This window comes from Paraferrimonas sp. SM1919 (assembly GCF_010993985.1).
Classification (GTDB): Bacteria; Pseudomonadota; Gammaproteobacteria; order Enterobacterales; family Shewanellaceae; genus SM1919.
In genome coordinates this window covers 1-230686 of the sequence record NZ_WINH01000001.1, presented here as the reverse complement: position 1 = coordinate 230686, position 230686 = coordinate 1, and the positions used below count along the sequence as shown (strand labels likewise).

184 protein-coding genes, 3 tRNA genes and 1 pseudogene (1 of these 188 cut by a window edge) are annotated in these 230686 nt (G+C 42.2%); 136 read left to right on the top strand and 52 right to left on the bottom strand.

What is annotated here, in order from left to right:
• Positions 1–1041: the 3' portion of an FAD-binding oxidoreductase gene (locus GFB48_RS00970; RefSeq protein ID WP_163930253.1), read on the top strand. It extends 291 nt beyond the left edge of the window; only the last 1041 of its 1332 coding nucleotides appear in the window; its start codon lies off the left edge, out of view; the stop codon is at positions 1039–1041.
• Here GFB48_RS00970 and sstT read toward each other — a convergent pair.
• On the bottom strand, positions 1038–2252 hold the full coding sequence (gene sstT / locus GFB48_RS00965) for a serine/threonine transporter SstT (RefSeq protein ID WP_163930251.1): 1215 nt from the start codon (positions 2250–2252) through the stop codon (positions 1038–1040). The genes GFB48_RS00970 and sstT overlap by 4 nt on opposite strands.
• A gap of 218 nt (positions 2253–2470) precedes the next feature.
• Between sstT and GFB48_RS00960 the strand changes: the two genes are divergently transcribed.
• The 4 genes from GFB48_RS00960 to GFB48_RS00945 all read left to right on the top strand — a co-directional run bounded on the left by GFB48_RS00960 (position 2471) and on the right by GFB48_RS00945 (position 3911).
• Positions 2471–2547, top strand: a tRNA-Trp gene (locus tag GFB48_RS00960).
• A gap of 48 nt (positions 2548–2595) precedes the next feature.
• Positions 2596–2672 (top strand) — tRNA-Trp (locus GFB48_RS00955).
• Positions 2673–2720: 48 nt separating this feature from the next.
• A tRNA-Trp gene (locus GFB48_RS00950) sits at positions 2721–2797 on the top strand.
• Positions 2798–3209: 412 nt separating this feature from the next.
• On the top strand, positions 3210–3911 hold the full coding sequence (locus GFB48_RS00945) for a TorF family putative porin (protein ID WP_163930249.1): 702 nt from the start codon (positions 3210–3212) through the stop codon (positions 3909–3911).
• Positions 3912–4315: 404 nt separating this feature from the next.
• Here GFB48_RS00945 and metK read toward each other — a convergent pair whose 3' ends face one another.
• On the bottom strand, positions 4316–5467 hold the full coding sequence (metK, locus tag GFB48_RS00940) for a methionine adenosyltransferase (RefSeq protein ID WP_163930247.1): 1152 nt from the start codon (positions 5465–5467) through the stop codon (positions 4316–4318).
• 421 nt (positions 5468–5888) lie between these two features.
• Between metK and tkt the strand changes: the two genes are divergently transcribed.
• The 4 genes from tkt to fba all read left to right on the top strand — a co-directional run bounded on the left by tkt (position 5889) and on the right by fba (position 11328).
• Entirely contained in the window at positions 5889–7880 is a 1992-nt protein-coding gene (tkt, locus tag GFB48_RS00935) for a transketolase (protein WP_163930245.1), read from the top strand.
• A gap of 58 nt (positions 7881–7938) precedes the next feature.
• Positions 7939–8967, top strand: coding sequence for an erythrose-4-phosphate dehydrogenase (gene epd / locus GFB48_RS00930; protein WP_163930244.1), 1029 nt, complete (start codon positions 7939–7941; stop codon positions 8965–8967).
• Positions 8968–8976: 9 nt separating this feature from the next.
• Positions 8977–10158 carry a phosphoglycerate kinase gene (locus GFB48_RS00925; protein WP_163930242.1) on the top strand — a complete coding sequence of 394 codons (1182 nt, stop codon included), beginning with the start codon at positions 8977–8979 and terminating at the stop codon, positions 10156–10158.
• A 105-nt stretch (positions 10159–10263) separates the two neighbouring features.
• Entirely contained in the window at positions 10264–11328 is a 1065-nt protein-coding gene (gene fba / locus GFB48_RS00920) for a class II fructose-bisphosphate aldolase (RefSeq protein WP_163930240.1), read from the top strand.
• A 116-nt stretch (positions 11329–11444) separates the two neighbouring features.
• Here the strand turns inward: fba and GFB48_RS00915 are convergent, their stop codons facing one another.
• From GFB48_RS00915 to GFB48_RS00900, 4 genes are all read right to left on the bottom strand, one after another.
• Complete coding sequence (locus tag GFB48_RS00915) at positions 11445–13568, bottom strand: hypothetical protein (protein ID WP_163930238.1); 2124 nt, start codon at positions 13566–13568, stop codon at positions 11445–11447.
• Between the two features lie 35 nt (positions 13569–13603).
• The gene (locus tag GFB48_RS00910) at positions 13604–14104 is read right to left on the bottom strand and encodes a hypothetical protein (protein ID WP_163930237.1); all 501 of its coding nucleotides are present in this window, start codon (positions 14102–14104) and stop codon (positions 13604–13606) included.
• A 123-nt stretch (positions 14105–14227) separates the two neighbouring features.
• Positions 14228–17350, bottom strand: coding sequence for an efflux RND transporter permease subunit (locus tag GFB48_RS00905; RefSeq protein WP_163930234.1), 3123 nt, complete (start codon positions 17348–17350; stop codon positions 14228–14230).
• A 4-nt stretch (positions 17351–17354) separates the two neighbouring features.
• Positions 17355–18491, bottom strand: a complete 1137-nt coding sequence (locus GFB48_RS00900) for an efflux RND transporter periplasmic adaptor subunit (RefSeq protein ID WP_163930232.1) — start codon at positions 18489–18491, stop codon at positions 17355–17357.
• Positions 18492–18741: 250 nt separating this feature from the next.
• On the opposite strand from GFB48_RS00900, the gene yegD reads away from it, so the two are divergent.
• Positions 18742–20103 carry a molecular chaperone gene (gene yegD / locus GFB48_RS00895; protein WP_163930230.1) on the top strand — a complete coding sequence of 454 codons (1362 nt, stop codon included), beginning with the start codon at positions 18742–18744 and terminating at the stop codon, positions 20101–20103.
• A gap of 77 nt (positions 20104–20180) precedes the next feature.
• On the opposite strand, the gene GFB48_RS00890 is transcribed toward yegD, so the two are convergent.
• A complete protein-coding gene (locus GFB48_RS00890) occupies positions 20181–22310 on the bottom strand; it encodes a S9 family peptidase (protein ID WP_163930229.1) in 2130 nt (709 codons plus the stop codon).
• Positions 22311–22437: 127 nt separating this feature from the next.
• Here GFB48_RS00890 and GFB48_RS00885 point away from each other — a divergent pair, with 127 nt between their 5' ends.
• The 4 genes from GFB48_RS00885 (at position 22438) to GFB48_RS00870 (ending at position 27409) form a co-directional block, all read left to right on the top strand.
• Positions 22438–23922 (top strand): S10 family peptidase, encoded by a 1485-nt coding sequence (locus GFB48_RS00885; RefSeq protein WP_240464807.1) that lies wholly within the window; start codon positions 22438–22440, stop codon positions 23920–23922.
• Between the two features lie 155 nt (positions 23923–24077).
• Positions 24078–25763 carry a methyl-accepting chemotaxis protein gene (locus GFB48_RS00880; RefSeq protein ID WP_163930225.1) on the top strand — a complete coding sequence of 562 codons (1686 nt, stop codon included), beginning with the start codon at positions 24078–24080 and terminating at the stop codon, positions 25761–25763.
• Positions 25764–25935: 172 nt separating this feature from the next.
• Entirely contained in the window at positions 25936–26859 is a 924-nt protein-coding gene (locus GFB48_RS00875; protein ID WP_163930223.1) for a LysR substrate-binding domain-containing protein, read from the top strand.
• Positions 26860–26923: 64 nt separating this feature from the next.
• A complete protein-coding gene (locus tag GFB48_RS00870; protein WP_163930221.1) occupies positions 26924–27409 on the top strand; it encodes a hypothetical protein in 486 nt (161 codons plus the stop codon).
• Positions 27410–27530: 121 nt separating this feature from the next.
• On the opposite strand, the gene GFB48_RS00865 is transcribed toward GFB48_RS00870, so the two are convergent.
• From GFB48_RS00865 to GFB48_RS00855, 3 genes are read right to left on the bottom strand one after another with little or no spacing between them, the layout of a single operon-like run.
• Positions 27531–28457: a polysaccharide deacetylase family protein gene (locus GFB48_RS00865; RefSeq protein WP_163930219.1), complete on the bottom strand. Its 927-nt coding sequence runs from the start codon at positions 28455–28457 to the stop codon at positions 27531–27533.
• Complete coding sequence (locus GFB48_RS00860) at positions 28457–29395, bottom strand: polysaccharide deacetylase family protein (RefSeq protein WP_163930217.1); 939 nt, start codon at positions 29393–29395, stop codon at positions 28457–28459. Before GFB48_RS00860 ends, GFB48_RS00865 begins: the two co-directional genes overlap by 1 nt.
• 9 nt (positions 29396–29404) lie before the next feature.
• On the bottom strand, positions 29405–30079 hold the full coding sequence (locus GFB48_RS00855; RefSeq protein WP_163930215.1) for an isochorismatase family protein: 675 nt from the start codon (positions 30077–30079) through the stop codon (positions 29405–29407).
• Between the two features lie 153 nt (positions 30080–30232).
• On the opposite strand from GFB48_RS00855, the gene GFB48_RS00850 reads away from it, so the two are divergent.
• The 5 genes from GFB48_RS00850 to GFB48_RS00830 all read left to right on the top strand — a co-directional run bounded on the left by GFB48_RS00850 (position 30233) and on the right by GFB48_RS00830 (position 34321).
• Positions 30233–31417: an acyl-CoA dehydrogenase gene (locus GFB48_RS00850; RefSeq protein WP_163930213.1), complete on the top strand. Its 1185-nt coding sequence runs from the start codon at positions 30233–30235 to the stop codon at positions 31415–31417.
• 61 nt (positions 31418–31478) lie between these two features.
• Positions 31479–32213 (top strand): DUF3108 domain-containing protein, encoded by a 735-nt coding sequence (locus GFB48_RS00845; protein WP_163930211.1) that lies wholly within the window; start codon positions 31479–31481, stop codon positions 32211–32213.
• Entirely contained in the window at positions 32206–33381 is a 1176-nt protein-coding gene (locus GFB48_RS00840; protein ID WP_240464806.1) for a class I SAM-dependent methyltransferase, read from the top strand. The genes GFB48_RS00845 and GFB48_RS00840 overlap by 8 nt, the downstream gene beginning before the upstream one ends.
• Positions 33381–33731 (top strand): hypothetical protein, encoded by a 351-nt coding sequence (locus tag GFB48_RS00835; RefSeq protein ID WP_240464805.1) that lies wholly within the window; start codon positions 33381–33383, stop codon positions 33729–33731. Before GFB48_RS00840 ends, GFB48_RS00835 begins: the two co-directional genes overlap by 1 nt.
• 74 nt (positions 33732–33805) lie before the next feature.
• Complete coding sequence (locus tag GFB48_RS00830; protein WP_163930207.1) at positions 33806–34321, top strand: hypothetical protein; 516 nt, start codon at positions 33806–33808, stop codon at positions 34319–34321.
• A gap of 34 nt (positions 34322–34355) precedes the next feature.
• Here GFB48_RS00830 and GFB48_RS00825 read toward each other — a convergent pair whose 3' ends face one another.
• From GFB48_RS00825 to GFB48_RS00815, 3 genes are read right to left on the bottom strand one after another with little or no spacing between them, the layout of a single operon-like run.
• The gene (locus GFB48_RS00825; protein WP_163930205.1) at positions 34356–35339 is read right to left on the bottom strand and encodes a CsiV family protein; all 984 of its coding nucleotides are present in this window, start codon (positions 35337–35339) and stop codon (positions 34356–34358) included.
• Positions 35339–38794 carry a transcription-repair coupling factor gene (gene mfd / locus GFB48_RS00820; RefSeq protein WP_163930203.1) on the bottom strand — a complete coding sequence of 1152 codons (3456 nt, stop codon included), beginning with the start codon at positions 38792–38794 and terminating at the stop codon, positions 35339–35341. The genes GFB48_RS00825 and mfd overlap by 1 nt, the downstream gene beginning before the upstream one ends.
• 2 nt (positions 38795–38796) lie before the next feature.
• The gene (locus GFB48_RS00815) at positions 38797–39336 is read right to left on the bottom strand and encodes a hypothetical protein (RefSeq protein WP_163930201.1); all 540 of its coding nucleotides are present in this window, start codon (positions 39334–39336) and stop codon (positions 38797–38799) included.
• 187 nt (positions 39337–39523) lie between these two features.
• On the opposite strand from GFB48_RS00815, the gene GFB48_RS00810 reads away from it, so the two are divergent.
• From GFB48_RS00810 to GFB48_RS00800, 3 genes are read left to right on the top strand one after another with little or no spacing between them, the layout of a single operon-like run.
• On the top strand, positions 39524–40747 hold the full coding sequence (locus GFB48_RS00810) for a lipoprotein-releasing ABC transporter permease subunit (RefSeq protein WP_163930199.1): 1224 nt from the start codon (positions 39524–39526) through the stop codon (positions 40745–40747).
• A complete protein-coding gene (gene lolD / locus GFB48_RS00805) occupies positions 40740–41429 on the top strand; it encodes a lipoprotein-releasing ABC transporter ATP-binding protein LolD (protein WP_163930197.1) in 690 nt (229 codons plus the stop codon). Before GFB48_RS00810 ends, lolD begins: the two co-directional genes overlap by 8 nt.
• A complete protein-coding gene (locus GFB48_RS00800; protein ID WP_163930195.1) occupies positions 41422–42660 on the top strand; it encodes a lipoprotein-releasing ABC transporter permease subunit in 1239 nt (412 codons plus the stop codon). Before lolD ends, GFB48_RS00800 begins: the two co-directional genes overlap by 8 nt.
• Before the next feature lie 146 nt (positions 42661–42806).
• Here GFB48_RS00800 and GFB48_RS00795 read toward each other — a convergent pair whose 3' ends face one another.
• Both GFB48_RS00795 and ettA read right to left on the bottom strand, forming a co-directional pair.
• A complete protein-coding gene (locus GFB48_RS00795; RefSeq protein WP_163930193.1) occupies positions 42807–43973 on the bottom strand; it encodes a BamA/TamA family outer membrane protein in 1167 nt (388 codons plus the stop codon).
• Between the two features lie 100 nt (positions 43974–44073).
• A complete protein-coding gene (gene ettA / locus GFB48_RS00790) occupies positions 44074–45741 on the bottom strand; it encodes an energy-dependent translational throttle protein EttA (protein WP_163930191.1) in 1668 nt (555 codons plus the stop codon).
• Positions 45742–45995: 254 nt separating this feature from the next.
• Here ettA and glyA point away from each other — a divergent pair, with 254 nt between their 5' ends.
• The 9 genes from glyA to GFB48_RS00745 all read left to right on the top strand — a co-directional run bounded on the left by glyA (position 45996) and on the right by GFB48_RS00745 (position 53176).
• Positions 45996–47252 carry a serine hydroxymethyltransferase gene (gene glyA / locus GFB48_RS00785; protein ID WP_163930189.1) on the top strand — a complete coding sequence of 419 codons (1257 nt, stop codon included), beginning with the start codon at positions 45996–45998 and terminating at the stop codon, positions 47250–47252.
• An 82-nt stretch (positions 47253–47334) separates the two neighbouring features.
• Positions 47335–47793: a transcriptional regulator NrdR gene (nrdR, locus tag GFB48_RS00780; RefSeq protein ID WP_163930187.1), complete on the top strand. Its 459-nt coding sequence runs from the start codon at positions 47335–47337 to the stop codon at positions 47791–47793.
• Positions 47786–48904 (top strand): bifunctional diaminohydroxyphosphoribosylaminopyrimidine deaminase/5-amino-6-(5-phosphoribosylamino)uracil reductase RibD, encoded by a 1119-nt coding sequence (gene ribD, locus GFB48_RS00775; RefSeq protein WP_163930185.1) that lies wholly within the window; start codon positions 47786–47788, stop codon positions 48902–48904. The genes nrdR and ribD overlap by 8 nt, the downstream gene beginning before the upstream one ends.
• A gap of 16 nt (positions 48905–48920) precedes the next feature.
• Positions 48921–49580, top strand: a complete 660-nt coding sequence (locus GFB48_RS00770; protein ID WP_163930183.1) for a riboflavin synthase — start codon at positions 48921–48923, stop codon at positions 49578–49580.
• A 6-nt stretch (positions 49581–49586) separates the two neighbouring features.
• The gene (gene ribBA, locus GFB48_RS00765) at positions 49587–50696 is read left to right on the top strand and encodes a bifunctional 3,4-dihydroxy-2-butanone-4-phosphate synthase/GTP cyclohydrolase II (RefSeq protein WP_163930181.1); all 1110 of its coding nucleotides are present in this window, start codon (positions 49587–49589) and stop codon (positions 50694–50696) included.
• Between the two features lie 100 nt (positions 50697–50796).
• Positions 50797–51273 (top strand): 6,7-dimethyl-8-ribityllumazine synthase, encoded by a 477-nt coding sequence (gene ribE, locus GFB48_RS00760; RefSeq protein ID WP_163930179.1) that lies wholly within the window; start codon positions 50797–50799, stop codon positions 51271–51273.
• Positions 51274–51285: 12 nt separating this feature from the next.
• Positions 51286–51687: a transcription antitermination factor NusB gene (nusB, locus tag GFB48_RS00755; protein ID WP_163930177.1), complete on the top strand. Its 402-nt coding sequence runs from the start codon at positions 51286–51288 to the stop codon at positions 51685–51687.
• 66 nt (positions 51688–51753) lie between these two features.
• Positions 51754–52704 (top strand): thiamine-phosphate kinase, encoded by a 951-nt coding sequence (thiL, locus tag GFB48_RS00750; protein ID WP_205597652.1) that lies wholly within the window; start codon positions 51754–51756, stop codon positions 52702–52704.
• Positions 52691–53176, top strand: a complete 486-nt coding sequence (locus tag GFB48_RS00745) for a phosphatidylglycerophosphatase A (protein ID WP_163930175.1) — start codon at positions 52691–52693, stop codon at positions 53174–53176. Before thiL ends, GFB48_RS00745 begins: the two co-directional genes overlap by 14 nt.
• 90 nt (positions 53177–53266) lie before the next feature.
• Here the strand turns inward: GFB48_RS00745 and mutS are convergent, their stop codons facing one another.
• Entirely contained in the window at positions 53267–55807 is a 2541-nt protein-coding gene (gene mutS, locus GFB48_RS00740; protein ID WP_163930331.1) for a DNA mismatch repair protein MutS, read from the bottom strand.
• A 322-nt stretch (positions 55808–56129) separates the two neighbouring features.
• Here mutS and recA point away from each other — a divergent pair, with 322 nt between their 5' ends.
• Complete coding sequence (recA, locus tag GFB48_RS00735) at positions 56130–57170, top strand: recombinase RecA (RefSeq protein WP_163930172.1); 1041 nt, start codon at positions 56130–56132, stop codon at positions 57168–57170.
• A 218-nt stretch (positions 57171–57388) separates the two neighbouring features.
• Here the strand turns inward: recA and GFB48_RS00730 are convergent, their stop codons facing one another.
• The 6 genes from GFB48_RS00730 to GFB48_RS00705 form a co-directional block, all read right to left on the bottom strand.
• The gene (locus GFB48_RS00730) at positions 57389–57844 is read right to left on the bottom strand and encodes a DUF3106 domain-containing protein (RefSeq protein WP_163930170.1); all 456 of its coding nucleotides are present in this window, start codon (positions 57842–57844) and stop codon (positions 57389–57391) included.
• Positions 57837–58055: a hypothetical protein gene (locus GFB48_RS00725; protein WP_163930168.1), complete on the bottom strand. Its 219-nt coding sequence runs from the start codon at positions 58053–58055 to the stop codon at positions 57837–57839. Before GFB48_RS00725 ends, GFB48_RS00730 begins: the two co-directional genes overlap by 8 nt.
• Positions 58028–58351 carry a DUF3619 family protein gene (locus GFB48_RS00720; protein WP_163930166.1) on the bottom strand — a complete coding sequence of 108 codons (324 nt, stop codon included), beginning with the start codon at positions 58349–58351 and terminating at the stop codon, positions 58028–58030. Before GFB48_RS00720 ends, GFB48_RS00725 begins: the two co-directional genes overlap by 28 nt.
• Entirely contained in the window at positions 58344–58877 is a 534-nt protein-coding gene (locus tag GFB48_RS00715; RefSeq protein ID WP_163930165.1) for an RNA polymerase sigma factor, read from the bottom strand. Before GFB48_RS00715 ends, GFB48_RS00720 begins: the two co-directional genes overlap by 8 nt.
• 34 nt (positions 58878–58911) lie before the next feature.
• Complete coding sequence (locus GFB48_RS00710; RefSeq protein WP_163930162.1) at positions 58912–60690, bottom strand: DUF4382 domain-containing protein; 1779 nt, start codon at positions 60688–60690, stop codon at positions 58912–58914.
• Between the two features lie 113 nt (positions 60691–60803).
• The gene (locus tag GFB48_RS00705) at positions 60804–63140 is read right to left on the bottom strand and encodes a PilZ domain-containing protein (protein ID WP_163930161.1); all 2337 of its coding nucleotides are present in this window, start codon (positions 63138–63140) and stop codon (positions 60804–60806) included.
• An 88-nt stretch (positions 63141–63228) separates the two neighbouring features.
• Here GFB48_RS00705 and radA point away from each other — a divergent pair, with 88 nt between their 5' ends.
• Both radA and cysQ read left to right on the top strand, forming a co-directional pair.
• On the top strand, positions 63229–64605 hold the full coding sequence (gene radA, locus GFB48_RS00700; RefSeq protein WP_163930159.1) for a DNA repair protein RadA: 1377 nt from the start codon (positions 63229–63231) through the stop codon (positions 64603–64605).
• Between the two features lie 7 nt (positions 64606–64612).
• Positions 64613–65368, top strand: coding sequence for a 3'(2'),5'-bisphosphate nucleotidase CysQ (cysQ, locus tag GFB48_RS00695; RefSeq protein WP_163930157.1), 756 nt, complete (start codon positions 64613–64615; stop codon positions 65366–65368).
• 51 nt (positions 65369–65419) lie between these two features.
• Here cysQ and GFB48_RS00690 read toward each other — a convergent pair whose 3' ends face one another.
• The gene (locus tag GFB48_RS00690) at positions 65420–67057 is read right to left on the bottom strand and encodes a phospholipid carrier-dependent glycosyltransferase (protein ID WP_163930155.1); all 1638 of its coding nucleotides are present in this window, start codon (positions 67055–67057) and stop codon (positions 65420–65422) included.
• Positions 67058–67483: 426 nt separating this feature from the next.
• On the opposite strand from GFB48_RS00690, the gene GFB48_RS00685 reads away from it, so the two are divergent.
• A complete protein-coding gene (locus GFB48_RS00685) occupies positions 67484–70006 on the top strand; it encodes a TonB-dependent receptor (RefSeq protein WP_163930151.1) in 2523 nt (840 codons plus the stop codon).
• Between the two features lie 462 nt (positions 70007–70468).
• On the top strand, positions 70469–73297 hold the full coding sequence (locus GFB48_RS00680; RefSeq protein WP_163930150.1) for a TonB-dependent receptor: 2829 nt from the start codon (positions 70469–70471) through the stop codon (positions 73295–73297).
• Between the two features lie 46 nt (positions 73298–73343).
• Here the strand turns inward: GFB48_RS00680 and GFB48_RS00675 are convergent, their stop codons facing one another.
• The 3 genes from GFB48_RS00675 to GFB48_RS00665 form a co-directional block, all read right to left on the bottom strand.
• The gene (locus tag GFB48_RS00675) at positions 73344–73874 is read right to left on the bottom strand and encodes a dihydrofolate reductase family protein (protein WP_163930149.1); all 531 of its coding nucleotides are present in this window, start codon (positions 73872–73874) and stop codon (positions 73344–73346) included.
• Positions 73875–73988: 114 nt separating this feature from the next.
• A complete protein-coding gene (locus tag GFB48_RS00670) occupies positions 73989–75332 on the bottom strand; it encodes an MFS transporter (protein WP_163930148.1) in 1344 nt (447 codons plus the stop codon).
• Positions 75333–75335: 3 nt separating this feature from the next.
• A complete protein-coding gene (locus GFB48_RS00665; RefSeq protein ID WP_163930146.1) occupies positions 75336–76031 on the bottom strand; it encodes a hypothetical protein in 696 nt (231 codons plus the stop codon).
• Between the two features lie 217 nt (positions 76032–76248).
• On the opposite strand from GFB48_RS00665, the gene GFB48_RS00660 reads away from it, so the two are divergent.
• The 9 genes from GFB48_RS00660 to GFB48_RS00620 are packed head-to-tail and all read left to right on the top strand — an operon-like array spanning position 76249 to position 86200.
• The gene (locus GFB48_RS00660; RefSeq protein WP_163930144.1) at positions 76249–77940 is read left to right on the top strand and encodes a carbon-nitrogen hydrolase family protein; all 1692 of its coding nucleotides are present in this window, start codon (positions 76249–76251) and stop codon (positions 77938–77940) included.
• Positions 77941–77942: 2 nt separating this feature from the next.
• Positions 77943–78671 carry a hypothetical protein gene (locus tag GFB48_RS00655; RefSeq protein ID WP_205597651.1) on the top strand — a complete coding sequence of 243 codons (729 nt, stop codon included), beginning with the start codon at positions 77943–77945 and terminating at the stop codon, positions 78669–78671.
• Positions 78672–78683: 12 nt separating this feature from the next.
• On the top strand, positions 78684–79952 hold the full coding sequence (locus GFB48_RS00650; RefSeq protein ID WP_163930142.1) for an acyl-CoA dehydrogenase family protein: 1269 nt from the start codon (positions 78684–78686) through the stop codon (positions 79950–79952).
• Positions 79953–79962: 10 nt separating this feature from the next.
• Positions 79963–81393 carry an aldehyde dehydrogenase gene (locus tag GFB48_RS00645; RefSeq protein WP_163930140.1) on the top strand — a complete coding sequence of 477 codons (1431 nt, stop codon included), beginning with the start codon at positions 79963–79965 and terminating at the stop codon, positions 81391–81393.
• Positions 81390–82826, top strand: coding sequence for an aldehyde dehydrogenase (locus GFB48_RS00640; RefSeq protein ID WP_163930138.1), 1437 nt, complete (start codon positions 81390–81392; stop codon positions 82824–82826). The genes GFB48_RS00645 and GFB48_RS00640 overlap by 4 nt, the downstream gene beginning before the upstream one ends.
• Complete coding sequence (locus tag GFB48_RS00635; protein WP_163930136.1) at positions 82819–83604, top strand: alpha/beta fold hydrolase; 786 nt, start codon at positions 82819–82821, stop codon at positions 83602–83604. Before GFB48_RS00640 ends, GFB48_RS00635 begins: the two co-directional genes overlap by 8 nt.
• A 7-nt stretch (positions 83605–83611) precedes the next feature.
• Positions 83612–84196, top strand: coding sequence for an isochorismatase family protein (locus GFB48_RS00630; protein WP_163930134.1), 585 nt, complete (start codon positions 83612–83614; stop codon positions 84194–84196).
• Positions 84197–84213: 17 nt separating this feature from the next.
• Positions 84214–85413 (top strand): NAD(P)/FAD-dependent oxidoreductase, encoded by a 1200-nt coding sequence (locus GFB48_RS00625; RefSeq protein WP_163930132.1) that lies wholly within the window; start codon positions 84214–84216, stop codon positions 85411–85413.
• A 10-nt stretch (positions 85414–85423) separates the two neighbouring features.
• Entirely contained in the window at positions 85424–86200 is a 777-nt protein-coding gene (locus tag GFB48_RS00620; RefSeq protein WP_163930130.1) for an Asp/Glu racemase, read from the top strand.
• A gap of 64 nt (positions 86201–86264) precedes the next feature.
• Here the strand turns inward: GFB48_RS00620 and GFB48_RS00615 are convergent, their stop codons facing one another.
• A complete protein-coding gene (locus tag GFB48_RS00615; RefSeq protein WP_163930128.1) occupies positions 86265–87518 on the bottom strand; it encodes a hypothetical protein in 1254 nt (417 codons plus the stop codon).
• A gap of 199 nt (positions 87519–87717) precedes the next feature.
• Between GFB48_RS00615 and GFB48_RS00610 the strand changes: the two genes are divergently transcribed.
• Positions 87718–88104, top strand: a complete 387-nt coding sequence (locus GFB48_RS00610) for a VOC family protein (protein WP_163930126.1) — start codon at positions 87718–87720, stop codon at positions 88102–88104.
• A gap of 247 nt (positions 88105–88351) precedes the next feature.
• Entirely contained in the window at positions 88352–88984 is a 633-nt protein-coding gene (gene tmpT, locus GFB48_RS00605) for a thiopurine S-methyltransferase (RefSeq protein ID WP_163930124.1), read from the top strand.
• Positions 88985–89051: 67 nt separating this feature from the next.
• Here tmpT and GFB48_RS00600 read toward each other — a convergent pair whose 3' ends face one another.
• Both GFB48_RS00600 and GFB48_RS00595 read right to left on the bottom strand, forming a co-directional pair.
• Positions 89052–91940, bottom strand: coding sequence for a TonB-dependent receptor (locus tag GFB48_RS00600; protein WP_163930122.1), 2889 nt, complete (start codon positions 91938–91940; stop codon positions 89052–89054).
• A 250-nt stretch (positions 91941–92190) separates the two neighbouring features.
• Positions 92191–93540, bottom strand: a complete 1350-nt coding sequence (locus GFB48_RS00595) for a M17 family metallopeptidase (protein WP_163930120.1) — start codon at positions 93538–93540, stop codon at positions 92191–92193.
• Between the two features lie 258 nt (positions 93541–93798).
• Here GFB48_RS00595 and GFB48_RS00590 point away from each other — a divergent pair, with 258 nt between their 5' ends.
• Entirely contained in the window at positions 93799–95859 is a 2061-nt protein-coding gene (locus tag GFB48_RS00590) for a M13 family metallopeptidase (protein ID WP_163930118.1), read from the top strand.
• Between the two features lie 73 nt (positions 95860–95932).
• Here GFB48_RS00590 and GFB48_RS00585 read toward each other — a convergent pair whose 3' ends face one another.
• Positions 95933–101074, bottom strand: a complete 5142-nt coding sequence (locus GFB48_RS00585; protein ID WP_163930116.1) for a polysaccharide lyase family 8 super-sandwich domain-containing protein — start codon at positions 101072–101074, stop codon at positions 95933–95935.
• A 392-nt stretch (positions 101075–101466) separates the two neighbouring features.
• On the bottom strand, positions 101467–101922 hold the full coding sequence (locus tag GFB48_RS00580) for a hypothetical protein (RefSeq protein ID WP_163930114.1): 456 nt from the start codon (positions 101920–101922) through the stop codon (positions 101467–101469).
• Between the two features lie 142 nt (positions 101923–102064).
• On the opposite strand from GFB48_RS00580, the gene GFB48_RS00575 reads away from it, so the two are divergent.
• Positions 102065–102448, top strand: a complete 384-nt coding sequence (locus GFB48_RS00575) for a hypothetical protein (RefSeq protein ID WP_163930112.1) — start codon at positions 102065–102067, stop codon at positions 102446–102448.
• A gap of 89 nt (positions 102449–102537) precedes the next feature.
• Here the strand turns inward: GFB48_RS00575 and GFB48_RS00570 are convergent, their stop codons facing one another.
• The 5 genes from GFB48_RS00570 to GFB48_RS00550 all read right to left on the bottom strand — a co-directional run bounded on the left by GFB48_RS00570 (position 102538) and on the right by GFB48_RS00550 (position 108905).
• The gene (locus tag GFB48_RS00570; protein ID WP_163930110.1) at positions 102538–102822 is read right to left on the bottom strand and encodes a hypothetical protein; all 285 of its coding nucleotides are present in this window, start codon (positions 102820–102822) and stop codon (positions 102538–102540) included.
• A 120-nt stretch (positions 102823–102942) separates the two neighbouring features.
• Complete coding sequence (locus GFB48_RS00565) at positions 102943–103659, bottom strand: DUF6445 family protein (protein ID WP_163930109.1); 717 nt, start codon at positions 103657–103659, stop codon at positions 102943–102945.
• A 2-nt stretch (positions 103660–103661) separates the two neighbouring features.
• Entirely contained in the window at positions 103662–104381 is a 720-nt protein-coding gene (locus tag GFB48_RS00560; RefSeq protein WP_163930106.1) for a SapC family protein, read from the bottom strand.
• 21 nt (positions 104382–104402) lie between these two features.
• Positions 104403–105983: a tryptophan halogenase family protein gene (locus GFB48_RS00555; RefSeq protein ID WP_240464804.1), complete on the bottom strand. Its 1581-nt coding sequence runs from the start codon at positions 105981–105983 to the stop codon at positions 104403–104405.
• An 87-nt stretch (positions 105984–106070) separates the two neighbouring features.
• Positions 106071–108905 carry a TonB-dependent receptor gene (locus GFB48_RS00550; protein WP_240464808.1) on the bottom strand — a complete coding sequence of 945 codons (2835 nt, stop codon included), beginning with the start codon at positions 108903–108905 and terminating at the stop codon, positions 106071–106073.
• 811 nt (positions 108906–109716) lie between these two features.
• Between GFB48_RS00550 and GFB48_RS00545 the strand changes: the two genes are divergently transcribed.
• The 3 genes from GFB48_RS00545 (at position 109717) to GFB48_RS00535 (ending at position 111879) form a co-directional block, all read left to right on the top strand.
• Positions 109717–110292: an RNA polymerase sigma factor gene (locus GFB48_RS00545; protein ID WP_163930100.1), complete on the top strand. Its 576-nt coding sequence runs from the start codon at positions 109717–109719 to the stop codon at positions 110290–110292.
• The gene (locus GFB48_RS00540) at positions 110285–111352 is read left to right on the top strand and encodes a FecR family protein (RefSeq protein ID WP_163930098.1); all 1068 of its coding nucleotides are present in this window, start codon (positions 110285–110287) and stop codon (positions 111350–111352) included. Before GFB48_RS00545 ends, GFB48_RS00540 begins: the two co-directional genes overlap by 8 nt.
• Before the next feature lie 173 nt (positions 111353–111525).
• Positions 111526–111879, top strand: a complete 354-nt coding sequence (locus GFB48_RS00535) for a rhodanese-like domain-containing protein (RefSeq protein WP_163930096.1) — start codon at positions 111526–111528, stop codon at positions 111877–111879.
• 34 nt (positions 111880–111913) lie between these two features.
• Here GFB48_RS00535 and GFB48_RS00530 read toward each other — a convergent pair whose 3' ends face one another.
• Complete coding sequence (locus GFB48_RS00530) at positions 111914–113017, bottom strand: site-2 protease family protein (RefSeq protein ID WP_163930094.1); 1104 nt, start codon at positions 113015–113017, stop codon at positions 111914–111916.
• Between the two features lie 148 nt (positions 113018–113165).
• On the opposite strand from GFB48_RS00530, the gene GFB48_RS00525 reads away from it, so the two are divergent.
• The 8 genes from GFB48_RS00525 (at position 113166) to GFB48_RS00490 (ending at position 122074) form a co-directional block, all read left to right on the top strand.
• A complete protein-coding gene (locus GFB48_RS00525; RefSeq protein WP_163930091.1) occupies positions 113166–114134 on the top strand; it encodes an MBL fold metallo-hydrolase in 969 nt (322 codons plus the stop codon).
• 19 nt (positions 114135–114153) lie between these two features.
• The gene (locus GFB48_RS00520) at positions 114154–114912 is read left to right on the top strand and encodes a hypothetical protein (protein WP_163930089.1); all 759 of its coding nucleotides are present in this window, start codon (positions 114154–114156) and stop codon (positions 114910–114912) included.
• A 24-nt stretch (positions 114913–114936) separates the two neighbouring features.
• A complete protein-coding gene (locus tag GFB48_RS00515) occupies positions 114937–115815 on the top strand; it encodes a LysR family transcriptional regulator (protein ID WP_163930087.1) in 879 nt (292 codons plus the stop codon).
• Between the two features lie 38 nt (positions 115816–115853).
• Positions 115854–117389, top strand: a complete 1536-nt coding sequence (locus GFB48_RS00510; protein ID WP_163930085.1) for a glutamate synthase-related protein — start codon at positions 115854–115856, stop codon at positions 117387–117389.
• Positions 117390–117507: 118 nt separating this feature from the next.
• A complete protein-coding gene (locus GFB48_RS00505) occupies positions 117508–120024 on the top strand; it encodes a TonB-dependent receptor (RefSeq protein WP_163930083.1) in 2517 nt (838 codons plus the stop codon).
• 155 nt (positions 120025–120179) lie between these two features.
• Positions 120180–121097: a LysR family transcriptional regulator gene (locus tag GFB48_RS00500; protein WP_163930081.1), complete on the top strand. Its 918-nt coding sequence runs from the start codon at positions 120180–120182 to the stop codon at positions 121095–121097.
• Between the two features lie 92 nt (positions 121098–121189).
• Positions 121190–121630, top strand: a complete 441-nt coding sequence (locus tag GFB48_RS00495) for a nuclear transport factor 2 family protein (RefSeq protein ID WP_163930079.1) — start codon at positions 121190–121192, stop codon at positions 121628–121630.
• Positions 121631–121645: 15 nt separating this feature from the next.
• The gene (locus GFB48_RS00490; RefSeq protein ID WP_163930077.1) at positions 121646–122074 is read left to right on the top strand and encodes a nuclear transport factor 2 family protein; all 429 of its coding nucleotides are present in this window, start codon (positions 121646–121648) and stop codon (positions 122072–122074) included.
• Here GFB48_RS00490 and GFB48_RS00485 read toward each other — a convergent pair whose 3' ends face one another.
• Positions 122075–122506: a MarR family winged helix-turn-helix transcriptional regulator gene (locus GFB48_RS00485; RefSeq protein WP_163930075.1), complete on the bottom strand. Its 432-nt coding sequence runs from the start codon at positions 122504–122506 to the stop codon at positions 122075–122077.
• Positions 122507–122646: 140 nt separating this feature from the next.
• On the opposite strand from GFB48_RS00485, the pseudogene GFB48_RS00480 reads away from it, so the two are divergent.
• From GFB48_RS00480 to glgX, 10 genes and pseudogenes are all read left to right on the top strand, one after another.
• Positions 122647–122937: pseudogene (locus tag GFB48_RS00480) on the top strand (siderophore-interacting protein); the annotation flags it as partial.
• Positions 122938–122958: 21 nt separating this feature from the next.
• The gene (locus tag GFB48_RS00470) at positions 122959–123369 is read left to right on the top strand and encodes an SIP domain-containing protein (RefSeq protein WP_163930071.1); all 411 of its coding nucleotides are present in this window, start codon (positions 122959–122961) and stop codon (positions 123367–123369) included.
• A 12-nt stretch (positions 123370–123381) separates the two neighbouring features.
• Positions 123382–123936, top strand: coding sequence for a cytochrome b (locus GFB48_RS00465; RefSeq protein WP_163930069.1), 555 nt, complete (start codon positions 123382–123384; stop codon positions 123934–123936).
• A 14-nt stretch (positions 123937–123950) separates the two neighbouring features.
• Positions 123951–124148, top strand: a complete 198-nt coding sequence (locus GFB48_RS00460) for a hypothetical protein (protein ID WP_163930068.1) — start codon at positions 123951–123953, stop codon at positions 124146–124148.
• Between the two features lie 178 nt (positions 124149–124326).
• The gene (locus GFB48_RS00455; RefSeq protein ID WP_163930066.1) at positions 124327–124809 is read left to right on the top strand and encodes a hypothetical protein; all 483 of its coding nucleotides are present in this window, start codon (positions 124327–124329) and stop codon (positions 124807–124809) included.
• Between the two features lie 50 nt (positions 124810–124859).
• Positions 124860–125102, top strand: a complete 243-nt coding sequence (locus GFB48_RS00450) for a YdcH family protein (protein WP_163930064.1) — start codon at positions 124860–124862, stop codon at positions 125100–125102.
• Between the two features lie 235 nt (positions 125103–125337).
• Positions 125338–127002 carry an alpha-amylase family glycosyl hydrolase gene (locus GFB48_RS00445; protein ID WP_163930062.1) on the top strand — a complete coding sequence of 555 codons (1665 nt, stop codon included), beginning with the start codon at positions 125338–125340 and terminating at the stop codon, positions 127000–127002.
• Positions 126999–130037: a glycoside hydrolase family 15 protein gene (locus GFB48_RS00440; RefSeq protein ID WP_163930060.1), complete on the top strand. Its 3039-nt coding sequence runs from the start codon at positions 126999–127001 to the stop codon at positions 130035–130037. Before GFB48_RS00445 ends, GFB48_RS00440 begins: the two co-directional genes overlap by 4 nt.
• A gap of 16 nt (positions 130038–130053) precedes the next feature.
• Positions 130054–132225, top strand: a complete 2172-nt coding sequence (glgB, locus tag GFB48_RS00435) for a 1,4-alpha-glucan branching protein GlgB (RefSeq protein WP_163930058.1) — start codon at positions 130054–130056, stop codon at positions 132223–132225.
• On the top strand, positions 132215–134197 hold the full coding sequence (gene glgX, locus GFB48_RS00430; protein WP_163930056.1) for a glycogen debranching protein GlgX: 1983 nt from the start codon (positions 132215–132217) through the stop codon (positions 134195–134197). The genes glgB and glgX overlap by 11 nt, the downstream gene beginning before the upstream one ends.
• A 51-nt stretch (positions 134198–134248) precedes the next feature.
• Here glgX and glgC read toward each other — a convergent pair whose 3' ends face one another.
• Positions 134249–135565: a glucose-1-phosphate adenylyltransferase gene (gene glgC, locus GFB48_RS00425; protein ID WP_163930054.1), complete on the bottom strand. Its 1317-nt coding sequence runs from the start codon at positions 135563–135565 to the stop codon at positions 134249–134251.
• Between the two features lie 434 nt (positions 135566–135999).
• Here glgC and glgA point away from each other — a divergent pair, with 434 nt between their 5' ends.
• The 4 genes from glgA to GFB48_RS00405 all read left to right on the top strand — a co-directional run bounded on the left by glgA (position 136000) and on the right by GFB48_RS00405 (position 141152).
• A complete protein-coding gene (gene glgA, locus GFB48_RS00420; protein WP_163930052.1) occupies positions 136000–137427 on the top strand; it encodes a glycogen synthase GlgA in 1428 nt (475 codons plus the stop codon).
• Between the two features lie 396 nt (positions 137428–137823).
• Positions 137824–140331: a TonB-dependent siderophore receptor gene (locus GFB48_RS00415; RefSeq protein WP_163930050.1), complete on the top strand. Its 2508-nt coding sequence runs from the start codon at positions 137824–137826 to the stop codon at positions 140329–140331.
• 120 nt (positions 140332–140451) lie between these two features.
• A complete protein-coding gene (locus GFB48_RS00410; RefSeq protein WP_205597654.1) occupies positions 140452–140976 on the top strand; it encodes a hypothetical protein in 525 nt (174 codons plus the stop codon).
• 29 nt (positions 140977–141005) lie between these two features.
• Complete coding sequence (locus GFB48_RS00405; protein ID WP_163930046.1) at positions 141006–141152, top strand: DUF2256 domain-containing protein; 147 nt, start codon at positions 141006–141008, stop codon at positions 141150–141152.
• Here GFB48_RS00405 and GFB48_RS00400 read toward each other — a convergent pair.
• Entirely contained in the window at positions 141139–142695 is a 1557-nt protein-coding gene (locus GFB48_RS00400) for a cryptochrome/photolyase family protein (RefSeq protein WP_163930044.1), read from the bottom strand. The genes GFB48_RS00405 and GFB48_RS00400 overlap by 14 nt on opposite strands.
• Before the next feature lie 16 nt (positions 142696–142711).
• Complete coding sequence (locus GFB48_RS00395) at positions 142712–144028, bottom strand: DASH family cryptochrome (protein ID WP_163930042.1); 1317 nt, start codon at positions 144026–144028, stop codon at positions 142712–142714.
• A 113-nt stretch (positions 144029–144141) separates the two neighbouring features.
• On the opposite strand from GFB48_RS00395, the gene GFB48_RS00390 reads away from it, so the two are divergent.
• On the top strand, positions 144142–144408 hold the full coding sequence (locus GFB48_RS00390) for a DUF6482 family protein (protein WP_163930040.1): 267 nt from the start codon (positions 144142–144144) through the stop codon (positions 144406–144408).
• A 2-nt stretch (positions 144409–144410) separates the two neighbouring features.
• Here the strand turns inward: GFB48_RS00390 and GFB48_RS00385 are convergent, their stop codons facing one another.
• Positions 144411–144806, bottom strand: coding sequence for a thiol-disulfide oxidoreductase DCC family protein (locus GFB48_RS00385; RefSeq protein ID WP_163930038.1), 396 nt, complete (start codon positions 144804–144806; stop codon positions 144411–144413).
• A 140-nt stretch (positions 144807–144946) separates the two neighbouring features.
• On the opposite strand from GFB48_RS00385, the gene GFB48_RS00380 reads away from it, so the two are divergent.
• Positions 144947–145402 (top strand): hypothetical protein, encoded by a 456-nt coding sequence (locus GFB48_RS00380; protein WP_163930035.1) that lies wholly within the window; start codon positions 144947–144949, stop codon positions 145400–145402.
• Between the two features lie 200 nt (positions 145403–145602).
• Complete coding sequence (locus GFB48_RS00375) at positions 145603–146190, top strand: hypothetical protein (RefSeq protein ID WP_163930033.1); 588 nt, start codon at positions 145603–145605, stop codon at positions 146188–146190.
• A gap of 56 nt (positions 146191–146246) precedes the next feature.
• Here GFB48_RS00375 and GFB48_RS00370 read toward each other — a convergent pair whose 3' ends face one another.
• Together GFB48_RS00370 and GFB48_RS00365 are read right to left on the bottom strand one after the other, a co-directional pair.
• Positions 146247–146747, bottom strand: coding sequence for a hypothetical protein (locus tag GFB48_RS00370; protein ID WP_163930031.1), 501 nt, complete (start codon positions 146745–146747; stop codon positions 146247–146249).
• Between the two features lie 80 nt (positions 146748–146827).
• Positions 146828–147961 carry a heparin lyase I family protein gene (locus GFB48_RS00365; protein ID WP_163930029.1) on the bottom strand — a complete coding sequence of 378 codons (1134 nt, stop codon included), beginning with the start codon at positions 147959–147961 and terminating at the stop codon, positions 146828–146830.
• A 211-nt stretch (positions 147962–148172) separates the two neighbouring features.
• Between GFB48_RS00365 and GFB48_RS00360 the strand changes: the two genes are divergently transcribed.
• From GFB48_RS00360 to GFB48_RS00330, 7 genes are all read left to right on the top strand, one after another.
• Entirely contained in the window at positions 148173–148439 is a 267-nt protein-coding gene (locus tag GFB48_RS00360; RefSeq protein WP_163930027.1) for a DUF3081 domain-containing protein, read from the top strand.
• Between the two features lie 72 nt (positions 148440–148511).
• Entirely contained in the window at positions 148512–149051 is a 540-nt protein-coding gene (locus GFB48_RS00355; protein WP_163930024.1) for a hypothetical protein, read from the top strand.
• Positions 149052–149091: 40 nt separating this feature from the next.
• Complete coding sequence (locus GFB48_RS00350; protein WP_163930023.1) at positions 149092–150255, top strand: ABC transporter substrate-binding protein; 1164 nt, start codon at positions 149092–149094, stop codon at positions 150253–150255.
• The gene (locus GFB48_RS00345) at positions 150252–154154 is read left to right on the top strand and encodes an ATP-binding protein (RefSeq protein WP_163930021.1); all 3903 of its coding nucleotides are present in this window, start codon (positions 150252–150254) and stop codon (positions 154152–154154) included. Before GFB48_RS00350 ends, GFB48_RS00345 begins: the two co-directional genes overlap by 4 nt.
• Before the next feature lie 30 nt (positions 154155–154184).
• The gene (locus tag GFB48_RS00340) at positions 154185–155051 is read left to right on the top strand and encodes a diguanylate cyclase (protein ID WP_163930019.1); all 867 of its coding nucleotides are present in this window, start codon (positions 154185–154187) and stop codon (positions 155049–155051) included.
• Between the two features lie 43 nt (positions 155052–155094).
• Complete coding sequence (locus GFB48_RS17805) at positions 155095–155268, top strand: DUF1289 domain-containing protein (protein WP_163930017.1); 174 nt, start codon at positions 155095–155097, stop codon at positions 155266–155268.
• 21 nt (positions 155269–155289) lie between these two features.
• Positions 155290–157341, top strand: coding sequence for a S9 family peptidase (locus tag GFB48_RS00330; protein ID WP_163930015.1), 2052 nt, complete (start codon positions 155290–155292; stop codon positions 157339–157341).
• A 42-nt stretch (positions 157342–157383) separates the two neighbouring features.
• Here GFB48_RS00330 and GFB48_RS00325 read toward each other — a convergent pair whose 3' ends face one another.
• Positions 157384–158883, bottom strand: a complete 1500-nt coding sequence (locus GFB48_RS00325; protein ID WP_163930013.1) for a sulfatase — start codon at positions 158881–158883, stop codon at positions 157384–157386.
• 259 nt (positions 158884–159142) lie between these two features.
• Between GFB48_RS00325 and GFB48_RS00320 the strand changes: the two genes are divergently transcribed.
• The 4 genes from GFB48_RS00320 to GFB48_RS00305 are packed head-to-tail and all read left to right on the top strand — an operon-like array spanning position 159143 to position 162294.
• Positions 159143–159541 (top strand): hypothetical protein, encoded by a 399-nt coding sequence (locus GFB48_RS00320; RefSeq protein ID WP_163930012.1) that lies wholly within the window; start codon positions 159143–159145, stop codon positions 159539–159541.
• A 52-nt stretch (positions 159542–159593) separates the two neighbouring features.
• The gene (locus GFB48_RS00315; protein ID WP_163930010.1) at positions 159594–160928 is read left to right on the top strand and encodes an ATP-binding protein; all 1335 of its coding nucleotides are present in this window, start codon (positions 159594–159596) and stop codon (positions 160926–160928) included.
• Complete coding sequence (locus tag GFB48_RS00310; RefSeq protein WP_163930008.1) at positions 160918–161592, top strand: response regulator; 675 nt, start codon at positions 160918–160920, stop codon at positions 161590–161592. Before GFB48_RS00315 ends, GFB48_RS00310 begins: the two co-directional genes overlap by 11 nt.
• Positions 161593–161619: 27 nt before the next feature.
• Complete coding sequence (locus GFB48_RS00305; RefSeq protein WP_163930006.1) at positions 161620–162294, top strand: LamG domain-containing protein; 675 nt, start codon at positions 161620–161622, stop codon at positions 162292–162294.
• Here GFB48_RS00305 and GFB48_RS00300 read toward each other — a convergent pair.
• Positions 162252–164276 (bottom strand): heparinase II/III family protein, encoded by a 2025-nt coding sequence (locus tag GFB48_RS00300; protein ID WP_163930004.1) that lies wholly within the window; start codon positions 164274–164276, stop codon positions 162252–162254. The two genes, GFB48_RS00305 and GFB48_RS00300, sit on opposite strands and share 43 nt — an antisense overlap.
• A 173-nt stretch (positions 164277–164449) precedes the next feature.
• Here GFB48_RS00300 and GFB48_RS00295 point away from each other — a divergent pair, with 173 nt between their 5' ends.
• Positions 164450–165763, top strand: coding sequence for a MipA/OmpV family protein (locus GFB48_RS00295; protein WP_163930003.1), 1314 nt, complete (start codon positions 164450–164452; stop codon positions 165761–165763).
• Between the two features lie 113 nt (positions 165764–165876).
• The gene (locus GFB48_RS00290) at positions 165877–167295 is read left to right on the top strand and encodes a TonB-dependent receptor (RefSeq protein WP_163930001.1); all 1419 of its coding nucleotides are present in this window, start codon (positions 165877–165879) and stop codon (positions 167293–167295) included.
• 54 nt (positions 167296–167349) lie between these two features.
• Here the strand turns inward: GFB48_RS00290 and GFB48_RS00285 are convergent, their stop codons facing one another.
• A complete protein-coding gene (locus GFB48_RS00285; protein WP_163929999.1) occupies positions 167350–168171 on the bottom strand; it encodes an MBL fold metallo-hydrolase in 822 nt (273 codons plus the stop codon).
• A gap of 180 nt (positions 168172–168351) precedes the next feature.
• Here GFB48_RS00285 and GFB48_RS00280 point away from each other — a divergent pair, with 180 nt between their 5' ends.
• The 23 genes from GFB48_RS00280 (at position 168352) to galU (ending at position 193590) form a co-directional block, all read left to right on the top strand.
• The gene (locus tag GFB48_RS00280; protein WP_163929997.1) at positions 168352–169227 is read left to right on the top strand and encodes a porin family protein; all 876 of its coding nucleotides are present in this window, start codon (positions 168352–168354) and stop codon (positions 169225–169227) included.
• Positions 169228–169268: 41 nt separating this feature from the next.
• Positions 169269–170666 (top strand): MBL fold metallo-hydrolase RNA specificity domain-containing protein, encoded by a 1398-nt coding sequence (locus tag GFB48_RS00275; protein ID WP_163929994.1) that lies wholly within the window; start codon positions 169269–169271, stop codon positions 170664–170666.
• Between the two features lie 242 nt (positions 170667–170908).
• The gene (locus GFB48_RS00270) at positions 170909–171406 is read left to right on the top strand and encodes an outer membrane beta-barrel protein (RefSeq protein WP_163929992.1); all 498 of its coding nucleotides are present in this window, start codon (positions 170909–170911) and stop codon (positions 171404–171406) included.
• A 15-nt stretch (positions 171407–171421) separates the two neighbouring features.
• On the top strand, positions 171422–174109 hold the full coding sequence (locus GFB48_RS00265; RefSeq protein WP_163929991.1) for an SLBB domain-containing protein: 2688 nt from the start codon (positions 171422–171424) through the stop codon (positions 174107–174109).
• 180 nt (positions 174110–174289) lie between these two features.
• Positions 174290–175222 carry a Wzz/FepE/Etk N-terminal domain-containing protein gene (locus tag GFB48_RS00260; RefSeq protein WP_163929989.1) on the top strand — a complete coding sequence of 311 codons (933 nt, stop codon included), beginning with the start codon at positions 174290–174292 and terminating at the stop codon, positions 175220–175222.
• Between the two features lie 612 nt (positions 175223–175834).
• On the top strand, positions 175835–176950 hold the full coding sequence (gene wecA / locus GFB48_RS00255) for a UDP-N-acetylglucosamine--undecaprenyl-phosphate N-acetylglucosaminephosphotransferase (RefSeq protein ID WP_163929987.1): 1116 nt from the start codon (positions 175835–175837) through the stop codon (positions 176948–176950).
• A gap of 68 nt (positions 176951–177018) precedes the next feature.
• On the top strand, positions 177019–178122 hold the full coding sequence (gene rfbB, locus GFB48_RS00250) for a dTDP-glucose 4,6-dehydratase (RefSeq protein WP_163929985.1): 1104 nt from the start codon (positions 177019–177021) through the stop codon (positions 178120–178122).
• Entirely contained in the window at positions 178122–179003 is an 882-nt protein-coding gene (rfbA, locus tag GFB48_RS00245) for a glucose-1-phosphate thymidylyltransferase RfbA (protein WP_163929983.1), read from the top strand. Before rfbB ends, rfbA begins: the two co-directional genes overlap by 1 nt.
• An 8-nt stretch (positions 179004–179011) precedes the next feature.
• The gene (gene rfbD, locus GFB48_RS00240; protein ID WP_163929981.1) at positions 179012–179896 is read left to right on the top strand and encodes a dTDP-4-dehydrorhamnose reductase; all 885 of its coding nucleotides are present in this window, start codon (positions 179012–179014) and stop codon (positions 179894–179896) included.
• A gap of 19 nt (positions 179897–179915) precedes the next feature.
• A complete protein-coding gene (gene rfbC / locus GFB48_RS00235; RefSeq protein WP_163929979.1) occupies positions 179916–180461 on the top strand; it encodes a dTDP-4-dehydrorhamnose 3,5-epimerase in 546 nt (181 codons plus the stop codon).
• Complete coding sequence (locus tag GFB48_RS00230; protein ID WP_163929977.1) at positions 180461–180865, top strand: FdtA/QdtA family cupin domain-containing protein; 405 nt, start codon at positions 180461–180463, stop codon at positions 180863–180865. Before rfbC ends, GFB48_RS00230 begins: the two co-directional genes overlap by 1 nt.
• Positions 180855–181313 (top strand): acyltransferase, encoded by a 459-nt coding sequence (locus tag GFB48_RS00225; RefSeq protein ID WP_163929975.1) that lies wholly within the window; start codon positions 180855–180857, stop codon positions 181311–181313. The genes GFB48_RS00230 and GFB48_RS00225 overlap by 11 nt, the downstream gene beginning before the upstream one ends.
• 12 nt (positions 181314–181325) lie before the next feature.
• Positions 181326–182432, top strand: a complete 1107-nt coding sequence (locus tag GFB48_RS00220; RefSeq protein ID WP_163929973.1) for a DegT/DnrJ/EryC1/StrS aminotransferase family protein — start codon at positions 181326–181328, stop codon at positions 182430–182432.
• A gap of 5 nt (positions 182433–182437) precedes the next feature.
• Positions 182438–183946 carry an O-antigen translocase gene (locus GFB48_RS00215; RefSeq protein WP_163929971.1) on the top strand — a complete coding sequence of 503 codons (1509 nt, stop codon included), beginning with the start codon at positions 182438–182440 and terminating at the stop codon, positions 183944–183946.
• A gap of 46 nt (positions 183947–183992) precedes the next feature.
• Positions 183993–184847 carry a glycosyltransferase gene (locus GFB48_RS00210; RefSeq protein WP_163929969.1) on the top strand — a complete coding sequence of 285 codons (855 nt, stop codon included), beginning with the start codon at positions 183993–183995 and terminating at the stop codon, positions 184845–184847.
• Positions 184837–185691 (top strand): hypothetical protein, encoded by an 855-nt coding sequence (locus GFB48_RS00205; protein ID WP_163929967.1) that lies wholly within the window; start codon positions 184837–184839, stop codon positions 185689–185691. Before GFB48_RS00210 ends, GFB48_RS00205 begins: the two co-directional genes overlap by 11 nt.
• On the top strand, positions 185684–186544 hold the full coding sequence (locus GFB48_RS00200) for a glycosyltransferase family A protein (RefSeq protein ID WP_163929966.1): 861 nt from the start codon (positions 185684–185686) through the stop codon (positions 186542–186544). The genes GFB48_RS00205 and GFB48_RS00200 overlap by 8 nt, the downstream gene beginning before the upstream one ends.
• Positions 186541–187845, top strand: a complete 1305-nt coding sequence (locus tag GFB48_RS00195) for a hypothetical protein (protein WP_163929964.1) — start codon at positions 186541–186543, stop codon at positions 187843–187845. Before GFB48_RS00200 ends, GFB48_RS00195 begins: the two co-directional genes overlap by 4 nt.
• A gap of 12 nt (positions 187846–187857) precedes the next feature.
• Positions 187858–189741 carry an acyltransferase family protein gene (locus GFB48_RS00190; RefSeq protein WP_163929962.1) on the top strand — a complete coding sequence of 628 codons (1884 nt, stop codon included), beginning with the start codon at positions 187858–187860 and terminating at the stop codon, positions 189739–189741.
• Positions 189738–190481, top strand: a complete 744-nt coding sequence (locus GFB48_RS00185) for a glycosyltransferase family 2 protein (protein WP_163929960.1) — start codon at positions 189738–189740, stop codon at positions 190479–190481. Before GFB48_RS00190 ends, GFB48_RS00185 begins: the two co-directional genes overlap by 4 nt.
• Positions 190478–191434: an NAD(P)-dependent oxidoreductase gene (locus GFB48_RS00180; RefSeq protein ID WP_205597649.1), complete on the top strand. Its 957-nt coding sequence runs from the start codon at positions 190478–190480 to the stop codon at positions 191432–191434. Before GFB48_RS00185 ends, GFB48_RS00180 begins: the two co-directional genes overlap by 4 nt.
• Positions 191435–191438: 4 nt before the next feature.
• Positions 191439–192608: a nucleotide sugar dehydrogenase gene (locus GFB48_RS00175; RefSeq protein WP_163929958.1), complete on the top strand. Its 1170-nt coding sequence runs from the start codon at positions 191439–191441 to the stop codon at positions 192606–192608.
• Between the two features lie 85 nt (positions 192609–192693).
• Complete coding sequence (galU, locus tag GFB48_RS00170; protein ID WP_163929956.1) at positions 192694–193590, top strand: UTP--glucose-1-phosphate uridylyltransferase GalU; 897 nt, start codon at positions 192694–192696, stop codon at positions 193588–193590.
• Positions 193591–193671: 81 nt separating this feature from the next.
• On the opposite strand, the gene GFB48_RS00165 is transcribed toward galU, so the two are convergent.
• Positions 193672–195123 (bottom strand): SEL1-like repeat protein, encoded by a 1452-nt coding sequence (locus GFB48_RS00165; RefSeq protein ID WP_163929954.1) that lies wholly within the window; start codon positions 195121–195123, stop codon positions 193672–193674.
• A gap of 283 nt (positions 195124–195406) precedes the next feature.
• Here GFB48_RS00165 and glmM point away from each other — a divergent pair, with 283 nt between their 5' ends.
• Positions 195407–196801, top strand: coding sequence for a phosphoglucosamine mutase (gene glmM / locus GFB48_RS00160; protein ID WP_163929952.1), 1395 nt, complete (start codon positions 195407–195409; stop codon positions 196799–196801).
• Between the two features lie 198 nt (positions 196802–196999).
• Entirely contained in the window at positions 197000–198019 is a 1020-nt protein-coding gene (galE, locus tag GFB48_RS00155; RefSeq protein ID WP_163929950.1) for a UDP-glucose 4-epimerase GalE, read from the top strand.
• 120 nt (positions 198020–198139) lie between these two features.
• On the opposite strand, the gene GFB48_RS00150 is transcribed toward galE, so the two are convergent.
• The 4 genes from GFB48_RS00150 to glf all read right to left on the bottom strand — a co-directional run bounded on the left by GFB48_RS00150 (position 198140) and on the right by glf (position 202155).
• Positions 198140–198751, bottom strand: a complete 612-nt coding sequence (locus GFB48_RS00150) for a hypothetical protein (protein WP_163929948.1) — start codon at positions 198749–198751, stop codon at positions 198140–198142.
• Entirely contained in the window at positions 198732–200129 is a 1398-nt protein-coding gene (locus GFB48_RS00145) for a capsule assembly Wzi family protein (protein WP_163929946.1), read from the bottom strand. Before GFB48_RS00145 ends, GFB48_RS00150 begins: the two co-directional genes overlap by 20 nt.
• Positions 200130–200221: 92 nt before the next feature.
• The gene (locus GFB48_RS00140) at positions 200222–201034 is read right to left on the bottom strand and encodes a DUF707 domain-containing protein (RefSeq protein WP_240464803.1); all 813 of its coding nucleotides are present in this window, start codon (positions 201032–201034) and stop codon (positions 200222–200224) included.
• Positions 201034–202155 carry a UDP-galactopyranose mutase gene (gene glf / locus GFB48_RS00135; protein ID WP_163929944.1) on the bottom strand — a complete coding sequence of 374 codons (1122 nt, stop codon included), beginning with the start codon at positions 202153–202155 and terminating at the stop codon, positions 201034–201036. The genes GFB48_RS00140 and glf overlap by 1 nt, the downstream gene beginning before the upstream one ends.
• Before the next feature lie 638 nt (positions 202156–202793).
• Between glf and GFB48_RS00130 the strand changes: the two genes are divergently transcribed.
• The 21 genes from GFB48_RS00130 to GFB48_RS17650 form a co-directional block, all read left to right on the top strand.
• Positions 202794–204770, top strand: a complete 1977-nt coding sequence (locus GFB48_RS00130) for a nucleoside-diphosphate sugar epimerase/dehydratase (protein WP_205597648.1) — start codon at positions 202794–202796, stop codon at positions 204768–204770.
• A 15-nt stretch (positions 204771–204785) separates the two neighbouring features.
• Positions 204786–205907, top strand: a complete 1122-nt coding sequence (gene wecB, locus GFB48_RS00125; RefSeq protein WP_305848750.1) for a non-hydrolyzing UDP-N-acetylglucosamine 2-epimerase — start codon at positions 204786–204788, stop codon at positions 205905–205907.
• Positions 205908–206036: 129 nt separating this feature from the next.
• Positions 206037–207575 carry an oligosaccharide flippase family protein gene (locus tag GFB48_RS00120; RefSeq protein WP_163929940.1) on the top strand — a complete coding sequence of 513 codons (1539 nt, stop codon included), beginning with the start codon at positions 206037–206039 and terminating at the stop codon, positions 207573–207575.
• Positions 207576–208001: 426 nt separating this feature from the next.
• Positions 208002–209129, top strand: a complete 1128-nt coding sequence (locus GFB48_RS00115; RefSeq protein ID WP_163929938.1) for a glycosyltransferase — start codon at positions 208002–208004, stop codon at positions 209127–209129.
• Between the two features lie 3 nt (positions 209130–209132).
• On the top strand, positions 209133–209789 hold the full coding sequence (locus tag GFB48_RS00110; protein WP_163929936.1) for an acyltransferase: 657 nt from the start codon (positions 209133–209135) through the stop codon (positions 209787–209789).
• Positions 209790–209817: 28 nt separating this feature from the next.
• The gene (locus GFB48_RS00105; protein ID WP_163929934.1) at positions 209818–211017 is read left to right on the top strand and encodes a hypothetical protein; all 1200 of its coding nucleotides are present in this window, start codon (positions 209818–209820) and stop codon (positions 211015–211017) included.
• 27 nt (positions 211018–211044) lie between these two features.
• On the top strand, positions 211045–211914 hold the full coding sequence (locus tag GFB48_RS00100) for a glycosyltransferase (protein WP_256377978.1): 870 nt from the start codon (positions 211045–211047) through the stop codon (positions 211912–211914).
• 9 nt (positions 211915–211923) lie between these two features.
• Positions 211924–212559 carry a hypothetical protein gene (locus GFB48_RS00095; protein ID WP_163929930.1) on the top strand — a complete coding sequence of 212 codons (636 nt, stop codon included), beginning with the start codon at positions 211924–211926 and terminating at the stop codon, positions 212557–212559.
• A complete protein-coding gene (locus GFB48_RS00090) occupies positions 212556–213665 on the top strand; it encodes a glycosyltransferase family 4 protein (RefSeq protein ID WP_163929928.1) in 1110 nt (369 codons plus the stop codon). The genes GFB48_RS00095 and GFB48_RS00090 overlap by 4 nt, the downstream gene beginning before the upstream one ends.
• A complete protein-coding gene (locus GFB48_RS00085; RefSeq protein WP_163929926.1) occupies positions 213662–214759 on the top strand; it encodes a phosphotransferase in 1098 nt (365 codons plus the stop codon). Before GFB48_RS00090 ends, GFB48_RS00085 begins: the two co-directional genes overlap by 4 nt.
• A gap of 8 nt (positions 214760–214767) precedes the next feature.
• The gene (locus tag GFB48_RS00080) at positions 214768–215469 is read left to right on the top strand and encodes a hypothetical protein (protein ID WP_163929924.1); all 702 of its coding nucleotides are present in this window, start codon (positions 214768–214770) and stop codon (positions 215467–215469) included.
• Positions 215466–216587: a glycosyltransferase family 4 protein gene (locus GFB48_RS00075; RefSeq protein WP_163929922.1), complete on the top strand. Its 1122-nt coding sequence runs from the start codon at positions 215466–215468 to the stop codon at positions 216585–216587. Before GFB48_RS00080 ends, GFB48_RS00075 begins: the two co-directional genes overlap by 4 nt.
• Positions 216571–217170 carry a sugar transferase gene (locus GFB48_RS00070; protein ID WP_163929920.1) on the top strand — a complete coding sequence of 200 codons (600 nt, stop codon included), beginning with the start codon at positions 216571–216573 and terminating at the stop codon, positions 217168–217170. The genes GFB48_RS00075 and GFB48_RS00070 overlap by 17 nt, the downstream gene beginning before the upstream one ends.
• On the top strand, positions 217160–218131 hold the full coding sequence (locus tag GFB48_RS00065) for an ATP-grasp domain-containing protein (RefSeq protein WP_163929918.1): 972 nt from the start codon (positions 217160–217162) through the stop codon (positions 218129–218131). The genes GFB48_RS00070 and GFB48_RS00065 overlap by 11 nt, the downstream gene beginning before the upstream one ends.
• Complete coding sequence (locus GFB48_RS00060) at positions 218121–218780, top strand: HAD family hydrolase (RefSeq protein ID WP_163929917.1); 660 nt, start codon at positions 218121–218123, stop codon at positions 218778–218780. Before GFB48_RS00065 ends, GFB48_RS00060 begins: the two co-directional genes overlap by 11 nt.
• A 17-nt stretch (positions 218781–218797) precedes the next feature.
• Positions 218798–219991, top strand: coding sequence for a DegT/DnrJ/EryC1/StrS aminotransferase family protein (locus GFB48_RS00055; RefSeq protein ID WP_163929915.1), 1194 nt, complete (start codon positions 218798–218800; stop codon positions 219989–219991).
• A gap of 64 nt (positions 219992–220055) precedes the next feature.
• A complete protein-coding gene (locus GFB48_RS00050) occupies positions 220056–221201 on the top strand; it encodes a polysaccharide export protein (protein ID WP_163929913.1) in 1146 nt (381 codons plus the stop codon).
• A 187-nt stretch (positions 221202–221388) separates the two neighbouring features.
• Positions 221389–221733, top strand: coding sequence for a four helix bundle protein (locus tag GFB48_RS00045; RefSeq protein ID WP_163929911.1), 345 nt, complete (start codon positions 221389–221391; stop codon positions 221731–221733).
• Between the two features lie 385 nt (positions 221734–222118).
• A complete protein-coding gene (locus GFB48_RS00040) occupies positions 222119–222550 on the top strand; it encodes a low molecular weight protein-tyrosine-phosphatase (RefSeq protein ID WP_163929909.1) in 432 nt (143 codons plus the stop codon).
• Positions 222551–222580: 30 nt separating this feature from the next.
• A complete protein-coding gene (locus GFB48_RS00035; protein ID WP_163929907.1) occupies positions 222581–224755 on the top strand; it encodes a polysaccharide biosynthesis tyrosine autokinase in 2175 nt (724 codons plus the stop codon).
• A 745-nt stretch (positions 224756–225500) separates the two neighbouring features.
• The coding region (locus tag GFB48_RS17650) for a thrombospondin type 3 repeat-containing protein (RefSeq protein ID WP_240464802.1) at positions 225501–230686 on the top strand (5186 nt) is incomplete at its 3' end.

The window sequence follows — 230686 nt, the reverse complement described above, 5'->3', positions numbered from 1 at the left end:
ATGGCCAAACGCTGGGATGTGGCGACTGCTGAAGGCATTTACCGTGAATTTAGTGATGCGGTAATGCGGGTAGAATCATTGATCGAACAGCACAGTATTGACTGTGAGCCTCAAACCAAAGGCTATTATAAAGTTGCTCACCACCAAAAGGCTGCTCAAGCATTACAGCGCAGCTGTGATTTTATCAATAAACATATCGATGCTGAGGCTTATTATGTCAATGGGTCTGAATTACAGCAGCAATTAATGAACAATGCCAAAGCATATGGTGCGCTCAAGTTTAGTGATGGCTTTGGGGTGCAGCCACTAAAGTTATTATTAGGGTACAAGCAAATGTGCACCAATGCAGGGGTGGATATTTTTGAAAATACCTTAGTGGAGTCATATCAATTAACTACAAGTGGTTATGAGATGAGTTGTGCCGGTGGCAACATTCAAGCAAAGCAGATGGTGCTTGCTAGCAATGCCTATGGGCCAAAATCTTTAGACACGGATTTAGTCAGTCGTTACTTACCGATTTTGTCATCGGTGATGGTGACCAAACCATTATCAGCGCAACAGTTAGCCCAAGTGGGATTATCCTCAAAACAATTAGTGATGGATACTCGCCGTCTAAAATATTATTACCGCTTACTACCAGATAACCGATTGCTGTTTGGTGGCAGGGGCGCGATCCGTGGTAGGGATGCTAATAAGGCTGTCTACTATCAAAGACTGCAGCAGGCCATGGCCGTTTGCTTTCCGGTATTAGCTCAACAGCCAATAGAATATAAGTGGCACGGCTGGATAGCGGCGGCGCTTGATGATATGCCCCATGTGTATGCCCAAAATGGTCAGGGTTATAGCATTGGTTATTGTGGCTCAGGTGTCTCTTTTAGTGCCCAGGCTGGATATCGATTGGCACAAATGCTCAGTGGCGAAAAGGTCCCGCAACTGCCACTATACAGTAATCCAGCACCAAAATTCCCACTGGCGCCTTTAAGACGGGTTGGCCAGTGGGGTTATTACCAATATGGGCGAATTGCCGATAAGTGGTTTTAATTAATTTTCGAGCCCTTATCTGCAATGGCGGTGTAGAGTACATCTGTTGAGCTGTTAAGGGCGGTTTCGGTCGAATCTTGAATCACACCAATGATAAAACCAACGGCCACTACCTGCATGGCAATATCATTGCTAATACCAAATAAGCTACAGGCTAATGGGATCAGCAGTAACGAGCCTCCTGCGACTCCAGAGGCACCGCAAGCAGAAATCGATGCCACTAGGCTAAGTAATACTGCAGAGGCAAAATCCACCTCGATTCCTAAGGTATTGGCGGTCGCTAGGGTCAGCACTGTAATGGTGATAGCAGCACCGGCCATGTTAATGCTGGCACCTAAAGGTATGGCAACAGAATAGGTATCTTCATGCAATTGCAGTTTTTTACACAGATCTAGGTTAACAGGGATATTTGCTGCAGATGAACGGGTAAAAAATGCTGTCACCCCGCTTTGTCTTAGGGTTGTAAAAACCAGAGGGTAAGGGTTTTTACGAATAAAGATATAAGTAATCATTGGGTTGATCACCAGTGCCATCAGTAACATGGTACTGATCAGTACCGCAGTCAGTTCAGCATATTGCCACAACGCGCTAAAACCTGTGGTTGCGATAGTATTTGCAACCAGTCCTAAAATACCGATAGGTGCAAAACGAATAATCCACTTTACCATGGTGTTAATGGCTTCTGAAACATCAGTAATCATTACTTTGGTATTGTCATTGGCACGCTTAAAGAGCACACCTAAAGCGATTGACCAAGTTAAAATGCCAATAAAGTTGGCATTGGCTAGGGCATTTATAGGGTTATCAATTACTTTAAAAAGCAGAGTTTTAAGGATCTCAATAACATCTTGAGGAGGACTTAATTCGGTGCTTTGGGTCGCCAAGCTAAGAGACACTGGAAAAGCAAAGCTCATGCTGACCGCAATCAGGGCGGCGGCAAAAGTACCAAATAGATATAAACCAATAATCGGTTTAAGCTTAGCGGTGTGGTTATGCTGCTGGGTAGCAATAGCAGCAATAACTAGCACAAACACCAGTAATGGGGCTACAGCCTTTAGACTGCCAACAAATAACTCCCCTAATAAACCAAAAGCTTTAGCGGTGGTGGGATCAAGCAAAGCAATAATGATCCCAAAAATCAAGCCAACAACAATTTGTAGCACCAAACTAGAATTCGATAGCCGCGCTATCATCCCTGCCAAAAGCTTCATAAAATGTTCCTAAAAAGTAATGATTATAGTGAGTGTGCATAATACCTGTGTCATTGTACTACTACTAAGCAGAGCTAAAAAAGTGTGATCTAGCTCAGTTTCTGAAGTGTTAACTGATCGACATTGAGCAATATCGTTCGAAATAAAAGCAAACAGAGGCATTATTCTAAAAAAGCGCTTTACCTTTGGGGAGGCTTTTGTATAATTCCTCTCGCTTTAGGGGTGTAGTTCCAATTGGTAGAACAGCGGTCTCCAAAACCGATGGTTACGGGTTCGAGTCCTGTCACCCCTGCCACACAATTTGAAGTGGCTAATTCTTTAGCGGCTTTAATACAAAACTTGTAGGGGTGTAGTTCCAATTGGTAGAACAGCGGTCTCCAAAACCGATGGTTACGGGTTCGAGTCCTGTCACCCCTGCCACACAATTTGAAGTGGCTAATTCTTTAGCGGCTTTAATACAAAACTTGTAGGGGTGTAGTTCCAATTGGTAGAACAGCGGTCTCCAAAACCGATGGTTACGGGTTCGAGTCCTGTCACCCCTGCCACACAAGCAAAAATGCCGAGCCGATGCTCGGCATTTTTGTATCTTCTATTTCAGATTCAAAGCTTAAAAAATTGCACACTGATTCAGAGCAAGCCTAGCTTAATGCTTAAAGTCATGTTTTGCTGCCGGAAAATTTTTTAGTTTCTATTGATTATGAATTAACTGTAATTCTTTCATTTTGCCGTTAATGTTAACCCTTTGGGTTGAGTGGCGCGCCAATGCCATGGTTATTGTTGTTGGATTAACCTTGTTGTAACAATTGGCCTTTATTTGTCACCTCCTTTTAACATAAGAAGGCTTTTAAAGAGCTGTTTTTTATTAAAATTAGCTTTAGTTGCTGTTTTTAAGGCTTGTGATAATTTGCGATTAAGTTTTTAAAGAAGCATTGCTTCTGTTTTAAGGTGGTAAAAAAAATGAAAACAAAACTACTGGCAACAGCTGGCCTTTTGGTGGCCGCACAAGCTACAGCAATTGCGGCGGAAGTCTCTGGTAATGTCGCACTCACTTCTGATTACCGTTGGCGTGGTCAGTCATTGTCTGCCGGCAATCCAGCGATTCAAGCAGGCGTTGACGTTAACTTTGATAGCGGCTGGTTTGTGGGGGCGTGGGCATCGAACCTAGATTATGGTCAAGACACCAGCGGTGATATGGAACTGGATCTATACGCTGGCTACTGGGGTGAAATCGATGATAACAACAGTTATTCTGCAACTCTAATTAGCTATCAATATCCTGGCTCTTCTGACATTGACAGCTATGAAGAACTTATTCTTGGCTTCTCTAGTTACGGTGTAGATCTAGAGTACTATGTGACAAACAATGCGGGTAACACCGGCATGACCAGCCATTACGTTAGTGCTAACTACAGCCATGAATTGATGGATAATCTAAATCTTGATTTACACGCGGGTCATAACTTTGGTGAATACTGGGATTCTGGCTACGATTACCTATCCTATGTTGATACTTCGATTGGTCTAAGTACTTCACACTTTGGCTTAGATTTCTCAGCCGCTTATCTTGTTAACTTTATGGATAACCAAGAAGAAGTGGTAGACAGTGGTGCATTTAAAAACAGCAATGGCTTGTTATTCACAGTGTCTAAGTCGTTCTAAGTTGATTGCCAAGAAATACTTGGACTGAACTGAGCCCTAATAGTTGGACAGCAATTATTGGGGTTTTTTTTATGTCATTAATTTACTGGAAGGGTTAATTTCTTTATCGCACCAAAAGGTATTATGGCAACAACGACATCGCATTTTGGCATGGTTGAAGTGTAAAATTTTCTCAATAAACTTACGTTTGACCCTCAGGAACGAAGACTCTTGTTTGCAATTTGGACATTGGCAGATAAGTGCTTTCGTTAGCGTTCCTAAAATATAGTGTAGTGCTTTAGACTGATTTTTTTTACCATTTAATAAATGTAGCAAATATCTGAAATTATGCTGATTTTCTATCTTCTGATGTGCGAATAAAAAAATACCCGCACAAGGCGGGTATCGATAATTAGTATGGCTGGTTATAAACCAGCGTCAGCACGAATGGCTTCAGCTTTGTCTGTGCGTTCCCATGGGAACTCTTCGCGACCAAAGTGACCGTATGCTGCTGTAGGTAGATAAATTGGACGATTTAGATCCAACATTTCTATCAGACCATAAGGGCGTAGGTCGAAGTGACGACGAACTAACTCATTGATCTTTTCTTCGGAAATTTTGGCTGTACCAAAGGTCTCTACGGAAATAGACGTTGGTTCAGCAACACCAATAGCGTATGAAATTTGAATTTCACACTTGTCTGCCACTCCTGCTGCGACTAAGTTTTTAGCAACATAACGACCGGCATAAGCGGCACTTCGGTCAACCTTAGATGGATCTTTACCAGAGAAAGCACCACCGCCATGACGGGCCATGCCACCATATGTGTCAACGATGATCTTACGACCAGTTAGACCACAATCCCCCATTGGACCACCAATAACAAAACGGCCAGTTGGGTTGATAAAGAATTTGGTGTCTTTGTTGATCCACTTTTCTGGTAGTTCTGGTTTAATAATTTCTTCACGTACCGCTTCTACAAGGTCAGCTTGAGAAATAGAATCGCAGTGTTGAGTAGAAAGCACTACCGCATCAATACCAGTAATAATGCCATTTTCATAGGCAAAGGTTACCTGTGACTTAGCATCTGGACGCAACCATGGCAAAGTACCGTTTTTACGAACTTCTGCTTGACGCTTCACTAAGCGGTGAGCGTAAGTAATCGGCGCTGGCATTAAGACGTCGGTTTCGTTTGACGCATAACCAAACATCAGACCTTGGTCGCCTGCACCTTGTTCCCGTGGGTCAGCACGGTCAACACCTTGGTTAATGTCAGGTGACTGTTTACCAACCACGTTGAGTACAGCACAGGAATCAGCATCAAAACCCATGTCTGAATGGGTGTAACCAATTTCGCGCACGGTTTTACGAGTCAATTCTTCAATATCGACCCATGCAGAAGTGGTGATCTCACCACCAACCATTACCATGCCGGTTTTTACATAAGTTTCACAAGCGACGCGTGCTTTTGGATCTTGTTCTAAAATGGCGTCAAGTACAGCATCAGAAATCTGATCGGCGATTTTATCTGGATGACCTTCAGATACAGATTCTGAAGTGAATAAATGTTTAGCCATAATTTAACGGTCTCACTTATCTTTAGCGGTTAATACGTGTGGATGTTTTTACATCTAGACGTCTATTCTAAATAAAAAAAACAGATTTGGCACTACCGAAATCAAAAAAGTGATCATAAGTGCCTATGTTTTGACTGTTTTGTGAACACAGTCAAACAGTCTATATAACTGTTTTTCAGTTTATTAAGATCATTTTGGTGGTTGCAAAATACGGCATCAAGTATAGTTCAAAATAAAAGCTAACCTTTTAGGAGCATAGCTTTTGTGTTGTTTATGTAGCTAAATGTGGCTTAAGTTTTTACTATTTACACGGTAAAGATAATTTTAGCTCAGGTTCAGCTTATTTTATTTGCGCTACACTCTGTGTTTGTAGAGAATAGCGTACTGAAAATTGCTACATAAATCATAAAAGGATAAGACCATGTCTTCGCGTAAAGAACTCGCCAACGCTATCCGTGCGTTGAGTATGGATGCCGTTCAGCAGGCAAATTCAGGCCACCCAGGTGCTCCAATGGGGATGGCTGATATTGCTGAAGTACTATGGCGTGATTTTTTAAACCACAACCCTAGTAATCCTGATTGGTACAACCGCGACCGTTTTGTATTATCTAATGGCCATGGCTCGATGCTTCTGTATTCTTTATTACACCTATCTGGTTACGATTTAGGTATTGAAGACTTAAAGCAATTCCGTCAATTACATTCTCGCACTCCAGGTCATCCAGAGTATGGCTATGCTCCAGGTGTAGAAACCACCACAGGTCCTTTAGGTCAAGGTATCTGTAATGCCGTAGGTATGGCCATTGCCGAGAAAAACCTAGCCGCTCAGTTTAACCAACCAGGTCATGATATTGTTGATCACTTTACCTATGCCTTTATGGGCGATGGTTGTTTAATGGAAGGTATCTCTCACGAAGCCTGTTCATTAGCCGGTACCTTAGGCTTAGGTAAGCTAGTGGCATTTTGGGATGACAACGGTATTTCTATTGATGGTGAAGTAGAAGGTTGGTTCACCGACGATACGGTTAAGCGTTTTGAATCATACGGCTGGCATGTGATTGCTGGCGTAGATGGTCACGACAGCGACGCCATTGCAGCTGCGATTAACGAAGCTAAAGCAGAAACTGCACGTCCTACTCTAATTTGTTGTAAGACCATTATTGGTTGGGGGTCTCCTAACAAATCTGGTTCACACGATTGCCACGGTGCACCACTAGGTGATGCAGAAATTGCCGCAGCACGTGAATTTATGAATTGGCCACACGCCCCATTTGAAGTGCCAGCTGATGTATACAGCCAGTGGAACCAAAATGCTAAAGGCGGTGCATCTGAGTCTGCTTGGAATGAAAAACTAGCGGCCTACGCGGCAGCCCACCCAGAATTAGCGGCTGAATTCGAGCGCCGCATGAAAGGCGACCTACCAAGTGACTTCTCTGCCCAAGCGGATGCCTTTATTAATGAGTTACAAAACAACCCAGCAGACATTGCATCTCGTAAAGCATCGCAAAACTCACTAGAAGCCTTTGGTAAATTACTGCCAGAGCTAAACGGTGGTTCTGCTGATCTTGCACCATCTAACCTAACCATGTGGTCAGGTTCTAAAGCGATTAGTGCTGATGACGCTTCAGGTAACTACCTACACTACGGTGTACGTGAGTTTGGTATGTCTGCCATTATGAATGGTATTGCCCTGCACGGTGGTCTAATCCCTTACGGTGCTACTTTCCTAATGTTTATGGAATACGCTCGTAATGCGGTACGTATGGCAGCACTGATGAAACAGCGCGCTATTTTCGTATACACCCATGATTCAATTGGCCTGGGTGAAGATGGTCCAACTCACCAACCTGTAGAGCAAATTGCCAGCCTTCGTCAAACACCGAACATGAGCACTTGGCGTCCATGTGATCAGGTTGAGTCTGCGATTGCTTGGAAACACGCTCTTGAGCGTAACGATGGTCCATCAAGCTTAATCTTCTCTCGCCAGAACCTAGCTCAGCAATCTCGTGATGCCGAGCAACTAGCGAACGTGGCAAAGGGTGGTTACATCCTAAAAGATAGCCAAGGTGAACCTGAAATTATTCTAATCGCAACCGGCTCTGAAGTTGGCATTACTATGGAAGCGGCAGCGACCCTAGAGCAACAGGGTAAAGCGGTTCGTGTAGTGTCTATGCCAAACACCAATGTGTTCGATGCTCAAGAAGACAGCTATAAAGCCAAAGTGTTACCTCAAAATGTGAGCAAACGCATTGCCGTTGAAGCTGGTATTGCAGATTTTTGGTTTAAGTATGTTGGTTTAAACGGTAAAATCATTGCTATGAACAGCTTTGGTGAATCTGCACCTGCAGGTGAACTGTTTAAAATGTTTGGCTTTACTAGTGAAAACATCGTAAACGCTGCCAATAGCTTATAATTAAAATCAACGCCCTGATAAGTCAGGGCGTTTTTTCTGATGAACAAAGGCAAAGTATATGATTAGAGTGGCGATTAATGGTTATGGACGTATTGGTCGTTCCATCTTGCGCGCTCTTTATGAATCTGGTCACAGACAAAGAATTCAAATTGTCGCCATTAATGAACTTGCTTCTGCTGAAGCTATGGTCCATCTGACTAAATTTGATACCACCCATGGTCGTTTTGAGCTTAATGTATCACTTGATGATGAGTGTATTAGAGTTGGCCATGACAGAATCAAAGTATTTAATGAAACGGATATCAGCAAACTTCCTTGGGAAGGCATTGATATTGTTTTTGAAGCGACAGGTACTCTTAAAACACGAGCACAATTACAGCAACATATTGATGCAGGTGCCAAGCAAGTTCTGGTGAGTAACCCAGCCTCAGCTGATGTCGATGCTACCATAGTAACTGGCGTGAATGATGCTATTTTAAATGGTACTGAAACCATCGTTTCAAATGCATCATGCACCACGAATTGCAGTGTACCAGTGATACAATTATTAGATGACGCTTTTAAAATCACCAGTGGTGCTATCACCACCATTCATTCAGCGATGAATGATCAGCAAGTTATCGATGCTTATCATCAAGATTTACGTTTAACTCGAGCCGCGAGTCAGTCTATTATTCCAGTAGATACTAAATTGGCTAAAGGTATTGAGCGTATTTTACCGCATTTACAAGATAAGTTTGAGGCTATCTCTGTCCGCGTACCTACCGTTAATGTCACTGCTATGGACGTGACGCTTATGCTGAAAAAGAAAGTTAACATTGATTCAGTAAATGACATCTTAGAGCAGGCCTCTAAGAATCAGTTTTACGGTCTCGTTGATTTTGTTCATGATCCTTTGGTATCAAGTGACTTTAATCATGATAGCCATTCGTGTATTGTTGACGGCACTCAAACTCGGGTCAGTGATGGCCACCTCGTTAAGCTATTATTATGGTGTGATAACGAATGGGGCTTTGCCAATAGAATGCTAGATAACGCATTGACTATGGCGTTAACCAGAAGAAAAGTTCAAAATTTAAATTCTTAAAGGATTATTATGTCTGTTGTAAACATGACCGATTTAGATTTGGCAAATAAGAAAGTTCTTATACGTCAAGATCTTAATGTGCCTGTTAGTGATGGCAAAGTCACTTCAGATGCACGTCTACGTGCGGCGTTACCGACCATTAAGCTGGCCTTGGAAAAAGGGGCTCAGGTAATGTTAATGAGCCATTTAGGCCGTCCTACTGAAGGCGAATTCAACTCTGAATTTTCTTTAGCTCCAGTGGTGGACTACTTAAATGAAGCCCTAAGCCAAGAAGTCGTTTTAGTAAAAGACTATTTAGACGGCGTGACCTTAGCTGACAACCAAGTGGCTGTATTTGAAAACGTACGCTTTAATGTCGGCGAAAAAGCCAATGATGATGTCCTAGCTAAGAAGATGGCAGCCCTATGTGACGTATATGTGATGGATGCCTTTGGTACCGCGCACCGTGCCCAAGCGTCTACCCATGGTGTGGCTAAGTTTGCCCCGGTTGCCTGTGCCGGCCCATTATTACAGGGTGAATTAGAAGCACTTGGTAAAGCGCTAGATAATCCTAAACGTCCACTAGTGGCGATTGTGGGCGGCTCTAAAGTATCGACCAAGCTTACCGTCTTAGACAGTCTGTCAAACATCGTTGATCAACTGGTTGTTGGTGGTGGTATTGCCAATACCTTTATTGCTGCAGCGGGTCACCAAGTGGGTAAGTCTCTTTATGAAGCCGACCTTATTGAAGAAGCTCAGCGTCTAGTCGCGAACGCCCAAGCCAATGGCGGTGATATTCCTGTACCAAGCGACATTGTGGTGGCTGCTGAGTTTAGCCCAAATGCTTCTGCTACGCTTAAGTCAGTTGATGAGTGTGGTAATGAGGATATGATTTTTGATATCGGTCCAGATAGCGCAGCAGCCTTGGCTGATATTCTTAAAAATGCGGGCACTATCGTCTGGAATGGTCCTGTAGGTGTATTCGAATTTGATCAATTTGGTGAAGGCACTAAAGCCATTGCCGAAGCGATTGCCCAAAGCGATGCTTTCTCAATTGCAGGCGGTGGGGATACCTTAGCGGCGGTAGATAAATATGGCATTGCGGATAAAGTGTCTTATATCTCAACCGGTGGGGGGGCCTTCTTGGAGTTCCTGGAAGGTAAAAAACTTCCAGCGGTAGAAATCTTAGAGAGCCGCGCTCAGCAAAGTTAACAAAAAGGCAGCAATAAGCTGCCTTTTTTAATGCCTAATAGAAATATAGCAACAAAATTAGGTAATAAATTTACAGTTTCAAATTCTTTTAAAAGGAGACCTAAAATGGCATTAATTTCAATGCGTCAACTACTCGATCATGCCGCGGAAAATGGTTATGGTGTACCAGCGTTTAACGTAAATAACCTTGAACAAATGCGTGCCATCATGCATGCCGCTGAAGTGACCAATTCCCCTGTGATTGTGCAAGCATCAGCTGGCGCTCGTAAGTATGCTCGTCCACAATTTTTACGCTACTTAATGAATGCTGCCCTTGAGCAATATCCTGATATTCCTGTCTGTATTCATCAAGACCATGGCACCGATCCTGATGTTTGTCAGCGTTCGATACAATTAGGTTTTTCATCGGTAATGATGGATGGTTCACTAAAAGCTGATGGCAAAACTCCTGCTGATTATGCTTATAACGTTGATGTGACCCGTCGTACCGTTGCCTTTGCCCATGCCTGTGGCGTGTCTGTAGAAGGCGAGATTGGTTGTTTGGGTTCGCTTGAGACAGGTAAAGCGGGTGAGGAAGACGGTATTGGTGCTGAGGGTACCCTTAGCATGGATCAAATGCTAACAAGCCCTGAAGAAGCTGCACAGTTTGTTAAAGATACCCATGTTGATGCCTTAGCGATTGCCATAGGGACTAGCCACGGTGCATACAAGTTCAAGAAAAAACCTACGGGTGACGTGCTTCGTATCGACCGCATTAAAGAAATCCATGCCCGTATTCCGAATACTCACTTAGTGATGCATGGTTCATCTTCAGTGCCACAAAACTGGTTGGAAATTATTAACCAATATGGCGGTGAAATGCCAGAAACCTATGGTGTGCCGGTAGAAGAGATTATTGAAGGTATTAAGCATGGTGTGCGTAAGGTCAATATTGACACCGATTTACGTCTTGCTTCTACTGGCGCCATCCGTCAGTACATGGCCTTAAATCCAAGTGAATTTGATCCTCGCAAATTCTTAAAAGCTTCTCAGGATGCGATGACCGATATTTGTATTGAGCGCTACCAGCAATTTGGCTGTGAGGGCATGGCCGATAAGATCAAACCAAAGAGCTTACAGGCGATGTATAAAGCCTACCAATCGGGGGCGTTAGATCCTAAAGTACTTTAATTTTAAAGTACAACCTCTAGAGTCGAACGTGGTGACACGTTCGACTTTTTATTTTGTAAAGGCTTAAGGTAAAGGTGAATAATGTATCGAGCGTTTACCGTTCGAGCTATTACTTGCTAGGTATTACTTATTACTCTGGTATAAGCTTGTCCAATTAGCATCCCCGGAGTTTGGGTTGAGCGTTTAAGGGCGACTTCGGCATGTTGAAGCAATTGTTCAAGAGGCTGCAATTTTTGATTGCCTGCAATACCAATATTGAGATTAATATTACTAAAGTTTTCTGTAATAAAATAATGGATATCCTGAGCCAGAGTGTAAGCATTTTGGTCGTCACCTATACTGAAAATCACAAGTTTATTTTCCTGATAGTGCAAGCAATGACAGCTTTTAGGCAATATTTCCGATAACTTCTGTTCCAAAAGTGATTGTGAAACTTGTAATGCATCCCACCTCAATAGAATGAGCTTACAATTTATTCGTTGAGCTTCTGTTAAGGCTAAATAGCTCAATTTGATTTGATCAAGTTGATGTTTGCCAGTATCAATCATTGGCAAGAGCTTTTTTTGAGGAGACAGCAAGATGTTCAAATAGGATAAATGACCATGTTCATCAAAGTGTCCATTTGCTTGAATAGCCAGCCCTGATGCGTCTTCTCCTTGCCCACTAACCCAGCCTTGCCAGTTGCCATTATCGATACATGACTGGATGATTTGAGGCCATATACCTAATTTAAATTGTAATAACAAATCTTTTAAGGATGAATTTTGATCCATAGAATAACTATTAAGCCATAGCTGTGCCTGATGATTGCAGTAACAAATACGGCCAGAGGGGGCAACTAACAAGCAAATTTGAGCAAAATCATTTGCCATTTGCAGCTGTTCAATAGTGTTATTTAACTTTACTTGCTCACTGTGGTCCGTTAACTCAAAAATATATAGATTACTTGATGCTGAGTTTGGGTTTATTTGGCGAAAACGAGCGTTTAGATGCTTTTGGGCCACAAATATAGGAATGGATTGCGTAGGCATAGTCGTCATCAATTGCTCAAACGTCATAGGTAAAGTGAGCAACTGATCGATATGCATATCTTTAATGCTGTGTTGATTGATGTTGAGTAAATTCGCTGCGGTTAAGTTAGCAAAAATAACCTTGCCATGTTGGCTACAGTAAAGCAAACCGCTACTGGCTATAGACAGTCCTTGGTTGAGCTGACTAAGGTGGTTTTGGTTTCTTTTGAGATAGCTATTTAGATGGAGTAAGGTCACTAAGACAAAACAAATAAAACTAAAAATAATAAAGCTAATCGTTGTTAAATTTGCGATAGCTTTTGGTGCTAATTCACTGCTGTTTTTAGAGTAACTAACAACGTAGTACCATGGTTCGTTAGTTGCGTAACCGGCTAGGTTTATTTTCATAAAAACAAAAGTGAACAATTCATCCTTATACAAGCCGAAGCTTTCCTTGGTCATTGCAAATAAAAGTTGCGGCAGTTCGCTATCCAATTCACTCTGTAATTCAAGGGATAAAGCCTCAACAGTTTGCCCAGCAGGAGAGGTGTAACTGAGTAATTGTCCTTGCTGTGAGAAAATTAAAATAGGTAAGGTGTTCTCATCAACTGGAGGCTGAAATTGGCTGATCATTTCATCAAAATGAAAAACAACCGTTAAGTAGCCGCCATTATTGAGCTTGACGCTCATTTCAATCGCAGAGATTAATTCACCGTTTTTAAATACTGTTGTCAGCCCTGAAGAATGGATTCCTTGCAAGCTGTAGTTTCGCTGAGCCTGTTCATTTAAATTCAGTTGGTGTGACGTATGACCTACACTTAATATCTGATTGAGTTGAGGATCATAGTAATTTATCGCGAGCAAGTTAGCTGAATTTTGAACTAGGTTATGCCAAAACTGTTTTAGTTCATTAAGGTTTTGACTATTGCTTTCTTTGATTAAATCTTGCAAGCGCTTTGAACTTGCTAGAATACTTATTTGATTTCTTTTTTGTTTCAGGTTTTTACTAATTAAATGAGCGAAGCTTTGTAGCTCTGAATATCTTTGCGTGTGCTGTTGCTGTTGATAATGTTGGTTTATGGAATTTGACAAGCTTAGCCAAAGGGTAAGTAATAGCAATGACAGAATAAAACACTTGAATAAATAGCTTACTAGGCCGTGATGCCCCCATGGATCGCTATAAAAGTTGTCGTACTCTTGGCTTATTTGAATTTGAGCACTGTTGTTCATTAGGGTTGCTTTGTATTTGGAAGAGTTTGGCATGGTTATGGGGTCTCTGTTGGGATTGCCACTAACTCTTGTTGCCATTGCCATTTTAGCTCTGATTCGAACTGTGGATGCTCACTGTATGATTGCTCTACCGTGTGTTTCAAGTACTGTACAGTGATGATGTTGCTGTGATGCGAAAGATTTTTAATGATGACCCTATCACCGATTAATACCCCCTCTTTGGCGATAGCCTGAGTATTATCATTGATTACTGGATATAAATAATAAAATAGCCCAGAGCCGACAGTGTCCACTGTCAAGATAATGATTTTATCCATTAACCCATCTTGATTTAAATCTGTGTCAAGTTGTTGCTGTATTTTGAAAATAATTTTACTGCTGGAATTAGCTGCAGCTGGCAGACTGGCCTTGCCTTGGTATAGTTCTACTTTGCCGCTTTCAGACCAACTTGTAATAAGCTGTAACCTTTCAATATCAAGCTGTTGCTGACAACCACAAAGGGTTAATAGGGAAATTAATATTGCGATGATTTTCATAGCGGTTCTTTATAATAGTTAATAATAGGGTAAGGGTAGTTTTTTTTAAGCTGATAATAAAGGTCTATGTAAAAAAGGCCAGTACACCTATGTGGACTGGCCTTCAAAAAAGATTTTTGTTTACTATGATTGTGGCTGCCACCACCAATTGATCAATTTTCTGTAACCTCTGAGAAAATCCGCCAAGATGGCGTACAACACCGGCACCAGAATCAAGGTCACTACCGTAGCAAAGACAATGCCAAAGCCTAATGAGGTGGCCATAGGTATCACCGCTTGGGCTTGTAAAGAAGTCTCCAGGATCACCGGTACTAAGCCGAAGAAGGTGGTCAGTGAGGTCAATAAAATCGCCCTAAAGCGCTGACAGCCAGCTTCGATGGCCGCTTCTTTGATGCTTAAACCCTGGGCTCGGGCTTTGTTGACAAAGTCCACCAGAATTAATGAATCATTCACTACCACCCCGGCTAAGGCAACGATACCCATTAAACTTAATACGTTTAAGGAAATTCCGACGATTAAGTGGCCCACTACCGCGCCAATTAAGCCAAACGGAATGACCGACATAATAATTAGCGGCTGGCCGTAGCTCTTAAGCGGAACCGCCATAAGGGCGTAAATCACCAACAACGAGAAGAACGCGCCCATTGCTAGGCTCTTTAATGAATCCACTTCATCGGCACTAGCACCATCAAGATCGCTCTTAACCTGCGGGTATTTCGCTAAAATCTTTGGCAAGTCAGTTTGCATGATGTTGCGCGATATGGTCGATGGGTCCACTAATGCCTTATCAACGTTAGCATCAATCTTCAGTGCACGTTCGCCATCAACACGGGTGATGGTGGCGTAAGATTTATCCAGCTTGTAAGTGGCCACTTGATTAAATGGCACAATTCCGCCGTTTTTAGTGCGAATACGCATATTTTCAAGATGGCCTATGGTTTGACGCTGCTCTTTCGGGTAGCGCACCAGTACTTTGATCTCTTCTTTGTTGCGTAAAATACGTTGTGCTTCAAAACCATAAAATCCCCAACGCACCTGTTGGGCAAGGTCGTTCATGGTTAAACCTAAGGCTTCACCCTCAGGTTTTAAATCCACCTTGATTTCTTGGGAGCCACTTGAGAAGTCATCGTTAATATCATACACCCCCTCATAGCTATTGAGCGCTTCCCTTAAGTCTTGACGGGCCATAGCTAACTGCTCAAGATTATCAGAGGCTAAGCGCAAAGAAATATCAGCAAAGCCACCATTGTTAGTGGATGGGAATTGCAGCTTTTTAACCTGGGCAATCTTAGGAATAGCATCACGCCATTCATTGGTGATCACATCAGAGGTGGCAAGCCTATCTTCGGCCTTTGAAAGCTCGGCAACTATTACAGCTGAAGTAGCCGAATTTAGTGCTACAAAATAGTGCTTAATCACCGGTTGGGCTTCACCCTTAGATAGCTTTTCATCGGTTACCAAGAGCGCTTGTTCAATTTTTAGCAAGGCTTCTTTGGTGACTTGATCCGAGGTGCCTTCTTCCATTTCGAGATTCACCTGCAAGAAGTCTTGGGGGAACTCTGGATTGAATAAGAAACGCACATGGCCGCTGACCACTAACGCAATGGCTAAAACCATTACCCCAATAAAGGTGCTTAATACACTGAATTTATTGCGCAGACACATGCCAATAAAATTGCGGTACTTGGTATCAATAAAATGATTTACCTTGGCGTTAAAGTTGGCTTTGGCAATCACAAATGGATTGCTTGATGGCTTGTTAGATACCCTCATATGGGCTAAATGCGCTGGCAGAATCCACTTAGATTCCACTAATGAGAACAGCAGACACAGCACCACCACCAAGCCGATCGATTTCCATAACTCTGCGGTGATCCCAGGCACTAACAACATTGGAACAAAGGCAGCCACAGTGGTGAGTACACCAAAGGTCGCGGTCATGGCGACTTTGTTGGTTCCTTTAATCACTGCATCGATAGAGTGACCATTTTTTTCGATGGAACTATAGGCACTTTCACCAATGACAATCGCGTCATCGACCACAATCCCTAGTACCAAAATAAAGGCAAACAAGGTCAGCATGTTAATGGTGAGTCCTACGCCGTCAAGGGGCATAACAAACAAGGCTCCCAGGAAACACACTGGGATCCCCACCATCACCCAGAAGGCCAGTTTTATATGTAGGAATAACGCCAGAATAATAAATACCAATAGAATGCCCACTAACATATTGTTAAGCATTAGGCTTAAGCGGCCATCTAGGTAATGGGTGGCATCGCCCCAGGTATCTACATATACCCCCGCAGGTAGGGTTTTACGCTTTTCGTCTAAGTATTTGGTTATTTCTTGGGAAATTTTGAGGGCATTTTGGTCTTTGGTCGAAGTGACGTTGATCATGGTCGCCGGTTTACCATTAAACCTTAGGTAGCTTAGGCGCTCTTCAAAACCATCAATAACCGTGGCGACATCACTTAAATAGATGCGTGAGCCTTCTGGAGTGGTTTTGATAACCAGCTGTTCAAAATCGCTGCCCACATAAGCCTGGGCTTTGGTTCTAAGCAGAATATCGCCGTTTTCAGCCTTAATTGAACCACCGGGTAAATCCAGTGAAGAGTTGCGTACTGCGTTGGCAATTTGATCAAAGGTCAGTTGATATTCTTTTAGCTTATCCTCTGATACCTCAATAGCCATTTGATAGGCGCGAGTACCCACCAACTTAGCTTTAGTCAGTCCTGGTAGCTGGGTTAATTCATCGCGAATATCTTTAGCCAACTCTTTGGCCTGAGTACGATCAAGGTCACCATATATCGATACCCATAACACTGGACTTTCTGGCTTTACTTGGTAGATGTTGGGCTTTTCAGAGTTATCAGGGAAGGTGGCAATACCATCAATACGAATTTTAGCTTCATCGAGGACGGTTTTAGGATCGTAATCACTCACCACTTCGATGATAGTCATCGACATGCCCTCTGAGGAGCGGGTGGTAATTCGCTTGATGCCATCAATATCTTTGATGGCCTCTTCAACTTTAATGGATATCCCTTGCTCAATTTCCTCTGGTGCGGCACCAGGATAAGCAATGGTGACATGCACTTGGTTTAGATTAAAACCAGGAAACAGTTCTTTATTAATAAGAAAAGCAGAAATAATTCCACCAATCACTAATGCAATCATCAATAAGTTTGCCGCCACGTTGTTGTGGGCAAACCAACTGATAATGCCTTTTTGACGATTTTCTGACATCGACTTACTCTCCTACCGCGATAGCATTGACTTGCTGGTCTTGGCGGAAGCTGTCTAAATAGGTTTGCGCAATTGGCGCATCTAATAGTGCATTAGCATCGAGATAGACCCAATCAGAGTCGCTGTAGATAGGCTCTACATTATGAAAAGTAATCTTATTATCAACCACTTGGGCAATTTTATTGTTGCGAACACTATAGTGAGGCACGGTCACCACATTCTCTAGTACATTGGCTTTAATTTTGGCGGTAACGAAAGTGCCAAATCTTAGGGGGGCAGCAGGCTGATTATCGAGTTGGTAAGGGTCGTTAATTTGCGCAACCACATAAACCATGCGAGAGTTGTTGTCGATAATTCTCTCGCTGCGCATCAGCTTAGCTTGCCAAATAGGGCTGTTTGGAACATTTTTATCAATTAAGCTGGCAACAATTTGGTTGCGACTAAGGTCGCCAATACTAGCAAGTTCAATCGGGGTAACCGGAAGGCGGATTTCAGCGACTTCAGAATTTAGAATGTGACCTAATTTAACGCCAGTACTTACAAACTGCCCTAGGTCAATATCCCGCTGTTTGACAAAGCCAGAGTAGGGCGCACGTATTTTGGTACGCTCAAGATTACGCTGGGCACGGTCAACGGCGGCCTTTTGAAAACGGACATTGGCTTGTTCTTTCTTTAATTGCGGTTTACGCAGTGCTAATGCCGTTGGGGTTTGCGAGGTCACCCCTTGCCAGTTTGATAGGGCGACTTGGCCTTCGGCTTCTTCTTGCTCTAGTGCAGCTAGCGCTTGGGCATAGCTGGCCTCAGCTTGATGTAATTCGGTCAGATAATCTGCATCTTCAATCTGCGCCAGCAAGGTGCCTTTTTTTACATAGGCGCCTGCAACAAAATCATCAGTAATTTTCGTAATGCGACCGCTGACCTGAGCCACCAATTGCGACTGGTTTTTGGGCTCAACTAGACCATAGGAATTAATATACAACTGCACATTTGTCGCCTGATTAGACAAAACGGCAATATTGGGGATTTGTTGCTCAATAGGCTTTTTCTCAGGCTCTTTCTTGGTCGCGATGAGTATAAAAGCTAATAAACCAAATACGATTATGATACCCAAAGGCATCAAGCGTCTAATGATGATTGGCATTGTGGTTCCTTGTCAAAGACTGTAGGTGATAAAAGTTCCACTGTTAAGTAAATTGGTTGGGAATCACCTTATAAAACATACTAGGATTGTAATCCATAAGTCCTTAATACAACTAGTTAAATGCACTCATGTTAGACTTTTATTTGTAAATGAATGTGAAGCGATGAGGCAACTTAAACATTTTTAGTTTGTATGAAGCCTTGGCATTAGGTATTCTCTGCAGCCTTTTTTTTCAGCGGTAATTGTTTGAATGTTTGCAGGATTTGACTACGGCACCTCTAACTGTGCTATTTCGGTAATTAATAATAACCAAGCACAATTAGTTAATTTGGGAGAACACGGCAAGTACATGCCTTCGAGTTTGTTTGCCCCAAGACGAGAAATGCTAAGTGCCTGGTTAGATAAGCAACTGCAGCTTAAAGGCGTTGGTCCAGCTTTTACCACAGCCCGCAAAACTCAACTGCCTATGTCGCGCCGCTTTTTTAATGAGTTAAAGCTTGATGGTTATGATACCGAGGTACTGTTTGGTGAACAGGCGTTAGCAGAGTACCTCGATGAATCCGATGATTGCTATTACATTAAATCGCCCAAATCTTTTTTAGGGGCTAGCGGCTTGCAAGCGCCACAAATTCAGTCATTTGAAGATATGGTTGCGGCGATGATGCTTGAAGTGAAATCTCAAGCAGAACACACCTTAGGACAGAGCATTGAGCAGGTGGTGATTGGCAAACCTGTTAATTTCCAAGGGGCTAATGCGGATAACGCTAATACTCAGGCGCTTACCATTTTAACCAATGCCGCCAAATATGTTGGCTTTAAGCAGGTTGAGTTTCAATTTGAACCTATGGCGGCCGGCCTAAGTTTTGAAGCTCAATTGCAGCAAAGTGAAAAAGTATTAGTGGTGGACATCGGTGGTGGCACCTCAGATGTGTCTATGGTGTTGATGGGGCCACAGTTTCATCATTTAGCCGATAGACAGCAGCAGATCTTAGGTCACAGTGGTGTGCGAGTTGGCGGCAATGATTTTGATATTCACCATGCGCTGCATAACTTTATGCCAGAATTTGGTTTGAACGACACCCTAAAAAATGGCTTGCCGATGCCGCAAAAACCATTTTGGGATGGTGTCAGCATTAATGACTTTCCAGCGCAATCTCGTTTCTATTCTAAAGATACGGCGCTGAACTTAAAAGATACCCTAGAGGATGCCAATCAGCCGCAAAAGCTGGCAAGGTTATTAAAGCTTGCTAATATGCGTCAAACCCACCAGTTGGTTTATGGGGCAGAAATGTCGAAGCGTCAATTATCAGAGGCGCAGCAAGTCACTAGCTCATTAGATTTTGTCGATGAGGGCTTACAACTCACCCATACCAGTAGTGAGTTTGAGAATGCCAACAAAGCCAACCTTGAGGCCATTGGTCAATTGATTGACGAAGCACTTATGCAAGCGGGCAGCGAGCCTGATACGGTATTTGTGACAGGTGGCAGTGCTAAATCGCCAACGATTAAAAACTTTATTGCCAACAAGCTCAATAAACCTGTTGTCAGTGGCGATGACTTTGGCTCGGTGGCTAATGGTTTAGGGCTATGGGCGCAAAGGGTGTTTAGTTAGTCCTATGAGGTTTGCTCTCCCTTTAAAACAAAGCCGCATTTAATGCGGCTTTGTTGTATTTAAAAGCTTATTCTTAGTTATTGCTTAGATAAATTAATAAAGAAGGCGTATTCCTGAGCACGCTGCAGATAACGCTTAAAGCGTCCAGAGGCACCGCCGTGGCCAGCTTCCATATCGGTATCAAACACTAAAATGTTATCGTCGGTCTTGTACTCTCTAAGTTTGGCAACCCATTTCATAGGTTCAAAGTATTGCACCTGGGAATCGTGCAAGCCGGTGGTGACTAATAGGTTAGGGTAATCAATGGCTTTGACTTGATCATAAGGGGAATAAGACAGCATATACTCGTAGGAGTCTTTATTTTCAGGGTTACCCCACTCGGCCCACTCGCCAGTTGTCAAAGGAATTGAAGCATCTGACATGGTGGTGACCACATCCACAAAAGGAACATGGGCGGCGACACCGTGGTAAAGCTCCGGCGAATCGTTAATTACCGCCCCCATTAATAGCCCCCCGGCACTGCCACCTGCTGCGTAAACCTTATCGGCATTGGCATACTTTTGTGCGGTTAGTCCTTTGGTGACATCAATAAAATCATTAAAGGTATTAATTTTATTGAACATTTTGCCATCTTCATACCATGGGCGGCCCAGCATTTGCGAGCCTCGAATATGGGCGGTGGCAATAATAAAGCCCCTATCCATTAAACTTAATCGATGGGAGACAAAGCTAGGATCCATAGTGGCCCCATAAGAGCCATAACCATACTGATACAAAGGTGCACTGCCATCTTGTTTATAGGTATCGTTACGATAACTGATGGTAACGGGCACTTTAGCACCATCACGGGCAGTAATAAAAATGCGTTTGGCGATGTAGTCGCTTGGGGTAAATTCACCCAGTACCTTATCTTGCTTTTTAAGGGTTTTCTCAAGGCTGTTTAGGTCAACATCATAGATGCTGGTCGGGGTGGTTGGTGAGCTGTAATACACCCGAACGGCATCGGCATCCAGGGTTAAGTTGGTACTTAAGCCTGCATTAAATACCTCATCATTAAATTTAATTTCTTTTGCATTTGAACCATCAAGTTGGCTGATGATGACCCTTTGCAGGCCTTGCTCTTTTTCTACCCTAACGAGATGGTTATTAAATACATTAAAGTATTGAATATAAACATCTGGGTTATGGGCAATCACATCCTGCCACTTGCTGGTATCGCTGCGCTCAGATTGGTGCACTTTGACAATCTTAAAGTTAGTCGCGTCTAAATTAGTGTGGATATAGTAGTGATCCCCAAGTTTTTGTGCGTTAAATTCATGACCTTCGGTAATTGGGGTAAAATCTTCAACCGCGGCCTCTACATTATTAGCATTAATGATCACCATGCCAGATTTAGTGGTTTCATTCTGGTAGACATAAATCTCTTGGTTGTCTTTGGACTGACCTAAACCAATGTAGAAGGTTGGATCTTTTTGTTCATACACTAACACGTCAGCGTCTTGCTCGGTGCCAAAGGTATGGCGATAGACCTTGTTGCCAAGCAGGGTTTGTTTATCTTTTACAATGTAATAAACGCTTTTATTGTCATTAGCCCATAATACTTGACCGGTGGTGCCTTCAAGTTTATCTGGGTATTTTTTGTCAGAATCTAGACTTTTAAATTCAATGGTATAAATGCGGCGAGATAGGGTGTCAGTGGCGTAAGCTAGGGTTTGCTGATCTGGGCTAATGTCATAGCCACCAATGGCAAAGTATTCATGGCCCGCGGCCATCACATTACCGTCAAGCAGTAACTGTTCTGCTGCCTCTAAAGCCCCTTTTTTACGAGCATAAATTGGATATTCACTGTCGGCGTTATAGCGTGAATAGTAATAGTAGCCATCTTTATAGGCGGGGACCGATGACTTATCTTTTTCGAGACGGCCAATCATTTCATCATAAAGCGTTTGCTCAAGGGCTTGGTTAGGCGCGAGTACCGCTTTGGCATAATTATTTTCAGCTTGCAGGTGTGCTAGGATTTTAGCATCTTTACGCTCATCATCACGCATCCAATAGTAATTATCGGTACGGGTATGGCCGTGGGCGGTCATTTTATGGGGAATCTTTTGTGCTATTGGCGCCGTGAGCGGGTCGGTCGGCACTTTATGTTCAGAGCAAGCACTTAGCCCGATAGACATTACTACTAGCGAGAGTTTGAGCTTTTTCATTGCCTTTCCTTGGTTGAAATGTGTTCACCTCAATCTAGCAAATAATTGAATTGCTTGATAGTCTTGTGAAACCTACTCAGATAGAAAAATCTAAAAAATGCGAACCAAAATAATAATAGTGGCAACTATGCTCCTGTCGATATTCAACGACAACAGCTATGCAAAAGAACATGATATCAGTTTATCTGCTGATACTAAGGTGCTCACCGAGCATAAAACCACCATCAAAGGTGAGAAGGTACGTTACAGTGCTGAGGCTGGTACCCAACCTGTATGGAACGAACAAGGTGAAGCCATTGCTAGCCTGTTTTACACCTACTATCAACGTACCGATGTCAAAGACAATGCCAACAGGCCATTATTAATCTCATTTAATGGCGGCCCAGGTTCGGCATCGGTATGGATGCATGTGGCCTACACTGGCCCTAAAGTGCTGAATATCGATGATGAGGGCTATCCACTGCAACCTTATGGGGTGAAAACTAATCCATATTCAGTATTAGATGTGGCGGATATTGTTTTTGTTAACCCAGTCAATACTGGCTACTCACGGGTGCTACCGGGTAAAGACGGCAAACTGCCAGCTAAAGAGGCGCAGCAAAAACAGTTTTTTGGCGTTAATGCTGATATTAAATACCTCGCCTCTTGGATTAACACCTTTGTTAATCGCCATAACCGTTGGCGTTCACCTAAATTTTTAATTGGTGAAAGCTATGGCACCACCCGTGTCAGTGGCTTGGCGCTCGAACTGCAAAACAGTCAATGGATGTACTTAAATGGTGTGGTACTGGTATCGCCAACGGATATTGGCATTAAACGTGAGGGGCCGGTAAAGGCGGCTAACCGTTTGCCTTACTTTGCTGCAACCGCTTGGTATCACAAAGCATTATCTAAGGAGCTGCAAGCCAAAGATTTGTTAGAAGTCCTTGAAGAGGTGGAAGATTATACCTTTGATGAGTACCTACCAGCGCTGGCTAAAGGGACGCGCTTAACGGATGCAAAGCGTCAGCAGGTGGCACAACAGGTGGCGAAATACTCTGGCCTGAGCGTGCAAGAGGTGCTGCAATCCAACCTTGACGTTTCAACCCAGTATTTCTGGAAAGCCTTGCTGCGGGATAAAGGTCAGACCCTAGGGCGTTTGGACTCTCGTTACTTAGGAATTGATAAAAAAGAAGTCGGCGATCGTCCTGATTACTGGCCAGAACTGACTTCATGGTTACATTCATTCACGCCAGCCATTAACTATTATCTGCAGCAAGAACTCGGCTTTAAAACCGACATTAAGTACAACATGTTTGGTAATGTTTACCCTTGGGATAGAACCAATAATAATACCGGAGAAAATCTGCGTTTAGCGATGGCACAAAATCCTTACCTAAACGTGCTTATTCAAGCGGGTTACTATGATGGCGCCACTAACTATTTTGATGCCAAATACAATATGTGGCAGCTAGACCCTAGTGGTAAGATGAAAGATAGAATCGGCTTTAAGGGGTATCGTTCTGGCCATATGATGTATCTTCGGCATCAAGATTTACAGCTTTCTAATCAAGATTTGAGAGAATTTATCATCAACTCATTGCCTGCGGCAGATAAAGCCGCAAAATATTAAATTTTTTAATGGGAGCCTTGGGCTCCCTTATTGGTTAGCGGGACATTGTTGCTTCTTAGGTTCATTATTGAAATGTAATGGTTGGTATTTGTTGAAATTAAATCACTCTATTTGTAGTTTGATTTATAAGCAAAAACTAATACATGGCACATCGCATGAAATTAATAGATCTAACTCTAAGAAGTAAATTATTAATTATTTGTTCATTACCCTTAGTTCTTATCTGTGGAATGCTGTTCTGGCAAACCCATAGTGAACTGCAAACCTTTAAGGAAGTTGAAATTCAGCAACTCCGCCAATCGGCGATGGCAGCCAAGCAATCTGAATTAAAATCGTTAGTCACAAGTACGCTTTCGTCAATACAACCGATGTTAAAGCAACCCAGTAGCACAGCCCGTGATGAAGCAATCATCAATTACTTAAATGAGTTAAGCTATGCTAATGGCGGTTACTACTTTATCAATAGCATCGATGGTTATGCGATTGCCAATGGCCGTGACCCTTCGGTTAGGGGGACCTATTTTTTAGAAAACGCGAAAGGGCTTGCAGATAAAGTTATGCATGAAATGGTGGAAACCGCAAAAAATGGTGGCGGCTTTATTCACTTTTCTTCCAAGAAAGCCGGCTTTGGTGAGCAGAGGTTTTTAAAACTGTCTTATGTTGAACCAATCCCACAGACTCAGTGGTTTTTAGGGACAGGTTTTTATATTGATGATATTGATAAGGCTGTCATCGAAAAAGAGCAACTAATAGATGCTACCGTCAGTAATCTTGTCACATATGTTATTTGGCAATTGCCAGTCATGCTCGCTGTATTATGTTTGGTGTGTTATTTATTGATCCAAAATGCACTAACTCCACTCAGGAAAATGCATCAACAACTTCATGATATTGCTAATGGTAGCGGTGATTTAACTAAGTCATTAGACGTTAAATTATTGGACGAAGTCGGTGTTTGTGCGAACGAATTTAATGCCTTCTCCGCTCAAATTAGAGAAATTGTTATTAAGGTGGTACAGCAGGCTAATTCACTTGATAAAGTCAGTGAGATTTTAAGTACCAGCTCTAGTTCTAATCAAAGTATTATCACATCGCAAAAGCAAAAATCAGAGTTAGTTGCAACCGCAATTAATGAAATGCTGAGTTCTGCAGAAGAAATCTCTCGTTCAGCCCAAAATGCAGCCGAAGAAACCTTAGCTGCAAATAATGCTGGTGGTCTCTCGGTTGCGGCTTTAGATAAGGCCGTTCAAAAAATAACTGAGCTTTCAAACAATATTGAAGGTTCGGCTAAATTAATGCAGTCCTTAGAAAGTCAAAGCAATGGTATTGGCACCGTCTTAGAAGTGATTGAGAATATTGCCGAACAGACAAATTTACTGGCACTTAATGCTGCTATTGAAGCTGCCAGAGCTGGTGAGCAGGGGCGGGGGTTTGCCGTGGTTGCTGATGAAGTTAGGACATTAGCGAAAAGAACTCAATCCAGTACCGAAGAAATTCAAACCATGATTTTTCAGCTGCAAACAGAGGCTAAAAAAGCTGCTGAAGCGATGCGAGTCTCGCAGCGCTCATCTAGTGAGACCATTGAACAAGCACAACTGGCTAAACAATCCGTTGAGGCCATGAGTCAGTCTGTTACAGCGATTAATGATTTGAATGTGCAGGTGGCGGCTGGGGCTGAGCAACAGACTAAAGTGACCCAAGATCTCAATCAAAATGTGCATTTGTTGTATCAGATGAGCGAACAAGCAGAACAAGAAATTAAACATATTACGCAAGCAAGCGAACAACTTAAGCAAAATGCGACTTCTTTAAACAAGCAAGTTTGTAGCTTCAGTGTCTGAGCATTGAGATGAAATTAAAGGCTGCATTGTTGTGGTGCAGCGCCCTGTTATGGGGCGCTGCGGTGACAATTTAGTAGGTAAATCCGTTCAAATGGCACGGTTTAGCGTGATTTAACCTTGGTACAACTCTTGAATAGCTTAGGTAAGATTAAGTTTTATAGAGGGTAGAGTTATGCCGTTACAAATGTCCACTCGAGGATTGAGATGCTTCTGTGTTGCTGCGAAATGTTTGAGTTTTAAACATGCTGCTGAACAGCTATTTTTGACACCATCAGCGGTCAGTCATCAAATTAAGGGACTAGAGGAACAACTTGGGTTTGATTTATTTATCAGAAAGACCCGAGCAATAGAGCTGAGTCGTGCCGGTAAAGCGCTTTATCACAAAGTTGAACCGTTATTGATCGAGCTCAATGATGTACTTAATCAGGCTAAGAGTGAAAGTCACAACGAAACTCTACAAATATCAATGCCTGAATTTTTTGCCAGTGAGATATTTATACCTAAAATGAGTCATTGGACTGCAGCAAATCCTAATATTAATTTACAAATAGAGACCGTTAAATCGGGTGCTGAAACCGCTAAGGCTTCAGATTTATCTATCGTACTGTCTTCAACTAAACCTAATGCATTTTTGGTGCAATCATTATTTGCTTTAAGGTATGTGCCGGCATGTAACCATGCACGTTTTATGGAATTGAATTATTTAGGTAAGAAAGCCCTTGAAAGCATTCCTTTAATTCTACATAAAGCAAGACCTTGGGCATGGCACCAATGGGCAGAAGCCGCCAATATTAAGGACTTTAATCCCAAGCAGATCATTCAGTTTGATTCTATGTTTGGCGTTGCTAGAGCGGCTCAACAGGGGTTGGGGATCGCTTTGGCTCCGATGCCTTTAGCGCAAAACTGGTTTAAAGAAAAGATCCTTGTGCCCTTGTTTGAGCAAGAACTTAAGACCAAGGATCATTATTATTTAGTGTCTAATCAAGATGCTAAAGCTCAACCAAGTATCGAATTACTAAGAAAGTGGTTGGCAGAAGAATTAACAACTAAGGAGTCAATCAAAGTAGACAATTTTTCACTTATTAGCGGAATTTAAGTCGTTTGTCAGCAATGTTCGGTTTACCTAAGATTACTCCAGAGCAAAACTTTGGAGAAGCGATATGAAACACCTAACTTTGAAAACGGCAACCTTAATTTTTGGTTTGGCAACATCTTCAATAGCCTGTGCCAATACTTTTAAATTAGCAATGGTTGAGGATTCACAATGGTCTCAATCCGTTATCACTAAAGGCGATTTACAGCAAGGGGCTGATTTCGTACCTGCAGATGCTTTGAGTTATTTTGAGTTTAAGATGGCTACATGCGTCAGCAACTTGATGGCTTCTGAATTAGAGCAAGCCAAGATAGATTGCCAAAGTGCACTCGATGGCGTTGCTAATTTACCTGTTAATAAAGCCACTAAGAATAAGTACTATGCATTTAGCTTAAGCAACCTCGCGGTAGTGAATTATATGCAAGAGAACTTCCGTTTAGCTTATAGCCAGTTCACACAGGCCAAGCAGGTTTATGATCACAAGGTTACGGTAAGCAACATGCTGACTTTCAATGAATTAATGACACAAAATTATTTACTTGCTAAGAATTAACCCTTATTCGATTTAAGCTGGAGCTGCGCCCTGATTTTTAGGCGTAGCTTTTTTTCTTTCAAAGCAACAAACTGGGACTATTGGTCCGTTCTTTGAGGGCCAAAACAGAGTTGCACAAAGGTTACAATAGCGAATGCTGCTTGCAAATCTCTATGACTTCGCTACAACTACAGCAATAATGAGAGTCATTACTGATTTGGGCAAAAATCTGTTCTAAATACTTGATTCTATGGGGTTGCCCCATCAGCCATGGATGTATTGTTAAGGTCAATAGGCGGCCACCTTGAGTTTCAGCCTCCTGTAGTAGCAGCTTGTCAGCATCACAGATTTGTTCCACCAAGGATTGTTCAGAGTGGCCATTGTTGATGAGTATAAATTGATCACTGATTTCAGTTGATAGTGGTAGCGCCCATAATCCTTCCGCTTCACCTGTAAATGGGTAAGGCATGTCGTCATTAACCCAGTCTAGGGTGTATCCAATCCCAGCTTGTTTTAGTCTTGCTAAGGTATGCTGGCCTTGGTTTTTAGCTGGGGATAACCAACCGCTGACTTCCTTTTCAAAAAATCCTTCTAACTTGGCTTTAGGGCCCCTTATCATTGATAGTTCGGTGTCGCTGTCTAAACCACTGTGGTGCAGCGCGTCCATTTGTTCGCCATGGGCAATGACTTCATCACCACGCTCTTTAATGACTTGCATTAAGTAGGGGGCGTGCTCGATAAGTTTAGAGTTAATCGCAAAACTTGCCCTTAAGCCGAATTTATCAAGGGCTTTTAATACCCTAAAAATGCCCACTCGGTTGCCGTATTGACGCAAACTAAAGTGACGTAAATCAGGGTAGGGCATGGTCATGCCAGCAGGGACTTTAAATGGCTGATCCTTTTGGTTAAGTGGAAAAAACTGCAGTGGCACCACTATGTTCAGCGCCAGTTTTTTATCCTCAGGCCATGTGATGCTGTGACGATCTTTAAGCATTTTCCACTCATAAAGCTGGTGGTCCATGCCATAGTGGCGATTAGGGTAGCTGAGGTAGTCGTTGTCTAAGGCCATTATTTTGCTCCCTTATTGTTAATGTCAGTTATTGCATCTTGGTAATAATTATCAATAAAGTGTTTCGCGATTTCGCTTCCTGTTGCCAACCACACATCGTCGTGGTCGGTAATGTATTCAAGTGCTTGCTCAAATGCCTTTATACGATGGGGGCAACTTACCTGATAGTTGTGCGTGGGAATACACATAATGGTGCCTGATGAGTCGGCTTCTTGGTAGAGAGTATCAAAATTATCCATTAACATTTGGCCATAGCGACGGGGTTCAACTTTGTTAACCACATAGGCAATGGTATCGTTCATCTCTAAGGAATAGGGAATCGAAACGAATTTCTTGCCTGAACGAAGGTTAATTGGGGTGGGCTGATCGTCATGGAATAAATCACAAGTATAGAAACCTGCATCGTCACCAAACAGCTCAGTCGCAACTTCTGCAAATAAATCTAAGGTAAGCTCCGAGTGAGATAGAGCAGGGGCTAAGTAACCAGCACATTTTTGTCCAGTTGCTTGAAAGATAGTTGCAATGGAATCTTTGATCATATCGCGTTCTTGCTGTTCACTCATACCATAGCTGTAGCGAGTGTTGTAGATGCCATGGGAAAAGAATTCCCAGTTGCGGTCCTTAGCCATCTCAACAATTTCAGGATGGTGCTGACAAAGGGCCGTGCTGAGTGATACCGAGCCTCTGATCCCATACTTGTCTAACAACTGCATTTGACGCACATGGCCAACACGGTTGCCATAATCTCGTATCCCATAACCACTAATATCTGGCGAAGGGGTAGGCCAAGGTTTGCGGTAAGGGTTGTTGGGTGGGTGTAATTCATAAAACTCAATATTAGGCGCCACCCAAAAGGCCATTTTTTTATTTTGTGGCCAACGTATTTTGGGGCGATTTTGATAGGGCCAATAATCAAAGTGTCCTAAATCCGCTTTCATCAGTTATCCTTAAGCGTCTGCTAGTTTTAATTCAAACCAATTAAATACTTCTTCGACATCCACTACATCCGCATACTTTAAAGCAAGATCGGTGAGGTTGGCATAATGATAAGATTCATGTTTGTCGCTTACCATTTGCTCAGGCACAATGACTCGATAGCCTCGGGATAAAGCATCCACAGCTGTCGCACGAACACAGCCGGAGGTAGAGCCACCAGTTAAAATCACCGTATCTACCTGATGCCAAACCAGCAAGGATTGCAAAGGGGTTTCATGGAATGCCGAGGGCATTTTCTTTAGGTAGACCGCATCCACACTCGGAACGATTTCACAGTTATCATCAAATTCACTGCGGCGAGAATCAAATTTGATGTTCTGCAAAGAATCTTCAGTGTCGGTGCGCGTGCCCCAAATACCCGCATCAGCAGCATTATCCATATAGGCCACATGGGTCCAAATCACAGGCCACTGCAGTTGACGGCACATTCGAGCAACCTGATTGGCATACTCTAACTGATTTGGATGATTTTGATAGGCAGTATTGAATTCACCTATACAGGTATACGCTTTTTGAGGATCAATATTAATCAGAGCGGCTTTATTACCAAAGCCGAAACGTTTTCGAGTAGGATTTTCGATGACTTCAAAGAACAGTTCTTTGGCAGTCTTAGTGGTAGTTTCCATAGCAATTTCTCGTATTTGATTAATCTCAAGGGTTTTTCTCTGGAGATTGATAACAATCTATAGTGCCAACTAATAAATTGATAAAACAAATACGACTTGGATTTATTTATACGCAAGTTAAATGATTAACGCAACAGAAAAAAGAGGTGCCTTGTGGCAGACCAAGTATTAGCCAATTGGGACGATATCCTATTGTTGGATAAACAGTTAACGGAAGATGAGCGCATGATCCGTGACATGGCCAGCAGCTTTTGCCAGGAGCAATTGCAGCCAAAAATCATCAAGGGATATCGAGATGAAGTTTTTGACGCTGGTATTATGCGTCAGTTTGGCGAGATGGGTTTATTGGGCGCCACCATTGATGGCTATAACTGTTCAGGCATTAATTATGTGAGTTATGGATTAATCGCTCGGGAGGTTGAGCGTGTCGATTCAGGCTATCGCAGCGCCATGAGTGTGCAGTCATCATTGGTAATGCATCCCATTTACTCATTTGGTAGTGAACAGCAAAAACAAAAATATTTACCAAAGCTCGCGAGTGGAGAATACATCGGCTGTTTTGGTTTAACCGAGCCTGATTCAGGTTCAGATCCTGCCAGCATGAAAACCCATGCCAAAAAAGTGCCAGGTGGTTATAGTCTTAGCGGGAGTAAAATGTGGATCACTAACTCACCTATTGCTGATGTGTTTGTTGTCTGGGCTAAAAACCAAGCTGAAAATGATCAGATTTGTGGCTTCGTGCTTGAGAAAGGTATGAAGGGATTAAGTGCGCCTAAAATTGCAGGTAAATTATCATTACGGGGCTCAATCACCGGTGAAATCGTTATGGATAACGTATTTGTACCTGAAGAGAATATGTTCCCTGATGTTCGCGGCCTGCGTGGTCCCTTTAGCTGTTTGAACATGGCTCGTTATGGGATTAGCTGGGGCGCGTTAGGGGCGGCAGAGTTTTGTTGGCATGCGGCTAGGCAATATGGTTTAGATCGCAAGCAGTTTAATAAGCCTTTAGCACAAACTCAGTTATTCCAAACTAAGCTGGCTAATATGCAAACTGAAATTACCTTAGGCTTGCAGGCATCGCTGCGTGTTGGACAAATTATTGATTCTGGTGATTGGGAACCCACCATGATTTCGCTAGTAAAACGCAATAATTGTGGCAAAGCATTAGACATTGCTCGAATGGCTCGTGATATGCATGGCGGTAATGGCATCTCTGAAGAGTTTCAGGTGATCCGACATATGATCAATTTAGAGACGGTAAATACTTATGAAGGCACCTATGATGTCCATGGCTTGATTTTAGGGCGTGCTCAAACAGGCTTACAAGCATTCTATTAAAAAGGCTTGAAAGGCGCCCAAAGCGCCTTTTTTGAGGCGATAGTGATAAAGGGAAGTTAATATGGCGCACACAACAATTAAAGGCATCATTCAATATACCTCAAAAAAGCCGGAGCGGTTGGGGCAAGAGCGTGGACGTGAATATTTTACCATTACCCAGCAGGCAGATGATGCCTTGGTGATGCATGCCCACTGTGAAATAGATGATGCGCCAAATGTTATTCGTGATGTGGTGCTGGCGATGAATGCAGACGCCAGCCCAATTGATTGCTCAGTGCGCCTTAGTGTTGCAGATAAATATGAAGGCAGTGCTTGGTTTCGTTTTGCTAAAGACTATGTTGAATGCGAAAGTCATAATCAACGAGATGGCCGCATCAGTCAGCGTATTGAAACGGATGACAAAATAAAATGGTTGCAAGCTCACCCCATTGTTGGTGATGGTTTGTTAATGAAACTGTATGACTTAAACCAAGGGCCTGGTAAAACGTTTTTTCCTAACATTATGTTGACCTCGCCAGATCATCGCGGTGCGACAGGACCTTTACTATTTAAAACCGGCTTTGGTATTCGCTATGTGGGGGCGGAGACTGTCACAGTTAAAGCTGGTACTTTTGCCGCGCGTCATTTTCAGGTGGTTGATACCGCAGGGAATTTACCACAAGAGCATCCGCCCTATGATTTGTGGGTAACGGCTGATGATAATTACTTACTGCTAAAGGCGGGAGTTGCTGGTTATATGCAAACCCATTACGAGTTAACGGAAGTAGAGATTCTTCAAGGAGCAAATCATGGCTAGAGCATTACCTTCATGGCGTAAGCTAGAGGCACATCCGCTTTTGGCCAATGTTGACCATGATCAGGCGGCAAGGTTAAACTTTTTAACCCACCTAAATGTTCACCTCTCTAAAACCATGGTGCCTTCGATGAAAGACGCCTACGAGCAGCAGGTCAAGCCTTTTATAGAACAGCCGCAGACGCGGCATGATATCCGTAAAGCAATGCTGAATAATGGCTTTTTCCAGATGTGGAGCGCATTACGCCGTAATACCATGGAAATGCGTCACCAGTTGGGGCGCGCCATTGTACTGCCTCAGGCAAAAGCGCTTGCAGCTAAAGTTCAGCATTACAACCAAGGACAGTCCAGCTTGCAGCTTGACGAGAATATTGAGCAGCCAATCAATGGGGCCATCGTCGATATTCATTGCCAACCCGGTGGTTATCATACTGAATACTTTAGCGATGATGTCAGCGTTGCTGCCAGCTATGATCTCGGTTTATTTGTTACCACTGCTGGATTGTTGGGTAGCTTAAGCGATGGAGGTGGCCAAGCCATTGTAAATTGGTTGCAAAGTGAGCACCCAAAGTTTCAGCCTAAGCGTATTTTAGACTTGGGTTGTACCATAGGTCATAACGTGTTGCCATTGGCCCAAGCCTACCCTCAAGCTCAAGTAGTCGCTGTAGATACAGCCAGGCCATCCATACGTTACGCCCATGCCAGAGCCAAAGCATTGGGGGTCGAGAATATTACTTTTGTGCAAGCGAATGCTGAAAATCTCAGTCAATATGCTGATGGCAGCTTTGATTTAATTACTACCTCAATGTTCTTACATGAGCTTTCCAGTTCGGCGTTAGCGAACATCTCCAAAGAGTGTTATCGATTACTGGCTCAAGGAGGGCTGAATTTACATTTAGAGCAACCGCAGTATGCAGGGATGGAGCTATTCGAACAGTTTATGCGAGATTGGGATACCTTGTTTAACAATGAACCTTTTTGGGGGCCGATGCATGATTTAGAGCTTGACCAAGTATTCACTAAAGCAGGCTTTGATGCTGGCAGCGTGTTTAGTGTTGGGGTTGTTTCAAAAGTTGATCCAGCCATCTTTGGATCTGATGCCAATAAGGGAGAGGCGCAAGACTATGGCCGTGCTCCAATTTGGAATGCTTATGGACTATGGAAGAAATAATGATGGATATTGAAAAACTTATTGGCAAAAAAGCAAAAGGACAACGTCCTTGGTTTTTGGCTGATCAACAGGCTGAGCAGATCTTGTCTATTGTGATGTCACTGGTCATGGAATTACAGGTGAATCGTGAACGCCTGCGTTCATTAGAGGAGCTATTAGTGGTCAAAGGAGTATTAAACCAAGGTGAGATTGATAATTATATTCCCAATGATGAACAGGCACAGCAGCGTTCAGTTGATACTCAGGCCTATTTAGATAGGGTGTTGCGGATCCTACAACAGACCGCGGAAGGTATAGCCGTGCAAGAGCCAAATGTGGAACAAGCCCAACAAGAGTTGATTAAAAATTAAGCTAAGTTATTTTTGCTGCTTGTCGCCTTTTTTAATTACTGCTATTTTGTGTTTACAATAATAAGGAAATAACAGTGAAAAAGCTTTTACTCTTGCTGCTTTGGTTGCAATTAAGCGCATGTTCTGCCGTTTTATATAAGATGACTCCAGAACGAACCTTAAATCAACAGCAACTTAATCAATTACAGCCTGCTCAGGTACAAGTTAAAGTAAATCTGGAGCAAACGGCACAGTTAAACATTGAAAAAACCAAGTTAACTCTACAAGCAATGCATAATGGAACATCTGTAGAGCAGGTGTTTAGGGTGAAATTAATCAAGCGCGATAAACTTGGTTCTGATTCCGGCTGGTTATCGGTGATGCCCGCTAGCTATGATTATTATCTTGTTTTAACGACTGACGCAATAAGTCAGATGAATGAGTTCATAGATGATTACCGTAATAAGTCTATTACTGATATTCGTTTTAATTTAGAAGCTGGCTTTAGCCGTGTTGGCAAACAAAAGCAGGCCTGCTATTCAAGTTTCATCCGTTTACATGAAGACGATTATTATAATCCCATTAATCAACGTCAAATATTGGATTTGTAACAAAGCCCCTGAATAGGGGCTTTGTTTATCTCGATTAGTTTTGATTGTCGATTTGTTGCTGGGGTTGAGGTAACTTTCTTATTTGAATTAACATCCCCATTGCTGGGTGATCGAAGTAGTGCAATTGTTCAGAACGGACTCTGCGTTGCTGCTTTAATGGCAACGCATATAGGTGGGGTTCTTGTTTCACCGTTTGCCATTGCCCCTGCTCATCTTTTATTTTCTCGACGACTTGATCTACTTTTCTTAGTTGCAAATCGGTTTCTATATAAAGGTAATGATCTAGGTAAATATTTAATTCACCATTGAGTTGCCAAACTGGTGAGTTATCGTTTTTTGGGTTTAAAAGCCCCCAATCAAACATGGTCAGCTGCTCTTGCAACTGTTTTGATTTACCGTCTATTGAGTACTCATCTTTAAAGTCCTTGCCGCCATATATTTTTAATGGAATTGACCAATCTTTAGGGCCAATTGGTTGACGCCAAGCCAGGTGAATGATGGAATTGAAGTCCGAGTTGTTTTCAATCTTATTAATATGAGGGCCAAACTCAAAGGAATCGGCAGTTAACAAATAAGCATCCATTGCTTGGGCCTGGTTCCCTTTATCTTCCGGGCGCACCATCTCGTTAATATCTGTTGAGGTTTGCCAGTCATTGCTAACAGAAATAGAGGCGTTTTGCTTAGGGGTAATGCTACCTTTTATTTCTGCTGGCCAACTAGCGGGCGCTAAATTGGCTTGGTAAAGGCTATTACATCTGGCAGGATCTTGAGCCCACTCGGCAGAGGTGCAGCCTTTAGAAAGGGTAAGATTTGGCGCGGTAACTTGAACCTCAGGTTTGATTAAATCCAGACCATTGTTGGGGTAGTGCTTGCCTTGGAAGGCTTTAAATTGTTCGACCTTTTCCGGATCTGTTTTATAAAACAAGTACAGTTCGACATCAAACCAACGGATGTCGAGTTCATCAGCGTTCACTACAGGGCTAATAAACATAAAAATAAGTAAGTAAATGGATTTCACTAACTGGCTTCCTTGAGGATATTGGCTTCAAATTGATTTAGTATGTTTTCTAGTAATTCTAATCGTTCAGTTGCTTCTTCGGCTGGCATAGCAAAGCGTAGCTTCGATGGTCCATCCATTTTAAAGACATTAGGTTGAGATTGTAATAAACCAATCAAGAAAATTGGATCAACTTTATTATCTTTAGCGAATTCAACTTGACCACCCTTATGGGCAATCTCTAATTTATTCAATCCAAGGGCTTTGGCCCTGAGTTTGGCATTGGCAATGGTTAATAAGTTTTTGGCGCTCGCAGGTAGCAGTCCAAAGCGATCGATCATTTCTACTTGTAATTCATCAATGGCTTTAGGCGTATCGCAACTGGCAATGCGCTTATACAATGAAAGGCGACTGTTTACATCGCGAATATAATCATCAGGTATCAATGCTGGTACCCTTAATTCAATTTCTGTATTTTGTTTCAATAGTTTATCAAGTGATGGCGGCTCACCTTTCTTGAGTGCTTTAACGGCATCATCGAGCATTTCCATATATAGGCTAAAACCTATTTTGGATATATGACCGCTTTGTTCGTCACCAAGCAATTCACCGGCACCGCGAATCTCAAGATCTTGCGTTGCCAACATAAAACCCGCTCCCAAATCTTGCAGTTCTGAAATAGCTTCAAGACGTTTCTGGGCATCTTTAGTTAAACGCTTAACTGGTGGTGTAAGCAAATAAGCATAGGCTTGATGGTGGGAACGACCGACTCGACCACGCAGTTGATGCAATTGTGCTAGGCCAAACTTATCAGCTCGGTCAATAACAATGGTGTTAGCAGTTGGCACATCAATACCTGTTTCAATAATGGTTGAGCAAACCAGCACATTAAATCTTTTATGGTAAAAATTACTCATCACCTGTTCGAGTTCACGCTCTCGCATTTGCCCATGGGCAATGGTGATCTGGGCTTCAGGGATGAGTGCTCTAAGATCTTCTGCGCACTTTTCAATGGTGCTAACTTCATTATGAAGATAATAACATTGCCCCCCGCGAAGGATTTCCCTAAGTATTGCTTCTTTTTTTAGTTCATCACCTGTTTCACGAACAAACGTTTTAATCGCTAAGCGCTTGGCCGGAGGGGTGGCAATAATTGACAGATCACGCATCCCAGACATGGCCATATTTAACGTTCTAGGAATTGGTGTTGCAGTCATATTAAGAATATCGACATTGGCTCTGAGCTTCTTCAGTTGTTCCTTCTGGCGCACCCCAAATCTATGCTCCTCGTCCACAATCAATAGTCCTAAATCTTTAAACTTAATACCATCTTGGATAAGTTTGTGGGTACCAACGATGATATCGATATTGCCTTTTTCTAGTTCTATAATCGCTTGATTCTGCTGTTTTACTGATTTGAATCGTGACATGACATCAATGTTGATCGGCCAGTCGCTAAAACGATCGACAAAATTATCATAGTGTTGTTGGGCGAGTAACGTCGTAGGCACTAAAATAGCGACTTGTTTACCTGCGGATACTGCGGCAAAAGTTGCCCGCATTGCCACTTCCGTTTTACCAAAGCCGACATCGCCACAAACTAATCGGTCCATAGGTCTGGCTAAAGCCATATCGGATAATACTGCATTAATAGCCGTTTCTTGATCGAGCGTTTCCTCAAATGGAAAAGAGGCGGCAAATTTTTGATACTCAAGTTCATCAATTTTAATTGCAGTACCTTTTTTCGATTGTCGTTGTGCATAGATATCAAGCAGCTCGGCAGCAACATCTCTTACTTTTTCTGCTGCTTTCTTACGGGCATTTTCCCAAGTTTTCGAACCAAGCTTGTTCAGTTGAATATGGTCTTCATCTGCGCCAGAGTAACGTCCAATCAAATGCAGTGAACCAACTGGAACATAAATGATGTCGCCATCTTTATATTCAAGTTTTAAAAACTCGCCATCATTGCCGCCCATATTTAAGGTTTCTAAGCCTTGGTATAAACCAATACCATGGTCTAGGTGAACCACAGCTTGACCAACTTTCAACTCAGCCAAATTGCGGATCAGAGTTTCAGAGCTGAGTTGCTTCTGCTTGTGGCGACGTCTTTCTTGGGATATTTTTAATCCAAAAAGTTCTGTTTCACAGATTATTGCAAGGTCTTTGTCTGGGAAATAACAGCCATAACTTAACGGGCTGATGATCACCGCATATTGAACCTTGGTTTTGATAAAATCAAAGAAATGGTCACTCTCTTTTGGCTTTAGCTGGATTTTCTTTAGAAGATTTAAAAGGGCCTCTTTTCTTCCTTGGGATTCGACACTAAATACGATGCGGTTAACTTTGGGGAGAAACTCCAATAAAGCGGATAATGGCTCATTAAGCTTGTGATTTACACTCAGATCCGGCAATGGGCTGATGTTTAGGCTACAGTCAACAGCAGAGACATCAAATTGAGTTCTAGGAAACGGTTTAAGTTTGCTAAAAATATCTTCAACACCAAGAAAAAGCTGATTAGGTGGCAATAGAGGTCGGAGGGGGTCAATTGCTAATTGTTGGTGTCTTGCTTGAATATCTTCAAGGTGGTGGCGACAGGCATATTCGATATCTCCGATGGTCAGTAGCTGGGTATTTTGACTTAAATAATCGAAGATACTGACCGTTTCATCAAAGAATAAGGGTAAGTACGATTCTATTCCTGTTGGAAAAATATGATTTGAAACCTGCTGATATACCGACCCTTTTTCATTACTGACATGACTAAAGTGTTGTCGATAATTGTGTCTAAACTTGTCGATACCTGCTTGATCAGTAGCGATTTCATTAGCTGGGAGCATATTAATTGCAGCTATTTTTTCTAAGGATCGCTGGGAATCTAAATCAAAACTTCTTATCGATTCCACTTCATCATCGAATAACTCGATGCGATAAGGCATTTCATTTCCCATCGGGTATAGATCAATGATAGAGCCACGAACAGCAAATTCACCATGCTCATAGACAGCTTCGACCTGTCGATAGCCACTGTCAACCAGTTGCTGTCGTAGATTAGCAAAATCGAGAGTATCACCAACTTTAAGGTTAATAACATTACTGCCGATGAAGTTTCTAGGTGGTAGGCGGACCATAGCGGTAGTGATTGGAACAATAACAATACCCTTTTTTAAATTGGGTAATTTGGCTAAGGTTTGTAAGCGATGGCTAATAATTTCCTGATGGGGCGAGAAACTATCATAGGGTAAAGTTTCTCTATCAGGGAATAAACTTACTTCAATATCGTTTGCAAGATAGCTAAGCTCTGTTTCAAGTGCGACCGCACTGGCAGCGTCATGGGTGAGAACCAAGGTTAAGCCATTAAAATTTGCCGCTAACTGATGCAAGGTTATGCTTCGAGCAACCCCCGCTTTTGCTTGCCAGCGTCGCTTGTCTGTATTTGATTTCACGGCTTGAGGTTGAAAAGGGGATTGCAGGTTCATAGTTACGACTCTTGTGACTTGCGTGCTCTGATATTAAGTTGTTGTTGCTGAAGGCTTACTTGAACTAATCTATCTTGATTGGTTTCAGTGATAGCGATAATTTCAGCTTGGTTCAAGGTATCTTGTTGTTCAGTGATTTTGAGCAAAGTAGGAATAATGATTTGATGATCGTCCATGACGATGATTCCTAGGTAATTTTGCCCTAGAACCATAGCATCACTTGCAAAATGTAAATAAGAGCCGCCAAAGGCGCTACCAGTTACAGGTGTTTGCTTTTTAAATTCTTGTTCAACCAGAAGCTGTAGTACCAAATCAAGTTTGTGATTGAGGAGCTGTGCAAAGTCATAAAAAGCTTTACCTTGCTCAATTTTATTGAGTGCCTGTTCAGTTTGATGTTGAAGACTGATTAACTCATTGCTGATTTGCATGCCTTTTGGTAACTGTTGATACAGAGCATCGACGGAAACCGGACCTGAATATGGCGTAAGGTAAAGTTTATAATGATGTGAGACACTAAAGTAACTGTCATTGCTGGTTAACAAGAGTGCTTCCCTTATATCTATCTATTGGATAGACTAAGTATATCAGCCCAACTAAATAATTGAACTATCAAGATAATAAAGGGCTTAGGTTTGTCTAACTTGTTGTGTTTATATTCAGTAAAGCTGGTAGCATGAATAGAGTGTTAGGCTTATGTATTTTCAAACTGCTAATCGATAATTATTAATTATGAAGTTCGCCCTCACGGCATCTATAGGCTGGCGCTATTGGCGCAGCCGTAAAAACCAAGGATTCACCTCTTTTATTACTTTTTTTTCAGTCACCGGCATTGTTTTGGGTGTGGCGGCGCTGATTTTAGTAGGCTCGGTTATGAATGGCTTAGAGGATCAACTTAAGCAAAGAATTTTAACCGTAGTGCCCCAGGTGATCATTCATTCAGATCAAACCTCCCTAATCGAAGATGTGCCTCTAAATGAGTTTACTCATCCTAAGCAAGTTCTTGGGGTAAGCCCTTTAGTGCAAACCCAAGTGATGATGCAGGCACCGAATCAACTTTCAATTGCCCGCTTACAAGGCGTCATACCTGAAAATGAAGCGCCTTTATCGATGATTGATGATGCGCTTTTTGTCGGTAGTTTTGAATCTTTAGTTGCAGGACAATATGGGGTGCTAATTGGTGCACAATTAGCACAAAAATTATCCTTGTCAGTGGGGGATAAGGTTCGCTTAATGGCCGCTAAAGGGGTAAGTCATACGCCAATGGGGATGGTGCCTAGCCAACGTAACTTTACCGTTAAAGGCATTTTTGAAATGGGCTCAGAAGTGGATGCATCCTTGGTGATTGGCCATTATCAGGATATAGCTAAATTAACCAGACAAAGCAGTACAGAGTTTATTTCGGCACGCTTATACCTTGACGATCCTTTTGATTCACAACAAGTCATTGAGCTTCTGAAGAATACTGTCGACTTACCGGTAACATACAGTGATTGGCGTAAAGATTATGGCCAATTGTTTGCTGCGGTTGAAATGGAAAAGAAAATGATGTCTTTAATGTTGTCATTAATCGTTATTGTTGCCGCTTTTAATATTATTTCCGCTTTAGTCATGATGGTTATCGATAAACGAGCCGACGTAGCCATATTAAAGACGCAAGGCCTGACCAAAGCTGATATCAGTAGTATCTTTGTTATTCAAGGCATGCTCAATGCTTTGATCGGTTTGTTTGTTGGCGTTCTGATTGGGCTGCCACTGGCATTACAATTAGATAAAATTTTGGCAAGTTTAGGTGTCAATCTGTTAGGAACAGGGGTTAAGTTACCTGTCATTGTTGAATTCAATCAAATCTTAAGTATTGTCCTAGGAACGCTAGTTATCACCTTATTAGCGACGTTATACCCCGCATTAAAAGCTGCTTCGATTGCTCCAGCTGAGGCCCTAAGAAATGAATAAACCATTATTAATCGCATCCAATATAAGCAAGACTTACCAAGAGGGTGAGCACCAAACGCAGGTATTACATCAGGTTAATTTTACTCTACGTCATGGTGAATCATTAGCGATTGTAGGCAGTTCAGGGTCAGGCAAAAGTACCTTGCTGCATATTCTTGGTACCTTAGACAAACCCACTAGCGGTGACGTTGCTTTTTTAGGCCAGGATTTATTAACGTTATCTGAAGCTGAGCAGGCGTTATTAAGAAATAGCCAAATGGGCTTCATTTATCAATTTCATCACCTGTTACCTGAATTTAGCGCTGAAGAAAATGTGGCTATGCCGGCTTGGATTGCTGGAGAGAATAAAAAACAAGCTTTAGTCAAAGCTCGAAATTTACTTGAGCAAGTAGGCTTAGGGCATAGGTTAAGTCACTACCCAAGCCAGCTATCGGGAGGCGAGCGCCAGCGAGTAGCGATTGCAAGAGCATTGATTAATAACCCGAAGTTAGTGCTGGCAGATGAGCCTACTGGTAACCTAGATGCTGAATCAGGTTTGAAGGTTTACCAACTATTAAAGCAATTAGCAAAAGCACAGGGCACCAGCTTTATTGTGGTTACTCATGATATGAACCTGGCCAATCAATTTGATAGAAGATTGAATATGTCTGGGGGTGAGTTGAAGGAGTCGGTGGATGTTTAACCCATTAGCTTTAAGAGTTGGTTGGCGCTTTTTTAAGGCTAGGGCATCGAATCGCTATATCAGCTTTATTTCTATCGCTTCTATGGTGGGGATAGCCATGGGGGTCGCGGTATTGATTGTCGTGTTATCTGCAATGAATGGTTTTGAAAGAGAGCTCAGGCAAAACTTACTTTCAATGGTGGCCCATGGTGAGTTGACCGCTGTTGAAGGGGGGATTATGCATCCTCAAAACATAGTTGATAAAGCCAATAGTATTGATGCCTTTAGGCTGGCAACTCCAGAATATAATCTTAATGCGCTTATCCGCACTAAAGATGGCTTCAGTGGCATAGAAGTAAAAGGAGTGACACCAGAGTTGGAAAATGAAGTCAGCAATCTTGCCTCAAAGATGGCAGCAGATGTCTGGCTGCAGTTGCGAGACTCTCACCTTCAGGAGCAAGCAGGTATTGTTTTAGGCCAGAGTATCGCAACTAAGTTAGCATTAATGCCTGGTCAGTCGTTGTCTTTGTATTTACCTGCCAATGGTTCAAGGGGGCTAAATCGTAAACAGTTTACCTATCTAGGTAGCTTTAAAAGTGGTGGTGAATTGGACTCTAATCGTGCCTATGCCCACCGCCTAGACATTGCCAAGTTAATGGCAACAAGTTGGGATACTACCTCTATTAAACTGACGACTAATGACTTATTTCAGGCGCCTTATCTCGTGCGTGAATTTGCCTTTAGTTTAAGTGAATATTTGTATATTTCTGATTGGAGCCGAACCCATGGCCACCTTTACAATGATATCCAATTAGTCAGGACTATCATGTATTTGGTATTGTTTCTGGTTATCGCAGTGGCTTGTTTTAATATTGTTTCGACCCTAGTGATGGCTGTACAAGAAAAACATCGAGAAATTGCCATTTTGCAAACTATGGGGATGACTTCTAAAAGTATTTTGCAAGTGTTCATGGTGCAAGGCAGTATCAATGGGGTTTTGGGCACTATCATTGGTGCTTTCATCGGTGTCATATGTGCAGTAAATTTAAGTTCAATCATTGCAACCATTGAAACATGGACAGACTCTAAATTACTCGACAGTGATGTTTATTTTGTAGACCATTTACCATCGCTTATGCTGTGGAATGATGTCGTGGTTATCGTCGTGGTGGCGTTACTAATGAGCTTTATTGCGACATTATATCCCGCTTACAAAGCGAGCAAATTACCACCAGCAAGATCACTTGGGTGAACACTCATTGCTATCTTAAGAGCCAATTAACCACAGGGGAAACTGCAAAGGTTATTGGCTTTGGTTGAATTTAAACAAAGCCTTTTGAAATGTTGGATTGGGTTGCACGGAGCTAAAGTTGATGCCATTTATCATGATGTGAGCGTTTAAAAGGCTTCGCCCATATCCATATAGAACCCCATTTCATTTTGACCGATACCTAAGTCAAAGCGAACATTTACTCTTGGTTTGACTTCAAAGCGATAACCCACCCCAATGTTAGGTAGTGTTTTGCTAAAGTCATAGCTCTCATTACGATTTCGAATCATACCAAGACCCACCCATGCAACCAGGCCGTGACGCCATGAAAGTTTACGTCGATATTCCAACTGGCTTAGCGCCACTTCATCACCCCGATAGCGCTGTTGATAATAACCCCTTAGGCCCGAATTTCCTCCCAGCATAGGCAGTTCAGTCCATGGGACATCACCAGTGGCTTTATTGTAGACAAATTGCCAAGCAAGATGCTGATTAGGGTGGGTAAGTTGCAAATAGCCATTATATTTAAAGGTGGTTTTGCTATATTGGAATTCGCTGCCGAAATTTTTGTTAAATACTACGGTCTGTAATTCCACTAAGGCCCCTTTGGAGGCGTTGATTTCTAAGTCTCTTGAGTCATATAAAACTCTGATCTTAAAGCCAGAGCTACGTCCGCTGTCTGGATAATTAAGAACTTCATCATTATAAATCCCATTTGGCAATATTTGGGGTTTACCAACATCGGAATAACTAAAATGGTATCCAGGACCTATATAGAAGTTATCAAAAATAGAGTACAAATAACTCGGTGAAAAGTGGACTTTATTATGATGGTAATCAATGCCAATGCCTTGCTTGACCGTTTCTGCATAACCTGTGCCATAGTAGGTCTCATTGCGAGCAGAAAGTGCTAAGTAGGCATAAATTCGATGTTTGTCTTGCCTAAAATAGGTTGAGTTATTGAGGTATAAACCAAAAGCACCGTTGACCGAGGCTAATCCAGTAATGACTAATGAAGATGGCTGAATAGTCAGGTCCTGTTTGTCGACTGCATACATACCAACAGCCGAAATACCAACCCCCAAGGAGGTCTCAGGAGTATAGAAGGGGCCTGGTAAAATACTAAAGTCTAGACCTTTATTTGGGTCGAATTGGGGATCATCTAATCCTAACTCATTGAGTAATGAATCAATTAACCCTTGGGTGGTGGCCTGTTTAGATGCCTGTGCATTCTCCTGAGCCGTAGTACTTAGGCATAAAAAGACAACGGTTATGCTCAAAAGCCGTATAATCAAAGTTATTTCTCTATTGAATTCCTTGTATTAGTTATAGTTGAACTAAGGCCAATAAAAAAGGAACCAAGATGGTTCCTTTTTTGTTTGAAAAAATAATGACTTATTTACTCATGCGCTTGTACTTCAAGCGGTGCGGCTCAATGGCGTCCTTACCTTGAGTCTCTTTAAGCCATTTAGTGTATTCACTGTAGTTACCTTCATAGAAGTTCACTTTGCCCTCATCACGGTAATCGAGAATGTGAGTAGCAATTCGGTCAAGGAACCAACGGTCGTGAGAGATAACCATGGCACAACCTGGGAACTCTAAAAGGGCTTCTTCAAGCGCACGTAAGGTTTCCACATCAAGATCGTTGGTGGGCTCATCGAGAAGTAATACATTGGCGCCCGCTTTTAGCAGTTTAGCGAGATGAACACGGTTGCGCTCACCGCCAGATAATTCACCAATGCGCTTTTGTTGATCGGAACCGCGGAAGTTAAAGCGACCGACATAGGCACGAGAAGGGATTTCGATATTATTAATGCGGATGATATCTTGACCTTCTGAAATTTCTTGCCAGACGGTGTTGCTATCGTTCATCGAGTCACGGAACTGCTCCACGGACCCCAGTTTAACTGTATCACCAATGTCGATAATGCCGGCATCGGCTTGCTCAGTGCCTTGTAACATCTTAAATAGTGTCGACTTACCAGCACCATTGGCGCCAACGATGCCGACAATCGCCCCTTTAGGCATGCTAAAGCTTAGGTTATCAATAAGCTGACGATCACCAAATGACTTAGACAGGTTGCTGACTTCAATGACTTTATCCCCAAGGCGTGGGCCAGGTGGAATAAACAGTTCGTTGGTTTCGTTACGCTTTTGGCGGTCTTGGTTGTTCAGTTCCTCAAAACGCGCCATACGAGCTTTCGATTTAGCCTGACGCCCTTTAGGGTTGGTACGGACCCATTCTAACTCTTTCTCGATAGAGCGTTGGCGTGCTTTCTCTGCCGATGCTTCTTGGGCGAGTCGAGCGTCTTTTTGTTCAAGCCAAGATGAGTAATTACCTTCCCAAGGAATACCCTCACCACGGTCAAGTTCTAGAATCCAACCAGCAGCATTATCTAAAAAGTAACGGTCGTGGGTAATGGCCACGACTGTGCCAGGGTAATCGACTAAGAAGCGCTCAAGCCAAGCAACCGATTCTGCATCTAAGTGGTTGGTTGGTTCGTCTAACAATAGCATGTCAGGGTTTGACAGCAGTAATCGGCAAAGTGCCACTCGGCGGCGTTCACCACCTGATAAAACGCCAATCTTAGCGTCCCACTCAGGTAGACGCAGGGCATCCGCTGCGCGGTCTAATTTGGCCTCAATATTGTGACCATCTGCAGCCTGGATGATGGCTTCAAGTTTGCCTTGCTCTTTGGCTAAGGCATCAAAATCTGCATCAGGATCAGCATACAAAGCATAAACTTCATCAAGTCGAGTAAGGGCTTGTTTGACTTCACCTAGCGCCTCTTCAACCACTTCACGGACAGTTTTGTTTTCGTCGAGTTGTGGTTCCTGTTCTAGATAGCCAATATTTAGGTCTGGCATTGGCCTAGCTTCACCGTCGAACTCTTTATCGACCCCTGCCATGATGCGCAGTAACGTCGACTTACCGGCACCGTTTAAGCCGAGAACACCAATTTTGGCGCCAGGGAAAAAGCTTAAAGAAATATCTTTTAAAATGGTTTTTGATGGTGGTACTACCTTGCTAACGCGCAGCATGGAGTAAACAAATTGAGCCATTGGAATATCCGTTTGTATAATTGATATGGGGTAATTTTATATCATCGACACGCGATGTCACTGCTATTTGTCGTTAAATATCGCCTATTGGTCAAAATTAAATCAATAAATAAGTTGACCAGTGGAGGAATAAAAATCGTATAAAGTGAAAATTTTAGTAGTTGTTTCTCTATAAAGCTCGCATCATTTGGAGTAATATATCGCGCCATAAAGAGAACAAGTTTACTTTATCATTTTATTTGGGGAGTGGTCTGATGCTAGACAAAACCATGAACATTGCTGATTTCGATCCTGAGTTACATCAGGCGATCGTTAACGAAACTCGTCGTCAAGAAGAGCATATTGAGCTTATCGCGTCAGAGAACTACACCAGCCCTCGTGTACTTGAGGCGCAGGGTTCGCAACTAACAAACAAATACGCAGAAGGTTACCCTGGTAAGCGTTATTACGGTGGTTGTGAGTACGTCGATGTTGCTGAGCAATTGGCCATTGACCGTGCCAATGAACTATTCGGTTCAAATTACGCAAACGTGCAACCTCATTCTGGTTCACAAGCTAACTCTGCAGTATTCTTAGCGCTGCTGCAGCCTAATGATAAAGTTTTAGGTATGAGCTTAGCCCATGGTGGTCACTTGACCCATGGTTCACACGTAAACTTCTCTGGTAAGCAATTTAGTGCAGTTCAGTACGGCATTGATGAAACTACTGGTAAAATCGATTACGCTGAAGTTGAGCGCTTAGCTCTTGAGCACAAGCCAAAAATGATCATTGCCGGTTTCTCTGCATACTCAGGGATCATTGATTGGTCAGAATTCCGTAAGATTGCCGATAAAGTTGGCGCTTACCTAATGGTAGACATGGCCCACGTTGCCGGTCTTGTCGCTGCAGGTATTTATCCAAACCCAGTGCCACACGCACACGTAGTGACGACAACTACCCACAAAACCCTTGCGGGTCCTCGTGGTGGTCTGATCATCTCTGGTGAAAACGATGAAGAACTTTACAAGAAGTTAAATTCAGCGGTATTCCCAGGTGGCCAAGGTGGTCCTTTATGCCACGTTATTGCGGCAAAAGCGGTTGCCTTCAAAGAAGCATTGCAGCCAGAATTTACTGAGTACCAAAAACAAGTAGTGGTGAATGCTCAAGCCATGGCTGCTGCCTTCATTGAGCGTGGCTATGATGTCGTTTCTGGTGGCACAGATAACCATTTGTTCCTGTTAGATCTTATTGCTAAAGATATTACAGGTAAAGATGCGGATGCCGCTCTAGGACGCGCCAATATCACTGTGAATAAAAACTCAGTACCAAATGATCCACGTTCACCGTTTGTTACCTCTGGTCTTCGTATTGGTTCCCCAGCGATCACCCGCCGTGGCTTTAAAGCGGATGAAGCGAAATTACTTGCTGGTTGGATTTGTGACATTCTAGATAACATGGGTGATGACAACGTTGAGCAACGTGTTAAGAGTCAAGTGCTAGAATTATGCGCAAAATTCCCTGTTTATGCTTAATTTTCAAAGCTAAATAGCGTATTCTTAATGACCGCAATTTGCGGTCATTTTTTTTGCCTAAATGTGAGGCTGGGGAAATTCTATGCATTGTCCATTTTGCTCTGCAACCGATACTAAAGTAATTGATTCACGTTTGGTCGCCGATGGCCACCAAGTACGCCGTCGTCGTTCTTGTACCGTTTGTAGCGAGCGCTTTACTACTTTTGAAACGGCTGAGTTGGTGCTACCGCATATTATTAAGCAAGATGGGACTCGCCAACCTTTTGATGAAGCAAAATTACGCGATGGGATTGCCCGTGCCGTAGAAAAACGTCCAGTAGAAACTGACGCAATTGAAGAAGCAATTAATAAAATAAAATCGCAACTAAGGGCCACTGGAGAAAGGGAAGTACCGAGTCAGCTGCTTGGTAATTTAGTGATGGATCAGTTACGTATTCTCGATAAGGTGGCGTATATTCGTTTTGCTTCAGTTTATCGTGCATTTGAAGATGTTTCTCAATTTGGTGAAGTGATCGCCAATCTTGAAAGTACCCATGACTAACTTTGATCAACAAATGATGGCTCGCGCCATCAGCCTTGCCGAACAGGGGCACTTTACGACCAGACCTAACCCCAAAGTGGGCTGTGTGATTGTCAAAGACCGCCAAATCATCGGTGAGGGCTACCATAAAAAAGCAGGCACCGAGCATGCTGAAGTTCATGCTTTAAATCAAGCGGGAGCCGATGCCCAAGGCGCCACTGCCTATGTTACCCTCGAGCCTTGCTCCCATTATGGCAGAACCCCCCCTTGCGCTGAAGGTCTTATAAAGGCGGGGATTGCCAAGGTCGTGGTGGCCATGACTGATCCGAATCCACAAGTTTGTGGGCGCGGGATTTATATGCTGCGTCAAGCCGGTATTGAGGTCGTTGAAGGGGTGCTTGAGCAACAAGCCTATGAGCTCAATCCTGGTTTTATTAAAAAAATGAAAACAGGCCTACCCTATGTCAGGGTGAAATTGGCTTGTACTTTGGATGGAAAAACAGCGTTAAAAAATGGTCAATCCAAATGGATAACCGGTAAACTAGCTCGCAACGATGTGCAAAAGCTCAGAGCTGAAGTCGGGGCGGTCATCACAGGTTCAGGCACTGTGCGAGCAGATGATCCAAGTTTAAATGTTCGTCAGCATGTATTGAATCACAAAGGTTACGATACCGAACTTAGCCAAATCCCCAATCCAATTAAAGTGGTATTAGACTCGAATGCTAAATTACGTCCGCCACTTAATGTTGTCACTAGTTCAGGTACATTAATGCTTTGCAGTGGTCAAAAATACCCAGTAGCGAGCTGGCCTGATAATGTGATGCAGCAAATCATTGCTTTAGATAATGGCCAAATTAGTTTAGTTGGTTTATTAATGGAACTGGCTAGACAAGGTATTCATGATGTATTGGTGGAAGCCGGTGCTACCCTTGCAGGTCGATTTTTTGATGCGGGTTTAGTCGATGAGTTAGTGTTATATCAAGCGCCTAAGTTAATCGGTGCTGGTGGTCGTGACCTAATGATTATCCAAGATAAAATTAATATGGACCAAGTAGAGCGTCTACAATTAATCGAGCAAACCATGCTTGGTGATGATTTAAAACAAGTTTTTCGCCTGAAAGGGCTTATTTAAGAGACCAATTAAAGTTATGTTTACAGGCATTATTGAAGCCGTAGGTAAGATAGTTGCATGGCAGCAGTCTGCGGACGATGTAAAAGTGACTATCGATTCTGGTAAGTTATCAATGGCAGATGTATCCCTTGGGGATAGCATTGCTACAAATGGTGTGTGCCTAACCGTGACTGAAATCAACAGCAATGGTTACTGTGCCGATGTATCCGCTGAGACGGTTAAGGTCACTCGTTTCAAAGATTATGGTGTTGGCCAAAAGGTTAATCTCGAGAAAGCGGTGACGGCAAATACCCGCTTAGGCGGTCACATGGTGAGCGGCCATGTGGATGGCGTTGCTACTTGCGTGGAAAAGTCAGATTTAGGCAAAGCGATAGAGTTTTGGATCAAGCCTAATGACTTAAGCCTACTGAAATACATTCCCCATAAGGGTTCGGTTACCATTGATGGTATCAGTTTAACCGTCAATGAGTTGAGGGATGAGGCTTTTAGGCTGACGATTGTCCCCCATACTGCGGCCCAAACCACCCTTGCTGACTTAACGGTTGGCCAACAAGTAAATTTAGAAGTGGACTTAATTGCCCGCTATCTTGAGCGTCTAATGGCGCCCACTCCAGATACCAAAGCAGCTGGTCTTTCAATGGAAACGCTAGCAAGAAGTGGCTTTATAAGAGGATAACGACTCATGTCATTAAATACCCCAGAAGAAATCATTGAAGATATCCGTCAAGGTAAGATGGTGATCTTAATGGATGATGAAGATAGGGAAAATGAAGGTGATTTAATTATTGCCGCAGAAAAAATCACTCCCCAAGCCATTAACTTTATGGCTACATATGGCCGTGGCTTAATTTGCTTAACTCTGACTAAAGACCGTTGTGAACAATTAAAGTTACCATTGATGGTTGATAATAACGGTGCCGCTTTTAGTACCAATTTCACCGTTTCGATTGAAGCCGCTGAAGGCGTCACTACAGGTATTTCTGCCGCAGACCGTGCGACCACTGTGCTTGCCGCTGTAAAGAAAGATGCTAAGGCGGAAGATATTGTGCAACCCGGTCATATTTTCCCGCTTAAAGCGCAAGATGGTGGTGTACTTATCCGAGCGGGTCATACTGAAGCTGGCTGTGATTTGCCGCGTTTGGCTGGTTTGGAGCCGGCGGGTGTAATTGTAGAAATCTTAAAAGAAGATGGCACCATGGCGCGTCGCCCTGATCTAGAGATTTTTGCCAAAGAGCACGGCCTTAAAATGGGCACCATTGCAGATTTGATTGAGTACCGTAATTTAAATGAAACCACCATAGTGCGTGAAGCAAGTTGTAAGATGCCTACCCGTTATGGTGAGTTCGATATGCATTGCTTCCGTGATACAATTGATAATCAATTGCACTTTGCAATGGTCAACGGCAGTTTAGAGGGTGAGCCATTAGTTCGTGTTCACTTACATAATGCTTTTAACGATTTAATATTCTCAGAGCGAGATCAGAATCGCAGTTGGCCACTGGATCACGCTCTAGAGCGTGTCGGTAAAGATGGCGGGGTAGTGGTGATCCTTGCCAGCGATACCAGCAATGATGCATTACTGAATAAAATGAAGAGCTTTGCCGCGATTGATGCGGGGGAGCAACCCCAACGTAAAAAAGCCAAGGCGCCAACGAGTCGTATTGGTGTGGGCTCCCAAATTCTTGCTGACTTGGGGGTGAATAAAATGAGACTTCTTAGTGAACCTAAGCGCTATCATTCTTTAGGCGGCTTCGGTTTAGAGGTTGTCGAATATATTTCGGATAAAAATTAACTGTTTGTGAAGCTAAGCTAATTGCTTTAGCTACACTTGTGCTATTATTGCGTCCAATTGTATGACAGTTGGGCCGGATTGCTAACTTTTGGGTGAAAATATGAATATTGTTGAAGGAAATATCGCAGCTAAAGACGCAAAAATTGCGCTAGTTGTTGGCCGTTTTAATAGCTTTGTTGTTGAAAGCTTAGTTGAGGGTGCTGTTGATACCCTCAAGCGCTTTGGTCAAGTAAGCGATGACAACATTACTATTGTCCGTGTACCAGGAGCTTACGAGCTGCCATTAACTGCCCGTCGTATTGCTGCTAGCGGTAAGTACGATGCAATTATTGCACTTGGTGCGGTAATTCGTGGTGGTACACCCCACTTTGACTTTGTTGCAGGTGAATGCAATAAAGGTCTGGCTCAAGTCATGCTAGAATTTGATACTCCTGTGTCATTTGGTGTATTAACCACTGATACTATCGAGCAAGCTGTTGAACGCTCTGGAACTAAAGCCGGTAATAAAGGTGGTGAAGCTGCCCTTGGTGCCCTAGAGATGATCAACGTTTTGCAAAACCTTGAAGAACAACTGTAATTGGGGATCTCTGTGAAGCCTTCGATGCGTCGTAAAGCCCGCCGCCTTGCGGTACAAGCCATTTATTCATGGCAATTAAGCGGTAACAATGTTGCTGATATTGAACTGAACTACTTAACTGAAAATAGCACCAATGGTGTCGATGTTGAGTACTTCCGCGAATTGTTATCCGGTGTTGCTACTCAGGCAACTCGAATTGATGCAGCGTTAGAGCCTCATTTAGACCGCCCAATTAAAGACGTCGATCCGATTGAAAAATCGTTATTGCGCCTTGGTGCTTACGAGCTTATGTTCCGTAAAGACGTACCCCATAAGGTAGTGATTAACGAAGCGATTGAACTTGCGAAAGTATTCGGTGCCGATGACAGCCATAAGTTTGTTAATGGCGCCCTAGATAAGCTAGCAAAAGCTTAATCTAGAAACGATGATATGAAGTGCGGCTTAGGCCGCACTTTTTGTATAAGCCGATAAGAAATCTCTGTGAAAGAATTCAATTTAATAAAAAAATACTTTAGCCAAAATAGCAACCGTGATGATGTTGTCATTGGAGTAGGGGATGACTGTGCACTGTTAGCACCACCTGCGGGTATGCAATTGGCAGTTAGCACGGACTCTTTAGTGCAGGATGTTCACTTTCTTGCAGATATCCCTGCGGCAGCACTTGCACATAAAGCCTTAACCGCTAACCTGTCAGATTTGGCAGCAATGGGGGCGACACCCGCTTGGGCAACGTTGGCCATTAGTTTACCGGAGGTAGACGAATCTTGGTTGGCAGAATTTTCTGAATCCTTTTTTAATTTAGCCAAGCAGTATGATCTTGCCCTTGTTGGCGGCGATACCTGCATGTCAGATAAGGTCGTTATTACCATTACTGTGCATGGCTTTGTGCCACAGGGGAAGGCGTTAACACGAAGTGGTGCCAACAGTGGTGATGATATCTATGTCAGTCATACCATTGGCGATTCTGGCCTAGGCTTGGCCCACTTACTGAATAAAGGAGTGGATTTTGAACTTGGCTTACAGGGCGTAATGCGTCATTACTTTCCCACAGCCCGCATTGAGCTGGGGCAGGCGTTAAGGGCAGTGGCCACTAGTGCCATGGATTTAAGTGATGGTTTAGCATCTGATCTTAAACATATTTTAAATGCCAGTGGTCAAGGGGCCAGAATTGATCTTGAGTGCTTACCATTGTCCTCCTTATTGCAGTGCTTAGACTGGCAGCAAGCGCTCGATTTTGCCTTAAGCGGTGGTGAAGATTACGAGTTGTTGTTTACGGCCAGTCCTGAAAAAGCACAAGACATCGCTCTGATCAGTGAAAATCTTGGGATTAAATTGACCAAAGTTGGTACCATAGGGGCTTACCAAGGAATTGAATATTTCCAAAATAATAATAAAAAAGAGTTAAACTTATCTGGTTATGAGCACTTCTAATAACCCCATCGACAAATTGTCGTTAACTAATCCAATCCACTTTTTAGCCTTAGGCTTTGGTAGTGGCTTGGCGCCTAAAGCCCCAGGTACCTTTGGTACCATCGCGGCATTGCCTGTTATTTATTTAGCATCGTTACTGCCTGCTAATGGCTATCTTATTGCCACAATCGTGGCAGCAATTATAGGTATTTATATCTGTGGCAAAGCCGCCAGTGATATGGGAGAGCATGACCATGGCGCTATTGTTTGGGATGAAATTGCTGGCTATATGGTGGCGATGTTGTGGTTACCATTAACTTGGCAAAATTTATTGGCAGCCTTTGTGTTGTTTCGTATTTTTGACATTATTAAACCTTGGCCAATAAGTTTGTTAGACAAGCATGTGCATGGCGGCTTTGGCATTATGATCGATGATATTATTGCTGGTATATTCGCTTTACTTTGCCTGCATGGGTATTATTTTTATTGGTAGCAATGCAATACAGTAAATGGCGACCTGAAGGTCGCCATTTTTTTGATAAATCCGTCATCGAATACTAGCCCGCAGAGCGGGCTAGATTGGTTATAGTTTAGCCTTTAGCTTATATAAAAACGCCAATGCTTCACGCGGACTAAGATCATCTGGGTTAATTTGCTCTAATGCCTGCTCTACCGCTGAAGCCTCATTAAATAAACTGGCTTGTTGTGGATGCTGCTCTTGCTGCAAGAGCGGCTGGCTTTGAGGTGTACGGGTATCCAACTGCTCAAGCTCATGCAGTTTTTGCTTGGCACTGCTGACCACAACTTTGGGGACACCAGCTAATGCTGCCACCTGTAGGCCATAACTTTTAGAGGCACTGCCTTCTTGTACGGCATGCATAAAGGCGATGGTGTCACCATGCTCGACAGCATCTAGGTGCACATTATGGACATCATTTAATTGTTCGGCTAATTGGGTGAGCTCAAAATAGTGGGTGGCAAATAGAGTGAGGCTGCCAAGTTTAGTGGCGAGATAATTGGCTGAAGACCAAGCTAAGGATAAACCATCATAAGTAGAGGTACCACGGCCAATTTCATCCATTAATACTAAGGATTGGGCAGTCGCATTATGCAGTATGTTGGCGGTTTCGGTCATTTCCACCATAAAGGTTGAGCGACCTGAGGCTAAATCATCTGACGCGCCAATACGGGTAAAGATACGGTCAATGGGACCAATGACCGCCTTGTCAGCGGGCACATAGCTACCAATATGGGCCATTAAGGTGATCAAGGCTGTTTGACGCATGTAGGTCGACTTACCGCCCATATTAGGGCCGGTGACAATCAACATTTTACGGCCTAATCCTAGTTGAGTAGGGTTGGCAATAAAGGGATCTTTAGTGACTTGCTCAACCACTGGATGGCGGCCGGCTTCAATATTGATACCCACAGTATCGCTTAATACAGGACGCTGGTAACCGTATTTGTCACTGCAAAATGCGAGGTTATTAAGTACATCTAACTCGCTACAGGCACTGGCGCACATCTGCAGTTGACCTAATTGTGGTAACAGTAAATCGAATAACTCATCCCAAAGCTTTTTCTCTAAGGCGAGGGCTTGGGATTGGCTGTTAAGTACCTTATCTTCGTGCTCTTTCAGCTCAGGAATAATGTATCTTTCCATCGCTTTTAGGGTTTGGCGACGCTGATAATGGGCAGGAACTAATGCCGACTGGGCTCTAGATACCTCAATAAAGTAACCGTGCACCTTGTTATAACCCACTTTTAGGGTGGCAATGCCTGTGGCGTCGCGCTCGCGCTGTTCAAGCAAAGCTAAATAATCGGTAGCACCTTTAGAAAGTTCACGTAAGTAATCGAGTTCCTGGTTATAGCCAGGGGCAATGACTCCGCCATCACGAATTAACATGGGTGGATTATCAACGATGGCGCCTTCTAACAGGTTCACAATTTCAGGAAATTGATTCATATTGGTTTTTAATTCAACCAATTTAGTACTAGCACTAGGGGCTAATAACTGTTGCAGTTCAGGTAATAACTGTAAACTTTGACGTAGTTTGGCAAAGTCTTTAGGGCGGGCACTTCTCAGTGCTAGGCGCGCTAAAATGCGCTCGATATCGCCCATTTGGCACAAGCAGTCACTGAGTTCTGGAACTAAAAACTGTTCGCTAAGCTCACTAATAGCGTCAAGGCGGGCATTAATGAGTTGATGGCTTCTGAGGGGTTGATGGAGCCAGCGTTTAAACAAGCGACTGCCCATGGCGCTAGAACAATGATCTAATACATGCCCAAGAGTGTTCTTATCAGTGCCACTGAGATTAACAGTGAGCTCAAGGTTTCTTCGGGTAGCCGCATCAAGGGTAACAAAGTGGGATTGTTGCTCAAGATTTAATGCGTTGATATGGGGCAGGGCTGTTCGCTGGGTATCTTTAATGTATTGCAATAAACAACCCGCTGCGCTGACGGCATTAAATTGTTCATTAATGCCAAAACCAGTAAGATCTTTAGTATTAAACTGTTGGCATAAAAGGGCTTGTGCGGTTGCGGATTCAAACTCCCATTCTGGGCGCCGACGGGTACCACTGCGACCGGTTAATAACCCTACTTCCTCGAGCATTTCGTTATATAACAACTCGGCAGGATTGGTACGTTGAATTTCTGCTTCTACAGCTTCAGCCGTTGGCAATTGCTGGCATAGGAAGCGGCCAGAACTGATATCTAAAGTAGCAAAACCGAAGCGGTTATCTCCCTGATATAAACAGGCTACTAAGTTGTCGCTGCGTTCGGTTAATAGGGCTTCATCGGTTAGCGTGCCAGGGGTAATAATGCGCACAACCTTGCGCTCCACTGGCCCTTTGCTGGTGGCGGGATCACCCACTTGCTCACAGATTGCAGCGGATTCGCCAAGTTTTACCAGTTTGGCTAAATAGCCTTCAATGGCATGGTAAGGGACACCTGCCATTGGTATTGCATTACCCCCGCTTTTGCCTCTTTTAGTAAGGGTTATGCCAAGTAACGCAGCCGCTTTTTCTGCATCATCATAGAAAAGCTCATAAAAGTCTCCCATACGATAAAGCAATAAAACATCTGGGTGCTCGGATTTGATGGTCAAATATTGACGCATCATAGGGGTATGCTGACTTAAATCCTGACTGGTCACGTGCAAAAGTGTCCTTTACATAAGGTTGCTAAAGATAATTTGTTTGATGATAAGGGATCCATGCTTTGGTGTCTAAGGGGGCACTCTATAAAATCCATAATTTTACTGTTAATCGAACTATTCAGTACTGGTCAAATGCTTGCTCACATAAAAAAGTTAAATATTTAACCATAATTATCAATGCTTTATTTATAATTTCAGATAAAAGTTTGAAATAGTAGTTGATACTGTACGCTCATACAGTATACTACTGTTCATTAACGATTAAGAATTTATCTGGAGCAAGCAAATGGATGACAACAAGCAAAGGGCGCTCAGTGCCGCACTAAGCCAAATTGAAAAACAATTTGGTAAAGGTTCTATTATGAAGCTAGGTGACAATCGCACCATGGATATTGAAACCATATCCACAGGTTCATTAGCTTTAGATATTGCTCTTGGTGCTGGTGGCTTGCCAATGGGCCGTATTGTTGAAATCTACGGTCCAGAAAGCTCTGGTAAAACGACCCTTACTTTAGAGGTTATTGCCGCTGCACAAAAGCAGGGAAAAACTTGTGCCTTTATTGATGCTGAGCATGCACTAGACCCAATTTACGCGCAAAAGCTGGGCGTAAATATTGATGAATTATTAGTTTCACAGCCAGATACAGGTGAGCAAGCTCTTGAAATTGCTGATGCGCTAGCACGTTCTGGGGCGGTTGATGTATTGGTCGTTGACTCGGTTGCAGCACTGACTCCAAAAGCAGAGCTTGAAGGTGAAATGGGTGACAGCCACATGGGTTTACAAGCACGTATGCTTTCTCAAGCAATGCGTAAGTTAACCGGTAACCTTAAACAGTCAAACTGTATGTGTATCTTCATTAACCAAATTCGTATGAAGATTGGTGTGATGTTTGGTTCACCAGAGACCACCACAGGTGGTAACGCACTTAAGTTCTATGCTTCTGTACGTCTGGATATCCGCCGTACTGGTGCGATTAAAGATGGTGACGAGGTAGTTGGTAACGAAACCCGTATTAAGGTGGTTAAGAACAAGATTTCTGCGCCATTTAAACAAGCTGAAACCCAAATCCTTTACGGTGAAGGCTTTAACCGTTACGGTGAGCTAATTGACTTAGGCGTTAAAAACAAGCTTGTAGAAAAATCAGGTGCTTGGTACAGCTACAAGGGCGATAAAATTGGTCAAGGTAAAGCAAACTCTTGTCGATATTTAAAAGAGAACCCAGCTATTTCTCAAGAAATAGAGCAGCAACTGCGTGATATGTTATTGGCGGCTCCTGTTGAGCAAGCTGAAGACGTTACTGCTACACCTGAGTCAGAACTGGAATAAATCGAGAGCGCTTCGCTGTTAGGGCGACAGTGTCATTGAGAGCAGTGTGCTAACTGCCGTTATAAAAAAGCCGGATTATGAAAATAATCCGGCTTTTTTGATGCGCAGCTGAAAGTGAAATAAGCTGCCCTACTCATAAGTGATTAAAATACATTAGAGTAGAGTGGCGCCTTTTAGGGGCAATCCGCTTTTTAACCATTTATGTATGTTTATTCTGGCTATTTATTCTTCTTCATAAAGCGCTTCTTCATTTTTTGTTTTTGCGAAGGGCTCATATTACTGAACTTTTTCTTAAGTTTTGCCTGTTTTTCTGGTGATAATTGTTTAAATTTACCAAAAGCGGCTTTTACTTTTTGCTGCTGTTCAGGTGTTAGCTTTTTAAACTCTTTAAAGCGAGCTTTTGCATTTCGTTTTTGTTCCGGGCTAAGCTTTTGCCATTGTTTAAAGCGCTGTTGAACATTTTGCTTTTGATCTGCAGACAGGTTTGTCCAGCGGTTGGCGCCTTTTACCAATCTATCTTGAGTTTCGCTATCTAGTTTATCCCAGCGTTTCTCAAATTTTGCCAATACCTGTTTTGAGCTTGCTGGAAGACTGTCCCAATCTTGGGCGCTGGAGCTTGCGGAAAATAAAAAGCCAGCGATCAACAAGCAGATTGTGCTCATTAATTTACTCATCTTTTGGCTCCTTAGGTTCTTGATCATAATTGTTCATTGGTTCAAATTGTTTTTCTAATAGGTCAACCGGTGTCACAAGTTGTTCATCAACGATTACGGTATCACTTAAAAATAATAATAATTCTAAACTTAACTCGTTATTGGTATTGGCCTTTGTTGCAAAGCTAACACTAAAAATAAAGGCTAAGATTGTGATTGTTCTGCAAGCCAAATACTAAACTCCAAGTCTGTGAGCATTTCAGGATCCTCACTTATCAATAATTCAAAGCTTTCAACTTGAGCAAGCTCAATCTGATCACTGTCCTGTTGTAAATTCATCCATACACCAAAAGTGGCAGCAGCTGCAAGGGACGGCCCAAGGAGCATCCATGGTCGAGCATTTTTAGGCTTAGCTTGAGCTAGGGCATTCATTCTTGCCTGTTGCAATCTTAATTTAACATCAGCAGGCATCTGCGTAAGCTGGCTATCAGCCAATTCTTTAATTTGTGATTCTGTCGGTTTAGTCATAGTAGTAATCCTTAAGAGCTGCTTGCATTTTGGCTAACGCTCTCGAGTAATGGGTTTTTATACTGCCTTGAGTACAGCCCATAATAGTTGCAGCCTCAGCCGTTGAAAAACCTTGCCAACAGCGCAACATAAAAACTTGTTGCTGGCGCAACGGAAGCTGACTTAGATGCAATTGCATCGCTTGAGTGGCATCGTTAAGTTGGGTTTGCTTTTCACTGTTGTGATGGTCAATCCCTTCTGTTAAGTAGTCTTGAAAATCTTCATCAACACTCACAGGAGTCATATAAAGCATTTTTTTCAAGGTTTGCTTGCGATGCCAATCAGTAATTTTGTTTTGCAAAATCCTATAAAATAAGGGAGTCCAATCCTCAGAAGCTTTATCGCTGTAATTGCTAATGAGTTTAAGCATGGTGTCCTGAACGATATCCATTGCTTCATCAAGGTTTCTTGTAGAAGTTCGCGCCATCTGCAGAGCGCGACCTTCTACCTGAGCAAAAAACTCAGCAATTTCTACTTCTTTGGTCATTTTCAATTAATTATTATTTTTTTATTAATAATAATTATTTGACTACAACTAGGCAACGGCTAGATGTAATTTCTTGGCCATCTAATTGGTATATTCCTGTAGCAGTCACTCGCTTTATTTCAGCACCTTGCTCTATGAGCTTGGCAATTTCTTGCAAGAACTCAGTTGAATTAGTGAAGGTTTGTAGGCTAAATTCAAATGACTTTTTAATGACGAATTCACCACTATCAGCAAAGTTAATACTGTTAAGATCTAAGTCTTCTGAAATCGCTAAAGGGATACTCGCAAGTTTTAAGTGCTTTGTGGCCGCCTGATCCAGTACCAGCTTGTTTTCAACCAGATTGGCAACCGGCGATTGACTTAAGTTGTAGACCGTGGCAACGGCCTTTTGAGATTCAAACTCTAGTTTAGTGACCGATTGCGCATCAAAATCAAAATCACCAGATTTTATAAAGTTACCACGGATTTGAACCCAGTCACCGCTAGTGGTTTGTGGTGTCAGACCATTAAGCTTGATTGACATGCTATCTGGAGATGTCGAGTTATCTTGCCATTGATACCAATTGACACTGTGCTTGTTGGCTAAGATAGCATTGACATTTAAGCCTTCTGCTTCATTCACTTTGGCAGTTATCCGACTGATTTTTAAACGAACTAAGCCATCTTCTACATTAAAACTTGTACCTGTCTCGGTTTCTTGCCATTGCCCCAATGCTTGAATTTTTGACCCCACTGCTATCATAGTTGGGGCAAGATCGGTTTGACCGTTCCAGCTATTGATTTTAGTTTGATCGCCACTGATCAACGTAGTTGTCTTTACAAATCGAGCGGTTCGGTCTTGGGGTTCAATAACAACACCTTTTAGGCTGATGCTGCCATTGTCATTAGCAACAGCAACACCCCTTAATAAATCTTGGTTATGCCATGGCACCGATGTACCAACTTGCATTGAAGCCATTAACCATTGTTCAGTTTGTTTGTCGAAGCGACCATAAGCGATAATAGGCGTGTCAGCAGCTAAGCTTGCTAACACTTCAGAGGCTTGTGCTAAGCTAAGCAATTCACCATTAATCTCAAATTGGGTATTTTCATCAAAATTAAGGGTTTTTCTACCAAAGTCACCGTCTTTGAAGCGAAAAGGTTTAATATCTAGGGTAATGGATGATTCATCACTGCTTTGTAATAGGCCGCGTACCCGATGATCTCTATCACTATCAAGCTCGGCATCAACCACCAAAATAGGGGATACTTCCACTAAAGCGGGTGCCGTGCTTAAAATGGTATTACTTGCCGCTAAGTCAAAATCCAACGTTAATGCCGCTGCCTTACCGGGTAAAATCGCAAGTTGTTGTTGCTCATCTAAGGCAATATCTAATGTATATTGGCTTAATGGATTACCTTCTGCATCAATGGCGCTGGCGACTATAGGGTTACCAAGTTCGTCCTTAATAATGATCTCTGAGCTTGAATAATCAAGGGTAAAAGCAACATGGGTATAAACACCGCTAGCGATAGTTTGACTCGAGAAAAATTCGCTTAAGGTTTGATATTCAACAAAGTCGACCCTTGGGTTATTCGGTAGCACATTGACCACTGCACCATCTGCTCGGGTAAGGGTAATTTGACTAATGTCTACTGCATAAGTTAAAAAGTCCTCTGCAGCATCCCTCAACATGATATCAAGTTGACCAACATCTTGACTAATAACCTGTGAATTATCCTCAATAATAGTCTCTGTTCCACAAGCTGTTAATGCGATACTACTTGCCAGTAAACTCATTCTAAATAAGTGTTGGAGATTAACTTGTTTCATTTGCTGTCCTTATTTGTGCTTTGATATGGCTTAATAACGGACAAGCGAGATATTGGTTGACAAAAAATTGATAAATATATGCAGTGACGAAGAAAGTCGCTGTGGCAAGTAGGTTATGAAGGCACAATGGAGGGCTGCTTAGCGAGCAGCACTTCGAGCTTTAAGTTATACAAATAAAGTGAAGTGATATCGCTGATCTCTACCATAGCTAGATTTTTCCAAAGTTGCTTTTCTAAACGGTTGCGTTTGTGTTGGGCGTGTCGGCCAATGTAATGGAGTAAATCAGCAATTAATTTGATGTTGGGTTTTCCGATACGACAAAAGTGCAGTCTAATGATCTTAATCTGACTTAAAGACTTAAGCTTTAAAAGCAGGTTTGCTTTTTGATAGAGCTTCAAATTGCCCAAAAAATATGCCTGTACACCTTTGTGGGCCTGACTTTGATGACTGATAGCGATATCTATAAAATCCATAGCTTGCGTGTCTTTCATCGCTCTTAATTTCTCAAGTAAATGAGTGTGGATTAAATTTGAAGATAAAATGACTTCAAGATTTAATGAGGCATCATCGGTTGCTGTTGTGAAAAAAGGCAGTAGCACAGATGGCGGCTGGTTGAGTATTACTATGGTATCAAGCTTTAGTAATTGGTTCTCTTTAATTATGAAACCAGGGACTTTATCGAGCGTTGATTTGACTAAATTCATCAAAAGGTATGAAAGCTTTTGGTTATTATCGTTTTTTTCTCCGAGCCTGTGAAGGTGGTGGAAGTTTTGTGCAATTAGCGCTTCAAAAAAATCATTACCGATATGCTGGTTATCAATCATTTTAGATTTGACGCTGATGGTTTTGTCGATGCTGTCTAGATTAACAACAGAGTAGGGCAGCTCTACTAAAGCATATTTATTAGTGAGCTTATTCATCTGTGGGAAGCTTAAATATACGGTACTGCCTAAGGATATGGGTTCTATGGGCTTGGCAAGTTTGATTTTAAAACCTCGGGTTGAAAAATCTACAGTGAGTGCTTTGTGTTTGTTTTTCCCATAGTCAACAATAACCTGAGATTCTAGTTTAAAGCGAGATCCTTTTCTGCGCTCATTAAAGCCATACTCGATAACTTTAGTGGTGATGAGTGGGGCACTTGAGGGCTTAAATTGCTCAAGCCATTGCGGTTTATGATGATGTAGCGTTGCTAGTGGCTGATATTCTTTAAAATGATGGCAAGTTACATTTAAGACTGCCTTAATATTGGAAATTTGACTTTGTATTAAAGGCGGCAGTTTATCGGTGGAGGCATTGTCAAGATCGGCCAGTGGTCGAGCTTCTAGAGTCAGTGCCATAAAGCTGTCAAATTGACGGCCGTATTCATAAAATTCACTAAGTATGCCTTGTTGATTGAGCTCGGCGATTGAGGCGATATAAGGTTGTTGATGGTCAGTAAAATAATAGAAGCTAAGCTGCTCTTTGGTCGCATTTTGATTAATACATAGCATTAGCGTTTCTTGATCGAACAAATGTTCAATATGAACTTGCTGTAAATCGTCGCTCAAAAGCTTTAGTAACGGCAGGTTATCCCTAGTTCTTAAAACAAAGGGCAGTTCAAGGTGGTCAGTATTATTGACAAAAAATGGCAAATGACTAATGCGGGTAACATAATGGTCAATTAAAATTTCTTCTTTGGCTTGTTGTAAGGCATAAGCGGTATCGACTTTGTAGCGGAATTTAAAACGTCGAATAAAATCCCTTAAGACATCTGCGACTTTGTCTGAATGTTGATGGCTTTGCAGCCTTAACATCAATGCATTGGTCCCCTGCTCTATATCGACCACTTCATAGCTCAGTCCCTTTTTAAGCTCCTCTTCAATATATTGATATTCAAGATCAAAGAATTTCACATAGATAAGTTGATTAGGGTCGATTTTAGTATTCAATGGCAGCTTAATCTTGGCTCCATTGACAGATATATCGCTGGAAATCCCAGAAATATGCTGTTGGTTTTGCCAGCAGTCGATTTTGACCGCATAGTTCATACGCTCTTCTGAGCGTTTACTGTTGTCACATATTTTTAAAATATTAATGCCATCATTGGTAGTGACATCAGCAATGGCCTGTCTCGGGTTTTGCTTAATATTATTGATTACAGCTTCGTAGACGCCCAAAGTGTAGCTGCCATTATAAAGTTTTATGTATTTATTAAAGGTATCTAAGGCTTGTTGATCAAGATAATGAACCAAGCCTTGGTATTGGTAGTTAATACAGGTTTCATGAAGTTTGTTTCTTAAGTCGATAACCCTGATACACGGGCGCCACAAGCGGGACACTTCCATCTTTATAAGAAAGCGAGCAGAACGATCTAAGTGAGCCGTTAGGCGGTCAAATATAGATTCATATTCCCGATGCTTGGCAAATGGCACCAGCTGAACCAAAATTTGATGATATTTTTCTAGGCTCATAGTCCCTTATTATTTTTTATTAAGCTTGATAGAATATCGGCACGGCGACATTTAACTTTATCACAACAAATAAGAAGTTATCAAAAGCATGGCTAAAAATAAAACAAAAACGGCATTTGTCTGTACAGAATGTGGAGCAGACTATCCTCGCTGGCTTGGGCAGTGTAATGCTTGTGGGGAGTGGAACACTATCACGGAGATGCGTCAAAGTTCAGTGAAGCCAAGTGATGGCGGTAAGTTTTCTGGTTATGCCGGCACTGCCAGTGGCCAATCACAGGTTAAAAAACTCAGCGAGATTGATTTAACTGAGCTTCCAAGAATGTCGAGCCAATTTAATGAACTAGATAGGGTTCTTGGCGGGGGCATTGTTCCAGGGAGTGCAATTTTGATCGGTGGTCACCCTGGGGCAGGAAAATCAACGCTGTTATTGCAAACGATGTGTAAGCTCAGTGAACAAATGAATACTCTCTACATAACAGGTGAGGAATCTTTGCAACAAGTGGCCATGCGAGCGAACCGTTTAGGTCTCCCAACGGATAAATTGCAAGTGCTGTCGGAAACGTCGGTTGAACGTATTTGTGATGTTGCTGACGAGGTCAAACCCAAAATTATGGTAGTTGACTCCATTCAAGTTGTGCATATGGCGGATATTAGCTCTTCCCCTGGTTCGGTGGCTCAAGTACGAGAATCTGCCGCATTTTTGACTCGTTATGCTAAACAAAATGGCGTGGCAGTGGTGATGGTGGGGCATGTTACTAAAGATGGTTCATTGGCCGGACCTAAGGTTCTTGAACACTGCATTGATTGTTCAATTTTATTGGAAGGGGAAAGTGACAGTCGCTATCGTACTTTACGAAGCCATAAAAACCGCTTCGGAGCCGTTAATGAACTGGGCGTGTTTGCCATGACAGAAACAGGATTGAAGGAAGTGGCCAACCCGTCAGCGATATTCTTATCTAAAGAAGTCGATAGTGCTTCTGGAGCCGTGGTGATGGTGATTTGGGAGGGCTCTCGTCCCTTGCTGGTTGAGTTACAAGCTTTAGTCGATTACAGCCCATTATCCAACCCCCGTCGTGTCGCTGTTGGTTTGGAACAAAACCGATTGAACTTATTATTAGCGGTATTACATCGACACGGTGGTTTGATGTTGGCGGATCAAGATGTGTTTGTGAATGTCGTTGGCGGTGTTAAGGTAACAGAGACTTCGGCGGATTTAGCGCTATTGTTAGCATTGGTTTCCAGTTTCAAAGATAATGTTTTAGATAAAGGCTTAATTGCTTTTGGTGAGGTTGGACTCTCTGGTGAAATTCGACCGGTAGCCAATGGTCAAGAGCGTTTAATCGAGGCGGCGAAACATGGTTTTACTCGGGCTATTGTGCCTAAGGCAAATGTCCCCAAAAAACCGATTGCAGGCATGCAAGTGATTGGCGTTACTAAGTTAACCCAGGCGATAGAATCAATTTAAGGTGAGCATGGAAAAACATTTAAATATGATGCTAGAGGCGGCTAATTTGGCTGCAAGCGCTATCATGGATATTTATCAGAGTGATAATTTTGGCGTGCAGCTTAAGTCCGATGACTCGCCTCTGACTCGTGCCGATTTAGCGGCCCATAAAATTATTTGTGAATACTTGCAAACCCATAGTCAGCTACCGATTTTATCTGAAGAAGGTGCTAACATTCCCTGGAGTACGAGGCGTCAGTGGCATAAATATTTTTTAATCGACCCTATTGATGGTACCAAAGAGTTCATCAAAAGGAATGGTGAGTTTACGGTTAATATTGCTCTGATTGAAAGTGGCAAGCCAGTGGTGGGTGTGGTTTGGGTGCCAGCTAAAAACATCGCTTATTGGGGGGGACAAGGGCTTGGTGCTTTTAAAGGTTTACCTGCTCAGCCTCAAGCTATTCAAGTTAATATAGATAGTCAGCCAGTAAAAGTAGTAGCAAGTCGTTCTCATCCATCTGTTGAACTCACTCACTATTTGCAGCAGCACGACAGTTATGAACTTGTTAGCGTTGGCAGTTCTTTAAAGTTGTGCCTAATTGCTGAAGGCAGTGCCCAATTATACCCCCGTTTAGGCCCTACCAGTGAATGGGATACAGCAGCCGGGCATGCTGTGGTGTTGGCTGCTGGTGGTGAAGTATTGGATTGGCAGAGTCAGCAACCGCTCCTTTATAACCAAACAGAAAGCCTACTGAATCCATATTTTATTGCTAAAGCGGTTTAATGGTTTAGTCAAAAGTCGAAGATAAATTTTCGACTTTTGACTAAAGGTCTCTTAGAAATTTTTATAAAAACTAATACTGTTATCAGTATCTATTAATTTAAATAAGCCACTATTTTTAATGGCTTCATCCACTTCCCTGTTGGCGCGGATCAGTACGCACATGTTTTGTTTTTTAGCGCTTTGGAGTAATTCAACTTCGCTCAAATGTCTGTGGCTTGAATCTGCATAGGCAAGACCATAGTCGAACTCTCCCATATAGCCGACAATATTGACATCAGTTCGATGTTTCAACCAAGTAAGGCTTGCTGCCATGTATTTGTCAGAGTACAGCCCCTGACATTGATTTAATTGCAAACGATTAATAAATTGTTCGGGCAATTGGTGATCGATCGCACTCTTAGGCGCCACCGCCCCTGCCACCCAAAAAAACGGTAGGATCGCTAATGCGGTGTATTTGAGTCTATTTTCAGCTTTTTGTTTGAGGCCGAATGAAGCAATAACTGCACCAAGGACTAAGCTGCTAACAGCGATCCATTTGTTACTCTGTTCGAATGACTGGTAAAAAGGTTCGCTACTAAGGTCGAGACCAATCAGTACCCCAGCTCCAGTAATAAGCAGTCCAGCTAAAGGTAATAACGGCAGTTGCCAACCTTTTGCAATAGCTTGGTTGAGGCTGACAGCGAACATAATACTAATCGGAAGCATCAAAGGCAGGATGTAACCAAGTAATTTTCCCCTAGAGCTTGAAAAGAAGAGTAGACCTAAAACCGCCCATAATAATAAGAACAACAACGGACCGTTGCTTTTAAGCCAAGATAGTTGCCGACCGGTTTGCAGCCAGCATTTAAAACCAAACCACCAAGGTAATAACGCCAGAGGAATAATTGGAAAGAAAAACCAAAATGATTTGCCGTGTTCCGCATCTTTAGCAAAGAAGCGGTTGATATGCTCTTCCCAGAAAAAGTAACGCCAGTAGTCAGGTTCTTGCATATGAACAGCAAGCCCCCAAGGTATACAAACTAAAATGGCACTAGTGATAATTAAAGGGGCAAATTTAACCAATTCAATAAATTGTTTTCTAGCGATACTTAAAGGGACAAAAACGATGAATGGGATCGCCCAAGCTAAAAACCCTTTGGTTAAGAAGGCCAATCCGCACAACACTCCAGCTAAGCAGTACCAGCGCCATTTGTAAGTCGGAGTTTCTAATGCATGAAACAAACAGAACATAGCCGCTGCGAGCCACAGGGTGAGCATGGCATCTAAAGAGCCATAGCTGCCAACAGCATAGACGAGTAGATTGCTACTAAAGACCAGTACCGCAATATTGGCGGTGTTGCTATTGGGCCAATAACGATTACAAAATTGATAAATTAATACACTACAGCCAAGTATCGCAATAATCGAACCAAGCCTAACAGCAATATTGCTGTCCGCTAACATTTGATAGAAAAAAGCATTCACCCACAGATCTAAAATAGGCTTTTCAAAATACCTTAAGCCATTTAGGTGAGGCACAATCCATTGCCCCTGACTCGACATCTCAAAAGCCATGGCAGCATAACGAATTTCATCAGGATTCCATAGCGGCCTAAAAATAGAAGGTATTAGATAGCTGGCAAGCACAAACAAAGCCGTACCCCACCAAAAGATTGATTTATGGCTGCAGTTTTCAATTTTCTTATTCATATAATTCAATTGGTTATATTTAGTTTTCACATCTAAGCATAGTTTAAATTTAGCCGATATCACCTATTTCATAAATTGTGATCAGAGCAATAGTTTAGAACATTAAACGACAGTATTTGAATATTTATTCACTTGTTATGACTTGTTATTAATGTTAAGTAAGTGCTTTTGTTGTTTGTTTTGTGTTTGTAAGTGGTGTTTTTTTGGTGAACTTTGGCGGGGTGTTTGTTTTTTTAAGTTGTTGTTATTGTTGGTTTTTGTGTTTGTCTCTACTTTTTTGTGATTCTGATCACAAAAGTCCTTGCAGCATCAATAATGGCTTGTTAATTGTATTGCCAAGTTGGTGGCTAAATAAAAATAATATTCATTCTATGTTGCATAGAGGTTGCCGGCAGTTAACAACAATTTAGAAGTGTGAGAGGAAAAATGGCTAACAGAGTTATCAGTCAGTTTGTAAAAGCTAGTATTTGGGGCGGTATTGCCGCGTCGGCAACCATACCAGCAGCGATTGCTGCCCAAAATGACGTAGAGCGTCTTGAGGTTACGGGTTCACGTATTAATCGTGCCGATATGGAAACCGCATCACCGGTGACCGTTATTGGTGCTGAAGCGATTCAGGCTTCAGGCTATAACAGCGTTGATGAAGTGCTTGCGGCGCAGCCTGCGATGGCCGGTGCAGCGTTAGGAGCAACCTCGAATAATGGCTCAGGCGGTAAGGCAGAAGTAGACCTTCGCGGTTTAGGTTCACAACGTACTTTAGTGCTGGTAAATGGTCGTCGTATGACCAACTCAGGTACAGGTGCCGATAGCTCTGTTGATTTAAACTCAATTCCTGTAACCATGATTTCTCGCATTGAAATCTTAAAAGATGGCGCTTCTGCTATTTACGGTTCTGATGCAATTGCCGGCGTGGTGAACATTATTACTAAGAAAGACTTTGATGGTTTTGCTTTAGATGTTCAAGGCGGTATTACTGGTGAAGGCGATGGTGGTAACACTCAAGTTTCTGCTATTTATGGTATTAATACGGACTCAGGTAACTATACTTTTGGCGCTTCATTTACCGATCGTCAGGCGGTTGTGCAATCTGACCGTAACTGGGCACCACCTGGGGCGAGTTCCTTTATTCCTAAGGGGTCTTTAGGCGGTAAAGTATTTGATGGCGAAACAGGCGAGTGGAACAATCGTGATGAAGGCTACGATTACAGTAAAGATTCGTACTTCCAGACACCATCTAAGCGTTATAGCTTCTATGCCAGTGCAAACCAAGAAATTACCGATAGCACCAGCTTTAGCGCAGATGTGATTTACACTCGCCGAGAATCTGGTCAGCAAATGGCACCTGAACCAGCGAGCGTAATGTTGGTTACTTGTAACGCCACGTTAACTCAAAACTGTGTTAATTTGACACCTGAAATGATTGCAGGTGGCATTGAAGCCGATGACAAAGGCCGAGTTGAATATCGTCGTCGTATGCAAGATGTGGGTCCTCGTATTACCGAGCAAGAGGTAGATACTTTCCGTCTAAGTGCAGGGTTCAATGGTCAGTTAGATATTCATGAAGGTTTAAACTGGGACCTTTCTTACACCTTAGGTAAGAACGATTCTAAAGACTTTATGAAAAATGCGATTCGTGCCGATCGTATGGCGAACAGCATCTACAATAATCAAGACAAATGGCTATATGGTGGTGCAGACGCATTAACAGCCGATATTGTTAATGATATTTCGTACCTACAATCAAACAACGGTGGTAACGAGCAGCACACCTTCCAAGCTAATATTTCAGGTGATTTATTTGAAATGGCTGGTGGCTATGCCGCTTTTGCATCAGGTTTTGAATACCGTGACGAATCTGGTTATTACAACCCAGATCAGATTTTACAACAAGGTTTAGGAACAGAACCTAAGCAAGCCGCAACTAATGGTAACTACCAAGTGGCTTCTGCATTTACTGAAGTTGCACTACCTCTAAGTGACGATTGGAGCCTTGAGGCCGCGATACGTCATGATAACTATTCGACATTCGGTGGTGCGACAACTTGGAAGCTAGGCACAACTTATGAGTTAACTGATGCGATTAAACTGCGTGGTGTAGCGGCAACCGGTTTCCGTGCACCGAATGTGTCAGAACTCTACGGTGGTGAATCGAGTTCATTTGATTACTTAGATGATCCTTGGGGTAATGCTGAAGATGCCCAATTACGTGTTAAGTACACTTCAGATCCGAACCTAAAACCTGAAGAGTCTAAATCATTAACATTAGGTGCGGTGATTTCTCCAACTTCTGTTGAAGGTTTATCTTTCACTGCAGATTATTGGGATTACGAAATTACTAATGCTATCTCACGCCTTGATACCCAGTCATACTTAAACAAGTGTGAAGATGGTGACACTGCCGCTTGTGAAGCCATTAATGTTACTCCAGAAGGTGATCTTTCAAATTTAAGTAGCCCATTAACAAATATTGGCCAGTTCAATACTCGTGGTATTGATTTCAATATGCAGTACCGCTTTAGTTCTGGTGATATTGATTGGACCATTAACAACGACACTACGCACCTATTAAAGTATGAAAAATCGGGCACTGACTTAACTGGTGTTATTGATGGACAATTGGGGGCTTATGCTCGTTGGAAAAACATGCTAAGAATTTCTGCTCGCAGTGGTGATTGGTCGGTTTCTTATTCTGAGCGCTACATTGGTGATATGCAAGACAGAAGTGCAACAGCAAACAACCCGTATACCGTTTATGTGGGCTCAGCAAGCTATCACAATGTTTCTGCAACGTATCACTTTAATGATGAATTAACCGCAAGCTTTGGTGTTAAAAACTTAACTAACGAGTCACCAAATCGTGTTTCGAATGGCTCAGATGCAGATACGTCTCCTGAAACTTATGATGTATTGGGTCGCCGCTTCTTCGCTGGTGTTAATCTAAGATTCTAAATCGAATATAGAGTCTATTAAAATAACCGCTCCATAATGGAGCGGTTTTGCTTTGGCGCTTCCCTGCTTTTATTTCTACTAAAGTAAGCCCATGCGGCCCCTATGATGAGTAAACATGGTGATATTTCATCTGCTTGGTTTGCTATCCTAACGCCCATTCACAGATAACATATCGTATACAGTCGCGTAACATTGTTGTTGTTGATATGTTAATTTCCGGTGCTTTTTTAACATTGATTATATTATTAAACAATTGATTTTAAAAAATGAAATGACGTGTAAATTATTGATTTTAAGTGTGAAAATGGCTTTTGTTGTTGTTTTTTTGCGTTTGTTTGTAAATTGTTTTGCCTAAGTAATTGAACTGTTCTCGGTGGGTAGTAAATTTGTTTGCGAAATGAGTGATCATTATAAAAATAAATTACTTAACCCCTTTGTCGGGGTTTTTCAGGGAGAGTCATAATGGCTATACAATCAAAAGTTGCTAAGTTTGTGAAAACAACCATGGCATTTGCTGCTGGTTCAGCAGTTTTTAGCGCACCAACTGCATTCGCTCAAGAAGAGTCGGCAGAAGTTGAGCGCGTTGAAGTAACCGGTTCACGCATTAAGCGTGTTGATATGGAGACAGCCTCTCCAGTAACAGTTATTGATGCTTCTGCAATCAAAGCAACTGGTGCAACCTCTATTGATGACGTACTTCGTAAGATGACAGCATCATCTGGTGCGATGACTAACGCAGCGGTAAACAATGGTTCAGGCGGTAAGGCAACGATCAACCTTCGTGGTTTAGGTGCTAACCGTACTCTTGTTCTAGTTAACGGTCGTCGTATGATCGCATCTGGTACAGGCGCAGCTTCAACGGTTGATTTAAACACCATTCCTGTTTCTATGATCCAACGTGTAGAAGTACTAAAAGATGGTGCTTCTGCGGTATACGGTACTGACGCGGTTGCTGGTGTTGTTAACATTATCTTACGTCGTGATTTTGAAGGTTTAGAAATGAACATTCAAAGTGGCGTAACTGGTCATGGTGACGCTCCTGAATCAAGCATTGACTTTACTCTAGGTCACACCTTTGACCGTGGTAACGTGGTAATTAATGCTCAGTACACCAAGCGTGGTGAAGCATCACAAGCCGACCGTGACTTCTCTAGCTGTCCAATTGCTGAAAGTGGCGGTACGACTTTCTGTGCTGGCTCTTCATACTCTGAAGGCGGCCACATTTGGGGTGACGCAATGTTTGACGTTACTCTAACGGGTACTAATTCAGATGGTGATGTGGTTCCTGCAGTTGGTGACCAAGGTTATTATGGTAAGTATGTTGAAGCTCGTGATGCTGATGGCGTTATCGATGCCACTAAAGCCCCTGTATTTAAGACCTGGGGTGCACTAGCGGATGAATCAAGCTCTTACTATGATGCAACCGTAACAGAAGAATTGGCAGCACGTAAACCTGCTAACCATTCTGGCTTAGGTGATGTTTACCACCCGTTCACTAACGAAGATCGTTACAACTACGCTGCAGACAGCTACCTATCGACGCCAATGGAGCGTATTAACCTGACTTTCGCAGGTACCTATGATCTAACTGACGACATGACTTTCTTCACTGAAGCTATGTACACTAAGCGTTGGTCAGAGCAACAAATGGCACCACAGCCTATTTGGAACCCATCAACTTGGGTATACAACCCGAAAAGCGCTGGCGGTTGGATGACTGATAATTTAGTCGGTATCGTACAACCTGGTGAAGGGATTAGCTATGGCCGTCGTATGGTTGAGTCAGGTACCCGTGATTTTGCTCAAACAGTTGATACTGTTCGCTTAGTTGTTGGCCTAGAAGGCGAAATTGGCGATTACACTTGGGATGTTTCATACAACAAGGGTCGTAACGATTCAGTAGATACCCTAGCAAATCTGCACAACCTAGGTTCAATTAACGACGCCGTTCTTGAGGGTTCTTTTGACCCATTTGATCAAGAATCATGGCGTGGCGACAGCATTACTCCGTTTATTTATACTGAACTAAATGCTGGTCAAACTACCCTAGACGTATTCCAAGCGACACTAGCTGGTGAAATTATGGAACTACCTGCGGGACCTCTTGGTTTTGCTGCGGGTTACGAGTGGCGTAAAGAGTCAGCAGCTTATACTCCTGATTCTCTAACCGCTCAAGGTCTGGCGAACGATCCACCGGTTGACCCAACAGCTGGCGAATTTGATGTTAACGAAGCTTATGCTGAATTTGCTATACCACTATTAGCTGACTTACCTCTAGCGCAAAACGTTGACCTATCAGCCGCGATTCGCTACTTCGATTACTCGACTTTTGGTGACGACAATACTTGGAAGCTAGGTCTGACTTGGCGTGTAAACGATGACTTAATGATCCGCGGTAACAAAGCGACTGCTTTCCGTGCACCGACAGTATCTGAGCTTTATGCAGGTAACTCACCTTCATTTGATTACATCAAGCACCCAGCAACGACTCAAGACCAAGCGGTTGTAACTGTGGGTGGTAACGAGTTACTAACTCCAGAAACTGCTGATAACACCACTTTCGGTTTAGTGTACAACCCAAGCTTTGTTGAAGGTCTATCTTTAACCGTTGATTACTATGATATTGCGATCAAGAACACGATTACTGCGGTAGACTCAAACTATATTGCTAACCAGTGTCTAGATGCTAACGGTGCTAAAATCAATACTGGTACTGCCCTATGTCAATCTGCAGGCATTGAGATGGACCAAACTGGCCGTATTAGCTTCTTCAATGGTTTACAAAACGTAGGTGCAACCAATACTAACGGTATTGATGCCAACATCGCTTACAATTTTGAAGCAGCAGGCCTAGACTGGCGTGCAAGCCTTGATACCACTTTCCTGAACAAGTACGAAGAACTTGATCAAGACGGTGTAGCAATTGATTACCTAGGTTACATTACAGGTAACGCTGGTTCATTCGCTAAGCTAAAGTCTAACTTCACTCTTACCGCGAATGCAGAAGATTGGAGCGCAAACTATGAGATGCGTTACATCGGTGAGATGGAAGACTTTGCTTGTCGTACTAACCCAAGTGCATGTTTAGCGCCAAGCGTACCTAGCATTGTTTATCACAGTGTATCTGGTTCAGTTCACGTAACTGACTCGATTAACATCTCTGGTGGTATTAACAACCTACTAGATCAAACGCCTCCGTACTTCACAGGTTACAACGATTCAAACACAGATCCGTACACCTATGACGTTCTAGGTCGTTACTTCTACCTAAAAGCTGGCTTTAAGTTCTAATAGAACTTTCAGCTAGAAACGAAGGCACCCTCGGGTGCCTTTTTGTTTAGGCCCTAACAAACTTACTGCTGACTATCGCATCTAGATATCTTTGGTTGTTGACGTTTTTAAACTTTAGCGGTTCTGCGAGTTCACCAAACAACCGTTTACCGCCTCCTAGTAGTACCGGGATAGTGGTAATGGTCATTTCATCAATCAGATCCTCTTTTAAGAAGTTTTGGATCGTCACCCCACCATCAATATAAAGGTCGTTATAGCCTTTATCCGCCAAATCTTGCACCAGTCGTTTTAAATCCCCCGAGACCATAAAGATTTTGTCTTCTAAACCTGCAGGAGCTTGTTTTAAGGTATTGGATAACACAAATACTGGCTTGGGGTAGGGCCAGTCAATCCCAAAACTTAGTAAGATTTCCATGGTGTTACGACCCATCACTAGGGCGTCAATACTGTCGATAAAGTCATGGTAGCCCATATCATCATTATCTGGGTTTGGTATTTCGTGCAGCCAATCAACGCCGCCACTCTTGTCGGCAATGTAGCCGTCTAGAGAAGTTGCTATAAATACTTTGTTTGCCATGCTGTTTCTCGCTTTCTCGCTTTCTCGCTTTCTCGCTTTCTCGCTTTCTCGCTTAAGGAATTGTAGCAACTAAAAAGGGAGCGCAGGCTCCCTTCGTTATGCAGTAAAACCTAATTATACTGGCTGCGAAATTTCAGCACTTTCATCAAGGTTTTGTTGCTCATCATTATGGTCTGGTTTAACGATCTTATTGCGTACTGAGAAGCCATATATTGCTACCAGTAGGCCACAGAAACCAACAAATACAAATGGACCAGATTGATCCCAGTGATCAAATAGGTAACCACCGATTACCGATGATACTAGAATACCAATAGCACCACACAGGTTGAAAATACCAAATACGGCGCCGCGGGTTTTAGACGGAGTTTGCTGAGCAATCAACACGCCAGAGGTAATGATGCCGCCGATTTCACTCAAACCAATAAGGATCACAACCACAATCATGGCACCGCCAAATGGGTCATTAATTAAGTAGGTACCACAGTAACCAAAGAAGGTGAGGACTAGGGCGATTAGTAGCGCAGAAACGCGGTTAATTTTATCCGTCAAAATACCAAAAACAGGCGCACCTAATAATGCCACACCTTGAGCCATACCTACGTACATACCCGCTTTTGTTAGAGCATCGCCAGCAGTCATTCCCGCCTCAGAGGTACCATAATTACTGATCCACAGGGTCATAAATGCACCAACAATAGTCAGGTTTGCGCGAGACACAAATGCGGCACCATAAGCCAAGCGTATACCGGGGTCTTTAGCGGCTTTGATGCCATTAGCTAGCATGGTCGTTAATGCAGGGCCGGCAGCACTGTCATTAGCCAAGCCTTTTTTTAGTCCGATAAATGATAACAGAGCAAGAGCTATGGCGATAAAGATAGCCACATCGAAGGTTCTAAATCCTGCCTCCATGCTGTCGGCACCGCCACTGATAAAAATCTGCGGCAATTTGAGTAGGACAAACAACGCCACCATGGCCCCAATACCGTTACAAACCCCTTGTAAGCCCGCCGCCTTGCCTCTGCTGACGTCTTTGGTGTAGTCAGCCAGTAGCGCCACGATCATACAAGTGGCAGCTGCGATCCCAACACCATAAATACAACGGTAAATGAGTAGCTCATTAACGCTTTCAGCGCGGGGATAAAGGTAAAATGACACTGCCACTAGGGCAAAGCCAATGGTAATAACTAAGCGTCGTCCAATCTTGTCAGAAATCGCCCCCCATAAAGAGACGGTAGCAATAATGGCAATTTCGCCAGCAAAGTTAAGTTTGCCGGCAACTGAGCCATGTTCACTTTGAGGAATATTCATCATCTCTGCAAACAAGAAAGGTTGCACTGCGTTAATGAAAGTTCCCAATAAAATGGTGGCGACACAGGTTAAATAGAAAGTCAGCATATTGGGTGTCGTGACCCCAGGGCTAACAAAGACTCCAAGTAATTTCTTTTGACTGTTCATGTATTAAGCCCTAGCTGTAGTAAGTGATTGAGGTTCGGTAACTTGTTTGTAAAGCATCCATGCAGCGAGTGCTAGGGTGCCTTGGGTGAATGTATTGGCAAATTGGGCAATCCATTGGGAACTTTCACCCGGCGGCAGTGCCCGTCCTAGGCCTGACATCACCAGTACTAAAATAAAGTTCAAAATAAATAGGCTGGCGGCCACCGTCGTGCCTTGGCTGCGACTTAACTTAAAGGCGTGAATGGCCATAATAAAGTTACTGACGGTTAGCATGGTTAGGGCGATAAAGAACCAACCCTTACCATCTTTGGTTAGACCTAAATAGGCGCTTGCACCTAATACTAATAGGATGGCACTTGCTGGGCAGCGCCAAGCAGTGGTTTTCACTGGGTTATTGGCAATTTCACGACGGGTTGCCCACAGCACATAAACTAAAATGGTAAAGCCTGCTGCCATCATGGGGATAAGTTGGTTACTCATCCAAATGGTTGCTTCACCATCTACGCCTTGGGAAATAACCAACTTCCAAGAGGCCTTAATAAAGCCAGCAATAGTAATAAGCACTGCCCCAACAGTAGCCGCTTGGGTGAATCTAGGAGCAAGTTGGCGCACCGTTTTTGTTAAGTAGAACAGTCCAGTAGCAAATAACAGAACTGGTATGTAATCGTACAGTGCGAGCCCCAATGAGTATTGATACATATCAAGCCTTCCCTATTTTTTTTGAATTTTAGTTCCCGTGAAATCACTAACTAAGTTAACTTAATGTTAACAAGTTAAGCCTGATTAATGTCAATTGGTTTGATTTTGATCAGTGGCTTTACAATTTAAAAAGATATATTGTTAAGTCATTAAGTCAACAGGAACTTGCCGACCTATTACACTCTAGGTTGGTATAAAAAAATAAAGAGGGATAGTTATGAGAGTTGCTGCTGCTCAGTTTGCTGTTGGAAATGATGTCCATAAAAATTTGCAAACCTGCTTACGAATGATTGCCGAGGCGGCGAAATGTCAGCCTGATTTAATTCAATTACCAGAGTTTTGTAATCACAATTCTTGGTATGACAATCAAGAGCATTGTTATGAAGTGTCGGTAAGCCTTGATGATGAGTTTATGACGGCAATTAAGCAAGCAGCGGTAGAGGCGGGTTGTTACCTTGTTATTAACTGTACTCTTCGAAAAGAGTTTCCTAAGGCAGCGAGCTCTAACATTCTCATTAACGCTAACGGTGAAATTGTCAACATCACCGATAAGCAAGTATTGCTTGGCCATGAAAATGATTTCTTAATTGCGGCAACCACAGAATCAGAAATTATCTCCACAGAGTTTGGCCAGTTAGGGCTCTATTGTTGTATGGATGGTGTGATCAACGAACCGCCAAGGGCGTTGGCCTTAAATGGTGCCCAGTTAATTTGCAATGCATTGAATTCCTTTGCAATAGATGAAGGCAATATGCATATTCCTGTACGTGCAGCTGAAAATAAGGTGTTCGTGGTAGCGGCAAATAAAGTGGGGCCATTGATACCTGAAGAATTATTGCAGCCAGTCTCTCAAGCGACTTCAATTCCTATAGAGTTTTTATCCGGTGCGGGTGACAGTCAAATTGTGGCACCTGATGGCACAGTGCTTGCCCTTGCTGGTAAAGAAGAGCAGGTTATTTGGGCTGATATCGATTTATCCCAAGCTGATAATAAAAAGCGACCCGATGGCACCGATATCTTTTTCAATCGTCGACCACAGTTATATCAAAATTTAATCGCTGATCCCGCTTCATTAACCTTACCTGAATTTGCTCAAATTAAAGATATAGCTGCTGCTGCGATTAGCCCTAAAGGCCACGGCTTTGCCGCCCTTGAAGATGCTTTAGAGCAAATCATAGCGGTGGTCTCTCAGGGGGCCAAGCTGATTAGCTTACCGGAACTGTTTTGGACGGAGCAAAAGTCATTAGAGCAAGTTGCAGCTGACAGTGATGCAGTCATCGAAGCTATTGCTGGCGCCTTGAGTCAAGGGGCGTTAGCCGCCACTTCTATTGTTAGGGCAAGCGGCTCCGGCTTTCGTCATAGCGCAGTATTGATTAGTGAAAATGGGGTGGTATTGGAGCAGGGCCAAGTGCATGCGAGTAATACTAACCCATGGACTGAACTTACTGATGAATTGGTGACCTATGGCAGTAACTTTGGCCGACTCGCACTTTGTGTGGAAGATGACGCCATTTACCCGGAATGGCTGCGTCAAATTGCCATGCAAGGAGTACAAACGGTACTGATGTGTTTGCGAGCTGATGAAGCCTGGCAATCACAAACGGGGATCAGAGAACGGGCTGCAGAAAACCGTGTCAATATTGTGGCAGCAACGCCTTTGGCTAAAGATCTAATTATATGTCAGTTACAGCATGATTTTACCGTAATGACACCGTGGAAGACTCGCCCATTTGATGGCAAGCTTTCCGATTCGCAATGGATAACAGGGGCAGGGGATAGTGGCACCATTATGGGGCTTGTACAACCCATTGCCGCAGCCAATAAAATGGTTTCCCACCGGACCCACCTAATCGATAACAGGCCTTGGCATACCCTTGCGCCATTAGTCGCTATAAAGCAAGGAGCATAATCATGCCGATGAGTCTACCGCAAAAATTGTTTAACGAGACTTTAGCCAAGGTCGTTGAAGCGTTCAATATGCATGAAGTATTAGGTCCTGATGGTGGCCCATATCTGACGCTGACCTCCCATGTTCCTATGGCAGCAGGAGCCATTGGTCAGGTACGTGTATTTGAGGGTGGACCGCTAGATAAGCTGGTGACTTGTTCCATTGTGGTGCCAGCTATCTTCCTAGATTCACACATGATTTATGGCTTTATGCCAGCAAATAGTCCAATTCCGCACTTTACCCTAGATTCGGTAAAAGCCGGTGAGCATAACTCATTCCACTTGGATTTAACCCCGCGCGTTGATTTAGGGGCGAACTTTAATTACATGCAAGAGATCTATCAGCCGTTGACTGAACTGTATGAAGCGTCGAATAAAATTGAAGGCTTAACCCCTGCACATATCTCACCACGCCAGCGTGCGATTATGTCGCCATGGATGATGGTAAACCGTTCAACCGACGAAGCGTTTGAAAAGATTTTCCCTGTGGTAGATGACTACTTTAACCATTGGCTGTCGATTGTGAATAAGGGTTTATCGGACATTTACCCAGAGCAACAATTAAGGGAACGAGATAGTGCCAACCGAGCCATGATTTTCTCTGCAGAAATCGACCCAGTATGGCCACGTATCACCCAATTAATTGGTGAACAATCTAGCCAAAGCTTACGTCAATTACTATTAGGTCAATAAGGAGGCTTCACCATGAAATATACCGGCGAATATTTTGTAGAAGACATGAGTGCTGCTGAACTTGATCGTGCTGCTAAAGTAGAATCAGTGCTTGAAACAATTAAAGCAGCAGCAATTGAAGTTGATCGAAGTGGTGAGTTCCATCTGCCCCATGTGAAAACATTATCCGATGCAGGTCTACTGGGCTTAATTATTCCAGAGGAACACGGAGGCTTAGGTGGGGGACTGCGTGATTTTGCGGCAGCCTGTTTTGCCCTAGGTAGTGTCTGTCCTTCTACTGCGTTAACGTTTTTCTTCCACTGTTCAAGTGCTTCCCGTGGCTTGCTAGCAAAAGATGCTTTAGAAGCCGGTTTATTCAGCGAACAAGAGGCGCCTATTGTTAATGCCTTTGCCGACAAGGTGCTTAACACCATGGGTAAAGAGGGCAAGTGGCTAGCCAATTTTGCTTCAGAGTCGGTTAAATCTGAAAAAGCGGCTATTACCATTAGCACCAAAGCCACTAAAGTGGATGGTGGTTACCTGATCAATGGTGTCAAATCCTTTGGTTGTGCTACTGGAGTTGCCGATCAATACCTAGTAACTGCAGGACTTGATGGCGTCGAAGACGCTTCTGGTCTGTCGACCTTCTTTATTGACCGTGATGCCAAAGGGGTCTCAGAGCGACAAAAATGGGATGCTATTGGTATGCGTGGCTCGGCGACCCATGGTTTAATTTTAAAGGATGTATTTGTTGCAGATGATTGCGCCTTAACGGTCCCGGCCGCTTTTACTCGCTGCATGCAAATGAGCCGTGGCTCTTTTGTGGGTAACCAATTAGCCGGTATTGCGGTATATCTAGGTCAAGCTTGGTCAATTTACACAGAAACCGTAAAGCAGTTATCAAGCACTAAGTTTGGTGATTCGGATAAGTCGATTGCCCAGTCGCCAATGCACCAACAATTGATTGGTGAAATGATGGCGGATTTAGAAACTGCAAAACTGTGGTTAACTCGTCAATTGCAGTTAGAAACCGCACAACCAGAAATTTTACCCAAGGCAGAAGTGGTAAAACGCTGGCGTTTATGCAAAGGCCAAGTTGCCGAATACGGCTTTAAAGTGGCGATGAATGCCCTTAAGTGTACCGGCACATCAGGCACAGGCTTTAGTTCTAAAAGCGCCCGTGGGCTGCGTGATATGGCAATGGCTTTAGTGCAAGCTTTCCCAGCTGAACGTGGCCGTTTAATGGCAGCGCAAATGGAAGTGGAAGGGGTGGAACAAAGTCAATTTGGAGTGGGTCATTAGGGATTTATTTATGGTTTTGCCAGACTTTAATAATTGGATAAACAATTCATGGCAGCGCCCAGAATATGCTTTAGAGCAGTCCTTAACTAATGCTTCTAGTGGGGTTGAGATAGGTCAACCACTCTCAAGCTCTAAGGAGCAAATTGAACAAGCAATAGTGGTGGCTAATCGTAGTTTTGAAAATGGTGTTTGGTCTGAGTTGAGCAATCAAGTTCGATCGCAGTATTTATTACAAGTGGCAGACCGATTAGACCAACAATTGGCCGCGATAGCTGCTGTTGATACTGTGCAAACAGGAGTCAATATCAAGTTGACTACAGCCTTTGCGCAGGTGTGTTCACAAGCGTTTCGGATCAGTGCCAATATTCTGAGTACCAGTTCGAATCAAACTTGGCTAGCCACTCAGGATAAAAAGGTGTTAGTTGAGCGCTTTCCTTTAGGTGTCGCGGCGATTATAGCGCCATGGAATGCACCAGCAGGGATTGCTTGTCACAAATTAGCCTCAGCCTTGGCCGCTGGCTGTAGTGTGATCTTCAAACCATCAGAGTGGGCAGCAGGCAGTGCCCAATACATTGCCCAAGCCCTTGCTCAAGCTGAGCTACCTGCTGGCGTATTTCAAATGCTCCACGGTGATGCGGGAGTTGGAGCACAGATTGTCGATGACCACCGGGTCAATTGCGTTTCATTTACCGGAGGGGCGCTTGCCGGGGCGGCTGTAGGCAAAAGCTGCGGCCAGAACATTAAACCCATGCAGCTAGAACTCGGTGGTAACAATCCAATGATTGTTTTCGCGGGTGCGGATCTTGATGCCGCTGCTGATGCTGTGGTGGCTGGGTTAGTGACGATGAATGCTCAATGGTGCCGAGCTTTGGGGCGCTTATTAATTCAAGAGTCTATTCAAGCTGAGTTATTGGCTAAGGTTCGAGAGCGCTTAGCTAAAGTGGTTATGGGGGATGCCAGTGATCCTGAGGTGCAAATGGGGCCGATGATCCATAAAGGTCATCTGCAGCATTTACAGGCTCGGATTAATCATTACCAAGCATTAGGGGCTCGCATTGAACAAATTACCCCATTGCCTGATTTAAATGGTTGGTTTCTAGCGCCTACTTTAGTGCATGATTTAGACCCAAGCCTCACCCTGGAAGAGACCTTTGGTCCAGTGGCTTGTGTACACACCTTTAAAGACGAAACCGAAGCAAAAATGCTTGCTAACCAAACCGTTTATGGTTTGGCCGCATACATTTTTGCCGAAACTGATTTCGCTTGGCAGTTTGCTCGCAAGGTGCGCGCAGGCGTGATTAAAATTAATAAGTTGAGCCTATTTGGCTTAAGTCCTGATGCGCCTCGTCCAGCATGGGGTAAAAGCGGCGTAGCCGATGAGGGCAATATGGCCACCTTTGAGTTCTTTAGGGGCTCGAAAGTGATAGGAGAGCCAGCATGAGGCAAGGATTATTAATGATTGGTGGCAATAAAGTGGCTGCCCAATCTGGCGAAACTTTTGCAGTATTCAATCCAGATACCCAGCAAGTGTTTGCCCATGTGGCACGCGCCGGTGTTAATGATGTGGAGCAGGCGGTTGCCAGTGCCCAAAAAGGGTTTAAACAGTGGTCAGCGCTGGCACCTAAAGAGCGTGAGCAAGTGTTATTAAAAGCCGCTGAACTGATTGAAGCCCAAGGCATGGAGCGCTTGCTCGACATCTTAATTGATGAAAGCGGCTCGGCCATCACCAAAGCCACCTTTGAAATTAACTATACCGTTGATTTACTGCGCACCGCCGCGGGAGAGGTGCGTCGTTTATATGGTGAAACGTTCCCGAATGATAACCCTAATCGCATGTCGATGGTGATGCGTAATCCAATTGGTGTAGTCGCGGTGGTTTCGCCGTACAACGCCCCCTTATCATTGCTAACAAAAATGGCGGCATTTCCGTTGGCAGCAGGTAATGCCATTGTTATTAAACCCTCAGAAGAAACCCCAATAATTGCACTCGAATTGGCCGATATTTTATGGCAAGCGGGCATTCCCAAAGATGCCGTCAACGTGGTTTGTGGCTTTGGCGAGGACTGTGGTGCACCACTGACTAACCATAAAGACGTCGATTGCATTGCCTTAACCGGTTCAAGCCAAACGGGTATTGCCGTAGGCCAAGCAGCGATTAAGCGTATGGTTCGTGCTCAGCTTGAGCTAGGTGGTAAAAGTGCGGCACTGGTACTAAAGGACATGGATCCAGTTAAAGCCGCCCAAATTGTGGCCCAGGGTATTTTTACCCATGCTGGTCAAATCTGTATGGCCAACTCAAGGGTGGTGGTTGCCAAAGAAATTTTTGAGCAATTCTGCAGGGCCTTAAAAGCGGCGGCAGAGAGCCTAATTATTGGCGAGTTAAGAAGCCCTGCTTGTATCTATGGGCCGCTTATCAATCAAAAAGCGGTTGATAAGGTTGATACTTTGGTACGGCAAGCCGTAAGCGAAGGGGCTAGTCTTCTAACCGGTGGTAAGGTGAAACGTGGCTTGGTGTATGAACCAACGGTATTGGTTAACCCAAGTCGAGAATCGGGCGCCTGGCGTGAAGAGTTATTTGGCCCCGTGGCCTGTGTGGTGAGTTGTGATGATATCGACCAAGGTATCGAGCTGGCGAATGACTCTGATTACGGTTTATCTGCCAGTGTGCTGACTAAAAACATTGCTTGGGCGATGCGCGCGGCTAAAGAAATTGATGCCGGTGCGGTGCATGTGGGCATGCATTCATTTCAGTCTAATGCGTTAGCACCGATTGGTGGCTCTAAGTTATCCGGTATTGGCCGTAGTGGTGGCGCCTACTCTACCGAAGAGTTTACCGAGCTTAAATGGATTTCAATTGAGCTAAGCGATGACTAATACCATTGTTAAAGGTTATCTCAATAATGAGACAGAGCAGTTGCACCTGGCTAGTTGTGGCGATCCATCATTACCGAAATTGGTGTTACTGCATCAGGTGCCCAGTCATCTGGATATGTATCAAAAATTGATGCCACTACTTAGTGAACATTTTTTTGTGATCGCGCCAGATTTGCCAGGCTTAGGTCAGTCACAAGCCCTTAGTAGTCAAAACATAGAACTGATGACCGTGCACCTTATTAAGCATATTGAAGCTGAGTTTGGCAAAGTAGATTATTTGTTTGGTCACCATAGCGGTGCCAGTGTCGCAGCCCAGTGGGCCGCCAACTCTAAGGTAAAGGCATTGGTGCTCTCTGGTCCGCCTTGGCTTACTGAAAAGCAGCGTGCAGGCTTAGTGGCCAGTGTCGCCGATAATACTCCAGTGGCAGATGGTACCCATCTTGTGAATATGTGGGCGAAGTTAAGTGCTAAAGACCCTCAAGCCGATTTGTCAGTGGTCAATCGTGAATTACTCAGTGCTATTGCCTGCCAAGGCGCTTACAAACAAACTTACCAAGCAATTTTGGATCATGACTTGGGGCAGTGTCTAAATACAATTAGCTGTCCAACATTAGTATTTGCTGGGATACATGACCCATTATTAACTGGCGTGAAACCCAGTTTATTTGTATTACAACAGGGCTGCACGATATCGCCACCAAATACCGGTGGCTATATTTGCGATACCCACCCGCAGTGGTTAAGTGAGCAGCTTATCCAGTTTTTCCAAAACAAGTGAGCAAGTCATGGACTTACAAAGAAACTATGTCGAACTTGGAGATAAACCGGCGCTATTGCTGGTGGATATGATTAAAGGTTTTACCTCAAGTGAATGCCCTCTTGGTACCGATTGCCCTGAGGTTGTGGCTGCCAATAAAGTTTTACTTGATGTCTTTCGTGCTAAAGGCTTACCCGTCATTTACACCACAGTGGTGTATGACGATGCCAGCCAAGCTAAGGTATTTCGCGCCCGCATTAATGCCCTTAATTTATTACAAAGGGGAAGTCATTGGTGTGAAGTGGATGAGCGCCTAGCCATGCGTGATGGTGAAATACTGATTGAAAAACAATGGGCCAGTAGCTTTCATAAAACCCACCTCGATGCCACCTTACAAGAATTAGGCGTTAATGGCCTAGTGGTTACCGGTTTAACCACCAGTGGCTGTGTCCGTGCCTCGGTAGTTGACGCTTTGCAATACGATTATCCAACGGTGGTCGCCCTTGAAGCGGTTGGCGATAGAAATAACGAAGCACATCAAGCGAATTTGTTTGATATGCATGCCAAATATGCAGATGTAATGTCCGTTAAAGACATTATCAAAGTCCTGTAGAGACAAGGAGTTATACTATGCCTAAACCTGTAATTATTGCTGGGGCAGGGCCTGCGGGTTCAGTGCTGGCGCTGTCTTTAGCTAAGGCAAATATCGATGTTATCTTGCTAGAAAAGTTTGATTCACTGCCTATCGATTTACGAGCATCAACCTTTCACCCGCCTTCATTAGAATTGCTAGAAGGGCTAGGAGTGATCCAGCCAATGCTAGATAAAGGTTTGATTGTTGATAGATACCAATATCGCGATCGGAAAACCGGTGAAGTGGCTGAATTTAATATGAAAGCCATTAGTGATATTACTCGCCATCCTTATCGTTTACAGCTCGAACAATATGAGCTTACTCATATTATTTATGATGAACTGAAACAATACCCAAATGTAAAAGTGTTGTTTGGTCATAAATTAATAGGCTTTGAACAAGATAATAATCAAGTGCAGGTTGATGTTGAGTACGAGGGGCAAGCTAAAAGGTTAGTTGGCAGTTACTTACTTGGTTGTGACGGTGCATCATCAAATGTGCGTAAGAGTGCTGGTATTGATTATGAAGGTTTCACCTATGATGAAAACTTCCTTGTGGTCTCTACCTCATTCCCGTTTGAAGAGGTGTTTGAAAACCTGTCTTACGTTAATTATGTGTCAGATCCTGATCAGTGGTGCGTGATTTTACGTACCGACAAACTGTGGCGGGTACTATGGCCAACCGATCCTAATGAAAAGAATTTAGACAAATACCTAGAAGCCGATTTCATTCAGGCGCAATTGCAAAAGCTGCATCCCAAAGAGGGCGACTATGATATTGGCCATAAGACCCTTTATAAGGTGCATCAGCGTGTGGCCAAAGATTACTACCAAGGCCGTATGGTATTAGTCGGAGATGCTTGCCATATCAACAATCCACTGGGCGGCATGGGCATGAACGGTGGCTTACATGACGCCTTTAACTTGGCCGACAAGCTTATCCGCATTATTAATGATGGTGAAGACCATGCGGCGCTATTTGCCCATTACCAGCGTCAGCGCAAAGACTTAGCGGTACAGTTCGTGCAAAAGCACACCATTGAGAACAAAAAGTTGATGGAAGCAAACGATCCAGATGTGCAGCGTAAGCGTCAGGCCATGTTTATGGCAACCGCGGCCGATCCTGTTAAGGCTAAAGCCTTTATTCGTGAGCGAGCCATGATTGATTGTTTAAACGAGTCTGAAGCGGTTCAATAAGGAAATTATTATGCTTAATTATCAAATTGCCAAGCGTGCTCAAATTGGGGTGATCATTCCCTCAACCAATACTGGGGTTGAGTACGATCTGCAAAAGTTTGGCCTTGATGGTGTGACCTGGCACCCTTCGCGTTTTTTTATCGAGTTACGTAACTGGGCCGATGAAATGGAGAAAACCGGTGAAAACGAGAACAGCGTATTTGAACGCTTTCTTGAGATCATGCGTGGTGAAATCCCCTATTCAATTCGTAACGTGATGTCGGCCAAGGTCAACCACATTATGTTAGGCATGTCGGCGGAAACCTTTTGGGGCGGTCTAGAGGGTAACATTGCCTTTGAGCAAGAAATCCGTGATCAAATTGGCGATCTTGGGTTAACTACTGGTGCCACCGCCACCAAAGAAGCCCTTGATTGCTTTGGCGCTAAAACCATTTCGGTGATCACTCCATACCCACAGGTGGGGGACGAAAACGTGATCCGTTTCTTTACCGATATCGGCTTTAAGGTGCATAAGGTGAAAGGCTTAAACCGCCCATCCGCGACCGCCATTGCCGAGACCGAGATCAAGCAAGTGATTGATGCCATTTATGAAGTGGATGCCCCACAGGTAGATGCTATCGTCCAGTGTGGTACCAACTTGTCGACCGTGGACTTGTTCCCAACCTTTGAGCATATTTTGGATAAGCCGTTGATTCCAATTAATGTGGCGACGGTTTGGCATGCTTTGCGTGCCTGTGGGATTGACGACAAGATTACCGGGCATGGCCGTTTGTTGGAAGAATTTTAGTCGACACTGCTCTTATTAGTGAGAAAGCCAAGCTGTTATTAGTTTGGCTTTTTTATTTCCAATATTAAAGCTGATTAGGGAGTGTTTCTGGCAGCCATTGCAAGAGGGCGCTGGCCAGTTCTGGGTTGGGCTCGATGGTGATGTAGCCATCGTAACTGTATGAGCGGCTTTTGGTGTCATTGAAGTCGCTGATGTAGTAGAAATACTCACCGGTTTGGGCGGCATGCATCAAGTTTCGTAAGTCTTCTTGTGCTAATAAATGCAGGTGTTCACTTTGCCAGATATAAAGATCAACCACATCGGCAACCGCAGGAATATTGTTCGCGGATGCTAATAATTCTTCCGCACCCTTTATGCCGTTATCTACTTGTTCTTGGGCGAACAGAACATACTCTTGTTTTGCCTGGTCATCCATAATTCTATGGCTCAATAAGTAGTGGACTTGCGTTTGTAGCTGCAATGCTGGGGTGTGTCCCTTAGTAATGAGTTCACGCCTTAATTTTGTCACCTGTTGTTCATATTGCTCAAGCTTGTTAAATTGTGCAATTTGTGGATCATCACGATATAAAATATCCAGCACCCACCACCACAATTGCTGATATTGCAGTTCGCCTTTTTGCGCCAGTTCTTGAAGCAGTAAGGCTTCTTCCGATTTTTCTAAATAGCTACCAAATCTATGCCCTTGGATGTGGATTATGATGCCATCAAATTTAACCTTATGGCCGTAGGCGTTGATTTCGAAATAGTTTTTTTGACAGCTTTGAGGGATTTCTTGAAAGTTGCCATTTTTGATATTGGTGTGGCAGATTTCACTGCCTAGAACAAAGCTGTAATACCCTAGCGCTGGAACTGTCAGTACTAGAAACAGCGGCATGATGGCCTTATCAATAAAGGAGGGAGTACGGTGATTAAAGGGGGTGCTCTTATTTTCGATAAGGGCAAACTCTTCTACTAGAGCTAATTTTTGCTTGCTTGCGATAAAGGCAGTAGCAAAACAGATAGGCGTAAATAAGTACCAGCCACCATTAACCTGTAATGAATAGCCAGACCACAAGTAATAACCGCTGGTGACGAGGGCAATCATAAGTCGACTAGAACTGGAGTAGAGCCTTCCTACAAAGCCCGCATAGCCAGCACTGATGATAGGAATAAGAATGCAAGCTGTCACTAAACCGAAAATGATATCTGGGCCGATTAATGCAGTGACGAGGCTGCAAAATATTAATCCAATAAGGCAAGCAAATAGCGCCAAGATAGGCCTTTCTTGTTTGCTTAGTCTTATGAATGCTTTTTCTAGCTCTTCCCTGCTATAGCTCATTAGTCATCTTATCCTTAATAGTGAAGCTGTATTTTTACGGATGAATATAAAACAGGCAAGTTATTTTTTGATACCTACATTAAGGAGATAGTTTGAAAAATGGGTGAGCTTATCTAATCTATTCCCACAAAATAATTAGTGATATAGCAGTTAACTTCTGCTTAAATGGAATGCCAGCTATCTGAAAAAGGAATTTAAGATGTCACAAATATCAACCCATCTTATGTTTGATGGTGTCGCCCAACAGGCAATGGAGTTCTATGTTAATTTGTTTCCCCATTCTGAAATTACCGAGCTGAAACTGTATGAAGAAGGTGTATTAACGGGTAAGGTACAGCGTGCCCGCTTTTATCTAGCCGATCAGGCGTTTGTGTGTATTGATACCCCAGTAAAAAATGAATACACCTTTTCACCCTCTACCTCTATTTATTTTGAATGCGAGTCTGAAGAGGAGATCAATCGATTGTTTAGCATTTTGTCGGAAGGTGGTGAGGTATACAAAGCGCTGGCGAACCATGGACTTAGTGAAAAATACGCTTGGTTTAGTGATCGTTTCGGTGTTGCTTGGCAGTTAACTTATAATTAGCACAACAGCGAATATTGAGGCATCAGCAACAGGTGCCTTGATGATTTAGCCCCCAAATAGCATCTGTAATACAAATATGACGGCTACAAAGCTAAGTAAAACTAAGCTAACGATTCCACCTAACACCTTCAAGATTAATGTGATCATAATTCACCTCACGATAGCGGTTAACTCTTGTTAACTATAGTCAGCAAAACCACTTAATGATAAGTTTGAACAAAAATAATCAGAGATTTAGAGGGTTAACATGCAAGCTGAGTTTTGGCATGACAAATGGGAAAAAGGCCAAATAGGCTTTCATGAAGGCCAAGCCAATGAGGCTTTGGTAAAGCACTGGTCGGCACTGGAAATCGAGTCAGGGGCGACTGTATTTGTACCTTTGTGCGGTAAAACAAAAGATATTGCTTGGTTTCTGTCACAAGGGTTAAAAGTCGTTGGTGCTGAGCTTAATTCGTTAGCGGTTGAACAATTATTTAGCGAGCTTGGTGTCAAACCTAATATAAAACAAGTTGGGGAATTTAAGCGTTACCAATACCAAGATTTAACGGTTTATCAAGGTGACTTTTTTCAATTAGATTCAACCACTCTAGGTCAGGTAGACGTGATTTACGATAGGGCTGCGCTGGTGGCTTTACCAGAGGCGATGCGTCAGCAATACGTTAAACATTTACAAGCAATTAGCCTTAATGCCCAGCAATTTTTGATTAGCTTTGATTACCCACAACAACGGATGGCTGGCCCTCCATTTGCGGTCAGTGCCGCTATGGTGAACGAGTATTATCAAGGCAGTTATCAAATTAACGCTTTAGAGCAGGGGATAATTCCACTAGGACTTAAGGGTAAGGTCGACATTAACCAAACCGTATTCTGGCTAAAGTAATCACCTGAATTCGGGATAACAAAAAGGCTAACCTAGGGTTAGCCTTTATTTTATTACACGTCAGTCATTACCAAACGAATCGTGCGCCAATAGCGTAGCGAGCTTCGTTCTCTTGGGCGCGTAACATTTGCTCCTCATAGCGGCCGTGAATACGGCTGCTTGCGTTCAGAATGTTAATACCCTCAGCTTGTACGCTGATTTGCTCGTTAATTTGGTAGCTCATACTAAAGTCCAGCTGACCATAGGCTTCGGTAAACTGTGGTGCTGGACCACCGGCCTCAGCTTGGCCCATGCTTGATAGGAATTTATCACGCCAGTTGTAGGCGATACGAGTCTGGAAGCCATCTTTATCGTAGAATAGGGCGGCGTTTGCGGTATCACTTAGACCCGGTAAAGCAAACTGCTCAGTTGTGCTCTCAACATCATATTGAGTATCACCAAATACCGCAGTGTAGTTCACGGCAGAGCCAAAACCAGAGTCGCCAAACCAGTGCTGCAGCGCCATCTCAAAGCCATTAATATTCAGCTTTTCAACGTTATTTGGACGACTGATTAACCATTCGGCATCATCTGCACCAAGGGTATGCTCAATCTGACCGTTGGCGTTGCCATAACCGTTGTCAATTAACCAGTTGAATACGGCTTCATCACTTGGGGTACCGCCTGCTGCAATGATTTCATCACGGGCTTGGTTAGCGGCATCACTCTTGTATGGGTCTTGGATGTGATCAAAAGTTAACGTATCAATGGTGTTCACTAGGAAGTTTTCTACGTCCTTGTTAAACCAACCCACAGAAACATAGCTGGCATCACCATAGTAGTACTCGAGCGACAGGTCGATATTATTGGCGGTGTATGGTTTTAGTTGGGTATTACCCGCAAAGCCTGAACGTGAACCGACTTTAGGCAGCGCCGTCAGTGAAGTGGTTGCACGCATTGCACCGAGACTTGGACGTGTCATGGTCTTGGAGTATGAGAAACGACCCACTAGGTTATCGCTAATGTCTAATTTCGCATCTAGGTTAGGTAAAAACTCACTGTATGAGTTGGTTTCATTTGAGTAAGTTTGCTCATCGGCATAAACAGTCTGCCATTCAGTCGGGTTTAACCAAACGATGCTTAGTGCTTCTTGTTGCAGTGAATTAGCGGTGACATCTGTTTGCTCATAACGTAAACCCGTAGTAATGGTTAACGGCATATCTGCAATTTCGGTCTCAAAATTGGCTTGAACATAAGCAGAAGCGGTTTGTTCTTGAATTTTGTGGTCGTCGCTAAACGGTGCAGATTGATAGTTTACGCCATACTCGCTCTCAGCCCAAGCCATCATCGATGCTTGATCATAAGTATGGTAGTAAGGAATGATCATATCACTGCCGCCGCCACTAAAGCTGCCTAAAAAGTCGCTGTCTAACTCAACTAATGTAAGCTTATCTGCAACGGCACCTTTGTTGCCGTACCAGCCAGCACTAATTGGACCTGTGTAGCTGCCTTGGGCGTGGGTGTTCATATCTAAATAACCGACACCGAACTGAATAGAGGTCAGGGCATTCATGGCATCGTTTTCCCACTGACCATCAAGTTGTACTTGATTCACTTCAGTTTGGTTGCGACCTGCGCGCACACCGGCAAATAAGGTGGCGTAATCTTCTGGGTGAATATTCACCGCACCAGGGGTGTTGCTGTCATCAAAGGTTGCTGACAATAATGGAATGTCAGTGCTGCTGGCATCATAGCTTTTATCGAGTACATTCAATGCACCCGCGATAAAGAATTTGTTGTCAGCATTTTGACCAAGGGAGCCATTGGCTGTGGCCTTAGAGCTGTGGGCATCAAAAACAAAGCTTAGGTTATCAGTGGCGAAATATTTAGTATTAAAGCCTAAAGAATGGTTTTCGCTTTCGCTGCCGTTTTGGTGCATGGTAGCGGAATAGTCACCACCCACTTCGGTGACCATATCAAAAGTACCATTTTCATTGATATGGGCGTAAGTGGCATTACCAGGGCCTGAGAACCAAAGGCCGAAGGTATCCGCTAAGGCATTATCAGTTAGCTTTGAGTAGGTGTAATCTACGGTAAACTCTAAGTCGTCAGAAGCTTGATATTGGGCTACCGCTTGGGCGTTGGTACGGTTACGCTCAATGTTAGTGATAGAGTAACCAATGTTACGGGCATAGAAGGTATTACCGTATGGGTTTTGGTTATTGTTGATTACCACTGCATTAGGGTTTAATTCTTCATGGATATTTTGACGCCAGCCATCAATGGTCGCCGCTTTAATAGTAGAATTACGCTTCATGTGCGATGCAGAAACACCTAAACCTAATTTGCCATCAAGCAGGTGCTTACTGAATAAACCAGAAATTTCATGGGTCAGTTTATCGTTGTCCTCAACACCTGTGTCATGCAGGCCTTTTACACCAATGGTGGCAACGGTTTCTTCACCATCTAGTGGGCGAGCAGTCTGAATGTTAACCGTAGAACCAATGCCGCCTGAAGCTAAATTGGCTTGACCGGTTTTAACCACATCAACAGCACTGACAGTGTCAGAAGATAGGTTAGCAAAGTTGAATGAACGGGTTGATTCGCCGCTCACCTGCGCCGTTGGCATCACGCGATTATTTAGCAGAACTAAGTTAAATTCTGGACCAAAGCCGCGCACGGTAATTTTTGAGCCTTCACCGTTAACACGGTCAATAGAAACACCAGTGATACGTTGAAGAGATTCGGCTAGGTTAGTATCTGGGAACTTACCAATATCCTCTGCAGAAATGGAATCAACCACACCTTCTGAACCACGCTTGGTCGCCAGTGATTTTTGCATACTGCCACGCATGCCTTTAACTTCAATAACTTCAACTTGCTGCTCTTGGGCTTGGGCAAGTGTGGAAACTGCAAGAAGTGCAGATAGGCTGGCCGCCAGTTTTGTCTTTCTCATAGAACCCTGTCTCATGTTCATTTACTCCTTGAACTGTAACAACGATGCGCATTTATTAAATTATTGTGAAAGCGCTTACATAGGATTGTATTTTCACGAATTTATCATTTCAAATTTGTAAATTAGAGGTGTTTTTTTGATGAAGTTGTGGCCAAGGCGCGTTCAAAATGTGCACATGTGTTAACGGTGTGTTTGTTTTTGGGGTATGGGTGTTAAGGGGTTGTTGATTTGCAATGGCTTGCAAATCAACAACCTTGGAGGGCGCGAAATATTAGCTAAAGCGTTGTTGTAAGTACTCAAAACAGGCTCGAATAGCAAATGCTTCACCACCTACTGGTCGGCCTGGTAAATGACGAGTGTTAAATGCCATAACGTCAAAGTGTACCCATGGGATGTCTTTTTCTACAAAGTTTTCAAGGTATAGGGCGGCAGTAATGGCGCCACCAAAAGGTGTCGAACCACAGTTGCTCATATCAGCAATCGTGCTAGAGAATAATGAACGGTAATGCTTATAAAGAGGCATGCGCCATACTTGATCTTGCACTTGTTCACCGGCGTCAAACAACGCATTTGCAACTTTAGTGTCGTTGGCGAAATAACCTGGAAGCTCAGTGCCTAGGGCGATGCGCATCGCTCCCGTTAAGGTCGCAAAATCAATAATCAGTTCAGGATCTTCGCTGCTAGCAGTGGTTAAAGCATCACATAGAATTAAGCGACCTTCAGCATCAGTATTATCAATCTCTACCGTTTGCCCTGAGCGAGTAGTGATCACATCGCCAGGTCTGAAGGCATTGTTGGATATGGCGTTTTCCACCGCAGGCACCAGCACAGTTAAGTTAACGGGCAGCTTGGCAGCCATAATCAGCTGGGCTAGGCCAATCACATGAGCAGCACCACCCATGTCTTTTTTCATGTTACGCATGCCGGCGGCTGGTTTAATGTCTAGGCCTCCAGAGTCAAAGCATACACCTTTACCCACTAAGGTCAGTTTAGGGGCATCGGCGTTACCCCAGTCTAAACGTAATAGCCGAGGAGCATGCACGCTGGCGCGGCCAACTGCGTGAATCGTCGGGTAGTTCTGCTCTAGCAGTTCATCGCCAACAATTTCAGTGAATTGCCCAGAAAAATCAGTAGCGAGTTTTTGCATGATGTCAGAAATGTCTTCTGGCATCATGTCAGAAGCGGGGGTGTTTACCATGTCACGCACTAGGTTTACGGCGCTGACTTGCTGCTGAATTTGTTCAACCAGCTCTTGATCATTAATGTTCAGTGTTGCTCTGGGGGCGGCTTTTTTATAATCACTGAATTGGTATGCGCCCAGTGCCCAGCTCAAGCCAATATTAAAAGCGATATCATCATTGTCGGCATCTAAAAGGTACTGACCTTCAGGTAAGTTTTTCGATAAATCACCCGCTAACCAAAGCTCGCTTAGATCTTTTACCACAACAATAACTTGTAAGCTGTCTTGATGAGGAATTAAGGCAAAGCCCTTACCATTAAAACTATTTGTCAGCCAAGTCTGTGTGCTGACAGGCTGTTGTTGTAACCAGGTCGAGTATTGCGGTTGAGCAATAAAACGAATTTTGTGACCATTATTGGCGTAAGCAATGTGATGTGGCATAACTGTTCTCGTGTCTGATGTTGACTTTCCTTTTATCATAAAAGAAAGCGGCGAGATAAGGTATACCTAAGCATATTGTTTATAGCAATGGCATAATAAATTCTGATTAAGCATACCGAAAATGATAATGACAAAAAAATCAAGACTTTGTTGCAAGATGTTGCCATATGTTGACCCTAACTTCTAATGCTGGCAATCTTGTCAAGTATCTGTAATTGTATACAAATTATTTTTTAATATAAAAATCAAGGAAAGAAAATGAAACCTTCAATTATTGCTGTTGCATTATCTGCAGCTTTATTGGCGGGTTGCACTCCCTCTGAGCAACAGTCAGAGGTAGCCACAACCCAAGTCGCAGCTAAAGCTGAATTAGGCAGCTTTGGTATTGATTTGTCGGCTCGTAATGAAGCGATTAAAGCAGGTGATGACTTCTTCATGTATGCCAGTGGTACTTGGTATGATAGTTACGAAATGCCAGCAGATAAAACCCGCTATGGTGCCTTTACTGCATTAGCAGAAAAGAGTGAAGAGCGTGTTAAAGCTATTATTGAAGAGATTGCGGCTAAATCTGAACTGAACGCTGAAGAAAAGCTTATTCGTGATTATTACGATGCCTTCATGGATACCGAAACCCTAGACAAACTGGGTATCAAGCCAATTCAAGCTAACCTTGATGCCATTACTGCCGTATCAAAAGTGGAAGACTTGGTCGCAATTTGGGGTGAAAACTGGCTTAACGGTATTTCTGCTCCAATTTGGAACTACCTATCTTTCAACCGTTTAGACCCGAATGCCTATGAAATATCAGTAGGTGCGGGCGGCCTAGGTTTACCTGACCGCTCATACTACCTAGAACAAGGTGAGCGTTTCGATAAAATTCGCGCCGCTTACTTAACTCACATCGCGCAAATGTTAGACTTTACAGGTGCTAAAGATTCTGCGGCAAAAGCAGAAGCGATCCTTGCGCTTGAGACGAAAATTGCAGAGGGCCACTGGCCACGTGAGAAGCGCCGTAACCGCGACTTAACCTTAAACCAAGTAAGCCGTGACGAGTTAAAAGCACAATATGCGGGCTTTGATTGGGACGGTTATTTTGCTAAAACTGGCTTTAAGGTGCCAGCCCTAAACGTATCTCAGCCTGAACCTATCAAAGCGATGATCAAGCTTATCAATACTGAAAGCTTGGACACTTGGAAAGATTACGCCACTTACCACGCAGTGAAAAATGCTGCCCCTTACCTATCAACTGAAATTGGCCAAGCCAATTTTGATTTCTTTGGCAAAGTATTATCTGGCCAGCAAGAGCAAAAGCCACGCTGGAAACGCGCCATCAGCGCCATTGGCGGTACTGAGTCCTTAGGTTTTGCTCTAGGTAAAGTGTATGTAGATAAGCACTTCCCAGAGTCATCAAAAGCGCAAATGAGCGAGCTTGTTGAAAACCTACGTACTGCCATGGGGCAACGTATTGACGGTTTAGATTGGATGGGTGAAGCCACTAAAGTCGAGGCTCGTGCGAAACTGGCGGCTTTTGCACCTAAAATTGGTTACCCTGATGAGTGGGTAAGCCTAGAAGGTTTGACTCTGTCCAACAATGATCTTGTTGGCAATATGCAAAGTCTAACTCAGTTCTTCCATGCCCGTGATGTTGCTGATGAATTAGAAGTAACCGACCGTAAGCGTTGGTTTATGCCACCTCAACAGGTAAACGCTTACTACAACCCATCGTTTAACGAAATTGTATTCCCAGCAGCGATTCTACAAGCGCCATTTTTTGACCCAGCTGCCGATGACGCGGTGAACTACGGCGCGATTGGTGCGGTGATTGGTCATGAAATGGGCCACGGTTTTGATGACCAAGGTTCAAAATCTGACGCTAACGGCATTCAGCGTAACTGGTGGACGGACGAAGACCGTGCTGCATTTGAAGCTAAAGCTGACATGCTTGCCGCTCAATACAGCAAGTATGAGCCAATCAAAGATAACTTTGTAAACGGCCGCAACTCTCTGGGTGAAAACATTGGTGATGTGGGTGGCCTAGCGATGGCATACCACGCCTATAAGTTAAGTTTAAATGGTAAAGAAGCGCCAGTGATTGATGGTCTAACGGGCGATCAGCGTTTCTTCCTAGCTTGGGCACAAGTTTGGAAAGAAAAGCGCACCGAAGAGTCTATGCTTAACCAACTTCGCGCCGGTACCCATGCCCCTGGCAAAGTGCGTGCTCAAGCACCACGCAACCATGATGCATGGTATGAAGCCTTTGGCGTGAAAGAGGGGGATGCCCTTTACCTTCCACCTGAAGAGCGCGTACGCATCTGGTAATCATCAAAAGTAATAAAAAACGCCAACCATGAATATGGTTGGCGTTTTTTGTATCTTGCTTGCTAATGTTAATTTATTGCTTAGATACAGTTACACTCGCGGGCATACCAACAAATAAGTTGTGTTTGCCTTGGTAATCATCGGCATTATTACTATCAGGCAGTTTGAATACCAGCTCACTGGTATTGTTACTACTGAACACCTCAACTTGTTGGGAATCGATGGCTTTTACATCAAAACCTTGAGTAAGGTAATGATATAAGCCAGCTTGCAAACTTTGATTGATTGTCACGGTAATTTCGTTGTCAGTGGTCAAAGTAAGGTGTTCAGCTTTACTGCTGGATGTTGCATTTTCGTCAAAATGCGCCAGAGGATCGCTCACCGTAATATTCCAGCTATTGCTGCCATCATCAATCATTTGCACTAACGCTGGTTTATCTGCAGACACCGTTAACCCATTTTTAAAACTGATACTCGCGGCTTCCCTGAAGACCATTTGCACCACTTTGGTTTGAGTGTCAGGGTGGGTGAACGCAACCGCTTCATATTTACCCGATAAGTCTTGCTTGATGTCTAAGTCATTAAACAGCATCGCCGCTTTTGCAGGCATTTGCTCAGATGAAACAAAAGGCAAAGTAACATAGGCATAGTGGCTGTAGTCGCCAGAACCATTAGGATCGGTATTGTGCTGGATCGCAATCAATAATGGATTTAGGCGGCTGTTATTTTCACCGGCTTGAATACTGCTATCGGTATCAGGCACATTGTCACCAGAGCGTAGATAGGTTCTTACTTTTTGCCCATGCTGAGGAAGCACCACATAGCCTTTATTACCTTGATGGAACCACATTACTTGTTCGGCTGCGGTTAAGCTGGTGTCTGAACTTGGGCTACTTGAAAGGGTTGTACTGACTGTTTTGTTTTTAACTCCATTATTACCAACGCTCGCACCCTGACCAGGGTTATAGGTTAGGCTATCCTGCCAATGCACTTGGTCAATCACAGTCACAATGGGGCTATTGCTGCCATTATCACTTAAGTCATCTCTAACTCGTTTAATGTTGTTACCTAATGCGACCACGAAGTCATCAAACATAAAGTACGATTTATTCGCCGAAACAGTGGTGTAGCTATTTTCGCTGGCATATTTAAATGATGCCATCGAGTAGCATTTGATATTAGATTCTTCATCGCAATCATTACTCAGGACTGAAGCGAATGGTTCGTTACTGAAAAGTTTTTCGGCAGACTGAAGTGGCAGCGAATCTTTGCGCCAAGCTTCAGTGATGCCTGGAAGTAGGTGCCAATCCCAGTCATAACGAATGGCATCATAATCATTGCCACTGGTTTTCACTTGCAGTACGCCTCGACCATTCATAAAGCCATATTGTGATTCTGGACTAAAGCCCTCTGCGCCTCGGGTCCTCCTAGATTCCATTTTGACTGATGCAAACCACTCTTTATTGGATAAAGAGCTTTGGTCATAACTTTGCTTGCGGTGTACTAAATAGTCATTGACCCAAAATGCTTTACTGCCAAGCTTTTCAAAGTCATTGTTTTGATAACGATTGGTGAGCTGTTGCAGTGCTTGTTGCTTATTGCTATCCACGCCTGTTGGTGAGTGTTCGATCAGGTAATTACTGTCATTCACTAACTTTTTAGTGCCAAAGATATTCAAATCATCAGAATTGTGACTGCGTCCCACAGCTTGAAAATCAATCGCATTATCAAAAATGAGCCAAGGCATGGTTTTGACTAAAACCTCTGCTGAAAAGTCAAAGCTAGCAGGCGTTACTTGATAATGACTGCCATTGAGATAACTGGCAACATGGATGGTTTCATCAACTAACCACTCATAGCCATAGGCAAACATGGCTAAGTCTTGACGAGAGCCCACATGATGGCTCATGGTGCCGTCTGGATTTAAGCCAGATTGACCGTACTTGTGGGTTCTAATGCCATTAGTGTCAATCCATGTTTTAAGGTCATAGAAGCTACCCTGAGGGTACCAGCCTGGTAAAATGGTGGTATTGTTTGAAGCCCAACCTAAGCCAGGTTGGTTGCCTTCGTAATCAGGGTACCAAATTGGGTTGTAAGTAATAGGGCGGTTGTAATCTTGTAAAAATGCAGTAGTAGCGGCCCAAGTTCTTAGTCGATGGCCTCGGTTAGCATCGGCCCACATACCCGGTGAGTTGGCTAAATCGTTTTTGTGGAAGAACCGAATCTCATCAATGTCGACTTGCTGAATTGGCATGTCAAAACTGACTTGGGTCAGGAAGTCCGCTGCCTTTTGGTATACCCGAGTGGCTAATGCATCACCACGGTTGCGATCTTGATAAATATCATCAGCTAATAGGATAAGGGCACCTGAAATTGGGTCGGTAAAATTCCAAGCATGGGTTCTGTCATTAAACTCGACCCCTTGAAAATCCCCAAAGTCGCTACTAGGGAACTTATCAAGCCAAACGTCTAAGGTGTTAAGCAAAGTGGTCTTAAGTTGGCTACGCTCACTGCCAGAATTGAGCTCAGGCAAGGTTGCGTAGGCCGTTGCTAGACCTGCAATGTGTAAGGCAGATTGTTGCAGTTCGTCAGCCAGAACGGAACGACCCACAATATACTGACCATAGCTCGCTAAACTTGATTCGTCATTATATTCATAAAAGCCCATTGCTAAGCTGCTGTCCGCTTGCCAACCAGAAGCCGTAGAATGATATTTGTAATCAACTTGATAGCTATTTTGGCTGAGCACATTTATTTGGTTAGAAACAAAAGAGTAATCGTATTCACGGCCGCTATTCATACGATAAGAATCAAGGACATATTGTTTAATTTGGCCGTTAAACTGTTGCCAAGCAGTGGTATCTAGTGCCTCAACGTAGGTTTCTACTTGAGCAATAACATCGCTGCCATCATGCAGTTGAATCTCGACGATGTGCAGCGCATCCCAATCACTAGCATGTCCGGCCTTTAAAGACAACTCACCAAACAGCCTGCCATGGTGATCCCTTATATTTTTGATTTCAAATAGATCACTCAAATCTCGTGATAATGTAAAGTGAAGATTAGCCTCTACAGCAGTTGCAGGTGCGAAACGGTTATCGACAAGTTGAATGCGGCCAATCACTTTTTCTTGGTTGGCAATTTTAGTATTGATTTCAAAACGTTCAAACAGCAACCTGTCTTGATTAAAGCTACTATTGAGTAAACGGTCATCATGATTATCATCGTTATCGCCAATGCCATCGCCATCACTGTCGCGATAGTTATTGCTGTCGTTAGGTAACTCATCAAGTCTGAGATTTGAATCGAGCTGACATTGATGGTCACAAGCAGAGTTCCAAGCATCTGGGTAACCATCGCCATCACTATCAACACTTGCCCCAAGGTGATTTGGGAAAGCGTCGCTATTATCGCCAATGCCATCCCCATCGCTATCTTGCCACTCATTTGGGTCATTAGGGAAATCGTCAAGTGCGTCTGAAACACCATCAGCATCGCTGTCGATTCTAGGGCTGAGTTCCAATGAGTTGATTGATCCGCTATTGGCATCATCAATCGTTAAGCGAATGATTTGTTTACCAGCTTCTAAGTTAATGTCTTGAGTTACTGGTACCTTCTGATATTGGCGTTTATCAGCGATTAGCGGTATATAACCAAAAGAAGTGGTTTTGCCATTGGCGAATAATGAAAGCTTAACTTCGTTAGTGAGCTGGTTGCCACCGACTTCAGCTGTTAATCCGTAAACTCCAGAAGTCGCAACATCGATTTCATATTCAAGCCATTCCCCATCAGCTAAATAGCCCAAGCCAAAAGAAGGGCGACCATCATTGTCTAAATAATTATCAGAATGGATATCGACATCGGTATCTAGTCGATGTTGGCCACTTAAATTAGTAAGAGTGCTGTCGTAATAGGCATTACCATTAGCCCCCACTCTAAAGTGCTCAGCTTGGATAATTCCGGGAACTGAGATGACGGGTGCTTGCCATAAATCGGGTAATAATGGATAGATATCAGCATTATCACCAACACCGTCAGCATCAGTATCTTGCCATTCTGTAGGATCATTTGGGAAGGCGTCTAAACTGAGGCCGGTTGTTGAATCTTGCTCGCTGTAACCGCTGTTCCAGGCGTCAGGGTAGCCATCATTATCACTGTCTTTGCTAGCAGCGATATCATTAACAAAAGCATCGACACTGTCACCTACGCCATCGCCATCGGTATCTTTGGCAATGATGAATTCGATGTCTGTTAGACGAAAGTTGCCGGTATCAAAGCGAAGCTTTAATTTTTGGCGACCTTGCTTAAGGGTGATCCCTGACATTAAATAAGGGTCAAACTGGTAAGCCCCAGCGCCATTAGTATTAAATACCATGACGGCCAGTGTTTGGTCGCTCTCGTCCAGCAAAGTAAACTGTAAATCTGAAGTGGCATTAGAGCCTACGGTAAAAATGGCATCAAAAGCACCAGCATGTTTAGCGGTGACATCAAAGATGAGGTGTTCACCAGCAGCTGGCCAGCCAATATGCGGTTCGCCATAATGCATTTTAATATCGACATCATCATTACGATAAGCACCACCGGCATTGCCTGCGGTGGTATCGTAGTAGTCACTATAGTCTGCCGCTAAAAATTTACCCGGTATTTGGGCGTAATTGACATGGCTTGATCCCGGGCCAAAAGCAATGTCTTGAGCTTGGGCGGCTTCAACAAGGGTTAAGCTGAATCGATTTAGAGATAAACTGCCACTGTTTAGTCGAAACTGTAAAGTCACGTTTCCAGAAGGTAGCCATATATCAGATAAAGTTTCAGTTTGAAATTGTCGAACGTCAGCAATATTGGGAGTATATTCAATGGTGCCTAGGTGACTACCATCGGTTAAGTAAACATCAAAAGCCATACTTTCAATTTTGCTTCCCCCAACCAATGCATCAAGCTGATATTTACCTGCGGTTTCTATATTTATGGTGTAATTTAAGTATTCACCAACCGCTGTCCAGCCTATGCTGTAACCGTCTGCACCATCTCCTCTGATATCGACATCATCGCTACGGTATTTACTGCCACTGTTTCCTGTGGTGCTATCAAAATATCCTACGGTTTGGCCACCATTATCGTAGTCTTCAAACTCAACCTGGTAATTGCCAGCATAGCCATAGCAAGAGATAAGGCTAACTAAAGCTGCAAAGGTTTTATTGTACTTATATGTACCCATATTAATTTACCCTTAAAGGTTATAACTATTGGTTTCAAAGAAATATGGCGACTAATTGATACCTTTGAATAAATAAAATGAGCCGTTGGTTTTTATTGTGTTTTTTTGCTCTAGTGTTGGTGTATCACTCTGTTGTGTTGTTGTTTGTGAGTGTTATGAGCTGTTTTTGGTGGTGAGTTCGGGTGATTGGTTGTTGTGGGGCTTGCGAGGATTCTGAATATAGCCTTACAGTGTTTGAGTTATACTTTTAACGGTGAATGCGAGGACAGCACACCATGCGTCAATGGGTCATGCTAATTAAGATGATGGTAGATACTTTTATGCTGAATGTGAGCCGTTTAAATAGTAGCTGTGCCAGCTCATAAGAGCTGGCTTTTATGTCACAGCCAATATCAGCCACGGTTGCAACTGGTGCGATTACCGTCTTGTTCTTTTAGTACCAGCTCATTTTTAGTTAACGCCAAAATTTCAGCTTTATTTTTCATTAACCCATCACCTTGAAAGCGATTGTTATCTTCAGGGGTGAAGCCATAGGCAATATTTAAGCGAGTTTTATTGGGTTTATAGTCTTCAACTAAAAAGCCATTAAGGATCTTCCAGTTACCCTCGACATCTAAACTAAGACCAAAAGCCCCTTTGCCATGCATACCAGGGTAAACAAAGTCAAAGCTGCCAGTCATAGTATGATCACTACGATAACTAAGATGAGCGGTATCTTTAAAACCCATAATATCGTAGCGACACTGCCAATCTCCCAGCAACAGTTGATCCGAATCACTCTCTTGGGCACTTATCATTGTCGATGTGGTAATGATAAGTGCCGTTATGAAATGCGCGGTTATTTTCATTTTAAGCCCTTTGATTTAATTTAAATTAAACTAAGTCTATGTAATTTCTTAAATAATGCCAGTTTATCGATAAAAGGGTTATTGCCAGACAGACTTTCAGTGATTATGGTTAAGCAACATGGTTATGTATGTAGATTAAAAAATGAAAAAGATACTGATAATTTTAATAAGTGCTGTCATCGCAACTCAAGCAAAGGCATTTGAATGGAGCGCTCAGGATTACTTGAAAAACTGTCAATTAAATAACAGTAATCAGGCCCAACAAAAGTACTGTGTTGGCGCACTTAAAGGCGCATTTACTGGCTTGATGGTTTCGAGAACGCTGACCGCTTCAGGCCCAAAAGCGTTAGCCTGTTTATCATCTGAAGAGGGCAATAAATCTTTTGAACAGATCCAGCAGCAGGTGCTAGTACAAATGCAATCTAAAGCAGACAAAGGAGTATTAAGCGCCAAACCAAGCTCGGCAGAAACCACACTGGTACTTATGTTATTAGAGCAATATTCTTGTCTGAACCCTAATCATTAGGGGCGGTAGCACCTTACTATAGAAAAGCGCTGTCCGGGACAAGCAGTGGGGCAGCGCTTTAAGCTTTTAGTGTGCTTAGATGTATTCGCTTAGAAGTCTTCTAATACGTCATCATCAATCCACATGGTGTCGCCCATGTAGTGGATACCCGAAACCTCAACACCTTCACTCACTACCTGCACGCTGGTGCCTTCATCAATTTCAACACACTCTTCATCGAGTAACGCCGCTACACGGTATGTGTCTGACATCGCTTTAGCTTCATTTATGGCCTGAACGGTTTCAGGCATTAAGCAGGCATAAGCGTCTTTATCAACCACTTCGGCAAAACTATTAAAAGATAATACAGTAAGCAGCAATGTTAGCTTTTTCATGGGGATCTCCGTTTAATTCTCAAGGCGATGCTACGAGCTTAGGAAATCCCAGGGAAGTAATTTACGTTAACCAAAATTTTACTTCCTAAATGTTAATTTTGAGTGCAGTTAATATTCACCTCAAACCATTTCGATAAAACTGCTGGTAGTGAGTCTACCTGTTAGTGGGCTTGCGGATAGCCCGGTCTTAGCTTGAATGTCGCCAGAGTGCAAACAGTTACTTGGGTAGATGATGAGACGGTTGGGCGTCGCAGCGATAGTTGCAGTGCACTCAAACAATTCATTACTACCGTTGATGTAGCTAGGATTAAGGTGCAATCTATGTTGGACCGCTTGCTGTTTGAGTTGCTTTGAATATTGCTCTAGACGAGGCTCTGAAATCCGCTCGAAGCCAGTTTGCCTATGCCGATAAAAAGAGGTTCCCCCATGCTCTGGCTCACAGAGGTAATGCACTATAGCAAGTTGATTGTTAGCAGTGGTATCAAAATGCGGCACAGTTTGGATTGGTCGCAACTGATGTGGCTGGGTGGTGGCAATGGAAAATGCCGATAATAATAGGTTAGAGGTTGTGCAATTGCTTAAGTTGAAGCTGGTTTGCAATACAGGCAACAAATCTTCACATAGCTGCTGGATATAATTAGCCTGTATGGGTTTGCGTATTCCAGGATAAAAATCGTTACTCTGTGTCTGATATTCTGACCCTTGACCAGCGAGAGTTAACAACGAGTCATAATCCTCTACAGCATCATCAATAACAATCACCGGAACCCGCTCTGTTCCTACATATTGCAACTGATGGCGCAATTGCGGGTTCAATTTAATGTCGTCAGCGTTCATGTTTATCCTAGGCGCTGATTTTGTTTATCAATCAGACGATACATTTGTCCAAGGGATGTGATCATGGTGTAGATCGGTTGCAATAACTCAGCCTTATGCAGTTCGTTAACTTTTGAATCTGGCAGTTTTGCTAGTTTATCTTGATCAATCGTGTACAGGCCATTAAGGCGAGTTTTACTGTTGTCGACAAAGGTAATCTCTAAAGAAAGTGGTTGGATCAATTGGGCTTCAAGCAATGCTTCCATCAAGTTTTTATTATCAATTTCACCTTGCAGCAATTGCCCAAGACATTGTTTTGCATTGCTCAGGTATGAACTTTCCTGCCCTCCATCAATGAATAACCTTTGTAATTGTTGTTGGTTATGGTGTTCAGAAACAATCATAGGGCTATCAATATTAATGCAAACGGCGAAATTCTCTTGACTGACTTGCTCGATAAAAAAAGGCTGACGTTGGATTTGTAAAGGCAGATATAAACCCTGCCATTGGCCATCACGGAAAAATAGGTTTTGCTTTTCAGCAAAGCCGAGTAATGCACTAAAGCCAAATTGTCCGGTATCGCCATCTTTAGTGATGACGATAGGGGATTGGCTGGCGATATTGATAAACTCCTGAACAACAATTGGCATTAAATGAACATCAGCCGCTGATAAATGCGCCAGAGTGGGATCGATTTTTAAGTGATGGTGAAAATCATAATTAACCTGAACTAAATGTGACATGAATTTTACTCTTTATTATGGTTAAAGGTTACTTAGACCGAATTGCTTGATGCTATCGATGAGTTGGCGATGATTAGGGAGCTTGCTTGCTTGCATGATCATTTGTTTATTTTTTTCGAATTGTCGTTCTGCAAAATCCCAGTTATCTAATAAATGAGGGGACGGTTGATGCATTTTTTCAAAGCCCATCCCATATAAAATATACTGGTAACTGGCCGCTGGAAAAACTTCATTATTACTTGTAAAGTCACAATCCGCTGGTGGCCTAAATTGCCATAACTCAAGAAGTTCTTGAAGGGACTCTGGGATGCTTTCAATTTTTCTATTGTCTGTCCAAAAGGCATTATCCGTGCGCTTACTGAGAATATAATGCAGCTTGAGGAAATCGATTATTTTTTGCCAACGATATAAAAAAGTCTCATTAAACCTTTTCGCAACAATATCCATACTGGAGCGAGTTGCTGGCAGTTGACTGCTAATCATCTCGGCGGACATTTCGACTAATACCAATGCGGAGGCCTCTAAAGGCTCTAAAAATCCCGCCGATAATCCCACCGCCACACAGTTTTTATGCCAAAACTTTTGTCGATGACCACTGACAATTGGAATTTTCTTTATTTGCAAGGAATTAGCATCTTGGTTGAGATAATTTGCTAATTGCTCAATGGCTCGAGCCTCGCTAGAGTGCCTACTGGAATAAACATAACCCACACCACGTCGTTGTTGTAAGCCAATATCCCAAATCCAGCCAGCTTCTTGAGCTGTTGAAATTGTATGGGATGCAATATCCTGCTGGTCATTGTCATAGGGAACTTGCACAGCTAGGGCAGTATCGATAAATAACACATCAGAGCAAGATTTGAAGCCAATATTAAAATGCTTGCCTAATAGCAGTGATTTAAAACCACTACAATCAACAAATAAATCACCGAAAATATTACCATTGTTAGCAGTAGCAACGGAGGCAATATCGCCATTTTCGGCTGCATTAACATCTAACACATCGTCTAATATATGGGTAACCCCAAGTTTTTCAGTGCAATGCTGTTGTAAGAAACTGGTGAATTTTGCGGAATCGAGGTGATAGGCGTAATTGGCAATGGCATCATATTCCGGTGTACGAATTGTTTTCGGCCCTAAACCTAATTCACATATGGCCTCTTGATAGCAAACTTGTTGAGAAAAAGAATCAGATTGGCCGTTGCTGTTTTTTTGCATCGCCATGCGATTTTTCTCAATCCAATAAGAGGCGATGTCCCCTTGTGTGAACCCTTGGGGTAATACCAACGGGTGGTAATAGAAATCAGCATTGCTGCCATCAACCCATTTTGCAAATTTGGCACCTTGTTTAAAGGTCACATTACAATGGCGGATAAATTCAGTTTCACTGATGCCTAAGGCAATTAAGGTACTACGCATCGTCGGCCAAGTGCCTTCACCGACACCAATTGGAGCAATATTAGGGGATTCCACCAATATTACTTTGACCCCTGTTTTGTGTTTTGCCGCGATACGTCCAGCGGTTAACCAACCCGCATTACCGCCACCGACAATTACTATAGTGTTGACCTGTTGTTTTTTATTTTTATTGTTTGCAATCACGACTTTATACTCACGACAATAGAGGCAGTGTGATGCCATCACAGGTTATAATTGAGTTAACCTGTGATGGCATTAGCAGTTTCCTATTTAAAATGAACCGCGTATACCAACAGCAAAGCGACGTCCGCTGTCTTCAATCAATAGCAAATGATTGTCAAAGCGACCGCGTTTATGGATATACTCTTTAGTTAAGTTAATACCTTCAAAGAATATTGAGATGTTGTCATTGAAGCTATAGCTACCACTGGCATCTAACTGCGCATAATCCTCAACAATTGTCACTCCATCACCGTTAGTTTGGGTTAATGACTGAACAAATTGATCACGCCAGTTGTAGGCTAAACGTAATTGAATCGGACCATTTTCATAGAATCCAACTAAGTTGTATGAATCACTAAGGCCTGTAAGCGCAAACTTCTGAGTGATATCCGCTGCATCCAGATCGGCATTACTGTCAGCAAGCGTGGCGTTGGCAATAAAGCCAAAGCCAGAATCAAAAGTATGTTGTGCCGCTAATTCCCAGCCTGAAACAACCGCAGATTCACTGTTATTAGGCAGAGTATTAGTAAACACAGCAATACCATCAGCGGCATCTGGATTATCAGCATCGTTACCGGTAGAAGGGTCTGTTAACTGACCACCATTAGCCAAATCGAAGGTTAAACTTTCAGTCGAATTGATAATAAAGTTAGCCACATTCTTTCTGAAATAACCTGCAGAAAGGTAGCTGGCTTGACTGTAGTACCACTCAACAGACAAATCTAAGTTATCAGAAGTGAATGGCTCCAGTTCAGGGTTACCAGAGCTAGACGTTAAGTTACCACCTTGACGGGTTGTACCAATCACGGTCACTGGTGACATACTATCGAGTGTTGGACGGGTAATGGTTCTCGACGCGGCAACCCTAGCTACAAGATCTTCACTGATTTCAAGATTAACACTGAAGTTTGGTAATATCGCTTCATAATCTGAACTCTTGGTGATCCCCTGTGCTGCGCCATAGCTGGCTAACATCTCGGTTTTATCAAGAATGGTTAGCGCACTAACAGGTTCATCTGTACCTTTAACATCAACATTAGTTCGCTCATAACGAACCCCTGCAATTGCGGTGAGTGGCATAGAAGCTAATTGAACATCAAATTCAAACTCACTGTACAAAGAGAAGGTTTTTTCAGCAATTTCAAAAGACTTATTACGTTTTACTGCATCAAAAGACATCGGATTGCCACTAGCAGCAGCTTCTGCTTCTAGAAAAGCAAAGTTCGCTTCACCATCATGGGCTAACCAAGCGGTTGGCATACGACCACTTCCGCTCACACCGCTGAGAAAATCACTGCCAGCATCAAATACATATTGGTCAAATGCTGACATATCAGGCATATCTGGATAACCACAGTAGACACAGTGTAAACCAGCCCCTTCATTATCCCAGCGATCTAGGTTTTTTCGCTCGGAAGAATACGCTGCGCCAAATTTAACCGCCGCTAGGCCACTGTTACCATCGTCTATCCAAGTATTGTCCCAACGTAATTGGTCAATTTTGTCTTCAACGGCCCAACCACGGCGCAACATTACATGGGCACGACTATTGTTAGGATCTAGATGATCGGAAACACCTGCTGGGGTCACATTGGGATCATAGGCAACGCCATCGAGTTCCTGTTGGCCACTATAAATATTTGGGTTAGCTTCGGCAAAGTCGCTAGCGTAAGGCAAGATGTTATCGTCGACTTGGAAGCGAACACGGTTAGCATAACCAATTAAAGATAATTGATTGCCACGGCCATTGTTTGCTAAGCGTTCCGCTTTAGACTGGCTGAGGTCAAAACTCATGTTAAGGTTAGGGTTAACGTCCCAACCAATATTCAAACCATAAGAACTAGTGTTAGTTAAACGGTCGAACTTTTTAGAATGCATGTCGGTGGCTAAACCAACTTCTTGGTAAAGGTCGATCACCGTGCCATTAGCATCGACGATGGCACCTGGTTCTACGTTAGGGGCAGTAAACCAGTGACCATAGGAAGTACTATCGGTTTCAACATCAAAATCCGAGTATAAAGCATCAGCGGTGATTTCAATATTATCGGCTGGAGCATACTGCATAACTAAATTAATGTTGTTGCGGGTACGCTGCTCTGTAGTAACCTTGTGGTCATAGTTACGAGGGGAGAAAATATTTCCGCTATAGGCATTGCCATCTTGGGTTTGTGGACTAGGGATGCCAACATTTTCTAACCAGCCATCTACCTGAGCTTGATTTAAGCGTGTTTCACGTTGTTGATGGGAAAGAGCCATCAACACCCCAAACTTATCATCATTAAAAGTATTACTGATTAACGCTGAAGCTTGAGGAGTGGTTTGTTCACTGTTTTGATCATAAATGCCTTTGATGCTACCAGCGACTTTAAAACCATTAATAGCAAATGGACGGGCAGTGGTAATATTTACGGTAGAGCCAATGCCTCCAGATTGCATCGTCGCAGTAGAGGTTTTATTGACATCTAAGCTACGCACCAATTCAGATGCTATGGTATCAAAACTGAATGCTCGACTTTGGTTTTCTGAAGCCATTTGGCGACCATTGACCAATACCGTGTTAAATTGAGGGCCAAAGCCACGAACGGTGATCAGTTGGCCTTCACCACCGGAACGGTCGATAGACACACCAGTAATACGTTGCAATGATTCGGCTAGGTTAGTATCGGGAAACTTGCCAATATCTTCAGCAGAAATGGAATCAACCACCCCGTTTGCTTCCCTTTTGGAGTCCATTGCTCGCCCTAATGAGCCTCTGATCCCTTTTACTTCGATAATTTCAGGTTTAGCTTCACTGCCCTCTTGAGCGCTCGATGGTGCAACAGCAACAGAACTTAGAACCGCTAAAACAGCTGTAGCTATTTTATTTTTGTTATATTTAGACATGTTATCTCTCTCAAAACTTGGATCTACCAAGATAGATAATTGCCCACTTTCACCAATATGAGCCTTGAGCCCGGTATTATCTAATAATTGATTAATACCTTGTTCAATACTGCTAGTACCAAATAACTCATTTGCTTGTTTCCCTTTCATAATATCAAATGAAAAAAGCAAGGTGATATTTGCTTGTTTAGCAAACTCAATTAGTGATAAGTCAGCTCTTTGTTTTGGTATATTGAAAGTAATTAATGCGGGCTTTTCTTCAGCCATCAACCAGCTTGATAAGCTATAGGTGATAAATAAACAAATACAACGATACCCAAACTTTCTACATCCCTGTGGTGAGCGATTAAGGCTCACACTTTTACCAGACGAATGAAAAAAACTTTTCCACCATGCATAGTTGATTTTTTTTAATCTTTTTTGAGAGAAAAACATTTTAGAGATGCCTTTGTAGCATTTTTTATAATTCTTAGTATTTGCATTAGGTTTGTGCTTGAGCATATTTAAGGTTTGAGCAGAAACCTAAGTACAAGATAAAACCATATAGTATAAGTTTGTTTAAACACAAGCACTTTACCATTAAAAGTGGATTCAAAGGGGAATGTGTACTTCTACGACATTAAGGTGTTGATTAACTGAATTTTTCTGGCAGAGTAAATTTAGATTTACTGTTGAAAACCTTATAAACAACTATAGATATGCTTGTTTTTGGTTATTTTCGTTTTTCTTATGGTGGAAATTTTTATTTTATTCGTCTCTTTTAAAGGACGTTATAAAGGACTTATAAAAAGAAAAATTAAAGTGAGGAATAATGTCTAAGGAAGCGTTATTAACTAAAGTTTATTTGGCTTCTATCAAAGGGATTTCTAGAGCAATATCTAGCATTGTCCCTCCACATGAGATAGAGGATATTGTACAAGAAACTTATGTTAGAATTTGTCAGGTTAAAAATAAAGATGACATTATTTCACCTAAATCATTTATGTATAAAACCGCTAAAAATCTAGCGCTAGACTATAAAAAGCAAGCAAGTGTTAGATTAATAGATGGTGGGACTGAAGTTGACAGCTTTTCGCTTAATGGGAGCAACCTTAATGTAGATGAAATGTACCAAAGAGCACTCACTAATAATGAATTTGAATTTTTTTGTGAAGCGGTTCGTCATTTACCAATACAGTGCAGAAAGGTGTTTGTATTGAAGAAGGTTTATGGATACTCGCAAAGAGAGATATCTAAAGAATTAAAAATTTCAGAAAGTACGGTAGAGAAGCATATCTCAGCAGGCATGAAAAGTTGTGTTAAGTACATGAGAAGCAGTCAACAACCTCCCTCTAGTGAGCAAACTGTAGTCAATGCTTCAAAAATTCGAGGAGGCAAAGGTGAGTAATATTTACCCGTTAAAGCCTGAGTTTACGACAGCAGAAGATGAGCAGCGACTAGAGATAGCCTGCCAATGGATAGCAAAAATTGATCGAGATCTGGATTCTGCAGATAATCTGCAGTTAGGTGAGTGGCTCGCAGCGGATCAGCAAAACGTTACGGTGTTTTTAGAGGTCGCGCAACTTTGGGATAAGATGGATGCATTGAGTCGATTATCAGCGATATTTCCAAAGGCACCTAAAACGCAGCCCCGATATCGTTTGGGGCTATCGTTAGCGGCATCACTTTTGATGGTAGTAAGCCTATTAGGTTATATCATGTGGCCAGCTGGACATGATAACCAGCAGCATTTGGTTTCGAGTCAACAAAACTATCAAACCACTGTAGGTGAGAGCCGCACGGTGAATTTGCAAGATACCAGCAAGATCACTTTGAACACTAATAGTTTTGTTCAGGTTACCTTTACTGAAAATGCACGCATGATCGAATTGCAGCGAGGGGAAATCCATATTGATGTGGCCCATGACGAGGAACGTCCGTTAAGTGTGATTGCCGCAGGTCAAGTGATACAAGCAGTTGGGACAGCTTTTAATGTTGAAGTAGGCAATGCCTCGGTAGAGCTGATTGTTACTGAAGGTAAGGTTTTAGTGGTTCCACAAACTGAGTTGGTTAACAACAGCGCCGCTACTCAAAAGCAAGAAGTTAATAGGCTCCCCAGCCACTCGTTAGCAATTTCTAAAGGCGAAAAAGTTAATTTAGACAACAGCCATCAGGCAAGCCAACAAGTCGTTAAAGTTGATGAGATGGATATTGCCGCAAGCTTATCTTGGCGAAGTGGTAACTTAATCTTTAGGGGAGAAACACTTGATCAAGCTGTGGCTGAAATCGGCCGTTATACGGATATTAAGTTTGAAGTTGTTGACCATGATAAGCTTAAAGATATCAGAGTAGCAGGGATGTTTAAAACTGGTGATGTTACGGGATTGCTTGATGTCTTAGCGACGAGTTTTGAGCTTCAATATGAAAGGGTTGGACAAGATAAAATTATTTTAAAAGCGGCAAGTTAAATCCTTATGTGAATGAGATTGCCCAATGTTGGTTAGCGATAGAGATGAATGAAACAAGGATGAAGGTCCCTGCCAGTCATTTGTTTAAGCTCACAGTGTGAATATTTTACATTAGATTTTTCTAATTTAGTGTGTATCATAGGCAATCATTCAATAGTAGAAGAAGTAACTTTATGTTTGAACAATATCTCCCTTTGATGCTTGTGGGCTTATTTATTGCTTATAGAATTTACAAATCTAAAAAAGCAAAAGCGTTACTGGCAAACCTAAATCCAAATGATATTCAGTTAGTTGATGTTCGCACTGAATCAGAGTTTGCCGCTATAAGTGCACCGAACTCATTAAACATCCCTGTACAAAGTTTGATGACGGGAAACACTAAAAGCCTTGATAAAAATAAGACCTTAGTGGTGTATTGTGCCTCGGGTATGCGCTCTGGCAGTGCCGTCATGTGGTTGAAAAAGCAGGGCTACAATGCCATTAATGTGGGGACGGTTGGTGCGGTGATCAAACACCTTAACCCCTAAATGAATAAAGGCGCCAATTGGCGCCTTTATTGTTTTAGCTTTGCAAAATTTTAAGCGGCAGTGCCAGGATTTCTGAGCCGCTTGAGGCTAAATGCATAATAATCCCTACAAATAAACCAACAATGGCAAAGTACCACACCGCTGAAAATATTTGCCCATATCTATCTAGCGGTAACAGGTGGCTTTGGTGACGTAGTTTCCATTCAAATACGATCTCTAATGAACCGATTAGCAGTAACAAGCCTAGCAAGGCTAAACCAAAGTGATAACTTATTAACACACCTGCCACTGCGCCTAACACACACATCACTAAACCGACGATAGAGTTCATGGAAAAGCTGATGCTTTTTAGAACATGGCCACCATCTAAGGGCAAAATGGGCAATAGGTTAAACAGGTTTAATAGTGCGTTGAAGGCGGCCACTCCCGCAAAGATTTCCATGCCAGTGACCCAATAGGCCACCAGAGCGGCAATGGATAACAGTAAGCCAAAACTCGGTCCCATAATGGCGATGACTACATCTTGCCAGCGGGTGTTGATTTTATCCTCAGTCACCGCCGCACCGCCCACAAAAGGGATCAGGTAAATGCCCTTGGTTTTCATGCCAAAGTACTTCATGGCTTTAATATGGCCATATTCGTGGAACACCAAACAAGCCAATAGCATTAGCGCAAACTCAAACGAGAACAGCCAGGAATAGGCCGCCATTGATGCCCCAGCCAATACTACTTTGATAACCTTAGCGCTTTTTAAAAGCTTAAAACCCAGCGATGCTAAACCCAGTACGCTAAAAGACTTTTTCTCTTCAATAGGGACGACTGGAACTTGCTGCTCGATGTCTTTGGTATTGCGGGAGCCTGATAGGATTTCTTCATCGTTTACCGTTAGCTGGTAATCAATCAAAAACGGCTGCCATTGCAAAGTGCTAGTAAGGTTCACTTGAATGGTTTTGGGCTCGGCACCCTCAACCTCTGGTTCCGTGGCTAGCATAAATTGGTGGCTTTTCTCACCTTCATAGTCGCTTGATGCGGGGATGACGCTAACTAAGTCATTACCCCAAAACAGTTGCTGCCAACCGGCCATAGAGCCTTCTAAGCGTAATGGCTTACCTAGGCAATCAATATTTAATAGTTCCATGGTTACTCTGTGATTGTTTTTTTGTCGAATTATACCCCTAAGCGTTTGCTGAGTCAGGCTTAGCTTAATAAAGCTCGCAGTATTTCCTAATTTTCATATTTATATTTTGGATTAGGCTTAGGGTAATCAAAATGACGAGGAATATGTTATGAAACTGCCTAAAATATTGACAATCATTGCTTTTTTTGGCTCAGCGATGGCTTGGTCACAAGAACCAGTTTGGGATGCAAATAAAGTAAAGTTGACCCATGAGCGGTTAGCCGATGGGGTGTATGCGGTATATTCAAAGGATGCTAAAACCTTAGAAGCAAAAGGTGCACCTGTTGCGACCAGTGGAGGCATTGTCGTTGGAGATAATGCCATGGTCATTATTGACACCATGCTAAATAAACGTCTCAACAAACAGTTGCAGGATATTGCCAATAAACAAGGCGGTAAGCATCAAATTTACGCCATTAACACCAGTTATCACGGGGATCACTCCTACGGCAACATGTATTTACCTCAAGGCAGTGTGATTATTCAACATGAAAATACTAAGCAGTATGTAGATAAGCACTTTAAAAAAGATACTGAGTTCATGATGTATAACTTTGGTAAAGGGCGTGGGATTGAGCAAATCAAGCCGACCACAGGAGATATTCTGGTGCAGCAGGGTGGTCAAATAACATTGGATATCGGCGGTAAACAGTTACAAGTTGTTGATTTTGGCTTTGCGCAAACTGGCGGTGACTTGTTTGTGTGGGAACCTAACTCAAAAGTAATGTGGACTGGTAATGCAATCGTCGCAGTTAAGCCTGCTTTACCTTGGTTGTTAGATGGCCACTTATTACAAACCTTAGATACCTTTAAGAGGCTGTATCAATTTTTACCTGCTGACGCTCGTATCGTTCCGGGACACGGCAGCGTGATGGGAAAAGAAGATCTACGTTGGCATATTGATTATTTGGAAGCCGTAAAACGGGAAGTAGGTAAGGCGATAAAAGATGGCTTGAGCTTAGAAGAGACGGTTAAGCGGGTACAGTTGCAGGAATTTTCTGGCTACGCCCTATTTGGTTGGGTTCATCCAGCCCTAAATATCCCAGCAGCCTATAATGACCTTAAAGCTACTAAGTAATTAACATTACTGCGAGTAAATGATGCGAACAGTATTATTAATATTGCTTACCCTAACTGGACAGGCATGGGCACAGCCATTGTTTTCTGACACTAATTTAAGTGTTCAATATGGCGATGGCTATAAGCAAGCGTTTGGTAACAACAAAGGCAGTAGTAGCACCGGCACCGTTGTTACCATTGAAAACATGGCCAGCTACCAATGGGGGAAGCACTTCTTATTTATTGATAGGTTTAGTGGCAGCAGCATCATTAATGACTTTACTTATGGTGAATTTGCTGTGGATTTTAGCTTATCGAACCTATTGGGGAGTCAACTTGAGGGAGATTGGCTCAAAGATGCTTATATAGTTAACCAGTGGGAAATGGCCACAGCAAGTAATAGTGATAATATCTTAACTGGAATAGGGGCTCGCTGGAAAGTAAGTACTAACGCCTTTGTTGATACTAACTTCTATCGACGATTTCAAGATAAAGCTGGCTTAAATAACCAAGATAATTGGCAGTTTACTGCGGTTTGGATGGTGCCATTTAAGGTGGGAGAGAGTCGTTTTGTGTTTAATGGGTTTATGGATTACGCCACCGCTTTTAATAATAATCTGGGCAGGCAAAGCGGTGTTTTCCATATCCAGCCCCAACTAAAGCTTGATCTAGGTCATTACATAGAAAAGTCAGGTACAGTATTTATTGGTTTAGAATTGGATATTTGGCGAAATAAATTTGCCCAAGCCGGTGTTAATGAAACGACGCCACAAATTAAGCTTCAAGTACATTTTTAAATAATGATAAAAGGAAATTAGTAGGTGAAAATAACCTTAGAGCAATGGCGAATGTTCCGTGCCGTTGCTGAAAATGGGGGCTTTAATCAAGCAGCGTCAGTGGTCTACAAAAGTGCTTCGAGCATATATCAATCCATACAAAAAATTGAAGCGCAGCTGGGAGTAGAACTGTTTGAGACAGAGGGTAGAAAGGTATCACTGACACCTTCAGGCAAGGTGATTTTAAGGCGAGCGGTGCATATCCTAGATGAAGCGAAGAAAATTGAAAGTATTTCATTAGGGTTGAAAAATAGCCCTAAAGAGACCTTAAGTATTGCCATTGATCAGGTTACGCCAAGGACGCTAGTAAATGGCTTAATGCATGCGTTAAATGAAACCAGACCCAATATAGATTTAGAGATTTTTGAAACCACCTTAAGCGGTACCTCAGAATTACTGGTGGCTTCTAAAGTGGATTTGGCGATAGGTGGCTTCCCTGTTGTCGATAGATATTTTGAGCCGTTATGTAAAGTAGAATTTGTTGCAGTGGCTGCAACTGAGCACCCATTATCTGGCGTTTCAGAGTTAGCAATCGAAGACTTAGTCGGTCACAGGCAGATCGTGGTACGAGATTCCCATAGTAGTGAAGAGCTTGATCATGGTTGGGTTGGAGCTGAACATAGGTGGAGTGTATCGAATATCAGCACTTCAATTAAGTTAATTAAGGCGGGGTTGGGGTACGCTTGGTTACCCAAAGAGCTGGTTCAGGCTGATTTTGATAATCATTCATTGCTAGCACTGCCCATATCTTCGATGGCGTCTAAATCGATTGAGTTAGGTTTAATGTTTACCAGTGAAGCCTGTTTAAGTGACAGTGCAAAACTGGCTAGAGAGATACTACACTCATTACAAGGAAAAACTTAGCAGACCTTATTACCCTTTAAATTAATTTAGGATGACCTATGACTAAGCCAACGATTGCCGATAATAAACCCATCAAAGTGGAGCTCACTAAGGGTGAAGAATATTACTTTTGCAACTGTGGTAAATCGAGTAACCAACCCTTCTGTGATGGCAGTCATGCTGGTTCAAGCTTTAAACCTAAGGCATTCACGGCAGAGGAGTCCGGGGACAGTTACCTGTGTCAATGCAAGCACTCTAACAACTTGCCTTTTTGCGATGGCAGCCATAAAGCCTTTTCCAATGAGCAAGTTGGCAAACAAGGCCCAGGCATAACCGCTAGCGTTGGCGATATTCCGGTAGCCACCGTCACCACCGAAGAACCTACGGTGACTTTTATTCATCAGCTGGCCAAAGAAGGTTTATCTAAACTTGGTCACCATGGGCCAATGACATCGATGGGCGTACCCCGTCATTTATTACCCCACTGGGATGATATTCAAATTATGGTGGCGCAAATGGCCACTAAGCCTCTAATGGAATATGTGGCAGTAAATACCGAATTAGTGATAGGCCCCAATGCTAAAAAGCCCCTTAAACTGCAGATCCCTTTGTTTGTCTCAGACATGAGTTTTGGGGCGCTATCTGAGGAAGCTAAGATCAGTCTTGCTAAAGGCGCAGAGCTTGCGGGGACAGGCATTTGTTCTGGTGAAGGGGGCATGCTGCCGGAAGAACAAGCGGCCAATAGTCGTTACTTCTATGAACTTGCCAGTGCCCAGTTTGGGTATGATGAGTCCAAATTAAAAAATGTGCAGGCGTTTCACTTTAAAGGGGGCCAAGGGGCGAAAACCGGCACAGGCGGCCATTTACCCGGCAATAAAAACATTGGCAAAATATCCCAGGTGCGTGGCATAGAGGAAGGTAAGCCAGCAATCTCGCCACCGACCTTTGCAGATCTCCATACCGCAGCCGACTTTAAAGCCTTTGCCGATAGGGTAAGGGAGGTTACAGGTGGTATCCCTATTGGCTTTAAACTCAGTGCCAACCATATAGAAGATGACATTCAATTTGCTTTGGATGCCAGCGCCGATTACATCATTTTAGATGGTCGTGGTGGTGGCACGGGCGCGGCGCCAGAGATGTTTAGGGATCATATCAGCGTACCAACCATTCCTGCCCTTGCTAGGGCGCGAGCCTACCTTGATAAAGTGGGCGCGAGTGGCGTTACCTTAATTATTACCGGCGGACTTAGGGTGCCGATGGATTTTGTTAAAGCGTTGGCATTAGGCGCAGATGGGGTGGCGGTGTCGAATTCTGCTATGCAGGCAATTGGCTGTGTGGCCGCGCGTATGTGTAACAGCAATAATTGCCCTGCGGGCATTGCCACCCAAAAACCAGAATTAAGGGCAAGGTTAAATATTGATAATTCAGCGACGCAACTGGCCAATTTTTTTAACGCCTCAACCGAACTGATGCAGGTGATGGCGCGCGCTTGTGGTCATGATGATTTAAGCCAATTTAACCCGCATGATTTAGCGACCTGGAACAAGCGGATGAGCGAACTTTCCGGGATTAAATTTTCTGGTCTATCGGGTTAATAATTGTTGCTTCACATATCGTTAACCTCATGTTGACTATTGGTTAACTGGAAAGGGTCATATTTTTTTAATAAAGCTGGCATAGTGGTTTTGTAGTCTAAAACGATAAGGAACAATAATGACCACTCGCAGTTTTAACAAAAAGCTTTTTAAGCTTTCATTATTAAATGTTGCCCTATTAACGGGTTTCAGCGCTCAAGCTGAGGAAGCAAAAGAAGACGCTAAAGGGTTAGAAGTTATTGAAGTAACCGCACAAAAGCGTGTACAACGTCTTCAAGATGTAGGCATGTCGGTAGATGCACTATCTCAAAACCAAATGAAAGATTTTGGTATTAATAGCGCATCAGACATTGTTAATACTATGACCAACGTCGAGTTAAATTCAGCGGGTGGTAACGGTAACAAGATTATTACCATTCGTGGTTTAGGCTTGAATGACTTTACCCTAAACTCTTCACCAACTGCGGCGGTACACGTGGATGAGGGCTATTTAGGCTCTAATGCGATGACGGGTTTTTCAGTATTCGATTTAGAGCGCGCTGAGGTGCTAAAAGGCCCACAGGGGACACTATTTGGCCAAAGCTCTACTGCGGGTGTGATTAACTTTATTACCAACAAGCCAACCGAAGACTTTGAAGGTTATGTCACCGCCACAGTGGGTAATTACCAAACTACTAACCTAGAAGGTGCGGTAGGTGGGGCCATTGTTGATGGTTTAAGAACTCGTCTTGCAGTTAAAGCTGAACGTTCGGGTGAAGGTCATCAAACCAATAATGCCCCAGATGCCACATTCGATAAAAATGGTAAAATTGATAAATTTGCTGCACGTCTTCAGTTAGGTTTTGAGCTAGGTAATACCGAGTTTTTATTAAAAGTCCATGGTGGTGCTGATAAGTCAGAGCCTTGGCTACCCCAAGCTGAAGGTATGATGACTTATGATCCTGATACAGATTCAAGTGTTGCTTGTGCTTCAGGCCAAGTGGGTCGACCAGATCCAAATGAATGTTTTGTTGATGGTCTTTTTGGTAATGCTTGGCAAGGCATTACTGACAACGATGGCGATGTGAATGCTGGTCGTTATAACTTTAAACCGGTTGCAGATGATGAGTTTATCGGTGGTTCAATTCGCATTGACCATGATTTTGGCTTTGCTAATTTCACTTCATTAACGACCACAGAGAAGTTCAACTACCGTCATAAAACCGATCTCGACGGCATTGGTAATGAAATCAATTTACAAGTCGTAGGCGATTTTCTAGATAGCATTTATACCGCTCCTATCGCAGATGGCGGCTTTGGTTTTGAAGAAGCCCCTTTACAACTGAATGATAATTGGCAAAACACCAGTATTATTAACCAGTACGAAGACTTTGAAATTAAGCAGTTTAATCAAGAGTTTCGTTTAACCTCACCAGGTGGCGAGCGTTTCAACTGGTTGGTAGGTGCTTACCTCTCTCAAGAAGATATCGTTAACAGCACGGGTTATGAAACTCCGCAATTTACTTTATTTGCGATGATGCCTTGGACTGAGGAATTAGCGGGTACAGGTCTTGAAGGGTATTGGGCAGATTTTACCGACCCAGATGGCGTGTTCTATCATGACTTTGACCAACAAAACAAAAGCTATGCGGTATTCGCTCAAACAGATTACGCCCTTATTGAAGACACTCTAAAGCTTAACTTTGGTTTACGTTACTCTAAAGATGAAAAAACCTTCAGTAATGAAACTTATGGTGTAGATGGTCAAGGCGTTCGTAAAGTTAAAATGACCCCTGAAGCTTTCATTGGTCAGCCGGATAACACAGAACGTCTACATCAGAGTGCAGACTTCTCTCACCTAGCTTGGAACGTCGGCTTAGACTACAACATTCACTCAGATTTAATGTTCTATACCCGTGTTGCTAACGGTTATAAATCTGGTGGCTTCCCTGGTGCATTGCCACTTGCGGATGTTGATTCTCTGCCATACAACAAAGAAACCATCATGTCTTACGAGGCAGGTCTAAAAGGTATTACTCTTGATAATACCCTACAATTCACCGCTGCAGCGTTTATGTATGACTATAAAGATATGCAAGGTGTGTATGCAACCGCAGAAGGCTTTGATGTGTTATCACGCATTGGCGATGCGAAGATCAGCGGTATTGAGCTTGATGGGGTTTATCAAATTATCGAAGGTCTGACGGTGCGCGGTGCGCTAGGTACCCTAAGCACTGAAATTACTAATGGTATTGATAATTATGCTGATACCTATGGCAATGCTGTAGATATTACGGGTAACAAGCTATCACATGCACCTGAACTCACAGCTAATGGTCATATCCGTTACGAAGCAGATATTACCGAGAATGTATACATGGCTGCACAGCTTGATGCTTCTTATAAGTCAGATTTCTACTTACGTTATGGTAACCACCCTTCAGATAAGTGGGACCAAAATACCACTATCATTGGTGCACGCTTAATGGTGGCGGATATGTATGACAAATGGAATGTGGCAATTTGGGGCCGTAATTTGACCAATGAAGTAGTGCCATCTTACCAAAGTTTCTCTCTAGCGAAGCCAGATCACTTTGTGTTCTATAACATGCCAAGAACTTTTGGTATTGACTTCACTTACCGTTTTGGTGAGTAAGGCATCAGTCAACAACCGTTAATCATTGTTAACGGTTGTGGTTGCCACTCTAATTTATATCTATTCGATTAACCCCATCAGGTGACTGGTGGGGTTTTTCTTTAGTTTCCCCTTTTGCTAATGTTGACAAAAGTCAAAGAGTTAAGGATTAGGGTATGTCTATCAAGGTTGATTCATTAAAGTCCCTGCGTGTATTTGCCATTAGTGCTAAAAAGCTGAGTTTTTCCCAAGCTGCTAATGAGTTGTTTTTAACTAATGCTGGTGTCACCAGACAAATTAAAGGCCTAGAGCAGAGGTTAGGAGTGAAGCTTTTTGAGCGTAATGGCAATGCAATACGTTTAACTTCGGCTGGAGAACAACTGCTACAAGAAATAGATAAACCCTTAGAAAGCATATTAGATTCACTTTCAACAGTGACCCAGTCCAATCAACAACTGTCCTTAAGAAAACTAAATATCTGTGTTTCTCGCTTTATTTCAGAGCCTTGGCTAGCCAGCCGGTTTGTCGATTTTTGCCAGAAGCATAGTGACATCCAGGTGCAAATTGAAAGTTTTGATAATCTTAAAAAAAGTCGTTTAGGGGATTACGATTTAGCGTTGTTTGACTCCACTTACCAACTTAATGGCGAAGATAATATCCAGACTTATTTAGAGTTGAATGAGTTTTTAGTTTGCTCTCCAGAAATTTATCAGCAATTTTTGAATCACCGCGATTTAAATCAATTGCCTCTGCTGCACTATGGTTCTAAAACGTTTTTAAAGCGTTGGCTATCTGGCTCAAATCAAAACCATGTGAATTGGCAAAAAGGGCTCGTGTTGACGGATTTTAGTATTCTCAAAGAGATGGTTTTTGCCGGTCAAGGCGTATGCTTAGGGGATTCCTTATCCTGTGGTCAGTATATTAAAGAAGGTAAAATGATTGCTCTGCCTCTTCAGTCGAGCGTTGCCCCAGATAAGGTGTTTTATTATCAAAATCCTAACAGCGACAATCAGCTCGGGATCCAGTATTTTAAACAATGGCTAGATACTAAAGTGGCAGAAGATTTAGCGTTAACATTGAATATTGCTGTTTAATGATTTGTTAAATTCAGATTGCTGAGTTTTCATTAGTGACTGGCACTTCTGTTTGTTACCTTGGTGATATTGACCATTACTAAGGAACTTGTGTGAATTACCCTTCAACAAAAGCAATCGCTCTAAAACTGATAGAGAACATCTCTAGTGAAGGGGCGATTGAAAACGATGCTGTCATCGAGTTAATGAGCGATGACGTCGTGATTGAAATGATCCCAGGGGCATCAGAAGCCTACCTGCCATTTAATGGTGTTTACCGTGGCCATGCCGGTGCCAGAACTTGGTTGGCACTTTTAGAAGAATATTTAATGGTAGAGCACATTGACCGTACTTACGTTTGCGAGGGCGAATATTGTTTTGCTTTCGGCAATGGCTTGTTCACCTATGCGGGCATGAAGGTACCATTTTCATTCAGTGAAGTGGTTAAAGTCGAACAAGGTAAAGTGACCTGGTACAAGGAATGGGTGGACTGCACCAAAATTGTCGAAATGGTCAAAGGCCGCCAATATCCAAAATCGACAACAAATAACTAATAAAAGGATTTATTTATGATGACAAATTTAGATATCGCCAAAGCACTCTTTGAAAACATTTCCAGTGAAGGTGAAGTATCAACCACAGATGCCTTAGCTCTTGTGGATGATAATGTGATTTGGGAGGTATGTAATGGGCCCAATGAGAAATACCTGCCATTTTCTGGCACTTTCCATGGCAAAGTTGGGGTAGAAAACTGGATTGCTGAACTTAATGAACATGTTGAAATGGAGCAAATCGACCGTAATTACATAGAAGCGGAAAAAGGACACGTATTTTGCTACGGCGATGCCAGGATGCGCGTTCGCGGCCGATTGACGACTTTTTTCTTTATTGAATGGGTGATTATTGAAAATGGCAAAGTGGTCAAATACAAAGAAGTTATTGATACCGCTAGAATCATTCACTGCATGAAGAATTACGACCGCTTCGAACAGGACTAATTATAATTGTTCTAAATTATCAATCATCTGCTGGCTTACCTTTTCAAAGGTGGCCAGTTCTTCTTTACTATGGTTGCCCGTAATCGCAGCAGCTAAAGTCTGTTTAGCTTGAGCAATATCAGCAGCAATAGCAAGTCCTGACTCCGTCAGTGTTAGGATCTGCAAACGTTTATCGTGTGCACTTGGGGTTTTGGTCACCCAACCCTTGGCGATTAAATCTTTCACCACCCGCGCAATTTGTGCTTTATCCCTTTGAAGTAATTTTACCAGCAAATTAGCGCTGCAATTTTCATTTTTTGCAATCGCATCAATAGATTTTGCGTAACTGGCATTTAACCCTCGTTCGTTTGCATTAATTAACTTTCTAAAGGCAGATTTATAAGCATGGAATATGGCTACGGGTAATTGTTCTGGCTTGCTGCTGGGTTTCATAGGGGGCTCGGATCAAAGTGACTTAACAATGATACCGACGATCAGCCTGTTAAAGCAACTAACACTTTTTCAGCAATAAAGTTGACAATGTCAACCATCTCCATTATGGTTGACATTGTCAACTATACTTTGAGGTGGTAATGATTCCCAAAAAACGTCATGTGAGTGTGATTGATACTCATTTATTAAGTCAGAACTTAAAGCGCATTGTTTTTCAAGGTGAGCAATTACTGGGATTGACTCGGGAAGATATTGGTAAACATGTAAAGCTGTTCTTTAAAGATGACTTAAAGCAGGTGATGCGTTGATACACCATTGCTGATTTTGATGAGCAGCAACTCACTTTAAGTATTGATTTTGTTATTGGTCGCCATAAAGGTCTAGCAACGGATTGGGCTCTCAAGGCGTCGCTAGGTGACGCGATCACTATTGCCGGCCCTGGGCCTTTGAAATTGAAAAATTTCAATGAAGCCAGTTACTTACTGATTGGTGATTTAACCTCCATTAATGCCGTAGCCGCTTATGCAAAGCGTGTAGGGGCTGCCAAAACTAAGGTAATTATTGATACTCCAGATAGCATCAACGCCGCCATGGTAAAGCAGCATTGGCCCAGTCACTTTGAAGTGATTGATAGTTCAACAGGCACTGATGCGCTCGATAAGGCGCTTATCAATGCAGTTAACAGCCTAAACACCAAGCCACAGGTTTTTATGGGGGTTGAAGCAAGCGTCAATAAACGCTTGCTTAAGCGACTTACTCAAGAGCTCAATATTCCTAAATCGAATATCTCAGCCTCTCCTTATTGGAAGCAGGGCGTCAATGCTAACCAATTAATGCTATTAAAAAAACTAGGCGCAGCCTAAAGGATAACCACAATGGAAAAAGATACTAAAACTCATTTAAGCGTGACCACAAGGACACTTCATTGGACAGTGGGTTTGTTGCTATTAAGCCTGCTGGCCGTCGGTATTTATATGACTGAAACGAAAGCCTATGGCTTATATGGGCTGCATAAATCTGTTGGTCTAATTGCACTCATTTTGGTTATAGCTCGCTCTATCTGGCGCGTTAGCAATGGTTTCCCTAGAGCGATTTCAAGCCAAGGGAAGTGGTTAGATGGCCTAGCAAAAACAGTACATTGGTTGTTATTGATCACCGCGTTAGTTATGCCCCTTTCAGGCGCCTTAATGTCTTGGTTAGGTGGCCATGGTCTAGCACTGTTCTCGGTGGAATTAGTCCCAGCGAATCTTGATGCCAATAGTGGTAAATCTACTCCTATTAATGGTCAGTTAGCCGGAGTATTTGCAAGCATTCACTCGCTGGTGGGCTACCTATTAACACTTGGGGTGGTATTGCATATCGTTGGTGCGTTTAAGCATCATTTTATCAATAAAGATAGAACCTTAATTCGTATGGTTTTTGGTAAATAAATGAGGAAGGTAACATGCTTAAAAAATTAACTTTATCGCTATTGATCAGTGCCCCACTGAGCGCTGCAGCAAATGCTAACTGGTATGTGGGTGGCGGTATTGGTCACTCTAATTTCGATTATGATCAAGACACGGCAAGTGCAACCACGAGCGATAGTGCAAGTTCAGTATCAGGTAAACTTTTTGGTGGCTACCAATGTAGGGTCTGTTGACCTTTACTGTTTGTTTCTGCAGCAGTTTGTTAGTCTTTTATACAAGGCGGCGCGAATGACGTGTGGTTGTTCCACACCAATGAGCGCCAGCGCAGTAGAAACGGCTAACAAACGCTGTCCGCAGGATGCGTTTAAAGGCCAACCTAGCTGCGTTACTCTCATTTTACATAGAATAACTATGCTTCAATTCGAGTGCCTTGCTATCTTGCCCTTTAAATCGCACATAAAGGAAACAGGAAAGGCTAACAGACCCTTTGATTACTTCGCTTTGCAATTAAACTTTGCCGGTTTAGGGGGCGACTATCAGGCGTTTGGTAACGATGGTGAAGCAGTACGCCTAGCATCGGCATCTATCTCGGCGGTTGGTTTATATCCGCTAGGTGATTCCGGTTTTAGCTTATTAGGTTCTGTGGGTGCTGGTGGTATTAACCTTGCAGAGGTTACCCGTTTCGATGGTGCTTATACCTTTGAGGGGCAAACATCGAAGTTAGTCACAGCAGAGGTTGGCGTTCGTTATGTGCACCCAAGCCATAAAAACTGGCGTTACGACTTAAGTTATGAAGGCCGCTTTTTTGACGAGCAAAACTACCAAACTGACACAGACAATATCCGTTTTAAGCAGCTTGATACCCTGTGGTTGGGCGTGAGCTACGCTTTTTAAAAATATCAGCTATCCTTACTCTTTAATCCCCGAAGAGTAAGGAGCCCTTTATGCTAGGTGAAGACCACAGTTTATTACACGACTTTCCTGAACATACCGATAAAATTAACCAACTTACCGCCAGTGATGAGGACTTTAAAAGGAAAAGTCTTCGCTATCACACTCTAGATGCTCAAATCAGGCAGCAAGAGCTTGATGGTTCTCCGATTAGTGACGACGCCATGCATGAGCTAAAAAATGAGCGAGCAGCTCTTAAAGATCAGTTATACCAGATGCTGATTGCGTCGACCTAATAAACCACAGTCAGCAGATCAGCTGCCCTTTTCAAGATCACAGCTTAACAGCCTCTAATTGCCATCGCTAACGGATTGACTGCCCGTTTGTGCTTATAGCTTTAAATTTTGCTGCTGATAACGTACAAATTTTCATATATGTAAACCTATATTTTGGTGGTTATTTATATCTAGCTGAGCTAATTTTGTACGGTATCGGGTTGATAATTAAACAGTGAATTAGAGGTGTCTTAGCTTGCAATTAAAGTCACAGCAAAGAGATATTGATTGGTGGCAAGGGGCACTGATTTATCAAATTTATCCACGCAGTTTTAAAGATTCAAATCAAGATGGAATCGGTGATATCAACGGTATTATCTCTAAGCTCGATTACCTGTCCTGGTTGGGTATCGATGCCATTTGGATATCGCCCTTCTTTACCTCACCGATGCGAGATTTTGGTTATGATGTGAGTGATTATCGTAATGTCGACCCCATGTTTGGAACCTTGCAAGAGTTCAAGCTTTTGCTTCAAAAAGCACATAACCTCGACATTAAAATAATTATCGATCAGGTGATTAGCCACAGTTCTAGTGATCACCCATGGTTCACAGAAAGTCAAAAAGATAAGCACAACCATTACAGTGACTGGTATGTCTGGGCCGACCCGAAAGCCGATGGCACAGCACCTAATAATTGGTTAAGCGTGTTTGGCGGCAGTGCTTGGCAATTTAATGCTAGACGCGGTCAGTATTATCTACATCACTTCTTAGAGTCTCAACCCGATCTTAATTTTTTTAATCCTCAGGTCACTCAACAATTACTGGCAGACATCGAGTTTTGGTTGCAGCTTGGCGTGGATGGCGTTCGTTTAGATGCCTGCAACTTTTATTACCATGACGATAAATTAAGAGATAATCCTCCAGTGCCACCTGAGCAATCATTGGCCAAGAATGTGGAACTGTCTAATCCCTATGCAATGCAACAGCATATTTTTGATATTTCCAGGCCACAATCTCTAGAGTTTCACAAACAGATCCGGCAATTACTGGACCGTTATCCAGGCTGTATTAGTATCGGTGAAATCGGTGCCGATGATGCTCTTAAAGAGATGGCCAATTACCTCAACGGTGGGGATAAATTACATTTGGCCTATACCTTTGACTTATTAACCACAGACTTCACTGCTGCGGCCATCTACGACATTATCGACCAAATACAAACCAATATTGGTCAATATTGGCCATGCCTGTCATACAGTAATCATGATGTGGTGCGAACGGCATCGAGAACCGCGACTGCAGGTGATCCTCTGCAAGCTTTTTGTGTAATGGCATTACTCTGTTCGTTACGTGGGAGTATTTGTATTTACCAAGGGGAAGAGTTGGGGTTACAAGAGGCCGAACTTAGTTTTGAGCAATTACAAGATCCCTTTGGTATCAACTTTTGGCCAGAGTTCAAAGGCCGAGATGGTTGCCGTACTCCTATGGTGTGGGATGATTCTTTACATGGGGGATTTTCGAATTGTGCCCCCTGGCTACCCATTGCAGACAGCCATTGGGAGCATAATGTAAAAGCGCAAACCGCAATACCGAATTCTTTATTAAACAAAATACGACTGTTTTGGCAATGGCGGGCGCAGCAACCGGCATTAATAAAAGGAAAAATACAATTAATTTATCAAGATAAGCAATTACTCGTGTTCACTAGAAATTGCCCGACTCAGCAATTATTAATTGCATTTAATCTCAGTGATAAAAAGGTTAAAGCAAAAGTAAATCAGCCATTTAATTCAATTAACGGTCACGGTTTTGATGGTGATGAAGAGGCTTGTTCGGAAGCCTTTACGTTACGACCTTGGAGTGGCCTGTATCTCGATATAAGTGCTCAAAGCCAGCCTATAAATTGGATTCGAATATGAGCCGAAGTGAAATTTTAAATAATATATATCAACAGGTGAGTGACCTTATTTTAGCAAGGCAGCATCCGGTGACTGGATTGTTTCCAGCCAGCAGCAGTATCAATAATCATGGGGATTATACAGATGCCTGGGTTAGAGATAATGTTTATACCATAATGGCGGTTTGGGCCAGCGCGATAGCCATGAAAAAAGCAGGCCGCGCTGTAGAGGCTGATAGGTTAGAGCAATCCAGTATTAAAATGATGCGTGGCCTCTTACAGAGCATGATGCGTCAAGCCAACAAAGTCGAAAGTTTCAAGCATAGCCATTCTCCTAGTCAAAGTTTGCACGCCAAATACAATACCATTACGGGGCTGGAAGTCGTTGCCGATGATGCCTGGGGGCATTTACAAATCGATGCCACAAGTTTGTATCTGCTGATGTTGGCACAAATGACCAAGGGCGGCTTGAGGATCATTGCCACCCAAGGGGAAGTGGACTTTATTCAAAACCTGATTTACTACATCTCTTATGCTCACTCTATTAAAGATTTTGGTATCTGGGAGCGGGGCAACAAAATTAATAATGGCAAACCAGAAGTGAATGCCAGTTCGGTTGGCATGGCCAAAGCGGCTCTGCAAGCCTTAGATAGACTTAATCTATTTTGCCAACAGGACGCGGCTAATGCCTGTGTGCATAGTATTCCTGATTCCATAGCTCGCTGTCGAAGCACATTAAGGGCATTACTGCCCAAAGAGTCACGTTCTAAAGAAGTAGACAGTGCGTTGTTATCGATAATTGGTTTTCCTGCTTTTGCCGTTTCAGATCCAAGCTTAATCGACAAAACCGAAAAAGAGATCTGCTCCAAATTAGAGGGGGAGTATGGCTTTAAACGCTTTTTACTTGATGGTCACCAAACGGAAATTGAAGATACTTCGAGAATGCACTATCAACATTCAGAGTTAATTAACTTCGCAAATATCGAATCTGAATGGCCATTATTTTATTGTTATATGTACATAAACAGTCTCTTTCAAGGAGATAGCGCCAAGGCCAAAAAATACCGCCAGAAACTCGATAAGGTTGCAATAAAAAAACATGGCTATTCAATGTTACCTGAACTTTATTATGTCGAGAAAAAGTTCATAGAATCTGAGAAATGCCAGCCTGGCAGCCAACCCCGAGTGGCCAATGATAATCTCCCATTGATATGGGCTCAGAGTTTATTTTATGTGGGCCAATTACTCGAAGAGGGATTTATTGAATGCCAAGACTTAGATCCAGTGAATCTTCGTCAATCTCAAACCAGAGATGCAAAACCGTCAGTTGCTTTGGTGATTCTTGCCCAAGATGAGCAGGTAAAAAAGCTGTTAGCCAATGCCGGGGTGATCAGTGAAACCATTGCTGAAATTGCGCCTCTGAAAGTGTGTTCAGCCAGTCAGTTGATATCGGTATATGCTGACGTTGGCAGTAATGAGCAACTGGGATTAACTGGACGTCCTAAAAGGAGGTTGCATTCATTAGCCAGTTCTCATCCATACAACATCAACGGCCAAAAACTATTGTGCTTGTCATGGCTGCAGGATCAAGCGGGGGATTACAGCCGCTTAGACGGACGATTATTGTGCGAAATCATCCACAGTGAAATTACTTATATTAAAGATCACTGGTTCTATGCAGAACCGGCAGTCGTGACGTTACTGATCGATCATCGTATTTGCCAACTTAGTGGCAGTGAGCAGTTGATCAAAATGATTAAAGATTTTCAGCATCGAAATATCAGCGAAAAGATCAGCCATGCAACTTCCGATCTGGCCTTTGTTGCAGGAAGGATTACGCACATCACTCACAACGCCAAATCATTTAATCCATTACAGCTTAATAAGCGAGCAGCCCAGCTCAATCGCTATGGCCGCTTTACTGGCGCAGCAAGTGAGCATGTTCATTGTTTATTAAGTCAGGCAAGTGTCGGCGATAAGTTGCACGCACTAGAGCAATTTAGAATTCACTATGACGATTGCGCACAGCTGCAATTTGAGCATACACAATTAAGCTACAAGCGCTTTTTATTGCTGGTGGCAGAACGGGCCAGCATAGCCCAGCAATGGTTATTAGTCCGCAAATGCTACGCCATCGTCGCGATAACCAGCGAAGACCTTCATTCTGCGGTTGCTGAAATTTTATTGTGCCGTATTTCGATTGTGATTGGCCAAGACGAGCAACAGCAAATACTGATAAATAAACTTGTTAGTAACGATCAGGTTCATCAACTTATCGAGCAAGCCAGTACCGATGAAATTGAACAGGTATTACTGCAAGAGGTGTTATTGGCCGTTGGTTTGTTAGTGCGTAATCATCGTAATTATTTCGAAGGGGTTAAGACCATCCATTTGCACCATTTAATTTTATGGGGCAACAATGAACCACATAAATTTGATGGGCAAATCATTGTTGAACAGGCGATGCGCTCTCCGAACGAGTTATACCAACAAATAAAAGCAATTTTTAAAGCCCAATATCAGTTAATGGACAAAGATTGCAAAATCGCATTGAATCATTCAAGTTTCCAAGCCCAGCAGAATTTCATGACCACCAATTGGGAAAACTGGCGCTTACAAAGAGGCTTGATGATCCGTTTAGATGAACCGTTTATGGTCACTATATGGCAAAGTCTGCGCCATTTCCCAGCTTTAGTGTTTGGCGACCGCGCTAATGCCATCAACACCCTTGATTGCAACCAAGTCTTACAATCTATGACTCCCCAAGAGGAGTCGTTCAGGCTGTTGCTGGAGTCTTTATTAAGTAATCTCTATCCTGCGTCATATAAAGGGTTAATTATCGAGTGTTTAGAAGCCCTGTGTTTACTTTGCCAAGCCCAGCCAAATGTGCGTTTCGCGGAACCCGTTATCTTAGGGCAGGTGATTGAACAAGCGCAGCAAGACTATCAACAGCAAAACAAACGAAAAGAAGACTTTAGCGCCCTGAGTAGCAATCAAATTGCGGGCTTTTTAACGGCTGCATTAATGCAACAAAGCGTCGACAGTATTACATCTTAAAATTTGGAAATGAATAATGACATCAAGGAATGAGGCAATCATCAATGCTAAGTGCTCAACACCATTAGAACACTTGGGATTATTTGAAGATGAACATGGACAAGTCACCATCAACTGTTTTTTGCCGGGGGCAAAAGAGGTGGCTCTGATTGCGTGGAAAACCAATCATCATATTGGCAAAATGACGGCTATTGATGATCAAGGTTTTTTCAGCATTACCTTAAAGAAGCGTTCTCAGCCTAAATATCGTTTAAAGATAACCTATTCAAAATATACAGTAATAAAACTCGACCCATATCAATTGGCTGAGCTCAGGTTTAATTACAGTTTTTTTGATAGCAGTAAGCTTTATTATCATCAAGGCGCTCATTTGCATGAACAAATTATCGATGGCGTGCAGGTTAAGGGGGTACGCTTTGCTGTCTATGCGCCCAATGCACGCTCGGTAAGTGTCATTGGTGACTTTAATCATTGGGATGGACGTTGTCATCCAATGATAAGTTCTAATGATGGGGTATGGCGTTTATTTATTCCAGAAGTGGCAACAGGCCAGGGCTATAAGTTTGAAATCAAAGATCAGCAAGCTAATTTATTGCCCCATAAAAGTGATCCTTTTGGTTTCTATCAAGATCAATTTCCATCTTTTGCTTCTAGAGTATTTGATCACAGTTACTATCAGTGGCAAGACCAGCAATGGCAAAACCGCAGCAAACAAGATCATTTAGCACAGCCAATCAGTATTTATGAATTACATATTGGATCTTGGCGGCACAAACAACAGCGGCCATTGACCTATATGGAATTAATCAATGAGTTAATTCCCTATCTAAAAGAAATGAATTATACCCATGTAGAGTTTATGCCTTTAACTGAGCACCCATTTGATGGGTCTTGGGGGTATCAACCCACGGCAATGTTCGCCGCAACAAGTCGATATGGTAGCCCTGATGAGTTAAAGGCTCTGATTGATGCCTTACATCAGGCGGATATTGGCGTTATTTTAGATTGGGTTCCCGCTCACTTCCCTACAGACAGCCATGGTTTAGCCAATTTCGATGGCACTAAGCTGTACGAGTATGAAGATCCAAGAATGGGCTGGCATCAAGATTGGAATAGTCTAATTTATGATTATGGCAAAACCCATGTGGTCGAATTCTTAATTAGCAGTGCTATGTATTGGTTTGAACATTTCCACATAGATGGCATTCGGGTGGATGCCGTTGCCTCGATGTTATATCGAGACTATGCCCGCAAAGAAGGACAATGGCTGCCCAATATTAATGGCGGCAATGAAAATTACGAAGCGATAAATTTCCTTAAACGATTAAATGAGACCATTTATCTAAATTACCCTAATGCTTTGACGATTGCTGAAGAATCAACCGCATTTAATGGGGTCACTAAGCCCACTTTTGATGGGGGCTTAGGGTTTGGATTGAAGTGGAATATGGGCTGGATGAATGACTCCTTGGGTTACATTAGTAAAGATCCAATCCATCGTAAATATCACCATGATAATATGACCTTCTCAATGGTTTATGCTTATTCTGAACATTATGTACTGCCTCTATCCCATGATGAAGTCGTGCATGGTAAAGGATCGCTAATAGCAAAAATGCCAGGAGATGCATGGCAGCAGTTTGCGAACTTGCGTTTATTTATGGCCTATCAATATGCCCATCCAGGTAAAAAGTTATTGTTTATGGGGCAAGAGTTTGCCCAAGGCAAAGAGTGGTCACATCAGCAAAGTTTGTGCTGGCATCAGCTCGAGAATCCATTCCACAGTGGTCAACAAAGGTTAATCAAAGACTTAAATCGACTCTACCGACAAGAACCAGCATTACATCAATTGGACCATCAAGCCTCTGGATTTAGCTGGATTGATGGTAGCAATGCTGAGCAATCGATAGCGGTCTTAGCTCGCTTTGACAAGCACCAGCAGCCAATTATTGTGATCAATAATTTTACCCCCGAAAGCCATCAAAATTATAGCATTGGGGTGCCAAGGCCTGGGCGTTATCAAGTTATCTTAAATACCGACTCCCATTACTATCATGGTGCAAACTTCCATTTAGAAGCAAGCTACTATAGTCAGCAACATAGCCATCATGGTATGTCCCAATCAATAACCTTGGCAATCCCACCTTTAGCCAGTGTCTATTTAAAATGGATGGCTGATGAATCATAGCTATTATCAGCTAAGAGCAGGTCGCCCTTATCCCCTTGGGGCGAGCTTGACCGATAACGGCGTTAATTTTGCCATTCATTGTAAGGCTGGCGAGCTTGAACTGGTGCTGTTTGATGACCAACAATCATCACATTTTATTCCTATTGCCAATAAAACCGGTGATTGTTTTCACATTGAAGTTGTGGGGGTTGCCGCGGGTCAACACTATGGCTATCGAGTGATAAATCATCCTCAACTTAAGACCTCTGCAAGTAAGTTGTTAGTTGACCCCTATGCTAAAAGGCTGTCGGAGCCATTGAGTTGGCATCCAAGCTTTGATTTTTGCAACCCGCAAAGCAGCCTCGACATTATGGTGAAATCCATAGTGACTGACCAAGCCGATTTTGATTGGCAAGGAGTGCAACCTCCCACTTCCCCCATTAGCAATATTTACGAATTACATGTCAAAGGCTTTAGCCAGCTTAATCCACTGTTATCCGAATCATTACGCGGGACTTACCTAGGCCTAGCACAGCCACAATCTATTAAGTATTTGCAGTCCTTAGGTGTCGATACCATACAGTTAATGCCTTGTATGGCATTTATGGATGAGCGTCACTTGGTCAAGTTAGGATTAAAAAACTATTGGGGTTACAACCCAATTAATTTTTTTGCTCTAGAGGAACGCTATAAGTATAAAGATGCCATTAGAGAATTTAAAACGCTAGTCAGAGAGTGCCATCGAGCAGGGATCAAGGTGGTGTTAGATGTGGTTTTTAATCATAGTGCTGAAGGTGAACACCAGCATGCAGTCATCAACTTTAAAGCCCTCGACAGTGCGCAATACTATCTCCAACAAGGCGGTGATTTTATTAATCATACCGGCTGTGGTAACACCATCAATTGCCAAACTGAGCTTGCCAGTGGCATGATCATGGATTCCTTACGCTACTTCAGGCAAGAGTTTAAACTGGATGGTTTTCGCTTTGATTTAGCGACAGTATTAGGACGTGATAGCCAAGGTTTTAGTGCACAAGCACCATTACTCAAAATGATCGCTCAAGATCCGGTGTTGCACAATGCCATATTGATAGCGGAACCTTGGGATATTGGTGTTAATGGCTATCAGTTGGGTAATTTCAAATCACCATGGTTAGAGATTAATGATACCTTCCGTGATGTTATGCGTCGTTTTTGGTTGGATCACCCTTGTGATATGGGAAGCTTTGTGCAGGCTTTGATGGGCTCAATGACGCACTTTGGCGGGCAACGCAGTCCTCTATCAAGTGTGAACTTTATTAGCTATCACGATGGCTTTACCTTAAATGATTTGTGTAGCTATAACCAAAAACATAATCACAACAATGGTGAGCAAAACCGTGATGGCCATAACCATAACTATTCAAATAACCACGGTGTTGAAGGGGCAACCCAATCGAAAGCGATTAATGATGCGCGTCAGCAGTCAGCCAAAGCCTTATTCGCTTGTTTGATATTAGCCCGAGGCACCCCACACCTACTGCAGGGGGATGAGTTTGCTAATAGTAACGGGGGGAATAATAACGCGTATTGCCAAGATGATCCCAGTAATTATTTGCACTGGCCACAGGGCAAACACCCACTACAAGAGGTTTTACAGCAGTTACTCGATCTTAGACAAAAAGGGATCTTTTTAGGTAACTTACCTCTGCCTGAAGATAGCTTTCAACAACCCCAGCACAAAGCAAATTTAGCCTGGCTGGATGCCGATGGTCAGACATTCACTGCTGCTGCATGGCAGGATCCCAAGCAGCAATTTATTGCATTACACAGTGAACATTTACATATGGGGCCGAGATTATGGTTGTTTTATCGAGGTGGGCAACCTCTTGGTATCAATCTGGATAAATTGTCTTGGCAGCATAATCACGTCGAATTTGCCTCAAATGATTACCAGTTAAATGCTGGCAATAAGATAACAATTAATCGAGGTGTCTATCTACTCTCGCAATAACAAACCCATTGAGTCGTAACTCAATGGGTTCCCATAAAAATCAACCAGTAATTAGGCGCTTTGCTTTTGACTGTCTTGCTGGTCGGCAACCTCTTGCTGCCAAGCATCGATCATCGCTTGGGTCACCAGTACGATGCCATCTTCATTACGGCGGAAGTATTTATTATCAAACTCTTCATCAAAACCAATAATAGAATCAGCCGGTAATTTGCAATCCATATCTAAAATGACTTTCTTGAGTTGACAGCCACGGCCAATTTCGCAATTGGGCAATAAAACAGATTCTTGTATATGGGAATATGAATTTACCGTCACATGGTTAAACAGCATCGATTGCTCGACACTGGCACCAGAGACTAGACAACCGGCAGACACCACAGAATTAACGGCATAGCCAACCCTGCCTTCGCTGTTATGATTAAACTTAGCAGCCGGTCTTTGATACTGAGTGGTATGAATTGGCCAGTTATCATCGTATAGGTCTAATTGTGGTTTAAGTTTGGTTAGGTCAATATTAGCCTGCCAATAGGCAGTCAAGGTGCCCACATCTCGCCAATAAGGTGTTTCATAATCCTTATTTTTGATACAACTCAAAGATAATGGATGGGCAATAATTTTTTGGGTGCCAATGGCTGAGGGAATAATATCGTTGCCAAAGTCATGACTTGATTCAAGATCTTGAGCATCTTTTTGGAGGCGCTGAAAGAGAAAATCAGCATTAAAAATGTAAATCCCCATGCTGGCTAAGCAGCGGTCATTACTCCCTGGAATGGTAGGCGGCGAACTTGGCTTTTCAACAAATGAAGTGATATTTCTTTTTAAGTCTACCGCCATCACACCAAATTCAGAGGCTTCTTGTTTACTGACTTCGATACAACCAACGGTAATATCGGCTTGTGAATCGATATGATCCCTGAGCATCAGCGAATAATCTTGCTTATAGATATGATCCCCAGCAAGTACTACCACATACTCAGGCTGGGTGCCGCCAATAATCGACAGGTTTTGGTATACCGCATCCGCGGTGCCTTGGTACCAATTGCCATCGGTTTGTTGCTGGGCTGGCCAAAGCTCCATGGACTCACCAAGATCCGCTCTAAAAAAGCTCCAACCCCTTTGTATGTGCTGATTTAAGGTGTGAGAGCGGTATTGGGTGGCAACACCGATGCGGCGGATCCCAGAATTGAGACAATTGGATAACGGGAAATCAATGATTTTGTATTTTCCAGCGATGGGCACAGCCGGTTTGGAACGGTTGTCAGTGAGTTCCTTGAGCCTGGAACCGCGGCCGCCAGCCAACACTACGGCAATGGTTTTTGCCAAAGCTGCATTTAAATTGCCAGTTGATATTTGTTGCCTTATCGCCATAGCTTTTCCTTAATATGTATGCATGTAAGGTTGATATAACAACAAAGTAATGTCTGCCAAGAATTGGGTGTTGGCTGGAGCCATTACTCTGATTCATTTTGGTACATAAATATGACAATATGTTGAAACGATTCACGCAAAATTAGAAAAATTAGCGAGCTAACGATACGGTTTTAGAAGGCAGCCTTTGGCGAAAAAAAGAGATGTATCAAGCATAGCCAATGAAAAATTATTAAAAAAAAACTTTCAACAAACTAATAGTTAAAACTTAACACTTACTAGAAAATTTATATCGTATTTTTTTTCACCTAAATCGATGGCATTTTTTAGGCATAATACAAAAGATGGTGAATGTAACTGTGGCAATTGCCGAGCTCGCGGCAGTAATGAGTTCATTGTTTTTTTTGTTATATATTGAAATAAAAGGAATTTTTATGAGGCTGTTATTTGTTACTGCCGAGGTTTATCCACTGGTTAAAACGGGGGGCTTAGGGGATGTGAGCTACTCTTTGGCTGAACAATTGTGCCAGCAAGGGCATGAGGTCAGACTAGTTGTCCCCCATTACAGTTGTGTCGATGATACCGATTTGAGCATAGAGGAGGGGCCGTTATTGTATCCGCCTATGCTTGATGAGCCCGTGAGAATGAATATCGCCACGCTAAAAAACTCAAAGATAACCTTTTATTTGCTTGAATGTGACAATTTATACCACAGCGAAGGCGGGCCATATGTCGATAACAGTGGTCACCCCCATGCCAATAGCGTTACTCGTTTTAGTGTTTTATCTTGGTGTGCAGCAGCGCTGGCAGCCTTTGGTTCATTAAATGATTGGCGACCAGATGTTATTCATATTCATGATTGGCAAGCGGGTCTGGTTCCAGTTTATTTACATCAGTGGCGCATGCAACAAATTAAAGTGGTGCTAACCATTCATAATTTACAATATTTAGGGCGGGTTGACGCTGCAGATTTTCCGTTATTAAAGTTAAGCAATGACTACTTTAGCATGGACGCCATGGAATATTACGGTGATGTCAGCATGTTAAAAGCGGCAATTGTTTATGCTGATAAAGTGACCACGGTCAGTCCGACTTATGCCAAAGAAATTCAACAACCACAGTTTGGCTGTGGCTTAGAAGGTTTGCTCAGCCATTATCAGCATAAGTTAGTGGGCATACTAAATGGGGTAGATTATCAAATATGGTCCCCAGCAACCGATGACAACATCGCCAAGAAATATACGGTTGACACACTAAAACATAAAACCATAAATAAAAAGGCGTTGTTGAAACGTTTTGAAATGACGACTGCAAAAGGGCCATTAATTGCCATGGTCACTCGACTTACCGAACAAAAGGGGGTCGATCTTGTGCTTGACTGTATCGAGAGTGGCTTAAGGCATAACGCCCAGTTTGTCATTCTAGGCAGTGGCGACCCACAATTAGAGCAGTCGTTGTTAGCCTTAGCTGAATCTTACCCTGATAATGTTGGGGTCTTTATTGGCTATGATGAAGTGCTATCTCATCAAATTCAAGCTGGTGCCGATGCTTTCCTGATGCCCTCCCGTTTTGAACCCTGTGGTTTAACGCAGCTGTATGCGCTGAAGTACGGTACGTTGCCTATCGTCAGAAGAACCGGGGGCTTAGCTGACTCAGTTTGGCAACAAACGGATAAACCTCAAACGGGTTTCGTATTTAATCAGATGACCGTGAAGTCTTTGCAAGTCTCAATTTTAGAGGCCTGTCAGACCTATAAAAAGCGCAAAGCATGGCAGCAAATTCAAATTAACGCGATGTCACAAGATTTTAGTTGGGATAAAGCCACCAAAGCTTACCTCGCGCTTTATCAGCAGTTAACATAAATCGATGACCACAGCAGTTATCTAATGGTTAACGCCAGTAAACTGAGCAGTAGTATCAACATTACTTAATAGTGAATTTTTATTCGCCATTCGTGAATTAAATGGCGAATAAAAACTTAATCAACAAGTGCTGATGTAGCTCGATTGTTAATTTTTAACAATTTGTTATCGCGCCATCCCCCTGTAAAAATCAGTTTTCTTATTATCCCCCTAAACAAATAGAATAATACTCTTTGATTGTTGTTGCCTGTAGCTAAAAAAACTTAAGTGAATATAAATTCAAATTATTAGGATGAATATTCTTGAGTGGCGCTGAGGTTTGTTTGTAATATGCAGTCAATTGTTTGTGGCAATGTTAATTGTTGTTGAGTTGTTTTTGTAATTAGGTTTCTTTTTATGTCCGTTGTTTCAAAAAAATCCTTTGGTCTAAGCACGCTAAGCTTGTCTATTGGTATGGCACTTTCAAATATCAGTTTTGCTCAAGAAGTCTCTACCTCTGAAGCAGTAAAAGTAGAAAAAATTGCGGTAGTTGGCTCGCGAGCAGCCCCACGCTCAGTTACCAGTTCGTCGGTGCCAATTGATATTATTGACAGTGAAGAAGTCAGTAAAAATGGCGCCACCGATATGTCCGATCTCATTGGTAAAGTCGTACCATCATACAATGTAAGTGTACAGCCAATTTCTGATGCGGCGACTTTAGTACGTCCTGCCAATATGCGTGGCATGGCGCCAGATCATACCCTGGTACTCGTTAACGGCAAACGTCGCCACCGTGCAGCGGTCATTGCTTTCCAAGGCCCTGGTATTTCTAATGGTGCCCAAGGTCCAGATATTTCTGTCATTCCAGCGATTGCCTTAAAACAAGTGGAGGTTTTGCGTGATGGTGCTGCGGCTCAATACGGTTCTGATGCCATCGCTGGGGTCATTAACTTTCAGTTAAAAGATGACTCTGAAGGCGGTCTGATAGAGGCGCGTTATGGGCAGTACTATGAAGGCGATGGTGAAAGTCCAATGATTGCCGCTAATCTTGGTTTACCGGTAGGCGATAATGGCTTTATCAATTTATCTGCAGAGTATAAAACGGCCGCAGCAACGAGCCGCAGTGTGCAACGAGATGATGCCCAAGGCTTAATTGACGAAGGTAAGATCAGTGCCAATGGTCCTGTACAAATTTGGGGTAACCCAGAAACCAAAGAAGACATAAAACTGTTTGTTAACTCTGGCTTTGATATTAATAGCGATACCCAAGCTTACCTGTTTGGTAACTATGCCAAGCGTGATATTGAAGGGGGCTTCTACTACCGTAATCCTGAAACCCGTGATGGTGTCTATGCAGATCCTGATGGCAATCCATTAATTGCCGATATCTCGGGCAACTGGGATGAAAATAATCCACAAAATAGTGTGTGTTTTGGGATGACCCATGAGCAAGCATTGGCGAGTGAAGACTGTTTTAGCTTCCAAGAATTAAATCCAAATGGTTTTACCCCTAAGTTTGGTGGCAAAGTCACTGACACTTCATTAGTGGCAGGTATCAAAGGTGTATTGGCCGATAGCATTGATTATGATTTCAGCGCCTCTTACGGTGCTAACGAAGCGGATTTTTACATTAAAAATACCGTTAATGCTTCTTTAGGGCCAGATTCACCGACTGAATTTGACCCTGGTAAATATGTTCAAATTGAGCAAGGTGTCAGCCTTGATTTGAACTATGCAGAAATCGATACCTGGCATTTTGCCTCTGGTATTGAATACCGCCAAGAAACCTTTGAAATCTATGCTGGTGATGAAGCCTCCTATACCAATGGCGAACTATACAAGCAAGGTTTTGCGGTAGGCTCTAATGGTTTCCCAGGCTTCAAGGCCAGCGATGCGGGTTCTTGGTCTCGTGGCAATATCGGCATGTATGTAGATGTTGAAAAGCAAGTTACCGATGCATGGCTGGTAACTGGCGCAGTACGTTATGAAAACTATCAAGATTTTGGTGGCACAACGAACTGGAAGTTAAGCACCCTGTATAACGTAACCGATGACCTAGGTCTACGTGCTGCGCTAAGCACAGGATTTAGGGCTCCAACCGTGGGGCAGTCTTATGTGCGTAACGTGACGACTACAAGTACAGCTGGTGGATTAGTGGATGAGGCAACGTTGCCACCAACGAACATTGTATCTATGCAAAAAGGGGCAACAGCGCTTAAACCTGAAACCTCGACCAACTATTCATTGGGGGCAATGTGGACAGTAGGTGACCTGTTTGTGACTGCCGATTACTATCACATTAAATTGGTTGATCGCATCTCACAAAGTTCACCACAGATGCTGACTCAAGCAGACAAAGATGCCTTATTTGAGTCAGGGGTTAAAGATGCCCAACAATTAACCCAAGTTAAGTTCTTTACTAATGGTTTTGATACCACGACTCAAGGTGTCGATCTCGTAGTGAACTACAGCCCTGAATTTATTGAAGGCGCTAAATTTGCGTTAGCCTACAACTACACTGAAACCAGTGTCGATAAATTTAATCCAGAAACCATTGATGCTGCCGGTAAAGTGGTTGCGATTGAAAATGCCTTACCTAATTCAAAAGGCACCCTGACTTGGAATCAGCAATATACTGATGCGCTAACCTCATTAGTAAGGGTCAACTACTATGGTGAATTCCTAGAGCACCATGCTGATGATCCTACCTTACCGATTGAAGTTGAAAGCGCCGTAACCTTAGATGCCGAAGTAAGCTATCAAGCCACTTCAAACTGGCGTGTATCCGTAGGTGCTCAAAACCTGTTAAACCACTACCCACAAGAAAATCCATATCAAGGTATTTTGGGAGCTAAATACCCAGTAACGGGCAGTTATGGCTTTAACGGTGGTTTTGCTTACGCGAAGGTGAACTTTAGCTTTTAAAGGCCGCACCTTGTAATATAAAAAACAGCTCCTATTACCCAGTGATAGGAGCTGTTTTCATTTTAAAAATGAACTATATCAATAAGCTAAGCGTATTGGTGATAAGAGTTAAAAGGAGTGATTATGAAATTTCTATTTATTATGTTGTCACTATTGCTGATAAGTGGTTGTGCCAATCAATATCCCAATCAAAACCCCATAGGCCAAAACTTTCCAGAGATTAGCGGTGAAACCTTAGAGCAGCAAACAGTGCAAATGCCGAGACATTTTAATGGGGATTATACGGTACTGTTAGTTGGCTATAAGCAGGATTCACAATTTGATATTGACCGCTGGTTAATCGGATTAGACATGACCAATACCGTAGTGGATGCCTACGAGCTGCCAACCATTGGCGGAATGTTTCCACGTATGTTTGAAACCGTAATCAACAATGGTATGCGTGCCGGTATTCCCAAAGAATTGTGGCAAGGGGTGATCACGGTTTACCAAGATGGTGACACACTGCAAGCCTTTACGGGTAATCAAAACCCTCGTAACACCCGAGTCATATTGCTAGATAAAAATCACCGTATCATTTACTTCAATGATGTTGGCTTCTCTGTCGCAGGTTTGAATGCCCTAAGGGCAGCGATGGGGCAGTAAACAAACAAGGGCTAATTGAGCAATAAATTATGGCTCATAAAAAGCTCAACTTACCCAGTAAGGTTTGCCCAGTTTGCTTGCGCCCTTTTAACTGGCGCAAGAAATGGCAAGCCAATTGGGAAAGTGTTAAGTATTGCTCTAAACAATGCGCAAGCAAGAAGGCTAAAGCTGATTAAGTCGAGCTAGGTTCATTTCGGCCGTTTGCAGGTGGCCTTGTCTCACGCTTTCATCCATTTTATCCCAAGTGCGGTAGATCATGGCGGTGCGTGGGTTATTAGCAAACTTATCCCTATGTTTATTCATAAAATGCCAGTAAAAGCCGTTAAATGGGCAAGCCGTTTCCCCTGATTTGTCGCTGATGTTGTAATGGCAGTCTTTGCAGTAATCACTCATTTTATTGATATAATTGCCGCTAGCGGCATAGGGTTTAGTGGCAATAATACCGTTATCAGCAAACAGTGCCATGCCTCTGGTGTTAGGCATTTCCACCCATTCGATGGCATCAATATAAATGCCTAAGTACCATTGTTCGACCTGTTGTGGGTCGATTGCCGTTAACAGTGCAAAATTGCCAGTCACCATTAAGCGCTGAATGTGGTGGGCGTAGGCATAATCTAAAGACTGCCCTGTGGCGTGCTGCATACAGCTCATTTTAGTCTCGCCGGTCCAAAAGTAGTCGGGTAAGTTGTTATTGGCATTAAGGGCATTTAAATTGGAGTACTCTGGCATATTGGCCCAGTAGATGCCCCTGATGTATTCGCGCCATCCTAAAATTTGCCTAACGAAGCCTTCAATTTGAGCAAGGCTGATTTTACCTTCTGAATTGGCGTAGGCATCCACTGCAGCATGCAATACTTCCAATGGTGACAGCATCTTAGTATTAAGTGAGAACGACAAACGGGAGTGATACAAGCTCCACATGCTCGGGTGCTTGGCTGTCATGGCATCTTGAAACTGACCGAAGTGTGGTAAGCAATGCTTGCAAAAATGCTGCAGTACTTGCAGGCTTTGTTCACGATTAATTGGCCAAATTAATTGGTTACCAATATGGCCAAGTGTTTGCACTTGGTGTCGGTTAATACGGTCAATGACTTGGCTGACATCATTAGCAAATAGCAGAGGTTGGGGCAGCGCTGCTAAGTCGGTGGCTTTCAGCTTTTGGCGGTTATCAGTATCAAAGCTCCACTTACCGCCCAGAGGCTTTTGCTCGTCCAGCATAAGTACCCCAAATGTCTTACGCATGTATTGGTAGAAATGCCCCATTAATTTGTGTTTACCTCGAACAAAATGCTGCTCGATATCTTTGAAATCGAATAGAAAATGCTCGCTCTCATAACGATTAATGGCAATTGCAGGTGGAAGCACTAAGGCCTCTAATTGCTGTTGCAAACGATATTCATCGGGCCTTTGGTACTCAAAAGTTTGTACTTGATATTGCTCGGCTAGACTGGTGATTAAACCCGTTAAGTTGGGGTGAACAGCGGTGTCATCTAGGGTTAAATGCAAGACTTGGTGTCCTTGATTGCTTAGGTGCTCGGCAAATGCAGCCATCGCCATAAAGAAGCCGCTGATCTTCTGAATATGGTGGTGGACATAATTGGCTTCTTGATTGAGCTCAGCAATCACATATAAGCAACTAGGTTCTATTTGGCTATACCAAGAGTGCTGATGATTCAGCTGATCCCCAAGGATCAGCCTGAGGGTTTTATAGTGTTTCATAGTAAGCCCTTGAGCTTTATTGTGGCCAATCGGCCAAGTCAACATTATCTAACGGAGTGTTTACGATATGTCCTTGCCAGCGTTTAATGAACTGATTAAAGGGATCGTACATCTGGGTTTGCTTAGTTAAATCAAATCTTCTGTGCCCCCTAGGATCAGCGCCAACGCCCGCTAAATATTGCCAGTTACCCCAGTTCGAGCCGACATCATGGTCAATCAGCTGATGCTGAAAATACATGGCGCCATAGCGCCAATCTAAACCGAGTTCATGAACAAAACAGCTGGCCGCTAATTGCCGCCCCCTGTTAGACATATAGCCTGTATGTTTTAACTGTTTCATGCAGGCGTTAATAATAGGATAGGGGGTGGTGCCATTAATCCAAACTTGTAACCTTTGTGAGTAAAAGCTAGTGAGCGGCTTGTGGTGGTTAATGCCAGTAAAGCGAAACAGCTTGGCACCATGGTGCACAGCGTACCAATAAAAGTATTCCCGCCATAACAATTCAAAACTGATCCAGTAAGTCGATTCATTAGCGCCATGTTGGTACTCATACTGTCTAAGGGCATATAAAACCTGCCTAGCTGACAAATTACCATTGGCGAGCCAATAACTGAACTTGGTCGAACTGGACCAGTCATCTAATGCATTGCGGGTTTGCTTATAGGTGCTGGGTGCGTGGCTGCTGAAATAACTGTGTAAATGTTGTTGTCCATGGATTTCACCCCCGTGAACTGGCTTTGTGGAATCTATTGCAAAGTCCCTAAGCAGATTTTGTGTTGGGGCGTCAAAGGGTGGGGGCATAGAATCGACTGTTGCGGCAATAGCAAGCTGCTTAATAGGCTCGCTTATCTTTCTAAACTTACTAAAACTTGTTGGCAGACCGCCAATATCAAAGGCGAGTTGCTGTGGCTCGAAAAGACTATTGTTATGTACCCTATGAATATTAAGCTCAGGCAATTGGGTTGCTAGCTTGGCTACGACCTTATTGGTGTAGAAGCAACTTGTGTGGCTAATGTACAAGTGGTTAATATGATGCTGATTTATTATCTCCAGCAAATGATTTAGCGCTTGTAAAACGCTGCAAGCCGGAATGATCTCTAACCATTGTCCAAACCTCATTAGTTGCTGGTTAAGCTCATGGTTTGATTGCAGCATAAATTGAGTTTTAGGGGTATTGTCGTTTCTTACAGGCAAAAAATGTTGCTCATAGCTGCTCGTTAATTGCTGGAAATGAAGCAATTTCAAATGAGTGCACTGTTTGGCGGCTTGCTGCAATAAAGCATTGTCCGCTAAACGACAATCGTGATGAAACCAATATAAACCTGTATTCATGTGCCACTCTAGGTTCAGAATTTACTTTTATTACGTTTAAGCAAGCTATTGGGCGCAATAATGAACCAAATTATCTTAGTAATCGTTATATAGGCATTACTTTGGAGGTGATTATGTCTATGTTCGAACAAAGTTCTGGCTACGCAGTGATTATTGCTACGGCTGATATCAACGATTATCAAGTGGGAATGGCCAATGGCCAAGGGGTGATTAAAGGTCTGTCGGGGCCAGCCTGTGCGCATTTGGCCTCATTAGAGCTAGCCAAGGAGTACTTAAGAGAACGGGATATTCACCGGGCACACCTTTATATGAATACTCCATATGATGAAATGTGTGGTCTACCGTCAAGTGTGAACATACCTATGCCCCTAAGTTTCTAATTTTACCCTTGATCACTGGGGTTGCAGTGACAGTTTTTAATCCCTAACAACCGAGCCACAATAGGCGAAAGGAATTGCCTATGTTTGGCAAACAGTCGGTAGCCTATACGGCTGAGAATCCGTATTCCTGGCCAATTTAGCCAGTTCACCCATTTGCCTTTGCCCACCAACTGCCACGCCAATAGGCTGACCTCCAATCCTTTAATTAATTTACCCTGGTAGATACCGTGCAAAACTTCCATGGCCTGTTGTGGATTGACGTCAGGGTAGTGCTCCAAACCCTCTGGGGTGTATAAGTCTTCAAATCGTATTTTGCCTTGGCTATCTAACCTTTGTAGGTGGCTCACTTCAAAGTTGCACAGCTGGCAACTGCTGTCGTAAAAAAAGATTAATTTCATTCTTTGATATAATTTATATGGAATTTGTCATTACTACGAATACCACTTATCTTTGGTTTGATCTTTTACACAGTGATTTGGCTAAATTCGATTTATTGCTTATGCTTTAATTGCAATCGTAACCTTAAAAGGAAAAACCTATGAAAATAAAATCAGGTTTATTGGCATTATGTGCTTTAGGATTTTTTGCTCCGGTGCAAGCTGAGCATCATAACGCTGAAGATATTATTGTCGGCAGCTGGATTTGTGATTATTCGGTAATGGGCTTTAAAGACAAAGCCTATATCAATTACCGAGATGATAAAACCATGGATGGAAAATTTGCTTATTCCTATCCAGGGCTGCATGGAAAAGGCGCCTTCAACTTGAATTTGCAGGTCAGTGGTACTTGGTTTATCGTCAATAAAACACTCACAGAAAGTTACCAACCAAATAAAACCGAGCTGTCGGTATCTACAGGCTTTACCGTAGACAACAGTGCCAACTTTGCCGGCAAAGGCCCTCAAACGAATAAAGCAACCATAATCAGACTTACCGATAAACAGTTACAGCTAAAAGAAACAGACGGTGAAATAACGCACTGCAAACGCCAATGAATCAGTATTTTACATTGAGTCATTGGGTTGGTTGTTTTTTGTACTGAGTGTGTTTAAATGACAAAGTAGCGAGCAGGAAGTAGAAGTTAGTTTGAAACAAGGATTTAAGGGATTAAAAAATGCGCGAGATTTTCTACATCATTATTTTTGTGGCTTTCATTGCAGGCTTAGTTAACTCTGGGCAAAGGTTCTACAGCAAGGTGACTAACTGGTCACCCAAGGAGGTCAGTTGTAATGACTTGGCTGAGCAACCTAGCGCTAAAGATTGGGTGATTTTGAAAGACTGTGAATTCGGCTTTAATTACACCTACAAAGAAGTAACCGAAGAAAGTAAGACCGGTAATAACAAAGTTTTCATCAGTAAATTTTACCTTCCTTTTTATAAAATTGACTCTGAAGCAGACGCCAAGCCACTGGGCTATGTGATTTTTGATAGCAAAAAAGACATGGGCCATATTGAAAAAATTAGTCGTTTAGAAACCGAAGAAGAGGTGGCTAATTTCTTTGATACAGAATCACCAGCAAAAGATTTTTATATCAAGTTGAGTGAAACACCTTTGCAGGGCATGAACCTATGGGGGGTTTTAGATTGGGACAATGAACGAGATTATTTTTCCGGTGAAACGGCCCATGCTGGATTTTTAATGATAGAACCAAATGAGCAACCAATGGCTTGGTATCATTGGTTGATGTTTCTTGTCTGTTGGGGGATTGTTGTCTTGATTATATGGGGTATGACCCTGCCAGATGAACCGGAAAATAAAGAAACGGAATCAGAACCACAATAAACTTCAGAATAAATGATAAGGGGCATCAAGCCCCTCTATAGATGTACTGCCACTGCTCATTGAGGAGTCGGTGATGGTGGCGGTAAAATAGTCAAGAACTCATCAAATGGCGCCTCTCTAGGGGCGCCAAAGTGACAGTTGACGGTGCCGCATCCTGATGCGGAGTTTACGCTACAGCCATCAGCATCCATCCTTAAAAACACCCCAGGAAAGGCGACGGATTCGATGCTCATTGCCATGGTGACGGGGACAACACGTATTTTAAATACCTCCCACTGGTGGTGACCAAACTGGCAATTTACCACTCCCCCTGTGGGATTATCTGCATTGACATTGCGACCATCCATTCTTAGAAAAACTCCGGGGAAAGCAACCGATTCAATGGTATAAGTGCCATCGCTATTCTGATTTAAATTGAATTTCTCCCAAGGCCCAGCATCTAACTGACAATTGACTACGCCACCGCCATCAGGCATAAAAGTGGTGACGCCACTCCCATCCATCCTTAGGTAAATATCACCTAATTGATACGGGCTTATCGTTGTTTCATTACTCATACTAACGCTCCTTATTTTATAACTATTTAGGGTGCTAGTATGAGTGTTTGTGTTTTTGTGCAAAAAGCAAATAGGTTTGTTTAAAATCTATCAGGATCATAAGGGTAGGGATCTAAGCCATTGGCGATACCATCTTCATCGCTGTCATCAAAGTTACCATCTACAGGGCTGCTACCCCAATCCAAAAGTGGTCGATTAATGCCTTTAGACACTGAAACATTGTCAAAATATAGGGTTCGAGGACTGCGAATTTCGGTATACATGCCAATCTTGGTATAGCCCTCATTTGAGGAAATTAAGGTCTTGCCATGGCGTTCAAGTTTCAGTTCACCATTCACCCAAACCATGACCTTACCATCATCATTGAGAGACTTTTTAAAATAAATACGAACATCCGTCCATTCATTTGCTGGGGCAATCCCTAACTCAACAGCAGGGTGATCTTTTGAGTGGTAACTTAATACATAATCCCCCATATTACTTAAGCGCAGAGCGGCATGGGGGCCAGAGCTAAAGGATTTCCATTGGCTAATAATGATTGAATATTTTGTAGGTTCATCCCAAGAGTCATCCGGACGAATGCTGGCACTGAAATAGAACTCGTCCCCTTGGCGGTAGCGATACAGTGCATCCATAAAAGCGGTTTCACTTCGAAATGCAGGCGGTTCACCAAAGAACTTTAATACATGATTGCCACTGCGTGCCCAGTCGACCTTGTCGACTTGGTAATAATGAATGTCACTATGTTCTTCAGTGAGTGAGGTTACGTCATTTGAAAATGAAGGCGTTAATTTACCAGGTAAACCAGAATGAGTTTGACCGTTTTCCCAACCAGCGGTATACACTGCAACTTGAGGTGACACCCTTTGCACAGTAATGTCTACTTGGGCAGGCCGCGATTGGGTATTGTTCTGGCTAATCACATAACTAAAAGAGTCTTGTCCTGCGTAGCCCTCTGCCGGGCGGTAAGTTATGGAGTGAGCATTAATGGTTAATGCTCCAAATTGGGGGCTTTGTTCAATATAAATTTCAACAGCCGAATTGGTATCAAAATTATCATTTTCAAGTATTAGGCACTCCTTGGGCTGGTTTTGAGTAACAGAGCATAGATCATTGGCCGTTAAGATTTCGACACTAATTTGCTCGTCAGAGCTGGAGCAACTAACGATCAGAGCAATGCTGAAAATAAGCAGGAAATGTTTCAATTTTTGCATATGATTTTACTAACCTTTATTGTTTATAAGATGAAATCTTTATGCATTCGAAGCTAGCATATAACTGGCAGGATTTTTTATCTCAATGCTGTTTAATTATTATATGGAACAATTGTTTATGGTGATCTTGGAGTAGGCTGTTGCCAAGCTTTTTGAGCGAATTAGGCTTACTTAAACTATTATTTTTAAATAACGAAATAAGGTTGTAATCATGAAAAACGAGATTGATACCAGTATGGCATTACAAGCCTTTGAAAAGGTGATGTTGTTAGGTGACAAAACAGAGCAGGGAAAAATATTTGAGGGCCTTGAAGCCTATACTGACTTTGACGGTTATAACGTTTATTTGTCCGGTAATGGTGTCACCTTGCATATCGGTTTCCATAACACCTATCACCTGGATTACGCCCAAGAGCATCAAAAACAAAGCTTTTTAAAAAAACTTCAGTATGTGGCTAAATTGGCAACAGCAAATTAGACAGACATAACGTTCATCCTAGCTTTAGCTGTAGACGTAACAAATGTAAAGCAATGCTGATAGGAGTAACCAATGTTTGATGAACAATTCACGGCGGCAGTGACCAAAGATAAAAATTTATTCAGCATGCCTGAATACTCGCTGATCACCGTATACGATGACAATTTTTTCGTGCGTAATGATTATGACATCTTGTCACAAGGGCAACGACAATATTTGATTCACTTCTTCACAAAACATGGCTTTACCCAAAAGACTGGTAAGACACTCGCAAACCAAGCCTATACGGTTCACTTTCCAACACCTTCAGCCAACTTGGCGGTGTCTGCTTTTGATAACAAGTACCTCCATTATGACAGTCATCATCAATATTGCATTACTCCTACTCAATTTGCTGAAGTTCTGTTTTATGATCATAAAAAAGTGGGCTACTACCCTACCATTGCAAGAATCAAAGCATTGATTGAAACCTGCCCTTTCAATATTGAATGGTTAAGAGACATCAGCTACCACTCTGAAATTGAACAGATCACAAAAAATACCTTCCCAGAGCTGATGGATTACCAAAAGCAAGTAATAGCGGCAAAGTTTAAGCGCAAGCGGGCATTATGATTCCTTTGTAAATGCTTTTTTAATAAGCTAACCTGAAACTATGAGTAAACATAAACTATTAATAGCATTGCTGTTTATTAACAGTATTATTCACAATGCTATAGCTAATGAAGATAGCTGGGTCATTGGTTTAGATGCTGATATGTCTAGCCTTGCAGTAGAAGGTGGGGTGGCAATTCAAAATGGCATTGAGCTAGCAATCGAAGAAATCAATGTTGCAGGTGGCATTTTAGGTAAGCCTGTACGGCTGATCATAAAAGACCACCGTGGCAATCCAGCCAGAGGAATTGCCAACCTCAAAGCATTCAGTAAACTGGACAATCTATTAGCCGTGGTTGGTGGCGTGCATACGCCAGTTGCCATCGCCCAGTTGCCTTATATCCACCAAGCTCCAGTGGTCTATTTAGACCCCTGGGCTGCAGGGACGCCCATTATCAAACATGACTATCAGCCCAGTTACACCTTTCGTCTATCAATAAGAGATGAGTGGGCGGGTAAAGTCATTTTGTCTGAAGCCAAAAAAGACCTGTGTCCATCCCTACATCTGTTGCTCGAACGCACCGGTTGGGGGCGTTCCAATGAGCGTTCAATGACCGAGGCGGCGGCAGAATTAGATCTCAAACTGAGCGGCATAGAATGGTTCAACTGGAACTCAGGCATTTTTGCGGCAATGGTAGAAAAACTCAATAAAGAAAACGTTGCCTGTGTGGCACTGGTGGCTAATAGTCCAGAAGGGGTGGACATCATCAGAAATATTGCCAAATTAGCGCCATCGAACAGGCCCAAAATCTACTCTCATTGGGGAATTATCGGAGGCAATTTTATTGAATCAGTGCAATTGCCAACATTGAAAAAGGTTTCATTAAAATACTTACAAACAATCGCTTTTAATTCCCCCAAAACCCCCCGAGGGAAACGATTGGTTGAACGTTATCTACAGAAATACGGTCCGACAGAGGGCCATAATGCATTTAGTGGGGTTGTTCATGCCTATGACTTGGTGCATTTACTCGCATTAGCCGTTAAACAGTCAGGCAGTAACCATCCTGATAAGATTAGAAAAGCCCTTGAAAACATCCCCCAACATTCTGGCGCACTAAAAGAGTACCAATATCCCTTCACTGCAGACAACCATGAGGCGCTGTCTCAAAATGATTACTTAATGCTCAAGTTTGATGCCTTAGGATACGGTCAAGAGCAATGAAAACCGCCCCAAGCCTCAGCAAATACTTAATCTCAAGACTGGGTTTGTTGGCAGGGCTTTTAGTCGTAGTGGTGTTTTTCTTACAGTGGTCTTTGGCTAATTATCTAGAAAAACAAAATCAAAATCAGCAGCTTGAACAGGCACTGCAAGACCAAACTAATAATCTTAAGCAAATACTGGCCAATTTTGAACAACAAGTGCAGTCAATAGCAAATAACTCGATAGTCATCAATGGCTTGGTTGACTTTAATGGCCGCCAACAATATCTGCCGCTGTATTTGGATACCGTCAGTATTCTGGGGAAAACCAATATTGCGGTACGTTTAGTTGATTTTGAAAATAACTTAATTGAATCCAATTTCATGGGGGCAACCCTAAAATTTCCGGATCAGAGTTTATGGTTGTCTACCGTTCTTGAAAATGGGGAAACTTGGCAGCAATGGCATAAAACAGGGATTTATATTGCCACACCAGTAAGGATCCGTAATTTACCAGAAGGGGCAATACTCATTTTTATAGAGTCGAATATTTTAAATGAGCATTTATTTAATGTCGGTTCTAATTATGGGCAGCAGTTAGCAACTGCAGCCGGTGAGGTGATTTATTCTCGTTCCCCTACCGGCCAAATCAACCTGGCAGAACAGTTACCCTCAGATAAGTATATATTGAGTAATCAACAACCATTGTTAGATGGGGCGCTACAAATCAGACTGTATGCGTTGCAACCTGACCTAATCGCAAGTGTCGGTCGTTATGGTGTATTGATCTTAGCAACCATGTTGTTTGTGTTATTTGGTCTTTGGCTTATTTTACTAGAAACGGGCAATCAGATTAAAAAAATCTTATCTAACTTGACGAAAGCTATTTTAAAAGTAGCGAATTCTCAAGATCTTGATGCTCGAGTAGACTTCACTCATACCCCAAAAGAATTGACCTTTATTGGGCAACAATTTAATAACATGTTGGTGAAGTTACAGCAAACCACCACATCTAGGGATGAAATTCATTCTATTATTCATTCTATGACCGAATCGGTTTATGTGTGTGACCAAAACTTTATTGTAAAGATGAGTAATCGAATCAATGAGATTGATTCTGACTCGACCAAAACTATAGATCAAATCATTAAAGCGCCAACAAACCATCCACTGTTTGATCCTCAATCAGCCGTTAATGAGTTTGAGGCGCACAGCACAGATGAGTCCATCTTGTGGCACCGCTCAGTATTACAACACGGCGACAGCAGTGTGGGTTGGGTGTTTACCGGCTCAGATTTTTCTGAAATCAAAAAGGCACAGCGACAATTACAGATACTGCAACTGGCAATTAACAGCTCAAGTAACGGCATTATTGTTGTCGATGCGCAAGATCCCTCTGAGCCAATAATTTTTGCTAACGAAGGTTTTACTAACATAACTGGTTTTAAAGTTGATGAAATTCTTGGTCGACGTTGTGATTTCTTACAAGGTAAAAAAACCAGCTTAGAAACAAGAAAGCAGATAGCAATTGCGATACAAAATAAAAAGTCTGTGCTAGTCGAGATCCTTAATTACCATAAAAATGGCACCCCTTTTTGGAACCGATTATCTATCGATCCTGTCATTGGCGATGACGGTAAAGTGGAATACTTCTTAGGGGTACTCAGTGATATCACATCCCTGGTCTCAGCCCGAGAAGAGCTGCGTATTGCCAAAGACAAAGCGGAAGCGGCCACACTATCAAAAAGTAATTTTTTAGCCATGATGAGTCATGAGATCAGGACGCCGATGAATGGCGTAATTGGCATGCTGCGGCTGCTACTCGATACAACACTGACGAGTCAACAACTTCAACAAGCTAAAATCGCCCACAACAGTGCCAAATCACTACTCACGCTTATTAACGATATTTTAGACTTTTCTAAAATTGAAGCAGGCAAATTAGAATTAGAGCAGATTGAATTTGATATCAGAGAGCTGTTAGCACAATTTGTGGAGTCGATAGCACCAACAGCACATGCTAAAGGTTTAGATATCATGTTAGACGATTGTGATATCACCCATACCCAAGTCTCAGGTGATCCTAATAGGCTAAGTCAAATATTGACCAACCTAGTGGCTAATGCGATTAAATTTACTGAGAAAGGGGAAATCCTATTACAAGCAGGATTACAAAAGCAAAGCGGTAATTGGTGGTTGAAGGTGAAAGTTAAAGATACAGGTATTGGTATTGCTAATGACAAGCTGAACAGTTTATTCCAACCCTTTAATCAATTAGATAAATCAACCACTCGCAAATATGGTGGTACCGGCTTAGGGTTAATTATTGTAAAGCGTCTATGTCAGCAGATGGGAGGGGACATCTGTGTTACCAGTGCTGAGGGTGTCGGCAGTGAATTCGAGTTTAGGGTTTTAGTTCAGGTGCAACAAAATGAACAACAACCAATACCACAAGAAATAAAAGGCAAACAATTTGCAGTAATATCAAGCTCGAAAACATTTTCAGAGTTATTAAAAAAACGCCTCAATCTCTGGCAAGCCAAGTTACAGGTTTTTGCTGATGAGGAAGAAGCCCTAATCGCGCTTGAAGGCACGACAAAGCTGGATTACATTTTGTATGACATAAATGCGTTTGCCGGCAAGCAAACGTTTTTAAATACCGTGAGTGATAAAAGACAAACTGATGACATTAAATTCATAGGTATGGCAACCATTGACCAACTGCACAGTTTAACCAGAGAAGTAAAATCAAGATTCGATTTTATCCTGTTAAAACCACTGAGTTGTCATAGCTTTTTATTAGCACTTAAAGGTAAGTCAATGACAGCTGTTGGCTTTAAAGGCAGCGAAATTAAACCTGAAGCACCATTAACGAAGTTTGCTAACACTACACGAGTTCTTGTAGTCGATGATAATCGGATCAACCAAACCGTAGCCATTAGTATGCTAAGAACCCTAGGTATTCAGCCCGACTATGCAGAAAATGGTGAGCAAGCCATTGAAAGTCTGAAAGCGACCATCAACCATGAACCCTACAATTTAGTGCTGATGGATTGTCACATGCCGGTAATGGATGGTTACACAGCGACTCAAGCGATTAGAAACGGTGCCGCTGGCGCAGCAAACAGCAACATTATCATTGTCGCGATGACGGCTAATGTGATGAATGATGATAGACAAAAATGCATAGATTCAGGCATGAATGATTTTATTCCCAAGCCAGTTGAACTCGCGACATTATCAGATGTACTGAGTCGTTATTTAGCCACTAACGAAACCAATGGGCAGCCGCGATTGTTAAAAAACAACCCTCAAACGGAGGCTAAAAAGGCAATATGGGAACGCGCTGAATTGCTGGATAAACTCGAACAAAATGAAGCCCTAGTAATCACAATATTGGAAATGTATTTAGACGAAAATGACAGTCGTACTAAACAATTAAATCAAGCTTATCAAGCCAATGAAATAGAGCAATTAGCAACCATCGCCCATGGTCTAAAAGGGGTGACCGCAAACCTATCCGCAAAGGCATGTAATAAGGCTGCTTTAGCCTTGGAACAAGCCTGTAAAAACAAAGATATGGACAACATTGAAAGCCTGTTATTGGCATTCCATAGTGAAAATCAACAATTAATTGACGAGTTCTCAGCATATATAAAACTTAAGGAGCAAGCATCGGCTGCACAGTCTTTGACAGCTAAACAATTAATTGAAAAGTTGACCCAATTAAAAAGCCAATTAAAGCAACACATGTTTATTGATGTCAGTCAGTATCGTGCTTTATTGACCGAGTCAAATGTTGAAAATAGACAAATAGCAACCAAGCTGGTACGGTTATATCGATCCTTGGAGCATTTTGAAGAGGAAGAGGCGCTCACCCTATTGAACTCTATTTTGGAGGCATTACTTGCGACAGGGTAGCTGCTATTACTTTGCAAGTTAGGACCCCTTATGGCGAAAATCTTAATTGTCGATGATGCTCCAGAAAATATTCAATTAATCGCGCAGCTATTAAAGTCCGATTACCAATTAATGGTGGCCAAAAATGGCCTGCAAGCCCTTGATATCATAAACTCTGGTACCCTACCCGATCTCGTTTTACTCGATATTGAAATGCCTGAACTTGATGGCTATCAGGTATGCAAACAACTAAAGTCGAATGCTCAAACTCAATCTATCCCGATTATATTTTTAACCAGTAAAACCCAAGAGCAAGAGGAAGAATACGGCCTGTCTTTGGGCGCAGTAGATTATATTGGTAAACCGGTTCAACCCGCGATCCTTAAAGCGAGAGTAAAAAATCAAATAACCATTAAATTACAGCGAGATGAGCTAAAAAGAATGGCCATCTTCGATCACTTAACAGGTTTATATAATCGCCATTATTTGTTTGATGTGGGGGAACGCCGAGTGGCCAAAGCCATTCGTCATCAACAGCCTTTTTCCATATTGCTGATTGATATCGATTACTTTAAAGCGGTTAATGATAATTATGGCCATTTAGTGGGTGATAGGGTCTTAGAAGAATTAGCAAAGCTATTAAAAACCAGCTTTAGAAAAGAAGATATTATTGCTCGACTCGGGGGCGAGGAGTTCTTAATCCTGATGGATTGCTGTAGCTTAGATAAGGCTCAACAAGTGGCCAAAAGCCTGTGCTTTGATGTGCAAAACCAAAAGTTTGACGGTTTAAATATTACTGTAAGTGTGGGGGCAGCAAGTTTGCAAAGCCTAGATAAAAACTTTCAAAGTCTATTGTTAAGAGCGGATAATGCTTTATATAAAGCCAAAGAAAATGGCCGTAATCAAGTACAAATATGATATAACATGACTCCATAAGCCCATATTTCTAAATTGATATCATATGAAAACAGTATGCGTTGGTTATTGTAAACTCAATAACCAAAATGTCTGTCAAGGCTGTTATCGAACAATCACAGAGATCAGTCTCTGGCCTTCGGCCACTGCGCAACAAAAACAAACAATAATCAGACAATCAGAACTCAGAAAAAAACAATCATTAGCAAATAATAACTAAAAACTCTTTCAAGGATAGACAATGAAGTTTTCATTTAAAGCCATAGCTTTGGGTGCCATAGGCATCAGTTGTAATGCTTCGCTCGCGGCTGTGCAGCAAGATAATACCATCAGTTACCAAGACCTTTTCAATATTGAGTATGCAGCCAACCCGGTAGTCACGCCTGATGGCAACAATGTGGTTTATGAGCGGCGCTCGATGGATATAATGACTGACAGCATGCGCCGAAATTTATGGACTGTCGGCTTAGATGGCAATAATCACTTGCCTCTATTGTCAGACAGTAATAATCATTTCAACCCGCTATTTTCTCCAGATGGCAAGAAAATGGCTTATCTCTCCAGCAAAGAAGGTAAAGTGCAGATTTACCTGCGTGATTTAGCCACAGGCTTAACCGCGCGCATTACCGACGTGGCTATTACCCCAACCAACATGAGTTTCTCGCCAGATGGAAAACAATTGGCGTTTAGCATGTTCACTCATACGAAAAACAAACCCCTTTTTAGCCTGAACTTTAAACCTAAAGGGGCAAAATGGGCCGATGATGCCCAGTACATTGACAGTACCCTGTACCGCAATGATGGCGCCGGTATGAAAAAGCCGGGTAATATGCATGTGTATGTAGTACCTGCGATTGGCGGTACCCCAAGGCAGATAACCTTTGGTAACCATGATTTTTCGGGTTCATTGGCTTGGACAAAAGACGCCAAAAAAATTATGGTCTCGGCGAACACCCGTAAAAATAAAGAGTTTGATGTTTTTAACTCTGATCTGCATACCATTGACGTTGCAACCACCAAGCTGACACAGCTCACTGATATAAGCGGGCCAGAAGCTAACCCGATAATCAGCCCTAAGGGCGATAAAGTGGCGTTTGTTGGCTTCGAAGACAATGGCAAGTCTAACCAAATTAACCAACTGTATGTGATGGACCTAGATGGCACTAATATTAAAGCACTGACGCCACAGCTCGACCGCAGTGTGGCGAATATTATTTGGTCAAAAGATGCAAAAGGTGTGTACTTTAGTTATGACAATAATGGCCAAAAGAACGCGGCTTACGTCAGTTTAAAAGGTAAGATAACGAACAAGACCGATAACCTTGGGGGCATGAGTTTAGGCCGCCCTTATACCTCTGGTCAGTTTGATGTTACCAGCAAAGGGCAGGTGGTTTATACCCTCAATTCGGGCAATCAACCAAGCGATTTAGCGGTCGTCAATACCCGCGGCAAGGTCACTCAACTGACCGATTTAAACGCGGATATTTTTGGCCATAAAGTCCTAAATAAGCCTGAACTTTTAGAAGTGAAATCATCGGTAGATGGGCGTAAATTGCAGTCTTGGGTTGTGACCCCGCCGGATTTTGACCCAAGCAAAAAGTACCCACTTATCCTAGAAATTCATGGTGGTCCACATACTGCCTATGGCCCGAACTTCTCGGCTGAAGTACAAATGTTTGCCGCGGCCGGGTATGTGGTGATTTACGGTAATCCTCGTGGTTCAACCTCACAGGGCGCAGAGTTCGCTAACTTAATCGACAAAAACTACCCCTCAGAGGACTATAACGATTTGATGGATATGGTCGATGGCGTGATTGCCAAAGGCTACATCGATGAACAAAACCTATTTGTTACCGGCGGTTCAGGTGGTGGTGTGTTAACGGCGTGGATCATTGGTAATACTGACCGATTTAAAGCATCCGTAGTGGCCAAACCGGTCATTAACTGGACTTCAATGGTAGGGACATCAGACATTTATACTTTTATGACTAAGTACTGGTTTACCGATTTGCCTTGGAACGACTATGAGCAGTACTGGAAGCGTTCGCCACTATCACTGGTTGGTAACGTAAAAACCCCAACCATGGTGCTCACCGGAGAGCTAGATGTGCGAACCCCGATGGCAGAAAGTGAACAGTATTATGGAGCATTACGTCTAGAAGGCGTGGAAAGCTCGTTTGTAAGAATACAAGGGGCCTATCATGGTATCGCCGCAAAACCTTCCAACCTAGCGAGGAAAGTGGGTTATATTTTAGCTTGGTTTGATAAATATCGTCAGTCCGAGCAGCAATAACTCAGCGTAAAAAAAGGGGTTGCTTAGTGCAACCCCAATGATTTATTTGGTGCCTTTATCTTGCCCCTTGCCGTAACCGCCACCGGTTTTCTGACGGTTATTGGGAAGCTTTTCCAGTTCAAACTCTACGGCTTCTATCGATTGCAAATGTTGCGCCCTTAGCGCACTAAGTTGCTTAACTATTTCAGGGTGCTTGTGGGCAATATTGAAACGCTCACTAGGATCCTCATTGACGTTAAATAATAATGGTTGCTCTAAAACCGTTGGACTGGCAGGAGCATTATGTAAATGCAGGTCATGGGTAACAAAGTGCGCTTTAAAAGCCCCTTTACGAACCGCATAAACCTGATCCGTTAACCCCCAAAAGAACATTTCATCACTGGCTGAAGGCGCCAGACCTGTTAACGTTTTAAGCTGATTTTTACCATCAATAATAGTATTTGGCAGGGGGGCTCCAGTTAATGCCGCAATAGTGGGTAATAAGTCTAAGGTTGAGCCTACGCCCCTTTCAGTAGTGCCAGCTTTTACCGTTCCAGGCATCCAATAGATGGCCGGTTCCCTTTGGCCCCCTTCCCAAGTGGTGGCTTTAGCACCTCTGAGGCCGCCGGTTGTGCCACCATGTTTATCCATCACTAACCACGGGCCGTTATCCGAGGTGAATATCACTAGGGTATTATCAGCAATGTCTAACGCTTTTAATTTGTTAAGAATTTGACCAACACTCCAGTCAATCTCAGCGACGCTATCTCCATACACACCGCGGGCGCTGGTGCCTGCAAACTTTGGTGAGGCGTACTCAGGAACATGGGGTTGGGTATAGGCTAACACACTAAAAAAAGGAGTCTTAGCCTGATGTTGGCGTTCGATAAAATCGATTGTCCACTCGGTTAAGCGCTCGGTGATATTGTACTGATTATGGGGGCGCTCAATGACATCAAAACCTTTAATTAAAGGGACATTAAAAAACTGCTTACTCGGTGCTGGCCAGTGATCAATATCTGGGTTATTACTGAGATAGACTCGGCTGGGTTGACTGCTGTCCATATCATTGGAATAGGGGATCCCAATAAACTCATCAAAGCCATGATTTAAAGGTAAGTGTTGACTCTGGCTGCCTAAATGCCATTTACCAAACAGGGCACTTTGGTAGCCCAGCGGCTTGAGCATTTCGGCGATAGTTTGCTCCCGATGAGGTAAACCAGAAAGTGAAAATGGCAATAACACAGGCGCCCTTAAACTTTTAGGTTGCATGCCTGAGCGAATAGCATAACGTCCGGTAAGTAAGGCCGCACGCGAAGGGGTGCAGCTTGAGGATGCCGAATAGAAATTGGTCCATTTTTGTCCCTGCTGAGCCATAGCATCGATATTAGGAGTCGCAATCGTCGGATGACCTGTATAACCAAGATCGCCATAACCCAAATCATCGGCAAAAATAATAATAATATTGGGCTGCTGTGATTTTGCTTTTAGCTCCGAGCAGCCGCTAATGATTAAGCAGCTAAAAAAAGCCAAGCAAGTATTTGTTATTATTTTTTTGTACATAATAGCGTTGCCGTTAATTGAACATGATTGCTGTTAATATCCTATGTCCACCCGCCTAAAGCACCTTTCTTTACGGTTTTTTACATTTGCCTAAGCTGTTGATTGAAAAGAACTTGCTAATAACGAAAGCCCAGTATTATCAAAAAAAACCATTATTTTAAAAAATCCATTTTTTCTCCATACTTTCTGGACATTGTTTGGGTAATCTTAAAAGGTCAGCAACATCCAGTAATCAATTAGCCATTAAGGAGTGTTATTTATGAAAAAGAGAATTCTATTACCACTAATTATGATGGGCATTGTGGCCAGTAGTGCGGTTTTCGCTGAGTCTAAGATAGACCGAATTAGCAAGAAACTTGAGCTTACACAGGAGCAAGCCGAGCAGTTCAAAGTATTGCACCAACAAGCACAGGCTAATCGTCAAGCGGCACAAGCCACGAAAGCAAAAATTAAAGGGCTTATGGCCGAGGGAAATATAGATGAAGCCGCACAATTAGCATCGGAACAAGCCGCCGCTAAAGTGCGAGAAATGGCGGCGCGTCAGGCAGAATTAGCAAGCTTCCTTAATGAGCAGCAAATTGCTAAGCTGGAAACTATGAAGCAACGCATAAAAAAGCATCATAAGCGTAAAAATAATAAGTCCGAGCAACAGGATTAAGGTTTAGCAGTTAACCCTTTGGCCTCGGATTTATTCCGAGGTCCTTTTTATAATGAAAATAAGAAATACTGTCTTTATTGCCATCTTTACCACCGCCCTTATCAGTGTGATTGGGTTATTGGTGTTCCAACAATACAAATTTAATCGTGGCTTCGATAACTATCTAAACAATGCCCGGATGGAACGCATTGAAGCACTTAAAGAGCGTTTAGCTTCCTGGTACAGCCGCAACAATAGTTGGCAATTTATTGGGGAGGCTAATGCCAAAACTAAGGTGTTACATAGAAGGGCAAAAAGCATAGGCTTACCTAGGGGCACGGCCTTGTTTGATAGCCAAAATCAACTTATTGCAGGGCGCATGCATAAACCCATGTCCATGCTGCCGATAATGGCAAACGGTCAACAGGTTGGCGCGATAGGTGTGGTGATGGCTGATAACGGCAAAGCCGAACTGGATAAACGTTTTATTAAACAGCAGTTTAATACTGTCGTTATTGCCAGTTTACTGGCCTTGTTTGTGGCCCTGATAGCGGCACTCATTTTATCCAATTATTTAACCAAGCCCATTGCCCATGTCACTGCAGTGGTGAATAAACTTAAGCACGGCAGACTCAACGCTAGAAGTGATTATCGTAATCAAAATGAGATAGGTAAATTATCCCAAGACGTTAACCAATTGGCGAAAACGCTGGAGCAAAACCGCGACTCTAGGCAGCGCTGGGTGGCGGATATTTCCCATGAATTACGCACACCAATCACCATTATTTTGGGGGAGCTGGAATGTTTACAAGATGGCTTAACCGAATTTGATGATGCGGCAGTGACGTCATTAAAAGAAGAGGTGGAAGGCTTAAATAAGTTGGTGAACGATCTGCATCAACTGACTCAGGCAGACATTGGTCAGTTGGATTTACAGTTAGCCCCACACACTGTTCAGCAGCTTGTTAGCACCGCAGCCGCTAAATTTGAGCCCAAGTTTAAGCAAAAAAATATTAACATTAATTACCAGTTAAGTTGTCAGCAGCGCTCGTTAGTGGATGAAGACCGCATCAACCAAGTATTAATCAATCTCTTGGAAAACTGTTACCGATATACCCCAACGGATGGCGTGGTAAAAATTAGCTGTCATCAAGCCCAGCACAGCCAAGAGCTTGAGCTAGTAATTGAAAACAGCGGCGCCCCCTTGGCGGATGACGAGTTAAACAAACTGTTTGAAAGGCTTTACCGTACCGATGCGTCACGCAATAAAAGCAGTGGCGGCTCTGGTTTGGGCTTAGCCATTTCAAAAGCCATTATCGAGGCCCACCATGGCAGTATGAGTGCCCATCATTCAACGCTTCCTGGACTTGCTATCAGCATAAAATTACCGATACATCATGGAAAATAATAAGACTCTAGTTATCGTTGAAGACGATGTAAAGATTGCCAATATCCTGATTAAATACGCCGAGGCGTCTGGATTTAATTGCCATCATATTAATGACGGTGCATTAGCCGTGGACTGGGTTAAACAGCATCGTCCCGAAGCCATGCTGCTGGATATAATGTTGCCTAATCTTGATGGCATCGAAATATGTCAGCAGGTTAGGCAGTTTAGCAATTTACCCATTTTGATGATCACCGCCAAAGTTGAAGAAGTTGACCGTTTATTGGGGTTAGATATTGGTGCCGATGATTATATTTGTAAGCCCTTTAGCCCCAAAGAGGTGATGGCCAGAATAAAAGTGATTTTACGAAGGCTCACGCCACCAGTTCCAACAAAGTTAATTGCGATTGATGCCGAAGCTCAAACAGCGGCACTCAATGGTCACAGATTGAGTTTAACGCCAGTGGAGTTTCGGATCTTAGCGGCCTTTTGTGGTCACGCAAATAAAGCCTGGAATCGCGAACAATTGATAAACAAAATGTACGATGACTATCGCGAAGTCAGTGATCGCACCGTCGATTCTCATGTCGCCAACCTTCGCAAAAAATTACTAGAATTGTTACCTCAGCATGATTTTATTCAATCGGTTTATGGGGTCGGGTACCGTTGGCAATGGCCTCAGTAGCAACAACATTCGCACAAGGAAATTAAAATGCTTGCAAGGGTGCTTTTATTTAGCAGCTTGTGGTTGGCCACTTGTGGGCAATCATTGGCGGTGATCAATTGGTCAATAAATAACTTAACCAGTATCGATGGCCACCAATTACAGATCGTTGGCCAGCCTAAAGTCATCGATACCCCCTATGGTAAGGCCGTTGAATTTGACGGCATCGATGACGGCATCATCATTGATACGTTACCGATCCAAGGCTGGCAGCAATTTACTGCAGAAATTATTTTTAAACCCTACGCTGGTGGCCAGCACGAGCAGCGCTTTTTTCATATGCAGGTAAAGGGAGAGAAACATAGGTTATTATTTGAAACGCGTCTGACTGATGATAACCAATGGTATTTAGATACCTTTTTACGCTTTGATGACGCTAACCACCCGCTATTAGCAAGTGAATATCAGCGCCCAACTGAACAATGGTATCATGGCGCAATCAGTGTCGATGGCAGCAATTACCGACATTATGTTAATGGTCATTTACAGCTATCGAAACCGGTCAGTTTTACCCCATTGGCTGCGGGCAAAACCGCATTAGGAATGCGCTTAAACAAGGTGTGGTGGTATAAAGGCGCAATATTAAAAATTCGGCTCACCCCGCAAGTGTTAAACCCGGATCAGTTTTTAGCGCTACCAACGCTATTGTCGCCATCAAGTTGATAACCAAGCTGATATTGTTGTTGGTTGATGGTTAACGTAAACGTTACTCTATCGTCAACAAATTGCGCGTTAATTAATTGCACATCAAGGTCTTCACTGGGGCCATCAAAAGGCATAAGCACACTGATCAGCCGAGCGCTATAGTCATTAGTTTTGTTGACCGTCAAGCTGATACCACTGCGTTGTTTGGCTTTTCCATAATGGTAAGAAACCCGAGAAAGTTCATGCTCGGAAGACATCTCAGAAACAGCGACTGCCGCAATACTCAGGTTTGAACCGGCAAAATCAGTGCGTAAAAGGTGTCGTTCAGGATTAACGCTAACCTGGCCTTCCTTAACAAAGTGCCGCACTTTCACTGCGCCCGTTGCCGCACCAATCGCTTCATCTAGGATCACAAAAAAACGCTTCTCAATGAAGAAAATACTGCGCCTATGCTTTAAATCGGGGTAGCTTTGGTTCTCAACAACTAAACTTTCCAATTTATCGGTGACTCTCCAAAACAAGGGCTTAGCGTCAATGTTAATACGCTTATCATCTAAGGTTAATGTGTTATGGATCTTGGATTGCCTAAACCAACGGCGCTGTTTCATAATGACTTCTTCACCGGAATACATGAATGCGCCGGGATCGGGCATTAAATTGCTACCATTGTGCCACAATTCAAAAGTCCCATTATCTGGCTGGCTATGGTAAGCACCACCAGGAATGCCATTACGCATGAGCAATACCGTTGAATTAGGCTGCCAGCCATTACGAAAACTGTAAAGGCCAGTGGTGGTTAATGCTTCAGATAAAAATTCTGGAGGCTGTCCTGATTTAAAGCCGCTGGCAAAATACTCAAGCACTTTATCTTGTGGAAAAAGCGCTGCCCAAGTCCGGTATCTCGACAGCATATAATCAAAGCTGCGCCATTTAGCGTCACCAAACATAGGGACACTTAAATCAGGGAAGGACATCACGATATTAGCGCGGATCATGCGATTAACTTTATGCAAATAATGATTGTTAAATAAATCAGCTAAGCCGTTCACTTTTGCGAAGTTATACGCCTTTAAAAATATTTCAATACTGGCGACATGGTAATTAGGACTAATTTCATAATGATAACCATCATTATTGATTTGCTTATCGATTTCCCGATGTAAAATGGCAATGGCCCGTTGCTGCCATTGTTTGCTGTGTTTAAATTCAGGAAACATAATCGATGCAATAAACATCCGCATCGCTTGAAATAATAAATGATTTTTACCTGGAGAATAATGCTCATGAAGCCGAGCAGCATGGCGGTGGTAATTAATTAAAAAATCCGCTAAAAAACCTTCATCAAAATGCGCTGAAGATAAAAAGAAATTAAACAGTTTCGCTTGATCTTGCAGTCTTCTAGAAACCTCTAAAGAACGCCATGGATACCTGTGATTATAATCCTCATCTAGGGTGACCTTTTGCGGATCATCATCGACCTCAGTGTCGACTAAAGGATTGTCAGCAATCCAATCGCGGAACTGAAACTTCCATTCTTTGACATAAGCCTCATCCCCCGTGTTCCAGTAAGCCTTAGCCATAGGTATCCACCAATACATTCGGTGCAACTGAAAACGTACTTCATTGTCTTTTACAGGCCAAAGTGACCAATTGATATCAGCGCCATAATCAAAGTAGCCATAGCCTTTATGAACAAACAATAATCGCTTCAGACCATTAGCCGCCATACTTTGGTCAAGGGGGGTGACGACCACCGGTCCCCTTTGCCAGTGGTTGATGGTAGGATGAATAATATCCTGACGTTCACGAAAATGCCTTAATAACAATGATAGCGCTTTATTCGGATCATTATCAGCATACGCATTTTTGACTTTTTCAAGTTTGGGATTGGAAAAATCTAATAAGTGTTCAAGTGAATTATCTCTGCTTGTAGCTTGCACATTAAGGCTTATTATTAAGCTAATAAAAAAAGACAATGTTATTTTTGTTCTATTATTCATAATGAATCCAAGCAAAACGATAACAAATTAACTTAGCAAGCCCCTTCCGTTAGTCAATAGGCTTTACAATTAACTTACAGTTGTCTGAAATTTGCACAATTATGTCGCTTTATGGTTTTGTTGTCAGAGATATTTGCTATACTTTTCAAATAATTAAATAAAGAGGGTGAAATTTGAAACGCACTTATTATTCTTTCTTGTTGCTCTTGTTGTTGAGTTCTTTTAGCCCTATTAGTGTTTCTGAAACATCCCAATCAGAACACTATTATCCCAATAAATGGGGGGTTGGCATTGGCGTTAGGGTCGCAGATATCCCATTTAATACCACCAAAGAAACCGTGACTGACGTCATGCCTTTTTTAGAGTTCAGCAATGAATACTTTTTTATAGAAGGTTTAGAGGGTGGGGTGCATTTATATAAAAACGATAACCATCAAATTAATTTATACAGTCGCTTTCGGTTCGCCGATATGCCTTTTGAATACCAAAATAAAGCACAGGCACAGGCATTTGATTTCGGTTTTCAATATCAATATCAAGGTCAGGACTGGAAAGCGGATGTCGCTTTTATGTCTGACTCCCATAAAAGAAGTTATGGTTACAGCCGTTACCGTACATTTTGGGAAAATGAAGACTGGGAAATCGAACCCTACGCCGAGTTAAACTGGAAAAGCAGCGACTTTAACAGCTACTACTATGGTGTCGACAACTTTAATATCGGTGGCGGTGTGGCCGCCAGTGTCGGCGCGATTGCCAGATACCATGTAACCAGTAATTTATATTTGATTGGCCAAGCTGGGATCAGTCGCCTGGACGACGCAGTCTATGACTTACCCATCATTGATAGCCGCTATCAAGCAGAAACCTTTTTGGGTTTTGGTTTCTTTGCCGATAAAAAACAGCGACAGCAAAAACGCCCTGTTTCAGAACAAAGTGGCAATTTCTGGCGCATTGCCCATGGCTTTGCGACGCCATCTAGCTTGGCGGATATTTTGTTATTCCAAGCAAAAACCGACCCTTATAACAATCAAATGACTTCGGCTTTTTATGGTATTCCATTAGCAGACAGAGTATTTGATGCGCCAATCGATATTTACTTTACCCCAGGTGCGGTATTCCATTATGGGTCGAAAGTGCAAAATGAATCGGTGGAAGGAATATTGGCGGTTAAGGCATTTTATACCTTTGAACTCGGGCCCCAATGGCGTTTTGGTGCGGCAGAAGGGTTATCTTATATCAGCCAATTAACCTATGTTGAAGGATCAGAAGTTGAACGAAAAGGCTACCAGCCATCGAAATTATTAAATTATTTGGACTTCTCATTGGATGTAAATTTAGGGGATATTTTCCAAAGCAGTAAACTTAAGCATGCGTGGTTTGGCTACAGTATTCACCATAGATCGGGAATTTTTGAAACCAGCTCGGCGTTTGGGCGAATTAAAGGTGGCAGTAATTACCAAAGCTTCTATCTACAATGGCACTTTTAACAACGATAATCCCGCACGTTTTTTATTCAAAATAGTATAACTTAGTAATGATATGTTGATAAACGTGCTGGGAAATGTATATTACCCGCGTTAAAAGATACAACGGAAGAAATATGGACAAGCAAGTAAGTTCTCGTACTACCAAAGAAAAAGCCCTACGCCTAAACCTTGATGAAAAGAAATACGGCACTATCGTAGAAATTGGTGCTGGCCAAGAAGTAGCTCGTAATTTTTTCGTTGCAGGCGCAGCCGCTGGAACCATTGCTAAAACCATGTCAGCCTATGACATGAAGTTCTCTGACGATATTTACGGCGTTCAAGAAAATGGCCGTTATGTAAGTAAAAGCCGAGTAAAGGCAATGATGGAGCAAGAGTTTAACTTAGTGGTTGAACGCTTAGGTGACGTACGCCCTAAAAGCTCCCGTTATTTTAGTTATGCCACAACAGTCGCAGCAAAAAGCTTCAACCGTAACAATGAGTGTCATGCATGGTGTGGCGTTCGTGTGCAGATGTACCCAGGGGCAGAGCCATCGGATATTGTGGTGCATGTGCGCATGCTCGACGATACCGCAGAAGCCCAGCAAGACGCTTTAGGTGTGTTAGGGGTTAACCTAATTTATGGTGCCTATTACTACTATGAAAATCCTAAAACACTGATTGATTCATTAACCGATAATCTAAAATCAGACCGCATTGAAATCGATTCAATAGAATTCACGGGCCCCTGTTTTGAAGATGTCGATAACCGAGCTAAGAATATTCACTTGATCCGCAGTTGGAAAACTCGTGCCGTGATGTTCAAACCAGACGGTAGCGTGGCAGTGCCGGCTGAAATGCTCTACAAAAAGAATGTGTTGACCATTCGTGGTACATTCAGGCCGGTCACGATTTTAAGCCAAGACATGATAGAGCAAGGCCAAAAAGCGTTTTATGAGCTCGAAGGCGTGGATGCCAGTAACACCACTGTGATTGCTGAAATCTCTCTTAATGACGCCCGAGGCAGTGACTTAAACGTTTCAGAAGAAGATTTAATTGAACGTGTGCAGCTACTCAATAAATTAGGCTACAACGTCATGATTTCGGACTACACCAGGTACTTCTCACTAAGGGCGTATTTCCGTCAGTTTACTAGCCTACAGCTGGCTATTGTGGTTGGCATGATTAATATTCGTCAAATTTTCGATGAAGAAAACTATCTCGGTTTAGAAGGGGGCATTCTAGAAGCCTTTGGCAAGCTGTTCCCAGATCATACTCGCCTGTTTGTTTACCCAGAAAACAATGAAGCAGGTGAAGTGAAGCACTTCGAGTCAATCGAAGTGCCAACGCATTTAAATTACTTGTACCGTCATTTACTTGAAAATGGGTTTATTCGTGGCATCGAAGCCACAGACCCTTCATACTTGGGGATATACTCAAGGGAAGTGTATCGACACTTACACAGTAAAGACGCTGATCAACGTTGGCAATCAATGGTGCCAGACGTCGTCGCCAAAGAGATCATTAATAGCAAGTTATTTGGCTATAAAGGCTAATTAAATCCGCAGTAAATAAAAAAGGAAGCGTAAGCTTCCTTTTTTATTTGAGCGTTATTGCCACAAGGTGGTGATCCACTTCTTGGTGGAAATAAACTGCCAACTGTACTTATCAAATTGAGCGGGTAAGCCTTCATTAATGGCTTGTTCTAAGGTTTTGCCACTTTGTTTTTGGGCGGCAACATAGTCTCTGGTGGCTTTAATCATATTAAGAAATTGCTGTAATTCTGACTTATTGGCGAGATCCCCATGGCCAGGCACAATAAAGCTGTCATCATTAAGCATGGTTAACATATGTTCAATATTACCAATGTAACCGGCGACCGTGCCGCCCGCCTTAAGATCAATATAAGGGAATCGACCATTAAAGAATAAGTCACCAGTGTGTAATACATTCTGGTGTGGCCACCATAAAATACTGTCGCCATCGGTATGGCCATTAGCTAAGTGGATAACCTGAATTTCATCATTATTGATAAAAACTTTAATGCCATCTTGATAGGTAATCTTAGGTAACGCCGTTGCTGGCAGATCGGATTGGCTTTGCAGTCGGATGCGTACATTGTGCTGGGCATAAATAGTGGCACTGTCACCAAAGTGGGCGTTAGACCCAGTATGATCACCATGGTAGTGAGTGTTAACGATATAGTTAACCTTTTTTTTGGTTATTGTGGCAAGGGCTTGCTCAATAAAAGGCGCGCTTTTGGCATATTGGTCATCAACGATCAATACCCCGTCATCGCCGATGAAGGCAGCGATATTGCCACCAGAGCCCTGCAGCATAAACAAGCTGTCTGACAGGGGGGTAATGTTAAGTGGTTTAGCCTGTGCAAAAAAACCAACAAAAAACATTAATAGTGTTACTATTTTCTTCATCGCCAATTCCTTAGGTTATGAATGCTTTGTTCAATATTGAACCACTGATAAGTTAATACAATGTTAATGGCTCTTGCAAGCGGGCTTTAAAATTAATAGCTTAAAAGAATGTCTTTAGCCATGGACACAATAAGTCGACTTAACTAAATACACCTAAAAACATTAAAAACAATAATAACAATGCAATATCGAATTCTTATTTTACTTTCTATATTTTGTACGCCATTGGCAGCCACAGAGTTTCAACACTTGATCGGCGCGTCTTATTTAAATGACCAACCTTCAGCCTCTGAAATTCAGCCCACGGGTTATGGGTTACGTTACCAACTTAGTATTAATGATAAATGGATTATCGACGCGGCCTACAGTAAAAGCAGTGACTTTAAAGAGCAAACCAGCAAACCACGATCAAAGTATGATTATAACTCTGAGTTTATTAACTTAGGCTTAACCTATCAGTTGGATGACTATTACATGGATATGCAGTTGTTCCAATTTGATGATTACTCATTTGCTGCAAGCGGTGAAGATAAAGCCATGAACGAATCCACTTCAGATGGGTTTGGCATTGCCATCGGTATCGGCAGTTTTTATGAGTGGCAAGACTTCAGTGTAAACTATGGCGTCACCATTGCCGGTAACCAAATGGATGTCGATCAAAAGCAAAGAGAACTGGTTGATGGCAAGCTTAATACCTTAGATGCGATTTCCCAATCGCAGCAGGCCGCGGCAACGCTAGGGGGCAGTTTGAGTTATTTCTATGCTTTCGAAGACTGGGCCCTGATGCCAAGGCTAGGAATCAACTGGACCCAAATCTTAGGTGAAAACGAAGAACACAGTAAACTAAGAGTGAAGCAAGATGGCAAAAACTATAACTTGCTGCGCCGTGGCGGTAAGTTTACAGGGTTATTAGCAGGGGAAAACAGCGGAGTGATCGATCTTGGGCTCGATTTAATGCATTACCGAGGTTTCAGCCTAGGCTTATTTTATTCGGTGGGGTTTGCCAGCAGTTATGACACCCAAGCATGGGTGATAGAAACCAGCTATAGTTTTTAGGGGATTTACTCAACCATAACAGCAATAGCCAAGGAGCGACCATGCACATACTTCACCATGGAGCGGTACAAGGCGTCACAGGTTCTTGTCATCAACTTTGCATCGACGAGCACTCAAGTATTATGGTGGATTGCGGCCTTTTCCAAGGGGAAGAGGTCGCCGCTCAATCACCCCAGCAACTATTGCCGATCACCTTTGATATCAGCCACCTGCAAGCGTTATTGGTGACCCATTGCCACATTGATCATGTTGGCCGCATACCCTATTTACTTGCTGCAGGCTTTAACGGCCCGATATTTGCCACAGAAGCAACCGCAGCCATGCTGCCACTGGTGATTGAAGATGCACTCAAATTAGGCGTCACCAGAAACAAACGCCTGATTGAAAAGTGCCTAAAGCAACTGCACAAACAATTGGTTGCGGTGGCTTATGACAGCTGGGTGCAGGTGGCCTTAGCGCAACATTCAACGGCCACTTTCAAAGTGAAATTTAGGCAAGCAGGCCATATTCTTGGTTCCGCCTACCTCGAAACCGAAATTAAACACCAGCAAACCAGTAAACGCATCGTTTTTTCTGGGGATTTAGGGGCGCCCTATACACCGTTATTAGCGGCACCTAAAAGCCCTTATCAAGCAGACATAGTGGTCATCGAAAGTACCTACGGTGACAGCCTTCACCACAATCGTAAGCAACGTAAACAGCAGCTTAGCCAAGTGCTGCACAAGGCAGTGGCAGATAATGGGCTAGTGCTTATTCCCGCCTTTAGCATTGGCCGCACCCAAGAACTGCTGTATGAATTGGAACAAATTATTGCCAAAGCCCCCAAAAGCAGCAAGCTGCACCATATTGAGGTGATAGTCGACTCCCCCATGGCCGCGCAATTCACAGAGTACTATTTACATTTTCAGCAACTGTGGGACAAAGAAGCCAAACAAGCCATCAAACAGGGCAGACATCCGCTCGATTTTGACAGCCTGTACACGGTCAACTCACACCAAGATCACTTAAGCGCCATCGAGTACCTATCGAAACGCAATAAGCCGGCCATTATCATTGCCGCCAGTGGCATGTGCAACGGCGGTCGGATCAGCCACTATTTAACTACCTTTCTAGACAACCCCAAAACCGATGTGCTATTTGTCGGCTATCAAGCCAAGGGCAGCGTTGGCCGCCAAATTCAACAATACGCCAGCAAACCAAATGGCTATGCCGTGATTGAAGGCCAAAACGTCGCAATCAAAGCAGGGGTGCACACCATTAGCGGTTATTCCGCCCACGCCGATCAAGCCAACCTGATTAACTTTATTAAACGCATTTATAAGCGCCCAGCAAAAGTCGTTATCGTCCATGGCGACGAACCAGCAAAACAGGCCTTAAAGCAAAAATTAGCGACCATCATTGAGCAGGTGGTAATCGCCACCAACAAAAGTGAACTTTAAACCACAAATACTGACCCCAAAATGGTGCTGATTACACAGCCCAAAAAATGAATAAAACAGCCGATATATAAGGCTTAGATGAAACATATTATGATGAATGAGCTTTAAAAGTCCGCCCCAATAGATTAGAATTTCGCATAATTTTTATAATATTAAATTTATATCTTTAGATATTAATATTCACACCTCCCCAAAAAGGGCAGAAAATTTCCGGTGTGCATTTGTAAGCGAAAAGGATTTGTATGCGCTATTTAATCATGATGCTTGTATGGCTTAACTTGGCCACACATGCCAAGGCTGATACCTATGCGGGCATCGCATTGGGTTATACAGCGGTAGAATTGGCGTTAGAAAACCCAACCTCAACTCAAGACGCAAATATTTCAACAACCACATTGCAACTTGGCCATTATTTCAATGATTACTTTGCGGTTGAATCAAGATTTAACAATGGCTTAAATCGCAGTGGTGGCATCCATCTGAGTTCAGTTATCAGCGTATACGCGAAAGCGAACCTGCCAATGACCAAACAATTTGCGCTCTATGCCCTGGCAGGGATAAGCCATTCAAAATTAGACTACAACGCCCAAGAAACCGCGGCCAGCAGTGCCAGTTTTGGTTTAGGTGGTCACTATGCGTTTGATAAACGCCATGCGATGACTCTAGAGTATGTCAATTTAGCTGACAAAACACCGTTAAGAACAAACCAGCTGAATCTAGGTTATCAATACCGATTTTAATAATAAGGGAATAAAATGAAGTTAAAACTCTCTTCTTTAACTGCGGCACTGTGGTTTACAGTGACAATGCCGGCAGAGGCAGTCAGTCCTGCACAAATGGAAATGTTCAAACAACTGCCTGCTTCACAGCAACAAGCGCTTGCCGCTCAGTATGGTGTGAGTATTGATGATCTGATGGGGGCAACCCCAGCCTCTGGGCAAGTGGTAAAACAACAATTACCGCAAAAGCGTGAACTTAAAAAAGACAAACAAGCCCCCTTGCTTGCATTTGAAAATGAACCACAAATCACTCGCTTTGGGGTGGATGTGTTCGCCACCCTTCCCAATGGTTTTGAACCGCAAAATAATACCCCGGTGCCGAGCAGTTATTTACTGGGTTCGGGTGACAGCCTAAATATTCAGCTTTATGGTGCAGAAAATTCAAATTTTGAGTTATTCATTGATAACCAAGGGGACGCCAGCTTTCCTAAAATTGGCCCTGTACAATTAGCCGGCTTAACCTTTAAGCAAGCCAAAGACAAAATTCAAACCATCGTTGCCAGCCAAAAAATTGGTGTGAAAAGCAATGTCAGCATGGGTAAGCTAAGAAAAATTGAAATATTCGTCGTAGGAGACAGCTATCAGCCTGGCAAATATTTAGTGTCTGCCCATTCCACCATGACCCATGCGATTTATTCTAGTGGTGGTGTGACCGAAGTAGGTAGCTTGCGGGACATTCGCTTACTTAGAAATGGCAAAATGGTTTCTAAGCTGGATTTATACGATTTATTGATCAACGGCAGCACCAGTGCCGATGCACAATTACAAAATGGTGATGTGGTATTCATTGCCCCAGTCAATAAAACCGCAACGGTCACAGGTGAAGTTAAGCGACCAGCAATTTATGAGTTAGCGGGTAATGAAACACTGGATGACTTAGTGGCATTAGCAGGTGGCTTTACCAACAACGCCTTTGTTAGCTCAGTGAAGATGCTGCGCAACAATCAGCAAGGTTTTATTGAGACGCTGACTTTAAATTACCATAAACAAAAAGACAGCGTTAAAACCCAAGACGGTGATGTGTTGGAAGTCGGCAAAATTGATAAACACATCAACAATGTGGTCAGCTTGAAAGGGGATGTTGCCCGCCCAGGGGATTATCAATACAAGCCCGGCATGACCGTGGCGGACTTATTTGAAGATGGCATTCATAGCATTAACAAAAGTAGCGACCTGAACTATGCCCTGCTAGTACGCAAGGTTGGCCACGACAAGGTTGAAACCTTGAGTATTGATCTTGATGCCGTCATTGCAGGTAAAACCCAAGCAAACATCGCCCTGCAGCAACAGGACGAATTACTGGTCTTTAGCCGCTATGATTTTACGCCATTTCTCAACGAAGAACAGCAAAGCACTGAAATCCTGAGTGTTGAACAAGCGCAGCAACAAGCCGAAACAGAGCAGCAACAACAGCAAGATCTGGAAAACAACCAGCAGTTTGAGCTTGCCGAAAAGGCACCGACAGAGGGGCAACAACCCCTCAGCAAACAACAGCAACAGCTTGAAAAGCTAAAGCAAAAGTTGAATGTTGAACAAGCCATGGAGGCCCTAGGCTTAGACGAGTCAGCCTTGCTGCGGGCATGGCAGGCAACCCGCAGTAACCTATTAAAAGTGGTAACTTTGCAACTTGAAGAACAAGCATCAATCGATCAACGTCCACAATTTGCATCGGTAATTGGTGAAGTACGCTTCCCAGGTAAATACCCACTGACTAAAGGCGCGGATTTATTAACACTAATAAAAAGTGCAGGTGGCTTAACCGGCGCCGCATACCAAATTCGCAGTGAACTGACGCGTAAGACCATTAAACCGGGCCGAGCGTTAACCCAAGTCGTCGATATTAACTTGGCAGACATACTGTCGGGTAAGCAAAGCTACACGCTGCAACCAGAAGATAAACTGCACATTGTTAAAGTGCCAGATATCGAGTCAGAACGAACCGTAAGTTTGCAAGGGGAAGTGAAATTCCCTGGGATTTATACCCTACAGCGTGGTGAAACCTTAGGTCAACTGCTTGCAAGAGCAGGGGGGCTTACAGAAATCGCCCATGTTGATGGTGCCGTCTTTACCCGTGAATCGTTACGCATTAAAGAGCAAGAACAATTGAATGCTTATGCTGAAAGCATCCGCCAACAGGTGGCGCAAAAGTCATTACGTCAGGCTGGCCCCGGCAGCATGACAGACCGTTCATCCCCCCGTGAACAGTTAGAAATGGTTGAAAGCATGAGCAATTCAGAAGCCCTAGGGCGAATGGTAGTGGATTTACCGGCCATTACCCAAGGGCAAGTGTCTCGTGATTTCTTGCTTGAAAACGGCGACTTGCTTTATGTACCACAGTTCAGAAACACCATTACTATTTTAGGGGAAGTACAAGTCACCACTTCGTACCTGTTAGACCCAGAGCTGAATTATGAAGATTACATTGATTTAGCCGGCGGCATGAAAAAACAAGCAGATGAAGATCGTGTGTTTATTGTGCGTGCTAATGGCGCCGTGGTTAAGCCTGAATCCGGCTTTTGGTTTGGCAATGATGACTCACCATTAATGCCAGGTGACACCATTGTGGTGCCTGTTGATTCTGATTACCGTGATTCACTAACGGCAACCACTATGATGACGCAGATCCTTTATCAAATTGGTGTAGCAGTAAACGCCATTAAATAACCCAAACCTAGGCCCTAGGGTTAGCGAACTTGACCCTAGGCCGATTCACGGGGTTATCGAGTATAAATGCGGCTAAAGCGCGCCCAACAACTTGGCAAGCATGTTGTTAGTTGATGACTCGCCATGGCTTATGTCAGTGACGGCCACAGGCCCTTGAACTTATTAATTAGAACTTAAAATATGACAAATACTGAACAACCAACCTATAAACCAGAAGATGATGAAATCGATCTTGGTGAACTTTTTGCCGCTATTTGGCAGGGCAAGCTGTTAATTTTGGCGATAACCGCGGTTTTTGCCGTGGCTGGGGTGTTGTTTGCACTTAGCAAGCCCAATATTTACAAAAGTGAAGCACTATTGGCGCCTTCACAAGCAGAATCAAGTATGTCAGGCATGGCCGCCAAATTTGGTGGCTTGGCATCGTTAGCCGGCATTAATTTAGGTGGCGGCGGTGCCACCGACAACACTCAGCTTGCGCTGCAGGTGATTAAATCACGCAAGTTTTTTGAATACTTTTTAACAAAGCATGAAATCAAGCCAGAGCTAATGGCATGGGACAAATGGGATCCATACAGCCAAGTGCTAAGCTTTGATCCCGATGTGTATAACCCAACCACCAAACAGTGGCTAAGGGAGGCCAACTTTCCAAGGCAAAGTGAACCGTCGCTACAAGAAAGTCATGAAGTATTTATCAAAAACCATTTTAATGTATCCCAAGATAAAGAAACCGGCTTGGTGACGATAAGCATTGAGCATATCTCGCCAGTGGTAGCGCGAACCTGGGCGCAACGGTTGGTGCAAGACATCAACTGGGTAATGAAAGAGCGCACTAAAGCCGAAACCAGTAAAAACATAAGCTACCTTGAGCAACAATTAGCAAAAACCACTATTGCCGAAATGCAAACGGTGTTTTATCAACTGATTGAAGAACAAACTAAGCAGTTAATGTTGGCGGAAACCAACGACGATTTTGTGTTTAAAACCATCGATCCGGCGGTGGTGCCAGAACTGAAATCAGGCCCGAAAAGAGCGCTTATTTGTGTGCTAGCAGTATTGCTAGGGGGCATGTTGTCGGTGGCGATTGTGTTGGTGCGCTATTTCGCTAATAAATAACGATTTTTGTCAACTAAAACAACAAATTGTCGTTATAGCTATATAGGGTGATGTTAAATGCTAAGGGCTAACATAAATAGCCGGCAAGCTTAGTTGGTCTTTTGTTGGGGCACACTGGTTCCGGTTGCTTGGCGTTATGTATTTGAAATGATGTAGTTATTGGCTTGTTGTGTGAAAAGTGTGCTTGACGGTAGAGGCTTATGCTTAAAAAAATTCAAATAACAGCAGGCTGTTTGGTGCTTTTTACTACAGCATCAGCTTCATAAATATAATATACTGCCAGCATTGGTTCATAGAACAACTTAACGCTTAGGTCAATTACCACCATTGGGGGCCTGCAGAGTATTTATGAATCACCAAGGATGGCCGTTGAATTTTTTGCAGTACGACCCTGCCCATAAGTGGGGATGCCTTACACCATGGTAACTGTTTAAGATAAGCACTAACTGGCTAACCAATGCCATGACTTATTTTACAACACGGATTCATGAGGATGTAGGGCCTGTAACCTAAGGGCGGTAGCGTATGTAAAGTCAGCGTACGCTAATTTGCAGTTCAATTGTTACCCAATGGATGCGGTAACAGCAAGAAAATAATAAAAAGGCAGGAAGCATGGAATCATCAATGGAACAAATCATTTCAGCAGTGATTGGCACGCTAATAGCGATATTGGTGTTAAAGCCAGTCGCCATCAATATTGGCCTAGTAGACAAGCCCAATGCCAGAAAACTTCACACTGGTAGCATCCCTTTAATTGGGGGCATAGCCATATATTTAGGGCTTTGCCTGTCGTTATTTATCGGCAGTGCGCCATTCGACCATGAATCTTACTTGTTTATTGTTGCATCAGGATTAATGGTGCTCATTGGCGTGGTAGATGACAAACGCGACCTGAGCGTCAGAACCCGTATTGTGGGGCAGATGTTGGCCGCATCTATCATGATATTTGGCGCCGACCAACAAATTGAAAACCTGGGTGATTTAATTGCAGTGGGTGACCTTAACTTAGGTTGGCTGGCGGTGCCCTTTACCTATGTGGCGGTATTAGGGGCGATTAATGCCTACAACATGGTTGATGGCATTGACGGTTTAATAGGTGGTGTGACCTTAACCACCATGTTAGGCCTAGCGGTGTTGTTTTATTTAAGTGGCCAAAACCAAGCCGCCATGTTTGCCATGACCTTTGCATTGGTATTGCTGCCATACCTTGCTTACAACCTTAGAGCTCATTGCGACCGTAATAAAAAAATATTTATGGGCGATGCGGGTTCGATGTTTATTGGTTTAAGCGTAATTTGGTTATTAGCCATGGGCAGCCAAGGTAAGCATTCCCCGCAAGCATTCAAAGCGGTAACCGCATTGTGGTTAGTGGCCATTCCATTAATCGACATGGCTGGGGTCATGGTGCGCCGCATTAAAAAAGGCCAATCCCCATTCAAACCAGACCGTGATCACCTGCATCACATATTTATGCGTGCCGGTTTCAGTTCTCGCGAAGCGTTAGTGATCATTACCTTACTCAGTTTATTCATTGCCTTTATTGGCATTACGCTTGATTATAACCAAGCCCCTGAATGGTTATCGTTAACGGCATTTTTAGCACTATTTTTAGCCTATCTAAAATTACAAAATAACATTTGGCGCGCAGTAAAGGCGGTCAGAAAAGCCGAAGCACTGCAAAGGTGCTTAAAATTAAGGCGCATTCGCCATCGTCGAGCATTACGTTAACAATAATGCTGACTATTCTTTAAATTTTTAATCGCTTTGATTATCACTTCAAATAAAAGGATGTAAGTTTGAAAATCCTAGTTACTGGTGGCGCAGGCTTTATTGGTTCTGCCGTCGTTCGTCATATCATTGAAAACACCACTGATTCGGTAGTTAACGTAGATAAACTTACCTACGCAGGTAACTTAGAGTCGTTAGCCAGTATCGAGGGCTCTGAGCGCTACGCATTCGAACAAGTGGATATATGCAATCGTGCTGAACTTGACCGAGTATTTGCCCAGCATAAGCCTGATGCGGTTATGCACCTAGCGGCAGAAAGCCATGTTGACCGTTCCATTACTGGCCCTGCAGCCTTTATCGAAACCAATATTGTGGGTACTTATACGCTATTAGAAGCCACCCGTGCCTATTGGAATGAGTTATCAAGCGATGCTAAGCAAGCTTTTCGTTTCCACCATATTTCAACGGATGAAGTCTACGGCGATTTACCACATCCAGATGAATGGCAGACTTCTAGAGAGCCTTCAGCTCGCGAAGAGTTGCCAATGTTCTTAGAAACGACGTCTTATGCACCATCAAGCCCATATTCGGCATCTAAAGCTTCAAGCGATCATTTAGTTCGTGCTTGGTTACGTACCTATGGCCTACCGACAATGGTGACCAATTGTTCAAACAATTATGGCCCATACCACTTCCCAGAAAAGCTAATACCTTTAGTCATTTTAAATGCTTTAGAAGGTAAAGATTTACCCATCTATGGCAAAGGTGACCAAATACGTGATTGGCTGTTTGTAGAAGATCACGCCCGTGCACTATACAAAGTGGTAACCGAAGGCAAAGTGGGTGAAACCTACAATATTGGTGGCCACAATGAAAAGCAAAACATTGAAGTGGTTAAAACCATTTGTGCAACCCTAGATAAATTAGTGCCTAAAGCCACTAAATATGAACAGCAAATTACCTTTGTAACCGATCGCCCAGGGCACGACCGCCGTTACGCGATTGATTCAAGCAAAATGCAAAAAGAACTGGGCTGGACACCACAAGAAACCTTTGAAACCGGGCTAGAAAAGACGGTTCAATGGTACCTAGATAACAGCCAATGGTGCCAAAATGTTCAAGATGGCAGCTATCAACGTGAGCGTTTAGGTATCGAAGAGGGCGTAAATTAATGAAGGGCATTGTATTAGCTGGCGGCAGCGGCACGCGTTTGTACCCGCTAACCCGTGGCACATCAAAACAGATGTTACCAATCTACGACAAACCCATGATTTACTATCCAATTTCTACGCTTATGTTAGCGGGGATCCGCGATATATTAATCATTACCACACCAGAGGATCAGGCCGGTTTTCAGCGTCTGCTGGGCAATGGTAGTGATTATGGTATTAATCTAGAATACGCCGTGCAGCCAAGCCCAGATGGTCTGGCGCAAGCCTTTATTATTGGTGAAGAGTTCATTGGTGATGATTCGGTGTGTTTAGTGTTGGGTGACAATATTTATTATGGCCAGTCGTTTTCACAGCAGCTGAAAAGGGCGAACGAATTAACGGCCAAAGGGCTGGCAACTGTATTCGGTTATCAAGTACACGATCCAGAGCGTTTCGGTGTGGTGGAGTTTGATGAAAACATGAAAGCCATCTCAATTGAAGAAAAGCCGCAACAGCCAAAATCAAACTATGCCGTCACTGGGCTTTATTTTTATGACAACAAAGTTGTCGAAATGGCCAAACAGGTGAAACCATCACACCGTGGCGAGCTGGAAATTACCACGCTAAACGAAATGTACCTAAATCAAGGTAACCTTAATGTCGAGTTACTTGGCCGAGGCTTTGCTTGGCTAGATACCGGCACCCATGAAAGCTTGCACGAAGCATCTAACTTTGTGCAAACCATTCAAAATGTCCAAGGTTTAAAAGTCGCCTGTTTAGAAGAGATAGCTTGGCGTAATGGTTGGTTAACTCACGAGCAAGTATTAGACATTGCCAAACCCATGATGAAAAACGAATATGGAAAATACCTAGTTCGCTTAGTTGAAGAGTCTAAAAAGTAGCGTTCAATATGAAAATTCTGGTAACCGGTGCCAACGGCCAAGTGGGCTATAGCCTGCTTAAACAGTTAAAGTTAGAAACGAATATTGAATTGCTGAGTGCAGACCGCAACACACTTGATATTACTAATAAACAAGCCGTCGATAAAATCGTTAATGAATTTAAGCCAGATTTTATTATTAATGCCGCAGCTCATACCGGGGTAGACAAAGCAGAATCAGAGCCAGAGCTTGCCCATGCTATTAACGCACTTGGGCCACAATATCTAGCCGAAGCTGCAGAGGCGATAAACGCCACCATGCTGCACATTTCAACTGACTATGTGTTCGATGGTGGCAGTAATAAACCATATATTGAAACCGACACCCCAAACCCACAAGGTGTTTACGGGAAAAGTAAGCTGGCAGGCGAGCAAGCCGTCATTAATGCTTGCAGCAAACACATCATTCTACGCACCGCTTGGGTATTCTGCGAGCACGGTAATAACTTTGTCAAAACCATGCTGAAACTCGGCGCAATAAAAGATGAGCTTGGCATTATTGGCGATCAATTTGGTGGGCCAACGTATGCGGGCGATATTGCTGCTGCACTCATTCGCATTGCGAAGCAAGTTGATTCAAGCGGTATTTGTCCATCTGGTATCTACCATTTTAGTGGCGCCCCGCATGTAAGCTGGTATCAGTTTGCTGTGGCTATTTTTGTTGCAGCAGATAATCATGCAGTACTGGATACCGTGCCTAAGGTCAACGAGATACCAGCAACTGCCTATCCCCTCCCTGCACCAAGGCCGGCAAACTCACGCCTAAATTGCGATAAAATTAACACTGAATTTAATATTGCACCTAGTAACTGGCAGGCAGCACTGCAAAACATAAAGGCGTACGCAGCGAACTAATAAGCGAAAGAACAACATAATGAAAGTAATCGATACAGCCATCCCTGATGTAAAAATCATCGAGCCTACCGTGTTTGGTGATGAGCGCGGTTTCTTTATGGAAACCTGGAACCAAAAACAGTTTGAAGAGCAAGTAACGGGCAAACCAACCCAATTTGTGCAAGATAACCACTCAAAATCCAAAAAAGGCATATTACGCGGCCTGCATTATCAAACAGAAAATACCCAAGGCAAATTAGTCCGTGTGGTATCGGGTGAAGTGTACGATGTTGCCGTTGATATTCGTAAAGATTCACCAACATTTGGGCAGTGGGTTGGGGTGTATCTATCATCTGATAACAAACGCCAATTATGGGTGCCAGAAGGCTTTGCCCATGGGTTTTATGTGACCAGTGATGAAGCGGAATTCGTGTATAAGTGCACCAATTATTATCACCCACAGTCAGAAGTATCGCTTAAGTGGGATGATAAAGAATTAGCTATCGAATGGCCGCTCATTGTAGAACCAAAGTTATCGGCTAAAGATGAAAATGGAATTAAATTTTCACAAATAAAGGCAATCTAATGGACATAAAGATTATTCAATTTCAAAGCCATGGCGATGACAGAGGCTCATTAGTCAGTCTCGAGCAAAATAAAAATATCCCGTTTGATATTAAGCGTGTCTATTACATTTTTGATACAAAAGATGGTGTTCGTAGGGGCTTTCATGCACATAAACAGCTAAAACAGTTGGCCATAGTACTGAAAGGCTCTTGTCGTTTTATGCTCGATGATGGTAATGAAAAAATCGAACTACTGTTGGATAACCCAGCACAAGGTTTATTTATAGAATCGTTTGTGTGGCGTGAAATGTATGACTTCAGTGAAGATTGTGTGTTGATGGTACTTGCTGATAGTGAATATGATGAAAAAGATTATATTCGCGATTATGAAAAATTTATCGAGACAGTAGAAAATGATTCATAGCTTATCTGATGTACAGTCTAAAACCATAGGTTCTGGTACCAACGTATGGCAATTTTGTGTGGTCCTGCCTAGAGCAATAATTGGTGAAGATTGCAATATATGCTCACACTGTTTAATAGAGAATGATGTAGTAATTGGTAACAGGGTTACTATCAAGAGTGGTGTACAGGTTTGGGATGGTATTACTATTGAAGATGATGTATTTATAGGACCCAATGCAACTTTTACTAACGACAAAAAACCACGTTCTAAACAATACCCTGAAGCTTTCTCTAAAACATTATTAAAAAGTGGTGCTTCAATAGGTGGCAATGCCACCATTCTCCCCGGAATCACAATAGGTGAAAATGCTATGGTTGGCGCTGGTGCAGTTGTAACGAAAGACGTACCGGATAATGCGCTAGTAGTAGGCAATCCAGCAAAAATAGTTAAGTATTTAAAAGGTTAATAAAGGTTAATAATGATCCCTTTCTTAGATTTAAAAGCAATTAACAATCAATACCAACAAGAGCTTAAAGATGCCTGCGCACGAGTAATTGACTCGGGTTGGTACATTATGGGCAACGAACTTAAAACATTTGAGCAAGATTTTGCGGCGTATTGTGGTAGTAAACATGCAATCGGTGTTGCCAATGGGTTAGATGCACTTATTCTAACTCTACGGGCATGGAAAGAGATGGGTAAGTTACAAGATGGTGATGAAGTCATCGTGCCTGCTAATACTTATATAGCATCAGTACTTGCGATTTCTGAAAATAATTTAACACCAGTATTAGTCGAGCCTGACCCAAATACTTTCAATCTTACGGCAGAAACCATTAAAAACAGTATTACTGATAAAACCAAAGTGATTTTACCCGTGCATTTATACGGCCAAATCTCACCAATGCAGGAGATTATGGAGCTGGCAGGGCAGTATAATTTATTGGTTTTAGAAGATTGCGCCCAAGCCCATGGTGCATCGATTGATGGTAAAAAAGCTGGTACATGGGGCCACGCTGGCGCATTTAGTTTTTATCCGGGTAAAAACTTAGGTGCATTGGGTGATGCAGGTGCAGTAACAACAGATTGTGCAGAGTTAAAAGAAACTTTGGATGCATTAAGAAATTACGGCTCACATGAAAAATATAAGAATAAGTATAAAGGTGTAAACAGCCGTCTCGATGAAATTCAGGCAGCTATGTTAAGTGTTAAGCTAAAACATTTAGATGAAGAAATTGTTGCACGCCAGAATATAGCACAAGCATATCTTAAAGGAATTAAAAACCCATTAGTAACACTGCCAACAGTTATTAATAATGAAGGTCATGTTTGGCACCTATTTGTTATTAAGACAAATTATCGTGAAGATTTAGTAAAGTACCTATCTGATAATGGTATCCAAACGCTTATTCATTATCCGACACCGCCGCATAAGCAAGATGCCTACGCTGAGTATGTCGAACAACAGTACCCACTAACAGAAACCATTCATGAGCAGGTAATGAGCTTACCAATGGGCCCTGTATTAGATCTTGCGTCAGTTGATAAGATCATCGAAGCAGTTAATGCGTTCGATATTAAGTAGTCACGATGCCTGAAGAAAATAAATCTTATGCACGTATCCTAAAATCATCCTCGATAATTGCTGGGGCACAAGGTATAAACATGCTGATAGGCATGATACGTGTAAAATTTGTTGCCATTTTAATCGGGCCTATTGGTGTAGGGCTTTTAGCTACATACCAATCCCTGACAACAATGTTTGGCACTGTAGCTGGCTTAGGCCTTCAGCAAAGTGCCGTTCGTGATGTCGCACAAGCAGTAGCGAATGACGATGCTATTAAAATTGCACGAACTGTAAAATCCCTGCGTAGGCTATGTTGGTTAACAGGAGGAGTTGGTGCTTTAAGTGTAATATTTCTCTCACCATGGTTAAGCCAAATAACTTTTAATAATTCTGAACAAACAATAAATATTGCCGTTTTAGGAATAACCCTTGTATTTGCTAACCTTAAGGGGGGGCAAGTTGCAATTATTCAAGGAATGAGGCGAATAGGTGACTTGGCTAAACTCAATATTATTGGTGCGGTATCTGGCACAGTAATTAGCGTAATAATGTATTGGCTGTATGGTATAAATGGAATTATACCAGCATTGTTACTATTAAGTTTAATTGAGCTAATTGCGTCGTGGTTGTTTGCGCGTAAGATTGAAATAGAAGCTATAGAGATATCTTGGAAGGAAACGTTTACTGAGGCCAATAGTATGGTTCGTATGGGGCTGGCATTCATGTGGAATGGCCTTTTAGTAGCCATTATTGCTTACCTAACCAGAATCATAATTGCCGAAGAAATTGATATGATTGCAGTGGGTATATATACCGCTGCATTTGCACTTTCAGGTATCATTGTCAACTTTATACTTGGTGCAATGGGGGCGGATTATTACCCAAGTCTTACTGCAATCAATAATGACCATAAAGCAATGTGCAAATTGGTTAATCAACAAACAGAAATTGGTTTTTTACTTGCTTTACCAGGACTTCTCGCAACTATCGCATTTGCACCTTTATTAATTGAAATATTTTATTCAAGTGAATTTGGAGATGCAGCCAATTTACTCCGTTACTTTGCTTTAGGATGTATTGGTAGGGTTCTATCATGGCCTCTAGGTTATATACTGTTAGCGAAAGGTTATTCAAGATTGTTCGCAGGAATAGAAACTATAATTAATCTTATACATATAATTTTAATAGTGCTTTTACTTAAATTTATAGGCCTGAAAGGGGTTTCAATTGCATTTACAATTTTATATTTTATCTACATTATGATCATGCTATGTGTTTCAAGATATATAATTGGACATAGATGGAGTGTAGGTGTTAAAAGAATTATTTGGGTGAATTTTCCTATAGTTTTATTAGCCATGTTTGTTTCTACCCAATTGTCGACAGGATATGCAATATTTTTTGGGGTAGTGACTAGTCTGGTTGTGAGTATTGGATGCTTTCGTGCATTATTGAATAGGTTGCCCGATACGCATAAAGTTTATAAATATATTGAGAAATTTCCAAATCTTAATTGGTTGATGAATAAATAACTATGCATGCCATGAGGGGGAGTTGTGTTCTTAAAGGTGAGTAAGTGTGCCTAATATAATAAATAAAGTTTCTATAATAACTTTGACCTATAATAATCATAATGATTTGATTAAGACAATAGAGAGTGTAGCAAATCAAAAATTACCAAAAGATGTTAGTATTGAATACATAATAGCAGATGATGGTAGTTTAGACTTTGATCTTGAGTATTATGTGGCTAAGTTGAAATCTTTTCCAGAATTGTTGGGTAGTAAAGTATATAAAAATGAAGAAAACCTAGGAACAGTCAAATCCTTTAATAAGGCCATTAAGATTTCATCAGGTGAGTTAATCGTGCCTTTGTCATGCTCTGATGTATTTGCAAGTGATGATGTATTGTTGCAAATTGTCAATTACTTTCAACAGAATGATGAACTCTTGGCTTTGGGTAAGAGTTTGACAGTAAATAATGAAGAAATACTGTCAGAGTATCAAGAGAAGTTGATATTGGGCGATACAGATTCCATATTAAAAGAGATTGTTTTACGAAAGAATTTTCTAAGTGGCGCTTGTACTTATTATACACGAAGGCTTTTAGATGATTATGGGCTTTTTGATGAAGGGTACAGCTTGTTAGAAGACTTTCCCTTTTATGTTAATATACTAAATGATGGCGTAAAGATAGGGTATATTAGTCAACCTTGTATTAAGTATGATGATAATGGAGTATCTAAAAGTGGGTCACTTCATCCTAAACTTGTCTCAGACTTAAAAAGGCTTCGAAGTCATATACTTGAAATGAATATATTGACGAAAGAGGAAAGGGAATATTTTTTATTTTGGAAGCTCTGGTCCGTTAGGGAAAAAATTAGACATCCAATCATAGCAATAAAGCAGTTGGTAAAAAAGTATGTTAAATGAAGAAGTCAAACTATCTATACTTGTTGTCTTATATAACTGTGAAATAAGTGATTCAAGCACTATTTCTAGCTTAATTAACTCTTTCGAAACGTTAGAAAGTTTGAAAGGAATTGTCCAATGCACCATTTGGAATAATGGGCCTGTAAAGATAAGCACAGAAAAACTAAAGATCGAAGGTGTGGACTTTACCTGTGTTCAAACTTTAAATAATAACTCTTTGGCTAAAATATATAATAAATTTATTTTGGATAATGTAAGTCAAAATTACTTGATTTTAGATCATGATACAACTTTCGAAGCCGATTTTTTGTTGAATGCAGTTAATCTAAAGGGTCGTGAAGTGATGACACCTATAGTTAAGTTTAATGATAGAGTTGTGTATCCTCTGTGGAATAAATCTGTTGTAGAAGAAGAGGGAAGTTATTTAAGTAATTTAGGGTTTTTTAAATCTATTGGTAGTGGGTTGTGTTTCTCTAAAGATATAGTTAATGAATATATCAGTAAGTTTGGCGAAGTTTTTGATAGTCGTTTCTATTTGTATGGCGTAGATACAACTTTTTTTATGAGATTAAAAACTATTGATAAGGTGAAAATTGTCGTAAAGGGTGAGATTTGTCACTCTTTGTCTAAATATGAAAATGAAACTACTTCGTTAACAAATTTTAGAATTAAAGAGCGTAGTTACAATTATGGTTTGACTTCTAGATATTATGGCAGTTTGCTTTTTAATTCTGTTAAAATATTTCTTATTCCATTTCAGAAGTTGTTTTTTAAAAGATATAAAGAAGTTAATTTTGTAATGGTTTTGAAGGCTTTTTTAAGGGGGGAACATTATCGTGAGTGATAAAGATGTCTCTATATCAATCATAATTCCAACCTACAAGAACAATGCTAAGTTAAAGAGATTGCTTAACTCTATTGGGAATTGCCAATATGTAGAGGTGATAGTTGTTGATGACAGTATTGATTGTGAAAGCTTTGAATTGAAGAATGAATTTTCTAATGTTAAATTTATCAGAAATAAAAATGAAAGAGGAGCTGGAGGGAGTCGAAATACCGGTCTTACGCATGTTAACACGGATTACTTGATGTTTGCAGATAGTGATGATGTATTATCTGAGGACTGGCACTCAGTAATTGTTAATAGTTTGAAAAAGGAAAGTGCTGAAGTATATTATTTTAAGCCCCAAAGCTTTATGCTTAATGGCAGTATAGGGAATAGGCACTTAAGGTACTCGTCGCTAGTTGATGACTATTACTGTAAGAATGATATTAACTCTATACGCTATAGATATTATGTACCATGGAGTAAGGTTTTTAGAGCAGATTTCATAAAGAATATTAAAGTGAGTTTTGAAGAAATAATGTATTCTAATGACCTTTTGTTTTCACTTAAAACAGGTATGAAAGCGAAGAAAGTGTCAGTAATTAAAGATACCTATTACATGGTAGAGCAAGGGGATACTTCACTCACTAAGACTGTAACACAGGAATCATTGCTTTGTCGTCTAGCTGCACTAGAACGTTACAATGATGTACTAAGGAGTGAGGGATTGTATGAGCAGCAGTTAATGAATCTTCCATATATTATCAAGCTTTTAAAAATAAATCCTTTTCTTTCATTTAAATTAATAATAAAAACATTGAAAAGTAAGGCACCCTTGTTACTTGATTATCGCTTTAGGGGAATATTTTGAATTATACCCTAGTTTTATTTTGTGCTTTATTTACATTTTTTTTATTGAATGCAATTTATGCTTTGATTACTAGGCGTAATTTTTTAGGATATAAGTCAAGTCCTATTTCTTTTCCTTTTTTATTTAGTTCTTTTTTAATGTTGCCTGGGGTGTATCTCATTTCCTTTGCTGATTACCCTTCGTGGCGTATTGATTCTATTGGCCATAACCTTAAGCTCGTTGTAGGTATTTGGTATGTGATTTCATTATTTTTATTCTTCTTTGTAATATCTTTTTTACAACTACTATTGAATAATCGAGAAGTATATAAGTCTTATGAAGTTAAAGTTGATGTTTCTGATAGTATGTTGAGGTTTTTTTACCTTGTATTCACTATATCTGTAATCGGTGTTATTTTAAAGTACTATCTAATGGGGAACGTACCTTTGCTAATGCTGTTAGCTGGTGATTTGAAAGGTGCCGCATTAGCTCGTGCTGAGTATCAATTAAATCCTTCTTCTTATAAACTTCCTTTCTTGTCAGATATTTTTACATTCCTATCCGGATATCAGTTTCTTTATTTGTGGTTGTTACGTATTAGGTCAAATTATAAAATACCAAATGTTCTTTTGGCTTTATCTTTCTTTATAGTTATTCTTAGCTTTACAGCCGATATTCAAAAAGGGCCTATAGTCGTTTTTAGCTTATTTTGTGCTTACTTATCGTATAGCTATACTGGAAGAAAATCGCTATTTATTAAGTTGTCATTGTCTTCATTAATGCTTATCTTTTTAATGTATTACTTGGTTTATGGTAAACTTGACCTAATTGTAATCGCTAATCAGATAATCGATAGGGCCTTCCTAGGTCAGCCACAAGGTCTTTACCATATAATAAACTCTATTACACCTGACTCTAAATATATTTTTTCTGGTATGCCTTTTTCTAGCAGATTTGGATTGGATGTTTTCTACGCAGATCAAGAAATTGTTTCTAAAATTTACCCAAAGTACTTACAGTCTCATATCGTCAATTCAAATAGCTACTTTTTAGCTGAGGCATGGTCGATGTTTGGTGGTTGGGGGTTATTACTTTCACCAATCATTGTAGCCATTGTAGTGTCAATGTATATGTATGTATTGGATAAAGCTGTTAAATTCAATGCTATTGTTTTCTTACCTTATCTTTTTTATATGCTTTATAATCTACCTTTTCATACTTCGTTCTCTTACTTTTTATATAGTAGGCATTTTATTCAATCAGCGATACTGTCTTTTATAACTTTAGTTTTCATTATCAAGCTTTCAAAAATAAAATTTTAGGACTTATTTTCGATGTTCAGGTATGATTTAAATTCGCTTCGCGCAGTTGCTGTTATTTCAGTTGTGCTTTTTCATTTTTTTCCAGATAAAATATCAGGTGGTTTCGCTGGGGTAGATATTTTTTTTGTTATTTCTGGCTATTTAATGACGTCTATTATAAGTAAAAGGCTAGCCATGTCGGAGTTTAGTTTTTTTGGTTTTTACTTATCAAGGGTTAATAGGATTCTGCCTCCTCTTCTTGTACTATGTTTTGTGCTTTTGATATTTGGTTGGTTTTATCTAATACCAGTTGAATATAAGAGTTTAGGTAAGCACCTTTCTAGTAGTTCTATTTTTTTATCTAATTATATTTATCTGATGGAGTCTGGTTATTTCGAGCAGAGTGCATTTCAAAAGTGGCTACTCCATACTTGGTCGTTATCTCTTGAATGGCAGTTTTATCTTATATACCCCATCTTGTTAATTGCGCTTTATAATTTTAATGATGAGAATCGGGTTAAATATTACCTTCTCTTTTTTACGCTATTCCTTTTTGTTGCTAATATCTATGTGTCTTTTCATAGCCCTACTTATAGTTATTTTACTTTTCTTGGTCGTATGTGGGAGATGCTGCTAGGTTCAGTGATATTCTTTTTCCCCATAAGGTTGAAACACTTTAGTCAAAGATTTTATCAGTACTTGGGTTTGTTTATTGTAATTAGCTCATTTTTTATTTTTTCAAAAGAGGATTATTGGCCTAGTTATAATGCAGCATATCCTTTATTAGGCGTTTATATACTGCTTTCATCGAATGCAAATAATACTTTTTTCTCAAAAAGTAAAACTCTTCAGTTCTTTGGTAATATTTCCTATTCACTTTACTTGTGGCACTGGCCAGTTCTTGTTTTTGTTTATTTTTATGATATAGATCTATTGTTTCCTGCGCTATTAGTGTCTTTTATGATATCTATATGTAGTTACTATCTTGTTGAACAGCAGAAAATAATAAAAGGCTATAGCCTATTTTTAGCTTCCTTGGTTTTTACTGGATTTGTTTTTACTATGTCCTCACTAGTTTGGCTAAATTCAGGATTCAACTCAGATGTTAGGCCCGTCAGCGCCTCAGTACAGAGTAAATTTTTAAATGAGCAACAAGCCATTAAAGATGGTCTAGGGCCATTCTATTGGCTTAAGTGTAATAGTTACTCTGCGCTTGAAAATAATGATGAAACTTATGTAGATGAAAGTTGCTTTGGCGATGTTGGTGGAATTTTTCTCTGGGGTGATTCCCATGCCGAAGCTTTATCTTATGGCCTAAGGCTTATGTCCGAGGAACATGGTTTGCAATTTCACCAAAAAACCTCGGCAGGTTGTATTGCTTCATTCGATGAGACTGTTTTACAACGGGGTAATTTTAAAAAGGCTTGCGATGCTTCAAATAAAATTGCAATCAGTAGGATAGAAAAACTCAAGCCTGACTTAGTTATCATAACGCAATCAGCGGACCACGATAAAATTGATTATTCAGTTTTACATAATAAAATAATTGAGCTTGGTGCTAAACGTGTGCTATTTATCGGTCCAGTACCCCACTGGACACCTTCACTACCACGTGTTTTAGTAAAGCCAAAGCATTGGGAATCTTCAGAATCATATTTAACAGATCCAGGTTTACTTAAAAGTATATTTGAACAAGATGCTATTGCTAAAAATAAAGCTGCCTCTTCAGATGTCAATTATATATCCCTTCTAGATAGCCTATGTTATGCGAAAAAGGGCAAAAATTTTTGCCTAGCAAGGTTAGATGGTGGCATTTTGCAGATTGATTATGGCCATTTATCACCACTAGGTTCTGTTTATATAGTGGAAAATATTTTGAAAAAGGAGTTGTTGATTAGTCAACTTATAAATAAATGAGTGAATGTTGTACAGTAATAATGCCATGCTACAATTCTGAATCCTTTATCAGAATTTCAATTCTCTCTGTCATTAATCAGACTTTTGAGAAATGGGAGTTGTTAATCATTGATGACAACTCTACCGATAATACGGTTTCTCTTGTTGAAGAATTAGCTAAAAATGATCCACGTATTAAGCTTTTCAAAAATAGTGAAAATTTAGGTGCAGGTGCATCTCGTAACAAAGCAATCGAACATGCTCAAGGACGCTATATTGCTTTTTTAGATGCAGATGACTTGTGGCACCCGCAAAAGCTCGAAAAGCAAATTGCATTTATGCAAGAAAATGACATCGCGCTTAGCTATACCCAATACCAAAAATTTGATGAATCTGGTGATTTAGGTATCGTTGTACCACCAGATACAGTGACTTATGATGAATTGTTGTATAGCAATGTAATTGGCTGTTTGACAGCTGTGTATGATTCTGAAAAATTGGGTAAGCGCTACATGCCCTTGATTAGAAAGCGCCAAGATATGGGGCTGTGGTTAACTATTTTAAAAGACATACCTAAAGCCTTTTGTCTTCAGGAAAATTTAGCAAAATATCGAATTGATTCTGGAATGACAAAGAACAAACTCACCGTTCTTGGTTACCAATGGCGCTTTTACCGTGAGGTAGTAGGGCTGAACATTTTTAAGAGTGCTTATACCTTTATGGTGTATGCATATAAAGGTTTTATTAAAAGTAGAATATGATGAATATTGTAGTAATTGGCGGGTCTGGTTTTATTGGTACTAGATTGATTGATCGCCTTATCAATAACCAAGATTTAAGTATCCAGATTTTAGATAAAGTTACTTCAGGTAAATACCCGCAGCTTTCAAAAGTTTGTGATATGACATCTGTTGAATCTTTACGTGAAGGTTTGAATGAAAATGTTGATGTCGTCATCAACTTGGCAGCAGAACATAAAGACAATGTATCGCCAGTATCACTTTATTATGATGTGAACGTTGAAGGGCAGAAAAACCTTTGCAAAGTCATGGATGAATACGGTATCAAAAAAATGGTATTTACTTCATCAGTTGCGGTTTACGGCTTTGTAACCGAAGATACAGGTGAAAGCGGTGCGATTAACCCATTTAATGATTATGGCAAATCTAAATATCAAGCTGAACTAGCTACCCATGATTGGTTAGATGATTCAAAGCAGTTTTCAGTGATTCGCCCAACGGTAGTGTTTGGTGAAGGTAACCGTGGCAACGTATACAACCTGTTGCGTCAAATTGCTTCAGGTAAATTCTTAATGATTGGTAAAGGTGAAAACCAAAAGTCGATGGCTTATGTTGAAAACGTTGCAGCTTTCATAGAGCACTTGGTTTTTAATGGCAAAGGCCATCAGGTGTTTAACTATATTGACAAGCCTGACTTTAATATGAACAAGCTTGTCTCTGTTGTTAATAGTGCACTCGGTAAAACAGGTTCAGTACTTCGCTTACCGTACTGGCTTGGTTTATTAGCAGGTTATGGTTTTGATTTGTTAGCTAAGCTAACAGGTAAAGAATTACCGGTAAGTAGCATTCGAGTAAAGAAATTCTGCGCTCGCACTCAATTTAAGTCAAATACAGATTACTTAGGATTTATTGCACCTGTATCTCTAGAACAGGGGTTAAGCAATACAGTGAAAAACGAATTTACAAAGAAGTAATATTATGAAGATTACAATTGCAGGGACTGGCTATGTTGGCTTGTCCAATGCTGTGCTATTGGCACAGCACAACGAAGTGGTCGCACTTGATTTAATTCAACAAAAGGTTGACTTAATTAATGACAAACAGTCACCTATCGTTGATAAAGAAATCAGTGACTTTTTGGCAAACAAAAAACTTAATCTAACGGCCACCATTGATGCTGCAGTGGCGTACCGTGGTGCAGATTATGTCATTATTGCCACGCCGACAGATTACGATCCAGAAACGAATTATTTTAATACTCGCAGCGTTGAAGCGGTTATTGCAAGCGTGTTGGAAATCAACCCGAATGCTACCATGGTGATTAAATCTACCGTACCAGTGGGCTTCACCAAGTCGGTGCGTGAAAAGTTTAACACCCAAAATATTATTTTCAGCCCAGAGTTCCTGCGAGAAGGCACGGCACTTTATGATAATTTGAATCCAAGCCGCATTATTGTGGGTGAACAGTCAGAGCGCGCTCAAGTGTTTGCCGATTTGTTAGTGCAGGGTGCTCAGAAAGAAAATATTGATGTACTGTTCACCGATAGCACCGAAGCCGAAGCCATTAAGTTGTTTTCTAATACCTATTTGGCTATGCGTGTTTCATATTTTAATGAGCTTGACACTTATGCCGAAACCCATGGTTTAGACAGTCGCCAGATTATTGAAGGTGTTGGCCTTGACCCACGTATTGGCAGTCATTACAACAACCCAAGCTTTGGTTATGGTGGTTACTGTTTACCAAAGGATACCAAGCAGTTATTGGCTAATTACCAAGATGTGCCTAATGCCATTATTGGTGCCATTGTTGAGGCAAACCGCACTCGTAAAGACTTTATTGCTGACAGTATTTTAAAGCGCAAGCCTGAAACCGTTGGTATTTATCGCCTCATCATGAAATCAGGCTCTGACAACTTTAGGGCATCAAGCATTCAAGGTATTATGAAGCGTTTGAAAGCCAAAGGCATCAACGTGATTGTGTATGAGCCAGTGCTAACCGAAGCTGAATTTTTCCATTCGGAAGTGGTAACCGATCTTGCTGATTTCAAATCAAGATCTGACGTCATTGTGTCTAACCGCATGGCCGAAGACATTGCCGATGTTGCAGACAAAGTTTACACTCGTGACTTGTTTAATGCGGATAAGTAATCGCTGATCACAACATTTACAACGAAAACTACTCTTTTGATGGGGGCATGCGCCCCCATTATTTTATTATTAAAAGGAACTTTTAATGAAAGCCGTTATTCCAGTTGCAGGTTTAGGCACACGCATGTTGCCTGCCACTAAGGCCATTCCTAAAGAAATGCTACCGTTGGTAGATAAACCATTAATTCAATATGTGGTTAAAGAATGTATCGCCGCTGGCTTTACCGAAATCGTGCTTGTTACTCACGAAAGTAAGGCCGCAATTGAAAACCATTTTGATACCAGTTACGAGCTCGAATCGACGCTTGAAAAACGCGTTAAGCGTCAACTATTGGAAGAAGTGCGCAGCATTTGCCCAGCAGAGGTAACCATTTTGTCGGTGCGCCAGGGCCATGCTAAGGGCTTAGGCCATGCGGTGCTATGCGCCAAACCAGTAGTGGGTGATGCCCCCTTTGCCGTGGTTCTGCCTGATGTCATTTTAGATGAATACACCGCCAACCAATCACTTGAAAACCTTGCAGCAATGAAGCACCGCTTTGAGCTATCTGGTGCCTCGCAAATCATGGTCGAAGCCGTAGCCGCGAAAGACGTATCAAAATACGGCATTGTTGATTGTGGCAAAGTATCGTCATTGAAAGGTGGCCAAGCTGCCAACATGAGCCGCATTGTCGAAAAGCCAAAAGTGGAAGATGCACCATCTAATTTAGCGGTTGTTGGCCGTTATGTGTTAGACAAATCCATTTGGCCATTACTAGAAAAAACCCCATTAGGCGTAGGTGATGAAATTCAACTAACCGATGCCATTGCCATGCTAATGGAACAAAGCGAAGTTGAAGCCTTCTGTATGACAGGTAAAAGCCATGACTGTGGTGACAAGCTGGGTTATATGAAAGCCAATGTGGAATACGCGCTGCGTAACCAAGCATTTGGTGCAGAGTTAAAAGCGCACTTAGCCCAATTACTTGATACAGAAACCGCCTAGCCGCGATTACTGCTGCCCTATTTAAGCCCCATATTGAATATTCAATATGGGGCTTTTTTGTTTAGGGGCAGTGGACTAAAACTATTTAATAGCAATGTTTAGTCTTATTAACTGCTCTTTAGCCCAGCTTACTTCTTGGGCTGCCTGGCGATAAAGCTTGATCGCTTGTTTTCTATCTTTCGCGACATGAAAACCATTTTCATACATGAATGCAAGGTTAGCGGTTGCCGTTAAATTGCCAGCATCACTTGCGGGTTTTAAATACGAGTAAGCCTTTAAATAATTTTGTTCACCAATATACTGATAACCCAGATAAGCCCCTGCATTGTGTGAGCCACCTTTGGCAGCTTTTGTGAGCAACTGCATTCCTTTTTCTTCAGAATAGGCTGGGTTTTCTTGGCTCAGTAGCATCAACCCTTTTAGGTAATGGGTTTCAGCTTGGTCGTACGACAACAAAATGTTATCAAGCAGTAATTCAGCGGTTTCGAAATCTTTTTGTTGCATATAAAGTTCGACAACCAATTGGAAACCATAGTCAATTTCAGGTACTGGGCTATTACTAAGGCCGACAAGTTGATGTTTTATGGTTAAGTAACCCAGCCAGAACGAGACTTTATCTTGTTTGCTTAGGTTCTGAAAATAGCCATTGTCTAATATTGTTTGGTACCAAAGTAAACCATACTGTTTGTCGATAAGGGCTATTTCATTAGAGGTACTAAGCAAGTATTGACTGTCACTGGCAATGAACTCATTGGTGGCGACCCCAAAAATATCTGCCGCACTGTGGTTAACTTGCCACCCTTGTTCGCTACTGCAATATTTAAATGTTCTGACAAACAATCTATCGGCATCGTCCTTTTTCATCATGGCGCGATAGTAATTAAGCAATAACTGGCTTAATTCACCTTCTGGATCGATGCAATCTAAGCCAGATTGGCGTTCAAGGTAAGGGGTGTGGAACATTAGCCTGCCACCCTCTTGTACTTCACGGTATTGACCACCTAAAAATGCAATAGCGCATGATGATGCGCATTCTTGGGAATAGCCAACAACGGTTTTGATGGAATGTTTTCTAAATATCAACCCTAATTGATAGCCTTCAAATAACCGGCCACCTGCCGAATTCATATAAACCGTAGGCACGACCCGGTTGTTGGTGGTTTTATCAATACACGGTTCGGGAATACGCGTTATTAATTGCTCAATAACAAAAGTACTATCATTGCTGATCGGGCCGTTTAGCTCCATAAAGTAAGAAAAGCCACTTTGGCATTGGCTGTTTTTATGTTTGATCAGGCGTACCTGTAAACCATCTACGTTTACATCTTCAATAATGGCAATGTCATCACCATAGTAGTACCAGCCTCTGTTTTCAGTACCCAGAATGCGATGAAACTTACGTGTTTGCGGCGTTTCAGCCTGACCGTTGGCAAGGGGCGTAGAATTCAACGTTTTATTGGTAACGGTGTTAGTGCTTGCGCACCCAAGCAATAACAGTGGTAATAGTAAAAAAGTGATGACCCGTAACCGCATCAGGCGTTACCTTTATAGTAAGTACTTATAAAGCCCATATTATAACAGATGGCAAAATGATTAACGGTGATTGGTAAATATTGTTCATTATTAATGGCGGCACAGTTAAAACCAACTCACCATTAACATGGGGATTTTTAATAATTCACCATTGTTCCTTGCAGGCATTAGCCGTTAAGTGTTTAATAAGCCATCCTGCCGATATTACCTACCTTAATTAAGTGAATGACTTGGTTTTTTATGCTGTTAATATCGGCCAATATGAGTGCATTGAAGGATGAGTATGTCTCGTAAATATTTTGGTACCGATGGTGTCCGCGGTAAAGTTGGCACATTTCCCATTACCCCTGATTTTGCCATGAAACTGGCCTGGGCCGCCGGTAAAGTCATGTCAAAAGAAGGCCGCAAGTCGGTGTTAATTGGTAAAGATACTCGCATTTCTGGCTATATGCTGGAATCTGCAATGGAAGCCGGCTTTGCCGCCGCAGGCGTCAACGTATTATTGGTTGGGCCTATGCCAACCCCGGCAGTGGCTTACCTCACCAGTACCTTCCGTGCCGATGCTGGGGTGGTGATTTCAGCGTCACACAACCCTTATTACGATAACGGCATTAAGTTTTTCAGTGGTGACGGCACCAAACTAACCGATGAACAAGAGCTAGAGCTTGAAGCACTGTTAGTGCGTGCGGTTGACCATGGTGAAATGACTTGCGAGCCTTCTGAAAAGCTGGGTAAGGCCAAACGTTTTGACGATGCGCCAGGGCGTTATATTGAGTTCTGTAAAGGCACCTTTAACCAGCAATTAAGCCTTAAGGGCTTGCGCATCGTGGTCGACAGTGCCAATGGTGCCGCCTACCACATTGCCAAGCGGGTGTATAAAGAACTTGGGGCTGAGGTTATTAGCATTCACGACCAACCCGATGGCCGTAACATTAATACCAACTGTGGTGCCACCTCAATGGCTAGCCTGCAAAAAGAAGTGTTGGCCAAACGTGCCGACTTGGGTATAGCCCTAGACGGCGATGCCGACCGTGTCATGATGGTGGATCATCAAGGTAACGTGGTTGATGGCGATCAAATTCTGTATATTTTGGCGAAAGCCCTACAAGGCCGTGGTCAATTAAATGGTGGCGTAGCGGGCACATTAATGGCTAATCTTGGGTTAGAGCTTGCCCTTAAAGAATTAAACATTCCCTTTGAACGCACCAAAGTGGGTGACCGTTATGTGGTTGAAGCCTTAAAAAACAATAACTGGTGCTTAGGTGGTGAAGGCTCGGGGCATATTCTTGCGCTGAATTATGCCAGCACCGGTGATGGCATTGTGGCGTCATTGCAAGTATTAAAAGCCATGGTGCGTGCAGGTAAAACCTTGCAGCAAATGGCATCAGACATGAAAAAGTACCCGCAAACGCTGATTAACGTCAGGTTTGACAAAAATGACCCTCGTGGCAATGCCGATGACATTGTGGCCTCAAACGGCGTACAAGATGCCGTAAAATTGGCCGAAAGTATTATGGGCAGCACTGGCCGGGTGTTACTGCGTAAATCGGGCACCGAGCCATTAATTCGCGTGATGGTAGAAGCCCAAGACGAAGCCACCGCACAAACCCAAGCACGCATGATTGCCGATGCGGTCGAGGGCATAAATGCGGCCCAAACTAAGCCAGCAACCCCATAAGCAAGTGCCATAAATTATCAAGCCCTAGCCGCTTAACGGTTGCTGGGGCTTTTTTTATGATGTTTTTTTTATCGTGGGTAATGTTGCTTGCATTCAAGGCGGTAAGGTTAAATAATCAGACCTTAGTGATTTTTAGCCGCACAAATTATCATGGCGCTATTGTCATCAAGTTTATAAGTAATATTGAAAGGATTTTATATGTCTATTTTAGTGACTGGTGGTGCCGGTTATATCGGCAGTCACACGGTAGTCGAGCTACTGGAAAGCGGCCAACAAGTTATTGTGATTGATAACTTAAGTAACAGTTCTGAAATCGCCCTAGAACGCGTGTCTGAAATTACCGCTAAAGAAGTGACCTTTTACCAAGGCGACATTCTGGATGCCGAATTACTAGACAACATTTTTAATACTCATCAAATTGACGCGGTGATCCACTTTGCAGGGCTAAAAGCGGTGGGCGAGTCAGTGGCACAACCCCTTCGCTATTACCATAACAATGTCACCGGTTCAGTGGTGTTGTGTGAAGTGATGGCCAAGCACGGCTGTAAAAACCTAGTGTTTAGTTCATCGGCTACAGTGTATGGCGATCCTGGTGTATTGCCCTATGTTGAAAGCTTACCCATTGCCAGCGCAACCAGCCCATATGGCCAATCTAAAATCATGGTTGAACGGGTTTTACAAGACCTATACCAGTCAGACAACAGCTGGAACATTGCCTGCTTGCGTTACTTTAACCCAGTGGGTGCCCATGAATCAGGTAAAATTGGTGAAAACCCCAATGGGATCCCTAACAACCTAATGCCATTTGTTACCCAAGTGGCAGTGGGTAAGCGCGATAAGTTAGCCATTTTTGGCGGTGACTACCCAACTATCGATGGTACCGGTGTGCGTGATTACATTCATGTGGTTGACTTAGCCCAAGGTCATTTAGCCGCCCTTAAGCACCTAGACAGTGCCCCTGGTTTATTACAGGTTAACCTTGGGGCTGGTAAGGGCATCAGTGTGCTTGAATTGGTGCATGCCTTTGAAAAAGCGTCAGGTAAAACCATACCATACGAAATTGCGCCACGCCGCGATGGTGATTTAGCGGAATTTTATGCCTGCCCAGAAAAGGCCAAACAAGTGTTAGGTTGGCAAACTAAACTAGGGCTAGCCGACATGGTATCCAGTTCGTGGAAGTGGCAAAGTCAAAACCCTAACGGCTTTTCTGAGCTGTAAACGCTAAGCACCAATGACAAAGTGCTCAGTAAATCAAGCACTAAAACTAAGCGCTAACATTGTACGGCCACAGGGTGGCCGTACAATGTTTTAACCAACGTAGCATTTATTCCTTAGAACTTAAAACTGATAGGTCATTTTCAATGTGGCCGAGTTATAACTGCGAATGTTGGACTCACCATAGGGTTTGGGCGAATTGTCGTCGGCGTCTAGCGAATGGTCAGGTCGAATATCAAGGTTCAACCCCCAGTGGTGGTTAATCTGGTAACCCACATTTACCCCAGTTAAAAACCCAAAAGCAGGGGCATAGTGGTTACCCATGGCGGCGCCAGTGTACAGGCCAACATACCAGTTTGGGTTGATTTGATATTTAAAATCCACCGCCTTAACCAAAAAATAGCTGTTATTACTTTTAAAATGGCTAATGTCACCTAAAAACCCCACCGCAAAGCCAAGTTGCATGGTGTTTGACACATCGGCCCTTACGGCATACTCAACGGTGCTGGTCAGCATGTTGTCGTCGGGGCGGGCTTTTAGTAGGGCTAATTCTTCAGGGCTGTAGCGGCCCTTTTCCAGCAAGCCACGCCTTGCCCTTTGGTAACCCATACCAAAACTTACCTCTGACTTAAAATTAATGTCTTTAAATGCTAAGGGTTCGGCATAGCTGGGGGTGAACATGCCACCATTGGCCCATAACCCCAGGCCAATTAATTTAATAAATATACTGCGCATAAAGCCTTCCATAACCTTCGTTAAATACATTTTTGCCAGCATGTATGCCTAAGTAAAAGTGGTTCCAGTCACCGCCAAAGCCGTATTTGCTGTCCAGTTCAAATCCTGTGTGGTATTGATTAAACTGTTGTTGGTTTTGCAACATCCGCACAGTATTAAACCATTGGCTGTGGTTACTAAAGCGTTGCTTAAACATAACGGACAAACTGCTACCACCGGTCCATTCACCAATGCTGTAGCGTTCATCCCCCCCCCAGTGGCCCATCACATTGCCAAAGTTGGTAAAGCCATTTCGATACATCCAATGCCTATACCAGCCAGTTTGCCAGCTGGACCATTCCACTTTTAAACTGCTTGAATCTGTGAACACAGGTAAAAACACACTGGCACGCATGGTAATGTTGCCAAAATCAAAATTTGAATCACCGGCGGTGTCTTCACCGCCATATTCAAAAGCCACACTCATGGGTTGCCCCACATTGACATTAAACTGGCTGCTGATCACCATCAGCTGGTTACCCCAGGGGTTTTCGTTATTGTTTAACTGCACGCAAACGGGACACACCAGTGCCAATAAAACCTCGCTCCAGCTGCGATCAACCCCATCACCACCAAACTGTAAATGGCGGGCAAAGCCAATTTGCCACCAATCAACGGGCATCGCATTCAAGGTGAAATTTAACAGCTCTGGCCGACCTTGCATGCAGGCTTTGCCCTTTGGTTTAATACAATCGACCTGTTCTAACTCGCTGTAGCTGATTTCGTATTGCCAGCGCCAATCCCCCAATGGCACAGGGTTACTAAAAGTCATCGAAGGCGACACCTGGGCATGGGTGCTCATGGTCATGGCAGAATCAGTAAAACTAGAAAACCAACGTTCCCGCAGGCCAATATCCACTTGCAACCAATCACCCCCAACGGATAAATAGCTATTGGTGGGGTTAACACCGTTTTTAGTGGTGTAGTTAGCGCCCACGGCTGCAATTAAATAATCATTAATAACCGCATGGCCGCTAACTTGGCCAGCAAAGGTATCAGCCACCCGCTGGCCACGGGCATTAAACACATTTTGTTGGCCCCAACCTTTTGACAATTGCAAATTGGCATTAGTAAGCGCCAATTCATGGCTAAACTTTTGCAATTGTTGACGGATGCGGCGATGCAGTTGTGGATGGCTAGTTTTAATATGCGGCAAATAGCGCTTAACCAAATCAAGGGTATAGGGTTTTTTAAAACTAGGGGCAGACGTAATCGATAGCAAACGATCAATGTCATGTTCTAAACTGGGGTGGTTATTTAGGGGTAAATACAAGGACGCACTGTGGCTGGCCCCCGTTCCCAACAACATAATTAACAATGACCAAAAAACAATACGCATATTAAACAATAGTCCATTAATAGAGTGTGAATTATAGACCAAGGCAAGCGGCCTTTTTAAACCTAAGCCCAAACCAGGTTTGGGCGATATGATTATTGGCCAAATTTAATATGGCGCTTAGCCTTCGATATTGCCGTGATTTTTTGTATTTTACCTTTAACAAAGGCCACTAACTGGTGACTTGTGCTGGCTAATTTGGCCTGGCTAAATACTCTAAACTTATTAATAAAGCGGCTGCGTTTAATATTGAACTGGGGGTACAGTGCCTGCAGCGTGTATTTGTCCTGCTGGGGCGAAAGTTCTGGGTTGTTTTTATAAAGTTCGCCGCCAACGGGGCGAGTATGCACCACCGCGGTGGCATCTAAAATACCAATACCCTGGTTATTTAATAAATGCGGCCATAGGTTGTCTAAGCCCCAGCCGGACTTGCTTTGGCTGAACGTGTGTTTAAGCTGGGCCAACGCCGAAGCAGAAAACACCGGCGCCATCACTTCAACAAAGTTAGTCATGCGGACCAATGACTGTGGTCGTTGCAGCAGGCTAGGGTGGGAATAATAGGAATTCATGGTTAATGCCGGTTGCCCCAATTGCAGCCCTAACCCATAAAACAAACTAAACATGCGGTTAATGGTCGCGGCATCAGCCATTAAGTCATCATCGGGTAACCACACGGCATCGTATTGGCTGATCACGTCCCAATCGCGCTCAATAATCTCAGCCAATATTGGCCATTTGCCCCCTTTTTGTTGTTCGTAAAATTGGCAATCTTGCTGGTAGCGTTGCTGGGTGTCACCGTAATAACTTAAATACAAATCAAACAGCGGATTCGCCCCCTGTAACCACTGACCATGTAAAGAGCTGTCCCCCACACGGGCAATAATTAAAAAAGCTTTATTCGGTTTCATTATTGTTCAATTCCATTTTCTAATAACTTTGACACTGTGTTTAATGCCGAGCGGATCACTTGGTGCATGTCGTAATATTTATACTCCGCCAAGCGTCCACCAAAGGTCACCTGTGGCTGGTTTTTAGCCAAGCTGCGGTAACGCTTAAACAAGGCTTGATTGCTGTCATTGTTGACCGGGTAATAGGGTTCATCGCCTAATTGCCAATTGGCTGGGTATTCGTAAGTCACCACCGTGTGTGGGGTATCAACCGGGTCAAAGTGCTTATGTTCGATGGTGCGAGTGTAGGGCACACTGGCTTCGGTGTGGTTGATCACTGCGTTACCTTGGGCATTGGCCATGGCTAAGATTTGATGATCAAATTTTAATGAACGGTAATCTAAAGTGCCCAGTTCATAATTAAAGTAAGCATCAATAGGGCCGGTGTAAATCACATGCTCAGCCATGTTGTCATAGTCCGCCTTGTGCTGCAGATAATCAACCTGTAACTGAACCTCGATGTCCTCAAGTAAATTGGCAAACAACTGGGTGTAGCCACCAATGGGAATGCCCTGATAAGTATCAGAAAAATAGTTGTTGTCATAGGTAAAACGCACCGGCAAGCGGCGAATAATAAACGCTGGCAGGTCGGTGGCTTTGCAACCCCATTGTTTTTCGGTATAGCCTTTGATTAACAATTGGTAAATGTCGCGGCCAACCAGTGATATGGCTTGTTGTTCTAGGTTTTCGGGCTGTTTACCACTGAGTTCTTGCTGTTGCTCGGCAATTTTTGCTTTGGCCTGTTGTGGGGTGGTCACCCCCCATAACTGGTAAAAAGTGTTCATGTTAAACGGCAAGTTATAAAGTTTGTCTTGATACTTAGCCAAGGGGGAATTGGTAAAACGGTTGAACTGGGCAAACCGATTCACATATTGCCAAACACTTTGATCGTTGGTGTGAAAAATATGGGCACCGTATTGGTGAACATGAATGCCATCAATGTTTTTGGTGTAGGCATTGCCACCAATGTGGTCGCGTTTTTCGATGACCAACACCCGCTTACCGGCATCGGTTAATTGGCGGGCACACACGGCACCAAAAAAGCCACTACCTACGATTAAATAATCAAACTTCCTTGCCATTATGATGAATATTTTCCAACTGTGACTGTAAACGAGTGCAGTTTACCTGAACTCAAGCCATAGCTTAAGCAAACAATCAAAGTTAGTGAATAATTGGCTGATTCAGCCTCAAAAAGGGTAAAAAATAAACACCCAAGTGCCATGCTGGATTTATTTGTTAAAAACTTGAAAAATCAACCCGCGGCCAAAGTAAATTGTTGGTGCTTACTTTCCAATTATCCCTTAAATCCTGTAAGACATGTCTTACATGGTGATCGCTTGAATAAAAATCAACCAACGGTGGCTATTTTTACTATACTTGTAACTTATTGATAAATGGTAAAAAATTTGACAGCGTCAAACTTTTGACTGATACAGGTATTAATTTATGTTAAAAACAGCTCAAATATTAATCAATTGTTTATTTTGTGTTAAATAATGGCTTCTTTTATCTCATGCTATGTGCAAATATTGCACTATATTAAGTGTGTAAACCTTAATAATTAAGCTGACGTTCTCAAGGACTGAGACATTTTCTCTCCTCCTATTGATAGCTTAAGTAACTAACTTAGCATTACTTGGAGTATCCCAGGTTACCGTTTCTTTTGAGGTTTTGAGGCCTATAACTCAAGGGCGGTAGCGTACTCGGATAGAGAATTATGGAAACAGTTTCAATTTCAACCCCCTTAGTTGAAAAGCTTTGGCGTTGTCCGCGAATCATCAAACGCATGATAGGTGTCGTATTAGAAGTGACTGCCGTTGCGGTGGCATTTTTTGGTGCGTTACACATTGCCAACGTTGAAACCCCCACCTTATTTTCCTCCTCTTTTATTATTACCTTAGTGTTATTAGCGCTGATCACCGTGATGTGTTATCGGGCCTTGGGGCTGTATCGCGCGGTGTTAAGGTATTTAACCCTTGAATATATTTACACCCAAACCATCGCCACTGCGGTGTCAACCCTGGTGTTTGGTTTTGGCGTTTATATGCTGGCGGGCAGTGTAACGCCCATTATGCTGTTTGATTATGGCATGTTTTTATTGCTAATCAGCACCACCCCAAGGCTGCTGGTGCGCGGGCTGGCTGAAAAATATAAAAAATACAAACCACAAAAAGTGGCCATTTATGGCGCTGGTGCGGCCGCCAGACAACTGGTGCAGTTGTTAAGGCTGAACCCGAAATATCAAGTTGAATTTTTATTAGACATTGATCCGCAACTGGTGGGCAGCCGGGTGTCAAACACCATGGTGGCGCACCCGGCAAACCTGGCCAAATTAATTAAACGCCATGGGGTAGTGCGCATTATATTTGCCATACCCAGTTTAACGGAAGAAGCCAGAGCCGAAATATTAAACGACCTAAGCCAACACAATATAGAAGTGTCGACCATTCCCCATGTGGAAGAACTCATAAAAGGTCAGCTGGACGTAGACGACATTCGCCCAGTGTCGATTGACGATTTATTAGGGCGCGACAAAGTGGAACCCAATTTGGCATTAATGGCCAAAAATATTATGAACAAAAACGTAATGGTGACCGGTGCGGGGGGCTCCATTGGTAGTGAGCTATGTCGCCAAATAGTAAAACAAAGGCCAACCACCTTGGTGTTGTTTGAAATATCTGAACCCAGTTTATATGTAATATTAAGCGAGTTAGCAGCGGCCAATATTAACCTGGAAACCCCCATTAACATTGTGCCGATATTGGGCAACGTACAAGACCAAGAAAGGGTGCAACAGGTGTTAAACCACTTTAGCATTAATACGGTTTACCACGCGGCGGCCTATAAACATGTGCCGCTGGTTGAACAAAACATTATTGCCGGGGTAAAAAACAACGTGTTTGGCACCCAAAGCTGTGTGAACGCCGCCATTAATGCCAACGTAGAAAAATTTGTATTAATTTCGACCGACAAAGCAGTGCGCCCGACCAATGTGATGGGGGCATCGAAACGTATGGCCGAACTGGTGTTGCAGGCCAATGCCAAAGACTTAAGCCACAACACCGAATTATGCATGGTGCGATTTGGCAATGTGTTGGGGTCTAGCGGGTCAGTGGTGCCACTATTTAAAAAACAAATTAAAAATGGTGGCCCAATTACCATTACCCACCCTGAAATTATTCGCTATTTTATGACCATACCGGAAGCCGCCGAGTTAGTGATCCAAGCGGGGGCCATGGGCGGCCACGGCCAGGTGTTTGTGCTGGACATGGGCAAGCCAGTCAAAATTAAAGACTTAGCCATAAAAATGATCACCCTATCGGGCCATAAATACATTGAGCCAAGCGCCAATAACACCAGCAATGACAACCCCAGCCACCAAGACGGCATCAGCATTAATTATGTGGGGCTGCGCCCGGGTGAAAAACTGTATGAAGAACTATTAATTGGTGACAACGCCCAAGGCACGCTGCACCCAAAAATTTCGACCGCGGCGGAAATCAGCATCACCCAAGCCGAGCTGGATGCCATATTGCAACAGTTAACCACGGCATTAACCAGTAACCAGTTTGAACAAGTGCGCCAGGTGTTAGAACAAGCCCCTACCGGGTTTACCCCAGTCAGCTGTGTCGACGACTGCTTTAAAACAAGCCAGCAAATAACCACCAATATTAATAAACAGAATTTGCATTAAAGGGCCAAAGCAATGATAAAAATATTAACGGTATTTGGAACGCGACCCGAAGCCATAAAAATGGCGCCACTGGTCCATGCATTAGCGGCGGATAACAGGTTTGATGCAAAAGTGTGTGTGACCGCCCAGCATCGTGAAATGTTGGATCAGGTATTGGATCTTTTTGAAATCACCCCTGATTACGATCTGAATTTAATGAAAGCAGGGCAAACCCTAAATGAAATCACCGCTCGAATTTTGTTAGAGCTTAAACCTGTACTGCAAGCGTTTAAACCAGCCGTTGTGTTGGTTCATGGCGACACCGCAACCACTTTTGCTGCAAGCTTAGCCGCCTATTATGAGCAAATTGCAGTAGGGCATGTAGAGGCAGGTCTAAGAACAGGCAATATTTATTCACCATGGCCGGAAGAAGCCAACCGGAAATTAACCGGCAGTTTGACAAAATATCATTTTGCCCCCACAGAAACGTCTAAAAATAATTTAATAACCGAAAATATCAACCCTGAAAATATAGTCGTAACCGGTAATACGGTGATTGATGCCTTATTAATGATTAAAAATAAAATCAATAATAATGCTGATCTTTTAGCAACATTAGATGCACAGTTTCCCTATTTAGACAAAAACAAACAACTTATTTTAGTGACAGGTCACAGGCGCGAAAGTTTTGGTGGAGGGTTTGAGCGTATTTGTGAAGCATTAGCCATTACCGCAAAAGCGCACCCAGATTGCCAAATTTTATACCCTATGCATTTAAACCCTAATGTGCGTGAACCGGTGAATCGCATATTAGGCCAAGTGGACAATGTAATATTAATTGAGCCCCAGCAGTATTTGCCATTTATCTATTTAATGGACAGAGCACACATTATTTTGACTGATTCTGGTGGTATTCAAGAGGAAGCCCCGAGTTTAGGGAAACCAGTATTAGTTATGCGCGACACCACAGAACGCCCAGAAGCGGTTGATGCCGGCACAGTTAAATTAGTGGGCACTGATGTCGCGGCGATCACTACAAACCTTAACGAACTGTTAACCAATCAACAAGCTTACGATGCCATGAGCTTTGCCCATAACCCCTATGGTGATGGCCTAGCATGCCAGCGCATTTGTGGTGAACTTGCGAAAAGCTACTAAGGAAAATGCACAAGGTATTAAATTTAGTGTTGCTGAAAAACTACCCGTGTGTATAAGAGAATTGCTACTAATAAATTTAGAATACAAGGGCTTGAGAAAATATAATCAAAAATTTAGAGAAAATCTAATATGCAAATGAGTTCAATTATAAAAAAAATAAATAAATCTTTTTTTTTATCAATTTATAATAAAAAAACACCATTTAAATTAAACATAAAAGATGCTGTTAATGAAATTAAAGATTCTGAAGTTGGCTCAGGACTTGCTTTAAGTATATTTTGGTCTATGGCCGGGGCAATTATATCTAGAGGATTGATGTTGTGTTCCATGATTATAGTGGCGCGGTTGTTAGGTAGTGCTAGCTATGGCGAACTGGGTATGATTCAGTCTACAGTAAGTATGATAGGTGTCATCGCTGGTTTTGGTTTAGGACTTATGGCAACTAAGTATATCGCACAGTTTCGGCAAAAAGATTTGCAGAAAACTGGAAGGGTGATCGCAATTGCGCGCTTAATTTCGTTAGCTTCTGGTACTTTAATGGCATTAAGCTTGTTTGTATTATCGCCATGGCTAGCTAGTAATTCATTAAACGCACCTCACTTAGAGCTTTGTTTAAAAATTGGGAGTTTAATCGTTTTTTTTAATGCTTTAAATAGCGTGCAAACGGGAACCTTAGCAGGGCTTGAATCATTCAAAGCTATTGCTATAGTTAATTTTGTTGTTGGTGTTTTATCATTCCCAATTCTTACTTTAGGTGTTTACTACAATGGATTAACTGGGGTAGTTTGGGGTTTAGCTATAAATTTAATTATTAATTGGATTCTAAACTTTATAGTTTTAAGGGGTGAGCTAATTAGGAATGGTGTGATTGTTGTCTATGAGGGATTAAAAAAAGAATTAACCACAATTACTAATTTTGCTTTTCCAGCATTACTCGGTACTTTAATGATAGGGCCTGCAAATTGGTTAAGCCGTGCTATATTAGCCAATCAGGTTGATGGTTATTCTGAACTTGGTTTGTTAACTGCTGCTTTAGTTTTTCAAGCTTTAATACTTTTTGTAGGGAGTACGCTGAGCGCACCACTATTATCAATCCTGTCTAAGGAAGCTGAGAATGCAACAAAGAAATTAAAAGTTATGAATATGGTTATTTCTTGGAGTATAGGAGTGTTTGTTGCAATACCACTTTTATGCTTTCCAGAGGTAATATATTTTATTTTTGGTAATGAGTATGCAACAAATAATTTTAAAGTTACATTTTCACTTGTTGTTTATAGCACAATAATCATAATGTACAAGGAAGGGTTGTCAAGGGCTTTGGTTACTAATAATCTTTTGTGGTGGGGTTTTTTAGATAACCTGTTGTGGGCAATATCAGTCGTTAGTTTTAGCTATCTTTTAGTTGATTTTGGTGCACCTGGACTAAGCGCATCACTTTTAATTTCATACATAATAATTACTTTATTACTGTTGCCAGTTTACAAGGCAAAAAATGTTGTTCCCAATAAAACAATGCTATCTATCGAAGCTATATGTATATGGTGTGTTTTAACTTTTTTGCTATTGTTGAATGTGTGTAATGTAGGTTTTTTATTGCGGAGTATAGTGTTTTTACCAAGTGCTGTATTTTTACTATACCTATTTATGCGCTTATATGGTAATAAATGATTTTACCATGTTGGTTTTTTAATCTATTACTTTTTTGTTTTGTCTTTTGTTGGAATGAAAAGCATTTAAATGAGAAGGTGAAAGATTCTTATTGATTGCGGTTGAAGTAACTTTTGCACGATATTTAGATTTGATTGGGTGTAATTTTTGTGTGCATGAAATTGACAAAGTTGATTACAGTTTTATTTTTTAATGGGGTGGTTCCTGTATAAAATAAGAATGTTGTAATTTATAACTTAGGTCTTAAAAGTGTATATGTTAATTGACGTCATAGATATTGAGTGAAGGTTGAAATGCTATAGACTAATGATATAGGGTGTCGAGGGAAGGGGTAAGCTTGTTAAAATAAGGCGGTATTTTTAAGTTGTTAATAATGAAGTGCAGGGTGCGCACTTTCTAAAAAGATTTTTACTAACGAGACAAATTATGAAAATATTTTATTTCTCACTTCTTGATTGGTATGTAACCAAGCAACGACCACAACACATAGCTGAGGGTTTAAGTAAGTATTACGATGTGACATATTTCAATATACTTCCATTTAGCAATAAAGAAATGAGGCCACATAAATTAGGTGATGATATTGGTTTGAAATCATTTAATTCAAATGAAGGGTTGATTGTAAAAAGAATTAGACTTTTACCAAGAGGAAGTTTTTTTATAGTAAAGTTTATTAATGAGTTTTTCTTGAGTTTTTACTTCAAATACATAATGAAAATTGATAACAATGATGTGCTTTGGTTTACTCATCCAAGTCAGGTAAAGTACATTCCTAAAAGCTTCAACGGCATAACAGTATATGATTGTATGGATAAGTATGACCAATTTACAAGTGATGAAAGTATTATCAAGAAAAACAATTATGATGAAATCAACCTTGTAAAAGTAGCGGATGTAGTTTTTTCAAGCTCAAAATCATTAGCAAAACACCTGAAAGGTATAGGGGCTAAACAGGTCACCGTGATTAATAATGCGGCAACATTTGATAGGTTTAATATTGATAAGGCTGAAGTGATGGCTCCTTCTGATATCAATGTGAATAGGAAAATAGTGGGCTATTTCGGTGGTGTTGGGTCATGGTTTGATGTTAATTTATTGATTAACTTAGCGTCAAGGTTGCCAGATGTGGATTTTTTAATAATAGGACCAGTTTCATGTGTTTCAATAAAAGAAAAGTGCCAATCACACACTAATATTTACTTTCTAGGACCAAAGAATTTTGAAGAGTTACCAAGTTATTTAGCGAATTTTGATGTTTGTATCTTACCTTTTATTACGAATGAGTTAATAAAATACGTTGACCCGGTTAAAGTTTATGAATACTTGAGTTCTGGTAAGCCCGTAGTGGTACCAAAATACGATGAAATAATGAAATTTGCTGATTATTTATATGTAAGTGAGAATGATGATGACTTTTACGAAAAGGTTAAACTATCTTTAGATGAGGAAGGTGAGCGATTACCTAAAAAGCGCAAGGAGTTTTCCTTTAATAACACTTGGGTTAATAGGGTTGAAGATATAAGATTGGTAATTGAAAAGGCTGTCAGGGTATGACATATGAAAATGATTTTTTTAAAAGTAATAGAGAATTTAAAGCGTAAAGGGGTGGTTAACACCTTTATTTTAGTAATTAAAAAAGTTTTTTTTGTTTTTTATAGCAAAAAATTTAAAAAATCTAATAAAGTTTTTTTAAAAAGTGGTTTTCATGTCAGTGGGCATAAAAATATAACAATAGGTGATAACTTTTATGCAGGATTGAACTTACGTTTAGAAGCTATTACAAGTTATGGTGATCAATGTTTTTCACCAGTTTTAATGATTGGGGATAACGTTTTTTTGAATGATAATGTTCATATCGGATGTACAAATAAGGTGGTAATCGGTGATAATGTTCTAATGGCAAGTAAAATTTTTATTACTGATCATAACCATGGTTATTATTCAGAAGAAATGAGTTTTAAGCATCAAAGCCCGGATTTACCACCTTCTCAACGTCTTATTACGAACGATGATTCGGTAGTTATAGGTGATAATGTATGGATTGGTGAGTCAGTATCCATTTTGGCGGGTGCTTCAATTGGAAATGGTACAGTTATTGGTGCTAATTCCGTTGTTGTGGGTAGAGTTCCAGAATTTTCAATAGCCGTTGGTAATCCAGCTAAAGTAGTTAAAAGATATTGTGTAAAACAACGTGCTTGGATATCGATTGAATAAATCATATAACTTTTAAAAATCCTTAAATATGTTATCTATTATCACCTTAATAATAATTTTTTATGTTGCATCTCATGAGAATTTATTTTTTTCTTTCGTAGGTTTTTTGCTGATAGTTAGTGTTGGACCTTTAATAAAAAGTTTGACCGGTGTTGAATCAACTTCATTGGTTTATTTTTTTTATTGGTTTATTTATTTCTCGTTTATTATTGTCAGGCAAAGGTACTTGGCTAATTTGTTTTCGTTATTGTTGATTGTGGTGGTTTTAATTTTACTTTTTTTTCAAATGTTGATTGTAGATGTAAGTCTGGTATCTGCTTTTATGGGGGGGGCTAGGTTTGTTATTATCCCTATAATGGCTTGCTATGCAGCAAGGGAAATAGTTAATAAAAACTTGGATTTAGTCAACGTTCTTTTAGTATACTTTGTTATAAATATATTGATTTTTTATATTCGTGCATTTTATAGTTACGACTTTTTTGGTGTTATGGATATTGAAGTGAAAGAGTGGACCTATCGCCCATCTAATTTGAGTAATCCTATAATTTTTTCAATTGAAGTTGCAATTTTTTTAGCAATGGTAATGTGTAGTCAGTTGCACGTAAAAAATAAGACTTTTATCTATGCAATAATGGTGGTTCCGCTCTTTTTGATGTTTAGCAGGTCCTCATATATTATAATTTTTTTGTTTTCGTTGTTTTATTTGGTTTATAATAAAAGGTATATATCATTACTTTTGTTTTCTGTCGCATCTTTTTTGATTATGTATATTTATTATGAAAGCATGGGGAAGCTTCCATATGTTTTATCTGTATTTGATTACGAAGCAGGCGCTTATGATACTAGGTTTACTTCTATGATTAATGCATTAAGCCACATAAGTGAACTCAATGTGTCAGAATTGTTATTTGGTACAGGCAGTGGTACTGCATCTCAACATGGTAATTCAAATGGTTTAGAGGCTTTCTATGTAGAAAACTCATTTGTATCCTTAGTAATTGAAAATGGCGTTGTGTTTTTTTTGTTGTACTTTTTTAGTTTATTATATTTGATTTTTAACACGACTGCTTGTGGTGTTGGCATATACTATACAGTAATTGTTCTATCTGTTTCGCTTACAAATTTTTTCTCAGCAAATTTAACTGTTGTTTCAGTCCAGCTTTTATATTGGTTGGTTTTTTTCTATGGCTTATTTATTTCACAAGAAAGATTTTTAAGAGAAAGTTAGTTTCTATATTTTAAAGGGGGTTTTCAATTGAATGGTATATCTTTTCTTATAGTATGTTATAAGTCTGAAATGGAATTAGGTAGCTTAGTAGAGTCCATTCTTTATTATCTTGATGTGCCTAAAGATTATATTGAGATTATTGTTATAGATAATTATGGTAAGGGACGAGAAAGGGAAATTGTTAACAGGTTGAGAGTTGATTATGATATTGATATTAGCTATGTTTTATCAAGTACTAATACTGGTTATGGTGTAGGTAATAACCTTGCTATTTCCTATGCTAAATATAAGTATGCTTGTGTTGTAAATCCTGATGTTCGATTTGTGAAGCCCTTTATCTCTAGTGTTGTCACTAATTTTGAAGATAATAGTAATGTTTTAGCTATTTCAGGTAAGCAATTAAGTAAGTTGTCTCAAAGTTATTTTGTTAGGCCAGAGTATCAATTCCCAATAATTAAAGCTATTTTTAATAAGCTGATTAACAGGGTTCCATTTGTTCATAAATATATGGCGTTGTCCGGAGCGCTTACTTTTTATGATATTGAAAAATTCAAAGAAATAGGGTTATTTACTGATGATATTTTTTTATATTGTGAAGAGTCTGATGTCGCACTGCGCGCCTTAAAAAAAGGTTATGAAATTGTTTATGATAAGGACTTGCTTTACCTGCATTTAGATTGGCATAGGGAACGTGTGGAACTATTGTCGGTTGAAATCTTACTTGAATCAGTGATTACTTATTCAAAATTAAATGGTGTTTCAGTTTTGTCATATTTGTTATCTGGTGTAGTGCACTCATATATCAAGTTACTCAAATCCTATTTATTTAGGTATAAAGTCGATGTTGAATATTACAGGAAGTTAAATTCACTTTATAGAAGGTACTTAAGGGGGTGATTTTAAATTATGATAGTTGGATTCTCAGGTATTGATGGTTGTGGTAAGTCAACTTATATCAAAATGATAAAAAAAGAATATGAAGTAAATATTTTATGGACAAGAATTGGCTACACACCTGGCATGGATAAACTGAAAGCTCTTGCGAGGGCGATACTCGGTAAAAAGTTACCTAAACCTGGTCGATCAGATGTAAGGACAAAAGGTTTAAAAAATCCATTTGTACAGAGGGTTTGGATTACATTGGCGTTAATAGAGCTTTTTTGGATTTTTATTATCAAAGCAAGAATAAAGTCGTTTAATAAAATATTGCTGTTAGACAGGCAGCTATGTGATTCGATAATTGATTTAAAAGTATTGTTCGGCAGTGAAATATTACAAGATCCTATGTATAAAGCATTTATTTTTATAATAGGTAAGTTATCCCCTAAGATATTCAAAGTCGGTATTTTTATAGATTATGAAACTTCTATATATAGATGTAAAAATAAATTTGAACCATTTCCTGATACTGATGAAGAAAAGCAAATAAGAGTTAATTTTTATAATGAGAAACAGGTGATTAATGACTTTGAACTTCTACTAGATGGAAATAAATCCATCGAAGAAAACTTTAAACTGATTAAAGAAAAATCAAATTTATGAGTAATGATGTTGTCAATGTATATCATATAGCTCCTGCATTATCTGAAGATGGTGGTGGTATATCTTCTGTGGTACAAGATCTAATGAAGCTTAATCTTAATGGGGTGAGGCAGTTTTTTTATGGTAATATTGGTTATAGTGAGTATCATCCAGGCAGTAAAGCCTATTTTAGAAGTTTATCCATTGTTAACATATTTAAACTTTACTACAAGTTAATTAGAAATGAAAATAGCTATATTTATATACATGGGGCATGGTCTAAAGAGTTTTTTATTATTTCAATTATCATGAGATTATTGCCAAGTAGAGTGAAGTGCATTTACCAACCCCATGGGCTTCTTGCTGCTTCTTCATTTATGAGTAGTGGGAAATACAAAAAAATACTTGCTATTAAATTGTATCAAGGATTCATAGTTAAATCTTCTTATAAGATAATTGCAAATTCGCAAAAAGAAAGGGTTGAGTTTCTTTCATTGTTACTAAATCCCGCTGATTCACGAATTGAAATAATACCCAATGGTGTTGATAATTCTCTGTTAAATAGTTTTAAAGCTGAGGAGTGTACTAACCCTACTCTATTGTTTATGTCTCAAATTATTCCAGTGAAAGGGTTGGAGTCTATTATTGAAGATATACATAAATCGAAAGTTAAATCTGGAAAGGAACTTACCTTGGATATTTATGGATATGGAAGTACAACTTACGTTAACTCCCTTAAAATGAAAGTTAATGAGTTAGGTTTGTCTGGACAAATTAAGTTTAAAGGAAGGGTTGAAAAAGAAGAACGGTCTAATATTTATAGTAAGTATAATATGCTTGTTTTACCTTCTAAAAGTGAGAGTTTTGGACTTGTTATTATAGAAGCATTAGCTTTAGGTTGTTCAGTATTAACGACTAGTGCTACTCCATGGGATTCTCCGTTGTACACAGAACACATTCAGATTTATGATCCATCTGGCTCTGAATCATATTTATCTCTAATTCAATTTTATGATAATAATAATAATCTAAGTAGTAAAGATAGATTGAATAATCACCTTTTTGTTTGTGAAAATTTTTCCTGGAATTCTATAGTAACTAAAATTGAGAAATTATATACACAATGATTAATGATAAAGATGCTGCACTTGAAGTATGGTTTAATGAATTGCAGTCAGAAATTTCAAGTTTAGGGTTTGGTTTTAAAAATGTATATTTTTATTATATGCCAATCTTTAAAAGATACGTCTCAACCTCTATTTCACTAAGGCAATACTTCAAATTGACAAAGGAGAAGCGTACAGGAAGCTATAATTTTTTAAGAAGTCTTTTGGTTTTGTCTGAATTTTTTTTATTCAAAATGAAGAGTAAACTAGGAATACGAAATGGCTGTATTAGTTTACGCTGTCCTGCTGATCTTATTTGTATATTTTTCGGCAATCATAGAGTGAGGCTTTCCAACAAGAACCTTGATAGTGACCTTATTGTTGATTTAACCCCTGGTACGCCTATATATAATAATTCAACATTATGTTCATGTAATAGTGACATATTTATCAGTCCAAAAGTTGTATCTTTAAAAGAAAATAATAGGGTGATTAAAGAGGAAAGATTGTCAGGAATTGCTCTTAATAGGTTTGATATTAGTGTGAACTTCAAAGTGGAGGCTGATTTTGTTAGCTCCCTGCTTAAAAATATTCGTTCTTCTTCAGATAAAAAACTTTATTCCAGCTATAGAGACCTTTATGTTGATAAGTGTTCTGAATTTATCAATATGCTTAGCTTTAATCATAATTATAATGAAGATATTGTAAATGATTTTAGATTTTATAGTGATAAATTATTGTCAGTGCTTGATAAACAAAAAATAAAATATGTGAATGTTCTAGACTCTCATCGTGATCTAAATCGTGGCAATGTATTGATAATGGATGATGGTGAATTAGCAATTATCGATACTGAGTTTTATGGACCTGCTTATGCATTCTATGATATTTTTATTCTATTAAGTGATTATAGGCATAATCAGAATATTAACGAGTCAATTAAAAATGTGAAGTGTAGGCTTGATTTTTATGACGAAAATTTAAGATTTGAATCTATTCTCCTTATACTATTAGAAGAGGTTTTTTTTCTAATTGATAACTTTTCAATACGTGATGATAAAAATTTACGGGATATATCCATTCTTTGTAAAACAATAAGTGAGGTTCTGAAATAGTGCTTTCTTTGAAAAATGTCGTTATTTCATTGTTTAAAAAAATTGATTCCTATGGTATTGATTGTTGTGTGTTGAGAGGCTATGAGCTTTTACCGAATACTGTAATCAATGATTTAGATTTTTTCGTTAAAGAATCTGATGTATCAAAGTTTTATTCAATATTGGTAGAGCTTTCTTCTTTTTTTGATGCTTCTCTAAAAATAACTACTGTCAGACAGGGTGTCTTTAAAACAGAGATATGTTTCACTGACTTTACACTGAAAGTTGATTTTTGGTATCAGTTAACTTTTGTTGGACTTCATTATGTCAAATCAAGTGAAATTTTATCTTCTAAAACTCTTAATCCAAATGGGCTTTTTTTTATACCAACACCAGAAATGGAGTTGAATGTTAGTTTTACTAAAGAAGTTTTACATAATCAGTGGGTTAGGGATGATAAAAGCTCACATCTAAGGTCTTTACTTAATAAGTCTTCTTCAATACCGTTTGGATTTAATCGTACTAAGTTCGAATCTGTGCTATCTAAGTCCGGTGTGAAACAGTTTAAATTGTTTTTAGAAGTTTTATTCTTTATCTTAAAGTTGAATATAAAACACTTTGGTGTTGTTAACGTGTTCATTAATGTTTTAGCATTCTATGCTGTTAAGTATAGTAATAAATATAAAAAAAAATCCCTAGATAAACTCCTTATTAGTGGTGCTAGGTTATGAAAGTACTTATTGTGGCTCCTTTTTATGAAGAATCCGATCCGCTATCTAGACCGAGGTATATTAACCAAGTTCTAAACTCAGAAGGTTTTGAAACCAAGGTTTTAACATCAAATTTTTCTCACTCTAAAGGAGTTTTTCGAAATATACAAGGAGCGTTTTGTTTGAAAACTATACCGTATAAAAAAAATGTTTCGATAGAAAGGTTTTTATCTCATACAGTATTGTCATTTAAACTTGCTTTTAATGTATGGAAGAACCGTAATGATTTTGATTGCTTTTATGTTACTTATCCTTTAACTCTACCAGGTCTCCTTACCAGTTTTATTGCTCGGGATAAGTTGATTTCAGATATAGTTGATCTCTGGCCTTATTCCTTACCATTTAACTCTAAGTTGGTTAAAGTTTTTTATCCTATTTTTTTTATATGGGATGTTGTTAATAGGTTTTCTATTTCACGTTCATATAAAGTGATTTCACTTTCAAGTCGTTTCTTAATCAACTCAGGTGCTAATAGTAATATTTGTAAACAGATACTACTTGGTTCAGATCATAATTTTATAAAAGATAAGAAGTTTGAAAAAGGTAGGATTAACATTGTATATATTGGTAATATTGGTCAGCTTTATGATTTTGATACTTTATGTAAAGCGATTGTGGCTAGCGGCCTTAACATACACTTTGATATTATAGGTAAGGGTGATAGGGAAGACTGGTTGAAAGCTATGTTGAATAATTTGGGGATATCCAGTAGTTTTCATGGAGTTATTTACTCTAAGGATAAGCTATCTAATATTTTATCGAGAGCACATTTGGGTTTTAATGGTTTTAAATCTACAACTGCTTCTTTGTCATATAAGTCAGTGACTTATTTTAGTTATTCTACACCTATTTTAAACTCTATGACTAGCGATTTATGGGATTATGTTGAGTGCCATTCACTTGGTTTTAATTATGTTCAAGGTAACGTTGATTCTTTAAATAACTGTTTATTGCTCTTCAATAAAGTAAATTATCAGTCTCTTAAGTCTAATGTAGAAAGTTTCTTTACCGATAATTTGAGTGACAATGCTGTTAGAGATTCCATTTTAGAGGTTTTTAATTATGAAAAGACTGATTGATGTATCCGTTTCACTGTTATTGTTATTGTTGTTTTCTCCAATTATGCTAATAACTGCATGGCAAATCAAAAAGAAGCTTGGCAGCCCAGTGCTGTTTACGCAACAACGTCCAGGGCTATATGGTAAGCCGTTTAATATGCTCAAATTCCGCAGCATGAAAGATGCGGTCGATGAAAATGGTAATCCACTGCCTGATGAAGAGCGCCTAACACCATTTGGCCAAAAACTCCGTGCTACCAGTTTAGATGAGTTGCCTGGTTTACTGTCGGTGTTAAAAGGGGACATGAGTTTAGTTGGCCCGCGCCCGTTACTTATGCAGTACTTACCGTTATACAACAAGCGCCAATCCACCCGTCATAACGTGCGCCCAGGCATTACCGGTTGGGCACAAGTCAATGGCCGTAACGCTATTAGCTGGGAGCAGAAGTTTGAATATGATGCTTGGTATGTGGAAAACCAGTCCCTTTGGCTGGATATCAAAATTCTTTTTTTAACGGTTAAAAAAGTGTTCTTTAAAGAAGACATTTCTGCGGATGATCATGTAACTATGCCATTATTTACAGGGAGTAAAAATGAAGACTAATATTCTGCTTCTTTCAGCTGGTCGCCGTGTTGAACTATTAAAGGCATTTCAGCGAGATCTGAAAGTTCTCGGATTATCTGATGCTAGGGTTTTTGCAACAGATATGCACCCAGCGCTATCCCCTGCTTGCCTTGTAGCGGATCAAGCATTTACTGTGCCTCGTGTCACTGCATCAGGCTATATCGATATTATTTTCAATTTGTGTATTGAACAACAAGTTCGTATTGTCGTGCCAACCATTGATACTGAGCTACTGCTGTTATCAGCTCACAAACTGCGCTTTGCTGAACAGGGGATTACTATTTTGATATCTGATCAGCAATTAATAGAACAGTGCCGTGATAAACGTGAAACTGGCAAATTGTTTGATAGTTTAAACATTGATAATCCGAAAATTTTAGATAAAAATAATCTAGTTTTTCCTTGTTTCTGTAAACCTTACGATGGTAGCTGCAGCATTGGTGCGGTAGCTTTAAATAGTCCAGAAGATCTAACACTAGAACAATTAAACGCCCCCAAAAATATGTTTATGGAATTGGTGCCAAAATCATTTTATGAATACACCATTGATGCTTATTATTCCAATCATGGTGTGCTTAAATGCCTAGTACCTAGAAAACGAATCGAGGTGCGTGCGGGGGAGGTGAGCAAAGGGGTAACGCGTAAAAACTTTGTTTATGATTACTTAAAAGAAAGAGTTATAAAGCTAGATGGTGCTAGGGGTTGTATTACTTTTCAACTTTTTGTAGAAGAACAAACCCAATCTATTAAAGGCTTGGAAGTGAATCCAAGATTTGGGGGCGGCTTTCCACTAGCAGATGCCGCTGGCGCACACTTTACCAAGTGGGTAATTCAGGAATATATCTTGAATCAAGAATTAAGTTTTACTGAGTCATGGGAAACAGATTTATTAATGCTACGTTACGATGCAAAGGTACTAAGCCGTAATTATGTTGAGTAATACTGTTGTAGTATTCGATCTTGACGATACTCTCTACCATGAAGTCGATTATCAGCACTCAGGCTATCAATACTTAATAAATTTATGTGCGCGTTTATTTCAGAAAGATATTTCTGAGATTATCACTCTAGCTAAAAATAACAAATCAGATGTACTTGATGCTATTTGCGATCATTTACAGTTACCACACGATGTAAAGCTAAGTTTACTTTGGCAATATAGGCTTCATGTACCTTCTATTACCTTAAGTAATGATGTCTCTAGAACTTTGGGGGCCATAAAAAAACATGCGCAAGCAGTTGCAATAATTACCGATGGCCGAGAAATAAGCCAACGTTTAAAAATAGAGGCTTTGGGTTTATCTGATATTGAGACGCTCGTTTCAGAAGGGTGGGGTGAAACGAAACCCGGAATTAAACGCTTTAAGTACCTTATGGCTAAGTACCCTAACAAGCATTACGTTTACATTGGCGATAACATAAAAAAAGATTTTGTTACACCCAATAAACTTGGGTGGCAGACTGTTGGTATTTTAGATTCTGGAAAGAATGTACATAGCCAAAACATTGAAGTCGAAACAGGATTTTTACCAAATACTTGGATTAAGTCATTTAAACAACTACACAATTATTTCGAACTTAAAACTTAGGTTTTCTTGGAATCAAAATGTTGAACACACTTTTTTCCCCATGGCCTAGCTTCACACAAGAAGAAGCTGATGCAGTGCAACGCGTGCTGCTTTCTAACAAAGTTAATTATTGGACAGGTCAAGAGGGCCGCGAGTTTGAAAAAGAGTTCGCAGCCTTTATTGGTACTGACTATGCCATTGCTGTTGGCAATGGCACACTAGCATTAGATTTAGCTCTTAAAGCGTTAAAGATTGGTGCTGGCAGTGGTGGCAGTGAATTTGATGAGGTGATTACCACATCCCGTACTTTTTTGGCCACTGCCAGCGCCATTGTTACCGCTGGTGCCAACCCAGTATTCGCCGATGTAGATTTAAACAGCCAAAACATTACTGCCGAAACTATTGAAGCAGTATTAACTGAAAACACCAAAGCGGTAATTGTGGTGCACCTTGCCGGTATGCCGGCCGAGATGGGTGCCATTATGGCATTATCGGATAAGCATGGCTTTAAAGTCATAGAAGACTGTGCCCAAGCACACGGCGCAAAATACAAAGGCCGCAGTGTGGGCGCGATTGGCCATATTGGTGCTTGGTCGTTCTGCCAAGACAAAATTATGACCACCGGCGGTGAAGGCGGCATGGTCACCACTAACGACACAGCGTTGTGGAATTTTATGTGGAGCTATAAAGATCACGGTAAAAGCTTTGATGCGATTTACAACCGTGAACACTCACCAGGGTTCAGGTGGTTGCACGAAAGCTTTGGCACCAATTGGCGCTTAACCGAAATGCAATCGGCCATTGGTCGTATTCAGCTTAAGCGGATGCCACAGTGGTCAGCCAAGCGCCAAGCCTACGGAAAAGCCATAGATAATGCTGTTTCAGGCTTAGCAGTCGTTCGCACTGTTAACGTGCCAGATTACATCGAACACGCTGAATACAAACACTATCTGTTTATAAACCCTGAAAACTTAGCCCATGGTTGGACGCGCGACCGCATAATAGATGAAATAAGTGCACATGGTGTGCCGGTTTTCCAGGGGTCATGTTCTGAAGTGTACAACGAAAAGGCCTTTGACGGCACCCATTGGCGACCAGAAAAACCACTGCCAAACGCAGTAACCCTTGGTGAAACCAGTCTGATGTTTTTAGTGCATCCCACCTTGACTGAGCTCGAAATAGAAAAAACCTGCAGTGTAATAAGAGAAGTTTTGCTTTTAGCCAGTTGTTAATGATAGCTTAATAAAGCAGCGATCATTGCGGTTGATGGAACGAATAAAATAATACGGTAATTGTATGTTAATTAAAAAGTTATTGGGTGTGGCCTTAGGGGTGAGTGTGATCAGTGGCTGTGCTATTCCAGGCAGCACGGTTGATATTGATAACCGTCAGCCCCAGTTTAGTTATGAAACACCAACAGGGGCAAAAACCACCAAGTTAAATCAGTTTTTAATTACCCCAGAACTGGTGGCCAACCTCACCCAGATCAGCCCGTCATCGGTTATTAACCCCCAGCTGGATCAGGCAATAAAAAATTATAGCTATAAAGTGGGGGTGGGCGATGTGCTTAACGTTACCGTGTGGAACCACCCTGAATTGACTATTCCCGCTGGTAGTTTTCGCAGCAGTGCCGAGGCCGGCAACTGGGTGCATAATGATGGCACCATTTTTTACCCCTATGTGGGCAATGTTAAGGTGGCCGGGCTAACGGTGATTGAAATACGAGATTTGCTGACCAAAAAACTCACCCAATACATTGAAAAACCCCAGGTCGATGTCAATATTTCGGCGTTTCGCAGTCAGCGGGCATACATCACCGGCGAAGTGGAAAACCCTGGCCCAGTTGAAATTAATAACGTGCCGTTAACCCTGATCCAGGCCATTAACGCCGCCACCGGGTTAACCACCGATGCCAATTGGCACAGTGTGCAGTTAACCCGTGGTCAGCACACGGTTAACATTAGCCTGCGCGAGCTGTTTGAGCGGGGCAATTTAAATCATAATTATGTGCTGCAACATAACGACATTGTGCATGTGCCCAACAACGACAGCCAAAAAGTATTTGTGTTGGGGGATGTGAATTCGTCGGTAACCATGAGTACCAACACCGCTAGCGGTCGCACCGTCACCATTGGCCGCAGTGGCCTTACCCTGACCGAAGCCTTGGCCAAACAAGGGGGCATAAAAGAGGCCACCGCCAATGCCGGCGGCATTTTCGTGTTTAGGGCCAATAATAACCCCGACATTATGGCCGATGTGTATCAGCTTGATGCCAATAACGCCATTGCCTATGTGTTGGCGGATCAATTTCAGTTGCAACCCAGAGACGTGGTTTACGTTACCACCGCGCCAATTGCCCTATGGAACCGTGTGTTAAGCCAAATTACCCCAACGGTTAGTGCCGTGTATCAGATAGATAGAATGAGAGCGGGCTGGCAATAAGGCGAAGCCTTATTCAGAAGCGAGAGGCGGGAGGCGAGAGTCGAGAGTCGAGAGGCGGGAAGCGAGAGGCGAGAAACGAGACTCCTTCGGCTTCGAGAGTCGGGAAGTGAGATGCCTTCGGCTACTAGAACATCGTTAAACCAGCGCGCTATATTTATAGTGCGTATTCATTGTTCTGGTGTCTGTTATGCATTATGAAAACTTGTTGGTTTGGCAGAAGAGTATTGATGTTTGTCAGCGTATTTATGAGTTGATGAAGCAGAATAAAGATTTTGGTTTTAAAGACCAAATTTGTAGGAGTGCTGTTTCAGTACCTAGTAATATTGCTGAGGGTAGTGAGCGCATCCATAACAAAGAAAAATCTAATTTCTTTTCGATTGCCAAGGGGTCTGTTGGTGAATTGAAAACTCAAGTGATTATTGGGCTTAGGGTTGGTTATATTGATGAATCTGAAGCCGACATTTTAAAAGCGCAGTGTGAACTAGTTGCAAGGATGCTTGGAGCTTTGATTAATAAATATCAAAATTCTTGAAAACGAAGGCTTCGGATACGAGAGTCGGGAAGCGAGAGGCGAGAGGCGAGAGGCGAGAGGCGAGAAGCGGGAAGCGAGAGTCGAGAGGCGAGAGTCGAGAGGCGAGAAGCGAGAGGCGAGAAGCGGGAAGCGAGAGACGAGAAGCGAGAGGCGAGAGGCGAGAAGCGAGAGTCGGGAAGCGAGAGGCGAGAAGCGAGAAGCGAGAGGCGAGAAGCGGGAAGCGAGAGACGAGAAGCGAGAGGCGAGAGGCGAGAAGCGAGAAGCGAGAGTCGGGAAGCGAGAGGCGAGAAGCGAGAAGCGAGAGGCGAGAGGTTCTGGGTTCTAGGTCTTAGGTATTGGCGGTGGGGTTCGAAGGGCTAAGTTGTATCAGGCCCTAGGAGTTTTTTTGAAAATAAATAATATTTTAGTCGTATGTGTGGGTAATATTTGTCGGTCACCCACGGCAGAGTTGTTGCTGAAGCAGGCATTTCCTAACAAACAGATTGGTTCTGCTGGGGTGGGGGCTTTGGTTGGCAAACCCATGGATGCCAGCGCATTGCAGTTGGCCATAGATGCGGGGTTAGATGGCCGTGGCCATGTGGCCCAGCAGCTCACCGCCGACATGGCCAAGGCGGCGGATTTAATTTTAGTCATGGAAAAGGGCCACATAGAGGCAGTCACCAGTATTGCCCCTTTTGCCATGGGCAAAACGTTTCTTTACGGTAAACCCATTGGGGATCAAGCCATCCCTGATCCTTACCGCCAAAGTGTTGAAGCGTTTCAACATGTTTTTCAATTATTGTGTCAAGCCACTGAAGGCTGGCGAAAATTTTTATAGCCATGATTGGCTTAGTTACAGGGATGCAGTATGACTGTTGTCAACAAAACAGTAAATAATGATCAAGATGTGATTGATTTGGGTAAGTTACTTGGCCTACTGCGTGATGGCCGCTTACTGATTGGCGTAACCACCGCATTGGCGTTCATCATTGGGGTCGCCATTGCGTTGTTGTCTACCCCGGTGTATAAGGCCGATGCCTTAATTCAGGTGGAAAGTAAAGCCGCCGGCATTCCCGGGTTAAGCGAAGTCACCGACATGTTTGCCCAGGAATCATCAGAAGTGACTACCGAGCTTGAACTTATTAAATCCCGCATGATTTTGGGGCAAGTGGTGGCCGACCTTAATTTAGACATTGTTGCCCAGCCAAGGCGTTTGCCCATTATTGGTGACTTTTTGGCCCGCCGCCATGTGGGCCAGCCCAGTCAATGGCAGGGCTATGGCCTGGGCGGGGAAAGCATCAGCGTTAGCCAGTTGCAATTAACTGATATGGCGAGCACTGGCCCCCTTAGTTTAATTGCCCAAGCCAATAATCAGTTTATGGTGGTCAATGACGATGGCTTAACCCTGTTTAAAGGCCAAGTGGGGCAATTACTCAGCAGCCCATTTGGCAGTATTAAGGTGGGCCGTTTGCAAGCGGCCGAGGGCACAGAATTTGTGTTAGCCAAAAAATCCCCCCGCAATGCCATTGCCGATTTATTGGCGGGCTTAAGTGTGTCCGAAAAGGGCAAAAAATCGGGCATTCTGAGTTTAAGCTACAGCGGCGCTGACCCGGAATTAATTCAAGCCGTTTTAGACAAAATTAGCCAATACTATTTATTGCAAAATGTGCAGCGTACCTCTGCCCAGGCGGAAAATTCGCTGTTGTTTTTGCAAGACAAGTTACCCGCGGTTAAGGCCGAGCTAGAAAAGGCCGAAGCCGCCCTAAACCGTTTTCAGTCCCAGTCACAGTCGGTGGACATGTCATTAGAAACCGAAGCCATTTTAAAACAATTGGTCGAACTGGAAAAACGCTTAAATGAACTGTCCATAAAAGAAACCGAAGTTCAACAGCTTTATACGCCATCGCACCCTACCTATGCCTCGTTAATTCAGCAGCGCCGACGCATTGATAACCAAAGGGCAGAGCTCACCACTCGGATTGAAAACCTGCCCGAAACCCAGCAGCAAATTTTCCGTTTAAAACGCGACGTAGAAGTGGCCCAAACCATTTATTTACAGCTGTTAAACCGCAGCCAAGAACTGGCCATTGTTAAGGCCAGTACCGTGGGTAATGTGCGTATTATTGATACCGCTTCGGTCATGGCCAAGCCCGTGAAACCCAAAAAACCATTAATCGTGGTGTTGGCCACATTATTGGGGGGCATGCTGGGGGTGGCCACTATTTTAGTGCGAGCGGCCTTTAATAAAGGTATTGAATCAAGCGAAGTCATCGAGTCAGCAGGCCACAGTGTGTACGGCAGCATTCCGTTAGATGCCGGCATGCAATCGTTGCTTAGCGAACAAAAAAAACTCCCCCTTGAACAGCGCCTAGATGGTGCCCATACCTTGCTGGCGGTTCATAACCCGGCGTCACTGGCGATTGAATCCATTCGTTCATTACGCACCAGTTTGCATTTTGCTGCCATGAATGCCAATAACATTATTATGATCAGTGGCCCAGCCCCCAGTATTGGTAAAAGTTTTGTAAGCAGTAATTTGGCCGCGGTTATGGCCCAAGGTGGCAACAAGGTATTGCTGATTGATGCCGATATGCGTAAGGGCTATATGCAGCGGGTGTTTGGTTGTAAATGGGATAATGGCCTGTCAGAAATTTTAGCCGCAAAACTTGAAATAAAAGACGCCATTAAAACCACCGTAGTGGATGGCCTTGATTTTATTTCCCGCGGGCAGGTGCCGCCCAACCCGTCAGAATTGCTGATGCAGCCTAATTTTGAAGCTTTGCTTAAATGGGCATCCGCCAATTATGACACCGTAATTGTTGATACCCCGCCTATTTTGGCCGTAACCGATGCCGCCATTATTGGCAAATACTGCGGAACTTCATTACTGTTGGTTAAACACCAAGAAACCCCATTAAAAGAATTAGAATACTCCATCGAGCGTTTTAAAGTGGCGGGCGTTAACATTAACGGTGTGGTACTTAACCAAATGGTGCAATCCGCCGCCAACAAATACGGCTATTATCAATACAGTTATCACTAGCCCGGATTGTTCAAGGGCAAAGATAAAGGGCACTCGTGTTTTTACTGGTGCCCTTTTTTGTGGGCGACCATTATTGTTAATGCTTAAGTTCACAAATGAACTTCGCTGAAAAAATATTCAATCGTTACTTGAGTAATTGTGAATCACCTGCCATGTTTAGGGTATATCAATATGAACTATGGGGGTGGTGATATGGCTGTTTTCAAACGTTTCAGTGATTGGTGGTTACAAATCGAATTGTACGATAAAGAGCGTAAAGCAATTAGGCAAGAAGACAGAGATCGTTACTGTTAAGCCTATTCGGTTGCTGATTGCTGGCTTTGTAGTGTGCTTGTTTAGCCAGCGTTAACTTTTATTGTTTATTATTGATAAACCCCGGCACTTTCTATTTTGTAGTGGTGCGGGTTCATTTACGGTATTTCTGTTAAGCCCTTCCTTTGCTTCCTTTGCTTTCTTTGCTTTCTTTGCTTCCTTTGTTGTTATTGCTTGCTTGTCGTTTAAACCCTGTCTGTGGTTTATCTTTGGGTATGGCTGTCACTGACTGCGGTTAATCGCGGTGCCGGCTGATTTTTGCGGTTTGGTCATTTTTTCCCTTTAGTATCAATAACTCACCGTAGTAAGTGGTCACTACTGCGCTATGATCGGTTATTACTGGTTTTATTGTTGTTTTTTTTTGCAAACGGCCATTTTGTTGTCTACTTTTTAAACTGTTTATGTTTTTTCACAGTTTAAAGGGAATTAGGCTATGCACCTCGCCAACATTCGTCTTATTATTATCACGTCATTGATTGCTTTGCTTGTGGGCTGCTCTGATGCCCCTGACGTGTTTCCAAAATCAAACCAGCCACCGGCTGCTGAACCTGAACCCACGCCTCCTCCTGTTACCGTTGATCTTGGCGGTGGTGGGGTAAAGGGGCCCATGGCCCAAGCCGATGCTAATCTTTATCAAATTGATGTCACCGCGGCCAATTTACAAGGTGAGCTGGTGGCATCTGGCAGCACCGATAACAGCGCCAAATTTCAAAATTTAACGGTCACCGAACCACAGGGGCCTTATTTGCTGGTGATCAGTGCCAATCAAAATACTTTTGATATCACCACCAATAACGCACCGGTGATTAATACCTTGATGACACTGGTTGATGATGATCAGTTAACGGGCGCAAGCGACATTTATGCTACCCCGCTGTCTACCATGGCGTTGATCCTTGCTCAGCAAGTGGGCGACACCCTGGCCACTGGTAACCAAGACGGTGCATTGTCGACCCAAGAATTTTTAGATGCCGCCAACCCCGCGGCGCTTTCGATTACCTCTACCCTAGGTTTTGGTATTGATGAAAATACCAATATTTTTACCACTCCCCCTTTATTAAGCAGCAATAGTAATGATCTTGATGGCCAATTAAATTCAGTTGCCTATCGTCAGGCCATCGAGGCAACTGCCGCCATTATTTATCAAATGGTCGAACTGCAGGGCGACAGTGGTGTTACCACTGATCAGGTCATGCAAGACTTAGCATTGGATTTGGCCGATGGTGCCATTGATGGGGTCATTAACGGCGAGCAGGCCGATTCTTACCCGCAGGCATCACTGGAATTATTTGAGCAAGACCCTTCAACCCTTCCTATTCCGGGTGACGACTCAGGCAAAACCGTGGCCGATGTTAAAAAAGTGGTGCTAGACGAAACAGCCGTTACCGGCGCGATTGTTGAAACCCAAGAGTTAGCATCAGATGACACTGTGGTGAGCATTCAAGTCGCCCAAACTTCACCTGATATTGATGGTGATGGGGTGCTCAATAGCCAGGATGACTTTCCCAATGATGCCACTGCCGATACTGATAGCGATGGTGATGGCCTGCCCGATGTGGCTTACTTTTTAGATGATGCAGGTTTAAGAACCGCTCAAGTTAATGTGGGTATGTCTGATCCTGATGATGATAACGACGGCGTAGAAGACAGCGCCGATGCTTTCCCGCTTGATCCTAATGAATCAGTAGACACCGACAACGATGGCGTAGGCAACAATGCCGATACCGATGATGACGGTGATGGTGTTGCTGATAGCGAAGACGACTTCCCATTAGATCCCAACGCTTCTGATGCCACCGATGTTGACGGCGATGGTTGGCCAGCTGGTCAAGATCCCGATGACAATGATGCCAACAACCCAGGTTCGCAAACGCCTTTTGTTGATACCGATGGTGACGGCATTGGTAATAACACCGATACCGATGACGATGGCGATGGTGTCAGCGATGAAAAAGATGCTTTCCCACTGGATGCCACCGAGCAAACCGACACTGACAAAGATGGTATAGGCGATAAAACCGACACCGATATTGATGGTGATGGGGTTGCAAATGGTTTAGATGCTTTCCCATATAACGCCAATGAAAGCCTTGATACCGATGGTGATGGCGTGGGTAATAACCGTGATGAAGATGATGATAATGACTCTTTATCGGATGCATTTGAGCTTTCAATAGGCACAGATCCACTCGATATTGATAGTGATGATGATGGTGCCCTGGATGGTGCCGATGCTTTACCACTTGACCCAAATTCACGTTTTGATTCTGATAAAGATGGCATTGGTAATAATGTCGATAATTGCCCATTAGTGGCTAACCCTTCACAAGCTGATACCGATAATGATGGTTTTGGTGATGTATGTGACAGCGATGATGATGCTGATGGTGTTGCCGATGCCGAAGATGCCTTCCCACTGAATGCTGCAGAAAGTGCCGATTTTGACGGGGATGGCATTGGTAACAATGCTGACACAGATGACGATAACGATGGTGTTCAAGACAGCGATGACGCCTTCCCGTTTGACGCCAGTGAATTTTTAGATACTGACAACGATGGCGTGGGTAACAATGCCGATAGCGATGACGATGGTGATGGCGTTGCCGATAGCGACGACGACTTCCCATTAGATGCCAATGCGTCTGATGCCACCGACGTCGACAGCGATGGCTGGCCAGCAGGACAAGATCCCGATGACAATGATGCCAGCAACCCAGGTTCGCAAACGCCTTTTGTTGATACCGATGGCGACGGCATTGGTAATACCACCGATAGCGATGATGACGGCGATGGTGTTCTTGATGTTAATGACGCTTTCCCGTTGGATGCCGCTGAAGCCATTGATACTGACAATGACGGTATTGGTGACAATGCTGACTCTGACTTAGATGGCGATGGTGTCAACAATTCGGAAGATAAGTTCCCGTTTGATTCAGCTGAAAGCAGTGACCAAGATGCTGATGGCATTGGTGATAACAGTGATGCCGATAGAGATGGTGATGGCGTTAATAATGAACAGGATGCCTTCCCTGATAATGCCACTGAAACCCTAGATTCGGACAACGATGGCATTGGTAATAACAGCGACCCTGACATTGATGGTGATGGTGTCAATAACGATGCTGATGCACTGCCATTTAACCCATTAGAAACCATTGATAGCGATAAAGATGGTGTGGGCAATAATGCCGATTCCGATGACGACAATGATGGTTTGGCTGACTCATTAGAAGCCACCATCGGCAGTAACCCATTGAACCCAGATACTGATGGTGATGGTGTGTTCGATGGCGGTGACAATTGTGTGCTGCAAGCTAACTCAGATCAAGCTGATGACGATGCTAATGGTGTGGGTAATGTCTGTGAAACAGATAGCGATAGCGACGGTGTGGCCGATTCCGTGGATAACTGTCCATTAGTGGCTAATGCTGACCAAGCAGACTTTGATAACGACTTTGTGGGTAATGTTTGTGACAGCGATGACGACAATGATGGCGTTGCCGATGACCAAGATGCGTTGCCACTTGATGGCTCAGAAACCCTAGATACCGACAACGATGGCATCGGTAATAATAGTGATACTGACGATGACGGTGATGGTGTTAACGACAGCGATGATGCCTTCCCACTTGATGGTTCAGAAACCCTAGATACCGACAACGATGGTATTGGTAATAACAGCGATACTGACGATGACGGTGATGGTGTTAACGACAGCGATGACGCTTTCCCACTTGATGGCTCAGAAACCTTAGATACCGACAACGATGGCATCGGTAATAACAGTGATACTGACGATGACGGTGATGGTGTTAACGACAGCGATGACGCTTTCCCACTTGATGGTTCAGAAACCCTAGATACCGACAACGATGGCATCGGTAATAACAGTGATACTGACGATGACGGTGATGGTGTTAACGACAGCGATGACGCTTTCCCACTCGATGGCTCAGAAACCCTAGATACCGACAACGATGGGGTAGGTGATAATGCCGATACGGTTTATAACCCAACCTTATTGCCGGCTAAGGTGGTGCATTTACCCGCATTAACTCATGTTGATACTGTCAATGTAGTGGCTACTGATGTTTACGTTAACCTGTTCAACAGTGATGGTAGTGGCAGCGAAACTTCAAGCTGGGGCACTTCAAATTATCAATGGCAATTTACCCCTGAAGGTTATGTTGAGTTCAGTAAAGTCGATGATTCTACTTATGAACGCAGCATGGATGCACAAGAGCTGGTTGATACCTTATTGCAACAGCAACTCATATCAGAGGAACAAGCTCAGCAATATTTAGCGCTGGCGGTTGATGGTTTTGTCACCATTGAAGTGACGTCATTCGCTAAGCATATTGTGGCTTATGGCACCCCAGTTGACGGTATTGGTAAAGCGCAAATGCTGCAGATATTCGACTTCTGGTATATGCCTGAAGCATTTGGCGATGCGGTTTACCAGGTGCAGACTGACAATTTCATTGGTGAGTTTGTGTGGTTTGATGCTGCTAGCTTTACTGGCTTAGCGCTAACCGAAGAGTCGATTGCACAAGGTTCATGGGCCATTACTGCCTTTGTTGATGATGGCGACCCAAGTATGCCTTGGACTATGTATGGTTCAGCACTACTTGATTTCTTAGCCGATGGCAGCATATCGGTTCTGAGTGAAGAGGCGGATGCGACTGGCGTGACATGGTCATTGCAAAATAACCAATTGACCATAGCGGCAGATTTCTTCACCCAAACCACAATGTTGGTTGAGCAAGATGGTGCGATTTATGGCGCCTATACTGAAACGGTTTCACAAGGGCAGACCTATTACAGTTACCATTATATGGCGATGCAAGATGCGACAGTTGATTTAAGTGTGATTGATGATCGCTTCCTACAAAATAGCTGGTCTATAATCGATCGTTCCCTTTACAACGAACAAGATTATAACTTATCGGCGATATGGGGCTTTATTAAGCCTAGCCAAGGTCCAGCGCAACGAGTGATGGGAGGTTGTGAACAATGGGGACAGTGGCCAAGTTGCGATGAGGGCGCACACATCTTCTCTGATCCCATTGATTTCTCAATCGTCGATGGCCGTATCTACTGGTACCAAAAAGTTGAGCTAAATAATGATGGCTCAATCAATTGGGATAGCATAGGTTCAGACTGTGATTTGGCTGATAATGACTGCTCAATATGGCAGCGCCGAGAGTGGATCCCACTTGTTTGGCAAGATGACCGTTTGTTTGTGATTGAATCCTTGCAGACGGATTACCATGATGGTCAGGGCTTTATTAACACTATTTTACATCGAACTGTGTTCTATCAGGCATTTGCAGCAGGCATCGACCTTGATAAAGATGGCTTCTTAGAAGATGACCAGTTCCCATTTGATACTAAAGAGTGGTTAGATACCGATGGTGATGGCATTGGCAACAATGCCGACATGGACGACGATAACGACGGGGTGAATGATGACGAAGATGCCTTGCCACTTGATCCTGAAGAAACGCTAGATACCGATAACGACGGCATTGGTAATAACAGTGATGACGATGACGATAACGATGGTGTGCTTGATGAACAAGACATGGCACCACTGGATGACCGTTTCGCCTTAGCCAT

Bases quoted from the DNA above. Each gene is read 5' to 3' on its own strand.
- sstT (WP_163930251.1), bottom strand. From the start codon at position 2,252: ATGAAGCTTTTGGCAGGGATGATAGCGCGGCTATCGAATTCTAGTTTG.
- GFB48_RS00945 (WP_163930249.1), top strand. From the start codon at position 3,210: ATGAAAACAAAACTACTGGCAACAGCTGGCCTTTTGGTGGCCGCACAA.
- metK (WP_163930247.1), bottom strand. From the start codon at position 5,467: ATGGCTAAACATTTATTCACTTCAGAATCTGTATCTGAAGGTCATCCA.
- tkt (WP_163930245.1), top strand. From the start codon at position 5,889: ATGTCTTCGCGTAAAGAACTCGCCAACGCTATCCGTGCGTTGAGTATG.
- epd (WP_163930244.1), top strand. From the start codon at position 7,939: ATGATTAGAGTGGCGATTAATGGTTATGGACGTATTGGTCGTTCCATC.
- GFB48_RS00925 (WP_163930242.1), top strand. From the start codon at position 8,977: ATGTCTGTTGTAAACATGACCGATTTAGATTTGGCAAATAAGAAAGTT.
- fba (WP_163930240.1), top strand. From the start codon at position 10,264: ATGGCATTAATTTCAATGCGTCAACTACTCGATCATGCCGCGGAAAAT.
- GFB48_RS00915 (WP_163930238.1), bottom strand. From the start codon at position 13,568: ATGAACAACAGTGCTCAAATTCAAATAAGCCAAGAGTACGACAACTTT.
- GFB48_RS00910 (WP_163930237.1), bottom strand. From the start codon at position 14,104: ATGAAAATCATCGCAATATTAATTTCCCTATTAACCCTTTGTGGTTGT.
- GFB48_RS00905 (WP_163930234.1), bottom strand. From the start codon at position 17,350: ATGTCAGAAAATCGTCAAAAAGGCATTATCAGTTGGTTTGCCCACAAC.
- GFB48_RS00900 (WP_163930232.1), bottom strand. From the start codon at position 18,491: ATGCCAATCATCATTAGACGCTTGATGCCTTTGGGTATCATAATCGTA.
- yegD (WP_163930230.1), top strand. From the start codon at position 18,742: ATGTTTGCAGGATTTGACTACGGCACCTCTAACTGTGCTATTTCGGTA.
- GFB48_RS00890 (WP_163930229.1), bottom strand. From the start codon at position 22,310: ATGAAAAAGCTCAAACTCTCGCTAGTAGTAATGTCTATCGGGCTAAGT.
- GFB48_RS00885 (WP_240464807.1), top strand. From the start codon at position 22,438: ATGCTCCTGTCGATATTCAACGACAACAGCTATGCAAAAGAACATGAT.
- GFB48_RS00880 (WP_163930225.1), top strand. From the start codon at position 24,078: ATGAAATTAATAGATCTAACTCTAAGAAGTAAATTATTAATTATTTGT.
- GFB48_RS00875 (WP_163930223.1), top strand. From the start codon at position 25,936: ATGCCGTTACAAATGTCCACTCGAGGATTGAGATGCTTCTGTGTTGCT.
- GFB48_RS00870 (WP_163930221.1), top strand. From the start codon at position 26,924: ATGAAACACCTAACTTTGAAAACGGCAACCTTAATTTTTGGTTTGGCA.
- GFB48_RS00865 (WP_163930219.1), bottom strand. From the start codon at position 28,457: ATGGCCTTAGACAACGACTACCTCAGCTACCCTAATCGCCACTATGGC.
- GFB48_RS00860 (WP_163930217.1), bottom strand. From the start codon at position 29,395: ATGAAAGCGGATTTAGGACACTTTGATTATTGGCCCTATCAAAATCGC.
- GFB48_RS00855 (WP_163930215.1), bottom strand. From the start codon at position 30,079: ATGGAAACTACCACTAAGACTGCCAAAGAACTGTTCTTTGAAGTCATC.
- GFB48_RS00845 (WP_163930211.1), top strand. From the start codon at position 31,479: ATGGCGCACACAACAATTAAAGGCATCATTCAATATACCTCAAAAAAG.
- GFB48_RS00840 (WP_240464806.1), top strand. From the start codon at position 32,206: ATGGCTAGAGCATTACCTTCATGGCGTAAGCTAGAGGCACATCCGCTT.
- GFB48_RS00835 (WP_240464805.1), top strand. From the start codon at position 33,381: ATGATGGATATTGAAAAACTTATTGGCAAAAAAGCAAAAGGACAACGT.
- mfd (WP_163930203.1), bottom strand. From the start codon at position 38,794: ATGAACCTGCAATCCCCTTTTCAACCTCAAGCCGTGAAATCAAATACA.
- GFB48_RS00810 (WP_163930199.1), top strand. From the start codon at position 39,524: ATGAAGTTCGCCCTCACGGCATCTATAGGCTGGCGCTATTGGCGCAGC.
- lolD (WP_163930197.1), top strand. From the start codon at position 40,740: ATGAATAAACCATTATTAATCGCATCCAATATAAGCAAGACTTACCAA.
- GFB48_RS00800 (WP_163930195.1), top strand. From the start codon at position 41,422: ATGTTTAACCCATTAGCTTTAAGAGTTGGTTGGCGCTTTTTTAAGGCT.
- ettA (WP_163930191.1), bottom strand. From the start codon at position 45,741: ATGGCTCAATTTGTTTACTCCATGCTGCGCGTTAGCAAGGTAGTACCA.
- glyA (WP_163930189.1), top strand. From the start codon at position 45,996: ATGCTAGACAAAACCATGAACATTGCTGATTTCGATCCTGAGTTACAT.
- nrdR (WP_163930187.1), top strand. From the start codon at position 47,335: ATGCATTGTCCATTTTGCTCTGCAACCGATACTAAAGTAATTGATTCA.
- ribD (WP_163930185.1), top strand. From the start codon at position 47,786: ATGACTAACTTTGATCAACAAATGATGGCTCGCGCCATCAGCCTTGCC.
- GFB48_RS00770 (WP_163930183.1), top strand. From the start codon at position 48,921: ATGTTTACAGGCATTATTGAAGCCGTAGGTAAGATAGTTGCATGGCAG.
- ribBA (WP_163930181.1), top strand. From the start codon at position 49,587: ATGTCATTAAATACCCCAGAAGAAATCATTGAAGATATCCGTCAAGGT.
- ribE (WP_163930179.1), top strand. From the start codon at position 50,797: ATGAATATTGTTGAAGGAAATATCGCAGCTAAAGACGCAAAAATTGCG.
- GFB48_RS00745 (WP_163930175.1), top strand. From the start codon at position 52,691: ATGAGCACTTCTAATAACCCCATCGACAAATTGTCGTTAACTAATCCA.
- mutS (WP_163930331.1), bottom strand. From the start codon at position 55,807: ATGATGCGTCAATATTTGACCATCAAATCCGAGCACCCAGATGTTTTA.
- recA (WP_163930172.1), top strand. From the start codon at position 56,130: ATGGATGACAACAAGCAAAGGGCGCTCAGTGCCGCACTAAGCCAAATT.
- GFB48_RS00730 (WP_163930170.1), bottom strand. From the start codon at position 57,844: ATGAGTAAATTAATGAGCACAATCTGCTTGTTGATCGCTGGCTTTTTA.
- GFB48_RS00720 (WP_163930166.1), bottom strand. From the start codon at position 58,351: ATGACTAAACCGACAGAATCACAAATTAAAGAATTGGCTGATAGCCAG.
- GFB48_RS00715 (WP_163930165.1), bottom strand. From the start codon at position 58,877: ATGACCAAAGAAGTAGAAATTGCTGAGTTTTTTGCTCAGGTAGAAGGT.
- GFB48_RS00710 (WP_163930162.1), bottom strand. From the start codon at position 60,690: ATGAAACAAGTTAATCTCCAACACTTATTTAGAATGAGTTTACTGGCA.
- GFB48_RS00705 (WP_163930161.1), bottom strand. From the start codon at position 63,140: ATGAGCCTAGAAAAATATCATCAAATTTTGGTTCAGCTGGTGCCATTT.
- radA (WP_163930159.1), top strand. From the start codon at position 63,229: ATGGCTAAAAATAAAACAAAAACGGCATTTGTCTGTACAGAATGTGGA.
- cysQ (WP_163930157.1), top strand. From the start codon at position 64,613: ATGGAAAAACATTTAAATATGATGCTAGAGGCGGCTAATTTGGCTGCA.
- GFB48_RS00690 (WP_163930155.1), bottom strand. From the start codon at position 67,057: ATGAATAAGAAAATTGAAAACTGCAGCCATAAATCAATCTTTTGGTGG.
- GFB48_RS00685 (WP_163930151.1), top strand. From the start codon at position 67,484: ATGGCTAACAGAGTTATCAGTCAGTTTGTAAAAGCTAGTATTTGGGGC.
- GFB48_RS00680 (WP_163930150.1), top strand. From the start codon at position 70,469: ATGGCTATACAATCAAAAGTTGCTAAGTTTGTGAAAACAACCATGGCA.
- GFB48_RS00675 (WP_163930149.1), bottom strand. From the start codon at position 73,874: ATGGCAAACAAAGTATTTATAGCAACTTCTCTAGACGGCTACATTGCC.
- GFB48_RS00670 (WP_163930148.1), bottom strand. From the start codon at position 75,332: ATGAACAGTCAAAAGAAATTACTTGGAGTCTTTGTTAGCCCTGGGGTC.
- GFB48_RS00665 (WP_163930146.1), bottom strand. From the start codon at position 76,031: ATGTATCAATACTCATTGGGGCTCGCACTGTACGATTACATACCAGTT.
- GFB48_RS00660 (WP_163930144.1), top strand. From the start codon at position 76,249: ATGAGAGTTGCTGCTGCTCAGTTTGCTGTTGGAAATGATGTCCATAAA.
- GFB48_RS00655 (WP_205597651.1), top strand. From the start codon at position 77,943: ATGCCGATGAGTCTACCGCAAAAATTGTTTAACGAGACTTTAGCCAAG.
- GFB48_RS00650 (WP_163930142.1), top strand. From the start codon at position 78,684: ATGAAATATACCGGCGAATATTTTGTAGAAGACATGAGTGCTGCTGAA.
- GFB48_RS00645 (WP_163930140.1), top strand. From the start codon at position 79,963: ATGGTTTTGCCAGACTTTAATAATTGGATAAACAATTCATGGCAGCGC.
- GFB48_RS00640 (WP_163930138.1), top strand. From the start codon at position 81,390: ATGAGGCAAGGATTATTAATGATTGGTGGCAATAAAGTGGCTGCCCAA.
- GFB48_RS00635 (WP_163930136.1), top strand. From the start codon at position 82,819: ATGACTAATACCATTGTTAAAGGTTATCTCAATAATGAGACAGAGCAG.
- GFB48_RS00630 (WP_163930134.1), top strand. From the start codon at position 83,612: ATGGACTTACAAAGAAACTATGTCGAACTTGGAGATAAACCGGCGCTA.
- GFB48_RS00625 (WP_163930132.1), top strand. From the start codon at position 84,214: ATGCCTAAACCTGTAATTATTGCTGGGGCAGGGCCTGCGGGTTCAGTG.
- GFB48_RS00620 (WP_163930130.1), top strand. From the start codon at position 85,424: ATGCTTAATTATCAAATTGCCAAGCGTGCTCAAATTGGGGTGATCATT.
- GFB48_RS00615 (WP_163930128.1), bottom strand. From the start codon at position 87,518: ATGAGCTATAGCAGGGAAGAGCTAGAAAAAGCATTCATAAGACTAAGC.
- GFB48_RS00610 (WP_163930126.1), top strand. From the start codon at position 87,718: ATGTCACAAATATCAACCCATCTTATGTTTGATGGTGTCGCCCAACAG.
- tmpT (WP_163930124.1), top strand. From the start codon at position 88,352: ATGCAAGCTGAGTTTTGGCATGACAAATGGGAAAAAGGCCAAATAGGC.
- GFB48_RS00600 (WP_163930122.1), bottom strand. From the start codon at position 91,940: ATGAACATGAGACAGGGTTCTATGAGAAAGACAAAACTGGCGGCCAGC.
- GFB48_RS00595 (WP_163930120.1), bottom strand. From the start codon at position 93,540: ATGCCACATCACATTGCTTACGCCAATAATGGTCACAAAATTCGTTTT.
- GFB48_RS00590 (WP_163930118.1), top strand. From the start codon at position 93,799: ATGAAACCTTCAATTATTGCTGTTGCATTATCTGCAGCTTTATTGGCG.
- GFB48_RS00585 (WP_163930116.1), bottom strand. From the start codon at position 101,074: ATGGGTACATATAAGTACAATAAAACCTTTGCAGCTTTAGTTAGCCTT.
- GFB48_RS00580 (WP_163930114.1), bottom strand. From the start codon at position 101,922: ATGAAAATAACCGCGCATTTCATAACGGCACTTATCATTACCACATCG.
- GFB48_RS00575 (WP_163930112.1), top strand. From the start codon at position 102,065: ATGAAAAAGATACTGATAATTTTAATAAGTGCTGTCATCGCAACTCAA.
- GFB48_RS00570 (WP_163930110.1), bottom strand. From the start codon at position 102,822: ATGAAAAAGCTAACATTGCTGCTTACTGTATTATCTTTTAATAGTTTT.
- GFB48_RS00565 (WP_163930109.1), bottom strand. From the start codon at position 103,659: ATGAACGCTGACGACATTAAATTGAACCCGCAATTGCGCCATCAGTTG.
- GFB48_RS00560 (WP_163930106.1), bottom strand. From the start codon at position 104,381: ATGTCACATTTAGTTCAGGTTAATTATGATTTTCACCATCACTTAAAA.
- GFB48_RS00550 (WP_240464808.1), bottom strand. From the start codon at position 108,905: ATGTCTAAATATAACAAAAATAAAATAGCTACAGCTGTTTTAGCGGTT.
- GFB48_RS00545 (WP_163930100.1), top strand. From the start codon at position 109,717: ATGTCTAAGGAAGCGTTATTAACTAAAGTTTATTTGGCTTCTATCAAA.
- GFB48_RS00535 (WP_163930096.1), top strand. From the start codon at position 111,526: ATGTTTGAACAATATCTCCCTTTGATGCTTGTGGGCTTATTTATTGCT.
- GFB48_RS00530 (WP_163930094.1), bottom strand. From the start codon at position 113,017: ATGGAACTATTAAATATTGATTGCCTAGGTAAGCCATTACGCTTAGAA.
- GFB48_RS00525 (WP_163930091.1), top strand. From the start codon at position 113,166: ATGAAACTGCCTAAAATATTGACAATCATTGCTTTTTTTGGCTCAGCG.
- GFB48_RS00520 (WP_163930089.1), top strand. From the start codon at position 114,154: ATGATGCGAACAGTATTATTAATATTGCTTACCCTAACTGGACAGGCA.
- GFB48_RS00510 (WP_163930085.1), top strand. From the start codon at position 115,854: ATGACTAAGCCAACGATTGCCGATAATAAACCCATCAAAGTGGAGCTC.
- GFB48_RS00505 (WP_163930083.1), top strand. From the start codon at position 117,508: ATGACCACTCGCAGTTTTAACAAAAAGCTTTTTAAGCTTTCATTATTA.
- GFB48_RS00500 (WP_163930081.1), top strand. From the start codon at position 120,180: ATGTCTATCAAGGTTGATTCATTAAAGTCCCTGCGTGTATTTGCCATT.
- GFB48_RS00490 (WP_163930077.1), top strand. From the start codon at position 121,646: ATGATGACAAATTTAGATATCGCCAAAGCACTCTTTGAAAACATTTCC.
- GFB48_RS00485 (WP_163930075.1), bottom strand. From the start codon at position 122,506: ATGAAACCCAGCAGCAAGCCAGAACAATTACCCGTAGCCATATTCCAT.
- GFB48_RS00465 (WP_163930069.1), top strand. From the start codon at position 123,382: ATGGAAAAAGATACTAAAACTCATTTAAGCGTGACCACAAGGACACTT.
- GFB48_RS00460 (WP_163930068.1), top strand. From the start codon at position 123,951: ATGCTTAAAAAATTAACTTTATCGCTATTGATCAGTGCCCCACTGAGC.
- GFB48_RS00455 (WP_163930066.1), top strand. From the start codon at position 124,327: ATGCTTCAATTCGAGTGCCTTGCTATCTTGCCCTTTAAATCGCACATA.
- GFB48_RS00450 (WP_163930064.1), top strand. From the start codon at position 124,860: ATGCTAGGTGAAGACCACAGTTTATTACACGACTTTCCTGAACATACC.
- GFB48_RS00440 (WP_163930060.1), top strand. From the start codon at position 126,999: ATGAGCCGAAGTGAAATTTTAAATAATATATATCAACAGGTGAGTGAC.
- glgB (WP_163930058.1), top strand. From the start codon at position 130,054: ATGACATCAAGGAATGAGGCAATCATCAATGCTAAGTGCTCAACACCA.
- glgX (WP_163930056.1), top strand. From the start codon at position 132,215: ATGAATCATAGCTATTATCAGCTAAGAGCAGGTCGCCCTTATCCCCTT.
- glgC (WP_163930054.1), bottom strand. From the start codon at position 135,565: ATGGCGATAAGGCAACAAATATCAACTGGCAATTTAAATGCAGCTTTG.
- glgA (WP_163930052.1), top strand. From the start codon at position 136,000: ATGAGGCTGTTATTTGTTACTGCCGAGGTTTATCCACTGGTTAAAACG.
- GFB48_RS00415 (WP_163930050.1), top strand. From the start codon at position 137,824: ATGTCCGTTGTTTCAAAAAAATCCTTTGGTCTAAGCACGCTAAGCTTG.
- GFB48_RS00405 (WP_163930046.1), top strand. From the start codon at position 141,006: ATGGCTCATAAAAAGCTCAACTTACCCAGTAAGGTTTGCCCAGTTTGC.
- GFB48_RS00400 (WP_163930044.1), bottom strand. From the start codon at position 142,695: ATGAAACACTATAAAACCCTCAGGCTGATCCTTGGGGATCAGCTGAAT.
- GFB48_RS00395 (WP_163930042.1), bottom strand. From the start codon at position 144,028: ATGAATACAGGTTTATATTGGTTTCATCACGATTGTCGTTTAGCGGAC.
- GFB48_RS00390 (WP_163930040.1), top strand. From the start codon at position 144,142: ATGTCTATGTTCGAACAAAGTTCTGGCTACGCAGTGATTATTGCTACG.
- GFB48_RS00385 (WP_163930038.1), bottom strand. From the start codon at position 144,806: ATGAAATTAATCTTTTTTTACGACAGCAGTTGCCAGCTGTGCAACTTT.
- GFB48_RS00380 (WP_163930035.1), top strand. From the start codon at position 144,947: ATGAAAATAAAATCAGGTTTATTGGCATTATGTGCTTTAGGATTTTTT.
- GFB48_RS00370 (WP_163930031.1), bottom strand. From the start codon at position 146,747: ATGAGTAATGAAACAACGATAAGCCCGTATCAATTAGGTGATATTTAC.
- GFB48_RS00365 (WP_163930029.1), bottom strand. From the start codon at position 147,961: ATGCAAAAATTGAAACATTTCCTGCTTATTTTCAGCATTGCTCTGATC.
- GFB48_RS00360 (WP_163930027.1), top strand. From the start codon at position 148,173: ATGAAAAACGAGATTGATACCAGTATGGCATTACAAGCCTTTGAAAAG.
- GFB48_RS00355 (WP_163930024.1), top strand. From the start codon at position 148,512: ATGTTTGATGAACAATTCACGGCGGCAGTGACCAAAGATAAAAATTTA.
- GFB48_RS00350 (WP_163930023.1), top strand. From the start codon at position 149,092: ATGAGTAAACATAAACTATTAATAGCATTGCTGTTTATTAACAGTATT.
- GFB48_RS00345 (WP_163930021.1), top strand. From the start codon at position 150,252: ATGAAAACCGCCCCAAGCCTCAGCAAATACTTAATCTCAAGACTGGGT.
- GFB48_RS00340 (WP_163930019.1), top strand. From the start codon at position 154,185: ATGGCGAAAATCTTAATTGTCGATGATGCTCCAGAAAATATTCAATTA.
- GFB48_RS17805 (WP_163930017.1), top strand. From the start codon at position 155,095: ATGAAAACAGTATGCGTTGGTTATTGTAAACTCAATAACCAAAATGTC.
- GFB48_RS00330 (WP_163930015.1), top strand. From the start codon at position 155,290: ATGAAGTTTTCATTTAAAGCCATAGCTTTGGGTGCCATAGGCATCAGT.
- GFB48_RS00325 (WP_163930013.1), bottom strand. From the start codon at position 158,883: ATGTACAAAAAAATAATAACAAATACTTGCTTGGCTTTTTTTAGCTGC.
- GFB48_RS00320 (WP_163930012.1), top strand. From the start codon at position 159,143: ATGAAAAAGAGAATTCTATTACCACTAATTATGATGGGCATTGTGGCC.
- GFB48_RS00315 (WP_163930010.1), top strand. From the start codon at position 159,594: ATGAAAATAAGAAATACTGTCTTTATTGCCATCTTTACCACCGCCCTT.
- GFB48_RS00310 (WP_163930008.1), top strand. From the start codon at position 160,918: ATGGAAAATAATAAGACTCTAGTTATCGTTGAAGACGATGTAAAGATT.
- GFB48_RS00305 (WP_163930006.1), top strand. From the start codon at position 161,620: ATGCTTGCAAGGGTGCTTTTATTTAGCAGCTTGTGGTTGGCCACTTGT.
- GFB48_RS00300 (WP_163930004.1), bottom strand. From the start codon at position 164,276: ATGAATAATAGAACAAAAATAACATTGTCTTTTTTTATTAGCTTAATA.
- GFB48_RS00290 (WP_163930001.1), top strand. From the start codon at position 165,877: ATGGACAAGCAAGTAAGTTCTCGTACTACCAAAGAAAAAGCCCTACGC.
- GFB48_RS00285 (WP_163929999.1), bottom strand. From the start codon at position 168,171: ATGAAGAAAATAGTAACACTATTAATGTTTTTTGTTGGTTTTTTTGCA.
- GFB48_RS00280 (WP_163929997.1), top strand. From the start codon at position 168,352: ATGCAATATCGAATTCTTATTTTACTTTCTATATTTTGTACGCCATTG.
- GFB48_RS00275 (WP_163929994.1), top strand. From the start codon at position 169,269: ATGCACATACTTCACCATGGAGCGGTACAAGGCGTCACAGGTTCTTGT.
- GFB48_RS00270 (WP_163929992.1), top strand. From the start codon at position 170,909: ATGCGCTATTTAATCATGATGCTTGTATGGCTTAACTTGGCCACACAT.
- GFB48_RS00265 (WP_163929991.1), top strand. From the start codon at position 171,422: ATGAAGTTAAAACTCTCTTCTTTAACTGCGGCACTGTGGTTTACAGTG.
- GFB48_RS00260 (WP_163929989.1), top strand. From the start codon at position 174,290: ATGACAAATACTGAACAACCAACCTATAAACCAGAAGATGATGAAATC.
- wecA (WP_163929987.1), top strand. From the start codon at position 175,835: ATGGAATCATCAATGGAACAAATCATTTCAGCAGTGATTGGCACGCTA.
- rfbA (WP_163929983.1), top strand. From the start codon at position 178,122: ATGAAGGGCATTGTATTAGCTGGCGGCAGCGGCACGCGTTTGTACCCG.
- rfbD (WP_163929981.1), top strand. From the start codon at position 179,012: ATGAAAATTCTGGTAACCGGTGCCAACGGCCAAGTGGGCTATAGCCTG.
- rfbC (WP_163929979.1), top strand. From the start codon at position 179,916: ATGAAAGTAATCGATACAGCCATCCCTGATGTAAAAATCATCGAGCCT.
- GFB48_RS00230 (WP_163929977.1), top strand. From the start codon at position 180,461: ATGGACATAAAGATTATTCAATTTCAAAGCCATGGCGATGACAGAGGC.
- GFB48_RS00225 (WP_163929975.1), top strand. From the start codon at position 180,855: ATGATTCATAGCTTATCTGATGTACAGTCTAAAACCATAGGTTCTGGT.
- GFB48_RS00220 (WP_163929973.1), top strand. From the start codon at position 181,326: ATGATCCCTTTCTTAGATTTAAAAGCAATTAACAATCAATACCAACAA.
- GFB48_RS00215 (WP_163929971.1), top strand. From the start codon at position 182,438: ATGCCTGAAGAAAATAAATCTTATGCACGTATCCTAAAATCATCCTCG.
- GFB48_RS00205 (WP_163929967.1), top strand. From the start codon at position 184,837: ATGTTAAATGAAGAAGTCAAACTATCTATACTTGTTGTCTTATATAAC.
- GFB48_RS00190 (WP_163929962.1), top strand. From the start codon at position 187,858: ATGTTCAGGTATGATTTAAATTCGCTTCGCGCAGTTGCTGTTATTTCA.
- GFB48_RS00185 (WP_163929960.1), top strand. From the start codon at position 189,738: ATGAGTGAATGTTGTACAGTAATAATGCCATGCTACAATTCTGAATCC.
- GFB48_RS00180 (WP_205597649.1), top strand. From the start codon at position 190,478: ATGATGAATATTGTAGTAATTGGCGGGTCTGGTTTTATTGGTACTAGA.
- GFB48_RS00175 (WP_163929958.1), top strand. From the start codon at position 191,439: ATGAAGATTACAATTGCAGGGACTGGCTATGTTGGCTTGTCCAATGCT.
- galU (WP_163929956.1), top strand. From the start codon at position 192,694: ATGAAAGCCGTTATTCCAGTTGCAGGTTTAGGCACACGCATGTTGCCT.
- GFB48_RS00165 (WP_163929954.1), bottom strand. From the start codon at position 195,123: ATGCGGTTACGGGTCATCACTTTTTTACTATTACCACTGTTATTGCTT.
- glmM (WP_163929952.1), top strand. From the start codon at position 195,407: ATGTCTCGTAAATATTTTGGTACCGATGGTGTCCGCGGTAAAGTTGGC.
- galE (WP_163929950.1), top strand. From the start codon at position 197,000: ATGTCTATTTTAGTGACTGGTGGTGCCGGTTATATCGGCAGTCACACG.
- GFB48_RS00150 (WP_163929948.1), bottom strand. From the start codon at position 198,751: ATGCGCAGTATATTTATTAAATTAATTGGCCTGGGGTTATGGGCCAAT.
- GFB48_RS00145 (WP_163929946.1), bottom strand. From the start codon at position 200,129: ATGCGTATTGTTTTTTGGTCATTGTTAATTATGTTGTTGGGAACGGGG.
- GFB48_RS00140 (WP_240464803.1), bottom strand. From the start codon at position 201,034: ATGAAACCGAATAAAGCTTTTTTAATTATTGCCCGTGTGGGGGACAGC.
- glf (WP_163929944.1), bottom strand. From the start codon at position 202,155: ATGGCAAGGAAGTTTGATTATTTAATCGTAGGTAGTGGCTTTTTTGGT.
- GFB48_RS00130 (WP_205597648.1), top strand. From the start codon at position 202,794: ATGGAAACAGTTTCAATTTCAACCCCCTTAGTTGAAAAGCTTTGGCGT.
- GFB48_RS00120 (WP_163929940.1), top strand. From the start codon at position 206,037: ATGCAAATGAGTTCAATTATAAAAAAAATAAATAAATCTTTTTTTTTA.
- GFB48_RS00115 (WP_163929938.1), top strand. From the start codon at position 208,002: ATGAAAATATTTTATTTCTCACTTCTTGATTGGTATGTAACCAAGCAA.
- GFB48_RS00110 (WP_163929936.1), top strand. From the start codon at position 209,133: ATGAAAATGATTTTTTTAAAAGTAATAGAGAATTTAAAGCGTAAAGGG.
- GFB48_RS00105 (WP_163929934.1), top strand. From the start codon at position 209,818: ATGTTATCTATTATCACCTTAATAATAATTTTTTATGTTGCATCTCAT.
- GFB48_RS00095 (WP_163929930.1), top strand. From the start codon at position 211,924: ATGATAGTTGGATTCTCAGGTATTGATGGTTGTGGTAAGTCAACTTAT.
- GFB48_RS00090 (WP_163929928.1), top strand. From the start codon at position 212,556: ATGAGTAATGATGTTGTCAATGTATATCATATAGCTCCTGCATTATCT.
- GFB48_RS00085 (WP_163929926.1), top strand. From the start codon at position 213,662: ATGATTAATGATAAAGATGCTGCACTTGAAGTATGGTTTAATGAATTG.
- GFB48_RS00075 (WP_163929922.1), top strand. From the start codon at position 215,466: ATGAAAGTACTTATTGTGGCTCCTTTTTATGAAGAATCCGATCCGCTA.
- GFB48_RS00070 (WP_163929920.1), top strand. From the start codon at position 216,571: ATGAAAAGACTGATTGATGTATCCGTTTCACTGTTATTGTTATTGTTG.
- GFB48_RS00065 (WP_163929918.1), top strand. From the start codon at position 217,160: ATGAAGACTAATATTCTGCTTCTTTCAGCTGGTCGCCGTGTTGAACTA.
- GFB48_RS00060 (WP_163929917.1), top strand. From the start codon at position 218,121: ATGTTGAGTAATACTGTTGTAGTATTCGATCTTGACGATACTCTCTAC.
- GFB48_RS00055 (WP_163929915.1), top strand. From the start codon at position 218,798: ATGTTGAACACACTTTTTTCCCCATGGCCTAGCTTCACACAAGAAGAA.
- GFB48_RS00050 (WP_163929913.1), top strand. From the start codon at position 220,056: ATGTTAATTAAAAAGTTATTGGGTGTGGCCTTAGGGGTGAGTGTGATC.
- GFB48_RS00045 (WP_163929911.1), top strand. From the start codon at position 221,389: ATGCATTATGAAAACTTGTTGGTTTGGCAGAAGAGTATTGATGTTTGT.
- GFB48_RS00035 (WP_163929907.1), top strand. From the start codon at position 222,581: ATGACTGTTGTCAACAAAACAGTAAATAATGATCAAGATGTGATTGAT.